Origin of the sequence: Paraburkholderia sp. Ac-20340, assembly GCF_017104965.1 — a bacterium.
GTDB lineage: Bacteria > Pseudomonadota > Gammaproteobacteria > Burkholderiales > Burkholderiaceae > Paraburkholderia.
This window is the reverse complement of the sequence record NZ_JAAGPR010000011.1, coordinates 1-203,770: the sequence shown is the minus strand read 5'-3', so window position 1 is coordinate 203,770 and position 203,770 is coordinate 1. Positions and strand designations below refer to the sequence as shown.

Here is a 203,770-nt window from a genome sequence, read left to right as displayed (position 1 = left end):
CGGCGGCTGACCGTACCGGTCACGCGCTGCTGCACACGCTGTACCAGCAGAACGTTGCTGCGAAGACCACGTTCTTCGTCGAATGGATGGCGCTGGATCTGATCCGCGACGCCGAAGGCGACGTGCTGGGCGTGACCGCGCTCGAAATGGAAACGGGCGACGTCTATATCCTCGAAGGCAAGACCACGCTGTTCGCCACGGGCGGCGCAGGCCGGATCTTCCAGGCATCGACGAATGCGTTCATCAATACCGGTGACGGCCTGGGGATGGCCGCACGTTCGGGCATCGCGCTGCAGGACATGGAGTTCTGGCAGTTCCACCCGACCGGCGTGGCTGGCGCGGGCGTGCTGATTACCGAAGGCGTGCGCGGCGAAGGCGGCATTCTGCGTAACTCGAACGGCGAGCGCTTCATGGAGCGCTACGCACCGACGCTGAAGGATCTGGCGCCGCGTGACTTTGTTTCGCGTTCGATGGGGCAAGAGATTATCGAAGGCCGTGGCGAAGGGCCGAAGCAAGATCACATTCTGCTCGACCTGTCGCACATCGGCGCGGAAACGATCATGAAACGTCTGCCGTCGATTCGCGAAATCGCACTGAAGTTCGCCAACGTGGACTGCATCAAGGAACCGATCCCGGTCGTACCGACGATTCACTACCAGATGGGCGGGATTCCCACGAATGTTCACGGCCAGGTGGTGGGCACCTCAAAGGGCTTTAAAGACCCTGTGAACGGCTTCTATGCCGTGGGCGAATGCTCGTGTGTGTCTGTGCATGGCGCAAACCGTCTGGGCACGAATTCGCTGCTCGACCTCGTGGTGTTCGGCCGCGCTGCGGCCAATCACATCATCGAGCATGTGAAGGAAATCCGGCATCACAAGCCGCTGCCGGCCGATGCCGCCGATTTCGCGCTTTCACGTCTGAACCGGCTGGAAAAATCGTCGTCGGGCGAACCTACGCAGGCAGTGGCACGCGATATCCGTACGACGATGCAGCAGCACGCAGGCGTGTTCCGCACCGAAAAGCTCATGGCCGAAGGTGTCGAGAATATCGCCGAAGTCGCGAAACGTGTGGACAGCATCCACCTCAAGGACAAATCAAAAGTGTTCAATACCGCGCGCGTCGAAGCGCTCGAAGTGGCGAACATGATTGAAGTTGCGCGCGCAACCATGGTGTCGGCGGAAGCCCGCAAGGAAAGCCGCGGCGCACACGCACCTGCCGAACACAAGGAACGCGACGACGAGAACTGGCTGCGTCATACGCTCTGGTACAGCGAAGGCGACCGGCTCGACTACAAGCCCGTGCAGATGCAGCCGATGAGCGTCGCGTCCGTGCCGCCCAAGCCGCGTACGTTCTAAGGCAAGCGCCAGTCAGAAAGGAATTGGAAAATGGCTAAACGCATTTTTGAAGTCTATCGCTACGATCCGGATAAAGACGCAGCGCCGCGTATGCAAACCTATGAGCTGGAACTCACGCACGAGCGCATGCTGCTCGACGCGCTGGTCAAGCTCAAGGAAGTCGATGAAACCTTGTCGTTCCGTCGCTCGTGCCGCGAAGGCGTGTGCGGTTCGGACGCGATGAACATCAACGGCAAGAACGGCCTGGCGTGTCTCACGAACCTGAACGATCTACCGCACAAGATCGTGCTGCGCCCGCTGCCGGGTTTGCCGGTTGTGCGCGACATGATTGTCGACATGACGCACTTCTTCAACCAGTATCACTCGATCAAACCGTATCTGATCAACGATACGCCGCCACCCGAGAAAGAGCGTCTGCAGTCGCCCGATCAACGCGATGAACTCGACGGCGTGTACGAGTGCATTCTGTGCGCGAGCTGCTCGACGTCGTGCCCGAGCTTCTGGTGGAATCCGGACAAGTTCGTCGGCCCGGCGGGTCTGCTGCAGGCTTACCGCTTCATCGCCGATAGCCGCGACGAAGCCACGGGCGAACGTCTCGACAACCTCGAAGATCCGTATCGCCTGTTCCGTTGCCATACGATCATGAATTGCGTCGACGTTTGCCCGAAGGGATTGAACCCGACCAAAGCAATCGGCAAGATCAAGGAATTGATGGTGCGCCGCGCAGTGTGATCAGCGCCCAACAGAAACGCCCCGCCAGGATTGCTCCTGGCGGGGCGTTGTCAATTGCGGCGATTCAATTCACTCATTCTGCTTACTGCACGCACTCATCGCCTGCCAATGCCTGAATGACAGGTTCCCCGCCATTCACCACATAATTCAGAAGCTGCTCGCACGCCGCCTCATAAAGGTGCGCGGGAACCGATTGAAGCTGCTTGTCGTGCAAGGTCAGCACGCAATGGAATACGTCGATATCGCTTTCCGGCAATTGCCAGGAACCGCCCGCTTGCGCGCGGTGACTACATTGGCCAAGTGCGGCTTCGGCTTCCTGAAACGTGTCCGTCTTTTTGTGCTGATCGTTCGCATCGCAAAGCAGATACGTCAGATAGACCGCACGAAAGAGAAAGGTTGCGTGAAGACTGGCGCCGTGGCGGCTGCGCAGCGCTTCAAGTGCAAGATGGTTTTGTAGCGAAGTCGCGCGAACAATGGGCGCGGGAAGCGGTAGAAACTTGCCGCGAGTGAATTTATTAGAACGGGAGCGGTTCATAAAATTGCTCCTGGTTTTGAACTGACCGACAAAATTATAGATGATCAAATGAGTACTGATTTTGTGCAGGAAATGGAATCAGAATTCCGAAACGCTCAACGATCCATAAAATCGAATCGCCTCTTTGCAGACGAAAAAAAGCCGCAGCATGGCTGCGGCCGAATGCAAGTAGCACATCAGTGCATCTTACCTGGGAGGGTTTTGATTCTAGCGAAAATACCGGGCAGCATTGACATCGACTCTGGAAGACTGCTTTCCAGAACCGGCGGTCAATCTTGTCGACAGCATCACATTGCGGCTTTCACCACGCGCGGTTGAAACCCCGTATCGCGCGGCATATCTTCGGCGGCGTTCGGCTCCGCACGGGTGGAGAGATAGCGCAAGCAGCACACGCGCAGAAATGACGCGAAATTCAGCGCTTCTTCGCCACGTGCGGCGAGCAGTTCGTCGTAAAGCTGCACGACGAATTGCGTCGTCGTTTTATTCTCGCGATTGGCGATTTCCTGCAGCACGTCCCAGAAAAGATTTTCGAGCCGCACGGTTGTGACTACGCCATGAATGCGCAGCGCACGCGTGCGCGATTCATAAAGGATTGGATCGGCGTTGATGTAAATCTCGCACATAAATCAGGCTCCCAGGCACATCATCATTTTGCAGGCCAACGATGATACGTCACTGCATTCGATCAGTGCTCGATACGCGTACCGAGCAGCGCGAGGAATTGCGCCAGCCAGCTGGCGTGCGACGTCCATGCGGGCGCGGTGACGAAGTTCTCGTCGGTGATGGCATCGGGCCAGTCGAGCGGCACATATTGCGCGCCCGCCAGCTTGACTTCGGGCGCGCAGGCCGGATAAGCCGAAATGCGCCGTCCTTCGATCACGCCAGCGGCCGCCAGCAGTTGCGCGCCGTGGCACACCGCAGCGATGGGCTTTTTCGCTTCCGCGAAATGACGCAGCCACGCGATGATCGTTTCGTTCAGGCGCAGATACTCGGGCGCGCGTCCGCCGGGAATGAGCAGCGCGTCATAGTTAGCGGGATTCGTTGCGGCGAAGTCCGCGTTGAGCGTGAAATTGTGACCGCGCTTTTCCGTGTAAGTCTGATCGCCTTCGAAGTCGTGAATCGACGTGCGAATGAGGTCGCCCACGCGCTTGTCCGGCGCAACCACGTGCACCGTATGGCCAACGGCCGCCAGCGCCTGAAACGGCACCATCAGTTCGTAGTCTTCGACAAAGTCGCCGGCAATGATAAGAATGCGCTTGCTCATCTTTCGTTTCCTCTCGGCAGTGGGAATAGTGGCGAAAGAACGGGCGCGTAGTGCTGCGAAAACCATGGGCACGCCCGCCGCCGTCGAAAGGCAATATAGCGAGCGACGCGTGCCAGCAGGTAATAGATATCTAAAACCTGAGTGAAGGAAACGTGGAAAACGGAATGCCGATGAATCAGCTAAAGAATCAATTAAACGCCCAGGCGCTCTTGCTGGCCCGCGCCGCGTCGCGCAAGCGTTTGACGCGGCACACTTCCTGGTCCGCCTGATCGAGCGCCTGCGCAACCGTGAGAAAGCGCACCGCTACGCAACCGGCCGCCGCGCCCTGATAATGCAAACGAACGTTCGATAAGGCGTATTCGCCCGCCGTCACCGTCGCGAGGCTGCTGGCGACTTCCTCGGCCATCAGGGTGGCCTGTGCGAAATCGTCCGGTCCAGGCGCGATAAAAGCGAACCGCCCGCCGCCGATATAGGCAAGCAGACCGTTATCCGCAGTCGCTGCCGCCAGCCGTTGCGCACAGGCCTGCAGAAACTGGTCGCCGGTGCCGTAGCTGCGCTGATCGTTAAGTTCCCCGAGACCGTTCAGATCGATCACGCACACCGCCACATACGAACCTGCCGCCGCAGCATTTGAAAGCAACCGGCCAAGTTCTTCGTGCAAGGCACGCCGGTTCGGCAGTTCCGTTAAATCGTCGATGAGTGCGCGGCGCGCGAGATGGGCGTTAGCGAGCTTCAGTTGTTCGATTAATTGCTCGCGCTCGATATGTTCGGAAATCAGTTTGGCAAATACATTCATTGCCCCACGCGCTCTTGAACTGATTTCCAGACTTTCGCGGCTGATACCGCAAAGCGTGCCGATCACCGCGCCGTTTTCCGCGCACACCGGCGCACTCGCATAAGTGCCGATTTCGAGGTCGGCCGCTGCACGCGAATCGCCCCAGATTTCGCGCACATTGCTGACAACGCGCCGCCCGCTTTCCAGACTGCGTTTGCATAAGGTATCAAACCACTGAACCTGCAAACCTTCGAGAATCTGCGGGCGCCCTTCGTTGCGCGCGTAGAGGACGGTCTGCACTTCGCGACTGAAATCGACGGAAGTCAGATAAGTCGATTCCAGCCCGGTCAAGATCCCCAGCATTTCGAGCAGCGGCCGTACCAGCCCTTCCAGGCTCTGCGCCGCCCCAACCTTCTGGGAAAGGTTTTCAAGCAATTCGTCCATAACGCGTGCTCAGAAAATCGGGCAAATCTGCCACCGTGATTATGTGCGGCCCACGGTAACAGTTTTCTTTTGCCCGATCTACCGTGGTTTGCACGCGTTATCCAACGATCGGTAACTTCTTCACACCACGCGATATTCCATGCAACTCAACGTGCATCGCCCGATACCGGCACCTGGCGCAGCGAGGTTTCGCTGGACTCAGTCGCAGACGACGATTCGCCTTCGCCGTCGACCTGCGTGAGATCGCGGCCGCGCGTTTCGGGCAGCATGAAGGCCGCGGTGACCACCAGCAGATACGACACGCACGCGCACAGTCCCATCGCCGCGCCCAGTTCGACCCGCGCGCCCAGCACGCCCACCATCGTCGGCATGATGGCGCCGATCGCACGGCCCGCGTTGCCGCACAGCCCTTGCGCCGAAGCGCGAATGCGCGTGGGGAACAACTCGGCGAGATAAGCGCCCGTCCCCGCCGCCGTGCCCGATTGCAGCGTGCCGAGCACGAAACCGAGCACGAGCGTCACGGGCAGCGTAATCGGCGTGAGCGTATAGATGGCGACGGCCACCGCCTGCAGGCAGGCAATCACGATAAAGGTGCGGCGGCGGCCGAAGCGGTCCGCCATCCAGCCATTGAGAAACGCGCCCGCAAACGAGCCCAGAATATTGATCGCCAGATAACCGCCGACATTCGCGATCGACAGGTTCAGCACCAGTTTCAGATACGCGGGCAACCACGTAATCATCACGTAGTTGCCGCCGTAAATGCCGAACGTGAGCAGAATCGCCTTGAGCGTGGTGGCGCGCATCGGACGCGCGAACACGGCCCAGATGCCCGGACGGTCGGCGGCCGATTCGGCGCGCGTTTGCGCGAACACCGGCGCTTCCTTGATATGGCGGCGAATCCACAGCACCAGCAGCGTCGGCAACAGGCCAATGGCAAACAGCACGCGCCAGGCGAGGTCGGCTTCGAGCGTGCTGAAAATCAGCGTCGAAAGCAGGACGGCCACGCCATAACCCACCGCCCAGCCCGCCTGCAGCGATCCGACTGCACGGCCGCGCACTTGCGGGCGGATGGTCTCGCTGATCAGCACCGCACCCACGGCCCATTCGCCGCCAAAGCCCAGCCCTTGCAGGCCGCGCGTGAACATTAATTGCCAGAACGAGTGCGTGAACGCCGACAGCAGCGTGAACGCCGAAAACCACAGAATCGTGATCTGCAGAACGCGCACACGCCCGTAACGGTCGGCCAGAATGCCGGCAATCCAGCCGCCCAGCGACGCCATGATCAGCACCGTCGTACCCAGCAGACCGGCTTCACCGCGCGTCATGCCCCACAAGGCGATCAGCGTGGGAATCGCGAGCGCGTACATCTGCGTGTCCATCGCGTCGAGTCCCCAGCCGCTGAAACACGCCCAGTACGTCTGCTTTTCCGGCTTTGTCAGCTCGGTGTACCACTTGAACATGCGCTTTCTCCGTGAACCATGCCGTCTGCATAGAGTTCGACGATACAAAAAGCGCGTGGCGAATCGATATCGAGGGTAAACCTTCACGTGGATGGTTTGGCCGCTTAGATGCGCCGCCGTTTGTCTGCAACGGAGGTCGATCGCATAGCGCAAAGGCACGTCAGGCAAGGCTTGAGGCGCCGCGTTCGATCTGGCTCGATTAACTGCGCGCATCGCCGCGACAACGTCAATCGATAACTAAAACAGATGGCGAAAGAACAAACTCGCAAAACACTGAGTTAGCCAAACGGCCGACTTTTTGGGTGATATGGCGTGTCGTATCATTCGCCATCGCACCGCTCGCTCACATTTACTCGCTTGCACTCATGACGCACCTCACGCCCTATAGCGCCCTTGCCGGTGGCCTGCTGATCGGCCTATCGGCGTCACTACTGCTCTGGCTCAACGGCAGAATCGCCGGTATCAGCGGGATCGCGCGCCAGTTGATCTGGGGCGAGCGCCGCGAATCCGCGTGGCGTGCGGCCTTTCTGCTCGGTCTGATCGCGGGCGCCGCCGTCTGCTATGCCATTGCGCGCGCGCTGTTTCATGTCGATCTCACCCCGCACGCGCGGCCAGGTTTTCCGCCTGTCCTGCTGATTCTCGCGGGCTTGGCGACTGGCTACGGCACCGCGCTCGGACACGGTTGCACGAGCGGACACGGCGTCTGCGGACTCGCGCGTTTCTCGCGCCGCTCGGCGGTCGCGACGGGCGTGTTTCTGGCAACCGCCATCGTCACGACGTTCTTCGTGCGTCACATCCCGGGGCTGCAATGAATCACGCGCTGAAACTGCTGGCAAGCCTCGTATGCGGGTTTCTTTTCGGTGGTGGACTCGCGCTTTCGGGCATGACGCGTCCGCAGAAAGTGCTGGGCTTTCTCGACGTGAGCGGCGCGTGGGATGGCAGTCTGCTGTTCGTGCTGGGCGGCGCAGTGACGCTCGCCGTCATCGCGTTCCGCTTGATTCTTCGCCGCGCCAAGCCCGTGCTGGACGACCGTTTTGCGTTGCCAACCGCGAAAGCCATCGACGCCCGGCTGATTGCAGGCGCGGCGCTGTTCGGCATCGGTTGGGGTGCGGCGGGCTATTGCCCGGGCCCGGCCATCGCGCTGCTTGCGCATCCGAATATCGAAGCGCTCTACTTCCTGCCTTCGATGATCGCCGGGTGGTGGATGTATCGTTTGACGGCCGGGCGCGGGCAATAAGCCGCGCCTTGCTCAATCCCGCTTATTCAAGCGGGATTTCCGGCACAAAAGGAAATAGCAGCGGCGCGAAGCTCGAATTGAAATAGCCGTGACGCGCGTACAGCGCGGCGCGTTCGACCTGGGCGTGAGCATCGGGATGCTCGCCTTCGCTTTCCGGGTTTTGCGCGCTTTCCACCCGTTTGCGGCTGAACAGGCTCCAGAGCCGTGCGGCGATGTGATTCGACATGACGCTTTCCTCGCGGAATGTATGCGTCAAATCTAGTCACCGTCCGTGCATCCGCCAAACAAGCATTTATTCGATGCTTAGCACAGGCGCAATATCGAGTGGCAACGCCGGGTCGGCGGCCCATTCCTGCAGCGAGCCATCGTAGATCGACACGGTGTCGTGGCCCGCCAGCGTGAGCGCCAGCGCGTCCACCGCGGCGGAAATTCCGCCGCCGCAATAGACGCAGACCGGTCCGTCCAATCCCAGCGCCTCACTGATCACGGATGCCGGCGCATAGCGCCCCGTCGCGTCGAGCAGGTTTCGTGCGGGCACGTTCAGGCTGCCCGGAATATGCCCGCGCCTCGCGTAGCGGCTGGCTGCGCGCCCAGTGAAAACATCGGCCGACAGTGCACAAACCAGCGTCGCGCGCACCTGCCCGGCGAGGATCGCTTCGACATCGGTACGATCGGCCCACATGCCGCTGCGCTCGCGCACTTGCAGACTTTCGCCCGCCCCGGCCACTTCGTCCGCCGGCCCGCTCTCGACCGGCAAACCGGCCGCGCACCAGGCCCGCCAGCCGCCATCCAGCACCTGCGCGTCGATGCCGATCCAGCGCAGCATCCACCAGAGTCGCGCGGCCCAGAAGCCATCGCTGCGGTCGTAGATCACCACATTCGAGGCCGCGCCAACACCCAGCGCCGCCAGCTCACGCGCGAGCACTTCAGGCGCGGGCCGCATGAACGAGAGCGTGGCGTGCGGTACGCTCAGCTTCGCGCTGAGATCGGCATGACGCGCGCCCGGCACGCGCTGCGCGAGCCAGCCGTCGTAACCGCTCGCCACCCGATAATCGCCGTCGAAACGCGGTGACGGCAGTTCGACCTGGGCGTCCAGCACGACCAGACCCGGCTCGCCCAGCCGCGCAGCAAGCGCCGCCGGTTCGATCAGCATGCGGGCACGCCGCGCGGCAGCGTCCTGGGATAAATCGCTCATGCGTTGCTCTCCTTGCTGCGGCGCGTGCGCAACCACCTTAGCAGCCGTTGTCCTTCGTCTTGCGCGAACCAGCGCGTATGGCCGAGCAGATAGCCGTCGTACGCAGCCGCGACGCCCGTTTCGTCGCCGAGAATAGCGTCGAAATATTCCACTTCGAGCAGCGCGAATTCCGTGTGCACGATCGGCAGCAGCGCGATCAGCGCTTCGTATTCGGCTTCGCTCAACGGCGCGAGCGACTCATAGCCATCGAGCAGCGCGCCGATATGGTCGTAGTGCACCGTGACGTTCGCCGGTGCGGCCAGCCAGTCGATCGCATTGCGCTCGATGGCGAGTGCAATGTCGTAGACCGCGCAGGTGCGATCCGAAAGGCCGAAGTCGAGCACCGTGCGCACCTGCGCGCCGGGCGTGGCGTCGGTCCACAACAGGTTCGATGCGTGCCAGTCGCCATGCGTCCAGAGCGGGCGCAACGCGGGCAGAAACGGCACGAGCCGCGCGTGCGCCGGCGCGATGGTCTCCTGGAGATCGGCGCGCCAGTTATGTTTATCGAGCGAACGCGCGAGAGCGGGCTGGGCCTGCACCCACTGCTCCAGCGCACCGCCAAAATCCGCCGAACCCAGCACACGAAAACTCGACAGCAGCGGCTGCAACGCCCGCGCGGGCGCAGCGTAATCGGCGGATGCCTGATGCAGTCGCGCCAGCGTGCGCCCCGCCGACCACGCGTGACTCGCATGAAAGAACGGCTTCCACGACATCACGCCGCGATACGCGTCCATGCCCGGCGCGCTGGCATGGACTTCCCAGGTCCAGTCGCCGTGCGTGATGGCCGTGCGGCCCGCGCGATCGGCCAGCACATCGGCGACCGGCAGGCCGCGGCTGCGCAGATGGGCGATGAAGCCATGCTCTTCGGCCAGTCCCGCCGCGCTGCGCAGACGCGCGTGATGGCGCTTCACGAACCAAGCGCGGCCGTCGAGCGTATGCGCAAGCACCGCCGCCGAAAACGGCCTCGGACTGTGCCAGGCGATCTTCGCGAGCGGCGCGAGATCGGCGTAACCGGCCAGCAGACGCTCGACTTCGTCGCGCGTGATGAGCGGCCAGTCGCGCTCGGCCTTTTCGCCATCGACGGTGAATTGCAGCGGCGCGTTCGGCAAGGCGGCGTCGGGCGGCGCGGCGTGTTTCTCGTGCGTCATCAGACCAGGCTTCCCGATACGGCATACGACGCCTCGTGTTCGGCCCTGGCGCGCGACCAGTCGCGCCAGCCCAGCGCCGCCAGCACCAGAAACGCGGCGTAAAGCCCCGCAGTGAGATACAGCCCCTTGAACACGAACATGCCCACGTAGATCACATCGACCACGATCCACAGCGTCCACGAAGCGATGTAGCGCCGCCCGGTCCAGTATTGGGCCACGAGGCTGAACGCGGTGAGCGAGGCATCGACCCACGGCAGCGCGGCATCGGTGAAATGCGCCATGGCCGCGCCGAGCAACACGCTCAGACCAACCGCCGCGAGCAGGTCGGGCGCGAGGCGCGCGAAGCTCACAGCGCCAACGGGCACGACCGGTACGACAGCCCGCGCCGCTTCGCTCTCCTGGCCGGCATCGCTGCGCTGCTGCGCGAACCAGCGCTGCCAGCCATACACCTGAAGCACGCCGAACGCGCCTTGCAAGAGCGCATCCGAATAAAGCCTGGCGTCGAAGAAAATCCAGCCGTAGAGCGCAACCGAGGCGAGCCCGACCGGCCAGCACAGCATCTTGCGGCGCGCCGTGAGCCAGATCGCCAGCGCGCTGACTACGACGCCGATGATTTCGAGTGGAGACATAGTGGGTAAATGGGTAAGGGAATCCGTGTCGGGAGAGCCGCGCAATTACGCGGCCAGGCGGCCCGTATCGTCGGGCAGAAACGCGTTGGTGAACGCCTGCGCGCTCTGCGACGCATCGCGCAGCACGCCATGTTTGCCGAGCCACTGCGCGTACGGGTGAATCAGCGCGTCGCGCTGCACGCCCCATTCGCCCTCGTGCGTCCACGTTCCGGCGATCAGCGGCAGCGAGCGCGCCAGCAGCGCACGCGGGAAATACGGAATCACGCGTTCGAGCGACGGCAAGGCCCGCGCGGGCTCGTGCGCCACCGCCAGATAACCGCGCCGCGCCGCAGCCAGAAAGCCGCGCACGACTTCGCCGCGCGTCTCCAGCGTGTCCTCGTGGGCGCCGAGCAGGTAGCTATGATAGGCGGGCGCGCCGATTTCATCGACGGGCCAGACACGGCGCTCGGCATCCGGCACGCGCGTGTGCAGCAGCGTATCCCATGCCCAGTAGCTGCCGAACGACGCATCGGCCACGCCATCGAGGAAACTTTCGGGTTGCAGCTCGCGCACGCCGCTATCGACGATCTCGATGGCGTCCGGGTCGCCGCCGTCGTGGGCCACCAGATGGCGCACCATCGCGAGGCCGCGCGGCGTGGGGTTCAGCGCAAGACGCCGCCCGGCCAGATCGCGCGGCCGCTCGATACCGGTCGACGTCACGGTCTGGATCGTCTCCAGCGCGCGATGATTGATCGCCGCGATGCCCACCAGCGGGCGGCCCGCTTCGCGCTGCACGAACAGGCGGTTGCTCGGGAACACGCCAAAATCCACCTCGTGGCGGGCGAGATGCGCGAGCGCGTCGCCGCGCGCCGGATCGGGCACGACGATCTCCACATCCAGCCCGGCCTGGGCGAACCAGCCTTCGTCGCGCGCCACATAGAAGCCCGCCGCGTTGGTCCACGGGTGGAAGTATTCGAGCATCAGGGTGATTCGGGTCATACGGTTTCTCATCAGAAGTCGTAGGTCACGGACAGTCGCGCCGTGCGCGGAGCGCCGAGGAACAGATAGGCGTCGCCCTGCTGCTCGCCCGCATCGCGCCAGTAGTAGCGGTTAAAGAGGTTGTCGACCCACAGGCGCACGACCGCGCGATGGCCGGCGATGCGCGTGGTATAGCGCGCGCCCGCGTTGACCACGATCCAGCCGGGCACGCGCGCCGTGCCTTCCTCATTGGCGTTGCGGCTCGAACTGTATTCGAGGCCGCCCAGCAGATCGAAGCCCGCGATGCCCGGCACCGACCAGTCCGCATTGAGCGCGGCATGCAGCGCCGGCACGTTGATGACCTGATGCCCTTCATAGGCGGAATTGCCCGAATCGTAGGCGCGCGCGCGAATCGCGGCGACGCTCGCCGTCACCGTCACGCGCTCGCTCACGCGTCCCGACGCGCCCAGCTCGATCCCGTCGTGGCGTTCGGTGCCGCGCTGCACGAAGGTGTAGCCCGCATCGGACGAATCGGGCTGCGCATACTCGAACGGCTTGCTGATCGAGAACACGGCCGCCGTCAAACTGAGCCGGTTGCCCCAGTCGTATTTCGCGCCGATCTCGTACTGATGCGACTCGACCGGCGGCAAGAACGAATACGCATTGCTCGCGCGCACCGGCGCCTGATCGCCGAGCGACAGATCCTTGCTGTACGACGCATAGATCGACAGCGGCGCGACCGGCTTATAGACCAGCGCGATCTGCGGCAGCAGCGCCGATTTATCGGTGCCGCTTTCGGGGCCGTCCTGGCTCGTCCACGACTTCTGGCGCAGGAACACCGCGCGGCCGCCCGCGAGCACCTGCCAGTGTTCGCCCAGACTCACGCGATCGGTGGCGAACAGCGCGTATTGCCAGGCATCGAGTTGCGGATACGACACGCTCGGCGAATTCGGTGACGGCGAAAAATCGACATCGGGGCCATAGATGTTTTCGCTGCCCACGTAGTCGTAGACGGCATCGGACAGATGCACCACGCGATGCAGCGCGCTCGTGCCGAACAGGACTTCGTGGCGCAGCGGCCCGGTGCTGAACTTGCCGTCCACGGCGGCGCGCATTTCGTCGTTGCGCCGGTATTCGCCGGGGCTGCGGTAGTCGTAGACGTCGTAATCGCCATTGGCGCCGAAGAAATACGGCGACGTGCTGCCCGAACTGCAACTGGCGGCGTAATAGCAGCCGTACACGAACGCCACGTTATCGTCGATCATCGTGCGGCTGCGCCCGGCCGATACATAGGCACGCCAGTTGTCGTTGAACGCGTAGTCGAAGCGGCCGTTGATATTGAGCGCATCGGTGGTCACGGGCTTGGCCCAGGACTGCGCGCCCAACAGTTTCGACGACGATACCGCCGACGGCACCACCGCGCCGCCCAGCAACTGATACCCCGAAGCGGAACGCTGAATCCATTGCTGGAATTCCGCGTTCAATTGCAGGCTGGCCTGCGGATTGATGTTCCAGTCCGCGGCGATCGAACCGAACGTGCGCCGGCCATTGGTGCCGTCGATATACGAATGCATGTTCTCTTTCGCGGCATTCACGCGCAGACCGAACTGATCGTCGGGACCGAAGCGGCGGCCGAGATCCACCGCCGCCGAAGTCGAACCGCGGCTATCGACGCCCGCCGTTACGCTCGCCACGTTCTCCGGCCGCTTGCTCACGTAGTTGACCACGCCGCCCGGCGCGATCACGCCGCTGTCGATACCGGCGAGCCCTTTGAGAATCTCCACGCGCTCCTTGTTTTCCAGCGCGACATTCTGTTCGCCCGAGAGCGTGAGGCCGTCGAGCCGGTATGCGCTGGCCGGATCGAGCGCGAAACCGCGAATCGAAAAGCCCTCGTAATAGCCCACCGGCGCGTAATCGTTGTTCACCGAGGCGTCGTTGCGCACCACATCGCTCAGGCGTTTGGCCTGCTGGTCGTCGAGTTGCGCGCGCGTGACCACGGTGACGGATGCGGGCGTGTCGCGCAGCAAGGCGTTCTCGTAACCGGCCACCGAGGCCGTGCGGGCGCGCCAGGCGTTGCCGTTCGTGCCGTTGACGGTGACGGTTGGCAGCACCTGGCTGTTATCCGCCGATGTGGAAGATGAAGTCGACGATGCAGCCGATGCAGCATCGGCCGATGCCGCGCTGGAACCTTCTGCTGCCATGGCCAGCGCGTGCGCCGCCATCAAACTCACGCCCAGGCCGAAGCCCAAAGCGCGCGTCATGACGCGTGGCGTGAAGACCGCGCGTGTTCCCCCTGATACCTGTTTCATGTATTTCCTGCAAGTTGATCCGCCTTTGAACGAACGACGGAACCGTTGCGTTGACACGCATTCACCGGCGTGCCTATACGCGTTTTCCAATAAGCCAATCACGGGATTCCATATATGAATTGCATGGCACTCCGAGCTAAAAAGCGCCGCTATACTTCGCGAACCGCAATTCGACCATAGCCGCACCGCGCGGTCCAATGACTTGTTTTCCTGGCGGTGATAACTCGCGGATATGAACTTCCATTTACTCAAGTCCTTCGTCACGCTGGCCGATTCGCTGCATTTCGGCTTTGCTTCGCAAACGCTCAATCTTTCGCAACCGGCGCTCACCAAGCAGATCAAACGGCTCGAAGACGATCTCGGCGCCCCGCTATTCCGGCGCGACCGCCACGGCACGGAACTGACCGAACTGGGACGCTATTTTCTGGGCGAAGCCCGCCCGCTCGTCGATCACGCCGAGCGCGTGTTCTCGCAGGGCAAACGCGCGGCACGCGGCGAAGTCGGCCGGCTGGCGATCGGCTACAGCTTTTCGACGGTGGAAACCGTGTCGCGCGTGCTGCCGCGTTTTCGCGAGCGATTTCCCGAAGTCGAAGTCGCGCTGCACGATCTGTCCTCGGCGGAACAGATGGAACGGCTGCTCGAAGGCAGTCTTCAGGCGGGGTTCGTGCGTCTGCCGGTGCAGGCCGGGCTGGCGCACCGGCGGTTGCTATCGGACCGGCTTGCGCTGGTGGTGCCGCGCACCCTGGCAGAAACGATCGAGGGCTTCAACACGCACGCGCTGCCCGTGCTGCAAACGCTGCCGTTCCTGATGCTGCAGCGCTCGCGCGCGCCGGGCCTGCACGATCATATCGTGCGCTTTTGCGAATCGCGCCGTTTCGAGCCGCGTTTCGTGCAGCACGCGAACGAATCGCTCACGATACTTTCGCTGGTGGGCGCAGGTCTGGGCGTGTCGATCATGCACGAATCGGCCTTGCAATCGCCGGGCGACAAGGTCGTGTGCCTGCCGATCGAAGATGCCGATGCGCGCTGGGATGTGGGCCTGACCTGGCGCGAACGCAGCGCAGATTCAGGCGCGGATTCTATCGTAGAGAATTTCGTGGCCTTGCTAGCGCAGGCCGATGTGCAGTGAAATAGGCAGTGAGATATGCAGTGAAGCAAGGTAGCGCCGCGGCAAGCGGCGCTACTTTCTGCAAAGTTAGCGTGCCGACGCGTGAATGGTGTCTTCGTCGTCGATATCGTGTTCTGTGGGCTCGTATTTCACCAGCGCGAGAAAGCCGATGGGAATGATCGCCGTCAGCGCCACGACCCAGAACATATCCGTGCCCAGCCGCGCGTTGAGGATCGGCAGCACGAACAGCGCGACCGCGCTGCCGATGCCCGAGAGCGCACGCCCAAAGCCGAGCCCCGTGCCGCGAATCGAAGTGGGATACGACAGCGCCGGATAGATCATCATCTGCGCGCCCGGGCCAAAACCTTCGGCAAATAGCCACGTGCCGAGCATGGCCAGCGCGATGCCGATACCCAGCGCCGTCTGCGGATGCCCCAGCAGCGCGAGTGCCACCAGCGCCACGAATTGCAGCGCAAAACCCGCCAGCGCCACATGCCGCGAAGGCCGCGTATGCGCGAGCCGCATGCCAAGCAGGCCGCCCGTGAGCGCAAACAGCACGTTGAGCGCGAGCGAGGCCGAAATCGTTTCGAACACGCCAGCGCCGAGAAACTGCGAAAGAATCGACGGCAGAAAGAATGCGATGGCCGTGTATTCGAACGGAATGCACAGATTCATCACGCTGGCGACGATCGTGCGCGCGAGATAAGGCTTGCGAAACAGCACGCGAAAGCTCACGGGCGGCTGGCTAACCGCGCTGGCGGCATCGTCCTTGTGCTCGTCCTTATGTTCGTCCTTGTGCGCCCGAATCCCGTACGATTCGCGCAGGATACGCACGGCGTCGTCGAGTTTGCCTTGATTGGCGGCCCACAGCGGCGACTCGTTCATGAAGCGGCTGCGCACCGCGATAATGATGAGCGCAGGCACGGCGCCGAAGATCAGCGAGGCGCGCCACAACCAGCCCGCGTGTTCCTGCGGCAGCAGAAAATACAGGCCGAATACGATCAGAAAGCACACGGACGAAGCGGCGTACCACATCGGGCACCACGCAGCGAGGCGTGACGCCTTATTACCGCTGCCCTGAAATCGGGAGAATTCGGAGAGAAACGCCATCGCCACGGGTAGATCGATACCCACGCCCAGCCCCATCACGAAGCGTGCGGCAATCAATACCCAGACATTGGGCGCGAGCCCGGCCGCGATGGCGGCCACCACGAAAAACAGCATGTCGGCCATAAAGACCTGATAGCGGCCGATACGATCGGTAAACCAGCCGCCCACCAGACTGCCCAGAATCGTGCCGATCATGATCGACGACGTGACAAAGCCGGTTAGCGCAGGCGTGAGATGGAATTCGCGCACGACGTCCTGAATGCCATAGGACAGCGTCGTGAGGTCATAAGCGTCGAGAAACACGCCGCCCAGCGCGAGCAGCACGATCACGCGTGTGTGACTCGCGCGCGCGGTGCTGGCGTTGATCAGGCGTGAAACGTCGCTGGCGGAGCGGATGGGCGATGAAGCCACCGGCTCGATATCGAGTGTGCTCAATGGAATCCCCTGAATGACGGCAAGAACAGCCAGCAGTTATACGAGGGCGATCCATTGGGCACAACGAACGAGATATCGAATACTTATCCCGTGCGCGGGAAACGCAAAAACGATAGCTTGTTCCGGTTTCAGGCCGGCGTTATCACCAGCAAATCGACGCCGGGCGCCGGCAATGCCGCCGTGAAAGTCATCTGCGATCCTGTCATTTTCGACGTGCTGGCAAGCGTGAGATTGTTCGATGCGTCGATGCGGTACTGCTGCACCGTGCATGCCCCGCTACCCCACGGCAGATTCTCTACCGTCACCGCATAACCCGCGTTGTTCTGGTACGTAATGGATTGACGGTCGAGCAGCGTCAAGGTGCCGACATTGGGCACCACCTCGTCGTTTCCATTGGGCAGAGGACCGAGATCCGCGGCCGGAATTTCATAGTTCGAAATCAGCACGCGCACCGATTTATTGTCGCTTGCGCCGCCCGCCAGCACCGCGAAACCTTGCTGATCCTGCCCGCTCGTCGTCAGCTTGAGCAGGCTCTTGAGCGAACCGACCGCCTGCATGGCGCTGCCGCCTTTTGTCAGCGCACCGGCATCGCTGATCAGCGGTTGCGTGCGCATATAGCAGCAGGCGCGGTCAATCGGCGCTTCCTGCATATAGATCAGCGCAGTGGCGACAAAAGCCGCGTGCGCCTCTTCTGCAGGCGTAGCGAATAAGGAGTAATTCCATTCGTTCAGATGCAATTCCGTCGATATCATTCCATACGAATTGAGCAGCGCGCGGTATTCGACACCGAGTTTGTAGAAGTCGAGCGGATCGACATATTGCGGATACCAATGGAACGAGAAGAAGTCCAGCGGCAGGCTGTTGGCCTGCACATCGTTCAGGAACGACTTCAGCATGCCGCGATAGTCGTTATGCGTGGCCGTAACCGGGCCGCCCACTTTCAAGGTGGAATCGACCGATTTGATGGCTGCCGATACCTTCTGGTACAGCGAATAATATTGTGCGGCGGTGCCGGTCCAGAATGGCGTGAAATCCGGTTCGTTCCAGATTTCCCAATAGCGGATGCCGTAGCTGAACCCATTCGCCCAGCCGTGGTTGTAGTGCATCACGATATGCTGGGCGATGGTGGCGAACTTGTCGAAATCGGCGGGCGGCACATTCGAATTATTCACGCTGATCATCGAAAGATCGCTACGGCCGAGCCTGAAAAAGACCTCGGCGCCCGAAGCCACGATGCCCGCAATGATCGTATCGAGCGCCGTGAAGTTATAGCTCGCCGGGAGTGTGGGATCGGCGGACCAGTCGGGGAAAAGACGATTGACGCCGCTGCCGTCGACATCGCCGGTGCCGAACGCGTCGAGATCGTGCGTGCGCACGAAATCCACGCCCATCTGCTTGAACTGCGCGGTTCGGTCCAGACCATTCGGATTGTCGATCTTGCCGCTGACCGTGGCGCCCGTCGGCACGTTGCTCGCGCCCACTTTCGCGGGCACCGGCGGGCCGTCCAGGCCCTGCAGCGAGCGGATCGCCGCGCCGCGCTGGCTGGCGTCGACGGTCACGGCACGATAGCCCGCGGGCATCGTCGTGCGGCTGCTGACACTTCCGCCACCACAGGCGCTGAGCAGCGTCGCCGGGCTCATCGCCGCCAGCGCGGCTGCGCCGAAGGCCTTGACGGCGCGCCGGCGCCCGACGAATACGCCGAAGTTGTCTCCAGGATTGTTTTTTGTCATTGTCCAGTCTCGTTCATGCTTTTTTGATGGGTCACGCTCGCCGGCGTGACGCCCGACGGGTGAGTGAGCCCGAGACTAGCCAGGCGAGCGACGGCGTGCTCGCCTGTTTTGCGATAGCTGGTATCTCGTTTCGTGAGGTGCGCGGACGTGGTCCGCGTTGAGCGGGACGCGGATGGTGGAATGGCGGCAGCGCCCGGAGCGGGATGGGAGCCTCTGGTGGCTCGCACGCTTGTTCGCCGGACTTGACCGCTCTGCACTGCAAAGCGGCCAGCAGCGTGGTTCAGATGCTGCTCTGATTCACGCGTTTCATCAGTTCTTCGGCACTCTCCTTGCGCTCGCTGTAGCGATCGACCAGATACGGACCGATATCGCGCGTGAGCAAGGTGAACTTCACCAGTTCTTCCATGACATCCACGACGCGATCGAAATAAGCCGATGGTTTCATGCGGCCGGCCTCATCGAATTCCATGAACGCCTTGGCCACCGACGACTGATTCGGGATGGTCAGCATGCGCATCCAGCGCCCGAGCACACGCATCTGATTGACGGCGTTGAACGACTGCGAGCCGCCGCTCACCTGCATCACCGCGAGCGTCTTGCCCTGCGTCGGCCGCACTGCGCCCACCGAAAGTGGAATCCAGTCGATCTGCGATTTCATGATGCCGGTCATCGCGCCATGGCGCTCCGGCGAGCACCAGACCATGCCTTCGCACCACAGCACCCGTTCGCGCAGTTCGGCCACCTTGGGATGCGTGTCGGGTGCGTCGTCGGGCAGCGGCAGGCCGCTCGGATTGAAGGTGCGGACTTCGGCGCCCATCGCCGTGAGCAGACGCGCCGCCTCTTCGCTCAGCAATCGGCTAAACGAGCGCTCGCGCAGCGAACCGTAAAGCAGAAGGATACGGGGCGCATGCGCGGAAGCTTTCGCTGCCTGAAGGCGCTGGATATCGGGTACGCGAAACAGCGCCGCATCGACTTGCGGAAGCTCAGTGGCAAGATCAGTGACCGGAGCGGACACGTTTGCCCTCCGCATCGATCACCACTTCGCCGTCTTCCTTCCCGAACGCGCCGCGTTGCGCGTCGGGCAGGATCTCGAGCACGACTTCGGACGGACGGCACAGACGCACTCCCATCGACGTCACCACGAAGGGACGGTTGATGAGAATCGGATGCGCCAGCATCGCGTCGAGCAACTGCTCGTCGGTCAATGCCGGGTTGTCGAGATGCAGTTCGGCGTACGGCGTGCCTTTCTCGCGCAGCACCTCGCGCACGCTTAGCCCCGACTGGCTGATCAGTTCAACGAGTTTCTCGCGCGACGGCGGGTTCGTCAGATATTCGATGACGACCGGTTCAATGCCCGCATTGCGGATCATCGCGAGCGTATTGCGCGAGGTGCCACAGTCCGGGTTGTGATAGAGGGTGACTTCGCTCATTGCATGTTTCCCAAACGTTCAGGCGCACTCGTACCAGTTCTTCGAACGGTTGACGATACGCACCACGAGCAGCATGACCGGCACTTCGATCAGCACGCCCACGACCGTCGCGAGCGCCGCGCCGGAGTTGAAACCGAACAGGCCGATTGCAGTGGCGACGGCCAGCTCGAAGAAGTTCGACGCGCCGATCAGCGCGGATGGACAGGCGATGCTGTGCTTCTCGCCGACCGCGCGATTGAGCCAATACGCCAGCGCCGAATTGAAGAGCACCTGAATCAGGATCGGCACGGCGAGCAGCACGATCACGAGCGGCTGCTTCAGGATGGCCTCGCCCTGGAAGGCAAACAGCAGCACCAGCGTGGCGAGCAGCGCCGTGATCGACCACGGGCCGATCTTCGCCATTGCCGCCTCGAATGCCGCCGCGCCGCGCGCGAGCAGCATCTTGCGCAGGATCTGCGCAAAGATCACGGGGATGACGATGTACAGCGCGACGGAGGTGAGCAGCGTCGCCCACGGTACGGTGATCGCCGAAATACCGAGCAGAAAGCCAACCAACGGCGCAAAAGCGACCACCATGATGCTGTCGTTGAGCGCGACCTGCGAGAGCGTGAAGAGCGGATCGCCGCCGGTGAGGCGGCTCCAGACGAACACCATCGCCGTGCAGGGCGCAGCGGCCAACAGGATCAGCCCGGCCACATAGCTGTCGAGCTGCGCGGCGGGCAGCATCGGCGTGAACAGGTGCTTGATGAAGAGCCACGCAAGAAACGCCATCGTGAACGGCTTGACGAGCCAGTTGACGACGAGCGTCACGCCAATGCCCTTGATGTGCTGACGCACTTCATGCAGCGCGCCGAAATCGACCTTCACCAGCATCGGCACGATCATCACCCAGATCAGCAGCCCGACCGGCAGATTGACCTGGGCGTATTGCATGCGCCCGATCGCCTGGAAGACGCCCGGTAGCGCCTGGCCGAGCAGGATGCCCGCGACGATGCACAGCGCGACCCAGATGGTCAGATATCGCTCGAAGAAGCCGATGACCGGTTTCGAGGCGCTTTTGCGCATGGCGGCGAGGTGGCTGGCGTTCTCGTTCAGCATTGGCACGAACCTGCGTCTGGGCTCAGGCAGGGCTGCCCCTGGCAGCAGTTCTCGGTCAGGAAACCGAGGACGGCATTCATCTGCTCATAGGCGGCCCGATAGATCAAGGTACGTCCGTCGCGCTCCTGCGTGACCAGTGCGGCATTCATCAACTCCTTGAGGTGAAAGGAGAGCGTCGCATTGGGCACGTCGAGCTGGGTCGCGATGGTGCCAGGTGTGAGCCCTTCTGGACCGGCGACAACCAGCATGCGAAATACACGCAGGCGCAGATCATGAGCGAGCGCCGCGAGGGCGCGAACGATGTCTTTTTCTTCCATATTTCCAATATATTCGAAATATCGGGAAGTGGCAACACGGATCCAGATCGGAGCGCAATGAGAACGCGTGCACCAGGTCGCACGAAGGATGGCGTGTTCGAAGCGATTTCGTCCATGACAATGGTGTGCATACGCCGATCTTGTCGCTGCAATCCAGAAGCGTCACACACTCGCCTGAATGATGAATCGCACTCCATACTATTTTGAATCGGTAATCCCTTTAATCTCACCCTCTGCATTTGACGTGCCCCCATCATGCCGGTACACTGCGCGCCGCGGGGTGGAGCAGTCTGGCAGCTCGTCGGGCTCATAACCCGAAGGTCGCAGGTTCAAATCCTGCCCCCGCAACCAGCGATACCCGAAGCGCAATCAGGGAGACGGCTCCATGAAGAAACCACAATTCATCAAGTTTGCGTTTGCTGCAGTGGCTATCGGCCTGACCGGCGCAGCGCACGCGGGCGACGTCAACGTGGGCATCAACGTTGGTACACCCGTCGTCGTCGCTCCGCCGCCACCGGCTGTGGTCGTTACGCCAGGCTGGCACGGCGACCGGTATTGGGATGGCCATCGCTATTGGGAACGCGACGACTGGGAAAGACACCATCATCATCACGATAAGCACTGGCACTGCCCGCCTGGACATGCGAAGAAAGGCGAGTGCTGAGCAGGCACCGATGATGAATGCAGCACGATAAAACCCGGCATCCCTGCCGGGTTTTGCGTTTGTGGCGACAAGGTGTACGGGGCACGCACACGAACACAACCCACAGCAACGCACGTTACGGCCCTCGCCTTCCCGCGCCCGAGATTCGAAACAGATGTAATCATCTGTTAACGGCGGGCATGAACGCCTGTTTTGCGGCGAAAAGCGCGACTGCACTTTGGTACGATCCGCCCTTTCGTCGAATGCGCAGTAACCGTGAATCACCCGTATGTGTCTTTTTTTCGCGAGCGTTGCGCGCGCGGACTGGCGCGTGGCCGTGCGCTTGCCGGCGCGGCCAGCGTCATGGCGCGCCGTCTCGTCGGCGCGATGCTGCATGCGGTTCGGCATCCGACGCGCCGGGGCATCGCGCTCGCTCTCGCTGCCCTGCCCGTGTTTTCGCTGGCCTACGCGCTGGCTCTCGTCCCTTTCACGCCACACCTCGGCGATATCCGCAAGGCCCGGATTGATCGTCCCGCACGCATTCTCTCCGCCGATGGCGCTGTGCTCACCGAGTTCAAGCCAGTCAACCGCGAGTGGGTCGGACTCGACCAGATTTCTCCTCATGTGGTGGACGCCCTGATTGCGACCGAGGATCACCGCTTCTATCAGCATCACGGCATCGATCTCCAGCGTCTTGGCGCCGCGGCGCTCCACAATGCCACCGGATCTCGCCAGGGCGGTTCGACGATCACCCAGCAGCTCGCACGCAATCTCTATCCAGAAGAGGTCGGTCGAGCCCCGACGTTGACGCGCAAGCTAAAAGAAGCGATCACGGCGCTCAAGATCGAATCGGTCTATAGCAAGAACCAGATCCTCGAAACCTACCTGAATACGGTCCCATTTCTCTACAACGCATACGGCGTGGAAATGGCCGCGCGCACTTACTTCGGCAAAACCGCTGCCAGCCTCAATATCCTTGAAAGCGCAACGCTCGTGGGAATGCTGAAGGCGAACAGTGCCTATAACCCGGTAATCAATCCCGAGCGCGCGCTCGAGCGCCGCAATACCGTACTCGCCCAGATGGTGAAGTTCGGCAAGCTTGAACCACGCGCTTACGCCTGGCTCTCCCGGCAACCGCTCAGTGTCAATTTCGAGCCGCAATCCGAACCGGTGGGCGCCGCTCCGCACTTCACCGCGCAATTGCGCCGATGGCTGGCCGCATGGGCCGATCGCAACGGCTACAACCTTTATGCCGACGGACTCGTTGTTCATACAACTATCGATTCCAGGCTTCAGGCCATGGCGACGCAAGCGGTTGCGTGGCAGACCGGCCAGTTGCAGTGGATCGCCAACGACGCGTGGAACGACCGCACAGGCTGCTGGCCAGGCAATGCGTTATTCCAGTCGTTCATCAGGCAGACGCCCGAGTATCGGACTGCCCGCGATTCCGGTCTTTCAGACGCCAATGCAGTGAGAAAACTTGCGCGTGACGCTTCGTTCGTGAATGGTTTGTGCCATAGCAAGACGCAGATCCAGGCGGGGTTCGTTGCCATCGATCCGCGCAACGGGGATATCAAAGCCTGGGTCGGCAGCCGCGACTTTCAGGGCGAGCCATTCGACCACGTGCAACAGGCGCGGCGTCAGCCCGGTTCGACGTTCAAGGCGTTTGTGTATGGCGCGGCGTTTGCCGACGGTGCCCAGCCGGGCGACACGATCGTGGATCGTAACGTCGCGATCGCATTGAAGGGCAATGCGGTATGGAAGCCGACTGATCCTGAACCGGCAACCGGCCGCCCGATGTCGCTGCGTAACGCCCTGACGTTTTCGCGCAATCGCGTCACGGCCCAGCTCATGCAGCGCGAGGGACCGGAGAAAGTCGCGGCGCTGGCGCGTGCGATGGGCGTACGTGAAAGCCCCCTCGATCCGGTGCCCGCGCTCGCCCTCGGCACCAGCCCGGTCACGCTCAGGGAAATGGTGTCGGCGTATTGCACGATCGCGAACCGGGGCGGCTATATCGAACCGCGTATGGTCACCCGTATCGAGGATCGCAATGGCAAGGTGCTGGCTGACTTCCCCGTTTCCAGCCGGGATCAGGCACTGCCCGTGGCCGCCGCGAGCAAGCTGGTCGATGTCATGCGCGATGTCGTCGACCGGGGCACCGGCGAGGACATCCGCACGCGTTTTGGGATTCGCGCTGACGTGGCCGGCAAGACCGGCACGACGCAGGACAATACGGATAGCTGGTTCATCCTGATGCATCCCGAACTGGTCGCTGGCGCATGGGTAGGATTCGACGACGCGCGCGTCACGCTACGCAACGACTATTGGGGCGAAGGTGCACACAGCGCCCTGCCCGTGGTGGGTGCGTTCTATGACATGGCGCTGCGTGCGCGGGTCATCGATCCGCAAGCACGGCTAACGCCAGGCAGCAATGCGCGCCGCCCCAATCGCCCGCACAAACATCATCATTTTCTTTTCTGGAACTTCTAGCGCTCTGGCGCGCTCAGCGAGTTATATCCCGACATTCCCTGATACAGACGCCAATGTCTTTGGATCTGATCCGTAATTGCTCTATCTTCAGTTCATTGTGCCCCTGCCGATATCCTGATGAGGCAATGACAGCTCCACAAGGCATGCGTCCCTCTTCACGAAAGATACCCCGACAGGTTGCGACCCTGATTGCGACGGTGCTCGCGACAGTCTTCGCGTTAGCTTGCGCGTGGGAACTCAAGCTCGAGAGTTGGACCATGCATGCGCTCGGGCTTGGCTACGAGCAATCGTTTGAATCCGCGGAACGATGGCGTTTCATCCTTACATCGACCAGCTTTGCGGCCATTGCCCTGATTGTCCCCTCAGTATGGCTGGGTCGGTCGTTGCACATCCAGAAAGACGGCTACCTCGCCTTGAAGCGCGAGCAGGCGTTAAGCAATGAGCTTGCACGCCATGACCCACTGACCGGCCTGCTCAATCGCCGTGTATTCAACGAGCTTCTAGCGGCAGCGCTAGAGCAGGCGCCTGCTGCCATTGCGATCTTTCTCGTCGATCTTGATCGATTCAAACGCATTAACGACAGCCATGGCCATGCCGTGGGCGACAAGGTCTTATGCGAGATTGCGGAGCGCCTTCGAGATATCGGGATCGAATCAGGGGCTTGTGTCGCACGAATTGGAGGTGACGAATTCGCGTTGCTCGTCGGCGATAACAACAAGCGCTCTCTCACCGCATTGGCAAAAGACATCCTGACGGGCCTTTGCGCTCCACTTGCTTCGCTGGCACACAAGACCTCGGTGGGCGCGACTGTGGGAATAAGTATCGCGCATATCGATGCCGCGCAGCCCGATGCGCTCATGCACTGTGCAGACCATGCGATGTACCGGGGAAAGCGAGCGGGCCGTGCTACGTTTCACTTCTATGATCCGAGTTACGAAGAAGCACAGCAACTGTCGAGCGAGTTTGAATCGGATCTCATCGTTGCCGTGGAGCAAGAGCGGATATCCCCATTTTTTCAACCAGTCGTCAGTCTGCCTGGCCGGAGAATCGTTGGGTTTGAAATTCTGGCGCGTTGGCATTGTCCTCATCGCGGTCTGCAGATGCCGACTGAATTCATCCCTGTCCTTGATCGCCTGGGCCTGATCCCGGAAATGACATTTTCGCTGCTAAAGCAATCAATCGTTTATGCGACGCAGTGGCCCAATGATCTCGCATTCGCAATCAATGTCACGGCATCCATGCTTGAAGACACGGAGTTCGCAGATCGATTGCACGATGTACTCATCGAGTATGAATTTGAACCCCGCAGACTTGAAATTGAAATTACCGAGCAGGCGCTTGTCTCGAACCTCTCGGCAGTCCGGGAAAATCTCACGAAGCTTCGATCACGGGGAATCAATGTCGCACTCGATGACTTCGGAACGGGATATTCCGGGATCTATCACCTGACACATCTGCCTATCGACAAGATCAAGATCGACCGCTCGTTCCTCGACCGGGAAGTCGCGGGACATGAAAAGATCGTTTCCGCAGTCCTGGGACTTGTGAATAGCCTGAACATCAAGGCAACCGCTGAAGGCGTCGAAGACGAAGAGGCCGTTCGGTGGCTTTGCACCCTCTCCTGCGATTTCGCGCAGGGATATCTGTTTGGCAAACCCATGCCAGCTAGCGACGTCACGCTCCTGCTCGAGGATATCCGCGATGTTCCGAAGCCTCTTCGCGCGCATTGCGCCGAGCGTCTGAATACAAATAGCTTTTATTGACCGGCAATAGGTTTTCCCCTTCCCGTTTTGTCTATCCGGTAGGCGCCTGAGCGCTTCTGCGAGTCCACAGTCAAACGCGCTAGCTGGTGGTGTGGCCGTTGAAGTGCCATGTTTTGAACCATCTTGTCCGACCCACTCCCGCAGCACGCCTACACACAAGCGAAGTGACTTGTCTACGCCCCTCACGCCTTGACAATTGTTGACATTGATTCGATGCGCGCGCAACGAAGTCCGCTCGCATTATGACGAAATCTTCATACGAAACGTTTATTGCTCTTATCAGGTGTTTCTAAATACCTAAAAGGCACTAACAATCTCTTATTTGAAATTTCTTTTACCGCAGCTTCGCAAGGACTTCCGCATCTGGTTGCATGGTCAACGTTTCATTGGCGAACAGCGCGATCGATCGTGCTAATTCAAAAAACCCTTTTTTATAAAAGGAGTTAAAAAAAAAATACACCGTCTGTAGCGATTTTCATTCGTTCAGCATCGAGTGTTGCGTCGCCGCTGCATGGCCTTTTCTCCGCAAAAATCTTACCCATCGCTCTGATATCTTTCGCGCCGAAATATTTAATTAAATAACGCGGTAATGATCGGAGGTGGCGAATTGGAGTTTCGGAGAATGCGGGGGGACGCGAATGCAGTTGCGTCGGGGAACGGCATCCAGAGCTATTCGCGGGTTCAAACGAACCGGCGCGTTAAACACGAAGAGTGTTTCGGCCTCACGCGTAGCCGGATTTCCATTGCAGTCATGCTGGCCGTCGCGGGAACCGTCGCGTTCAGCAGCGGCGCGGCGCGTGCGGCGGGTGGGAATGGCCTCAGCTATCTTGGGGCCGGTGTAGGCGGCACAGGTGGTACGGATGGGACTTTAGCGACCGCTACGGGTCAGGTGGGCACCGCAGGCACGATCAGCACGAATGCCGGTTCCGGTGGCGGTGGCGCACTCGATCTGACGACGGGTAATGGCGCAGCCGGTGGCGCGCGGGCCACCTACGGAACGGGCGTTGTCCTCGGTACGGCGGGTGCCACCGGTACGGTCGGCATGGTGGTCACAACGACCACGAGTATTTCAGGCACGGTCACGGGCGGCACAGGAGCGACGGGGCAGGCAGCAGTCGAAAACGTGAACACCCAGGGCGGTAGCGGCGGCGGCGGTGCCGGTGTGCAGGCCACGGCCGACGTGACAGTCACGGCGACCGGAACAGTGACGGGCGGTATGGGTGGGATACTCACCGGCGGCGGTGGCGGCGGCGGCGGTGCCGGCATTTTCTCAACGGCGAACGTCACGGTCGACGCAGGCGGAAAGGTCACGGGCGGCGCAGGAAATACGACACTCTCCGGCGGCTCCGGCGGCGGTGGCCAGGGCGGCGCGGCGATTGCCTTGAGCGGCAGCGGCACGGTGACCAACAGTGGAACGCTGACCGGTGGCACCGGAGAGCGATCAATAACCGGCGCAGGCGGTGACGGCGGTGCTGGCGTCGAAGTCGTTTCGGGCGGCACCGTTATCAACGAAGCCGGTGGAACAATCACAGGCGGTACCGGCGGTCAGAGTTCTTCATCGCATCCCAGCACCGGTGGCGCAGGTATCACCGGCACCAACGTGACGGTCATCAACGCGGGCACGATTACCCGCGGCGCAGCCGCAACCGGCGGCAAGAAAGGCAACGCGATCGAATTCACCGGCGGCGTCAATTCACTCGAAATCTGGTCGACTTCGGTCATCACCGGCAACGTCGTTGCGTACAGCGCCGCCGATACGTTCAAGCTCGGCGGCAGCACCAACTCCAGCTTCGATGTCTCCCAGATCGGTTCATCGGCGCAATACCAGGGCTTCGGCGTCTTCGAGAAAGTCGGCACGAGCACATGGACGCTGACCGGCACCACGTCCGCCGTCACGCCCTGGACGATGAGCGAAGGCATCCTGCAGATCTCCGACGACGCCAATCTCGGTGACGCCTCGGGCGGCCTGACGTTCAACGGCGGCACGCTCGAAAACACGGCCGATGTCACGAGTGCGCGCAGCGTCACGATGCAGGCCAACGGCACACTACTAACCGACGCCGCCACGACCTTGACGTTGAACGGCACCATCACCGGCAACGGCGTATTGACGAAAGACGGCACCGGCACGCTCGTACTCGATGGCGACGATACCTATACCGGCGGCACGACCATCAGCGCGGGCACGCTGCAAATCGGCAGTGGCGGCACGAGTGGCAGCATCGTAGGCGACGTCGCCAATAACGGCACGCTGCTGCTGGACCGCGCCGGCACGCTGACGCTGGATGGCACGATTTCCGGCACCGGCAGCGTCAGCCAGTTGGGATCGGGCACGGCCGTGCTGGCCGCCAACAACACCTATACAGGCGGCACCACGATTGCAAGCGGCACGCTGCAACTGGGTAACGGCGGCACGAGCGGCAGCGTCGCCGGAAACATCGTCGACAACGGCACGCTCGCGTTCGACCGAAGCGATGCGTTCACGCTCGACGGTCTGATCAGCGGAACCGGCGCGGTCAATCAGCTTGGCAGCGGCACCACGATTCTCACGGCAGCAAACACGTACACGGGCGACACGAATGTGCTGGCCGGCACGCTCGCGATCGGCGACGCAGCGCATACGAATGCATCGATCGCCTCGGCCCTCACGAACGTCGACGCAGGCGCGACGCTCGGCGGTTACGGCACGGTGTCGGGGTCGGTCGATAACAGCGGCACGGTTTCGGTCGCGGATGCGCTGGCGGCGTTTGCAACGGCGGGCACCGGCTCGCTGACCATTGGCGGCGATCTGACCAACGATGGCGTCATCAATCTCGCGGCTGCATCGGGCAGCATCGGTAACGTGCTCGATGTGGCAGGCAATTATTCGGCGACGAATGGCCTGCTCGTGATGAACACCCTGCTCAATGCGGGCGGCACGGCTACACAGACCGACCGGCTCGTCGTGGGCGGTAATGCAAGCGGTACGACCGCGATCACCGTGAACGGCTCGGGTAGCGGCGCGCTGACGACCGGCGATGGCATCGAGATTGTGCAGGTCAACGGCACATCGGCAGCGAACAGCTTCCACCTCGCGACGGCGGTACAGGCCGGGGCCTATCAATACCTGCTGTATCAGGGCAGCACGTCGGACGCGAACAGCTGGTATCTGCGCTCGCGCCTCGCCGCGGCCCAGACGGCTTCCTCGGGTTCCGCCGATTCGGCGGCCGCATCGTCTGCCAGCGCATCGGCATTGGCGCCTGTTGCGTATCGTCCGGCCGTCGTCGGCTATTCGGTCACGCCGCTGCTGAATGCCGATTACGGTTTCAGTATCCTTGGGCGCCTGCATGAACGCGTCGGCGACGTCGCGAATCTCGATGCTTCGCAACCGGCGCACAGCAACGGTGTCTGGGGCCGGCTCGGCGGCCAGAATCTCGATGCCGATGCGGGCGATCGCTTCTCTGCCGATGAACATACGTTTTTTGCGGAGTTTGGCAAGGACTGGACGCTCTCGCGCGGGACGAACGGCGGCAGCACGCACGCGGGCGCGACGGTCACGATCGGCTCCACATCCGCGAATTTCGCCGATAGCGCGCGAAGCATCGCGGCCATGTCGGTTGCAACCGGCAGCGTCGAAACCCAGGCGCAGTCGATTGGCGGCTACTGGACAAAGTTTCTGCCTGACGGCACCTATTTTGACGGTGTGGGCCAGTTGACTCACTATCACAATCGTTTCGGCGATGTGTATGGCGGCAGCGCAAGCCAGAACGGTTTCGGCGCGGGTGCGTCGGGCGAAGTGGGCAAGCCGTTCGCGCTGGGTTCAACGGGCGTGGCGATCGAGCCGCAGGCGCAACTGCTCTACCAATACCTGCATCTGAACGGCTTCGACGACGGTATTGCGCCGGTTGGTTCGAACACGACGAATGCGCTGCGCGGCCGGCTTGGCGTGCGCTTGTTCAAGGCGAATCTGAGCAACGATTCGAAGACGTCAAGCGTGACGCCGTATTTCACGGCAGACGTGCTGCACGATTTCTTCTCGCCGGGACAAACGACGGTTGGCGGTACGCCATTTGACAACGCCATGCAGAAGACCTGGTACGACGTGGGCGTTGGCATTACCGGCAATTTCGGCAAGCACTCGGCGGTGTATGCGAACGTGAAGTACGAGCGCAACATCGGCGGTGACTATCGACGCAATGTCTTTGGCCAGGCGGGTTACCGTTTTAGCTGGTAACGCGATTCTCCTTCTTCGCTTCGCGAGAAAATAAAGCCGTCGTTGCCTGCGCGACGACGGCAGCAATTACACACTTCAATTGCATCCCTAACTGCCTGACGCGAACCACTTCTTCTGGATCTGTTCGTAAGTCCCGTCTTCATACATGGCCAGCAAGGCTTCGTTAATCGACTTGCGCAACGGACTGCCGGTAGGTAACGCGATGCCATACTTCTCGGGCCGGAACACCGGCCCCACCACGACGAGCGCGCCATGGCCCAACCGGGCGCCCCAGTATTGCAGCGTTGGCGCGTCATAGACGATGGCCTGCACATCGCCGTGCATCAGCAACTGGAATCCGTCGTTGGCATTGTTCACGCTGACGAACGGCAGCCCTCGCCCGGCAAGATATTCCGCCGCCACCGTACCAGGCACAGAACCAATCGATTTCCCCGGCAGATCGTCAGGACCCCGAATATTGGATTGAAGCCGCGCGACGGTTTGCGATGACGTCACCGTCGCCGTGAACTGGGCGACCAGCACCACGCCGATCAACCACATGGCCGGCACCAGCACGCGCTTCCACACGCCCGGCGCGTCGCGTTCGCCGTGCTCGCCCGTTGCAATGATCAGCATGCTGATCCAGAGCCCTTCCCCCAGCGCGCGCCAGTACGGTTTCTGGAAATTCGGGTCGTGCTTGCGCTCCGTTAGCCACACCAGATTGGCGAGCACAAAGACAATGACGATGGAAATGACGGCAAACTGACCGATCGCCAGCCATGGAATAGACCAGACCGACGCCAGAAAAGAATTGTCGTTATGCGCCCGCACCATGATCTGCAAGCCGGAATCGAAATAGGGAATAGAAAAGTCGACCACCCGTTCACGTTCGGGCGTCATGGTGATCGCCGATATCGCAACGTCCGCGTTGCCCTGCTCGACGGCCGGTAGCACATCGGCTTGCGTGGCGACGGGCGTCCATGTGAAATCCCGGCGCATGCGCCGCGCAATTTCATTCCAGATATCGATGCTGAAACCTTCGGGCGTCGCCGTTTGCGGCAGCACGAACGGCGCGACGGGCGCAATGGCGACGCGCAGGCTCGACGACGCCGGATTCGTGCTGCCGGATGCCTTCGCAGGAATGGCGGTCAATACGGCGGCCGTCATGATTGAAATAAAGAGCACGACTGCGTTCCACACCAGGCGCACGGCAGGTTTGCTCATCGCTGGACTCTCCAGACCGGTGTTGAGTGCGGATGCGGCGCGCTTCAATCGTTGCGCCGCATCGCTTCGTCGACGGCTTTCAGCAGCGCAGCGCCCAGAAACGGCTTGGCGAGCAAAGCGTGATTCCCGGCCGATGCCACGGCATGTCGCGTGGCTGGCGCATCGAACGCCGTGATGAAGACGATCGGTGGGCGCGGCGCATGCAATGTGCCGTAGAACGCCGGGCCCGATGCGCCAGGAAGCTGAATGTCGACCACCAGACAATGCGCGCTCGCCACGTATTGCGACATGCCCGCGTCTTCCGCGCTATGAAACGACCGCGTGACGAAACCAGAGAGCCTGAACAGACGCTCCATGGCGCGGCACAGACCCGCGTCGTCCTCGATAATCACGATCGAGATGAGTTCCCCATCCATGCGGCGTCCCGGTAGTCTTTGCCCGAGTCTCATACGATTGCGTGCGTGGCGCCATAGGGATTCAGGGCAACGCCTTTCCCTTTGGGGCAATCGCGGGCGTCACGACGATGTTCGCTGCGGCCGGGCCGCCGCGTGGTCGCGTGTGGGCGGGGCGCAGCGTACCGGCCTTCGCTGCGTCGACGGCGTCGCTCACCAGCGGTAGCCAGACCACAAAAGTCGTGCCGCCCCCATCGCGGGGAACGGCTTTGATATCGCCGTGGTGGGCATCGACGATCGAGCGCACGATGGAAAGACCAAGCCCCATTCCATGAGGCTTGGTGGTATAGAAAGGCTCGAACACGCGCTGTGACGATGCGGCACCGAGACCGCAGCCACGATCGGTCACCGTGAACTCGACACCCTCTGCCTTGCTCCGCGTAACGAGCGTCAGTACGCGGTCCGATTGCGCGGTTTCCTGCATGGCGTCCATCCCGTTGATCGTGAGATTGAGTACGATCTGCTGGATCTGGACAGCGTCACCCATGATCGACGCATCGCCTGCGCCAAAGCTTGTTTCAAGGCCGATATTGCGGCGCTTCGCTTCCGGTGCGATCAAGGTCAATGCGCATTGCAGCGTGCTATCGAACACAATAGGACTGAAGACGACGCCCTGCTTCTGCAGCAAGCTGCGCAAACGCTGCACGACATCGTTGGCGCGCAAGGCGTCGCGCTTCACATCCGAAAGAATGTCGCCGAGTTCCCCGGAGTCGAGTTGCGAAGCCTTTACCAGCAATTCCGCGGCGTCCGCGTTGCTCAGAATCGCGCCTAAGGGCTGTCCCACTTCATGTGCAATGGAGGCGCTCAGTTCGCCCACGGTCGCGAATCGCGCGGCGCGCGCCAGTTCGCCGCGCCGCGCGATGGCTTCGGCTTGCGCCGCACGACAGTTTCGACGCTGCACGAGCAATGCCACGATCGTTAGCGTCTGGGCCAATAACACCACCAGAATAATCAGCACGACATTGCGATATTCGCGGAAAATCGATTTCGGATACTCGATCAGATGGACGGCGTGATTGGCGTACTTCGTCATCGATACGCGGAACGCCGGCGTGAGAGCGTCCGCGCCGAAGCGAAAGCCGTCAAGCGAGTCGAGCAAGACTTCGACGCCTTGCGCAAAGGATGTTTCGCGTTGGTTGCCAATCCCCTTGATCTGCACAAATGCCGCTGGCCGGCTGGCGGCAGCGTGCGTGAGCATCACCGCTCGCGCCGGAGCCGGCGTATGCGCCGCCGTCGCGCAAGTCGCTGCAATGAGCAGTAGCGACACCATCGCCTTGCGAAATGCGCGAGCAGCACGTTGCCCGAAGCCACCCACCAAATCGATTCCACGCGGGGCGCGTCGCAAGGCATTCGTCTCCTGTCTGTTCATGCCACGACAAAGGGATATTCACGGCTTTTCTGTGCCCGCGAAAAATGACTACGCCGCGAGCGACAGGCTATCTGCACGCCGCAACAGATCCGCGAACGAAGCCGCGCCAAGCTTGCGCATCAGGTCCGCGCGACAGCTCTTGATCGTGCGCTCGGACAGACCCAGATCAGCGGCGATCTGCTTGTTGCGCCGCCCCGCCACGATGCCCGTCAATACCGTTCGCTCCCGGTCTCCCAGATTTACATCGGGGGCCGAGGCAACCGGTGTGGGCAACTCATGCGCCTGCGCGTCGAATGCCGCGTCGAGTGCATCCAGCAAGGTCTCTCGCTCGAACGGCTTGACGAGGAAATCGACCGCGCCCGCCTTCATTGCCTGCACGGTTCGCGGCACATCGCTGTATGCGCTCATGAACACGACCGGCAACGCGCGGGGCTGACGGCGCAGCGCCTGCTGCAAATCCAGGCCGCTCGGGCCGCCCAGTTCCAGATCGACGAGCAAACAACCGCTCCAGCCTTCGGGTTCGCTCACCAGAAATTCGCCGGCCGAGGCGTAAGTCCTCACGGGATAACCGGCCGTACTCAGGAGTCTTTTTAATGCCGACCGCATGGATGCATCGTCTTCGACAACGTGAATCGTCCTGTTGGAATCACTATTCACGACATCACTCCGTCTTTGCCATCTGGATCCGTATTCGATTTCGGATTTAGTGGCTCCCTGGTGATTCACCTCTACCGGCTTATTGCAACTTACATGCATGTAATGCGTTATAGCAATTTATCGTAAGACTTGTTTTAAAGCTGTACACACGGGGCGTTTAAGGACCCAAAGGCCGATGATTTCCCACTTATTGCACTCATAAGCCGAAGCAGATGGAACGATGGTTTCCAATCATTTTTGGAACACTTTTAGATTCCATTCAGCAAATAGAAATAATTGGCACACGACGCGATTGCAAACATTTTTTCAGACGAGCGAATGTGTCCGGCTTATATCGCTTAGGGTTTGGGGCAACGCGCACATGCGCGGCTTCACGATAAGATTCATTTGAACACGGTCTATGGCGCACTATCCCGTTCCGCCCCACCCGGAGCCTCAATGACGCAGCTCGTTCACCATCCCGCGTATCTGTTTATCGTGCTGATCGTTCTGCTTTCCGTCGGGGCGATACTGGGCGCGATCGTCATGCAACGCGTCGTGCCGTTCTCAGACGATGCGCGCGACAACTACAACGTAGTTCAGGGCGCCACGCTCACGCTGCTCGCACTGCTGATCGGCTTTACGCTTTCCATGGCAGTGAGCCGATACGACCAGCGGAAAAACTACGAGGAAGAAGAAGCCAATGCAATCGGCACCGAATATGTTCGCGCCGACCTTCTAGGCTCGCCCGGCGCAGAAAAGGCCAAAGCGCTGCTCGTGAAATATCTCGACTTGCGCATCGTGTATTACCGCACGCGCAATGCGCACGAACTCGAGGCGCTCGGCACCCAAACCACGGCCGTTCAGACGCAGCTATGGGCTGCCGTGCGCGAAGCGGCCGAGGCGCGGCCCACGCCCATCACGGCACTCGCCGTGGCCGGCATGAACGATGTGCTCAATACCCAGGGCTATACGCAGGCGGCGTGGCTCAATCGCATACCCGTTTCGGCATGGGCGCTGATGATGTCGATTGCCTTCTTCAGCAACCTGATGCAGGGCTACGGCGTGCGCGGCAAAACCGGGCGGCGCGTGCTGCTCTTTGTCCTGCCTATCACGGTTTCACTGTCGCTTTCCTTGATCGCCGATATCGACAGCCCCCGTGGCGGCCTGATTCGCGTGGTGCCGCAAAACCTGCTGAGCCTGCAGCAGTCGATGTCGGCGAATTGAGGCCAATCGCACGCCTCAAAAGCTGAGCGCGATCCCCAGCGACGCACCGGAAATGTCTTTGCCGAAGGCATAACGCCCGACAATCCGCAAGCGCGAAAACAGCTTCGTAACCGCGCCGGTGTCGATTTCCAGGCCCGCGCCCAGCGACGTCAAATGATTGAAGCCGAGAATATCGGCCTGACTGCCGAGATAGGTCGAATGCGAGAGTTCGAGCACATAGCGCAGCGGCCGGTGCAGCACCAATAAGCCAGTCGGCGCCCGCCAGCGGGCATAGAGATTGGTCGATTCGGCATTGGCCGATCCGCGCACGCCGCTCGACGACCCAAAGCTTTGCAGATAGATATCCGTGTAGCGCAATTCGAGGTCGAATTCATAGGGTTCCTTGCGCGGATACCAGCCGATCATCAGCGATCCGCCCAATCCATAGGCATTGAGCGATCCGTCCTTGATAAAGGCGACGTTTTTATCGACGCGACGATTGATCAGGAATTGCGCGGCGCTCGCATCGCTCAGCACTTCGCCCAGCGAGAAATTGAAAATCGGCCGGATCACCAGATCTTTCTTTTCATTGAGCGGAAAGTCCCAGCCGATGCCGCCCGTCGCCGCCACATTGGTCCAGCGCGTGGGCAACGCGCGCTGCTGCTGGCCGTCCGAGACAATAAACGTGGGGTCGTAACGCGATCCGCCCAGCGCGCCTTCCAGATATAGCGGGAAACTCGGGCTCAACGTAAAGCCGCCGCCGAGTTGCGTCATGTTGAGCGCGGGATTGCCGGTGGCGCCGTTGCGAATGCCCAGCGAACTGGCGGTCAGATCCGGCGTGACGGTAAAACTCAACAGCGCGAGCACACCGTTGGCGCGCTTTTGCACGTCCGGGCCGGTGATGGCGGGCGCCGAAGGCAGCGTCTGCGCTGGCGCCGGCAAGGCATAGAATCCGCCAGCACCGCAAGCCAGCCCGACACTCGCGATTAGCGCGGCGCGCAGATTTCTGCGTCGATTGACGAGATGCCGGCAGCTGCGCCGCGACCTCACGGACATGGTGTGCCCCACCGTTGAGAACATCGACAGGACCGGCCGCTCTGGCGCAGCAGAACGCCGGGGTGCGAATTGCGCGAGACGACAAACACCGCAGTGCCATGCGCGAGTGTCGTACAGGCGCATCGGCGATGCCATTGGGGTGCGGGGCAATCTACATTGCCCCCGAGGGCAACGGCGTTGCCCCATCTACCGATGGCGAAACCGCGTGACGGCTCCAATACTGAATGTCGCTGAAACGGCGTTGCGCAGCATGCCCTGGCGTTTTCGTGCGCAGCCGTTTTTCCTCCTACCGTCCCGCGACTCGACCGACCATGCACCATTGCGCATCCGCAGCGATCATCGACAGCATCGACGCCCTCGACACCCTCGACACAACGGCAAAGCACGCACCCGTTGCGCCCGCGAATATGGTCCACATTGCGGGCGGCACGTTTCTGATGGGCTCGAATCATCACTACCCGGAAGAGGCGCCGGCGCACAAAGTCCGCGTGCACGACTTCTGGATCGATCGTCATGCGGTGACCAATGCGGATTTCCAGCGCTTCGTCGAAGCGACCGGCTTCGTCACGGCCGCCGAGCGCCCCGCCAATCCCGACGACTATCCGGGCGCGCTGCCTGAAATGCTGGCGCCGTCGTCGGTGGTGTTCGCCAAACCGCCGCATCGCGTCGATCTACGCAATCACTTCAACTGGTGGGGCTATACGGCGGGCGCAGACTGGCGGCATCCGCGCGGCCCGTCGAGTTCGCTCGACGCAATCGCGGATCACCCCGTCGTGCACGTCACGTTCGACGATGCCCAGGCCTACGCGCAATGGGCCGGCAAGGATCTGCCGACCGAAGCCGAATGGGAATTCGCGGCGCGCGGCGGCCTGGAGGGCGCGGAATTCGTCTGGGGCGACGAATTCATGCCGCAAGGCAAGCCGATGGCCAATACCTGGCAAGGCGAGTTTCCGTGGCAGAACCTGCTGGAAGACGGCTACGAATGGACCGCACCGGTCGGCTCGTTTGCGCCCAACGGCTACGGCCTGTACGACATGGCGGGCAACGTCTGGGAATGGACCAGCGACTGGTATCAGGACCACGGCAAGATCGTGAAGGCGTGCTGCACGCTGGACAATCCGCGCGGCGCGAGCGTCGAAGCGAGTGTCGATTCGCGTACGCCGCAGCTCAGAATTCCCCGCAAGGTCATGAAAGGCGGCTCGTACCTTTGCGCGCCCAACTATTGCAGGCGCTATCGCCCTGCCGCGCGCATGGCGCAGCCGGTCGATACGTCCACGTGCCACGTGGGCTTTCGGTGTGTCGTGCGCGACAGCGCCCCCGCCACCGCTTCAAACAGCACTTCCGGTTGAACCCACTGGAGAAACGGTCTGCCGCGCATCCGTCACGCACGGAACCGGCAGGCGATCCGCTACCGGCTGCGGTAGCTCTATCTGACGTCCACGCGAAGTCCACGCAAAGGAGTGTTCCATGGCGGGCAAGAAGAAACCCAACTTCCTGATCCTCTGGGGCGACGACATCGGCCAGTCGAATCTCAGCATTTTCACCAAAGGGCTGATGGGCTATCGCACACCGAATATCGACAGCATCGGCGAGGCAGGCGCGGTGTTCACCGACTACTACGGCGAACAAAGCTGCACGGCGGGCCGCGCCTCCTTCATCACGGGCCAGTGCGGCTTGCGCACGGGGCTGACCAAGGTTGGCCTGCCAGGCGCACCGTTGGGCATGCGCGCCGAAGATCCGAATATTCCCGAACTGCTCAAGGATCTGGGCTACACCACGGGGCAATTCGGCAAGAACCACTTCGGCGATCGCGACGAACATCTGCCGACCATGCACGGCTTCGATGAATTCTTCGGCAATCTCTATCACCTCAACGCCGAGGAAGAACCGGAGTTGCCCGATTACCCGGATGCAAAGGAATTTCCCGACTTTCACAAGAAGTACGGTCCGCGCGGCGTGCTGCACTGCTGGGCAGACGGCAAAGGCGGCCAGAAGATCGACAACACCGGGCCGCTGACCAAAAAGCGCATGGAAACCATCGACACCGAATTTCTGGCGGCGGCGAAGGAATTCATCCAGAAGGCGCATCAGGAAGACAAGCCCTTCTTCCTCTGGTTCAATACCTCGCACATGCACTTCCGCACGCATATCGAGGATCGCATTCGCGGCCAGGCCGGTCGTTGGCAGTCCGAATATCATGACTGCATGGTCGAGCACGACAAGCATATTGGCGAAATGCTGGCGCTGCTCGATCAACTCGGCATCACCGAAGACACCATGGTCATGTACAGCACCGACAACGGTCCGCACATGAACTCATGGCCCGATGCCGGCATGACGCCGTTCCGCAACGAGAAGAACTCGAACTGGGAAGGCGCGTATCGCGTGCCGTGCCTCGTGCGCTGGCCAGGCGTGATCGAACCGGGCACGGTCTGCAACGAAATCGTGAGTCACCTCGACTGGCTGCCCACCATCGTCGAAGCTGCGGGCAATCCGGCCGTCAAGGAAGAGCTGCAAAAAGGCATCGAGGCCAACGGCAAGAAATTCAAGGTCCATCTGGACGGCTTCAGCCTGTTGCCCTACTTCACCGGCAAAGCGAAGAAGCCGGAACGCAAGGGCTTTTTCTATTTCACCGATGACGGCGACCTGGCGTGTCTGCGCTTCGACAACTGGAAAGTCGTGTTCATGGAGCAACGCACGGCCGGCACATTGCGAATCTGGGCCGAACCGCTGGTAACGCTGCGCGTGCCGAAAATCTTCAATCTGCGCACCGACCCCTACGAACGCGCGGATATCACCTCCAATACCTACTACGACTGGCTGCTCGATCACGTGTTCATCCTCGTGCCCGCGCAGGCGGGCGTGGCCGAATTCCTCCAGACCTTCAAGGAATTCCCGCCGCGCCAGAAAGCCGCCAGTTTCGGCGTGGACCAGGTGATCGAAAAGATGATGGATGCGGCCGGCGGCGGCCATCGCTAAGACGTTCCCGCTGCGCATCGGTACGATCCCGGCGGCGCGCAACCACGCGCTGCCGGGACACTCTCCTGCCCGGACATCCATGGACGCCAAGGCCCTGATCCTGCTCGCGCTCCAGTGCGCCATCGCCGCGACGGTCTTCACCTACGGCCTGCAGGCCACACGCGACGATCTCCTTTACATCGCGCAGCGGCCCGGCCTGCTATTGCGTTCGCTGATCGCGATGCTGGTGGTCATGCCGATCCTCGTGGTCGCGAGCGTGTACTACCTCGATCTACCGCAGCCGACCGCCGTGGTGCTGACCGCGCTCGCCATCTCGCCAGTGCCGCCCTTGCTGCCGAAGAAGCACAAGAAAGCGGGCGGCGTCGCGCCCTACGGCCTTGGCCTGCTTGTCGTGCTCGCGCTGGTGTCGATCGTGACCATGCCGCTCTCGGTTGCGCTGTTCAACTGGTTGTTCGCGCAACCTTTGGCAGTCGGTCCGGTATCGATCATGAAAACCGTGCTGACCATGATCGTGGTGCCACTCGCCGTGGGCCTGCTGGTGGCCTCGCTGATGCCTCGCGCCGCGCAGAGGCTGCTGCGGCCCGTACGCCTGATCGCGACGATCCTCCTCGCCGTGGGCGTCCTCGTGCTGCTGGCCGGCACCTGGCGCGCGATCCTCTCTTCCACCGGTCACTGGACGGTGCTGGCCATCGTCGCCTTCGTGGTTGCGGGACTGGCGATTGGCCATTGTCTGGGCGGACCCGAGCAGGAACACGCGTCGGTACTGGCGCTCTCCACCGCTTCACGTCATCCGGCAATCGCACTGGGCATCTCGGCGGCTAATTTTCCCGGCGAGCAATTCGCGCCGACGCTCGTGCTGTACCTGATCCTCTGCACGCTGCTGGCGATTCCCTACGTGAAGTGGCAGCGCGGCCGTTCGGCACTGTCCTCCGACACGCCGTAGCGCCACACCACGAGGTCACATCATGAATCGCGAACGCGAAACCTTGAATATCCCGGATACGCATCTTTCCGCCCCGCTGATTCCCGACGAAGGCACGCTGCAAACGCGCGCGCGCACCTCGCTTGCGGTCGAGCGCACCTTTCTCGCCGCCGAGCGCACGCTCATGGCCTGGCTGCGCACCGCGCTTTCGATGATCAGTTTCGGCTTCACGCTGGCGAAGTTCTTCGAATACGTGGCGGGCCAGCGCGGCGCGCCCATTGTCGGGCGCTTTGGCGCGACCTGGTCGCCGCGCACGGTCGGCACGGCGATGGTCGTGATCGGCACCATCGCGCTGCTGGTGGCCGTCGTGCAGCACCGGCGCCGCGTCGGCGCGCTGCGGCGCGAAGGACTGCTGCCGCAGTGGAATCTCGCTTACTGGGTTGGGATCGCCGTGGCGGCGCTCGGTGCGTTCGCGCTGGGTTCGCTGGTGCTGGACTAATGCACGGTCGCGCCCGCACAATGTCGCCTCGGTCATCAGGACACGTCGCGTGACTGCCATTGCGCCTTTATTTCCGCTTGCGGCCCCATTCGCCATCCTTTCCGCCACTTGCGCGGCATTCGCCGCGACGAATGTCGATTCCGCCGCGCTCATGCTCTCGTTTTCGGCATCGGCGAAACCTTTCAGACTGTTTGCCGCCTTCGTCGTCACGGGCATCGCGGTGATTGTCGCGAGTCTGCTGATCGGCTTCGCGGCCAGTGCGGTCGAGATTCCTTCGCGCTATTTCGGCATCGTGCCGCTGTCGATCGGGCTGATCCAGCTTGCGCAGGGTATCCGGCGCAGCGACGGGCAGACGCCATCGCAACCGGACGTACCCGTGATGTTGTCGATGGTCGCGATGATGTCGGCCTTTCTGTCCGTGAGCACCGACAATCTGCTGATTTTCGCGGCCGTGTTTGCCAGAAATGGCACGAGCGTCGCGCCGTGGATCGGCGCGACGCTCGTCGCACTGTACGTGCTGATGGGATGGCTGGGCACCTGGGCCGGCGCCCGGCTGGTACGCGTGAACGTGAAATTCCGTGCTGTAGCGCCGGCGATTACTGCGTGCGTAGGCTTGACGGCGCTACTGGCATGACGGCTTTTAACCCACGGCCAGCGTCGCCGCTTCGGCGCTTGCCAGCATCTGCGTGAGCGAAGCCGCGTGCGTCTGCGGCGCGTCGATCACGAACAGGTCATCTTCCAGCGCGCGCGCCAGCTGGAAGCGCCCATCCAGCCACGCGCGCAACGCCGCCTCGGACGTAATCACGATATTGCTGTGCAACGCATCTTCCGTGGCCGTGACGTCGGGCATCTCCGGCACGATATCCGGATCGAAACCTACGGTCGTGGCGTGAAAAAAGCCCCACGTATCGTTTTCGATCAGCAAAACGTAGAAGTCCGGCAGTGCCAGCAGCGCCGCCTCGCCGTGCGCAGTTTCGACCCGCGCCTGCAGCAGGTTCAGCGCTTCGATGGCCGACAGGCGCATGCGGGCGGCCGAAAGCGCGCCTTCGGTGGTATCGACCGCATCGATCAGCCCCGCATCGATCGCCTTGCGGGCCGCCACGGCAATCTTCAGCGCCAGCGGATGCCCGACGCTGAAATCGAGCTTGAAATTACAGATCGCGCACATGGCATCCCCTCAAGGCGTGACGATGTTGAACCAGAAGTCGAACGTATCGAGCCACGAAACGAATTCGCCCAGTTTCTGGCTGTCGCCGTCGATTTTGGCATTGCCGCCCATGACGAGCTTCTGCATGTTGGTCTTGCCCATCATGATTTCGTTGAGATCCGCGCGCGTCATCGTGACGGTCGCGTCCGCCGAATTCGAACTCGTGTTCGCCGTGTAATGCAGCGCGCTGTTCTGCACGCCCAGCACGTATTTCTCTTTCGTATCGGTGAGCACCAGATTGAACGAAGCGGTTTTGCCGTTGGCGCGGTCGCCGTTCAGACGGATGCCGAGATAATCGAGGAACATGTCGAGCGGCATCGCCTGGATCGTGTCCGGGCTTTGCGGCTGCGGCGCAGGAAGCTGCTGGATGCCGCCGCGCAATTCCTGCGCACCCGTGAGATAGAAGTTGCGCCATGACGCCGATTCCGCCTGATAGCCCAATTGCTCGTAAGCATCGGCCAGCAGCTGTTTCGCCGACGTATTCTGCGGCTCCGCGAAAACCACGTGATTCACGACTTCCGCGACCCACCGGTAATCGCCCTTGCTGTAGTAGCCGTGAGCCTTGCTCAGCACCGCCGCCGATCCACCCATGAATTCGACATAGCGCTTGCCCGCTTCGGTCGGCGGCAAGCGATGCAGATTGGCGGGCACGCCATCGAAAAAACCCAGCCGCAGATTGTATTGCGCCACGGCGTCGTGATAGACCGTGCCGTAATAACCGCGGCAATACCAGTGTTTCGCGAGGCTATCGGGCAGACGAATGGATTCGCCGATTTCCAGCGGCGTCATGCCCTTGTTGGCCATGCGCAGAACCTGATCGTGCAGATAGCGGTACATGTCCCGCTGCGCGCCGAGGAACGCCACCACGCGATCATTGCCCCACGTCGGCCAGTAGTGCGAAGCAAAAACCACCTGCATATCGCCACCGAACATATCGAGCGACGATTGCAGATATTTCGACCAGAGCAGTGCATCGCGCACTTTCGCGCCGCGCAAGGTGTACAGATTGTGCAGCGTGTGGGTCGCGTCTTCAGCCGCGCAGAACGCCTTGAATTTCGGCAGATAGAACATGAATTCCGAGGGCGCCTCCGATTCCGGCGCCATCAGCACGACCAGTTCCACGCCGTCGAGCGTGAGCTTTTGCCCGGTCTTTTCGGCGAACATGGTCGGCACGGCCAGCGTGATCGTGCCCACCGATGTCGTCTTGCCGAGACCGCCATCCACGATGCCCGTGGGACTGCGCGGCAGCAGCGAGCCGTACATATAGCTCGCGCGTCGCCCCATCGCATTGCCCGCGATGATGTTCTCGCCCACCGCCGCTTCGGTAAAGCCTGCGGGCGCAACGATCTGCACCTTGCCGGCTTTCAGGTCGTCGTCGCTGACGAGGCCGCGCACACCGCCGTAGTGATCCACGTGACTGTGCGTGTAGATGACGTGCGTAATCGGGTGGTCGCCGAGGTGCGGAATAACGAGTTGTTTCCATACCGTCGACGCCACATCGGTCGTAATGAACGGATCGACCACGATATAGCCGCGGTCGCCGCGAATGATGCTCATGACGGACAGATCGTAGCCGCGCACCTGCCAGATGCCATCGACGACCTTGAAAAGACCGTGGTTCATGTTGAGCTTGGCGTTACGCCAGAGGCTCGGATTCACGGTCGGCGGCGCGTTGTTTTCCGGGCCGCCCTGTACGAAGGCGAATTGCTGCAGATCCCAGGCGTGCGTGCCGCCGGGACCGGGAATCACGACCGGCTCGGGCAGCGTCGCCACGAGCCCGCGTTTGGCGTCTTCGAAGTCCTGTGCATCGCCGAACGACAGAAACTCGGCATATTGCTTGTTCACCGCGAGCGTCGCGGCCGTGGCGGGCTTGGCTGCTCCGGTGGTCGGCGTCGCCGCGTGCGCGACCTGACTCAGAGTCTCTCCGACGACACCGGACAGGCCGGTTGCCACGCTGGTAACGGCGACGTTTTTGAGGAATGCCCTGCGACCGCCTGACTTTGCATCGTCGTCCGAGTGCGACATGACCACCTCCGGTTATTCAAGGAAATGACAGGCGCTGGGCGCGTGTCAGCGTTGCTCGAGAACTTCTCGGGGATTTTTCGCACAATCGCCGGGCCGCGACTATCGGTACTTGGGGCAACCGGATTGCCCTGAAGGGCGATTGAGTTTCGGTGGTGATCCAATGGGCATGCAGGCCGAGTAACAAGAATAAAGTCTGAAATCGCGCAGGCGATTGCCTGCAAGTGCAAAGTCGCCTGTCGATCACAGCGCGGCCTCGATCGAGACTGAATCGTCGATGAACGGCTTCGGGCCGTAGCCCGGCTCTTATGCCTCGCCTTGCGATAAAACCACTAGCATTTGACACTCTGCAAACATGTCGATACAATTCGCGCCGCGGGGTGGAGCAGTCTGGCAGCTCGTCGGGCTCATAACCCGAAGGTCACAGGTTCAAATCCTGTCCCCGCAACCAAAAACCTTCTAAAGCTTTCTGCGCATTAGCCCATTTTCAGGAACAAGATTTTTCTTTGAATGTGTGCGCAAAGTGGGCGCTGGCCGTGTGAAACGGCGAAATGCAGCGCCCTGACAAGCCCGCTCCAAGCGGGCTTTTTGCTTTTTTGCGCTTTCTCGATGCCGTCGAAAATGATTCGGCAGATAGCGATGCCTGGCGGATTTGCACCTGAGTGCCGACGAGGCGTTCAGGCCGTCGGGCGAAACGCCTGGCATTCGACGTCGCTCGTATTTCGGGCAGGCGCAGCAAAACCTAGAACTGCGCCGTCAACTGAAAACCGACCGTCCATCGTGCAGTAGGAAATCCTTCAGGTTTGTAGATGGGCGTCCCCGCGAAAAGGTCGTAGGACACGCCAACAACTTTCGTCGGCACGCCGCCGCGAATGCCAATCACAGCGCCTGCAAGTTGCGTCCCCGCCAGTGCAGCCGTGTTTGGTCCGAACACGCGCCCGTAGTCGAGCCCCGCGTACAACGTCTGTCCCGTCTGGAATACCGGCCATTGCAGCTCGTTACGCCAATAGAAACCGCGTTCGGCTGCGAGCATGGTTTCGCCGTCGAAGCCTCGCACGGTGTATCGGCTGCCGATGGTCAGGTCGTCGATGTAGAACAAGGTGTCGTTCGTGAACTGGCCGTGGAATGTGGTCACATACTTGAACGGCTGGTTTGCGATGGCAAACGGAACGGCAAGGTTCGCGTCGAGCACAGTCATGTGGAATCGGTACGTTGGGCCGTCAACATATGGGGCAGGCGTCGCGCCAAGCCCGCCGATGCCCTGACGATACGCGAGCGTGCCATCGAACTGCGCCGCGCCGAAATAATGACGGTCGGTTGCGCCGAGTTCCAGAAACGTGTTGTTGCGCGCCTGTGTCGGGATCGTCGTGTCGTCGATGAAGCTGTCACCGAAACGCTTCGATAGCTGAACGTATCCGCCAAGCACATCGTTCTGACCGCGCGACAGAACACGCGCGATGCGTAGTGCCGCAGTCTGTGAATTGCCGCTCGATACAAACGTCTGGTTCACGCCGGCGATGTTCTGGTAGTAGGTGTTTGTGTTGCCCGACAGGGTGGCCGTCCAGTAGCCAAATGGGATGGAGTACGAACCATTGAACCCGTGCGAACCAAGCGATTTGTTGCCGAACGACAAATCCTGATTCGCGCCGACCGTGAACACGTCGTTGAGTCCAAGCGGGTTATCGACGCCAAGGCTGACGTTGCCTTGCCATTTTCCCGTCGATGACGTGCCCGAGTTGTCGATCGAAGCAACGAACGTCCAGGGCTTCGCGCGCCTCACTGTCACGACGACATCGCTTTCGCCAGGGATGTCGGTCGGCTCGATCTTCATGTCCACGTCTTGCGACGCGACGCGCTTCATCTGTTCCAGACCTTGCTCAAGATCGCGCATGTTGAGCACGTCGCCACCGCTGACCGGAAACGCGTTTTTCCACGTTCCCCACATGGAAGGATCGGCGAGCCGGACCTGCCGCACCAGACCCGGCACGAGCGCGAACGACAGCACGCCCGTCGTCAAATCCTGCTGCGGCACGAGCACACGCGTGGTCACATAGCCGCGACTCAGCACGGCCTGCTGCAAACCCTTACTCAATATGTCGATGCCTTGCTTGCCGACGCATTGCCCCTTGTAGTGGTCGAGCCATTCGCGCGCGAAGGCGAACGGGTCGAGCGGCAGAGCCGATGCGCCTTTCGCGTGCGCTGCGGCCGATAGCGTGTCAGGAACGTCGAGCGCGAACCGATCAATGCGAAAGCACGGCGTTTCGGCCGGCAGCGCGGGAAAGGCTTCGACCTTCTGCAAGGTCGAGCGCACGGCCGGCGCCTGTACCGCCGCTTCGCGCTGCTGTGCGTCGCGGCGCTGCTGCTGGTTCTGTTCGGTTTCGATGCCGCCGAGGCTTTGCCCCTGCACATTGGGCGCGAGCGCGACCAAAGCCGATAGCGGCAGCGCCGCCAGGCTCTTTCTGATTTTCATAGGAGATGCGAGATAGAGCCGGACCCTGTCAGGAGTCCGACGTGCTGATTAACGTGCGTGCGGATGGTTAATAGTCGATATCAACGACGTGACCTTTGGTAAAGCCACGTTATCAAGGCGCATATCGGAACGGCGAACACTGCGAACCTTACCCACTTGTACAATCGGTCGATCTGTGGAAAGTAGGAGCTTCCTCGTAGCCATGCCAGAGCAGGCCAAAAAAGCAACTCAAAAAACGCTGCTCCTACAATAACAATCACCAGAAAGAAAATGAAAAAATAGGCGTATTGCTTCATTTCGTTCTTGAAACTACTCATTTCTTTGGCGCCTTAACTGGAGGATTGACAATAATTCCCATAGTGCCGCTCGTGCCTTCTGAGCCCATCGCACCGATCACTGTGCCGCCGAGCGAAGGTAATACGTTGGGAGGGACGTACTTGGATACACCCATTCCGATATCCACCCATTCTGCTCGATACCAAGGATTCAATATGCTGTTCATGCTACTTTCCGTCCAGCCGCCTGCCTTGTAGCCCACCGCTGTTCCCGCTGCGGCTCCAGCCATGCTCAAGTTAGGGTTGTCCCCCTTGATCGCAGAGCCTGCAGGAGCGCCGCCGGTATTGATAAGCAGACCGGGCAGGAAATCTGTACCAAAGGTCAAAGCGCCCGTTACGGCGGCCATACCAACGTCGACGGGACTAATTTGTCCATTGTTGAAGCCATACTGAGCCGCGCTGTTGACCGTCGCTCCGATACCACCACCAGCGATCATTCCGCCAATCGCCGGCACGCCACCGGCAACCAACCCGCCAGTTGCTATCATGGCCGCGCCAGCTATGGCCGTGCTTACCGGATTGTTCTTGACGTTGTTCTTCACAAGGTCGTTGTACGTCACTCCCTTGTTTAGCTGACCCTGTCCCGCATCATAGGCTTGCTGATTGCTCGCGATGTACTGGCTGTTGTAGCTATGATTAGCGTACTGCGGGTCATTTTTGTAGCCGTCGCAGTTCAGGTTCTGGCATCCAATGATTGCGCGAACCTGGTAATCGTGTACGCCTCCCGCCGCATCCGAAGTCTGCTGGTCGGAGTTACGAAGCATTTCGGCCACGATCCGACCTTCGGCTTCCTGTTCACTGATGCCAAGCTGCTTCGCGACGATCTTTGCGTCCTTCTTTGCCAGCGCGTACTCGTCGGGATGCAACTGCCGATTGAACCGGTCGACGTCGTATCCCGAAACCGCACCCGCATTACCGCCAATAGCACCACCTGCACCCGTCGCGATTGCGTTTGCGACGATGTTCCCGAGTACGGTATTCACGTCGCCGCTGCCGGTCGGATTCGCGCCGGCAATCGCGCCACTCAGTTCGTTCAGCTTGCCAGCTGCGATAGAGGCGATAGCCGCACCCGCCGCACCGCCCACGGCGTTTGCGCCCGCGAGCCCCGTCACGATAGCCGCACCCGCCGCCTGCATTTCCGCGCGCGCAATGCCGCCCTCCTTCCATGCGTCCATGCCGGCCTGATCGCCATTCGCTTTCGCCTCGTCGTACTTCGATTGCGCGAAGTCGCCGACGCGCCGCGAGACCGCTTCGCCTGCGGCACTCGCCGCCGCCATCGTGTCAGCCTGCCGGTCGAGCAGATTGTTCACGTCAGGCAGTTTCGCGACCGTGCCGTTCGTGTTCGTCGTATCCCGCGACAGGCTCGCAACATCCTGCGTCTGGTGGGCCGCGTCCGTCACGCTGATCGCGCTGCGCGTCGTGGCGCTATCACTGCCACTGTCGTTCTGGCTCAACATCGATGCGACACCTCCCGTATTCGAGCCTGATGTGTTGCCATGCGTTGCGTAGTTCGAACCGCCGTCGCCCAATGTCACGCCGCCGCCGATGCCCCCCGAATGCGCGTTGTAGCTCGAACTGTTCTGGATATCGCTGAACGTGAGCGTACCGGTCGAGAGGTTATTGTTCGCTGCGTCCGCCGTGCTAACAATCGTCGCTCCTTTCAGGTCGGTATGGCCTTTCACGTTGACGTTGAATCCGCCATCTCCCGCCTGAATGCCGGCAATCAGAACTGCCCGGTAATCTGGAACCCGACCGTCCAGCGTGCGGTCGGGAATCCTTCAGGCTTATAGATCGGCGTTCCGGCAAACAGGTCATACGAGACGCCAACAACTTTCGTCGGCACGCCGCCGCGAATGCCAATCACAGCGCCCGCCAGTTGCGTCCCCGCCAGTGCCGCCGTGTTCGGCCCGAACACGCGCCCGTAGTCGAGCCCCGCGTACAACGTCTGGCCCGTCTGCAATACCGGCCATTGCAGTTCGTTACGCCAGTAGAAACCGCGTTCGGCTGCGAGCATGGTTTCGCCGTCGAAGCCGCGCACGGTGTATCGGCTGCCAATGGTCAGGTCGTCGATGTAGAACAGCGTGTCATTCGTGAACTGGCCGTGGAATGTGGTCACATACTTGAACGGCTGGTTTGCGATGGCGAACGGAACCGAGAGGTTCGCGTCGAGCACAGTCATATGGAAGCGGTACGTCGGGCCGTCGATGTAGGGGTCCGGCGTCGCGCCAAGGCCGCCGATGCCCTGACGGTAGGCGAGCGCGCCGTCGAACTGCGCGCCACCGAAGTAATGCCGGTCGGTCGCGCCGAGTTCCAGAAACGTGTTGTTGCGCGCCTGTGTCGGGATCGTCGTGTCGTCGATGAAGCTGTCACCGAAACGCTTCGATAGCTGAACGTATCCGCCGAGCACGTCGTTCTGACCGCGCGACAGCACGCGCGCGATGCGCAGCGCCGCAGTCTGTGAATTGCCGCTCGATACAAACGTCTGGTTCACGCCCCCGATGTTCTGGTAGTAGGTGTTGGTGTTGCCCGACAAGGTCGCCGTCCAGTAGCCGAATGGAATGGAGTACGAACCATTGAACCCGTGCGAACCAAGCGATTTGTTGCCGAACGACAAATCCTGATTCGCGCCGACCGTGAACACGTCGTTGAGTCCAAGCGGGTTATCAATGCCAAGGCTGACGTTGCCTTGCCATTTTCCCGTCGATGACGTGCCGGAATTGTCGACCGACGCGACGAACGTCCAGGGCTTCGCGCGCCTGACCGATACGACGACATCGCTTTCGCCAGGGATGTCGGTCGGCTCGATCTTCATGTCCACGTCTTGCGACGCGACGCGCTTCATCTGTTCCAGACCTTGCTCAAGATCGCGCATGTTGAGCACGTCGCCGCTGCTCACGGGAAATGCGTTTTTCCACGTTCCCCACATCGAAGGATCGGCCAGCCGGACCTCTCGCACCAGACCCGGCACGAGCGCGAACGACAGCGTGGCCGCCGTCAAATCCTGCTGCGGCACGAGTACACGCGTGGTCACATAGCCGCGACTGAGCACGGCCTGCTGCAATCCCTTGCTCAATATGTCGATGCCTTCTTTGCCGACGCATTGCCCCTTGTAGTGGTCGAGCCATTCGCGCGCGAAGGCGAACGGGTCGAGCGGCAAAGCCGATGCGCCTTTCGCGTGTGCCGCGGCCGGGAGTGCGTCAGGCACGTCGAGCGCGAACCGGTCGATTCGAAAGCACGGCGTTTCGGCCGGCAGCGCGGGAAAGGCTTCAATCTTCGTTACAGCCGAGCGCACGGCGGGCGCTGATACTGCGGCTTCGCGCTGCTGTGCGTCGCGCCGCTGCTGCTGGTTCTGTTCGGTTTCGATGCCGCCGAGGCTTTGCCCCTGCACATTGGGCGCGAGCGCGACCAAAGCCGATAGCGGCAGCGCCGCCAGGCTGTTTCTGATTTTCATTGCGAGAAGTCTTTCTAAATCATGTCCGTCAAGCGTTGTCTGACGCGGAGACCCTGTATATAAGGTCGAATCCGGCACCCTGAACAATTTCGCGAGCTTTCCCGATGAAGTGCAACGCCTCGGACGATGGCTCATATTTCATCGCTATCTCGATCTGTTGTTTGCACCCCTTCGAATCGGGGTAGTGCTGCTCCAACTCGCCACCTTCAAGAAAGCGAAGATAGCAATTGATTTTCTCCTGTAGCAGAAGCAAGTGTTCTCCTACAGGTGAAGTCCATTCGAGATGATCGGTAATGACTAGGGTTGCGATTCCCTTGCTCGGATCAACGCCGATAATATCGACCACATTTTCATCAAGGATTGACATGGTTTTCGTACACGTTATTTCGGACAAGTTACGTGCCTCAACTGCATGCGGCCTTCATGTCTGCGTGGGAGCCATCCAAATTGCTCGACGTTGATTGGTTGTCCGCAGATGAAGCACACGTTCGGCCATCCATGAGCGCGCCAGTTAGCAATGTCCTGAAAGTCTGCTCCGTTTCCATACGCTGTCCACTCGTATTGAGACATACCTAGTAGATCTTTTACAGGAACGGTTCTGTTCATATCGTGCAAAATCTCGCTGAGAATGTCTTCGGCGTTCTCTTCGTTAATTTTGCCTTCGATGAGGTCTTGCAGTACGTCGTACTTTTTCATGGATTTAACGATTATTCAACTTTCGTTCAGGAACGGCATCCTTATACGGATCACCAGTCCGAACGGCTTCCACCCATGCTCTCGCTCGAACTTCGTTATACCGTGCTCAATGAGTGGCCATACGCCACAAGCTACTCGTTTTTGTTCCATGACTTACGCTAGGCCGCCGCGTCGTATCAGTTGAGAAACTATTTCCTCGTCCGAATCAACGGACATGACAGGATCACTATAGCCATCGATGTCGTCGCTCAACCACTGCTCACTGCAGCGCTTGACGTGAAATCGGACAACGATGGTAAGTTCATCTGCCGAAATGATCGCGGTTAAGTGGAGCGGCGAATCGGACGCGTTCCATAGAAAAAATAGTTTGTTCACTAACAGAATCGCCTGCGCAACAGGCTCCTGTTTCTCATAGTCCTCTACATGCAGCGAATTTACGAAACACTCGTAGCCTGTACAATCTTGGAAGTCGGCTCGCTTTGCGTTCGTCAATTTCTCCGCGAATGAACGGAGTAGATAACATTCCTGCTTTTTCACGAAGCCAGCGTCTGCGATTGACTTCAGGGGGGCAATCAACGGATTCCCGAACGTCAACGTATTTAGTATTTCCTTCATGCCAGCATTGGCTTTCATCATTTACCTCCCAAATACTTGTTGAGCCCTTTCTGAATTGCGGCGCTGAAATTTGGATCATTCAGCAATTTGTTCACGGAGTTCGGTGCATCTTGGAACGAGTTCGTGCTTGGATCATAGAGATACTTATTGCCTTGGTTGTCCTGGTAGTGTATTTGACCAGGGCGTTGACCAGGGTTAGGATTCTCCACGTCAATCCGTTCGCTTCCACCACCTTTCCAGATCGTTTTGCTTGCAATCTGCGGGCCATTTTCACCAAGCATTGAATCGTTGGTGTCGTTACTTTTCGGTGGCTGACCGCCTTTAGCAAGAATCGAGTTTGCGGGCAGCAAACCCGGAGTTCCTAACGCAGCATTCGCTGCAGTCGACTCTGCCAGCACCACCCCAGGGCTCGCCGTAGGCGGCACGCCGCCGCCCATGCCAACAATCGCATTCAGGCCGTTTGCAATGCCTTGCATCGCCAGTGAGAACAGCGTCGGCGATTTCTTCCCAGGGTCGCCCGTCAACGCGCGTTCATCATCGACTGACTGGTTATACAGGTGGACGTTCGACGCCATCGCCGCGCCTGCCGTACCGCCGACCGCAGCGCCGCCTACGCCCGCGGCAATGTTGGCCGCGAGATTGCCAATCAGGTCCGACCCCGTCGCCGATGCTACACCCTTCGAGATATCGTTCAGTGAACCGGCCATCTTCGACGCCAGACCTGCTCCAGCCGCGCCGCCAATTGTACTGAACGCGCTACCGCCGCCGAGCCCGCCAATCATCGCACCGCCCGCAACGTGCAGTTCGGCGCGTGCATCGCCGCCTTCCTTCCAGTTGTTGTAGTCAGCCGCCGCTGCGGCCATGCCAGCGCTGTCGCCGCGGTCGGACGCTGCCTTGTAGGCCGCCGCCGCGTCGTCGCGCTTCATGTCGGCATACGCACCGATACCTTGCGACACCGTCTGGCCCGCAGCCTGTGCAGCCGCCATCGTGTCGGCCTGCTGATTCAGGATGGTGTTCACGTCCGGCGTCTTTGCAACCGTGCCGTTCGTGTTCGTCGTGTCGCGCGACAGGCTCGCAATGTCCTGCGTCTGGCCTGCACCGTTCGTCACATTGATCGTGCCCGCACTGATTGCGCTGCGCGTCGTTGCGCTCGAATCGCCGTTTTCGTTCTGCGAAATCATCGGCGCTACGCTGCCCGAACCCGGCACTGAGCCAGGGCCGACCGCCTTGCCTGTGCTCGGGCCGACGCCCACGCCCGCACTGATGCCGTTGCTGTTCGCGCTATAGTGCGACTGGTTCTGGATGTCGCTGAACGTGAGCGTGCCAGTCGTCAGGCTGTTCTTCGACGCGTCGGCCGTGCTCGATATCACGCCGCCTGTCAGGCCCGTGTCGCCTTCGACGTTGACGTTGAATCCGCCATCGCCTGCATTAATCCCAGCCTGTTCGTTCACGCCTGCATAGTTCGAATCCGCGTGTCCATTCTGTGCGCTGAAACTCGCGCTACCTCCGCCCTGGCTGATCGTGAATCCGCCGCCCGTGCTGCTCTGGTGCGCGGCGCTGTTCGTCACGTCCTGAACGCTCGTGATGTTCAGATTGCCGCCCACATCCGCCGCGATCTGCTTGCCGTTGATCTGCGAGCCGATGATATTCGTATCGCCGCCTGATATCACCGTGACGCTGTTCGAGCCGTTCACATGCGAAGCATTCTGGATCGACGCATCGCTGTTCGCATCGCCGTGCGCGTTCGCCATCGCGGCAGATACGCCAAAGCCGCCGCCCAGGGTGTACTGCACGCCGACACTCGCGCTGCTGGAACTGTTCGAGCTACGCGTCGAATCCGTGTCGGTCGTGTTGATGACGTTCACGTTGTTCTTCGCTGCCAGAATAACGTCGCTCGCGTTCACGTTCGACCCGGCGATAGTCAGGTCGCCACTGGTTGCCACGAATCCCGCTGTGCCGCCTGCCTGCACATTGGAGCCGCGATGCGTCGTCTGGTCTTCGGACGACTGGCTTTCGCTCTTGCTCGATCCAATGCTGACCTTGATGCCGATGTCGGGCTTGCCGTCCGGCGTCATGCCGGAGCTGGTCAAGCCCGCCAGACCGATATCGCCCGCTGCGGCGATGCTGTGCAGCGCCGCAGCGCGGTCGTTGCCGGTGCTGGTGGAATTCTTCGCCGCCTGGCTTTCCGAATACGCGTTGTTGATCGCGTCGCCTACCGAACCCGCCAGACCAATTGTCAGACCGCTACTGCTGGTCTTCTGCGTCTGCGCCTGGTGCGAGGTATCAGTTGCCGCGTCGATGATGACGTTCGCCGCCGTGCCCGCGAGATTGCCGCCCGCGACCAGGTCGCTGCCCGTAACGTGCAGGGTGTTGCCCGCCTGGATCGACAGGTCGCCGTTGATCGAGCCGACCGTGCTCGCGTTGTTCGTGACGCTCGACGCGTCATTCGTCGTCGCGAGCTTGTTGGTGCCGACCGTGACAGTCAGGCCACTCGTCCCCAGGCCCGTGCGCTTCTCCTGATAGCTGCTGGACGACTGCATGGTGTCCTGCGTGGTCGTGATGTTCACGTCATGTGCAGCCGTTAGCGCAACATTGTTCGTGCCCGCAATCGTGCTGCCCGCGACGTTGAGATCTTTGCCGCTGCTGATTGCCACGCCATCAGCCGAAACCATGCTGCCCTGTGAGAGCGTAGTGGTCGTGTTGCTCGAACTGGATACTTCCTTGCCACTCACGACATTGCTGTGCTTGTGCTGTTCCTGTGAATTCTCGACGTGCGTTTCCGTGGCTGCGCCGATGTTGACGTTGCCTGCTGCCGCGAGCGTGGCGGTTCCCTTGTCGAGACTGATCGCGCTGCCGGTAACGTTGATATCCTTGCCCGATGCAACGGTCAGCGAGTTGCCCGCGTTGAGCGTGGTCGCCGTGAGCGAATCGTCCGAGCGGTGCAACGACTCCGAGTAGCTGCCGTGGCTGTCGCTGCCCGAACTGTTGCTATCGGTGGTCGACGTGGCTTTAGCCGCCTGTAAGGTCACATTGCCGTTTGCTGCAACGACGCCGCCGCCTGCGAGATTGATGTTCGCACCGGTCGCCGTCAGGTCGCCGCCGACGCCAATCACCGACATGCCGCCGACGTTCACGGAACTCCCAGTCGTCCGGTTGAGATCCGTATTCGACACGCCGTTCGCGCGCTCGACGATCTTGTGCTCGCCGGTCTGCACCGCGCCGATATCGTAGTTGCCGCCCACGGCCATCCCGAGATTGCCGCCGACGTTCAGATTGCCCGCGTTCTGTTCGACGTTGCCGCCCGTCACGATGACCGCATTGCCAGCGACGTTCAGGTTCGCAATAGGGCCGAGCGTCGTCGTGGTACGCGTCGCGCCGGTCGCGCTGACCTGGTCGACCGTCTTGATCGCCGTGTTCAGCAGCAGGTCGCCGCCTGCATTCAGCGCAAGGCTGCCAGCGTTCACCGTTGCAGAAGTCAGATCAACATTGCCCTTCGTCGTCAGCGACATCAAACCGCCGCTTTGCAGCGTGCCGAATGCGTTGTCGATCTGCTGCCCCTGAATCGACATCGTGTTTCCAGCCTGCACCGTGCCGCTGTTCGTGAACGTCTGCGCGTTCTGGATGTCGATGTCGGTCGCCGCAATCAGCGGGCCGTTCATGTTCTGCTGGTTGGCCTTCGCAAGGTAGACAACCGGCACGAGCACCGACTGACCATCAACCACTTCCGTCTGCATGATGACAACGTTGCTGGTCAGCGCCGCGACCTGTTCCGGCGACAGGCTCATGCCCAGCGGCAGGTTCAACGTCTTCGACAGCGACGCGCCCGCATCGAGCATCGCCTGATACATCGACTGAAGATCGGTGTACGGGCCGAGTACCGCCTTGCCGGTCAGCGACGTAATCTGGTTACGCACAAGCTGCTGCTCGTAGAAGCCATCGCCCAGGCGCTTTTCGGTCGTCTGCGGATTCAGGCCAAGCTGTTGCAGGTAGTAGTCGCTCGAGATGAACGTCTTCTGGTTCGTGAAGGCCGGATTCGTCTCGATGAGATAGGTTGCGCCCGGAGCCGTCGCGGGGCTGAACAATCCGCCTGCGGGTATCGAGAGGTTTTGCAACACGCTCTGCGCGGTGGCGCTCGCAATCGCCGGATCGACCATGCTGCCGCCGCCATTGACCGACGCTGCGCCCGATTTGCCGCCGCTCGCATTGCCGCTGATACCGTTGACGCTCACGCCCGACATCGCCTGACCCGGCGCGAGATTCAGCGACGGCACGCCCGCATTACCCGCCGTGTTGTCGATGCTGATGCCATTGCCCGAGAGCGTGCCGCCCGCCACAAAGCTCGACTCATACGATGGCAGCGCGTAGTTGCGGATATCGGCGGGGGCGTTGCAGTTCGCTGCGCAGAATGAGTAAGTCCAGTCCGCGATGCTGTGGTCGTAGTTCGTGTAGTGATACTGCCCCGAGTACGTGACCTGCACGCCAGGCGCGGCCTGACCCTGCCAGCTGTTCTGGTCGAGCGATACCGGCGCGGCGATATTGCCGACCGCCGCCACCGCGCTCCAGTAGTTCTGGAACAGACCAACCGACGAGGCATCAAGATTGCCGCCCGCAATGATCTGCCCTTGCGGACTGATGCCGGCGATCAGGTTCGCGAGCGCAGCGCCCGTGTAGGTCGTGTACTGGTAGCCGCTGTTCCACTGGCCGCCGTGTGGCGGCTCGATGTAGGCGCCGCCGATGGCATTCGGGTCGCCTTGCGTTGACCAGCCCACATAAGGATGCCCCGCCGAACAGGCGTTCATGTCCAGCGCCGTGCAGCCGGACAGGCTGATGCCGAGTTGCGCAAGCAGATCAGGATCGACGGACTGGTTCAAGCCCGTCGTTGTCATCGTCGTGCGGGTGTTCGTGACCTGACCGGCGTGCAGTTCCATGTCGCCCGCCGATTCGATCAACGCTGACTGGTTGCGGATCAGGCTCGCGTTCGTGTAGTTACCGTTCGCGTCCTTGCCGCCTGCGAGCACCACCTTGCCGAGACCGTAGATGGCCGTCGTCGCCTGGGTGTCGGTGGCCGTCGTGTCGTCGCGGCTCTCGATGTCGTTCGACAGCAGTTCGAGCGTGCCGTTGCTGTCCGTCGCGCCAATGAGCGCAGTCGGCCCCGTGTTCGACAGCGATTGCGTGGCGTTCAGCGAAACGCTGCCGCCGACCATCGTGCCCGTGTTCTCCAGCGTGTTCGAGTGTGTCGCGAGCGTGCCGCCCGCCATCATGACGCCGCTGTTCTGGATATCGGCGGCGTTGATGTTCAGGTTGTTCGCGGCTTCAACGAACGCGCCGTTGCTGAACGTGCCCGGCAGGGTAAAGGTCAGGTCATGACCGGCGTTGAACTGGACATCGGGCGTGGGTGCGAAATTGCCGCGAACGCTCACTGCAACGTCATTCGCCGCGCTATAGGCGCCGCCACCCATGAGGGTCGCGGCGTTCACGGCAAGATTGTGTGCCGCACCAATCTGGCCGTTCGCATTCGTGACCGCGCCTGTCGTCGTGATCGCGACATCGCCGCTCGAACCCGCGAAGCTGCCAATCTGGCCGCCGCTGTTATCGACGGTATCGCCTTGCAGCGTGACGCCCGCGCCGCTGATCTGTCCACCGCGCTGGCCATTCTGCGTGTTCACGAGCGCCGATGTGTTGACGCTCACGTTGCCATTGCCGGTTATCACGCCGCCACTGTTCACGGTCTGGCTGCCGCCTTGCACGGTCACGTCGCCCGTGCCGAGATTGCCAACCAGGCCGTTCGTGTTGTCGACCGACGCGGCCTGAATGGCGAGCGTGCTGGTGTCGCCCGCCGCGCCCGTGCCGGACTGGATTTGCCCGCTGGTATTGGTCAGCGTGCCGCCACTTGCGAGCGACAGCGACGAAAGCGAACGGACCGAGCCTTGCGTGTTGTTCAGGTTGCCCGCGATGCTCGCCGCGATATTGCCTTGCGCTGCGAGCACGCCGTTGGCGTTGTTCAGACTCGCCGCGCGTGCTGCGATCTGGCCCGCCGAGATGATCCTGCCGCCGACGTTCGAAAATGAACCCGCGCCGTTACCGGGTTGAATCGTCAACGTGCCGGTGCCGGCGTCGATGATCGAACCACCATCGTTGTTCAATGCACCCGGAGCAAGCGTGAAATCCGTGCTGTTGGTTTGCAGCGTGCCGCCGTTCGAGTTGTCGAACGTACCGCTCACAGTGAAGCCGGTTGCTGACGCGCCATACTGCGTGATGGAACCACCGCGATTCATCAGGTCAGCCGCTTTCAGCGCAAGCTGGTTTGCCTCGATGTCACCGCTGCTGTTGTCGAGCGTCGCGCCGGTCGTCAGTGTGAGGTCGGGCGCGACAATCGAGCCGCCGCTATTGGTCAGCGAGCCCGTGCTGATGGTTTCCTTCGTGCCCGCACCGATCTGGCCGCCGTTGTTGTTGAGTGTGCCACTCGCGATGCCCGTATCTGCGTTCGACAGCAGTTTGCCGTTCGTGTTGTCGAGCGCGCCGCCAACATTCGCCGTCAGTCCGCTCTGACCAATGATCGAGCCGGACGTGTTATTGAGCACGCCGCCCTGGATCGAAACGCGGCCGTTCGTGGCAATCCTGCCGCCGACGTTCGAGATGGCGCCCGCGCCGTTACCGGCGTTGATCGACAGCTTGCCGCTCCCGGCATGCGTAATCGTGCCGCCATCGTTATCGAGCGTGGCCGGCGCAAGCGTGAGGTCCGTGCTGTTGGTTTGCAGCGTGCCGCCTGCCGAGTTGTCGAGCGTGCCGGTCACGTCGAGCGTGGTCGCGCCGGTTCCAGTCTGCGTGATCGTGCCGCCGTGATTCACGAGGCTGGCCGCGTGCAGCGTGAACTGGTCGGCGCTCGCAGCGCCCCCGCTGTTGTCGACCGTCGCCGCAGATAACGTGAGCGCACTTGCCGCGCCGAACAGACCGGCGTTCGTGAGCGTCGTACCCGCCGAAAGCGTCATATCCGCATTGGTCGCAAATGTGCCGCTGTTGAACAGGGTCTGCACGGCGCGCGCAATCAGCGACTGCACCGCCGTAATCGACCCCGCGTTCGCAATCTGTGCGCCTTGCAACGTAACCGCGCCGTTGCCACCGATACTGCCGCCCGCGCCGTTGTTGAGCAGACCGGTCGTCGTGATGGAAACGCCGTCTGCGTTCAGCGACGCGATGGTGCCACCAGAATTGTCGAGCGCCCCGCCCGACGAAGCGAGCGCGCCTGCGGCCTGCATCGTGCCGCCCTGGTTGTTCGTCGCGCCCGTGACCGTTTCGGTGAGCGTGCTACCCGACACAATCTGCCCGCCGCGATTCGACACCGCGCCCGCCGTGATGCTCTGCGCACCGCTCGACGACATCGCGCCGTTATCGTTCGTGAGCGTGCCCGCCGCGCGCGTGTCGAGCGTGCCGCCCGCGGTCGTCGTCGCGCCCGACAGGTTCAAATCGCCGCTGTTCGCAGCCAGCACAAGCGCGCCGTTAGCCGAATTCGTCGCGCCCGCAAGATTGAGCGCCGCGCCGCTCACGCCCGCATTGCCGCCCGCGACATTGCGGCCCGTCGCCGTGACGGCGCCCGTCGCATTCACATTCAGGTCGCCGGACTGCGCGAGCGAGCCGTCGCCATTCACGCCCGCCGCGAGCGTACCGCTCGAACTCACCGAACCGGCGCTCGCGCTCGTGTTCTGCTGTGCGGCCACCATGCCGCTGTTCGTCAGCGCGCCGGCCGTCGCGAGGCTCACGTTCTGCCGCGCGTAGGTCGTGCCGCTGTTGTCGATACCGTCGTGTGCGTTCGCAACGATATTGCCGCTCGCGTTCGTCTGGCCTGCCAGCACCAGCTTGCCCGCCGATGTCAGCACGAGGTCACCCGATTGCGCCGCCGCGACGCCCTTGAGCGAAATCCCGACGCCAGCTTCCGTGCCGACGAGAACGATACGATTGGCGTACATGCCACCGAGATTGCTCACGTCGATCGAAACGCCAGGCGCTGCGCCATCGCCTGCAATCGCGGTCGTGTTGAGCGTGTCGTAGTCGACGCTGTTCGCGCCGGTCACGACGTTCAGGCTGTTCTTCGCGTAGACCGCCGCGTTGGCCTGCACGGCGCGCGCGAGCAGATCGACCTGATCGACGCCCGACGCGTTCAGCCCCGCGCCGCTGATCGTAATGTTGCCGCCCGTCACATTGAAGCCCGCAACGGAGCCATCTGCCGCGTAATTCGGCGTGCCGGTCGTCAACGTTGCCCGGCTCGTGTTGATGAATGTCCCACCGTTGACCGAAATGCCCGAGGGATTGGCCAGAATCACATTCGCGCGTTGGCCTGCCACTTCCAGCGCGCCATTGAATTGCGACGCGCTGGCGCTGTTGACCTGGTTGACGATGACCTTCGCGGCCTGTCCCGGAGCGAAGTTCGGATTGCCGTTAATCATGCCGCCGAGTTGCGACTGCACCATCGTCGGCGAGTTGTTCAGGAGCGCGCCGCGCTGCTGTACGTCGAACTGGTTATACGAATTGACCGACACGCCCGCGCCAGACGGCCGGTTGATGTTCACCTGCTCCAGCCCGTTGGGCGTCTGGATGACGTTCGGCGCGTGAGCACCGCCCGCAACGATCTGTGCGAACGACAGCATCGGCGCGACGGCCAGCAGCGCTGCAGGAAGAAGGCGACGCAACGCCAGGCGCATTGACGTAAAACCCAACGCGCGACCTGTTACACGCGTCTCTCCAGCCTTACCCGCAGCACTTGCCGTTTCCTCCACGGCAACGAGCATGTTGCGCGAGCGACTATAGACCAACCTGTAACAACAATTCATCGAACCAGCCCCGCAGAAAGTTATCCTGCGATTCTTGCGGCGGTCCCAAAAGAAAAGCGTCAATCCTTGTTAAGGTGCACGAACTTTAAGATTTGTCCGATGCGTTCCAATGCAATCTGAATAACAACGTAGCATTTAGCCCACATAAGAAAAAGCCCGCATTGCGCGGGCTGAACGACCAATCATCAAAAACGCTCGAAGAACCCGTGCCGGGTATCCATGCGTTCGATTTTCGTCGCCGCGTCGATATACACGTCGACGCGGCTATACGGCGGCTTGATGGTGACACCATCGCGACTCGCAAACGGCACGCTGAAATCGACAGACGCATCCGGCGAAGGGAACATCGGCATATAGAATTTTTCTGTCCGTCCGGGCGTCAACTCGCCGCGCGTGATGGCGTCGTCATCGTTGAAAAATACGCAACCGCCTGGCGCGCGTCGGCAGCGTAATGCTGCACGATCACAGGCCGACAAAAAGCGTCAGTGAGTCAGCGCTTGACCGACCGTGCAGCGGCAGCACGCAACTCCGAGGGCGAATGGTTTCCCATGCGGCGCATAGCATGCGCGAGCGCCGCGCCGCTTGCGAAGCCCACGCGAAACGCCACTTCGCCGATCGGCAGATCCGTTTCCACCAGCAACTGGCAGGCATTCCGGTAGCGCGCGCGTTGCTGGAACTCGCCGATCGACAAGCCCGTACGCTCGCGAAAGAGCCGCGTAATGTGACGGCGGGAGATTCTGAACCGTGCGGCGAGCGCGTCGAGCGGAATGTCCTGATCGGCGTGCGCGGTGATGAAGGCTTCCAGGTCCGCCGCCAGCGCCATGCCGTGTTCGCCGGGCGAGTTCGCCGAAGCCGTCTGCCCTGCGATGACCTCTCCAATGCACTGCATCAGCAAGGCCGACGCCAATGCCTGTCGTGTCGCGGCAAGCCCGTAGCTCGCCCCTTCGTTGCGCAACGAGAGATCCTGCAACGTGCGGATCGCCGCCGATCTGTGGATCAGCACAGGCGTACGCGTGCGGCGACGGAATTCTTCGAGCGAACCCACACTGCTATCGAGCTTGCGCAGCGCTTCATCGGTGACGTAGAGCGCGACGTGCCCGTGAGGCGCACACGCGGCCTGGGTCTGATGCGCGCGTCCTGCCGGGATGACCGCGAAGCGCTCCTGCGACAACCAGACACCCGTGCGCTGGTCCTCATGCTGGACCTCGACCGCGCCATGCGTGGGGAGCATGAACATCAGGCAATCGTGCCAATGCCACGGCGTCGCGTAGCTGCCGCCGCCGGTGAGCGTTGCGTAGCCATCATCGGCGGCAACCAGCAGATCCTTGTTGGCCGGTCGGCATACTTGTTGGAACGAGCGCAGCATCGAAAGACGTTGAAATAGTGGAGTGTGTCGTGAGCATGGACGCCCTGCGACAAAGTAAGAAACAGTAACAAGACACTAGCACACGACCCGCGACACAACGGCGAAAGCGCCAAAGATCTTTCACGGCGCACCGCTGCTGGCCCGCAATCAGATGTATTCGCAGCTCGCGCGGCCATGGCCCGTTCGATCAAATGAATGGGCCCGTATGCACACACGGCGGCCCGGCACTCCCCGTAACCTGACGGGATGAAAAAACCTACTCTGCCAGCCGAGGCACAGTCCGCCGTGTCGCTACGCCCTACGATCGAACTTGTCAGCGTGTTTTCCGCCGATAACAACGGCGGCAACCCAGCCCCTATCGTGCTCGACGCCGCCGGCATGTCCGACGCGCAAATGCAGGCAGTCGCACAGCGATACGGCCACGAAAGCGGTTTCGTGCTGCCGGCACCAGCCGGTTCCGGTTGCGATTTCGAATTCCGCTTCTGGGTGCCCAATCACGAGATGTCGATGTGCGGACACGCGACGGTCGGCGCCGTCTGGCTTCTGCACAAAACCGGACGCCTTGACAGCGACAGGCTGACGATCCACACCAGCAGCGGCCGTGTGGAGGCCCGCATCGCCGGGTTTTCGACGGATGATGCATCGGTCGAGATTTCGCAGCCAGCAGGCCGCATCGAGCCATTACCGCAGCCGCAAATCAGCCGTGACGAGATTCTCGACGCGCTCGGCATCGACGACACGCAACTCGCGCCGCTGCCCATCCAGAACGCCTGCACCAGCCGCGTCAAGACGTTGGTTCCGCTTGCCAGCGCTGCCATTCTCAATACGCTTGAGCCTCGCTTCGACAAAATCGGCCCGCTGTGCGAGCGGATCGGCTCGACGGGGCTTTACCCCTACGCGACGGTCGATGCCCGCCAGCAGATCTTCGATGCAAGGCAGTTTCCTCGCGCATCGGGCTATCCCGAAGACGCGGCCACAGGCATCGCGGCCTCCGCGCTGTCGTTCGGCCTGCTCGCCAACGGCCTCGTAGAAGCGAGCACGCGGACGATTACCATCCGCCAGGGCTATGCGATGAAGCGCCCGTCACAGATCTCCGTGCGTTTCAGTTTCAAGGACGATAACGGCTCTGCGATACCGGACGGCTGCTGGATCGGCGGCCCGGTTCGATACGAGGCGGGCGCCGGAGCGCCGTCATGATCTCAATCGAAAAGCCGCTGCCACAGCGGGTTGCAGATATGGCCGCGGTCAGAATCGGCGGCTTACTGGTTAATTTCGATCAGCGTGAGTTACGCCGGGAAGGCCGCGTCTTGCGCATTGCCGCGCCCGCTTTCGACATCCTCGGCGTGCTGTTTCGCGCCGATGGTGCGGTGGTCTCGAAGAACGACATTATCGATGCCGTCTGGCCCAGACAAATCGTCGAGGAGAATCGCCTTCAGGTGCATATTGTGGCGCTACGTAAAGCACTCGGCGACGATCGCGATCTAATCAAGACGGTTTCCGGGCGCGGCTATCGGCTTCTTAAGCATGTCCATGACGAAGGAGCCGCGAGCCCGCGCGTTGCATCGCCTGCGCTGCCGGTCCGCGCCGGACCGTTGATTGGCCGCGACGAAGTATGCGCGCGCATTCTGTCGCAACTGACACAGCTAGAAGCAGGTTCGGTGTTGACGCTGGCTGGCGAAGGCGGCATCGGCAAGACCTCGCTCGCGATTCACGTGGCTCACGCAATTCGCGAACGCGGAGCAAACGTGAGTTTCGTGGAACTTGCTTTGGCACGGACCCGCGAAGAGGTAATCACAGCAATCGCAATCGCGTGCGGGATCAGCCCGGACCTCAACGTAGATTCCAACGCAGAGGAATCAAGCCTGCTTTTGCAGATTCGCGAAACCCTGCACCGATGCGGCGCACCCACCGTGCTTGTACTCGATAACGTCGAGCAGATTATCGAACCCGTAGCTGCACTACTGGAATCGCTGTCGACCATTCGCGATTTGCGCATTCTGATCACGAGCCGCGAGCCGCTTGCGATTCGCACGGAAAAGGTGCTTCGTATCGAGCCACTCGCGCTGCCCTGTGAAAACACGAGCACGCAGACAATGATTGCGCACGGCGCGGTCGAGCTTTTTCTGCAACGCGCCGGCCACTACGCGCCAGATAGCATCAATAGCGAGGCAAGCATCCGGCGCGCGGCCGATATTTGCCGGCGTCTCGATGGTCTGCCGCTTGCCATCGAGTTAGCTGCGGCGCGAGTTGCGGTACTGGGTGTCGAGGGCGTCGCCTTGATGCTGTGCGAACCGTTCGACGATCGGCTTAATCTGCTGAAAGGCGGCTTGCGATCGGCTCCGCTGCGCCATCAATCCCTGCGCGCAAGCTTTGACTGGAGTTATGCGTTGCTTGGCGTCAGTGCGCGCGTATTGCTCCGCAATCTAGCGCTTTTTACTGGCGCATTCACATTCGAAGCGCTCATTTCGGTAGGCGCAGAACCGGGCGCGCCAGTCACCGGCGTAATCGCCGCACTCGATGAGTTAGTGGCCAAATCGTTGCTCGCGGTGGAGTTTCGAGGCGCTATCGCCATTTACCGCCTGGGCGAATCGGCTCGGTCCTATGCCATGGAAAGGCTGCGCGAAGACGGGGCGTTTTTGCGGCGCGTCGCGGCCCGGCATCTTCGCTATCTGCACGGCTCATCAAGAATCATTTATCGCGCACGGCGCAGCACGTGCTACTCGCTGTTGAATACGCGTAGCGCGCGTTGGATTGGACTCGTTCTCCAGTCGGGTCGGATTCCGTCGAATGAATCTCGCCAAGCTACACGAATCGGTTAGCGGGCTACGCTCGCGTCCGGCTCCAACGACAACCGCACGCTTATCCTAAGACGCACATCGATCGAGTAAACTTCGATTCCATGAAAGCGCGTCTTCTTCCCCCGCCTGCCGCCGCCAGCGTCGAACCGCCCGGCTTTCCCGATGCCGACGAACTCGCCGTGCTGCGCGCGTGGTACGCGGGCCTCGCCGTGCGTGCGGCTGTCGAGCGCTACCTCCCTTCGGCGCTGGGCGGCGGAAAATCCGCACGCGGCGTGCTGGGACGCATCCGGCGCAGGCTGGTCGCCATCGCGCGAAGCGCGCATCGCGACGATCTGGCGACCTTGCTCGACCATCCCGCCGACGAGCGCGCACAGCACGCCAAAGCCGCGGCGCAGGCCATCGACGCGCTACGCACCGTTCAATCGCCCGAACCGCAAATCGCCGACGATATCGCCCAGTGGTTCGCCCCGCGCGCCGTGCGTGTGCTGCAGGCCTACGGCATCAGCACACTGGCCGATCTCACCGTCCGGGTTCCGCGCCGCCGCCAGTGGTGGAAAGTCATTCCGGGCCTGGGCGCCGCCAGCGCCCGCGCAATCGAAGCGTTCTTCGCCGCGTGGCCGGCGCTCACGGAAAAGGCCCGCGCGCTTCTGGTCGCGACCCAGCGCAGCAACATCGTGCCGTGGGAGAGCATCAAACTGCCGCATGAAGTCGATGGCACGGAGGGCAAGTTCCGGGCGCCGCGTGCCACCTGCGCGCTCGATGCCAATAACGATTACGAAGCCGTGCGAACCTGGCTCGCGCTGCACGAAGCGCCGGCCACGCAACGCACTTATAAAAAGGAAGCCGAGCGGCTGATTCTCTGGGCCATCGTCGAGCGCGGCCGCGCGCTCTCTTCGCTCACGACCGAAGACGCCATCGCCTATCGCGCGTTTTTGCGCCACCCTTCGCCGCACGCGCGCTGGATCGGCCCGGTGCGTCCGCGTACGTCGCCCGACTGGCGTCCGTTCAATGGCAGCCTGTCCGCGCGCTCGGTGGCACACGCGTTGACGATACTCGGCGCGTTATTTCGCTGGCTGATCGAGCAACGCTATGTGCTGGCCAATCCGTTTGCGGGCGTGAAAGTGCGCGATGCGGGCAACGCCAACGTGCTGGACACTTCGCACGCCTTTACCGAGGGCGAATGGGCGCTCACGCGCACGATCGCGGATGGTCTCGAATGGTCGTCGGGTTGGTCCGCGCCGGCTGCGCAGCGGCTGCGCTTCCTGCTGGATTTCGGCTACGCGACGGGGCTGCGCGCCAGCGAAATCGTCGGCGCGACGCTCGGTCAGATCGAAACCGATCCACGCGGCGATCACTGGCTGCGCGTGACCGGCAAAGGTAGAAAGCACGCCCGCGTGGCCCTGCCGCCGCTCGCGTGGAATGCGCTCGCGCGCTATCTGGCCGAACGCGCCCTGCCCGTCACGCAACGGCATTGGCACCCGGATACGCCCGTGATCGGCAGCCTGGAAGCAGACAGCCGCGACGCGATCAGCAGCGTGCGCCTGTGGATGGTGATGCGCCGCTTCTTCGTGCTGGCCGCCCGTTCAATCGAAGCCGATCACGCGCCGCTCGCCGAAAAACTGCGCCGCGCGAGTCCGCACTGGATGCGCCACACGCATGCCACCCACGCGCTGGGACGCGGCGCCGAATTGACCACGGTGCGCGATAACCTGCGGCACGCCTCGGTATCCACGACTTCGATCTATCTGCATAGCGATGAAGTCAAACGCGCCCGCCAGATAGCGGATGCATTCGGCTCGCGCGACTGATTGATCCAACGATTTAAAGCTGCATTGAACGCGCGACCAGAGCACAATAAGACGCCGTAATAAATCGTCATAATGAATTCATATTGGACGGCACGCATAGATATCACGCGTTCACCACCGCAATTTCGTCAGTAGTTTATTGCGGAAAGTGAATTTATGCGTCCAGATGCTTGCCATACAATGCGCTCAACTGTTTGTGTTTCAGACAGTTATCCACGCTTGATAGCCCCGCTCTTGCAGCGGGGCTTTTTTTTATTGCGCTCATTCGCCGCGATTTTGCGGTCTTTCGGCGATTTCCTGCTGATTCTTCACGTGCTCCGCCTCGCGAGCCACGCCCAGCACGGCTGTTCACCCCGTCAGTTGATGCCTTTCAATCTTAAATCTTCCCAGCGTGTAATAAAGCCTGATTGCACGGCTATTTCGCGCCTCAAGTCCTTGATTTAATAAATCAAATTGCGCACGCAACAAACCTGCGCGTATGTATTGGCATTAATAACGTCTGTCACAATTTTGCTACGGTTTTTTTATTGAGTCTTGCGCGGATATCGATGCGCACTATAGCCTTCAGGCCTTGCATCAATGCAGTTCCACAACAAAACGGAGTTACAGATGAAATCACGCGCCCTTACTCTCGCCGCGTTCGCCGCATTCGGCATCGCCAGCGCAGCTCACGCTCAATCGAGCGTCACGCTCTACGGCGTGATCGACACGTCGCTCACCTACGTCAGCCACGCAGACGGCAGCAAGAACCTCTGGGCGCTGGGCAACAGCAGCGCCGGTAACCTGTCCGGTTCGCGCTGGGGCGTGAAGGGCTCGGAAGATCTGGGCGGTGGTCTGAAGGCAATTTTCGCCCTCGAAAACGGTTTTAACCCGTCCACCGGCGCATCGGGCTCGAGCCTGATGTTCGGCCGTCAGGCATTCGTCGGTCTGGCAAGCGAACAGTACGGTACGCTGACGCTGGGCCGTCAGTACGACCCGCTGGTCGACCTGATTCAAGGCATCACCGCCGACAACTACTTCGGCTCGGTGTTCGCAACGGCTGGCGACGTCGACAACTACGACAACAGCTTCCGCGTGAACAACGCAATCAAGTACGCATCGCCGGTCTACCGTGGCCTGCAGGCAGAAGTCATGTACTCGCTCGGCGGCGTGGCTGGTTCGACGGGTTCGGAGCAATCGTACTCGGCAGCACTCGCGTACAACAACGGCCCGCTGGCAGTCGCCGCTGGTTACTACTACGCAGCCAACAGCAACGGCGATCGCACCACGTGGACGAGCACCTCGGGTGGCACGTTCGACAGCGCGATCAACAACGGCTACGAAACGGCACACTCGCTGCAGATCGCACGTATCGCGGCTCAGTACACGGCTGGCCAGTTCATCTTCGGTCTGGGCTACAGCAACGCGCAATACGCGGCTGACGCAAATTCGTCGTTCGACAGCAAGCAGAAGTACAACACGGCGCAAGGCTTCCTCGCCTACCAGGCGACCCCGGCACTGCTGGTTGGCGCTGGCTACAGCTACACGCACGCAAGCGGCGACACGTCGGCTAACTACCACCAGTTCTCGCTGGGCGGCGACTACAACCTGTCGAAGCGCACGGACGTCTACATGACGGCGGCTTACCAGCACGCAAGCGGCACGACGCGTGACGAATCGACGGGCCTCGTGACGTCGGCTCAAGCATCGATCGGCTCGTACGGCTACAACGGCACGGGCTCGCAGACGCTCGTGAACCTGGGCCTGCGCCACCGCTTCTAATCGAAGCGGCGAAACCACGACGGCTGCAACAGGGCCGTCGGCGATTCGCCTGAAAACGCCCGTAGCACTCCGGTGCTGCGGGCGTTTTTTTCATTTGCGTTTCAATGGCGTCATACGGGTCGATTCCCGTTTCGGTGCGCGCGCATCGACTCTTTCCCCAGATTTTTATCGACGTTCGCAGCGCGCGCGGCACGGCACATGCGCTTGAAAGACTGACCTTCACCACCTCATGGGAGAACGTTGATGAAGACACTCAAGCACGTAGCCGCCGTCGCGGCGCTGTTTGCCATTCCGCTCGCCGCGCTCGCGCAGGCCCAGACGCCCATCGTCGAGCCGGGTCTCGCAGGTAACGACGCGCTGACGCGCGCTCAGGTCAAGCAGGATCAGATGCGCCTCGAGCATTCGGGCTACGACACGTCGGCGCGCGAACAGGCTTCGTATCCGCGCGAAACTCAGGCAGCGGAAGCGCGCGTGGGCCGCGAGCAAATACGTGAAGTTTCGAGCGGCGAATACACGCCACAAGCCGGTAGTGGTTACGGCGGTGTGATGCCGGGCTCGAATGCATCGGGCGGTCCTGCTCAACCGGCGCATACCGGCACGCCAGGTATGAAGCCGACTTATTTCGGCAATTGATTCACTCCGCTCACGGTAAAAGCGCCGAAATAACAGGTGCCAGCCAACGCCGCGAAGCATACGTTCGCTCACGGCGTTGGCGGATAAACGCGGCCAATATAAACGAGCCGTTTAACCGACTACCGCTTCGTTCAACGTCGGATAATCCGTGTAAAACTGCGCGGTCCCGCCAAAGAAGCCTTCGCGACGCGCCTCGTTCATCGGTGCGTTCGTCTTGATGCGTTCGACAAAATCCGGGTTCGCCAGCACCATCGTGCCGTAGGCTTCGAGATCGGCGATGCCCGCAGCGGCATCGGCACCCACCTGTTCGCGCGGGCGTCCTGCGCGGTTCAATATCAGCGTGCCGGTCCAGCGCTCGCGAATTTCCGCCAGCAGTGCTTCATTGCCCTGATGCGCGATGTGCAGATACGCCAGCCCCAATTTGTCCAGCTCCGCCACCAGATAGCGATACAGCGCCGGCCCCTGCTCGCCTTCGTCGATACCCCACAGCGTCGTGCTCGGCGAAAGACGGATCGCAGTGCGATCGGCGCCAATTTCGCGCGCAATTGCCGTTGCCACTTCAATCGCAAATCGCGCACGATTCTCGATCGAACCGCCGTATTCGTCGTCGCGCGTATTCGCACTTGACGCCAGGAATTGCTGGATCAGATACGCATTCGCACCGTGAATTTCGACGCCATCGGCACCCGCTTCAATCACGCGACGCGCCGCGAAAGCAAAATCGCGCACGGTCTGGCGGACCTCTTCGGTAGAAAGCGCGCGCGGCACCGGAATATCCTGCATGCCCTTCGCCGTGAACATGCCCGTGCCCGGCGCAATCGCGGAAGGCGCAACGCCCGCGCGATGATGCGGCGTATTGTCGGGATGCGACATGCGCCCCGCGTGCATCAGTTGAATGAACAGCCGGCCGCCCTGGCCGTGCACCGCATCTGCAATCGTCTTCCAGCCCGCGACGTGCGCGTCCGTGTAAATGCCGGGCGTCGACAGATACCCCTGGCCGTCGGCCGACGGCTGCGTGCCTTCCGTGACAATCAGGCCAACGCTCGCGCGCTGTGCGTAATACGCCTGGGCAAGTTCGCCGGGCGTGCCATCGAACTGGGCGCGCGAGCGCGTCATCGGCGCCATGACGAGGCGATTTTGCAGCGTGTAGCGACCAACGCGAACGGATTCGAACAGTGTCTTCACGATGAGATTCTCCAAAGGATCAATGCAAGCGCGCTTGCGTGAGAGACATCATCGTCTGCCTCACAGGGAAGATAAAGACGGCAAAACGGATATCATTGATCCACTAATGGAGCAATGAAAATGGACGACTACCTGAATGACATGGCCCTGTTTGTCGAGGTGGTCAAGGCGAAAGGCTTTCGCCACGCTGCGGAAACCGTGGGTATTCCGAATTCGACCCTTTCGCGGCGTATCAGCGCGCTGGAAAAAACCATTGGCCTGCGGCTCTTGCATCGCACGACCCGCAAGATCGAATTGACCGAAGCCGGGCAACTCTATTTCGAGCGCTGTAAGCGGATTGTCGACGAGGCGCGTCTCGCTCATGCGCAACTCGGCGAGATGCTGGCGCAGCCCAGCGGGACATTGCGCGTGTCGCTGCCGGTGGATTTTGCGGTGACATATCTGGCGCCGCTGATTGCGGAGTTCGCCGATCTTTATCCTGGCATCCAGTTCGATCTCGATCTCACGCCACGGCGAGTCGATCTGGTCAGCGAGCCTTTCGACGTGGCGATCCGTATTGGCGAATCCGAAAGTTCGCAATTGATTGCGCGGCCGCTGGCGTCGCTTACGCCGTTTCTTTATGCGTCGCCGGGTTATCTTGCGCGAGCCGGTGTGCCAGAAAAGCCCGCCGATCTCGCTCGACATCAGTGCCTGGCGATTCTTAAAACCTCGGCGTGGACGTTGCGTGACGGAAAGCGATCGGTGACGGTGCCTGTGAATGGGCGATTTGTGCTCAATAGCGTCGGCATGATTCGCAGTCTCGCGAATGTCGATCGCGGCATCGTTCTGGTGCCCCGCGAAGTGGTCGAGGATGATCTGGCGAATGGCACGTTGCGCCCTGTTTTACCGGCGTGGTATGGCACGGCAACGCCAATCTATGCGATGACGGAAACGCGTCTGCTGCCGGCAAAAACGCAGCGATTCATTGAGTTTTTGCAGGAGCGGCTGGCGAGGCGATAAACACAATGCGTGCAGCAAGTTGTGCATGCAACCAATCCGGCCTTTTCTAATGCATATCGCATCGAAGGTTTTCAGCCGCTACAGAATGATGCAGACTTCTTCCCACCCAACCTTCCCGACATGATCCGACAAGGAACACGATGAGCCTGTTGAGCAAGCTATTCGGCAAGAAGTCCAGCGCCGAATCGAACGACACCACGCGCGCAAATACAAAGAAAGACACCGCGCAGGAAGACGCCGCCGACGACATCGCGCCCGAACTCAAACCGGCGCTCGAAGCCTTCAAAGCCGGCCGCTACGACAAAGCCATCGCCGCCGCCACACCGTACGCAGGCCGGCTCGCAGACGCAAGCCGCCTTTGTGCAATGAGTTATTCGCAGACGGACCGCTACCCCGAATCATTCCAGCACTGGCTCGCACTCTTCGAACTGGAGCCGACGGCGCACAACGCGGTGCAGCTTGCGAGCTTGTCGGTGATGTGCGGTGAAGTGGAGCGCGGCGAAGCGTGGCTCATCAAATCCTCGCAGATCAATCACGAAACGCGCGAGCAATCGGACGTCACGGCACGCACGAACTTTCTTTCCGCACTGGTCCAGCGCGGCTATCTGGTCGAAGCATTACCGCACATCACGTGGATGCGCGACGCCTACGCCATCCTCAGCATCACCGACGACACCTTCCTCTACCTGCGCGGCGTGCCGGCCTTCGGCATGTTTCTGGAAAAAAGCCTGCCGATCCTGCGCGGCAGCCAGTCGCGCGAGGCCATCGCCACGTGGTACGGCGCGCTCAAAGGCAAACTCGATAAAGACGGCGAGGCGCAACTCGCGCATTGGGTCGCGCAACTGTAAACAACAACCCCACGAAAATACGGGCACTTGTGCGCCCGAGGGCGGGGACGATAAAATCCTCTCCGCCGAAAATAGAGTGGCAGGTTGGTATCTCCTGCGCCCAGCCTGGTTGTTGGGTTCTTATTACGCCGCGGCGTCAACCTTTACTTTGACCAGGTAGAGGGGACGCGCTGTGGACACGATGCTGCGCGCCCCTCGCAACGAGGAGTCAGCCCCGATGCGCAGCAACCCCCAGGAACCGTCCACCGCAGAAACGCCGCATTTCAGCGAAATAACCCTCGATCGCGACGATCTGGGCCGCATTCTGCGCGAATGCGGCGACGAACCCACGTTCGAACAGTGCACGTTCAGCGGCGAAGACTTTTCCAATTTCGACTTTCGTGCGGCCCGTTTTACGCGCTGCAACTTCGAAAACGCCCTACTCGAACACGCCGAACTTGCAAGAAGCCGCTGGCTTGCGTGCAAATGCGCATCGGCGAGTTTCCGTTTTGCCAATCTGACCGAAGCCCGCTTTGTCCAGAGCGATCTGAACAATACCGACTGGAAGGCCGCAAAACTCGCCTCGGCCGTTTTTACCGGCGTCAAACTCACTGGCGCGCGCCTTGTCGATGCCCGCACGCTGGGCTTGAGCTTTCACGATTCGCTGCTGATTGGCGCCGACCTGCGTGGGCTTTCATTTCGGAAACAAACGCTCGAAGGCCTGAATTTCTCCGACGCCGATCTTTCCGATTGCGATTTCCGCGATGCCGTATTCGAAGGCGGCAGTCTGCGAAATGCATTGCTGCGCAATAGCCGTTTCGATGGCGCCGATCTGCGTTCCGTCGATCTAAGCGGCTTGCGTCTGGCCGACGTCATGCAGCATCTCAAAGGCACGATCCTGTCCGTCGAGCAGGCCGTGACGCTGATCGGCGATTGCGGCGTGCGCGTGCAGTAAGGCACCCCGCCCGCGTGCTTATGCGGCGTACCCAAGCTCCGCAAAATCGATCGTCCGCGCCTGGCAGGCTTCTACCAGCGCGGGATCGGAACTCGAGAAAAAGACCGCGCGGTCCACGGCCAACTGTTTGAACAGATCGGCCAGCACGGCACGCGCGGGCACGTCGAGCCCGCTGGATCATCGGCGATGATCGCAGCGGGCGCGCCCACCGTGGTCGCCGTCAGGAAGAACTTCTTGCGCGTGCCGAAAGACATCTGCTCGAACTGTTTCTCCAGATGCGGCGCAAGCCCGAATCGATGCGCGAGATCGAGCGTTTGCGCCCCGACGACGGTATTTCTGCTGGCCGCCACGTGGTCCAGATACGTGCGGCCGGTCAGGCCGGAATAGGCCATGCAGTCGTCCGGGATATAGGCGAGCGCGGATTTTGCCTCGATCGGCGCGCTGCGCAGCGAATGCCCGCCCAGCCATACCTCGCCTTTATCGGCGTCGATTTCCCCAGCCAGAATGCCGAGCAAAATGGATTTGCCCGAGCCGGTTTCATCGCAGAGCGCCACGCATCCCGCGCCGGTAGTGAAATGCAGCCCTTCAAACAGGACGTGCTTGCCGAAGCGCTTGCTGATGTTTTCGAAACGGAGCATGGGGAATGAGTTCAACTTGGGATCGTGGGCGACATGATACCTGCCGTGGCGAGCGATAAAAACAACGCGGGCCCGCAGTTTGCTCCACTCGCAACGCTCCCACTCGCTGAAACTCATACCGGAAGACCGCCGCCATGCGAAAGAAAAAACTCATCCCGGCATTCGCCGCCGTCGCCATTGTGCTCGGCGCATGTGCGTATATTCCACGCCCTGGCCCGGTCGGCAATCGCGCCGTGCCGCAGCCTGCCAGGCCAGTCGATCTGACGAAATACATGGGCCGCTGGTACGAGCAATTCCGCTATGAAGCCTCGTTCGAAAAAGATATGGACGAGGTCACAGCGGAGTATTCGCTCAATGACGACGGTACGGTCAAGGTCGTCAATCGCGGCCGTGAAGCCGGCAAGTCCAGTTTCCGCCAATCGACGGGAAAAGCCCGGGTTGTCGACCCGGCGACGAACGCCAAACTCAAGGTGTCGTTTTTCGGGCCGTTTTACGGCGATTACTGGATTCTCGATCACGGCGACGACTACGACTGGTCGATCGTGGGCGAGCCGTCCGGGCGCTATCTGTGGGTGTTGACCCGCGCAGCGCAACCGTCACCGCACATGCTCGACGGTTTGCGTGAGCGCGTAAAAGCGCTTGGCTACGATTGGTCGCTCGTCAGAGTCACGAAGCAAGCGGCGGATTAGCGAACCGATACGCGACGCCGTGTCAATCAAGCGTCACGAGACGCAAAAAGCGACTCCCAGCCCACAAACGGGCCGAGCGGAATAATCTCCCAATCGATAAGGCCGACTTGGGCAAGCGGAAACGTGGCGAGAGCCTGTCTTGCGGTCTCGACTGAATCGCTTTCCGCAATGATGGCGACGCCCGCGCGATCCTGGCGAAAGTAGATGTCACGCACAAAGCCAGACTTATAGAGTTGCCAGCCATGGCGTATCTCGTCGAGGAGATGAGGTTGGTAGGTTTGCGGACTGGCGCCGGACAGCGGTATATCGAGGCAGAGCAATTTCATCGTGCGGCTCCTGCCTTGAACTGCCCGGTCACTTCAGCGACACGCTGGCCAAGATAGGCGGCCGTATCCAGATCGCTCTTGATGGGCGTGACTTCCGGCGATTCGTCATTCGATTGCGCCATTGCGCCGAGCCAACCGCCGACCCGATTTTTCTCTTCAGGCGATTTGCCCGGGAAGATGTCCAGACCGACCCAGATCATGCCGTGCTGAGCGGCAAACAAGGTCATGGTCACGAGCGAATTCAGCTTGTCGCCGTGCATGGCTCCCGAATTGGTGAAGCCCGCGGCGATTTTGTTGCGCCACGACTGAGGCAGCCACGCTGGCCGCGTCGAATCCTCCATCACCTTTTTGAGCCTCGCGCTGATGGTGCCGTTATAAGTCGGCGAGCCGAAGATGATGGCGTCGCTCGCAGCCAGCTTTTCCCAGGGCGTATCGCCGTCCGCAACGGCGATCAATTGTGCTTCTGCGCCGGGCACGCGCCGCACGCCGTTTGCAACGGCTTCAGCCTGCTTTGCGGTATGGCCGTAGCCGCTGTCATAAAGGATGGTGATAAGCATGAATGTCTCGCACGGTTGGGGTCAGGGACAACGCTTCGCATTGTCGCCATCCTCAATCGTTACGGGAAGTTATGACTGTGTTGAACCACTCTCAACCAAAAGTTTAGAATCTGCCCATACAGCAAGGCATGCTGGACTACCGTTCCGGAGAAAAGTGTGGATTCTTCACAGCGCGTTCGAGCCATCATTTCGCTGGTTCAAGCGGTGGACGCAGGAAGTTTTGCGGCCGCCGGCAGACTGCTGGGAGTGACGTCGGCGGCGGTGAGCAAGAATGTGGCTGGCCTCGAAAAAGCATTGGGCGTGCGATTGATGAATCGCACAACCCGCACGCTCAAGCTAACCGAAGAAGGCGAGGCGTTCCTGCGCCAGGCGCGCGTTGCGCTCGAAGCACTCGATGCTGCAGTCGATACGATTGCCGCGCAGCGCGCGGTGCCAGCCGGACGAGTTCGTATTTCGACAAGCTCCGCCTTTGGGCAAGACCACGTGCTCCCGGCGCTCCCCGCTTTGCTGGCCCGCTATCCCGGCCTGTCGGTCGAGGTCGACTTCGATGATCGGGTCGTCGATATCGTCCGGGACGGCTACGACATCGCAGTCAGAGGCGGCAATATCCCTGATTCCGCGCTTGTGACCCGACCGGTTTGCCGCCTGAATACCGTGCTGGTGGCGTCTCCCGAATATCTCGCGAAGCATGGTGCGCCACAAACGCCGGATGCGTTAATAGCGCATCGTCTCATTGCGCGGCGATTCCTGAGCGGTCACGTTGTGCCATGGAATTTCAAGGGCGAGGACGCAAGCATTACAACCCTGGACCCTGCGGGCAAGGCGCTGCTTACGCTATCGGCGCCGGAATCCCTCGTACAGGCCGCATGCGATAGCGTGGGAATTGCTGAAGTCGGCGTTCATCTTGCCTTGGAGCATTTGCGCGCCGGCTCGTTGAAGATCGTACTTCATCAATTTCACCAATCCGGATCACACGAGATGGTGATGCAGTACCCACATCGGGCACTCGTGGCGCCACGCGTGCAAGTCACCGTAAAACATCTGCTCGAAGCGCTTGAAGCAGATCGCAAACTGCATGTGCCGATGAATGCTCTGGACGCTTACGCCGTATAGCGTGTTTGAACGGCTGCCGCATTTGCGGCGCCATCGACATCTACTGATCGGCTTGACACGTCACAACGGTGCGCGCGCAACGAATAGCGCCACTGCACCCTTCTGATCGACCGAGACATCGGCGAAATGATGGCTGAGCGCTGAACGTAAGGAAGCCAAAGTATCGCACCTGTTATCGAAGATACCTTTGCGATTGTAGATACGCACAAGCGCTCGCCCGAATGCGTTGTGCCCGGCCGAATCGCCAAGCACCGTCGCACCGAACAGCACACCGTCTGGCGCAAGGTGAGACTTCAGATGCGCGAACACGCGTGCCTTCCCGTCCATCGTGCCGGGCAGGCAATGCAGCAGATAGAACAGCGCAATCGAGTCGAAGCGATACCCCGCAAGCATCGGCAGCGGCTGCATGATGTCGCCCACCACTTGCGTGACATGGCGAGAGTCGAGCCGGCGCGCGGTCGCCGCGAGGCTGTGCTCGTTGAGGTCGAGCAACGTGACCTGCTGGTCGGCACTGAACTTTGCATGGGCCGGATAGAAGCCCGACCCCACTCCCACCTCCAGATGGCGCTTGCCCACGCGTTGCCGGTAAAACGGCAGCAGCACGCGTCGGGTGCTGCACCGCCACGCCCAGCGGTTGGAAATCGCCAGCACCCATGCGTCGTAGAGTTTCAGCACGAAGGACGAATACACCGCGCTGCCGGGCTGCGTGTCCAACTGCCGCCCGGAATCGAAAGGCTGCTCCATCGTTATGCGCCTCGTGGTTGGGGCGATATGCTGCCACCCGGCCCGCCGCATCGGCGACGCTGCAAAGCATCCAGATTCGCCAGACTGACATGAAGGCTAGCATCGAAAAAACATTCAAAAACGACAAGCTAACCGATTAAAACGCCAGCTATACGGCCTTGGACGAATGCACGGATAGATTTTTCGATCGGCCGCTATTACCGCGCGAGCATGAGATCCAGATTCTGAACCGCAGCGCCGGATGCGCCTTTGCCAAGATTATCGAATACCGCCGACAGCAGCACATGCCCGTGCTCCGCATCATGAAACACGCTTAACTGCATGTCATTCGTACCATTCAGCACTTGAGGATCGAGGTGTTTTACGGCGCCCGATTCGGGCATCGGCAAGACTCGCACGTGAGTTGAACCGGCATAGTGACGTGCGAGACATGCGTGTACCGTGGCGCCATCGACGCCCGGAGCCAGTAGTTCCAGCACCAGCGGCACCGTCAGCACGATGCCCTGCCGGAACGCCCCGTATGCAGGAACAAAAATGGGCCGCTGTGCAAGGCCAGCGTGCTGCTGGATCTCCGGCGTGTGCTTGTGCGCGAGTTCCAGCCCATAGACCTGGTACATCGGCGCACGGTCTGCACCCGCCCCTTCGTGTTCCTCCACGCCGGCACGCCCGCGTCCGGAATAGCCGGATACCGCATGAATACTGATCGGGTAATTGCCCGGTATGAGTCCTGCCTGCGCCAACGGACGCAACAGGCCAACCGCACCGGTCGGATAGCAGCCCGGATTGGTGACGCGGCTGGCGTTCGCAATCAGCGCAGCCTGCTCCGGCGCCATTTCCGGAAAGCCATAAGTCCAGCCAGATTGCGTGCGGTGAGCCGAGCTTGCGTCGATCACCCGCACGGCAGGATTGACGATAGCACCCACCGCCTCGCGCGCGGCGGCATCCGGCAAACACAGGATGGCGATATCGCAGGCATTGATAGCCTCTGCACGACGACGCGCGTCTTTGCGCTCCCCAGCGGCAAGCGTGAACAGGCTGATATCGGTACGGTTGCGCAACCGGTCATGGATTTGCAGCCCGGTGGTGCCTTGATCGCCGTCGATGAAAACGATGGGTGCACTCATAGGAGAATGACTCGCTAACGGTGGGTTGGCAGGTAAAACGAGACCCTATGTTGCGCGGACGGCTAGAATAGGGAAAGTTGAATTTCATAACGAAATCATTCAGCTTTTCTGAATCTGGACGCCGACATGCGAGAAATCAGCCTGGACCGCCTGCGTACGCTGGTCGCCGTTGCCGACCGTGCTTCATTTGCCGATGCAGCACGTGCATTGCACCTGGCGCCGCCTACGGTCAGCCTCCACATCGCCGAACTCGAAGAACGCATTGGCGCGCCGCTCCTGCTACGCAAGCGCGGGCACGTAGGGCCGACGTCGACAGGCGCACTGCTCGTGGAGCGCGCGCGCCGGCTGCTGGCCGATGCAGAACAGGCACTGGACGATATTCAACGCCAGGTGGAAGGGCTCGAAGGGCGTGCGCGTCTGGGTGCATCCACGGGGGTGATCGCGCACCTGCTGCCGCAGGCGCTCGAAGTCCTGCGCGAGCACCATCCCGCCATCGACATTCAGATTGCTGTGCTGACTTCGCAGGAAACCCTGTCGAGGCTTGCGGACGGCACGCTGGACATCGGGCTGGTCGCGCTGCCTCAAACGCCGGTGGCGGGCCTCGTCATCAAGCCGTGGCGCAAGGACCCTGTGATGGCCTTCGTGCCGGCGCATTGGCGCTGTCCGGCTCGCGTGACGCCCGAATGGATCGCCGCCCAGCCGCTCATTCTCAATGACGCGACCACGCGCCTCTCGCGTCTGACTGCGGAGTGGTTCGCGGCTGCCGGGCACCATCCGTCGCCGCGCATTCAGTTGAACTACAACGACGCGATCAAGAGTCTGGTCGCGGCAGGTTACGGCGCGACGTTGTTGCCTCACGAGGCCGCTACGCCGTTACCTGACCCGCGCATCGTCATGCGCCCGTTGCGCCCGGCGCTGTGGCGCAGGTTAGGTATTGCGTATCGTGCGGGGTACGTCGAGCGATCCACGCAACACGTACTGGACGTGTTGTGGGATCTGCGCCTGGCGTAGGCGTCTGTCACATGCCCTTGATGCGGGCGTCGAACTCTTCGATCGGCATGAGCGAGCGACCTTTATCATCGCGCAGCACGGCTTTCAACGGACCATTGCGGCCTTGCAGGCGCGCAACGTCACGCATCTGATCGAGACTCTGCGCAATATACGAAACGCGCACGAACGCTGCGCCGTCACGCTCGCGCACGAATCGCTCGAACAGCAAGGTGCCTCCCGGCACCGCATCGTTGACGCGATACTCGCCGAGCTTCCAGTCGAATCCCAGCAACGTACGCAACTGCGCGATATTCGTATCGTGCCCCACGAGCACGAGCAGACGCGCATCGCTTTCGCCGCGATCTTCCTCGTTCAATGCCCGCGTGACACGGCCAAGCAAAGGCACGCCGCCACGACGCGCAATCAACGGCACGTGATTCGTATAAGCGTATTTCGCGCTGCGCAAACCCATCAGGCGGATCACATCGGCGCTACTGTGCACATGGCCGAAGGCGATGCGATCGAGCGGCCAGCCATCGGCGTATTGCATGCGGATGGTTTCACTCATCGCCGCGCCAACCGTCGCCGGTCCCGTCAATTTCGCCGAGTTGCCCACGATCTTCACGCCCCAGGGCGCGGCGTAGAGCCCGCAATGCGCCGCGCCCTTCTGCTCGACGCATTCGCGCGGCGCGCCCACCACGTTAGCGAGCGCCGCGACATCGGCGGCATAACGACGGCTTGCGGCCTGCGGCGAGCCCATGGCCGCCAGCATCGCGGCCTGCGCTTCCTGTGCGTCGCCGGGGTCCGGCTCGTTCGCGTCGGCTTCATCGGCGTGAAAGAGCGTGTCCTGATTCTCCAGCGCATGCCCGGCCGTGACGCCGCAACGCGGCAGCACACCGTCGAGCCACGCGCGCGCCGTAGCCTGCGTGCGCGATGCGGGACTCGACCAGACGAACACGTCATGCGCGCTCGCGCAGGTTTCGCGATCGAGCAGCCCTTGATGCACGAAATACTCGCGCTCCCAGCGCCCCAACTCGACGATCGCGCGATAACCGTGCGGCGTGAGTTCGCCATCGGGCACTTCGAATGCGGGCCAAGGCTGCGCCGACGATGCATTCATCTTGCGCGTATCGGTCGCCGCGCGTACACCATGCCGCATCACGATCACCGCGCGATCGAGATGCATGCCTGCGGGCGCGGCTTCGTCTGCGCGCGCGGCCTGTGCGTGCGCTCGCAGTGCATCGGCATGCGCCGCGCCGCACATCATCGCCAGCGCGACGCCCGCCATGCACGCCGCGCGCGTCGCAACGTTGCGAACAGGTTTCATCGGATTTGACCACTGATTTATCATTAGGAATCCGTTAGAAATCCACGCGAACATTAAGACTCAAGGTCCGCGGCGCGCCCACCTGCAGATAGTTTTCCTGGTAATACGTCCAGTAATGGTGATTCGTCAGGTTGGTGATATTCGCACGCAAGGTCACGAGTTTACCCGCCACCATCGTCCGATAACCAATGCCCGCATCGAACAGCGTGGTCGCGTTGATGTAATGCACGTTGCCCGAGTCGATCGCCATCCCGCCCAGATAACGCGCGCCCGCCTGAACATAGAGGCCGTGCACCGCCGGCACACGCCACACCGCCTGCAACGCGGCCTGATACTTGGGCGCGCCGACTGCGCGATTGCCGCTCACGCCGTCGGCCGCGTCGCGATAGTGCGCGCTGAGCGCCATCAGGCTCGCGTCGAGCGTCAGGCTGCGCAACACGTCCACCGACGCATTGAGTTCCGCGCCCTGATAAACGATCTTGCCGTCTTCGACATAGACGTTATCGCTATTCGTGTACTCCGCACCGCGCTCGATACGGAACAGCGCTGCGGTCCCACGCCAGCGGCCATGATCCGTCTTCGCGCCGATTTCATACTGGCGGCTTTTGATCGGCGCCATCACCTGATAGGCGTTCGCGGTCGAACTATCCGCCGTGCCGCCCGACTCCAGCGCTTCCACATAGCTCGCGTAGAAAGTCAGATCGTTGCGCGGCGCGAACATCAGCGCGAGCGTCGGCGTGACTGGCGACTTGTGATAGTTGGTCGCGCCGGACGTAGCGGAATCGTGGCCCACTTCGTCGTACGACTCGTAGCGCACGCCGGCTAGCAGCGACCACGGGCCATAGGTGATGCGATCGCTCGCGAACAGCGCCTGCTGCGTGATCTTGTCGTCGCCGAAAGTACCGCCGCTATAGCCGATGCCATCCGCCGAGAAGATCGTCGGGTCGTAGATATTGCCCGTCCCCACCACGGTTTTGGGCGTCTTCACCGACTTGTTCGACAGCAGCACCATCGACGATGCGCCGACCACGATTTCGTGCTGCAACGGCCCAGTGTTGAATTTGCCTTCGAGCGTGGCCTGCACGTCGTCGAATTCATAGCTGTGATATTCCGAGCTGATTCGATCGGAGTAATTGCCGCTATTGCTCGAAATGTAGTATTGGTCCTTCGCGTAGCGGCGCGTCGAATCCGAATAGCGGTAGGCGACTTTCGCCTGCCAGTCCGGCGCAATCTTGTAGGCCACGCCAAGCGTCGCCAGCTTGTAGTCGACGTCCGTGTACGAGCCGTCGCTATAGAGTCGCGAACGGCCCGACAACGGATGCGGCACCGCGTATTTGGTGCTGGTGATGATGTCCACGCCGCCCGACGTGCGACGCTGCTGATAGATCGTGTCGAACGTGATCGACAGATCCTTCGTCAGTTGCGCATCGAGACTCAAGCCCACCGCCGTGCGATTGACCGTTGCCGCGTCTTCGGCCGTGTCGCCTTCCTCGTGCACGATGTTGAAGCGGTAGCCGAACATCTTGTCCTTGCCGAAGCGCCCGCCCGTGTCGATGTGCTCCTTGAACACGCTATCCGACGCATAACCCTGGTCGTAGCTGAACGTAAAGCTATCCGTTGCGCGTTTCGTCACGTAATTGACGATGCCGCCGGGGCTGCCGAAGCCGTACATGAAACCCGCAAGACCCTTGAGCACTTCCACGCGATCGAACATTTCCAGCGGCATTTCCACGCCGCGATTCACGTTCGCCATGCCGTCGACCTTGTAGCCGTTGAGATCGTCGAGCGGCAGACCGCGCACTGCGAGCGTTGCCGGGTGCGTGCCGTAGCTCGAACTGATCGACGTCACCGATGCATCGTATTTCACGGCTTCGGAGAGAATATTCGCCTGACGGTCCTCGATTTCTTCACCGCTCACCGACTGGATCGAGAACGGCGTGTCGATTTCCGCGTGACTACCGAGCGCGCCCGCATTGGCGCGCTGCTTGAGACTTTCCGGCTTGTCCGGCGCGGCGCTGACCTGCACTTCGGGCAAGGTCGCTTCCGATGCAGCGGCGCTCGTGGACGCGGCTGCACTGGTGGAAGCGGCCGTTTGCGCTACTGCGTAAGGCGCGAAACCGGCGAGGCAAAGGCCAGCCGCCATCAATTGCGCCTGCAGGCGCGAAACGCGGGGCGGCAGGAACGAACTCGTGATCTTCATGATTGGGTAGACGTTCGGGACAGATGCGTGGGTTCGCGGGCAGCGGTCGGACCGCTTCCCGTTCTTGATCGTTCTTTTCGTGATCCTGATTAATCGACGCCGATCCGCGGATTCATCGGCGCCTGCTCGCTCAGCGTGCGTTGTCGTCGCTAACGAAGCCGATCCGGCTCAGGCCGCCGTGCTGCGCCGCGCTCATCACCTTCATCACATCCTCGTAAGGCGTGCGGCGATCGGCGCGCAAATGCATTTCCGTCTGCGGATCGTGCTGCGCGGCATCGGCGGAAAGCTGTTGAAGCGCGGCAATATCGACGGTCTTGTCGTTCCAGTGAATCACCCCGCCCGCGTCGATGGCGACATCGACACTCGTGGGCTTCGCCTCGATCTGCTCAGCGGAAACACGCGGCAATTCCACTTTTACGGCGTGCTGCAAAGCCGGCATCGTGATGATGAACACCACCAGCAGGACGAGCATGACGTCGACCAGCGGAGTCGTATTGATCTCGGGATTGAAGCCGTCTTCGAGATCGTCGCGCAAGGAGCGGCCGGCCATTACGCTGCCTCCGCCTGCAGGCCGCGTGCGCCCAGACGGGTGGCATGGCGCGGCGCATCGTGCTGGATGGCTTCGTGCTGGCCGTCCAGACGCTCGCCCGCCACGATCGCATCGAGCACGTCGAAGCCAAAACCGGACAGCGTGCCGATCGCCGTTTTATTGCCGCGCAGCAGCGCGTTATAGGCCAGCGAAGCGGGAATCGCCACGGCAAGACCGAACGCCGTCATCACCAGGGTTTCGCCAACCGGACCCGCCACTTCGCCGATGCTCGCCTGCCCCGTTGCGCCGATCGTCATCAGCGCGTGATAGATGCCCCAGACCGTGCCGAACAGGCCGATGAACGGCGCGGTCGAACTGATCGTCGCCAGCAGCGGCAGGCCGCTTTGCACACGCGTCTGGCGGCGCGCGATGCACTCGTGCAGCGCGCGGGTGAGCCAGTCGGTCAGCGCGGGCGGCGTGCGGCCCGCCTGCGTGGCGCGTTCGTGCTGCGCGCTCGCATCGAGCGCCGTGCGGGCGAGATCGACATAGGCGTTCTCCTGCGCGTCGCCGCCGATCGCCTGCGCGCCTTCGGCCAGCGTCGGCGCCAGCCAGAACAGGCGTGCCACACGATTCGCCCGCGCACGTTCGCGCCATTGCGAGAACGCGCGCGTCACGATCACATACCACGACGCGATGGACATCGCGAGCAGTCCCGCCGCGACGCACTTGATGACGATATCGGACTGCGCCCAGAGTGCGCCGATGCCGATGGAAGCCGTAGCCATAAATTGCCTCTCGTAAAGAATGAATTCAGTCGCCGAGCGAAAAACGCAGCGGCACGATGACGTAGACGGGAATGGCGCGGCCATCCTCGACATAAGGTTTGAAACGCGCACCGCGCACGGCGTCGAGCGCCGCACGATCGAGCGCCGCCGACCCGGACGACGCGCGCAATTCGACTTCGCGCGGCTCGCCCGCTTCATCGACCAGCACGCGTACCTGCGCAACGCCCTCTTCGCCCATGCGCCGCGAAGCGTCGGGATACACCGGAACCGGCGCGCGCAGATACTGCACGCCACGCGTCACCGTTTTGGGCATGGCCGGAGCGGGCGCAGGTGCTGCAGCGGCAGGTGCCGAAGGTTGCGCGACAGACGGCGCAGGCTGGCTTTGCTGCGCGGGCGCGGGCGCGGGCACCACAGCGGGCACTGGCTCAGCCTGTGCCGGCGCGCGTTCGGTCGTATGCGTGCGCACGACGGCGCGATGCGTCACGACCTTTTGCGGCTGAGGCTGCACCGGATGCACGGGCGTCGGCTGCACGGCGGGCTGCGGCGCGGGTGCCTGCACCAGCGTCGCGTAGATCGGCGCGGCTGCGGCATGCGTAGGCGGCGTCGTGTGCGAGTTGCCCAGCAGCAGGATGCCGCCGATATGCACGCCCGCGAGCGCCGCCAGCAACGCCGTGCGCCCCGCTCGACGCGGCATCGCGAAGCTGCGCCGAGGCGCGGGCGTTGCGCGCGGCGCGGTCTGCATAAACGGCGTGAACGAACCGTGAGCGCCAGACATCTTTCCTCCTTGCATGAGCGAGTACTGCGAAGCACGCGCTGGAATCAGTCACGATTGCACACGTGTGCAATTCAAGGCCGCAGAGATCGATAAAATTTGTTTCCTGCGACGATGCGTAATGTAGTTGCCGCGCGTTACGTGGGGATGACATTGGCCTTACTCTGTATTTCACGCAGCTTGATTCATGGCTTTGCGAAATCGAAATGCACTCGTGTGCAATCACGCCGCTAAAAAAGCGGTGGCGGCGATGTCGGCGTTCAAGTCGCCATAGATGCGCGGATTCGCGGCGATCACCGCATTGCCGCGAGCAAGACCGTCATCGTCGAGAAACGCGTTGGTGCGACCACCCGCCTCAGTGACCAGCACGATGCCCGCAACGGCGTCCCACGCATGCATATGCGGCTCGTAATAGCCGATCAATCGCCCCGCTGCGGTGTACGCGAGCATCAGCGCACCCGAGCCGTTACGCACGAACATGCCGCCCTGTTCGAGCCAGCGCTCCACGAACGCGAGAAACGGCGCACTGCTCACCCGATGCGAAATGCCCACGCCTAGCACGCCATCGCGCGCACTGGCCGCATCGCTGACCTGTAAAGCACGGCGCGCGAAATCGTCGTTCGTTGCGGGCGCATCGATCCAGGCGCCGCCATTTTTTTCCGCGTGGAAAAGCTCATCGGCATTGGGATCGTAGACCACGCCAATCACCGGCTCGCCGTCGATCACCACGGCAATCGACACACACCACGCGTACATGCCGTGCAAGAAACAACTGGTGCCGTCGATCGGATCGACGATCCAGAGGGCGCGCGACGCATCGCCGGGCGTTGCTTCAAGCGCGTGTCCCGCGCTTTCTTCGCCGAGAAAACAGTCGCCCGGAAACTGCGCCGCGATGCGCGCGCGCACGAGTTCCTCGACTTCGCGATCGGCGATGCTCACGACATCCTGCACGCCCTTGTATTCGACTACGAGCCGCTCGCGCTGCGCGAAACACGCCAGCGCATGACGACCGGCTTCGAGCGCGATGGCACGCGCGGCTTCGTAACGCGCGGACTGACATGCGTGACTCATGACGCCTCTCCGAGCAGATGCGCGCCGCGCGCGTCGAGCGTCACGGCAACGCGTGCGCCTTCGGCCAGCGGCCGGTCCAATGAATGCGATGACACAGTGAGTTCTCCTGCCGTCGTTTCGACGGTGTAGTGCGTGCTCCGCCCGAGCCACGTCGCGCGGCGTATCACGCCTGCCAGCCCGCGGTGAGGAGCAAAGTGATCGATGATTTCCAGCGCCAGCGCTTCGGGCCGCACGGCAATGCGTGCACGCACGATGCGCGGTCCGTTCCACGCCAGATCCAGCGGCACGCCGGAAAGATCGCAATGCGCGCGACCATCGGCGCAGCTCAGCACCGGCAGTGCCAGAAAGTTCGCATTGCCGATAAAAGACGCGACGAATGCGTTGGCCGGCCGCTCGACCAGCGTGCGCGCATCGGCGTGCTGCGCGACGGCGCCGGCCTCCATGACGACGATCTCGTCGGAGATCGCGAGCGCCTCCTCCTGATCGTGGGTCACGTAGACCACGCTCAAATCCAGCTCGCGCTGGAGATCGCGGATCTCCTCGCGCACCTGCACGCGCAAACGCGCATCGAGATTCGAAAGCGGTTCGTCGAACAGCATCACCTCCGGTTCGAGCACCAGCGCGCGCGCTACGGCCACGCGCTGCTGCTGCCCGCCGGAGAGTTCGTGCGGCATGCGTCGCGCGCAGGCGCTCAGGCCCACGCGCGCGAGCGCCATCTCCACACGTGCGGCGACATCGCGCTTCGGCACGCGCGCCACGCTCAGCCCATAGCCGACGTTGTCCGCCACGCTCAGATGCGGAAACAACGCATACGACTGGAACACCATGCTGACGTTGCGCGCCTGCGCGCCCAGCCGCGTCACATCGCGCCCGCCGATGACGATGCGCCCCGCGTCGGGCAGATCGAGCCCGGCGATCAGCCGCAGCATCGTGGTCTTGCCGCATCCGCTTGGGCCGAGCAGCGTGGTGAGCTTGCCGCGCGCGATCGTGAGCGACAGATCGTCGAGCACCGTGCGCTGGCCCCACCGCTTGCGCACGCCTTCGAACACGACGGCGGCCTGCGCGGTATCGGTATGCTTTGAAGTTGCTTGCGTGACGGTGCTCATGAAAAGGATTCCGTGGTCAGGCGTGCATGCCGCCGATGCCGCGCCGGTGTAAAGCGTCTCGATGTCCGGGCCGCGCGCGCCAGTGCCTGTGCCACGCCCAGCAGCGCACACAACACCACGACCAGCGCACCCGCCAGCGCGAGCGCCGGACCATCGTTGCCGTTCGACACGAGGCCCATCAGATACGTCGTCGCGAGATCGTGATCGGCGCTGACGAGAAAAATGACCGCGCTGACCGTCGTTGCGGCGCGCACGAAACCGTGAATCAGCGCAGCACCGATCGCCGGCAGCAACAGCGGCAGATGCACGCGGCGCAGCGTCGTCCACGAACCGGCGCGCAGGCTCGCCGATGCCTCGTCGAGCACCGGGTCGATCTGCGCGAAGGCCGCCGAAATCGCCCGCAAACCGAGCGGCATATTGCGCAACACGAACGAGAGCACGAGGATCGACGCGCCGCCTGCGAGCATCAGCGGCGGCGCGTCGAAGGCGCGCGCCCACGCGAGGCCCATGACCGTGCCAGGCACGGCAAGCGATACGGCGAAAGCGGCGTCGAGCAAACCGCGGCCGGCGAAGCGCCGGCGCGCGAGCAACCAGCCCGCCAGCAAGGCCGCGGCCGCCGTGAGCGGCGCGGCCAGCGCGGCGAGACGCAGCGTTTCCCACACGGCGTCCCAGGCGGAGCCCGACCACACCAGCCGCCCAGCGTCGATGGCGACGCCCAGCACATCGGCGAAATGTTCAGTCGTGAGCGTGAAATCCACGCCCCACAGACGCACGAAGCCGCCGATCAGCAGCGTGGCGTAGACGGCGAGCGCAAGCACGCACCACGGCGCGCAGACGAGCGCGAGCGCGCCCTGCACGCGCTTGCCCAGCGGCATGACCTGCGCCGCCACCGGCTTGCCGCTGACGCTCGCGTAACGCGCACGGCCCAGCCAGGCGCGCTGCAACATGAAGGCCGCGAGCGCAATCGCGAGCAGCCACACGGCCAGCACGGCGGCGCGCGCGGCATTCTGCTCCGCGCCCACCACGGCGAAATACAGATCCGTCGACAGCACGCGAAAATTGCCGCCCACCACCAGCGGATCGCCGAAATCGGCCACGCTTTCGATAAAGCACAGCAGCCACGCGTTCGCCACGCCGGGGCGCAGCATCGGCCAGGTGACGGTGTGCAGGATCGTCCAGTTCGAGGCGCGCAGCGTTGCCGCCGCTTCTTCGAGCGGCGCGGGCACGCGCGCGACCACGCTGCGCAGCGTGAGATACGCCAGCGGCGCGAACGCGAGACATTGCGCGAGCACGATGCCCGGTGCGCCGTAGAGCCAGCGGCCCGGCGCGAGGCCAAGCAGGTCCGCCGCTTCGCGCGTGACGATGCCGTTGCGGCCAAGCAGCAGAATCAGCGCGAGACCGACCGCGAACGGCGGCGTGATCGAAGGCAGCACGGCGATACCGCGCAGCGCGGCGCGCATGATGGGCGAGCGCGCCGGGCGGCCGCGTTGCGCCAGCAGCGCAAGCGCGCCGCCCACGAGCGTGGCCAGCGTGGCGCTCGCGCCGCCTAGCGCGAGCGTGTGCCAGCCGCTGCCGCACGCTGCGCCACGCAGGCAGGCGAGCGACCAGATTCCCGCATCGAACAGCGTGCGCCACGCCGCGAGCGCGGGTAGCAGCACGCTGCGCACGAGCGGCATCGCCACGAACACCGCGAGCGCCGCGCAAACGGCAATCAGCACCGCGCGCGCGAAGCCGTCGAAAGCGCCGTCAGTGCGCATGCGCGTAGATCTCGGTGTTCCAACGTTCGAGCAGATGCTTGCGCACAGCCGGGTCCCCGAAGCGCGCGAAGTCGTAGTCGATCAGACGGATGCCGTCGGGTCGCGGCGCGTTGGCCGGAATCGCGGCGGCGCGATTCGACGGAATCTGGTACGCGTGGGCCTTGTCGGCGAGCGACTGGATATCGGCGCGCAAGGCGAATTCGTAAAAGCGCTGCGCGAGCGCGGCATGCGCGGCGCCCGCGATCAGGCTCATGCCGCCGATCTCGTAGCCCGTGCCCTCGCACGGCGTGGTCGTCGCGATATCGAAGCCTGCCACGCGCTGTTTGACGAGGTCGTGCAGGAATTCCACGGCCACGTCCGCCTCGCCGCGCGAGACCGCCTCGCCCGGGCCCACGCCCGTCGAGGTGTACTGGCTCACATTGGCGTTCAGGCGGCGCAGATAGTCGAACGCGCCATCCTCGCCATCGAGCTGCACGAGCGTCGCCAGCGCGACATAGGCCGTGCCCGAGGCATTCGGATTGGCGATCTGCACTTCGCCGCGCCAGGCGCCCGCGAGCAGATCGCGCCAGCAGCGCGGCGGCGCCTGCTTGCGGCGGCGCAACGCGCCCGCATCGTAACCGATGCCCAGCACGCCCTGATACACGCCCACCGTGCGCGTGCGCCCGACCTGCGCGAAGCGCTGCGCCCACGGCTGCAACTGCGCCAGCTGCGGCGAGCGATAGTCCTGCGTCAGCCCCTCGAACGCGGCCTGCAGATGCGCGTCGCCAGAACCGGCCCACCAGATGTCGAATTGCGGATGCGCGCGCTGCGCGGCGACGAGCGCCAGCGCCTCGCCCGCACTCTTGCGGATCATCGCGACATGCACGCCCGTCTCCTGTTCGAAGCGGCTTTTCATCAACTGGCACCATTCGAGATCGGCGGAACAGAGCAGATTCAGGCGCTCGTCGGCATGCGCGGACGGCGCGGCAAACCATAGCGCCGACGAAGCCAGCAACGCCGCGAGCCCGCGCAAAGGTTTTTTGCACTCGATTGCAAAACGGCACGGCGAGAGTCGAAAACGGGAAAACAGAGACATGGCGATGGGATCGGGCGGAAAAAGGAGGGGTCAGCCGGTCGTGGCGCGGCGCACGAACGAGACAGGAATCACGCGCGCCTGCGTGGGCCGCGAAAAATCGCCGATGCGTTCGGCGAGTAGATCGACGGCGCCTTGCGCGAGCGCGTCGGTGTTCTGGGCGATGGTCGAGAGCCGGTAGCTGTCGAGCGCCGCGTGCTGGATATCGTCGAAGCCGACCACGCGCACATCGTCGGGAATGCGCCGATTGAAGGCGCGCCGCGCTTCGTCCATGAAGCCGAGCGCGATCATGTCGGTGGCGCAGAACACGCCGTCGGGCGCCTCGCCGCCGCCCGCGAACAGCTCGCGCGCCGCGAGTTGCCCCGCTTCGTACGACACGATCGTGGTATTGCAGACCGTCACGCGCGCGCGGCGTACGCCGCAATTCGCGAGACCGCCGAGAAAACCTTCGCAGCGCTGGCGCGCGCCATGGTGGGTCGCCTGCGGGCCGATGAAGGCGAAGCGCAGCGCGCCCGAGTCGAACAGCGCGCGGGCCGCGAGTGCGCCGCCCGCGGCGTTGTCGCTGTTGACGAGATCGGCGCCTTCGAGTTCGGCGGCGCGGTTGATCATCGCGACCGGCACCTGGCGGTCGAGATATTCGCGTGCGAGCGCAAGCGGCGGCGCACCGGAAGTCATGATGACGCCCGCGATCCGGTAGCTCAGCAGCACGTGCAGTGCGTAGCTGATCTGGTCGGGATCGTCGGCGTTCATGAGAATCGGCAGCATGCCGCGCGTGCCGAGATGATGCGCGATCGGCGTCAATAGTTGCGCGCGAAACGGACTCGCAAGCGCCGACGTCACCACGCCCACAAAATTGCTGCGGCCCTGGATCGTATTGCGCGCGTTGATATCGACGTGATAGTTGAGCGTGCGCGCGGCTTCGAGTACGCGCGCACGTGTTTTCGCCGATACGCTCGCGCCCGGCGTGAACGTGCGCGAAACGGCCGAGCGCGAGACGCCCGCCATGCGCGCGACGTCTTCGGCCACGGCCCAGCTTTTCTCCTTGGTACTCATCAGATGGTTCGGGAGGGCCGTCGAGCGGCCTGTGGCTGCCAATGATGACCGCGGAGCTTAGGGTGCGTATGTGTCCGTTGCGTGACAAGCCGAACTTCTGCATCAATTCTCGCGAAACGGTCCGGCCGCCTTTCCTCCCGGTTCAACATAAAAGATCTTTAATGCTTGCGCCATTCAACACCCCCTCCCTGCGTCGATATTCTGCTGGCTAGCTGAATCCGCCGTCGCGATCGCACGGCAATCGGCACGCGACCGCACGCCTGCGCCACGCCACGGTGGGGTACGGCCCAAAAGGCACTTTCCATATTTGATTCAGGGATGGGATTCATGAGCACCGGACAACCTGCGGGTCTGACCGAGCGAACCACGCGCGCCATTCAGGACGTGCTTGCGGGGCGAAGAAAAGGCGTGCTCGCGCAGCTCCTGTTTGCCGGCCCCGCCGTGATCGCCTCGATTGCTTACGTCGACCCGGGCAACTTCGCCACCAATCTGCAGGCCGGGGCCGAATTCGGCTATTCGCTCTTATGGGTCGTGCTTTGCGCCAATCTCATTGCGATGCTGTTTCAGGCCTTGTCGGCGAAGCTGGGCATCGTCACGCAGAAAAACCTCGCGCAACTTTGCCGCGAACATCTGCCGCGCAAGCTCGTGTACGCGATGTGGGCCGTCAGCGAAATTGCGGCGATGGCCACCGATCTGGCCGAATTCCTCGGCGGCGCCATCGGCCTTTCATTGCTGCTGCATCTGCCGCTGATGGAAGGCATGGTCATCACCGGCATCGTCACGTATGCGATCCTGCTGATGGAGCAGCAAGGCTATCGGCCGATCGAACTCGCCATCGGCGCGTTCGTGTCGATCATTGCGCTGTGCTATCTGCTGGAGGTGTTCGTGGCGCCCGTGTCGTGGAGCGCCGCGCTGCATGGCACGCTGGTTCCGCAACTGGCCTCGAATCGTGCGCTCGCCGTATCGGCGGGCATACTCGGCGCGACGGTCATGCCGCATGCCATCTATCTGCATTCAGGGCTGACGCAGAATCGCGCGCCCGCGAAAAACAACGCCGAACGCCGCACATTGCTGAGCTTTTCGAATAAGGAAACCGTCGTCGCATTGACGATTGCGGGCATGGTCAACATGGCGATGGTCGTCATGGCCTCCGCCGCTTTCCACGCCGGTCACGCCGATATTGCCGATGTCGATACCGCCTGGCGCACGCTCACGCCGCTGCTGGGCGCAGGCGCTGCCGCCGTGTTTCTGGTTTCGCTGCTGGCCTCGGGCATTTCCAGTTCGGTGGTCGGCACAATGGCCGGTCAAATGATCATGCAGGGTTTCGTGGGCTTTCCGGTGCCCGTCTGGGTGCGCCGCCTGGTGACGATGATCCCGGCCTTTGTGGTGATCGCGCTCGGCATGAATGCAACCCAGGCGCTCGTCTATAGCCAGGTAGTCCTGAGCTTTGCCTTGCCAGTGCCGATGATCGCGTTGATCGTATTCACCAGCCGCCGCGACATCATGGGGGAATTTGCCAATCGCCGCGTCGTCCGGTTTGCGGCGCTAGCCGGCACAATAGTCGTGCTCGTTTTGAATGCCGTGCTGATTCTGCAGACATTTGGCGTTAGCCTCCCCGGATTGCCGGCAGCGTAAAATAACGCTGCGGGCTGCGCATGGCGCGTGGCGGGCGTCGTCCATTCTGCTGGTTCTCCCGGAGAACTGGCGCAATGGCGGCGCCCGTCGTGTTTTGCAGCCCATCCCGGCTTCCGCGAAGCCACTTCTGACAAGCCATTTGACGGACGATCCGGTCGAAAGCATGCCTACATTGGCCCATATTCTGGTCGTGGACGATGATCCCGCCATGCGCGAACTCATCGGCGACTATCTGAGCGAAAACGATTTTCGCGTCACCACCGCGGCGAATGGCGCGGAAATGGCCGGCGCACTGCAAGAGCACGCGCTCGATCTCGTGATCCTCGACCTGAAACTGCCCGATGGCGATGGCGCACAGATCGCCCGCCGTATGCGCGAAACGTCGTCGTTGCCGATCATCGTGGTCACCGGGCGTCTGGATGAAGCCGATCGCGTCATGGCGCTGGAACTCGGCGCGGACGACTATCTGACCAAGCCTTTCAGCCTGCGCGAATTGCTCGCCAGAATCCGCACCGTGCTCAGGCGCGCGTCGGTCACCGCGGCGGCGGCAACGACGACCGGACGCAATGCCGACGCACGCGCCTACCGTTTCGATGGCTGGGAATTGAATACGGGCACGCGCCGTCTGACCTCGCCTTTGGGCGAGGCCATCGTGCTGACCAATGGAGAGTTTTCGCTGCTGACGGCCTTTCTCTCTGCGCCAGGCAATATCCTGACGCGGGACCAGTTGCTGGAAGCGAGCCGTATGTATGACGATGTGTACGACCGGTCGATCGACGTGCAGATCCTGCGCTTGCGCCGCAAAATCGAGGCCGATCCGTCGAATCCGCGTTACATCAAGACCGTGCGTGGCGCAGGCTATGTGTTTTCCGAGCAGGTCGAAAAGGTTCGCTCCGCATCGATTTAAATGCGGTGCAGCGAAGAGATCGTTTTGACCTCTTCGCTCAGGCGTTTTAATCGAGTGAGTTTGGCTCGCCGGAATCGTTTTTGTCGTGACGGGATCGGACAAAAACGCGCGCGGCCAGAATGCCGACTTCGTACAAGGCGACGAGCGGCGCCGCAAGCATCAATTGCGAAAACACATCCGGCGGCGTGACGACAGCAGCGACAATAAACGCGCCCACGACGACATAGGCGCGGTTTGCCCGCAACTGTGCGACCGTCACCAGCCCAATCCTGACCAGCAGAACGACGCATACCGGCACTTCGAACGTGACGCCAAACGCGACGAACATCGTCATGGCAAAGCTCAGGTATTTATCGACATCGGTATTCATTGCCGCGCCCAGCGGCGCATTGTAATGCGCCATCACGCGCAGGATGTTCGGGAACACCACGAAATACGCGAACGCCATGCCACATAAAAACAGGGCGTAGCTCGTGCAGACCAGCGGCGCAATCAGGCGTTTTTCGTGCTGATAAAGTCCCGGCGCAATGAATGCCCACAACTGGTAGAGCACGAAGGGCAACGCAATGATGAACGCGACCAGCATCGTCACTTTCATCGGCGCGAAGAACGATCCGGTGACGTCCGTGACGATCAGCTTGCCGTCATGCGGCAGGTTTTCCATGAGCGGTCGCGCGAGCAGGCGGAAGATTTCCGGCGCCCAATAGACCAGACAGACAAACGGCACCAGCACCGAAATGCCCGCGCGAACAATGCGCGTGCGTAATTCGACGAGGTGCGATATCAGCGATTCGGGTTCGCGCTCGACCGCGCGCACGATATCGTTCATGCGGGTTCTCCCGCGCGCATATCGGACAGCGTGGCCTGCCTGCGCGCAGCGCCGGATGCCAGCTTGCCCCGGCGCGTCGATGCGCGCTTGTACCACTTGGGCAATGTAACCTGCCTGCTGCGCAAGCGGCGGCGTCTCGCCTGCATCTGGGCGATGATTTCATCGGCTCGCACGAACGGCGGCGCTGTGTGGACGTTTGCGTCCGGCGCTGGCAATGCGGCAGTCGGCGTCATTGATTCAGGCGTCGTGGCTGCATGCGCGAGGCTTTCGACTTTATGCATACCATCGTGCAACGACGTTTCCAGCAATCGCGCCGACGACTCCACCTCTTTCACCGCTTGCCTGATTTCCGCGAGTTCTATTTCGCGCGACACTTCCTCGCGCACGCTATGGATATAGCGTTGTGCGCGGCCGAGCAGCGCGCCGCTCGTGCGCGCAACCCGGGGGAGGCGTTCGGGCCCGAGCACGACCAGCGACACGACGCCAATCATCGCCATTTTCGACAATGCAAAGTCAAACATAGGGAACTCCTGCCGCGCCTGTCGCGCGCTCCATGAACGGTCACGACATCCGCGTTGCGTCGGCATCCTGACGCAGCGCATCGCCCGTCTCCGTTTTCATGGCTTCAGGCAGTGAATTGACCTCTTTCATGCCGTCCTTGAAGCCTTTGACGGCTCCACCCAGATCGCCGCCGATATTGCGCAGCTTTTTGGTGCCAAACACCAACGACACAATGACCAGCACAATGATCCAATGCCAGATACTGAGGCTGCCCATAAAGCTTCCTTGCGAAAAGTGTTCGATATCAGCCTGAAAAGGCTCTGCAATGGGCTTCCGTCTGCGTGGAAGCCACGCATTGCATTTGACCGATCACCCGTTACGACTTCGTTTCATGACGTCGGGCCTGCATTTCATTTGAAACACAGCGATGCAGTGTCCTGGCGCTTGCGCGCCTGTGCGCCCCCTCGCCTCTATTTCAAATGAAACGATTGGCTAACTGGATGAAACAACCCTGCAATGTCCCGCCGCTGAAATAGCGGTAAAGCTGGGGAATACCCGGTTCAATCGACGGATCTCGACGGGGCTTACAATATGGCGGGTTCAAGGAACATACTCGTGCTGGACAGCGATCCGGCGATGTTCGGTCTGGTTTCCCTCTGGCTTCAGGATTCCGGTTATCGCGTCATGGATCGCCGTTGGCTGCAGTGCAGCGAAGCTTATGTTGCGAGCACGCTGGACGCCATCGTCGTCGATCTGAATCGCCCCGCATCGCGGGCGCGCGATGAGATCGCCCGGCTCGGTTGCTCCTTTCCCGGCACGCCTATTGTGGCGACGTCCGGTTACTTTCTTGTTGGCGCCGGAATGGAAAGTGAAACGGCGCGACAGTTCGGTGTGGCCAGAGTACTGGCCAAACCGTTTCAGGGCGCGGCTCTGGTTGCGGCCATCGACGATTTATTGCTGCCCTACCGGCATTCGCTATCGCGTACATGAAGCCCACCGAATTTTCGAAGATCAAGATCGGCAGCACGTATCGGCGACCGCTCGTCATGGTGGGCGCCTGTGTCATCGTTATATGCGTGTGCGTTTCCGCAGCATGGGATAGCTGGCGCGCAAGGAATCTGGCGCTACAGGGAAACAATCGCGAACTCTCCAGCATTTCCAGTGCGCTGGCCGAGCAGGCCGCCCGGTCGCTGCAGGAAATCCAGCTGATCCTGCGCCGCACGAGTGTGACCGCGAACGTACCGCAGCAGATTCAGATACCCGATAAAGCAATCGAAGATTTCCTGAAGCGCGAAGTCGCCGATGTTCCGCAGATTCGCGAATTGAGTATCTTCGATGCGGCCGGCAATCGTATTGCCAGTTCGGAGCCGCCAGGTCAGCCTGACATCGATATCGCGCCGCGCGAATATTTCCGGCAGATCCAGCATTCGGCTCCGGGCGCAACCGTCATTAGCCAGCCGCTCAAAAGTCTTGCCGACAGCAAGCCGACCTTTGCCGTTGCCATTGGCATGTGGGATTCGGCAGGCCATTTTCAGGGCGCGGTGCGCGCACTCGTCGAAGACGATTACTTCGAGCGTTTCTATCGCGAGGTCGACCTGGGCCGCGGCACGCAGATCCAGTTATCGCTCGACGACGGCGTGCCCGTGGTGGCTTTCTCGCGCGAGCTAGACCCAGGCGACACCGCAGACCTGCAATCCGCCCAGCGGATCGTGACGGGCTTCCCGCTTCGCGTCACGGTATCCCGCGATCGCCGGGTCGTGCTCGCGGACTGGCACGACAGCTTTATCACGGCACTCGTGCGCACCAGTTCCATCTCCTTGCTGGTGGCCGTGCTGGCGCTGGCGCTGGCGCGCCAGATGCGTCGGCAGCAAACACTCGCCGAGCGCCTGCATTCCAGCGAGCAGCGCTGGCGCGCGGTATTCGAAAATGCGCCAATTGGCGTCGTGGTGCTTCGCACAGCGGGTCAATTTATTGCGAGCAATCCGGCCTTTCAACACATGGTCGGCTATAGCGGAATCGAACTCGCCAAACTCAATGCCATTGAAATCAGCCACGAAGAAGACGCACGCGGTATTCAAGGCCAAATCGCCAGACTGATTGGCGGCGATATCGTCACCGCCCGTTTCGAGCAGCGTTTTGTGCATCGCGACGGCACCATGATCTGGACAGATATCAGTATTGCGCGGGTTTCCTCATCGGAATATCGACTCGAACAATCGTCCGGGCACGAAGACGTACTCGTTGCCACGCTCGAAGACGTGACGCAGCGCCGTTTGTCCGAGATCGAGCGCAGCCGCCTTGAAGCGCAACTCATGCAGGCGCAGAAACTGGAGGCGTTGGGCACCTTCGCGGGCGGCATCGCCCACGATTTCAACAACATTCTGGGGGCGATTCTTGGTTATGGCGAGCGCGCCCTGCATGCGCTGGACGCTCGAACGCCCGCGCATCGCTACATCGAACAGGTGATGAATGCCGGCAACCGCGCCCGCAGCCTGGTCGAGCGCATTCTGACCTTCAGCCGCAGCGGCATGGTCGCGCGTCTGCCGGTCCGGCTCTCGCCTGTCGTTGCGGAAACCATCGATCTGCTCGAAGCGCGTGTTCCTGCGGGTATCGGCATCGTCTTGCGTATGAAGGCGGGCGACATCGTGGTCATGGGCGACCCGACCCATATCCACCAGGTCGTGATGAATCTCTGCAGCAACGCCCTGCACGCGATGCCTCATGGCGGCACGCTCACCGTTGCGCTGGAGCGCGTGCATCTGGCCGAGACGGCCAGCCTCACCAGCGGGCTGATTGGGCCCGGCGATTTCGCCAGGCTTTGCGTTGCCGATACGGGCGTCGGCATGGACGCCGCGCTCATCGAGCGGATCTTCAATCCGTTCTTCACCACCCGCGGAGCGGGCGAAGGCACGGGCCTGGGACTTTCGCTGGTCGACAGCATCGCGCGCGAATATGGCGGCGCGGTATCTGTCATCAGCGCCCCGGGAAATGGCAGCCGTTTCGAGGTGTTCCTGCCCGTCAGCAGCGAAGTAGCGCCCGACGTCGTACACGAGCCCGCTGCGCTGCCGCAAGGCGATGGCCAGGTCGTGCTCGTTGTCGACGATGAACGTGCACTCGTTAGCCTCGCCGAAGAATTGCTCGCCGAACTCGGCTACGAGCCCGTAGGCTTTCAATCGAGCAGCGCCGCATGGGAAGCATTCGCCAGCGATCCAGAACGCTTTGATGCCGTGATAAGCGATCAGACGATGCCCGAATTGAGCGGGCTCGAACTCGCCGCGCGGGTACGCCAAATTCGCCCCACCATTCCTGTGATCCTTTGCAGCGGTTATGGCACGCCCGAACTGGAAAAAAAGGCCATCGAAGCCGGTGTGCGCATGCTGCTGCGAAAGCCGCTCCAGCAAATCGATATCGCACGTGCCCTACATCAGATATTCGCAGGCTGAGCAGCTAACGCGGCCTTCGTCGCCCCACTTGAAAACGGACTATCGCTGGGCCGATAGAGCGCCGGTGCAGTCGCGCGCATATTCCTTTGAAAGCTTGTGCTGCGCCGTCATCAGATCCTGCGGATACTCGTTATCGTCCTGAGACGGGTCGTAGCCCACCGCTTCCAGTTCCGCCAGCTCCTGTTCAAGCTGCGCATGCGTGACTTCTTTCTTCAACGGCTTGAAGGGATAGTCGTTGCATTGCTGGTGTGTCAGGTGCGGTGCGGCCACGGCCGATGCGCTCACGACAAGGAACGTCAGGGATACCAGGCATTTGAGTTTCATGATTTCGTCCGTAGAGAATACGGTATCAATGCTAGCCACTCAGCCGGTTTTTATCGCTTGTAAACGCGTGAAATATTTTTTATTCAAAGCCGGTTGCCGACAAATACATAAAAGAGTTTTCATCCTCAAAAATTCGCCGATTCGCGTCGTTTGGATAGCATTTCGATTCCAGATAACACCGCCGCGGCGAGCCCGGCAATGTGAGAGGTGAATTGATGACGACGCCAGAAGCCGTGTTACCGCTTCCCGCCGCGAGCGCCGATGCGCTCTCGTTGCGCTATCACGTCTCGCTGGAGGCCATGCGTACGGGCAGCGGCTGGCTGGGCGCAGCTCAAGCGTTGACCACGCTGATGTTCGTGACCAGTTTCCTCGCAGAAGCGGGATATGGACGCCTGACGTTTGTCGATCTGCTCGGCTGCCAGAACGCGCTGTCCGCCGCATTGCGCGACGGGCTGGCCGGTAAGGGCTGGGGCTTTTCCCAGGAAGGCATCGAGAAGTACAAGACGCTCGTGACCTTGCACGACTTTCAGTTGAGCATTGCCCCCATTCGCGCCATCAAGATCGCGGGACGGCGGCTGCAACAGGTCAATACGATCGTCACCCAGCAACTCAGCAACGGGCGACGACGCCCTGAATTCAGCAAGGACAAACTCCAGTTCGGTACGTACAAATGGAGCAGGATTTCCCGATGATTTTCTTCCGGCCCAGGCCATGCGTGTTCCCATTCGATCACGCATACGCCCGGTGTGCAGCCGTCGTGCCGTCTGCGCGAAATGGCAGCGGCGCAGGCCCGGCGTGGTGCGTAAGCCGATAGCCATAAGCCTGCTCGGTGACGATGGAGACATCGGGAAGACGGCCCTGTATCTTGCGCCGGAGCCGCCAGATAAGCGGCGGAATGGTCGCAATATCGCTTTCCTGCTCGTCACACCACGCATAACGCAGAAGCTGTTCGTGTTTGACGGGCACGCCGACATTGCGGAGCAGACATTCGAGCACCAGAAACTCGCGCTTTGTCACCGCGAGTCGCGCCGTACCGTCCACCAGTTCGCGCGTCTGTGCGTCGAGCTTCAGGCAGGGTTCGATATTCCGATAGCCGCCTCGTGCCAGCGCGGTGGTGCGATGCAGCGCCAGAATCCTTTCGTGCATTTCGACAAACGACCACGGTCTGGAAAAGCACACATCGATCCCGGACTTAAAAAACGCGGCACGTTCGTCAGCGGAATTCGCTTTCATGACCAGCGCAAATACCGCATCCGGCGACCCTTTGCGGATATCGCCAACGACCTCCTCCAAACCCGTCAATGGCACCGACGATTGCGCGATCAACATTACCACGTCGAATACTTCGTCCTGGCTGGCCCGAACGCCGGCCGCACATGTCGTACTCCAGAGGACGCTGTGCGTACTTTCGCGCAACGCCTTGCAGAGCCATTCGGATTCTGGACCTGGAGAACCGATAAAGAGAATACGCATAGGAGATTTCCGGTTTGACGATTAATCGAGTACGTAACCAGCGCCGCGCACCGCGCGTATCAAGGCTGGTTTGCCAGCAACATTGAATTTGCGGCGCAGTTTGCCGACATTCACATCCACCAGATTCGTCCCCGGGTCGAAGTGATAGCCCCAGACCGCTTCATAAAGCATCGATCGTGTAATCACGGTGCCGGCGTGACGCAAAAAGACTTCCAGAACCTTGAACTCCTTTGGCGTCAAGGCAATGGGCTCGCCATTTCGTTGCACCGTGCGCGCGATCAGATCGAGTTCGATCGAACCATGACGCAGCGATTGCGCGGGTGCCGGAGCGCTCCCGCAGCGACGGTTCAGCGCTTCGAGTCGCGCCACCATCTCTTCCGTACTGAATGGCTTGATCAAATAGGCATCGGCGCCGGTACGCAGTGCGCTCACGCGGCTTTGCAGATCGCCGCGCGAACTGATCATGAGAACCGGCGTCTCGATACCGACTTCGCGCATTGCGCGCAAAACGCAGGTGTTGCCTGCTTCCGACGCGATATCGCCCAGCGTCACCAGATCCCAGGTTTCGTTGAGCGCGCGTTTCAGCCCTTCCCTGGCGCTTTCGATGTGCTCGACGCGATAGCCGCGGCGAGTGAGTTCATCCACTATCTCGGTCGCGGCGTCGCGATCCTGCTCGATAGTCAACACGGTCGTCATTGCTGATTCCTCACTGGCTGTCGATGCGGGTCACGAGTCGATACCGTTCTTCACTCGTGAACCTGTACAAGCTGTGTGGGGAGTGTCGTCATTGCCGGTTGCGCATTGATTGCATCAGACAGCGCCTGCGTTACAGATGTAATGCCGGACGGCCCAAAGTCGCGAACATGAACAATCTTCAATGTTGCGAACATGGCCGATTGCCGGAGCGTCTCTTATGCTGCGATGTGCAATTTTGACGTACTGATCGCCCGCTCCAACAAGCAGCGATTTCTCCAGAATGCGAGCCCCATTACCGTGAAAAACGCAACGTTACGTCAGCTCAAGACCTTCGAGACCGTTGCTCGACGTTTGAGCTTCTCGCGCGCGGCACTTGAACTGCATCTGTCTCAACCGGCTGTATCGACCCAGATCAAGCATCTGGAAGAACACGCCGGCGTGCCTTTATTCGAGCAATTAGGGAAAAAGATTTTCCTGACCGAGGCGGGAAAGGAGATGGCGCGGCACGCTCGCGAAATCATCGACCGGTTCAATCAGGTCGAGCAGGTTCTCGCGCAAATGAAGGGCCGCTCCGGCGGCTGTCTGAAGATCGGCGTGGTGACGGCGTGCGGATATTCGTTTCCGCGCCTGATTGCCGAATTTCGCCGGCGCAATGAAGGCGTCAAGCTGGAATTGAAGGTCGGAAACCGGGACGAACTGATTCGCTTGCTGGAAGCGAATGAGATCGATCTGGCGGTGATGGCGGAAACGCCGGCCGATAGCCGTCTGTGCGTCGAGTGTTTCGCGCCGCAGCCTTTTGTAGTGATCGCTGCGCCCGACCATCCGCTGGCGCACCGGCAACGCATTGCGCGCGCGGAACTCGGCAGCGAACGTTTCATCCTGCGCGAGCAAGGCTCCGATACACGCTCGGCAATGCAACACAGCTTGCCGGACGTGCTGGACCGGTTGAGCGATACCACCGAAATCCCCAACACCGAGGCCATCAAGCAGGCCGTCATTGCCGGACTCGGCATCAGCTTTTTGCCTGCGTCCGCCATCGAACTGGAGGCTCGCGCGCATATGCTGGCTGTACTGGATGTGATCGGTCTTCCGGTCATCCGCCAATTGAAAGTCGCGCAGATGACGGGGAAAACGCTTTCACAGGTGGCACAGGCATTCAAGGCGTTTCTTCTGGAAGAAGGCGCGGCACTGATCGCGCGCCCGGCCATTCGCAACGGCACGGTATTTCATGACGCGGCAATTGCCGCGGCGGCGTGAGCTAATCGTTCACGGCGAGGGAGCTTAATTGCCCACTCCTTTTTTGAGGGAGTGGGCATCATTCACCGCGCTACATCTGCAAATACTGCATCAAGCGCGGAATCAAGCCGGCAACACGTCCGGGCGATTATTCGGGAAACGCTTGAGCACGTCTTCCGTGATGTTCAGATGTTCCATGACCAGCTTCGGCGGCGTGTGCGTGAGCCAGTCGGACAACGAGACTTCGGCGAAATGATCGGCCTTGAACACTTCGATCATGATGATGTCGGTATCGCCGGTATTTTCGATATAATGGCCGAGACTCTTCTTCACGTAGCCGATATCGCCAGCCCGGAAATCCGCAGTGGCCGCCTTCGGGCCGGTGTCGAACACGGTCATGCGGCCCTGGCCTTGAATCCAGTATTGCCATTCGTCGGCGTTCGGGTGCCAATGCAGTTCGCGCAGGCCGCCCGGTTTGATCGTCACCATTGCGGCAGCGATATTCGTCGACACCTTGAAATTGCGGCTGTCCGCGATACGCACCGAGCCGCCCTTCGTTTCCTTGATCGGCTTCATCGAGCCCAGCGAGAACACAAACGGGAAATCCGGTGCGCCGTGCGGCGATTTAACCGCTGCCTGCGCAGCGGCGAGCGGACCAGGATCGTCGCCCTGGAAAATCCACAGATTGTCGGTCGGGATATTCTTGAAGGCGTCCTTCGGCACATTGAAGTTTGCGGCAAGCACTTCAGGCGGCGTATGGGCAATCCAGTCGGTCACCAGCAGCGTATTGAATTCGGATGACTTACCGTTATCGAAAGCGATCATGAATTCGGCGCCGGTCGGCCCCAGACCTTGCAGCGAATGCGGCAGCCCCGGCGGGAAATACCAGAGATCGCCCTTCTTCACATCGGCGACCTGGCAGCGCCCTTGTTCGTCCAGAATCGTAATGCGGCATTCGCCGTCGAGCATGATTGCCCATTCGGCTTGCTGATGCCAGTGCATTTCGCGAATGCCGTTCTGCGACAGACGCATATTCACGCCCGCGATATCTTCCGAAATGGCGAAATCGTTCTGCGTGACTTCGCGCGCCCAGCCACCGTTCTGATAGCGCTTATGCGCATTGTTGAACGAGGCCCAGAACAGATCCATGCCGTTGATATCGGTGGCCGGCGGATTCTGGAAATCGGGGAATTCATTGGCCAGCGTGGGGTTCTGCGGACCCGGATCATCGAGACTGGTGGGGCTCTTTGCATTGATCCGGCCTTCGGGCGGACGGTCCGGGTTGCCGAACGTCGCGGCCTTCGCCGTAGCAGCGACGCCGAGCGCAGCAGCGCCGGCCGCCGCGCCTACCAGCATTTTTCGTCGGGACAAATCGGTCATGGATAGCTCCTGGCAATTGCCTGAATTGAACGTGTTGAAACTGGGTCGTAAATTCTGGACGCCGTATTCATTGCGTCGTCCGTGCAATTGATGTTAGGGCTTCATGTTGCCAAAAGATATTCACATATTCGGAATGAAACCATCACGCGAGATTATGGTTTTTCGGGCCAAACTGTACTTCATCTTTATAGTCTCGACTGTACCGCTATCGACACGAATCACACGCTTAAGATCCGGTTCGCAAATTAAAAAACCGTTTGCCAAAGCGAAACTTCATTTACAGGAATCATTCTCCTCGAATCTTGCAATGGAGAAAGACTCGTAATTGAATTGATGGCTTTGTGATGATTTTGTCAAGGCGCACTGCGGGCGCCAATTTTTTCACCCTCGCTATATCAGAACGGACATATCGAATCGATCTACGCACTGATAGCGCGAGGGTTGATGTGAGATTGCAGACATGAAGAAACTGATCCTGGCTTCGGCGGTTCTCGCCGCTTTTTCGAGTCATAGCTATGCGCAAAGCAGCGTGACCTTGTACGGCACCATCGACACGGCGCTGATTTACGCCAATAACATGGCGACCGGTACGGCCGGTCATGGTACGAGCGGCATCGAAATGGACAGCGGGGGCACGCATGCTTCGCGCTGGGGCTTGCAGGGTAAGGAAAATCTCGGTGGTGGCCTTGCTGCGATCTTTCAACTCGAAGACGGCTTCTCCAGTACGAACGGCAAGCTCGGCAATACCGGCGACATCTTTGGACGTCAGGCCTATATCGGTTTGTCATCCGCAACAGAAGGAAAACTCACGCTGGGCCGCCAATATAGTTTCATGTCGCAATGGCTTTCTGCACTCAGCGCCGAAGGCCGCGGCTGGGGCGGCAACCTCGCCTCTCATCCGTTCAATAACGACGATATGATCCGTCACACCAGCATCCGCAATTCGGTGCGCTATGTCAGCCCGACCTATCGCGGACTCACGCTCGGCGCGATGTATGGCTTTTCGAATGAAGCGGGACAATTCGCCAATAATCGCGCCTACAGTTTTGGCGCGCGCTACGAGAATGGACCGCTCGCGCTCGTCGCAAGCTATGGCCAGACGGATCGCTCGGCGGGCTCGGCGAATTTCAATTCAGATGGCGCAATCACCAATAGCGACGGCGATGCGACGGTTACCGGTGGCCGCGAACGCGTGTGGGGTTTGGGAGGCAAATATTCATTTGGCCATGCCGCCGTGGGTGTCGTATGGACTCATTCGTCGACTCGCGACGTCACCAGCGTCTGGCAAGGCGGCAGTCTCGAACCGCTCGTGGGGGATCTGCTGAGCTTCGACAACTTCGAAATCAATGGCCGATACTTCGTCACACCGGCTGTGAGCCTCGCCGCGTCATACACCTTCACGGACGGCCATTTCGAATCGTCGAGCGCCAGCCTCAATCCCAAGTGGAATGAAGCAATCCTGCAGGCCGATTACCGTTTCAGCCATCACACCGACGTCTACCTCGAAAGCCTTTACCAGACGGTCAGCGGCGGTGGCGGCTACTCGGTATTCAATGCGTCGATGTTTAACGTGACGCCTTCCGCAAACGGCCATCAATTGCTTCTCGTTGCGGGCTTGCGGCATCAGTTTTAAATGATGCCCGGGGACGCAGTCATGATTGCGTCCCTGCGTGACTCAATTCAGAAGCGCCGCGTAATGTGCAGCGTCAATTCCTTTTCCGGCGTGCAGGAATGCAGCGAGTTTCCAGAGATCGCTGTCTGGAAGCGATTTGCCGAAAGCAGGCATGGCGGTCATCTTCACGCCATGCCGCATGACCCAATAAGTCGATTGCGGACTATTCTTGCGCGCGGCCGCCAGCAATTTCGGCGCTTGCGGTGCAATGCCTGCACCGATTGCATCAGGCGCAGCACCAGGCGCGCCATGGCAATAAACGCAGTGCTGCGCGTAAAGCTTTGCGCCCGCCGCGATATATTCCGTCGTTTCCAGATGAGCGGGAACGACCACCGATGCAGACTGCCTGTCGAGCGAATGCTGATAGGTGGTGTGCAACAACCAGGCCACCAGCCGATTGTCTTTCGATGTCGCGGCAACCGCCACGTGCCCGGAAAACATATAGCAAAGCGCCGCCAGGGCAAGCAGGGTAAAACAGGCGCTAATCGAGCACAGCGCAATAACGGCATTCTGGCGAATGGACATGAGACTCACAGGAAAAGTCGAAGAATAATCAGTCGTCGAATTTCTGCATCACACGCTCGTGCGTTCGACCTGCTTTTCAGGCATTGCCGCACGCACGCGCAGATTGTCCGCATAGGCGATAACGACAGGAATCGACCGGAACGTCATCACCGACCCCGCAACGGCAAGCAATAGCGGATACAACAGGTTGTGATTCGCATGCGTGAATTCGACAAGGAGGACCACGGCGGTCAGCGGCATTTGCATGGAAGCGGCGAGAAACGCCCCTGCGCCAATCAACGCGCACGCACCGGGCGCAAGCGTCGGCAGGAAGTGACTCCAGATGCCGCCCAGCACCACCGCGAACAGCGCGCCGTTAGTCATGCCGGGGGTGAGCAGACCGCCTTCCGCACCCGCACGCAGGCTCGATGCCTCGATCGCGACCTTCAGCACCAGCAGCGCTGCGGCAAGACCGATGGCAAGATCGCCGCCGAACGACAGCGACGCTGCGCCTTTACCATTGCCCGCAAGTTGCGGAAACACCGTAACCAGCGCACCAATCGCCACGAAGTTCACGATCGACCCTGCCACCAGCTTGAAACCGCGCGGCGCATGGGCACGCGCGCTGGAAGTCAGCTTGACGAAGCCCCATGCCGCCAGCCCGAACAGCGGCCCGCACAACGCGGCCCAGATCAGCAACGGCGCGCTGGAAACAAAGGCGGGAATGACATATTGCTGCGCGTTGCCCAGGCCGCTCCAGGCCACGATTGCCGCGATCGTCGAGGTCACCAGCGCGACAATCAACGCGCTCGGCGCGAACGTCCCCAGCAACACCTCCAGCACGAACACGGCGCCGCCAAGCGGCACGTTGTAGACCGCAGCGAGGCCCGCGCCCGCGCCGCACGCCACCATGAGACGGCAATCGTCGCTCGTCAGTCCGGCGCGATGCGCGAGACGCCCTGCCAACAGCGAGCCGATTTCGCGCGGCGCGACTTCGCGTCCGAGCGGCGAGCCGAGCGCGACCGTCACGATCTGCAACAGCGCATGCACTGTCGTGCTCACCAGCGGCATGCGCGGATCGGCGGAACCAACCGCCTTGCGGATGCTGACGAGCGGCCGGCCATAGCGATACAACGCGGCCCAGCCAATGCCCGCCACGCCACCGCAAAGCGCGAATACGACCAACCGGCGCCACGCCGATGCAGCGCTCACGCCTTGCAGAAAGCTCTCATGCCCCACCCACTGCCCGATGCTGTAGCCGTAGGCGATGTGCTGCACGGCATGAAGGATCAACGCAAGCGCCATCCCGCCAAGACCGGCGCCGACGCCGGTCAGCACGGTCACCAACGCAAACGCCAGCGGTTTGCTGGACGAAGACCGGGTTGCCGCGGGGGTGCCTGTGGGATGGACGGAGGATGTTGCGTGGGAACTCATGAGAACGGCCTGCAATGCGTGTATTACGGGATAACCCGAATGGTATCCCGCCTGATGTATGCGTTTTGTTACTTATTTTTCTAAAGTAATGATTTCTACGCATGAATTGACGATTTCGCCGGCGTGGCGGCGTCAAGCCGGGCCGCCACAGCGGCTGTCGCGGGACTGCGATACCGGGCGACTGCGAACTCGATGAAGCGCCGGACCTTCATCGTCAGGTAGTGGCGGCCTGGATAGACCAGCGAGACCTCATGGGCATCGCGCAGTTCGCACTGCGGCAGGAGACGAACCAGTCGACCGGCGCGCACGTCCTCCGTCACCAGGCATTCCGGCAACACGGCGATCCCCATCGCGGCCAGAGCGGCAGAGCGAACGACTTCGGCGCTTTGCGTGAGCAGCCTGGGGCGCAGATTGACCACATGGAGCGTGTCGCCGTCGTCGATTTCCAACGCGTGACGATCGTCGGATACCGAGAGAATGTCGCCCGCCCGCAATTGCTGGGGACTGTGCGGGCACGGTTGCGCCGCCAGCCAGGCCGGCGCCGCTACGAGCCATTCGCCAAAGCGTTTCAGCGGCCGGCTCACCAGCGTCGAACCAACGGCATGCCGGCTCGTCGCGAAGCCAACGTCATAACCGCCGTCGATCAGATTGCGCGCTCCGTCATAAGTCGTGACGTCGAACTCGATCTGTCGATTCTGGCTGCGATAAGCCCGCAGCAGCGGCGCGAGTTCGGTCACCGCGAACAAGGTCGGCGCGGCAATCCTGATGAGCCCTTTGTCGGCACGCATGGCCTGAAAAAGCGAGGCGTCGACGTCCTCGATTTGCACGATGATGGCGCGGCATCCGTCGCAATACTTGCGCCCCGCTTCAGTGAGGCGCACGTGCCGCGTGCTGCGGTCGAGCAGGCGCGCGTTCACGTCCTCCTCCAGCAACTGGACGCTTCGGGTCGCGGCCGCCGCAGATATACCCATGCGCCGCGCCGCCTGGCTGAAACTGCCGAGTTCCACTACCTGCACAAAAACACGCATTGCGTGAAGCTTGTTCATCGTCGGCCTGTTTGCTAGACCTCAACGCGGTGCGCAAGAGGCGGATTGCTCGAAAAATAACGCTGAATTCCTCTGAAAATCGCGTCGGCCATCTCCTGCCGGTACGCAGCGTTCAATAGCTTTTTCTCTTCTTCTGGATTACTGATGAATGCGGTTTCCACCAGAATCGACGGAATATCCGGCGCTTTCAGGACGGCAAATGCAGCCTGTTCGACACCGCTGCCATGCAGATGATTGATTTGTCCGATTTCGTCGCGAACGAAGGCGCCGTACTTGAGTGAATCATTGATTTGCTGCGTCGTGGACATATCGAATAGCACCGGCGCAAGATGCCGATCCGCGACTTTCAGGTCCAGGCCGCCGATCGCGTCCGAATGGTTTTCACTCGTCGCGATCCAGCGCGCGGCAGCGCTCGACGCGCCGTGTTCGGACAGCGCAAAGACCGATGATCCATGGGCCGCCGAAGTCGTAAAAGCATCGGCGTGAATGGAAACGAACAGGTCCGCGCCGGCGCTTTTCGCCTTGGCGACGCGCGTGCCCAGCGGAACGAAAAAGTCGTCGTCGCGCGTCATCATGGCCTGCATATTGGCGCTGGCGCGAATCCGCTCGCGCAGACGGCGCGCGATGTCCAGTACGACGTGCTTCTCGTAGGTGCCTGAACCGCCGATCGCACCGGGATCTTCGCCGCCGTGGCCTGGATCGATGGCAATCGTCAGCTTGCGCGCTTCGGTTTGCGCCTGTGCTTGCGTCGGTGTTTGCTCTTCGGTTTGCCCATGCGCTGCTTGCGCCGGAGTCGGCATCGGCGGATATAGATCGACCATCAGGCGGTAACCATAGCGGCCCGCAGGCGCAGTGGAGAACACCTTCGGCGCCACCGCGCCCTTGAGATCGACCACCAGCCTCACGGTTTCCGGCGAGAACTGCCCCACCCGCACACCTTTGATATACGGATCGTCTGGATGAATCTGCGCAACGATGTCCCGCAGGCGTTGATCCAGCGTCAAACCCTGAAGATCGACGACCAGACGCTCGGGCGTCCCGAGTCGATGCTCCTTGACCTCGAGCGGCTGATTGGATTCGATCGCGACGCGCGTATAGTCCGCGGCAGGCCATACCCGCACGCCGACGATTTTCGGTTTCGTGCTCGCGGCCGCAAGTTCAGGGCGAATGCCGACCACCAGCGCAGACGCGCCGAGTTTCAGGAATTTTCTGCGCGTATAAGGATTCCGGCAGCTCGATACGAGCCGTTGAGGACGAAGCCTCTTTTCATGTTCCATGATATTTCGATTCGCGCTGCGCTGAGCGGCTTGAGGCCAGTGGGCAGAAATGGTCGCTGCATCATATCGCTGGCCTGGGCAGGAATTTGCGGCCAGGCTCGCGATTAAACCGATCTTCATCTTCGCGTGAAGAAGATCCGTAGGCGTATGAATTCTGTCAGCTACTCAATATCCAAAAGTAAAGGCGCCGAAATGTAGCGATAAAAACAGCACGCGTCCAAGTCTTGTTTTTCATGAGGCAATGAGAAAAATGCATAGCCATGAAATTCAAAAAATCCGCATTTCTTAACGATATCTTGACGACCTATCCGCTATATCACCTACCGAAGAACGGCGCCGCGGCTGCACTGTGGTTCAAATAAATACGTCGAACTGTGATCGTCCCGACGTTTCTGATCGCGCTACATTTCCATGCCGCTTGCGAGCAGCATCTGTAAAACTTCCTGAAAGGAAACGTATGAGATCGAGTATGGCCGCGTGGGCGTCCATCGCAGCATTGACCCTGTCGATGGGAACTGCGCACGCTGAAGAAGCCGTGCGCGTGACCTACGCCGGTTCGATGGGTGTCGTCATGGATCAGGGACTTGGGCCTGCATTCGCACAGCAAAACCATGTGCAGTATCAGGGTCAAGGAGAAGGCGCGTATGGCATGGCGCGGCTTCTGGCGTCGAAAAATCTGGTCGCCGATGTGTTCTTTTCGATTACGCCCGGGCCGATGGATATTCTGAAACGCGCCGGACTGATCGACGAGGCGATTCCCGTCGCCAGTACCAGTATGGTGATCGCCTACAACCCGAAGAGCGCTTACGCGAAGCAACTCGCGGCAAGCCAGACCGCTGGCGCGCAACCGTGGTGGCAGGTGCTCGCGCAACCGGGGCTGCGCTTCGGCAGGACGGATGCGAAGATCGATCCACAAGGGCAGAACATCATCTTCACGATGATGCTGGCCGAACGCTATTACCAGCAGCCGGGCCTGAAAAACAGGCTTCTCGGCGATACGGAGAACCCGCGCGAAGTGTTCGGGGAAGGCGGCCTGCTCACACGCCTGGAAGCCGGTCAGGTGGATGCGTCGTCGGGTTATGAGAGCGCGGTGAAATCGGCCGGTCTGCCTTATATCCCGCTGCCCGATCAGATCAATCTAAGCAATCCCGCCTACGCGCAGGACTGGTACAACACGGTGTCCTTCAACATCCGCAATCCTGCAGGCGAATTAAAGGCGCTCAAACCCCAGCCGCTGGTCTTTTATGTGGCAATCCTGAAGAACGCGCCACACCCGCTTGAAGCAAAAAAATTCGCTGCATTTGCGTTGAGCCCTCAAGGCCAGGCCATTTTCAAGGCGCGCGGATATGGACAGCCGAAGGGCGACGTACTCCACTGAGATCATGTCGCTGGACTTTGCCTCGCCCAGCCGGAACCGGCAGCGCGTCTGGGGCGCTTTGGGATGGACATTGCGGCTGCCCGCACTCGCCATCCTGGCGGTGCCCTTTCTTGCGTTGATCGGCCAGACTCACTGGCGTCATTTCACACCCGCTTACGGCGATCTGGAGGCCGTGCGGGTGTCATTCGTGCTCAGCGCGTGGGCACTCGCGATCATCGTTGCAGTGGGTACGCCGCTTTCGTTCTGGCTGGCCAGAGCGCGTGGATGGCCTGGCCGCGCGGTCGAAACGCTGGTGCTTGTCTCGTTGCTCACGCCGTCGCTGGCAACAGGGATTCTGCTGGTCTGTGCTTATGGTCCGTATGGACCGGTTGGAGCGATGCTTTCCAGGCTCGGCTGGTCGCTCAACAATAACCCGGCATCGTTCGTCGTTGCGCAAGTCTATGGCGGACTCGCGTATTTCGTTATTTCCGCCCGAACAGCCTTCGAAAACGTCCCGCGAACGCTCGAAGAGGCCGCACAGGATCTGGGCTGCACGCCATGGAAGACATTCTGGTACGTGAGCCTTCCGCTCACAGCGCGAGAAGTGGCTACGGGTGCCGTAATCGCGTGGGTGAGAATCATCGGCGAATTTGGCATCGCCGCCGTGTTCTCATACTTTCCTCAAGGCATTCCCGTCAAACTGTTTGTCAACCTGCAAAACGATGGACTTCAGTCTGTGTACGTCCTCGTCTGGTTGCTTTTGGGTTTGCTGCCCTTTCCGCTGATCCTGCTTTCCGTCTTTAAGCGCAGTCGCAAGATCTGAAGCAGCGTGCATGCTGCCGAATTGAACGAGGGAGGCCTGTTTTGCACAATCCTCCCTCTGCGCTGGCTCAACCGTTGACGGGCCCGGCCGCCATCGCGGTCACTTCGACACGCATCCCTTCGACTGCGAGCGCCGCCACGCCTACTGCAGCACGCACCGGCCAGGGCTTGCTGAAAAAGCGCTGATAAACCGCGTTGAACGCAGCCCGGTCGGCCATATCCGTCAAATAGATCGTCAGGTGCATGACGCGATCGAGCGAGCTGCCCGCGCCTTCGAGCGCATTTTTCAGGGCCTGAAGCGTGCACGTGCTTTGCGCTTCGATATCGCCCAGTTCGAGACTGCCGTCCGCGCGAACGGGGACTTGCGTCGTCATGAGGATGCCGCCAAACGCCGAAACATCCGACGAAATGGAGTCTGGATCGGCATCGGGCGTAAATTGAATGGTCTGGTTCGACATGGATTGAATCGTGCCTTTAATAGCGAGGTCTGGAGCGTCAATGCCCGTTAGCCGGCATGGCATTTTACCGGTATCTTGCAGACTCGCACCGGACAGCGGTAAAATACTGTATAAATATACAGCCCATGGGTTTTCCCGCTCTTCAATGGTGGCGCAATCCGGCACCCGTTGCGTTCGATAACGTATTTGAACATCACGAACAAAGCCGCAGCCCTGCATGACCGTCGAGATGAACAGCTCACCGTTACGCCGTATCGCGCATGTGGACATGGATGCGTTTTATGCATCGGTGGAATTGCTTCGCTATCCTGAGTTACGTGGCAAGCCGGTGGTCATTGGCGGTGGCCGCAATGCCACGCCGGAGCGCCTGCCCGACGGCACGCGCCGCTTTGCAAAACTGCGCGATTACGCGGGGCGCGGTGTGGTCACCACCTCCACCTACGAAGCGCGAGCCTTCGGCGTGTTCTCGGCAATGGGCATGATGAAGGCCGCGCAACTCGCGCCAGACGCCATTCTCTTACCCACCGACTTCGATTCCTATCGGCACTATTCGCGCCTGTTCAAGGACGCCGTACGCACGTTCACCGATCAGATCGAAGACCGGGGGATCGACGAAATTTACGTCGATCTCACTCACGTGGAAGGCGAATCGCAGGCGCTTGGCCGCAGCATCAAGCATGCCGTGCGTGAAGCCACGGGGCTCACCTGCTCCATTGCAATTGCACCGAATAAACTGCTCGCGAAAATCGGCTCCGAACTCGACAAACCCGACGGCCTGACGATTCTCTCGATGACCGATCTCGAGTCGCGCATCTGGCCGCTGGCCGCGAAAAAAGTCAATGGCATCGGGCCGCGCGCGAATGACCGGCTGGCGAGCATCGGCATTACGACGGTGGGCGAACTCGCAGCGGCAGATCCTGGCCTGCTTCAGGAGCATTTTGGACGCACTTACGCCGCGTGGCTGGCGCGTATTGCGCAAGGCCACGATGAGCGCGAAGTGGTGGTCTCGTCCGAACCCAAGTCCATGAGCCGCGAGACCACGTTCGAGCGCGATATGCACGTCGTCCGCGACCGCGCGACGCTCACGCCCGCCCTCACCCGTCTGTGCGAGCGCGTGACCGAAGACCTTCAACGCAAGGGTTATCGCGGCCGCACGGTGGGCCTGAAAATCAAGTTCGCGGACTTCAAGATCGTCACGCGCGATCTCTCGTTGCCCGAACCGGTCGCCGATGCCGCCGCCATTCGCCGAGCCGTGGGCGAGTGTCTGAAGCGGGTATCGCTGGACCGGCGGATTCGCCTGATTGGTGTGCGTATCGGTTCGCTGGAATCCGCCGCAGGAATGGCTCCCACGGCGGTGCCCACGCAGGGTGAATTGCCGTTCGACGATTAGGCAAGACGATTTAGGCGATACTCTTCAACGCCTTATCGAAACGCGCTACCGCGGCGTTCACGTCATTGAGTTTATCCAGCCCGAACAAACCAATACGGAACGTCTTGAAGTCCTCCGGTTCATCGCATTGCAGCGGCACGCCAGGCGCGATCTGCAAACCGGCATCGGCGAACTTCTTGCCGGATCGAATGCCATCGTCATCCGTATAACTCACGACGACACCGGGCGCTTCGAATCCTTTCGCCGCCACGCTGCGGAAACCCTTTTCCTCCAGCAGCGCACGAATACGCTGCCCGAGTTCAAGCTGCTCCGCCTTCACCTTTTCGAAGCCATAAGTTTCGGTTTCCTTCATCACGTCGCGCAGTACCGCGAGGCTGTCGGTTGGCATCGTGGCGTGATAGGCGAAGCCGCCGTTCTCGTACGCTTCCATAATCTGCAGCCATTTGCGCAGATCGCAGGCAAAACTCGTGCTGGTGGTCGAGTCGATGCGTTCGCGCGCAAGCGGGCTGAGCATGACGAGACCGCAGCACGGCGAGGCACTCCAGCCTTTTTGCGGCGCGCTGATCAACACATCGACGCCCGTGGCCTGCATATCCACCCAGATCGTGCCCGAGGCAATGCAATCGAGCACGAACATGCCGCCGCTTTCATGCACGGCGTCGGCGACGGCGCGCAAATACGCATCGGGCAACATCATCCCGGACGCCGTTTCCACATGCGGCGCAAACACCAGATCGGGCTTCTGTTGCCTGATTGCCGCAACCACTTCTTCGATGGGCGGCGGCGCATAGGCGGCCTGGCGCCCCGATTCGACCGGACGCGCCTTCAGCACGATCGACTCGGACGGAATGCTGCCCATCTCGAAGATCTGCGTCCAGCGGAAGCTGAACCAGCCGTTGCGAATCACCAGACACTTGCGGTTCGTCGCGAACTGGCGCGCCACGGCTTCCATGCCGAAGGTGCCGCTGCCCGGCACGATGATGGCCGCTTTCGCGTTATAGACTTTTTTCAGGGAAGCCGATAAATCGCGCATGACGCCCTGAAAGCGCTGCGACATGTGATTGATCGAGCGATCGGTATAGACGACCGAATATTCGAGGAGTCCGTCGCGGTCGACGTTGGGAAGTAAACCTGGCACGCTCGCCTCCTGTAAAGGATGAACGCGGTGAGCCGTATGGCTGATCCAATACGGCTACCGCATTGCAGATATGCTGTTTTGGGCCCGACGAAAGTCGATTCTAACGAAAGCCGCGCCCAGGTTGGTGCATATCGCGCGCTTTGTGCAATGCAGCAGGTCAAGCGCGGCTTGCGTTCACGCCTGCGCCATCAACGCCCGCACGGCTGCACGCGCTTCGCGGCCCAGTTCCGCCATATCCACGCCGGGAATTGCGTCGTCGATCACCACCGGTTTGCCGGCTGCGAACAGCGCTTTCAATGCCGGCCGCCCGCCGCTCGCCACCGGGCCGATCGCCGGATCATGCAAGCCAAAATAGCGCGGATCGTCGAGTCGATAGATTGCGATATCCGCCGGCGCGCCCGGCGCAATGCGGCCCAGTTCGCTCAGGCCCAGCACGTTCGCGCCGCCCGCCGTGCCCCAATGAATCACGTCCTCCACGCTCGCCGCGTGCGCGCCGCCCTCGAAGGTGCCACCCGCGTAAGCGGGACGCGCCGCCATGCCGACGCGGGCGCGCTGCGCGAGCCAGGTCATATGGACTTCGGAGATCATGTCGGCGGCTTCGTTGGAGGCCGCGCCATCGACGCCAATCGAAATCGGCACGCCCGCATCGGCCAGTTCGGTCAGCGGGCAGATGCCGCTGCCCAGCCGCCCGTTGCTCTGCGGACAGTGCGCGACGCCCGTGCGTGTCTGGCCGAGCAGCGCGATTTCATCGGCGTCGAGTTTGACCAGATGCGCGAACCAGACGTCGTCGCCGAGCCAGTCGTACTCGCCGCAAAATGCCACCGGCGAGCAACCGTGCATCGACTGCGCACTGTCCTGATACGACACGGTCTCCGAAAGATGGCTGTGCAAACGCAAACCCAGGCGACGCGCGAACGCCGCGCTTTCGCGCATCTGCTGCGGCGAGACCGAATAGAGCACGGTCGTGGGCGCCATCACGACGCGGCGTGACGCGCGCGGTGACGGATCCTGATAGCGCGCGGCCAGGCGTTCGATATCGGCGAGATAGTCGTCGAAAGACTCGGGGCGCAAAGCGGTGGGCAATTCCGCTTCGAGCTGGCGCGTGCGCGTTGCGCCGCCGCGCAGCAGCACGAAGCGCAAACCCAATCGTTCGGCCTCCTCAAAGAGAATCGCCGAGCTATCGAACGGCATCTGCGGGTAATAAAGGTAATTGTGATCGGCGACGGTCGCACAACCGGAACGCGCCAGTTCGATCAAACCGATGCGCGCCGCCAGCCGGAAGCGCGCTTCGTCGAAGCCCGCGCGAAAGCGATAAGGCGTGGCCGCGAGCCAGGGCGTCAGACTGGCGTCGAGTCCGCCGCGATCGCCTTTGAGCAACGACTGGAACAGATGATGATGGGTGTTCACCCACGCCGGATAGATCACGCAATCGCTTGCGTCGATCACCTTCTCGCCGGGCAATGCGCTCAGCGCACCGATTGCTTCGATGCTGTCGCCACGCAGGCGGATATCCGGGCCGTCGAGCCGGGTTGCTTCGCCGGTGCGCGGATCGCCGCCGGTCATGATCGCGGCGGCATTGCGGATCAGCGTGGTGGAATGAGTCGATGTCATCGAATACGCCTTGTCGAAAGATCATTCATGAATTCAAAGCTCGCTTTCATGCCAGCCGCGCAGACACAGGCGCGACAGCCACACGGTCAGGCCGAATAGCAGCACGCCCGTCACCGTGATCAGCAAAAGCGCAGCGAATAGCCGTGGGATATTAAGCTGAAATCCCGCTTGCAGAATCTGGTACGCCAGACCCGCGCCGCTGCCGCCCGTACCCGCGACGAACTCCGCCACCACCGCGCCGATCAGTGAAAGACCGCTGGAAATACGCAGCCCGCCGAAGAAGTAGGGCAACGCGCTCGGAATGCGCAGGCGCACCAGCGTCTGCCAGCGCGTTGCGCGGTGAATGCGGAAGAGATTCACGAGTCCTGGATTGACGCTGCGCAGCCCGAGCGCCGTATTCGAAATCACCGGAAACAGCGCGACGAGCATCGCGCACACGACGAGCGCGGCCGTGGTGTTCTTCACCCAGATGATGATGAGCGGCGCGATGGCCACCACCGGCGTGACCTGCAACAGGATTGCATACGGAAAGAGGCTCGCTTCGATCAGCGGGCTTTGCACGAACAGCAGCGCAATCGCCACACCTAGCACGGTCGCCACCGCGAAGGCGAGCAGCGTGATCTTGAGCGTCGCCAGCAGGCTCGCGAACAGCATCGGCCAGTCCTGCACGAGTTGCTGCACGATCGCGAGCGGCGACGGCACCAGATAAGCCGGCACCGCGCCCAGCGTGCACCACGCCTGCCAGATGCCCAGCATCAGCAGTCCCACGATCCACGGCGCCAGCGCGCGCGCCACGCCGGGACGCTGTAACAGCGGCACGCGCACGCGCGCGGCTTTCTCCGCGTTTTCGTGGGTCGTGCTTGTCATCGGCAACGATTGTCCGCTCATGATTGCACCTCGCTGGCTTCATCGATCAGCGACGCGGCATGCGCGTCGGAAATCTGTTTCGAAAGCGCGCACGTATGCTCGATAAAGGGCGCGCTGATTCGCCAGGCGTCGTCGCGCGTGGCGGGTCCGTGAATCGGCACATCGGCGATGACGCGGCCCGGACGCGCCTGCATGACGACGACGCGGCTCGACAGAAACACCGCTTCGTGAATGCTGTGCGTGACGAACACCACGGTCATCGCGCGCCGCTGCCATAGCGCGCGCAGATCGCTGTCCAGACGGTTGCGCGTGAATTCGTCGAGCGCGCCAAAGGGTTCGTCGAGCAGCAGCAAATCGGGCTCGGTCACGAGCGCGCGCGCCAACGATGCGCGCATCTGCATGCCGCCCGACAATTCGCGTGGCCGCGCATTGCCGAACTTGCCGAGACCCACGCCTTCCAGTGCTTCGCGCGCGCGTGCATCGCCTTCGCGGCGTGACACGCCTGCCAGGTCGAGCGGCAGGCGCACGTTTTCGGCGACCGTCGCCCACGGCATCAAGGTCGCCTCCTGGAACACGAAGGAGAGCCGTCGCCCAGCCGAACCAACCGTCGAAAACGGCCCGCCCCACCAGCGCAGATGACCGTGCGTGGGCGCTTCGATGCCCGCGAACATCTTGAGCAAGGTACTCTTGCCGCAACCGGACGGCCCGAGCAGCGACACGAATTCGCCCGCCGCGATATCGAGCCGTACATCGTCGAGCGCAACGGTGCCGTTCGGATAGCGCTTGTCTACGCGCTGCACTGCAAGTAGTGGGATCGACATGCTCACACCTCCGTTTCGATACGGAACACTTCGCGTTCGCCGTGCGTTTCGAGCAGCTTGAGCAGCATGCGACGCATCAGCAGGCCAGGCTGATCCGATTCCATATGACATTCCTGTTGACGGCGCACGTCGATACACGCGTCGTAGTCGGTCGCTTCGAGAATATCGCGGTCTTCATCGGTAATCGGACGATCCCAGTCGATCAGTTCCTGGGTGCTGCAGGCGTCTTCGGTATCGTTGCGATAAAGCCATTGCGACAGCATGATGGTGCGATCGTCGATGGGCGTGGCGCAGTTATAGATGATGTGATGCACGCCGCTTGCCGGATACACGCAGCCAAAGCGCCGCGCGAACGGCATGAACCAGCGGTTCAGCAAATGACGCTCGGTAATTTCCTCGGTCGTGCCGGTGATGCGATGGCTCGCGGGCGGGTTGCGCACCGGCACGTGCGTTTCGGCCTCGAAACCCCATTCATGCGGACGAAACTCGTATTTCGAAGGCTTTGGACTGCTGAACAAACCGAAATTCGCCTTATGCACAAAGCTGAAATGCGAATTGTCGAATGAGTTTTCCATCATACGCAGCGGGCTGGTTTCCCAGCGTTCGTAGAACTGCAGGATGCGCCGATATCCGCCTGCGGTTTCTTCAGGAAACTCGGGAATGGGCTGCAGCGGTTCGTCGAGCGCGACCCAGGCGTAGCCATAGCGCGCTTCGCAGCGGTAAGCGGGCACGATCGCGCGCGAGGGAATCGCCGTGCCGTCGCTTTGCGGAATCTTCACGCAGCGCCCGCTGCAGTCGTAAGTCCAGCCGTGATAGCCGCAGGCGATATTACCGTCGGCATCGACAAATCCCTTCGAGAGTTTCGCCGTGCGGTGGCAGCAGCGATCGCGCAGCGCATTCGGCTGACCGTCGGCGCCCTTCCAGAGCACGATCGGTTCGCCGAGCAGCGTGAACGGTTGCGGCCCTGCGTCGAGTTGCGTCATCGGCATGATGGCGTACCAGAAGCGGCGCAGCACTTTCTGTTGAGTCACGAGCATCCTGTTTCTCCTCTTTGCGAGCGCGACGCTCAGGGCATGACCTTGAGGGCGTCGACGAATTTAAGCGTGTAAGCGCTGCGGTAATCCGTATCGGACTTGAGCAGGCCAGCGGTGACCATATAGTCGTAAGTGCGCTTCCAGCGCGCGTCGGTCATTGCGCCGATACCCAGCGTGGCGGCGTCGCCGCCCGTGACCAGGCGCAGTTTCTTCATCTGCGCGACGCCGTAGGCCAACTGCGCATCGCTCATCTGCGGGTTGTCTTTCTTGATGAGTGCGTTGCCCGGCGCCGGGTCGTTCAGATAGCTTTTCCAGCCTTCCATGGAAGCCTTGACGAAACGCGCGACCATATCGGCCTTGTTTTTCTGCGTCTCGCGCATCGTCACGATCGTGGTGTTGTACGGCGGGTAGCCAGCGTCGGCGAACAGGAAGAAGTGCGTCTTGACGTGCGCCGCATCGGCCTGGAAGGTCTCGGAGGTGGGATAGGCCTGCATGGCCACATCGGAGTCGGCGTAGAACGGCTGCAGATTGAAGGTATAGGGACGCGCCTGCGCATCGCTATAACCGTATTTCGACTTCAGCCACGGCCACCAGCTCGTGCGCCCCGAGCCTGCCACCAGAATCGTCTTGCCCTTGAGATCGGCAAGCGTCTTTACGTCGTCGTGCGTGAGCATGCCTTGCGGATCGAACTGGAACGACGCGGCCACGGTGGTGACGGGAATTTTCGCCTCCACGGCGGAGAGCACCTGAAAGTCATAGCCCAGAATGAAATCGGCCTGACCGCCCGCGAGCAGTTGCAAGCCATTGACCTGCGGACCGCCCATGCGGATCGTCACGTCGAGGCCGTACGTCTTGTAGATGCCGGTCGCCACCGCCTGATAGAAACCGCCATGTTCGGCCTGCGCGTACCAGCTTGTGAGCAGCGTGATGTGGTCGTCGGCGCGGGCGAAGGTGGGCATCGTCGTCAGGAAAATCGCCGTGATAACGCCGGAAATACGCGCGAGCCGAAGCCAGCGCGCAACGCGAAGCAGATTGCTCATGGATGCACTCCAGGTGCTGTGGGGAAGAATGCTGCGAAGCCGATCCACGGCGCGCAAAAGCACCGGTTCGACGATGGAATGAGGATGATTCGTTTGGGGCCGCTGCATCGTTCGCTCCTTGTTGGCGGAACCCGACGGTTCCCGTCAAACGCCGATCGACGATCGGCGTGGGCGCACGATGCGCCCCAAGAGCAATGCCCCACGGTGCCGGCTGCCTTGAAGGCCGTGCCGGTCGCTAGCCGCTTCTACTCTGTCGCTGCTTTAAGCGAGCTTCGTGCCAGTCGCTCGCAAAGCGCACGGTTATTGCGTTTTGCGATGCGAGATTGATTGCGCGCGCAACATCCTCTTGCGTAACGGCACTGCAACGGGGCGCACGAGCACCACGAGCGTGCAATCCCGCCCGTCTATGTGCCACGACTGTCGCGCCCCATAACCATGCATGCCCCCATTGACACGCTTATTGGCGCAGGTACTATGAATTCGCCGGTCAAAGTTCGTTGCACATCCGCAGATCGAATAGCGAACCGGCATTCCATCAGCAGTCTGACGCTCATACGTTTCGTACCCGTGCGCCTTAGATCATGAAATTTCGTGGCCCCTTGATACAGTACGATCGAGGACATGGCGGCTTTCTCGCCATGCGCAGCGCGATTTCTTCCGGCTCGTGCAAACCGGCCAGGCCCTGCTGTTATTTCTCGATCGACACTGTCCTCTCCATGCGTTCCGTGCGTCGCCATCACTCGGCGATGGCATGCGATTTCATCGCCGTACGCAAGGATGAAATCGCCTCCCTGCTTCCCAAGCCCTAGCCCGCGGTCTTTCCGTTCCGATTAGCGACCCGCTGCCTGACACAGCCGCGGCCCGCTTTTGTCCGCTTGCGTCCGTTCCGCCTCTTTGGCGATACGGTTCAGGCGGCAATCCGGTACGCCTCGTCTGTTGAAACAGACGCCGGGCGTGGAGACACACACGCCGTCTCCAGACAACTCATTGGGAAGCCATGATGAAACTCGATAAAAACATTCGCCATACCGTCGCGGGCTCGCTCGCTTTGTCGATGATTGCGGCTGCCGTGATGCAGCCTGCTCAGGCGCAGGACGATCAGGTCAATGTCTATAACTGGTCCGATTACATTGCGCACGACACGATTCCCACCTTCGAAAAGCAGACGGGCATCAAGGTGCGCTACGACAGCTACGATAGCGACGACACCTTGCAGGCCAAACTCCTTTCAGGAAGCTCGGGCTATGACGTGGTCGTGCCTTCGTCCGCGTATATGGCCCGGCAGATCGAGGCGGGCGTCTATCGCAAGCTCGACAAATCGCAATTGCCGAATCTGGCGAACCTCGATCCGCATCTGATGAAACTGGTCAGCGACGCCGATCCGGGCAATCAATACGGCGTGCCCTGGGCGTGGGGCACGGATGGCGTCGCGTACAACACGCAGGAAGTGAAGAAAGCGTTCGGCGGCGCATTGCCGGCCGATTCGTGGGCGCTGGTTTTCGATCCGGACAATCTGGCGAAACTCAAGAGTTGCGGCGTATCGTTTCTCGATTCCGCATCCGACGTTTTTCCGGCCGTGTTGCAGTATCTGCACAAGAATCCGAATAGCACGAATCCCGCCGACTATATGGCCGCGTATGAAACGCTGAAGAAAGTTCGGCCCTATATCACGCAGTTCAATTCGTCGGGCTATATCAACGATCTGGCCAATAACGATATGTGCGTTGCCGTGGCGTATTCAGGCGACGCCGGCATTGCGCGGCGCCGGGCTGTGGAAGCCAAACGCAGTTATCAGATCCAGTTCGTGAATCCGCAGGAAGGCGGTCTGGTCTGGTTCGACATGATGGCGATTCCGAAGGACGCGCCGCACCCCGAAGCGGCGCTCAAATGGATCAATTACATCGAAGACCCCAAAACGAGCGCCGACATTACCAATGAGGTGTTTTATCCAACCGCCAATCGCGCTTCGATGACCTTCGTGCAAGCGACAATCGCCAAAGACCCCATCACGTTCCCGTCCGACGAAGTGCTCGACAAGATGACGGTCATGCGCCCACAACCGCCTGCGATCATGCGCCTGCAGAATCGCTTGTGGGCGCAACTGAAATCGGGAACCTGAAGCGCGTCGCCCATTACTCGATCCGGCCATGCGTTTCAAAGGAAACGCAGACTGAAACGCATGGCCAATCCTGCCATTACGTCGCGCTCGGCGGAATCAGCCGCGCCTTGGTGAGGCTGTACGCAATGCTGGAGAAAATCTGATTCAGGCTTTGCGTGCTGCTCGCGTTCGTGCAGGTATCCGAGTAGAAGTTGGACTGACTGGTGGCGATCGACTGCATCGTGCCGCAGGCCGTGAGCGCGTCTGCGCCGTCGGCGCATGAAGGTGCGGAAGCGCCCTCGCCGCCCAGATACGCCACGGTATAGATAGTCGTGCCGCTGTTCTTCGCCGTCGTCGCTGTGTTGATCGCGGCCTGGCATTCGGTGCCGTAGACGTAGCTCGATCCGCCGGTCTTGCCGAGCACATTGCCAAGCTGCGTCGTGCTAGCCGTCGCAATGCCGTCGCTCAGCAGCACGATGGCGTTTTTGCCCGCCGGGTTCTGGTTCTGCGAAAAGCTCGTTAGCGCGGCATTCGCCGAGGCAATCGCCTGTGCGTAGAAAGTGCCGAGGCCGCCCGGCGCGCTAATGCCGCTGCATTTGCTGGTTGCGCCGCCCAGCGCCTGCACGATGCCCGAACTCGTGCTGAGCGTCCCGCTGCTGAGATAGCCGCCGCCCAGCGGCGAGATCTGGTACGTGGCGTTCGAGCCGGATACGCCCACCGCCGAATAACCGTTCTGGCCGGTCGACACCACGCCCGGTTCCGTCGACGAACACGAGAAGCTATAGCTCGACGAACTGGGGCTGATTGGCGGAAACACCATCAAGCCGACGTTGTCGCCCGCCAGCGTCAAGCCGGTCAGCAATTGCAGCGCGCCGGCCTGGGCGCAGGCGAGGCGCGTGAGCGCCACGCCGCTCGAATTCTTGCAGTTGCTGTCGGTGGTCGTCGCCATCGAGCGCGTGGTGTCCAGAATAATCATGACGTTGTACGGCGCCGCGCCAAAACCCGCGCCCGCTTTCGACGTGGCGGAGATCGTCTTCGTATTGACGCCGAAAATGCGCGCGAAGAATAGCGGCACGCTTGCCTGCTGCGTGACCTGAATGCCGTTATACGTCGATGCGGCTTGCGATGCCGGCAGCGGCACGCTGCTCGCGCTCAGCGTCAGGCCCTGAACCGTCGTGCTCGTGACCGTTACGCCAGGCGGCATCGTGTTGTTGCCCTGCCCGGCCGCGTAGGCGCGCGCGTCCGCGAATGCGGTCGACGATGCGCTCTTCCACAGATCCATCGCACCGGCCATCGCGGCCGCATCGGTGCCCGCCTGCAGACGCCGCTGGCTGAACGCGATGTAGCCGAGATCGATCGACAACGCGGCAAAGCCCAGCAACACGATCAACGACAACGCGACCATCACGGAAACCGCGCCGCGCTGCGCCTTGCGTCCCCCACGTCGCACGTAATGTCTTTTCATGATGTCCCCCGAAATAGCGTCTGTTTTTTATTGCACGCGTGTCACGACCGTCGTGCTCAAGGTGGCCGGCATGGCGGCGAGGCCAAACACCGAGCCGCGCAGCAAGGGCGTAAAGGTGTACGCGACCGTCACGGCTGCGGCCTGACCGGTGCCATTGGTCAATGCGGTCGAGCAGTTCGTGTCGCTGGTGCACTGCGAACCGTTGACCGTCGTGGTGAGCGCCAGATTCGCCGATTTGAGGAACGTCGATGACGACGTCATCTGCGTTTGCGTCGAGCTATACGGCGTGGTCGTGCCGCGCTGGAACGCAAAGTTCTGCGCCGCCGCCGACGCCGCGCTCGCCACCATCACGGAATTCGCGAGCAGCCAGCCAAACTGGGCAATCCCCAGCACGATGACAATCAGCACCGGAGCAGCAAGCGCCAGTTCGACCGCCACCACGCCTTTCTGATGTTGTCTGCGCATGGCGCTCTCCCGTTGACCGCGCGGCTGGCCGTTCATTGCACCACCACCGAAGCATTCGCGCTCATGCTCGAAGGCATGATCGAGCCGAGCCCGAACAGCGAACCGCTGAACGGCCCGGCGAACTGATAGCTGATCGACACGTTCGCCATGGTGCCCGCTGCGGGCGGCTGGCTGAGCGTGCCCAGCGCCGTCGCACAGGTGGCATTGGCCGTTGCGCCCGAACAGGTGGCGCTCACGCCCGAACCGGCCACCGCGATCGTCACGGTCTGCGTGCCCGAAAGACTGCCGGTTGCAGAGGAAATCGCACTGGCGGTATCGGTATAAGGCGACGCAAAACCGCGCTCGGATGCCAGCAGACGCGCACCGGTCGAAGCCGCGTTGGTGATCACCACATAGTTGCTCATCCACCATCCTGCCTGGACGATCGAAAACATCATGAAGAGCAGCACGGGCAAGCCCAGTGCAAACTCCACGGCCGCCGTTCCCCGTTGACGTCTGGCCTGCGTGCAATGCGTTCGCATGTTCGCGCTCCCCGGCCTTAACCGCCCGAGCCCGGCAGGCTGGGCAGCAGGGTCCGGTAGATGTTGATGAAGGCCGGTCCCGCCAGCACGACCAGCAGCGCAGGGAAGATGCAGAACAGCAGCGGCATCAGCAGCTTGAGCGAGATCTTCGCGGCCTGTTCTTCGGCGCGCATGCGGCGGCGCGTGCGCAGCGTGTCCGAGAGCACGCGCAGCGATGCACCGATGCCCGTGCCAAAACGATCAGCCTGAATCAGCAGAGTGCTGAATGATTCGATATCCTCAACACCTGTACGCAGTGAGAAGTTGCGCAAGGCTCTCGCCTTCGCGAAACCCGAGCGCAATTCCAGCAACAGCAGATCCAGTTCGGCGGCCACGACCGGGCTGCCCAGCTTGATTTCCGCCGCCACGCGCATCAGCGCGGCGTCGAGACCCAGACCGGCTTCGACGCACACGGTCAGCAGATCGAGCGCATCGGGAAAGTCTTCGAAGATTGCGCGCTGGCGATTCTTGACCTTGCGCGACAGTACCATATTCGGCAGATAGAAACCGAACGATGCGAGCGCAACCAGAATCAGCCAGAACGTCACCGCGCTCGTTTCGATTTTGGTGCCGACCAGAAAGACCAGCGCGACAAGCGGCAAAACCAGCGCGAGCACCGTCTTGGCCGCGAAGAAGATCGCCACGGCATTGGGCGTGCGCCATCCCGCATTGACCAGCTTCAGACGCGCGACGGAGCCTTCCCAGCCTTCCTTCGGAATCGACAGCTTCGAAATGGGCTGCGAAATATCGGCGATCGTTTCCAGCCACTTGCTGCCCGCTTCGGCGGGCTGCGCGCCGTCGGCCGTCGTGCCGGCCAGGCCTGAACGTCCGGCGCCCGCCTGTTCGATACGACGTCGCGGATTCTTCGACGAGAACGCCTGCATCAGCGCGAGCACGACGAGAAACACGGCCGCGAATATGCCGGTCAGCGTCGCGATCTGGGTCAGGTTCAGCGCTTGCATATTGCCTCCTTGCGTACCGTGCCAGCCACGGTGCTACGCGAAATCGTCCGCACATGCGTCCGCGCATTCATACGCGCAGCGCCACCACGCGCGACATCCACAAGACGCCGACCGCCATGCTCGCCAGCGCCGCACACACGACTTTCAGGCCCATCGGGTCCTGCCAGAGCACCTGCATGAACGTGGGGTTCAAGAACAGCATCAGCGTTCCGACGACAAACGGCATCAGCCCGAGCACCCATGCAGACAGGCGCCCTTCCGCCGACAGCACGCGCACCTTGTCGAACAGCTTGAAACGTTCGCGGATCAGCACGGTGATACCGTCGAGCACCTCCGCCAGGTTGCCGCCGGTTTCGCGCTGGATCAGCACGGCGATCACGAAATAGCGCAGATCGCGGATCGGCACGCGCGTGGCCAGATTCGCCAGCGCCTCGTTCAGGGACACGCCGTAGTTGATCTCGTCGAAGGTGGTGCGAAATTCGCCGCCCATCGGCTCGGCGAATTCGGTGCCGACCATATCGATAGCGAGGCTGAAGGCGTGACCGGAGCGCAGCGCACGCGCCAGCATGTCGCACGCTTCGGGCAATTGCCGCTCCAGTTGATGCAGACGCTTTGCGCGCAGCCGCCGCACGTAAAGCACCGGCAACAAGGCCGACAGCAAGGCGAGCGGCACGATCGCGGGCAGCGGCGCGGGCGTGAACATCGAGATCAGGAAAACCACGGGCGGGCACACGGCGCACGTCGTCGCCAGCCGCGTCACCGACCACTGGATGCCGGCCTGCTGCATGAAGCGGTCGATCACATGGGCGCGCGGCAGCAGCATCAGCGCACGTTCGAGCGGCGACGCATCGTTGAGCAGGCGCTCCTTGAGAATCGACAGGCGTTCGCCATTCACCTGCGCGCCTGCGGAAATCGCACGGATGCGCGATTCGACGCGACGCGCGACAGGGCCATGGCGGCTGTTCCACCAGATGTAGGCGCCTTCCATCGACAGCACCACGGCGACGAACAACAGAATCACGGCCGCATAAAAGATCGGGCTCATGCCGGTCTCCAGTCACAAGGCGAGGTTGGGTTCATGCCGCTTCGAAACGCCGCGCCGGATCGTAGGTGGCATCGGCAAGATGGATGCCGAAAGCCTCCAGCCGCTCGGAGAATTTGGGGCGCACGCCGGTCGCGCTGAACGCGCCGCGCACATTGCCCTGCGCGTCGACGCCATTGCGCCTGAAGGTGAAGATCTCCTGCATATTGATGATGTCGCCTTCCATGCCGGTCAATTCGGAAAGGCTGATGATCTTGCGGCGGCCGTCGGTCAGACGCGCGACCTGCACCACCACCGTAATCGCCGAGGAAATCTGCTGGCGCATGGTCTTGGGCGGCAAGGCCATCCCGCCCATGCCGATCATGTTTTCGAGGCGCGTGAGCGCATCGCGCGGCGTATTCGCGTGGATCGTCGCGAGCGACCCTTCGTGGCCGGTGTTCATGGCGTTGAGCATGTCGAGCGCTTCGGCGCCGCGCACCTCGCCGAGGATGATGCGGTCGGGCCGCATCCGCAGCGCGTTTTTCACGAGCGTGCGCTGGGTGATCTCGCCGCGCCCTTCGATATTCTCGGGGCGCGTTTCGAGCCGCAGCACGTGCGGCTGGCGCAATTGCAGTTCGGCCGCGTCTTCGATCGTCACGATGCGTTCGTCGGCGGGAATGAAACCCGAGAGCAGATTCAGCAAGGTGGTCTTGCCGCTGCCCGTGCCGCCCGAAACGAGGATATTGATCTTCGCGCGCGCCAGCGCATCCAGCACATCGGCCATCGGCGGCGTGAGCGTCTGCAGCGCGACCAGATCGGCCACCTGCAGCGGCGTGGCCGAAAAACGCCGGATCGACACCAGCGGCCCATCCACCGCAGCGGGCGGAATGATGGCATTCAGACGCGAGCCATCGGGCAGACGCGCATCGACCATCGGGCTCGATTCGTCGATACGGCGGCCCACGCGCGACACGATCTTTTCGATCACTTTCATCAGATGCGCGTCGTCGTAGAACGTCACGTCGCTGAGTTCGAGCCGCCCTTTGCGCTCGATATACACCTGACTGAACGTGTTGACGAGAATGTCCGAAATGCCGGGGTCGCGCAGCAGCACTTCGAGCGGCCCGAAACCGAACATTTCGTCGTAGACGTCGATCACCAGCTGGCGCCGTTCGATGTCGTTGGCAGGCGCTTTCTGGTCTTCGAGAATGCGCGCGATCAGCGTGGCGATTTCCTGGCGCACCTGTTCGGACGGCAGCCGCGCGAGACGCTCCAGTTCGACACGATCGAGCACGGCCTGATGGATTTCGCGCTTGAGCTTCTGGTAGGCGGCGCGCAGCAAGCCCGCCGAGCCGTTCAAGGAATCGGCGCGCGGGCCGTTCGGCGCGCGCTGCGCGCTGATCTGGTCACGAAGCGACATGACGGGCCTCCGCCTGGATTGCACCACGGTTATCACTGCTGTCACGGCGCAGGCGCGCCAGCCACGACTTCGATTTCGACGACTCGCTTGCGCCAGCGCCCGCATTGCCCGCAATCTGCGCCGCGATGTCCTGCACGCTGCGCGCGACCGCCGAATTCCCGCTCTTTGCAATCGGCACGCCCTGATTGACGGCGGCCATCACGGCGCGCGCGTCTTCGGGTACGACGTGGGCCGCTCGCATGCCGAGCACTTCTTCGAGCGCCGCGCGCGTGCGTTCGTCATGACGCGTGTAACGGTTCAGCAGCAGGCGCAACTGGCTGGGCGCATAGCCCAGCGACATCAGTATTTCCTGCAGCCGCCGCGCGGCGCGCACGCCCGGCATGGTGGCCTGCAGCACCATCTGGATCTGCGTGCTGCGATCGAGCGCGAGCACCGACAAGGGATTGACCGTCTGCCCGACATCGACGATCACGAAGTCGTAGCGCGGCACCGCCAGGCCGAGAATCCATTCGAGCCGTTCTGCCTTGATATCCGCGGCTTTGACCGGATCGCCAGCGCCCGCGAGAATGTCGAAACTGTCGCTCACGTGCACCACGCTCGCGCCGAAGAACGCGCCGTCCATGCGCTCGACTTCCATGCACATCTGCGGCAGCGTGGAAGGCGGCGTTTCGTCGGTCACGAGAAAGGCGGCGTCGCCGAACAACTGGCACAGATCGACGAGCAGCACGCGCTTGCCGCGCTGGCTCGACAGCGCATGCGCCACATTGCTGGCGATAAAACTCGTACCCACGCCGCCCTTGCAGGCGATGAACGACACCACCTGGGTCTCGCGCGCATTGCGCTGGCTGTGCTGTGCCTGCGCATGCGACAGCGACTCTTCGAGCGAGCGGCGTTCAAGCGGCCAGCTCAGCACGTCGCGAAAGCCCGCGCGCATCGCGGCGATCAGCGTGTCCTGCGAGGCGTCGGCGGCAATCAGGATGCAGGTCAGATGCTTGTGTTCGCGGCACAGACGCGCGGTGGACGACAGCGCGCCATCGTCGAGCGAAGACGCATCGACGATCAGCATATCGAACAGATCCAGGCTGTCGCCGCGTTCGATCAGCGTGGCGGCGTCACCCACCACGCGCGTCGTGCGGTAGTTGCCGCATTCGCCGATCAGATTCATGATCTGCGCGAGCCTGGCGGCGTCTTTCGAGAGGGTGAGGATGTCGATCATGGCGTGTACCTCGTTTGGCGCTGTAGAAACGGCGCGTCGATCAGGATTACTGACTGCCTGCTGTCGTGCCGGCGCTCACGCCGATCGTGTACGGATTCGTCGAGGTCGGCGGATGCGCAAACGACTTGTCGTACTGGGTCATCGCCGAGACCGCCGATTCGCCGTCGACACCCGGCGTCGATGGATGATGTTCGGCGGCCTGCGGGTCGATGATCTGCGCCTGCATGACGGCGCGCGTGGCTTCGCCGAAGTGTTTGTCCCAGATCGGCGTGCTGGTCATGCAACCGCTCAGGGCCAGGCAGGCTGCCGTCACGGGCACCAGCGAGCGAGCGATGTGAAGATAGGCGGGTTTCATGGCGTTCTCCTTTTTCATCACTGCTTCAGGGCGCTCGTTTGAGCAAGCTGTGCGGGTTCCGGCAGCGGCCTGGCCTGCGAAACCGGCGTCGGCACGGCATCGGCTTGCGGCGCCTTCGGGACATCGGCGGCGGGCTGTACAGCGGGCACGGGGGCCGCAGCCGGCGCGGCAACAGGTGCCGGTGCAGCGGGCGCGCTGTTCTTCGCGGCTTCGGCACGTGCTGCGCCGCGCCCTTCCATGTTGCCGGTCACGTAGACGTCGGCTTCATTGGGCTGCGTGAAGCTATCCGTTGGCAGCGGCGGATTCGACATCGGCAACGGCTTGACCAGATGCGGCGTGATGATGAACACGAGTTCGGTGCGGTCCTGCTGGAACGACGTGCTGCGCAGCAGCGCGCCCAGGATCGGCACTTCGCCAAGTCCCGGCACCGCCTTCAGCGAACCCGTCACGTTGTTCTTGATGAGCCCGCCGATCGCAAACGATTCGCCGTCGTTCATCTGCACGGTGGTCGAAGCGCGGCGCGTCGTGATGAGCGGCAGGATCGACGATCCGCTGACATTGGTCGCGCTCAGCGTCACGCCGGTGGAGGACAACTCCGACACTTCGGGCGCGACGCGCAGGTTGATGCGCCCATTGCCCAGCACCGTCGGCGTGAACTTCAGGCCCACGCCGAACTCTTCCTGCTGCAGCACGATGGTGCTCGCGGTTCCGCCGCTGCTTTGCGGCACCGGAATGAACACTTCGCCGCCTGCGAGGAAGGTCGCCTCCTGACCGCTGATGGTGACCAGATTCGGCTCGGCGAGAATCTTCACGAGGCTGTCGGTCTTCTGCGCGTCGATGGCCACGGACAAGGGCTTGTTGTTCGCCTTGCTGAAGCCGATCGCGCTCGATACGCCCGCCAGCAGGTTGCTCACCAGCGCGCCGGTCCACGAACCGAAGCCGCCCTGGATGTTGACCGACGCGCCCAGTTGATCCATCAACGTCTTGTCGACTTCCGCGACCTTCACTTCGAGCATGACCTGTTGCGGCGAATCCACGCTCAACATATTGATCACGCCACCGCCCTTGCCGTCGCCGCCAACGGCGCGCGCGCTATAGACCCTGGCGATTTCGACGATCTGCTGCGCGGCCTGGGCCGTCGACACGTGGCCGGTCAGCACGAGATTGTCCGCCGCCGTCGACACATGAATATCGTGTTCGCCCGGCAGCAGTTGCGAGAGCGAGGCCATCAGGCCGCCCGAATCGACGTTGACCACCACGTCGATAATCTGGCACGAGCCGCCCCGCCCCTGCACGATCATATTGGTCGTGCCCACCGACTGGCCCACCAGATACAGCGTGCGCGGCGACAACATGGTTGCCTGCGCAACCACTGGATTGCCGAGCGTGCGGTTGAGCACCGGTTCGTCGAGCGGCACCAGCACCGATTTGCCCAGCGGCACCACGACCGTGGTTTCGCCGCGAATCGTGCCCGTGCAGTTCGGGCCGCGCAGCGGTCCCGCCGCTACGGCCGTGGGTGCCGAAGGCGCAGCCGGCACCGGCGTCATGCTGATGGTCATCTGCATCGGGCCGCGCCCCATCGAAGCCGGAGCAGCCGCGGTTTTCGCGGCGGGTGCATTTTCGTCGCCGTCGGTGGCATGCACGGGTTGCGCAATCAGCAAGCCGGCGCTGAGCCAGGCTGTCACGGCCGCAGCGAGCGGTTTGCGGCGCAGGTCCAGGCGCCGCGATGGGTTTTGCAGTGCTGTATTCATGACGGATTGCCCCCGTTACATGTCTGTTTGTACTGTGTTGCTTGTACTTGTGATCAAACTCGATGCCGCGCTTCGCTGCGCTTGTCTATGCTCGCGCCCGGTCGCGCGCGATCGCTTTCAGAAACATTCCTGCGTGCTGGTGACACCCGAGATCACGCCGATGCAGTCGCGCTTCGGCGCCTTGTGTTCCGCGTAGCGAATCCGCGTGGGCTTCACCGGCGCCGGCGCGGCCACCGGTTCGACTTTGCCGAGCAGCGAGTCTTTGGTCACGCCGCTCGTGGCGAGGTTGTTTTCGTCGACCTGATTGCGCAACACCAGCGACAAGGTGCCCACGCTGCGTGCGAGATCGAGTTTTTCAGCCTGTTCCGGCGTGACTTCCAGCGTGACGGCATCCACCACCTTCGGTGCCGTGTCTTCGCGGCTCACCTGCTGCGCAACCGCCAGCACCAGAATCTTTTCCAGCACCGTTTTGGAAATGCTCAGTTGATCGGTATGACCCGGCTCCTGGGTATTCACGATCACATCGACGTAATTACCTGGCAGTGCGAACCCCGCCACGCCGACTACATCGTTGACGCGCACGGTAATGGCCCGCTTGCCCGACGCAATGACCGCCGACAAACCACCCTTGGTGCCGACCGGCGCGAGCTTCGCTTCGATCACCGGCTCGCCCTTCGTGACGCTCGAACGCACGACGCGGCCTTCGAGCGACTTGGCATCCTTGAATACGCCGGGCGGCAGGCTGTCGGCCGGCCAGCTGACCGTATGCACCATATTCGCTTCGATCGGCTCGCCCAGACTGATGTCCTGATTGGCGACCGCAACCGACGTGATGCCGCTCGACGAGGTCTGCACGAGCCAGCGGGACGCCGAAAGTGCGGCCGCGAGACCCGCCGCGAGGGCGACGACAAACATGATCAACGCGCGACTGTTCTTCATGGCAAAACTCCTTCGTTGATGGCGACGTTCGCGGTCAGGCGGAGGCGAACAAAACCCCTATCGTTGCGCTGGCAATCGCCACGCCGTAAGGCAGCGTGCCCAGCGAGGCCGGTTGTGCATGAGACGCGGCGCTTATCCCGGCAACACCCGGAAGCCAGCGCGCGCAGCCACGCAGGAGCAGCAGCATCAAATCTCTCAACTTGCCGTGCTTCACGATCACCGCGATCGACCACACTCCGCCGATCAACAGCGCCACCAGCACGATATGCAAGGCAAACGCAGGGCCGACCCAGGCGCCGATCGTCATCATGAGTTTGACGTCGCCTGCGGCCATCCCGCGTACCAGATAAAACGGCAGCAGCAATGCGAAACCCGCCAGCGCGCCTTCGATCCAGACGACGCCGCCGCGCAAGGCGCCGAGCAGACAAACCTGGGCGAGCAGAGCGACGATCAGACCGCCCAGCACGATGCGATTGGGGATGCGCCGCGCGACGAGATCCGTGCTGGCCGTCACGATGGCCAGACACACCACGCACAGCGGAATGGGTTGCGGCGGAAGATGCTCGACAAACATGGCGCCCCTCGTTTCGTGTTGTTTTTATGGGTTGGTATTGGTTGGTGAGACTGCGTATGCGGGCAGAGCGGACGAATCGCCGCCAGCGATTCGTCCGCCGCCTCGCGACTCAGATCGAATCGCCGATCGTGTCGAAAGCAGTGCTGATCTTGGTAGCAAGGCCCGAGACAGCGGCGATGATGGCCAGCGCGATCAGCGAGCCGAGCAGCGCGTATTCGATAGCCGAGATGCCTTCTTCGTCACGGATGAAGCGGCTTGCGTTAGCGATGATGTTCTTCATGATTAACTCCATTAGGATGACTACATAAATCCCATTGCCGGAATGGCGTTGGGGATGAACGACTCGAAAGCGACTGAAAAGCGAGTGAAAAGAGAAGCTGGCGATCAGGCCTGCTGCAACATCGGCTGCATGCGGATGGCCGGACTCGCGCACATCGCAGCAATCGGCTTCAGCCGAAGCTGGCCGCCGCTGCGTGTGTCAAGGTGTAGAGTCCGCCGTGCGGCCAGCGTCCCGCTTGCTGGCGCGCTACGGCTGGAAAAGGTGCGTCGTACACAAGATGCGAACTGCGCGATAGCCCCGTAGATCATTTTTATGCCCCGATTCAACCTCGTTTCTATTTGCATCCGGTCTATGCCGGTGCTGTGCGTCAGGTCTGCGGTGGCTGTTTCGTTCCCGACACCGCCGACCTGCGTGACCAGTCCTAGGCAAAGTCCGGGCCAGCTCCGCGAAAAGCCCGCCAGCATTGGATCGGGCGTATTTCGGCAAGAATTGCCCACGACAACCCCGTGTTAGAAATTGTTACTGGATTGATACATCGGTTTTTTGGGGACGGACTGCGCTGCACGGCGCGTCTGCCTTATGGATAAAGGCTTGCAGCCTCTTTTCCCAGGACTTTCCCTGGGACTGCGGCATGTCGCGCCGCGCACCCTTTTTTTTAGCGCTGCAGCAAAGCTGTCCGCAGTTGATACAAGGCTGAAACATGGGCCTGTTTTGAACCGACAAATCGGCGCAAAACGCTTCAAAAACCGCTGTGCGCGCGGCAGCGACGGCGCCCATGGAATACGTGGGCTTGAAACGCCTTGCCGTTTCTACACATAATCAATCGTCGGTTATTAATGCAGACGAATTGGATTGCACGAGCAGATGAAGAAAAGTGCTGCAAAAAGGCAATCAGGCAACAGGCAGCGATCAGGGAAGAAACGCAAAAGAAGCAGTGAAACAAGTCGCACGACCGAGGACATCCGTTCCGGATCGGCAGACCATTCGGGGGCGGGACAATGGATATTCCACTGGGATCGGCGCGCGGCGCCGGGCGTCACACACGAGGCTGGATGACGAAAGAGCGGTTTGTCGTCTACTGCCTGACGATGTGCATTCTCTATATCGCCTTCCTCGCGATGTGGGCGCGTATCACGCACGGTTTTCTGGCAACCGGCACCGCCCGGCCGGCTGGCGATTTCGCGGTGTTCTGGAGCGCCTCGCATGTGATGCTGCACGGCACGGCGGCCCAGGTGTACAACTTCACGTCGTTCTCCGCCGCGGCCGCGCAACTGTTCGGTCCGAGCCCTAAAGACTCGTTTCTGCCGTGGCTCTATCCGCCCACCTTCCTGCTGTTCGTCACGCCTTTCGCGTTGCTGCCCTTCTTGCTGTCTTACGCGCTGTTTGTCGCGACTAGCCTGTTTATCTACGTCAAGGGCGCGCTGGCGGTTTCGGAACTCGCACGCTGGACCGGCAATATTCGCGTCGCTATTTTGTTGATCGCGAGTTTGCCTTGCGTGTTCGTGGCAGCCCTGTTTGGACAGAATTCGCTGCTGACGGCCGCGCTTGCGCTGTTCGCCGTGCGCTGGATCGACCGCTTTCCCGTGCGCGCCGGCATCTGCATCGGACTGCTGGCCATCAAGCCGCAAATGGCCATGCTGTTTCCGTTTCTGCTGATCGCCACGCGCTCCTGGCGCGCCTTCGCCAGCGCCGCGGTCACCGCCACGGCGTTTGCCGCGGTGAGCATCGCCGTGTTGGGCACGCCCACGCTCAAGCTCTCTTTTCTGGCCGCGGATCTCGCCCGTAGCGTGATTCTCGAACAGGGCCGGCTGTTCTGGCTCGCCTCGCCGACGGCGTTCGCCGCACTGCGTCTGGGCGGCGTGCCGCTGCAACTCGCCTACGTAATCCAGGGCGCCATTGCCGCGCTCGCGATCGCGGCGGCATGTCATATCTGGCGCAAAACGCGCGATCCGGGCACGCGAATCGCCATCCTTGCCGTCGCCACGCTGATCGCCAATCCGTATGTCTGGCATTACGAACTCGCCTGGCTCGGCCTCACGCTGGCGTGGCTGCTCGCCACCGGCCTGCGCACCGGCTGGCAACGCGGCGAGCAGACCATCATCGTGCTGGCGTGGTTGCTGCCCGTTTTCGAACTGTTCAATCGCTGCCTGGAGTTGCCGCAGATCGGCTCGATCGTTCTGCTGCTCGTGCTGCTGATCGTCCTGCGCCGCACGCGCGAAGAAGAAGCACGATGAACGCGCACCTTGCCGCCGCTCGCCGCGCGCCGATGCGCGCCGGACATTGGCTCAATCCTGCCCGGCTGCGCAACTGGTCGTTCGTGGCGTTGATGTGCTATCTGATCGTCGGGTTGGGCTATCTCTATCACCTGGCGTCGCATCACGCCGGTTTCCGGCAACCCGCCACTGACATGCTGCCGTTCTGGAGCGCCTCGTTTCTTGCGCTGAAGGGCCACGCCATCGACGCCTACAACATGCAGGCGATCAAGGCGATCGAACTGGCGATTTCGCCCGCGCCCGTCGAAGCCGGCGGTTATGTGCTGCCGTGGCTGTATCCGCCGACTGCCCTGCTCGCCGTCCTGCCGCTCGCGCTGTTGCCGTATCCCGCAGCGGTCGTGCTGTTCGTGCTGGGTTCATGCGCGCTCTTCGCCGTGACGGTGCGCGCGATCGTGCGCCATGCCGAAGCGGGCTGGATGGCGCTGGCGTTCCCGGGCGCTGCGCTCGTCGTGGTGATGGGACAAAACGCGTTGCTGACCGCCGCGCTGGCCGGGCTGGGATTGCACTGGCTGCGCCGGCATCCGGTGGCAAGCGGCATTTGCTTCGGGCTCCTCTTCATGAAGCCGCATCTAGCGCCGCTGTTTCCGTTTGCGCTGCTCTGCTCGCGCTCGTGGCGCGCGCTCGCATCGACTTGCCTGACCGTGGCGGCGACGCTCGTGCTCGCATTGCTCGCCTTCGGCGCGAATACCTTCGATGCCTTTGTGCACGCAACGACCTTCGCAACCGGTTACGTCGAAGCCGGCAAGGGCTGCCTCGAACGCATCCCCACCTTCTTCGCGCTGATGCGCATGCTGCAGGCGCCTGTGCCGCTCGCCTACGCCGTACAAGGCATCTCGATCCTGGCCGCGTGCTGGGCCGTCTTCGAAACGTGGCGCCGCGAGGCTCCGCTCGCGCTGCGCGCCGCCACGCTGATGTGCGCAAGCCTGCTGGTCAGCCCGTATCTGCACGACTACGACCTGGCCTGGTATGGCGTCGTGATCGCCTGGTGCTGCCGCTATGGTTTCTCGCACGGATGGCGCCGCGGCGAACGCGAATGGCTCTGCCTGCTCTGGCTCGCGCCGGTGCTCGGCATGCTGGTGGTCGCGCGCGTGCATGTGCAGTTTTTGCCGATCATCAGCGCAATGACGCTGTGGATGCTGGTTCAACGCACGCGCGAGGCGCAGCGCGCGCCCGTTGTGCTGGCAGGCAACCGGGACGATTGATGCTGCGCTGGCGCCGCAAGCGCCCGCAGTCAAAGAAAGCAGACGTGGCACCACGCCACGCAGCAGGAGAGACGGGGGAATCATGAATACACGTACCAGCAAGCCGCTTGTTTCGATGGTGGTGCCGTTCTACAACGAGGAAGAAGCGATCGACGCGTTCTTTGCCGGACTCGTTCCGGTGCTGGAAGCCATCGCTTCGATCCGCTTCGAGATCGTCTGCATCAACGACGGCAGCAGCGATGCGACGCTCGCCCGACTGATCGACGCGAGCAGCAAGGACCGCCGTATTCGCGTGATCGACCTCACGCGCAACTTCGGCAAGGAAGCCGCGCTGACCGCGGGTATCGACGAGGCCTTCGGCGACGCCGTGATTCCCATCGACGCCGATCTGCAGGACCCGCCGAGCCTGATTCCGGTGATGATCGAGCATTGGCGCGACGGCGCCGATGTGGTAGCCGCGCGGCGCACCAACCGCGCCAGCGACACCTGGGCCAAGCGCACCGCCGCAGGGCTCTACTACCGCGTGCATAACGTGCTGTCGGATGTGAAACTGCCCGAGAATGTCGGCGACTTCCGCCTGATGGATCGCGAAGTCGTCAACGCGCTGCGGCGCCTGCCCGAATCGCGGCGCTTCATGAAGGGGCTGTTCGCGTGGGTGGGCTACCGGACCGTGATCGTCGATTACGTGCGCGAGGCGCGCAGTGCCGGGCACTCGAAATTCTCCGGCTGGCGGCTGTGGAATTTCGCGCTCGAAGGCATCACCAGTTTCAGCACGGTGCCGCTGCGTAGCTGGACCTATATCGGCCTTGCCATTGCGGCAGCCGCGTTCCTGTATGGCGGCTTTATCGTCGGGCGCACGGTGCTGTTCGGCAATCCCGTGCCGGGCTACGCCTCCTTGCTGACCGTGCTGCTGTTCATGGGCGGGATCGAATTGATCGGCATCGGTGTGGTGGGCGAATACGTCGGGCGCATCTATCACGAATCCAAGGGCCGCCCGGTTTATCTCGTGCGCCGTCGTTATCAGACCAAGAACAAGGTCAGCACGCTGCCCATTGAACATACGCAGCGCACCCAGCGCGCCGGGCGCAATGTCGCGCGCACCGCGCAGATCGTGCGGCTCGACCCCACGCGCCGCCGTACCGTCGCGCGCGTGCGCACGGCAACGCGTTGATAGCGTACTTAATCAAGCAGACAAATAAAACGAACGTCTGAACTATTTATCGCGATTAATAAAAATACCTGTTGAGTACCACCTGGATAATCATCTGACTAAATCGCGTTAAGCAAAGAACGATGCGGTTTTAATCTGATTGCAACCTGCACGACGTTGAATTAAGGTCATTCTGTGCGCACCCAGACCACGCGCATTCGCGAATACGATCGGCAAAAACACGATCGATTCGCCCGGTGGATTCGTTTCGGGGGAATCATGAATACCATCTCGACTTCAATGGCAGCGGAGCGTTCGGTACTGTATGTCTCGGCCAGCCCGGACACCCGCATCGTCGAATTGCTGACATCGGCCAACTGGCAGGTTGCGCTCGCAACCGGTACGGAGGCGACGGCGCCAGCCGCTTCGCGCGTCGGGCTGATCGAGCTGCCGCCCAACGTCACGCAGGAACAATTGGGCGCGCTGCAGACCTACGCGCAACAGGTGAAAGTCACGTGGATCGCGCTCGTGCAGCCCGGCCAGTCCGAAGACACCGGCACGCGCCAGTTCATCCTCGATCATTGCTACGACTTCATCACGTCGCCCTACCCTGACCGCAGTCTGCTGTTCGCCATCGGCCATGCTTACGGTCTGGCGACGCTGCGCGACGCGTCCAGGACGCCGAATGTGCCGAGCGCCGCGAATGCCGCCGCCACGGCGCTGGAAGCGCCCAAGCGCGTCACTTCGCGGCGTAGCCACGGCCAGTTCGACATGATCGGCGAATGCGACGCCATGGAAGAGCTTTACCGCGGCATCCAGCGCTGCGCGCACACGCCCGCACCGGTCTTTATCAGCGGCGAATCGGGCACCGGCAAGGAACTCGCTGCGCTCGCCATCCACAATCGCTCGGCGCGCTCGCGCCAGCCTTACGTCGCCATCAATTGCGCGGCCATTCCCGCCACGCTGCTGCAGGCCGAACTCTTCGGCCATGAGCGCGGCGCCTTTACGGGCGCGCTGCAGCAGAAGATCGGCCGGATCGAATCGGCGTCGCGCGGCACGCTGTTTCTCGACGAAATCGGCGATATGCCTTACGCATGCCAGGCCGTGCTGCTGCGTTTTCTACAGGAAGGCACGTTCGAGCGGCTGGGCAGCAACACGCCGATCAAGGTCGACGTGCGGATCATTTCCGCGACGCACGTCGATCTGGAAGCGGCCGTGGCGGAAGGAAAATTCCGCGCCGACCTCTATCACCGGCTTTGCGTGCTGAAGGTCACCACGCCGCCGCTGCGCGAGCGCGAAGCGGATATCGACCTGCTCGCCCAGCACGCGCTGGCGCTCTACAAGAAAGAGTCGCAGGTCAAGATTCGCGGCTTTTCCGCCGACGCGCTCACGGCGTTGCGCCAATACGACTGGCCCGGCAACGTGCGCGAGTTGTTCAACTGCATCCGCCGCACCCTCGTGATGGCCGAAAACCCGGTGATCAGCGCCGCCGATCTGGGCCTGCGCGCCATGCCCAACTCGCTCGGCGACGCGCTGAACGTCGCGCGCGCGGAAACCGGAGCGTCGGCCGCGCCCGCCGCCCCGCAAAGCGTCGCGAAAAAGCCCGCGCACGCGTAATTCATCACGCTGATGTCCGCCGCGCCGCCACCGCAAGGTCGCGGCGCGTTGGCGTTCGCCCCGCCTTTTCCCCTCATCCGCGTTCAAAACGATGCTTATCGCATCGAATGGCGCGCCCTAAACCCGCCTCGATCGCCATAGTGGTAATCCATATTCTGAAAGCGCTTGTCTGACTATTTGTGTTGGTATACCGTATTACCGTATTAATCCAGACTGAATCCAGACGAGCCGATGCTCGCGGTTTTTCCCCGCTTTCCCGTGAACATGAAGATGCAGAACCTTTCGATCGGCAAGAAGTTGACCACGGCGTTCTGCGTCGTCATTGCAGTGTTTCTCGTCAGTTCGGCCGTGTGCTGGTACGGCCTCAACGCCATCGATCAGAAGCAGAAACAGAACGCCGTTTCCGTGCAGGCGCAATTGCTCGTCAAGGATGCGGGCGCCGACTACCTGAACATCATCTGGGCGCTGCTCGCCTACAACCTCGACGGCCAGCCCGGCCACAAGAAGTGGAAAGTCGATCACATCAGCGACTTCCGGCAGCGCATGGCGGCCATCAAGGCGCTCGATCCCGCCGATGCGGCGCGCAACCAGCAGGTCGATACCGCCGTCGCGCAGTACGACGCCTGGGAAGCCAAGGTCGTCGATCCGATGCTCGCGATGCGCACGCAGGTCAACGACGGCAGCGCCACGCTCGCGCAATTGAGCGCGCTGACCGAAGGATTCGGCAGCTATCTGGGCACGGGCGACATGATCGCCGCCGTCGACGCACTCGACAAAAGCGAGCGCCAGCGCATCGACACGCGCACCGCCGAACTGGACTCGCTGCGGCACACGATCTACACGAGCGTGGCGCTGGCGGCCGCGCTGGCCGTCCTGTGCGCGGCGCTGGCCGGGCGCTGGCTCGTGACCGCGATCCGCGACCCGCTCACGCGCGCCGTCGAAACCGCGCAGGCGATCGCCGCCGGCCGCCTCGACAGCCGCATCGACCGCACCCACAGCGACGAAACCGGCCGCCTGCTCTGCGCCATGGACGATATGCAGACCTCGCTGCAGACCATCGTCGGCTCGGTCACGCAGGGCGTGGAAGCCGTCAAGGTGGGCGCCTCGCAGATCGCGGCGGGCAATACCGATCTGTCGTCGCGCACCGAACAACAGGCCGCCGCGCTCGAAGAAACCTCCGCGACCACGCACGAATTGACCGAAGCCGTGCGTCAGAACGCCGACAACGCGCGCCACGCCTGCGACGTGATCGTGCGCGCGATGGACGCCGTCAACGCGGGCAACACCATGTCCGCACAGATGATCGAAACCATGAACGAGGCGTCGGGCAGCGCGGAAAAGATCGCGTCGATTACCTCGATCATCGAAGGCATCGCTTTCCAGACCAATATCCTCGCGCTCAACGCGGCGGTCGAAGCGGCGCGCGCGGGCACCGAGGGGCGCGGCTTCGCGGTGGTGGCATCGGAAGTGCGCTCGCTCGCGCAACGATCGTCGACGGCCGCGAAGGAGATCAAGGAACTGATCGAACAGTCGACCACCTCGATCTCGGGCGGCGCGACGCGCGCGCATGACGTCGGCGCGACCATGACACGACTGCGCGCCGACATTGCCTCGGCGAAAGACGTGTTCGAGTCGATCGCGCAGGCATCGACGGAACAAAGCCGTGGCCTCGAACAGGTCAATCAGGCGATCGCGCAAATGGATCAGGTCACGCAGCAGAACGCCGCGCTCGTGGAAGAAGCCGCCGCGGCCGCGCACGCACTCGACGAACAAGCGATGCGACTGCAAGGCGCGGTGGCGGTGTTTTCGGCCTGACATCGCAGACTCGAACTTGACGCGGTGACGCTCGCCGCGCAATTTAAGAGTTTTCGGATACCACTTTATCTCTTATGAGATCACTTTAACGTTTTAGGGCGGCAAATCCTGCTGCCCCGATTCGTTAGGGTGAGCAATGCGTGATGCGACGACCGGGCGCGAAGTTGCCCGTATAGGCGATACAACCGATCATGGCGGCGAGATTATCGAAGCCGCCCACGATCTCGCACACATGGGCCGGCGCGTGGCGTTGGACGGACATCTCGTCAGGTGTCCGAAATGTGGCGGCAACTTTCCCATTCAGGCAAGCGGAAAACGCACGCATGGCGGCGTGCCGGTCGCTTTTATCGGCGATAAAACCGCGTGCGGCGCGACAATCATTGGCGCTCGCGCATGACCACGCTGCAATGGCAAATGCTGAGCATGCGCGGCCCCGCCCTGCCGGAACGCCCAACCGTCAATTCGCGTGGGCGGCCGCATGATGAAAGCGTCCTGATTCCGCGAAGGATTGTCGGGCGCGAAGGCATCGGCAAGCTGTTTGAATATCGCGTGGAGGCAACGGCTCGCGCGAGTTTCCTGCCGATGATTTTCGACGAGGACGAGCGCACGCGGATCGACCTCGATCGGATTGCCGGAACGCCGATCTGGCTGACGATCGATCTCGAGCGCGTTGAGGATTCGCGCGACCCCACGCGCATCGTTACATCGAGCAGCGGCGCGGGTGTGCGCGAGATTAACGGCATCGTGGCGTCTGCACGCGTGCTGGGCCGGCAAGGCGACGACAACATCTATGAGTTCGTCGTGCGGCCCGTATTCTGGCTCGCTTCGCTGAAAGTGAATTCGCGCGCTTTCAGTGGCTCGATCATCGATATTCTTCACGACGTCATCAGCCCGTATGGGCTGATCGAATGGCGTATCGGCGAACTCCATCATCCGCAGCGCGACACGATCCGCCAGGCGTGGGAAAGCGATTGGGTTTTCTTTTTGCGGCTCTGCGAAGAATGGGGCTTTGTCGTCTGGTTCGAGCATCGCGACAAAACGCATGTGCTGGTTATCGCCGATCACGTTGGCGCGTATCGCAGGCACGAGCGTGCGTATGCTTCGCTGCGCTATCACGCGGGCGGTGGGCATATCGACGAAGAACATATCGATGCGTTCACGCTTTCCAGCACGGTTACTGCGGGCAAGATCACGGTGCAGGACCATAGCTATAAGACGCCGCGTCTGAGCCCGAATGCCATTGCGTTTCGCGAAACCTATGCGCAGCCGCGTAATACGGCGAATGCCGCTCAGGAAATCTTCACGCGCGCCGAATTCGCGCAGCCGAATAACCGGCGTAGTGCGCACTATGACGAAACCGGTTGGCGTGACGATGCGCGGTATCTCGCGCGCGTAAAGCTGGAAGCGTTGCGCGCGACGGGTTTGCGTGCAGAAGCGCGTGGTGCGTTGCGTGGGATCGAAGCTGGCAAGACACTCACGCTGACGCACTATCCGTATGCCGCGGCGAATCGCGAGTATCTGGTTACGGGTTGCGAATTGGACATTTGCGCGACCGGAACGACTTCCAGCACCGCGCGCGAGTATGTCATTACGAATTCGTTCGATCTTCAGCCGCTGGATGAGCCGTATCGTATGCCGCAAATCACGCCCCGGCCGGTGATGGGCGGATATGAATACGCGGTCATTGTCGGCCCTGACAACGCCGAGATTTTCGTCGATGAAATGAATCGCGCGCTGGTGCAGTTCGATTGGGATCGCGATGGAAAATTTGATGGCAGATCGTGTATCTGGGTGCGGCTCGCGACCTCATGGCATGGGAATGGGATGGGCACGGTGGCACATGCCCGGTGCGGTCAGCAGGTATTGATCAGCTACGTCAATGGTGATCCCGATCGTCCTGTTGTCGCCGCTTTCATGGTCGACGAATGTAATCCGGTGCCCTGGAAAATGCCCGTGAATCACGCGCTCACGGGCATCGTGAGCAAGAGCCTGGGGCTGGGTGCGCAGACCAATCATCTCGCGCTCGACGACACGCAGGACCGCATGCAGGCGCAACTCGCAAGCGATCACGCCAAATCGAGTTTGAGTCTGGGCTATATCACGCGTATCGATGGAAACGCGGGTCGGCAGGATGCGCGCGGGGAAGGTTTTGAACTGCGCACGGATAAACACGGAGCGATTCGTGCTGCGCTTGGGCTTTTGCTGACGACGTGGGGACGCACTCGGGCATCGGGCAAGGTTGCGGAGATGGGTGAGACCATCGGCAAGCTGACTGCGGCGCGCGATATTCATGAAAGCGCTGCGCGGGAGGCGCAACGGCATGGTGCGCAAGACGCCCTCTCCGATCAGGCGGAAGTGACGGCGGCAATCAAGAGCGCCAACGCCAGGTTGAAAGGTCAGTCCACGAATCAGCGCGATGCGTTCCCGGAGTTCGAAAGTCCTGACATTGCAATAGCGAGCGCCGATAACCTGCATTTCAGTGCGGCGGGTAGCACGCATATTGCCAGTGAGAACCATACGGCGTTGACGACGGGCGGGCATACATCGATCGCCACTGGCCAATTTCTGTTGGCTTCTGCTCTCGGGAAGATTGTGCTTTACGCACGAAAGGCGGTCACGGTGATTACGCGCGGCCCAATGCGTTTTCAGTCTCAAGACGGCAATATCGACATCATTGCCAGCAGGGTTCTCCATCTTCTGAGCGAGCAGGACGAAATCAGGCTGACGGCCAAGCGAATCGTGCTGAATGGTGGCGGGTCCGAGGTCGCTATCGATGAAACGGGCTTATTTTCCCGGACCCGCGGTGCCTTTCTTGTCCGCGCAGCGTCTCATGCGACAGATGCTCCGCAAAACGTCCCGTTCAAAACGCCCATCACCGATATTGCGGATGCCAAGGTTGTCGAACACTTTTTGCTGCCAGACGGCGGCTGCGGACTGTCGACTGCCGAGCAGGCTTATCGAATCAAACTCAACGACGGAACGCTAATAGAAGGCACGTCCACCGCGCACGGTGAAACTTCGCTGGTGATGAGCGAAAGCATGCAGATCGCGGAAGTTCAACTTTTACGAGTGGACGGTTCAGTCATGGCGCTGTATCGGCCGATCCTCACCAGAACCACGGATACCGCGTTCATCTCGCCTGGGAGCAGCGAAACATGAGCAAGAAAAATGAGGGAATCCAGAAAGTTGGCCATCTTACGCTCAAGAAAGTCACGCCAGGGCCGACCTCCGCTGGCATTGCGCCAACCTATGCCGTCTGCACCCCAGACCGTTGGGGCCTGCGTTACTCCGACCTTGATCCGGACAGGAAAGGACAACTCGCTTATCCGGTAGCAAAGAGTTTCGGCTGGAAAATGAAATCAATGCTGATGAACGAAATTCAATGGGGAAATACTTTTCTCGGGTCGTCGAAAGATGAACCCAAACTGAAACTGGATTGGCCAATCGATCACACGCAGTTTTCGGACTTTGTCGAACTGCTCATGCCGGTCCTGAGCGAAGCCTTGACGAGTCCAACTGCCGGCTTTGGACTGCCAGTTGACGCCATGCCGTTGATCGTTCCTTACAACCCAACTGCGCGGGGAGAGCAAGGCTCATTCACTGTGAATTATTGGGTGATGAGTCTAAATCTCGCTGCACTCAGCGATGTTTTTTATGACAAGGTGGATACACACGCCAAAGCAAAGCAGCTTGGTGTCTTTTCGAACACAATCTATCACGAAGCCCGGCATTGCCAGCAGGCGTTCTGGACTTATGCATTGATTCTTCAACATCCCGATAATTTTGAGGAGATACCCAATATATTGAAATGGCCGGCGGCAATGGCATCGATCTACACCGACAAAAGTACGCAAGCTTTCAAGGCCATCGATCTTGCCACCCGCGCCCCCATCCCAGCCGACACGGCCGCCCTCATTAGTTTGAAAAGATTGGCGGTTGGCTCCTATCTGTACACCCTCAATCTGTGGCGAAGTGCAGATCACCGCACTTCCTGGCTGCCGGATTCCGCGTCGCTCAATGAAGAGTATCAGCGCGTACGTCTCGTCGCCGCGGATCTTTTACAACATGTTGGTTTGGGAGGAACTCCAATTGACGTCGATGCAATGGTTGCCGAGCCACGTGCGTGCGCTGCTGACTATACCGGTCGGCCGTGGGAAAACGACGCGTTTGTTTGCGGCAACACTGCGGAAGCGTACTGGAAAGAAGCAATGGGCTTGCTTCTCTATACGAATCCAGCAGATCAGTGCAGCAAGGATTATGAGGCTGACTATATTGCTCACCAGCGCAGTCTGGGTTTGCAACGCGATTCAGGCAGCACAACCGGAGGTCAGTAAGGTGGAAGTTCCAGCAAAAGCCGTGATGTCACCTGAGCAACAAGCCGATCTGCTTCAATATATGAGAACAGGACTTGAGTGGGCATCTGGAGATATTTCATTGGACGACGTTATGAAGCGCCTTGGAAGCCCAAAACGTCGAACTGAATTCAACAATGACATTGAATACAAGTGGTTTCCTTATAATTTAATGACTATTTCCTTCGCCTACAGGAAACACCAAGCCGGTGACGAAACACCAAGCCGGTGACGAAACACCACGGATAAACAGCTTCGAAATCATGCTTGACGATGCGGTCATCACCAATTATCCATATCAACAAATCGAACAACTCGGCCTCGACCGAATCGTGCACGGCGAAAAAATTGATGGATTCAGAACTGAACAAGGGGATTTTTACTGGCCCGTTGGTGTGATCTCCATGTCCAGTGCTTTTCCACCGAACTATGGCACTCTCTCGTACCGCAAGAGACTTCCAGAAGATTCCCCGTATGACCTGTACGTCACTTTTGACTACTTGATGGAATTGAAGAGCGAACGTGGACCATGGGACGTGACGAACATTATCCGCGCCGACAATCTTCGTCGAATGAGGATCGGTCGAAGTTATCTTACGCCGGAAGATTTAAAAACACGCAACCAAAGCGAATTTTAAAACGAGGGCGATCAAGTTTGCTCAACAACCATCTCCTGGATTAACAGTTGAATCGTATTGGTATCTTCTGAATTTTTGGCGAAGACCAGATTTTCGCCCTACCTGGCTGCCGGATTCCGCGTCGTTCAATGAAGAGTATCAGCGCGTACGTTTCATCGCCGCAGATTTTTTACAACATGTCGGTTTGGGAGGAACTCCAATTGACGTCGATGCAATGGTTGCCAATCCGCGTGCGTGCGCTGCTGACAATATTGCTCGCCAGCGCATTCTGGCTTTGCAGCGGAATTCAGGCAGCACAGCCGGAGGTCAGCAAGGTGGAAGTTCCCTCGAACAAAGTGATGTCACCTGAGCAACAAGCCAACCTGATTCAGCGCATTAAAGTGGGACTGCAATGGGCTTCGGGAGATCTATCATTCCCCGATGTTGTGAAAAACTTTGGAAATCCGGTTTACAAAAATGAAATCGGTAGCGAAATCGAGTACATGTGGTTCCCTGACAAGATGATGGCGCTCTCCATAATATATAGAAGATCAAAATCCAATGGCGATGAACCACGGATAAGTGGTTTCAGAATTTTGATAGACGATAATGTCACCATCAATTTTCCATATCAACAAATCGAACAACTCGGCCTCGAACGCGTCGTGAGCGGTGAAAAAATTGACGGAGCGAGAACCGAACAATCAGATTTTTACTGGCCCCTCGGGGTGATTTCGATGTCGAGCGCTTATCCACCAAGCTATGGCGTTCTCTCCTATCGCAAGAGAATTCCAGAAAATTCCCCTTACGACCTCTGCGCCACTTTTGACTACTTGATGGAAATAAAAAGCGAACGCGGACCGTGGGATGCGACGAACATTATCCGCGCGGACAATCTGCGGAGCATGGGGTTCGGCCGGCACTATCTCACGCAGGACGAGCTAAACAAGCGCTCACACGGTGTATCTAGCAAAAGTGAGTGAGAGCAGCAGCCGAGATCACAAACTTCATCGCAGGACTTCTACTTCTTGCAAAGCGCGTCAACGATCGCACTATCAAAGCGCGCCAACTATCGCACGATCGCCCGCGCTCTATCCCCTCACCGCCCCACCACCACCCCATCCTCCGCCTCGATCGGTGCCTGCAGATCGCGCTCATCGAGTTCCCAGACAATCAGTTTCGGCGGCGTCTGCTTATAAGCCGCGCTCGCGAAATACGCCCGCGCGGAGCCGCCAAACTTCGCCCCTTCGCGCGCAAAATTCCCCACCCCCGTGCCCAGCGCCAAAGCCAATTGCGGCACGAAATCTGAAGTCGTCGAATACGACGTGCCGATCACCGCGATATTCGGCAGATCGGCGTCACCGAACAGATCGTCGGCGGATGAAGCGGCTTGCGCCTCGTGAACATAGGCGCGGCTCGCCACGACTTCCGCACGCGGCTGCCACGACGTCGGCAATTCCTCCAGCCCCGCCAGCCGCACCAGATCGCCAGGTCGAAGCGCAGCCGGCTTCTGCTCGACCCGATACCCCGGCTTGCTCGCCCCCAGCGTCACGCCCAACGCGCGAATACGCTGCGCCACGGCCTGCGCGGCGGCACCCGCGCCGTCCTGGGTCCAGTGCGTATCGGTGCGGAAAAACGTATCGCCTTGCACGCTACGCAACGCATTACCCAGATCAACCACCGGCACGCGCTGCGCCTCCAGCCGCGACACCCAATCCGCCAGCCGCCCATTCAAGGAAACCGGCCGATAAAGACTGCACAGATGCTGCGGCTCGATACGCGACTTGTCGGGCACCACGGCAACCAGCAGCGCGATCCCGTGGCTCGCCAGTTCCCGCTGCACAGCGGCAACCGTCGCAGCGCGCGTGGCGAGATGGTTTTCGCCATCGGCGTACACGTTCAGTTCATCGCGCAGAAACAGCCAGCCCGGGCAACCTTGCCGCACACGCGGCCCCAGATCGCCGAGCGTCAGCCAGCCCAGCGCGCGCTGCACACGCGCGGCATCGGCGGCGATGGGCGTATCGGCCATGCGGCTTGCAAGCGCTTTCGATACCGTGCCGTCGAGCAGGCCAGCGCGCGTCACCGCATGCGGCAACAGCGATTCCGCCGTCGCCGCGAAGCGCAGATTGCAGAACAGGCCGACGAACAACAGCACCATCAACGTGACGGCAACGATCTTGCCCGCGCGCGTGGCCGGCATTTGGGGCAGTGGCTTGGGATCTTCCATGGCGTCAGAACTGGAAGTAAAGGAACGGCACCGCGCCGCGCGCGACGATCAGGCCAAACGACAGCAGAAAGCCCGCGAGCGGCCAGAGCGCCTGCCACCAGCGCAGCGCCGTCGTGCCCGGCAGCCGGTCCCACCACGCCTGCCCGATCGGCAGCAGCACGCAGACGATACCCAACGCCGCCGCCAGCGCATGCACCGGCCGCAACAGCACGATCATGGCGTCGCTCAAGCCGATGCCGTTCAAGCCGAACTGTCCGCGATACATCGCCATCGCCGCATGAAAGCCCTGCGCGCGAAACAGCGTCCACGCAAGCATCACGAAAACCAGCGTCAACACATGCGATAGCGCGAGCGGCACCGCAGGCAGGCCGAAGCGCCGCCACAGACGCGCCACCATCAGCGCCACGCCATGCGCGGTGCCCCACAGCAGGAAGTTCCAGCTATCGCCGCCGTGCCAGAGGCCCGCAATCGCCATCGTCAGCAGCAGGTTGCAGCAGGTGCGCCACTCGCCTTTGCGATTGCCGCCCAGCGGGATATACAGGTAATCGCGAATCCAGCTCGACAGCGACAGATGCCAGCGCCGCCAGAAGTCCTGAATGCTGTTCGCCAGATACGGATGATTGAAGTTCTCGGGAAAGCGAAAGCCCAGCATCTGGCCGAGGCCGATCGCCATCGCGCTATAGCCCGCGAAATCGAAGAACAGCTGCAGCGTGTAGAACCCGCAGCCGAGCCAGGCGTCGGCGAGCGTGGGCGCGTGCAGCGAGAAAGCGGCATCGACGATGGGCGACAGCGTATCGGCCACCAGCACCTTCATGCTCATGCCGATCATCAGACGGCGCGCGCCTGCGCTGAAGCCGTCCCAGTCCACCGTGCGCGAAACCAGTTCGCGCTTGACCCAGGCGTAGCGAATGATCGGCCCGGCAATCAGGTGTACGAACATTCCCTGATAGGCGCCGTAGCGGATCATGCTGTGATCGGCGGGCACGGTGCCGCGCTGCACGTCGATCAGATACGAAATCGACTGCAGCACGATAAACGACAGCCCGATCGGCAACACGACATGCTGCCAGGGAATCGGCCCGGCGTGGCCGAGCGCCAGCACGTTGTCGAGGCTATCGACGACGATATTCGCGTACTTGTACCAGCACAGCACCAGCACGTTCACGACGATGAACAGCGCCAGCCAGCGCCCGCGCGCACGCGGGCTCTGCGCGCGGTCGATGACGACGCCGCCCAGCCAGCCCCAGAACGTCAGCGCGATAAACAGCAGCAGGAAAACCGGGCTCCACCAGCCATAGAAAAACCAGCTGCAAAACAGCAGCACGCCGTTGCGCCAGCGCGCGGGCGACGCGACGTAAATCGCGAGAAAGGCCGGTAGAAACAGCGTCAGGAATTCGAGGGACGCAAAAACCATGCATCGGTCTCAGTCGAAGCTCAGTTCAAGCTCGGTTGAAAAAAGCCGCGGGCGTGATGCGCTTTTGCGCAACACGCCATCGTCAGCAATACGAAACGATTGCGCTCAGTGACTCACCGCGTCGTTGGCGAAGAAGATGCGCGATTGCGCGCCGGCCGGCACGAGAAACACCGTATAGCGCTGGCCCGCCACCAGCGTGCCCAGGCTCAGCGGCTGGCCCACGGCCTTGCCGCCGCACTGCAGTTGCACCGACAAGGCCACCGGATTCACCTGGCGGCGCTTGCCCTGCCCCACGGCCACGCCGTCGAGCAGCGTGACGTCGCGGCCCGGCACTTTCAGCGCGGGTGCGGCGCAGCGCGCGTCGAGGTTGTAGAGCGCAACCGACGCCTTGAGCGCGTTGAAATCGTCCGGCTTCTCGCGCACGGTCACGGCATGCGTGCCGTCGAGCGCGACAATGCTGACGAACTCGCCGGGCTGCACCGTGGCAGAGACGTCCTGATGCGCAGCGCCGCTCGTCAGCGTGCCGGAAACCGGCTTGCCCGCCGCGATCGGGAAAAAGTGGCTGGCCGGGTTGGCGGCGTCGAGCGCCACGCGCGCTTTCGAGCCCGTCGCGGTCACGGCAACCGCTTGCGTACCGCCATCGACGAAACGCACGAAGGACGAATCCTCGGCGGGACCGGTCGGATACAGCGGGATATCGGCGGCGAATGCGGAGGTTGCGGCAAACGGCAACGCAAGCGCAAACGCGCTCAACCCAAAGCGCGAGAGAAGGTTTTTCATGGCTTTTTCAATCCCTGAACGGCGGGCGCGTGCTGCATGGCATTGGCGATCGCCTTGCTCCAGGCCACGTAACCCATCTGCGTGTAGTGTTCGCCGTCGAGCGTCTGCCACTGGCCCGGTTTGGCGAAGGTGGTCGAATCAATATACGAGCAAGGCGCGACATTGTTGGCGAGAAACGCCGACAGTTCGCGCACGCGGTCATCGCTCTTGGCGAACTGGCCGCTATTGCTGCCCCAGCCCGGCCCGACCCAGACGCAGGCCGTGTGCGTATCGGCGATGGCTTTGGTCAGGCCGGTGACTTCCTGCCATGCCCAGGCTTTCGGAAACGCCGGCTTGTCGTACGAACCCATGGTGTCGCCTTCGATGACCACCACGAGATTGGGTTTATCGGCGTGAATCAGATCGGCGATGGGCGTCGTGTGCGCTTCCTTGCCGAGCACGGTGGCCGGGCGTTGATCGACCTGATCCGCGCCGCAATCGCCGGGCGTGCTCTTGAGCCAGCGCCCCGGGCTTGCGCCGCATACGCCCACCACATGCACGTGCGCGGCGCCTTGCGCCTGCAGGCTCTGCACGAGCGGCTCGCGCAGGTGGTTGTTCAAGGTCAGATGGCTTTCGCCGATGACGAGCACGGAAAGGCCCAGCAAAACGGATGCAGCAGCAGCCACACGACACTCCTGGTCCGGCCTGGCCGGACATCGATTTTGAAAGATCGGGAACGGCGTTCCCTCACGCGCACAGCAACGGCGCGCTTACTTTTTCGGCACGTTCGGCAGTTTGACCAGCGCTTTCATGATGTCCGTGCCCCACAGCTTGTAGCCGTTGGTCGTCAAATGCTGGCCGTCGACGGTCGCCCATTCGCCCGGCTTCGAAAACGTCAGCGAATCGATGTACTGGCACGGCGCCACATTGTTCGCGAGGAACGACGAAAGCTGCTTCACGCGCGTGAAGGTCTTCTGATACTTGCCGCCTTCGGTGCCCCACACCGGGCCGACCCACACGCAGGCCGTCTTGTTCGCCGCGAGGCTCTGCGTGAGCGCCGTGACCTGCTGCCAGGCCCAGGCCTTCGGGAAGTCGTCCTTGCCGTATCCGCCGATGGTGTCGCCTTCGACGATGATCACGAGATTCGCCTTGTTCGCGGCGATCAACTGATCGATCGGCTGCGTCTTCGCGCTGTGATCGACGACGAGCGGCGCCTTGTCGGTGCGCTGCGCGCCGCCGCACGTGCCCGCCACCGACTTCACCCAGTCGCCCGGCGTGCTGCCGCACACGCCATAGGTGTGCACGTGCGCGCCGACCGCGACCAGCTGGTCCTGCAAGGTGTCGATGAGGTAACCCGGCTCGCTCAGATGGCTATCGCCGATCATGAGAATGCTGATACCCGCGAGTACGGAAGCAAGCATGACTCTTCTACTCCTGAAAAACGACCGGTGAGCGCGATGGCGTCACTGATCGCTGTAATGCGATTGATAAGGCATGACCGGCATATCGAGCGACCGCGTCTGCGGCGCGAAGCTGAAGCGCAGATACAGGCCCGCCACCCACTGGCGATAGCTCGACGAATTGTTCGCGCCCACCGATGCCCCGCCCGTCAGATGGTTGCTGAAGCGGTACTCGGCGGTGGCGAGCAGGTTATAGCCGATGCCCGTCGACGACTGCGCCGGGTGGATCGCGCCATCGCTCAAGCCCAGCGACGACGCCGCCGTGACCGCCGCCGACTGCAACGCGGCATTGGTCGGGAAATACGGCGCGGCCGATTGATGGAAATACTGCAGACCGGCGGACCCTTGCAGCTTGTAGGTCCAGCGATCCGAACGCTGCGCCCACGTGACCGGCACGGTGAAAGCGTAGTAACGCTGCGGGCTGAAATAGCCGCCGTTGCCGTAGGTGAAGTTGTTCTCGTTGTGACGATAGAACTCGCCGCTCAGATTCAGGCCCGCGGTCAGCATGCTGTTGGCGCTGCGATGCAGATACCAGTAGGTGCCGCCGCCCACTTCGGCGCCTTCGTTCGACTGGACGTTGTGGCCGTCCAGATACTTCACGGAGCCGTAGCCGTAATAGCCGAATTGCTGGGTGTCGACGCCAATCGCGCCATGCACGCCGTTGGAGGTGACGCCGCCCCAGCTCACGCCGGTGCGCGCGTCGCTGGTCCCGGCGAACGAGGTGATGCTGTCGGTCACGGCGCGGCGCGACACGCCCGCGTTGAACCAGCTGCCCTGCGCCGCGTTGATGGCGCTCTTGTAGGTCACGCCGCCGACGATGTCGGTGTACTGGAAGCCCAACGGCGTGGTGCCGACATCGACGCTCCAGTTGTGGATTTCATAGCCCACGCCCAGGCCCACGCCGCGTGCGTTCTGCGAAGCTGGCGCCGGAACCTCGCTGTTTTGCTGCGCCAGCGCCGCTGCCGGGCCGCCGCCGAACTGGCTGCTGCTGTAGGCATCGGTGCCGAGCGTGCCGCTGTTCAGTTCCACCGGCGTCACGCGCAGCGAGAGCTTGCCGTTGCCGGCGGGAATCAGCACTTCCATCGGCTGCTGCACGTCGGTCAGTTGCGACAGGCCGCCCGCGCTGTTATTCGTCGAGACGATCAGGCCGCCACGCACTTGCGGCGAGCGCTGCGAGCGGATGTCGTCGAGTTCGTCGCGCATGTCGTCGAGCGAAATCGTGCCGTCCGAGGGCTCGGTTGCCGTGACGGTATCGGCGAGCGCCTGCGCGCCGATCGGCGTGCCTGCGACCGAGGGCAGCGCGGCGGTGCGCGCCGGAGCGCGTTCGCGCGAAGCCGTCGTAGTGCCGGCCACTGGCGTGTTCAATGCCGAAGCAGAAGCGGAGCCGGAGGCCGTCGCAGGCGCGGCCGCCGTATCCGTCGTCACGCCCGCCTGATCCTGAAGCGCCAGCGCCGCCGCAGCGGCACGGCGCTTGTCGCGCGCCGCGAGACGGGTATCCGCGTCGTCGTGAACGAACGGATTGCCTGCCACGTGAACGCTCTGCGCATTCACGCCCATGCGCTTTTCCTTCGCCGCGATCGCCGTTTCGAGCAGCGCCTGGGCCTCGCGGATCTTGCCCTGCATCACGTAGATGCGCGCCGCGCCCGCCAGCACGTCCGGGTCGTTCGGCGCCTTGGCGACCGCCTGCTTCAAAGCCGCATCGGCCACGCCGCCCTTGCCGGCCTGGACCGCCGCCATCGCCACGCCAAGCTGCAAGCCAGGGTTGTCCGGGTCGTTCGACAGCGCCTTCTGATACAGCGCGAGCGCGTGATCGTACTGGCCGTCGGCGGCATACATGCGCGCGAGTGCGGCATTGGCGAGGCTGTCGTTCGGACGCTTCGCGAGCACCGGCGCGAGCGTGTCGTAAGCCGTCGCCAGATCGCCTTGCTGGCGCTGCTGTTCGGCCAGCCGCACGGCGTAGAGGTAATCGAGATCGTCGAGCTGACGGCGTTGATCGGCGGTCAGCGTCTGCGATTCGAGGCCGCGCATCACGTCGCGCGCCTGCACGTTCTGCCCGGTCTTGAGCAGCAGGCTCGCGTAGGCCAGTTGCACGTCCGGGCCGCTGCCCTTCACGCCGTTGGGCATCAGGCCGTGCATCAGACTCATCGCGCGCGGCAGGTTGCCGGCATCGACATAAGCCTGCGCCAGCGCGCTCACGCGCGCCGGGTCTTTGCCCGCCGACGTTTCCAGGCGCGCGAGCATATTGCGCGCGTCGTCGAGGTTACCGTCGTGCGCCAGTTGCGAGGCTTGCGCCGCGACCGCCTGAAAGTCGATCTGCTGCGCGGTGGCGACCATATTCGGCGTGCGCGCGCTCGCCGGGATGCGCGCCATCGTGTCCTGCGCGCGCGACCAGTCGCCCATCTGCATCGCGAGCAGAGCGCTGGCGTAGAGGGCGTCGGGGTTGTCCGGGTTCGAGGCCAGCAGGCCGTCGACCAGTTCGCGCGCCTGATCGGCGTGACCTTGCTTGAGTTCGAAACGCGCCAGCTCCAGACGAATCCACGGATTGTCCGGGTCGGTGTGCTGCGCGTCTTCGAGGATGCGGCGCGCCGCGTCGAGATCGCCGCGCTGTTCGGCGGCGTCGGCACGCCCCGAGGCCACGGCCGCACGCAGACGATCGAGCCCGCCGATGCCCGCCTGCTGCTCGGGCGTCATGCCGTCTATCCACTTCTGCGCTTCTTCGGCGCGCCCGGTCTCGGCGAGGATATCGACGAGACCGCTCACGGCCTCGCGGTTGTTCGGGCTCGTGGCGAGCACGTCGCGGTAGAGTTTTTCCGCGCGCGGCAGATCGCCCTGGGTGGCGTAAAGACGTGCCGAGGCGTTGCGCCCGCCCGGCTCGGCCGGGTCCATGCGCAGCGCCTGATCGAGATCGCGGCGCGCGGTGGCGTAGTCGCCCACGCTCTGCGCGCCTTCGGCCTGGTTCACCAGCAGCCAGTAACGCGCGGAAGCCAGCGCCCGGCTCCAGTTCGCGCCCGCGCCCGGCCGCGAGGCGGCGCGCGAAAGCAGCGTCTGCGCCTGCGCCAGGTCGCCCTGTTGCATACGCACGAGGCCGAGGCCGCCCAGCGCGTCGGTGTCGTTGGGTTTATCGGCGAGCACGTCGCTGAAGGAGCGCTCGGCCGTGGTGATGTCGCCCGCCTTGAAGGCCGCGAAACCGCGCGGCAGACGCGGGTCCATGACCGGCACGGGCGGCGCCGAACCCGGCGTGCCGGCCGCGCGCGGCGAGGTCATCTGATGACGGATTTCGTCGTCGTCCGGGTGCAGCTTGAGATAGTCCTCGAACCACGAACGATTTTTTGCCGTGGGCGCGACCCACGTGAGCACCGATCGCCACGCTTCCGTGGCCGCACCGCCGATGTCCGGGCGCGCCGCCAGCTTTTCCAGCAAGGCCACGCCCGCCGCGCGATCGCGCTCGTCGCGCACCTGATGCTGGGCCAGCGCCAGCATGGTGTACGGGTCGTTGGGCGTTTCGGTGTTCAGGCGCTCGAGGCCCTGAATGCCCTGATCCGTACCGCCTTCGGTATAGCCCAGATAGGTGTAGTACTCGCGCGCCACCGTGCCTTGCGGCGGCTTGCCGCCCAGCGCCTTGTTGTATTGCGCGATGGCGGCGGCGAGCCCCTTCGGGTCGTTCTGGTTGACGGCGTCCTGCGCCATCTGCCGCGCCTTGGCGAGCGTCGACTTGCCGGGCTCCTGCCCGAGACGAATATCCTGTTCGAGCAGCGGCACGAAGCGGCTATCCGGCGCCGACGCACGCAGCTTCGCGAGGTAATCGCCCGCAGCCGCAAACTGCCGCTTGCCGACCGCGATCAAACCCATGCCGTAAAGACCTTCGGGCTGCTTCGGATCGGTCGAAAGCAGCTTCTGCCAGGATTGCGCGGCCAGCTCGGGCTTGTCGTGCGCCTGCCAATAGCGGCCCTGCTCCAGCAGCATTCTGGAGGTGGCGTCCTGCGCCCACGCGGGGTGGCTGGCCGAGGTGAGCAACAAACCCAGAATGCAGGCCTGGCTGCGGCTGACTAGCATGAACGTTTCCTGTCCTGATTAATGTTGCTCGCGCTGCGCGTCGTGTTCGATCTGGCGCTGCGCCCGCTGCGCGGCCTGCAGGCGTGCCTGCGCCTGCGCGTCGCGGCGCGCCTGACGACGGCGCAGGAAGCCGAACAGCCCTGCCGCAAACGCAACCAGCGCGACGATGCCCAGCACCTTCGCCAGCCAGCCGAGCGACAGCCCGAACGACGCGAGCCACCAGTCGAGGCCGCGCCAGATGCCCAGATGGCCCACGTAGTAGCTGTGCTCGCTCACGAGCGAATCCACTTCCTGGCCGCGAATCGACACGAGGCTGCCCTGGATCGGCTGCTTGTCGTAGTTCGGCACGCCCAGCAGCGCGGAAACCGCATCCTTCAGGCCTTCAGGCTGATTGCTGACCATCATGACGACGCTGCGGCCCTTCTCCTTCGGCGATTCGAAACCGGCCAGCACGGCGCTCACGCCCGGCCCGGTCCACGAAAGCTGCAGGCTGCCCGGCGCGGCATCGAGACGCGGATTCGAATGGAACCAGCCGCGCACGCGGCCCGGCAGATCGGACAGCGAGAACTGCGCGCCATGGTCGTACGCGGCGGGCATGTATTGCGCCCAGTCCTTGAGCCAGGCCTGATCCGCGCCCGAGGCGATCACCAGCAGGTCCTTCGACGCGGGCATCGCGTCGATGCGCTGGCCGCGCAGCACGGTCACACCGCGCGCCGCATAGCCGGTCGAATCGCCCATGCGGCCCATCACGGACAGATACGCGCTGTATTCCTGCACGCCCGCGTTCTCGCCGAGCACGACATCGGTATCGGAGAGATCGGCCATGCGCGTGAACGGGAAACCCGCCTGCGCGAACGCCGCCAGGTTAGGCATGGCGATGTAGTGCGGATACTTCGACAGATCGATCGTCGATTCCGGATCGATCGCGCCGCGCACGTTATCGATGATGATGTCGCGGCATTCGCCCTGCTTGATGTAGTCGTACATGTAGCGGAACTGCAGCTGCGTGTTCGGCTGCAGCAGCGTTTCCAGCGGCACTTCCAGCTTCGCCTGGCGCGGCAGGCTGCTGTCGGGCAGCACTTCGGCGCGCAGCTTCGCGCCGCCTTCGAGGCGTTCGAGCGGCAACAGCGGAATCGACTTCATGAACTGGTCGCTCACGCTAAAGAGCAGCGACGAATTCACCATGTACGGCTGCGGCGTGTAGCGGTAATGCAGGTCGATCGGCACATTCGGCGCATGCCAGCCGAACAGGTCCGGCGGCACGCGCGTATTGATGCGGATGAGGTCGGGGCTATAGCCCGATACGCTCAACTGCTTCGCATCGATCAGTTCACCGAACGACACCGGCCGGTCGGTACGTAGCCAGCGTGGCGCGTCGTAAGGCTTGCGCGGCGTGATTTCGGCGAAATGCGTGATGAGCGCGCTCGGGCCGGAAAGCGTCTGGCTGCCGGTGACGAGCGCGTCGGCGGCCTGCTTGAGTTCCTTGCCGTCGCGGCCCATGACGAGCAGCAGCTTGCCGTTGGGATCGTTCGGATTGGCGACGATGGCGAGCGTCGGACCTTGCAGCGGCGCGCCCGCGAGCGTGGCCTGATCCGCGCCTTCGACGATCACGATCGCGTTGCCCTGCTGCGGCACCGTCGACAGCGAGACCGGGAAATCCGCGCCGCGATAGTTCGCCAGCGCGCCGAACCACGACGACACCGAACCCGCGGCTTCCAGCGCAGCGGCATCGGGATTGCCCGCGAACACGAACGGCAGGCTCAGGCGGCGGATGTCGTGCGTGTCGAAGAACGGCATCGGCAGGCGCGCGAGATCGTTGGCCTGCGGCAGCGGCTGGGTATCGATGCTCAGCGTGCTGTCGTTGCTGATGTTGGCCCACAGGCTCGAATGCAGCGGGTCTTCGCACTGCGTGGTGTAGTGGCCGATCAGTTGCAGACGCAACTTGCTGTTCGAGGTGAACAGATACGGCGGCAGCGCGATGGTGCGTTGCAGGCTCGCGCCGGCCGTGTCTTTGGGCACCGCGATCGACGCCGCCACCTGATCGTTGACCAGCACGTTGATGTGCGAGAGATCGGGCAACAGCGCCGGCGAATAGGCGTAGCGCAGATTCAGACGCGCGCCGCTCACGACCTGGTCGTCGCGCACGCCGACCGGCAGCGTGTTGCTGCCATCGACGCCACGCAGATTCAGCGCGTATTGCGCGCCCAACTGGCGCAAGGTGTAGGTGACGGTCGAAGTCGGTCCTGCCGCTGCCGGCGCCACGGTCGGTGCGTTCGCGCCTGCAGCGGGCTGCGGCGCGGCGCTCTTCGCGGCATCGGCGTTCCCTGCCGCGACCGGCTGTGCCGCCAGCGTCACCGATGCCCAGAGGCAGGCACAGCCCAGCAGCAGCGCCGGCTGCACGGTCATGCGACGCGCAAGGCGTGCCCGGGAAAGGTCAGGCCGTCTTTTAAACATGAGAACCTCGTCGTCCTTCTTCACGTTGCGATGTCTGGGGAATGGCCAGGTCCAGCCGGTTCAGCGCGCGCCGGTGCAGCAGCACGCCGCCCAGCAGGCCGATCAGCACGACGCTGCCGAGCGTCGCGAACAGCAGCAGCACGATATGGCTCGCGAAGAACCACTCGATGCCCAGCCGCAGCGGCAGGGAGCCGATGAAATAGCTTTGATCCGTATTCAGCGTGGTCAGCAGACCGTCGTGCACCACCACGAGGCTGCCGCTGAGCGAGTCGTTGGCGCGATAGCGGCGCGCCTGCAGCACGCTCACGACCGCGTCGAGCCCAGCCGGCGAATTGGCCGAGATGACCACCACGCTGCGGCCGCCCGCGAGCGGCGATTCGAGCCCGGCCACCATGCCGTCGTGGTCGTCGCTGCGATAGAGCGCCGCGATATCGGCGTCGCGCTGCGCCTGGGCGTGACTGCCGGTGAGCTTGTCCCACCACGTCGACAGCGTGTGAGCGCGCGCGCTGACCGGGCCGAAGAAGCCGCGCGGCAGCATGTCGTGCCAGGCCTTCAGCACCGGCTGGTTATCGCCCGAAGCCAGCACGAGCAGATCCTTGTCGCGCAGCGCGTCGTCCTTGAGCACCTGCGCGGGACTGCTCACGCGCACGCCCAGCACCGGATAGCCGGTGGCCTGGCCCATGCTGCCCATCAGCGTCAGATACGCCGAATAATCGTCGGCGACCGGTTGCGCGGGCAGGATCACCGCGCTTTCGGACAGATCGGCCAGCCGCGTGAACGGAAAGCCCGCATCGCCGAACAGACGCAGATCCGGCATTGCCGTGTAACGCGGCAAGTGCGAGATATCGATGGTCGAAGTCGGATCGATGGCGCTGAGCAGCGGGCCGCTCGGCACGTCCTGCCAGTTGTCCTTGCTCGCGACGTCTTCGTAGCGATAGTCGAATTGCAGCGTCGTGAGCGGCGGCAGCAGATAGGTCGGGATGCGCATCGTGGCGTGGCCGTCCGACGCGTCGCCGGGCAGCGCGAGTGTCTGGATCGGCGTATTGCCCGCCAGCACATGCAGCGACGAACGCGCCGACTCGGGCCGCGCCGTGTAGCGGTAATGCAGATTCAGCACCGCGCCGCTGTTATCGAAGCCGAACAGTCCGGGCGGCAGATGCAGATCCACGTCGATCGCGCCGGGACGCAGGCCCTGCACCGTGAAGCGATCCACCGGCTGGAGTTCGCCGAGTTCGACCGGACGGTCGCTGGGCAGCCAGTTCGGGGCGTCGAAGGGCTTGCGCGGCGCGCCGGAAACCGGGCCGTCGATACGCACCTGCGAGCCCGAAAACGTCCGCGCGCCCAGCGCCAGTGCCGTTGCCGCCGTGTGCAACTGCTCTTCGTCGCTGCCCGTGACGAGCAGCAAACGGCCAGCCGGGTCGTTCGGATTGGGCACGATCGCGAGCGTCGGGCCATCGACGGTGAGCGCGCTCAGGCCGAGCCCTGCGAGTTCGTCGCGCGAGGCCAGCACGACGGCGTGACCGTGCGCGGGCAACGCGCCGAGGCTCGCGGAAAAATGCGAGCCGCGATAGCCCGCCTGCGCGCCCAGCCACGACGTCACGATGCCCGCCGATTCCAGACGCGTGCCGCCCGGCGCGCGCGGCAGCACCACGGGCAGATTCACGCGGCGCACGTCGCGCGCGTCGAAGAACGGCGCGGGCAGTTGCGACAGATCGCTGGCCGCGGCTGCGGGCACCACCGTCAATTCGAGTGCGCTATCCGGGCCGGCCTTGAGCCACAGATCGGCGCTGAGCGGATTGTTGCCCTGGTCGCTCGCCTTGCTATGGGCGATCAGTTCCAGGTTCAGATGATTGAACTCGGTGAGCAGCGAAACCGGCAGGTCGATCGTGGTGTTCGTGGATGCGGCCGGTGCCGGTTCGGGCAGCGGGATCGTCGCGCCCACCACGCTGTTGAGCAGCACGTTGAGGTGCGAGAGCGCGGGCAGCAGCGTCGGCGAATAGCGGAAGTCGAGCACGAGCTTCGCGCTGACCACGCGTTCGTCGCGGCGCAGGCCGAAGTCCATGCCGCCATAGGCGTCCTCGCCGAGCAGGGACAGGCCTGCCGCGGCGTTATCGCGCAGCAGCGGAATGCGGTAGGTGTAGGTGTTGCTTTCGGCGCTGGCTTGCGGGGCGGCGTTGGACGGCGCGGCCTGCGTGGCCGAGGCCGGCATAGGCGCAGCCGATGCAGCTGCAATCGCGGGCGCGCCCTGCGCCATCGCCACATTCAGCGAGAGCGCGGCGATGGCCGCGAGGCCCGCACCGAAGCGCGCCGCCAGGCGGCGCGTGCGCAGCAGCGTGCACGTCAAGGTGCGCGTAGACGTCAGGTTGCCGGCACTCACGATTGTTTCGATCCCAACTCGCTCGCCGGCGTTTCGGTCGAGCGGCCCAGCCGCTCGCGCCCGCCCATCAGCAGATGGCGGAACAGGTCGATCAAACCGCGCACGCCTACGCCCAGCACTTCGAACAGGCTGCGCAGCGGCCGGTCCGGGCGATAACGGCCCCACGAGGCAATCCAGCTATCGGCGCGCGAGAAGGTCACGCGCATCAGGTCGCGCTCCTGATCGATGGTCAGCGCCGGGAAGCTCACGCCCACGGTGCGGCCACGGCACACCTGCACTTCGGCCGGGAACTTGCCTTCGTAGTCGTCGCGGAACACCGAAACGAGAATGCGCTCGCCGCGTTGCGGCATCGGCGCATCTTCGGGCAGCACGAGGCCGAGACCGCCCTGCGAATAGTCGCTGGTCTGGCAGGCGATGCGGCGCCCATCGGCCAGTTGCACGGCGGCGGGCAGTTCGATCTGCACGCGCGGCGTGAGGCGCAACTGGCGCGATTCCGTCGCCACACCGGCGGCGGCGCTCAGGTTCATCACGTTGTAGATCACCCAGACCAGGTTGAAGACGATACTCATCGCCTCGGGCCAGCCCGGGCTGCGAATCAGGCCGACCACGCCCACGCCGAAACCGGCGAGATTGATCAGCAGCAGCACGATGTACGGCCGCGCCATCGCCCAGTCGAGGAAGGACTGGCGGATCACGCCGCCCTTCGACGTCACGTTGAAGCCCTTGCTGCCGGGGAACAGCACCGCTTGCAGCGCGGGCAGGATCACGTACCACGCCAGCACGGTTTCGTAGACTTCGCTCCAGAACGAATGCCGGAAACGACCTTGAATCCGCGACGCGCCGATGCTCGAAATCACCAGATGCGGCACCGCATAGGCGAGCACCATCAGCGCCGATGCATGGAACACGTGCGCGCCGAAGAACAGGAAGGCCATCGGCGTCAGCAGGAACACAATGCGCGGCAGGCCGAAGAAGAAGTGCATCATCGCGCTGAGATAACAGAGCCGCTGCGGCAGCGTCAGGCCCGAAATCAATAGCGGATTGAACTGGCGGAAGATTTCCGCCATGCCGCGCGCCCAGCGAATGCGCTGCCCAACGTGACGGCCGAGGCTTTCCGTGGCGAGACCGGCGGCTTGCGGAATCGGCAGATAGCCCGTGTTGTAGCCCTTCATGCTCATCTTGAGCGCGGTCAGCGCATCTTCGGTGACGCTTTCGGTCGCCACGCCGCCCACTTCGTCGAGCGCCGAACGGCGCAGCACCGCACACGATCCGCAGAAGAACGCGGCGTTCCAGAGATCGTTGCCGTTTTGCAGCACGCCGTAAAACAGGTCGCCTTCGTTGGGCACCTTGCGGAAGGTTTCCAGGTTGCGTTCGAACGGGTCCGGCGAATAGAACACGTGGGGCGTCTGCACCATCGCCATCTTCGGGTCTTTCAGGAACCAGCCCATGCAGACCTGCAGGAACGAGCGCGTGGTCACGTGGTCGCAGTCGAACACGGCGACGAATTCGCCGTCGGTTTTCGCGAGCGCGGCGTTGAGGTTGCCGGCCTTCGCGTGCTGGTTGTCGGGGCGGGTCAGATAGCCCACGCCGGCCTCGGCGCAGAATGCGCGGAATGCTTCGCGGCGGCCGTCGTCGAGCAGATAGACGCGCATTTTGTCGGCCGGCCAGTCGAGCAGCGTCGCCGCCAGCACCGACTGCCGCACCACTTCGAGCGGCTCGTTATAGGTGGGGATGAACACGTCCACCGTGGGCCAGAGCGAGGTATCGGCGGGCAGCGGCACGGGGCGGCGATGCAGCGGCCAGAGCGTCTGGAAGTAGCTGCACAGCAGCATCAGCACGGCATAGCATTCGGCGGCCAGCAGCAGATAGCCGAAGGTCATGTCGAGCGGGCTCGTGAACGAGAGCGTCTGCGTCATGCGCCAGTAGAGGTAGCGCATGGACATGAACACCGACAGCGCGACCAGCGACACGGTCAGCACGCGGCCGCGAATGCGGCTCAGGAACCACGCGACGACCATACACATGATCGCGAAGATCCATTGCTTCGACAAAGCCAGATGGACCGTCATCGCGGACGTGAACAGCCCCACGGCGGCCAGCATCACGACCACGCGCGCCCAGCCCGACGAAAGCAGCGAGGTGCCGGTGGCGAGGAGCTTGTCGTCCCAGTCGCCGGCGTCGTCGCTCTGCCCCGAACCGGCGGGTTGCTGCCTGCGCGGCAGCGGCTTGTGTTCGATCTGTGCCATAGCAATTATCCCTGGCGGGCCCTGATCCAAAGCGCGATCAGCAGCACCAGCACCACGCCCGACAACACGGCCATCACGCGGATCACGCCCGTTTTTCGCGCCGATGCGACGGGTGCCGCGGCGCGCCGGTCGTCGTCGGCCAGTCTCATGCTGACGGCGGGTTCGCGGTCGCTATCGCCGTTGGCGTTCGTCGGCTGAAGTTGTTCGGTCGATTGTTCGCTCTGTTGTGCGCGTGCCTGCGTGGCAATGTCGATCGCCGCGGTGGGCACGCGCAGTGTCGGCAACAGTTCGAGCACGCGATCGGCGCACGCGATCAGATCCGTGCGCCCCACGCTTTCCTGCGACGATTCGACGACGGTTCTGCCCTGCGCCAGCGCCTCGCTCACCGCGCGGTCGGCGCGCACGCGCGCAAGCACGCGCTCGCCCAGCGCACGCTGGATCAGTTGCGCCGCTTCGCGCGACAGCGCACGCGTATCGTCGGCCTGATTGATCAGACAGACGGCTTCGCGCTTGCCGTGGTGACGGCGGATCAGGTTTTCGATCTGCGGCAGCGTTGCGTAGGACGCGGCATCGGCGAGCACGACGGAAATCACCAGATCGGCCACGCCCAGCGCCTGACGCGAAAAATTCGATACACCGGGCGGCGTGTCCAGCAACACCAGCGCGTCGTCGGGCAGCTTCAGGCTCTGCAGGTGGCGCGAGAGCCAGTGCGGATCGTCGGCGATACGGCGCTCGAGTGCCTGCATATCGCTTTCATTTAGCTGACCGAAAGGCAACACGCTCACGCCCGATGTCGTGCGTTCGCAGACCTCGCGCCAGCTCGTGTCGCCCACGCTCGCGCGCGACAGGCCGAAGTAAGCCTCCGGCTTGCCGCCCAGATGCAGATGCAGCGCGTTTTGCGGATCGAGATCGAGCGCCAGCACCGTGCGGGCGCGACGGGTCAATTCGACAGCCAGGTTGGCCGCGATCGTGCTCTTGCCTACACCGCCTTTTGCGGAAACGACTGCGACTACGATCATGGCGTCCCGCGTGGTGAGGCATCGGAACGCGGCTCGCTGCGCGCGAGCAGGCGTGCGAACACGCTGCCGAGCGGCGCCGGTTGACTGGGGGCGGGTGCGGCCGGCTGAGGTGTGGCCGGCTGAGGTGCGGCCGGCTGAGATGCGGCCGGCTGAGGTGTGGCCGGCTGGGGCGCCACTGCGGGCGCTTCGACAGCGGACAGCGGCGCGGCCGCTACAGCTTCAGTCTCGACGATGGCGGATTCAGCCTGAACGATGGCCGGTTGCGGCGCGATTTCCGGCTGCGCAGCGCTGGCAAGCTGCGGCTCGATCGCAACAGGTTCGGGCAACGCTTGAGCTTGGACCTGCGCCTGCACCACCGGCGCGTCACCCGCCTCCGGCACGACCGGCGGCGGTTCGGACGCGGCATCGGGCAGCGTCCACGCGAACAGTGGCTGCGCGGCGGCATCGGCATCGGTCGTATCCGACGCGGACCACGGGCCACGCGAGCCTTGCATCTGCTCCGTTCTTTCCACTTCCTGGTACTGCGCCGGATTTCCGCCCGCTACCTCGAAGAGATTCGCAATGTCCGATGCACCGCTCATGCGCCGACCCCGTCGTATTCGTTGTGCGATCCACCGACCGGCGCCACGCGCCTCCCGCACAACTTGCTGTTCTTTACTTGCCGAATAGAAAAACCATCGTCCCCGATGCATCCGCCGGTCCGGCCGTGGTGATCCGCAATTGCGGATCGGCGCCCAGCTGATGCATCCATGCTTCGTAGGCGCCTTCCAGAAACGCCCCGGCCCAGGGAAGATTCTCCGGGCCAAACGCCGCCTTGAGCGGCGCGTGGTAATGCGTGAGCACCAGCCAGTCCTGCGCCTCGCGAATTTCGACCGTACCCCAGTCCAACTCGCTCCAGACCCGATTCATCGCCGCCTGCATCTCGGCCACCGTGCCGGACGGCGCAAGCGCATATTGACGGCCGAATTGTTCGCCCGCGCTACGCATGAGCTGGGTCAGGAGCCGGGGCGTCAGGTTTTGCGTCAACTCTTGCGTAAAGAGCGACAGGAACGGTCGCCATTGCGGTGCAGGCATGGAATTCATGACATATCCGTGCGCCTTGCAGGCAGGCGCACATTGCAAAGCGGAACTGATAGAAACGGCCCTGAGCACCATTCGGGCCGTGACCGACGATACGCGCGATGTACCTTGAGATGATCCGGCAAGGACGTCGATTCAAACACGCGCGCGGGGCGGATTATACTGATTATTCTCTCGATGTTTATTTTTTTAATCTCGCAACAGCGCCCGATTTGTTACGTCGACGCGACAAAATAATCGGTAAAACGTTTGCGGATGAAAAAGGGGCAATGTCTGAGGATATAAGTGTCCAGGCGCACAGTGATATTCATCAGACGAGTCCTGCAAATCACGCAGCGTGTTCGGTTACGAGCCGCTTGCCATCGCCACATCCGGGTCCAGAAGCGGCTCGCGCGGCGCGACGAATACGGTTTTCTGCGCCGGTTCTGACTGCTCGTAGTCAAGCGGCGCAACAGGTGCAGCCGCCTCCTGCGCGCTGTCATGCCGCCATTGCCCGCTTTCCAGATCGCCGTCCCAGAGCGGCCCGTGCACGTCCAGATCGATGGCGCCTGGCGGATGCGCGTCGAACAGTTCCGTATAGATCGCCTGGGCAATGGCCAGTCGCGCGAGATGTTCGGCGGGAACATGCGCAAACGTTTCGTCATGCACGCGCGGCACCAAGAGCGAAAAAGGCTTTTCTGCAGAGCCGATTCGAATGAATCCAACACTGATACCGGATACGACAATCACGCTGTAGCGCAATGCTTCGTTCCCGTGCCCCGGAATACGAAACATGAATTCGGTCGTTTTCATTTTTTATTGTGACCCGGCATGCGTGCGAGGCATGAGGTCAAACTGGATTATCTTTTATAAGCCGGCGTCCAGATTGCCAGTCTGATCATCTGGACCGAACACACATCGACAAACTTCCCCGCGCCGATGCGTGCACAAAAAAGCCGCCGTCTCGAACGAAGCGGCAGCCTGAATATTCGCATTTCGATTGCGCCTGGCCTTTGAACAACCGGTGCCGCATGAATTTGCAGTCGATGAAAATACTATCATGCAACGGACTGCTTACCATCTTCGGCCAATTTAAAAATTCGAAAAACTTCCCGGATTTTACGTAACACCATCATGCAACGGCTTGATGAATTTCCCGCGATGAGCCACGAGATTGTTTGCATCGATTCATTGCAAACGTTTGCAGATGAATTCTGAAGAAATCTATCTGATTCGCGATTACGCAAGCAACGCGTCATTCCTATGAACAAATGCCGTGCGCGCGCCGCCGCTCCCGCCTTATCGATACTTATGTGCGGTAGGTAACAACGGCGATTGACTCAATGTGGGAAACCACCCATATTTTCTTACAGGCGGTGGCGCGCGGTCCGGCCCCTCCGCTTTCCTGCGCATGTAGATCGTGAGTTTCGCGATTGCCCGGCGATCGCATCAACGACGATTCAGAGCATGCCGACTTGACCGTGCCTAAGCAGCATCGTCATCACGGTGGGGCTACTGCATGTCAGCTGACATTACCCGTGCCCAGCGTCTGCCCGCCGCGTGCAGGCATTGCGGCGGCGTGCTCAAGGAGTACGTCGATCGCTGCCCGTACTGCGGGGCGAGCCGTCCGCTCGAACGCGCCGCGCTGCGCGTGCGCTCGCGCTCCGAAGCTGTCGCGACGTCCGGCAGCAGCGCCGGTGCGCCGCCTGCGCAGAACGCGGTGACGCCCGCGGATCATCCCACCATCAAGGCCGACTACCAGCACCACGCCGCGCTCGAACACGCACCCGGGCAAATCCAGCGGCGCGCCTTCCCTAAAGTCCTGTTGCTCGTTTTGCTGTTTCTGGCGCTTGCGTATGCGGCGTACCTGATGCTTGGCGGCGCGCGCAAGCCAGGTGACGCGGGCGATGCTGGCGAAGGCCAGGGCATTCATTCGCTGGTCGGAAAAATTTTGCCCTACCTGCCACGCAGCCGTTCGAGTCCGCCCAACACCAACTCGAGCGCCGATACCCCACCCGCCGACGTTCCCAAGCCCGTCGCCGTGCCGCAATTCAAGGACGTGCCCGATAGCCTGCGCGCGGCGCACGCCAGTCTCGCGACCAACGATTTGTCTGACGCAAAAGCCGCCGACGAAGCCGCACTCGCACACGACGCGCAAAACAGCGATGCGCTGGCCATCCAGCGCGACATCGCCGCGCGCGAGCAACGGCGCGACAGCGCGCTGCAAAACGCCGACCGCTGCGTGAACCAGCGCGACTGGGGCTGCGTGCAGCAACAGGCCTCCGAAGCGCTCGCCATCGATTCGAGCAGCCAGCAGGCGCAGTCGTTGATGGAGCGCGCGATTCTGTCGACCGCCTGGGCACCGGCTGCATCGGGCGCTGCGGCTCCTGCGGCCAGCGCGCCCACCCCGACACATACGCCCCCCGCCGCGAACGACAGCGGCGCGGATGCCCGCGAGCGCGCCATTCTGCAAAACGGCTGGAAGTCTCCTGCACAGCCCGGCAATACCCAATGACCTCGCGCCCCAACCCGATCGTAATCTGCCGTCCATCACATCCAATGCGGGAGAGTGACCATGCTGAAGACGACTCTAGCGGCACTGGCGGGGTTGATCGCCCTGCTCTTTTCGGCGTTCGCCATAGCCGCTGCGGCTGACGCGCACTACAAGATCACGACCGGGCCGGAACGCGGCACGTATATCCAGATCGGCCAGGATCTCGCCAAATGGGTCGCGCAGCCCGCAGGCATCGATCTGGAAGTGCTGCCCTCGAAAGGCTCGGCGGAAAACGTGCAGCGCATGCGTTTCGAACCTGGCGTGAAACTCGCGCTCGTGCAGTCCGATGTCTATCAGGCTTATGTCGATATGGCGAATTCCGGCAATCAGGACGCCGGGACGACGATTCGCCCATTGCGTCTGATCATGCCGCTTTACGACGAAGAGATTTATTTCGTCGTCCGCAATGATTCGCCGATGAAGAGCATCAACGAGATCAAGGATAAGGTCATGAGCGTCGGGCTGATCGGCAGCGGCACGGCGCAATCGGCCACCACACTGTATCGCCTGATGTTCGGCCAGCCAATTCCCGATCAGAACGCGCAGCATCTGAGCAACGAAGATGCGCTGGCCGCGCTGATCGTCAAGAAGATCGACGTGGCGATTATCGTCGCCGGTCAGCCCGCGAAACTCTTTACCGACATGAATCCGAATCTGCTGCAGCAGATCCGTTTCCTGCACGTCGATCCGGCCGCGCCGGAAACCGCGCGCGCGAAACAAACCTATTTCCCCGCGACGATTCACACCTCCAGCTACCCGAACTGGCTCAAGGAAGATGTGCCGACGTGGACGGTCAAAGCCTTTCTCGTCACCTACGATTACAACCTGCGCGATACGGTCGGCAATCTGCGGCGTTTCGCCGATTCGCTCTGCGTGAACTTCGACAATCTGCAGGAGCACGGCCATCCGAAATGGAAACAGGTCAAGCTGGAACTGCCTGGACTCGGTAAGGGATGGCAATACTACCAACCGGTCGAGCGGCGCCTGAAGGCGTGCTTCGCGCATCGCGCCGCGACGCAGGCGGCCGCCGGTGCGGGCGCGCAACCACGCGCCCCCGCGCAGGTGGTCAACGGCCGGCCGTGTTCGGATCAGGAGCGCCTGCTGCTGCTTTGCGGCAAGTGAAGCGAAACGCAGGCTTCATCCACGCGAAGCGCAGGCGATTTTCATCAACGTGCGGGCCGGCCCCACGGGGTCGACCTGCTCGAAACGAATCTTCGGTTCGACCGCCCGCGCGATTTCATCGCCGTTCGCATCGTAGGCCAGCAGGCTCGCCAGGCCAACTTCGCGCGCCGTGCAGCGAAACGCAAATAAGGCGCGATCGTGGGTTTCCTGCTTCGCGCCAATCAGATTGGGCGGGTCGAACTCTGTGCGCGTCCACACCTTGACGATGCCTGCTTCGGCGGCAATCGAGGAAGCGTCGTAATAGATCGTCGCGCCGGAATCGTGTGAGAGCACGCGCCACTGCACGGCGTGGGCCGCAGCCGCGTAAAACAGCAAACCCATGCAACCGGTCGCGGCGGCGAATTTCCCGACGCTCACTGCAATGGAATCAATCGTGCAACGCGCCACGCTTTCCTCCTGCATTGCTGCGTTGAGCCAGTGCAAAAACCGGCAAACGCCAACCGCGCCAGATCGCGGTCAGGCGCAAGGATAAACCGGCCATAAAACTCATGGCGGTATTCAGATCGGTATCGACGCCAGCGCTGCGCAACAGCAGAAAAAGCCCCGCCGTCAGCAGCGAAACGCTCGCATACATCTCGTGGCGAAACACGATGGGCACGCGATTGCACAGCACATCGCGCAATATGCCGCCGACGATGCCCGTCGCGAGACCCGCCATCATCACGACCGGCACGCGATATTCCATCGTCAAAGCGACATTGCAGCCGATCAAGGTGAACGCCATCAGACCCATTGCATCGAGTACGAGAAATATCGTTTGCAGATGTCGAAGATATGGCGCGATCAGCATCGTCAGCAAACCCGCGCACAGCACGAGATACAGATATGCGGGATGCTGGGTCCACGCGACCGGAAAATGGCCGAGAAAGATATCGCGAACGGTGCCGCCGCCCAGTGCGGTAACGAACGCAATCACCAGAACGCCAAACATATCGAACTTGCGGCGGCCAGCGGCTAGCGCGCCGGTCATGGCTTCGGCGGTAATGGCAAGGAGATAGATGCAATTCAGCATGCTGCGCACCTCGGCAAAACGAGCGGCAGCAGGAACAACGACAGCAGAAAAAGCATAAGAACCTGGAAAAGAACAGGGTGCGCGATGCACACCTTGAAAGCCTCTCCCTCTGTCCTTTTACCTGAGAGTTTGGGCTCGTTACGAGCCTGCCCCTTCGGTGGACTGCGATCCTTGCACGCGCATCGATCGCGTGAATCGCAGCCTCTCTCCAGTCGGCGAAATTCTCTCGTGGTACATGTGCCTGAGCGATTCCGGGAGCTTGCGCCTTCGGCGGAGGCACAGATGGCCTCTCTCTCCCACGAAAGAGTCGGCGCAATTATCGGTGTCGATAAAGCTTCGTGTCAAATACGTGACGGTGCGCGACGATGCGATGTCCGCGCACGGCCTGGAGTCCATTGAACGATAATCGCGTTTCAACGCCCATCGATGCCCTCTCGCGAGGGCGAGGAAATCCATGCCAGACGCCGCTCCCCGCTCCGCCCGCATCACCCCGTTGTTCGCCCTCTTGCCTTTCCTGCGGCCTTATGCGGGACGCTGGGCGCTGGCGTTTCTCGCGCTGCTGACATCGGCGGGCGCCACGCTCGCGCTGCCCGTGGCGTTCAAATATCTGATCGACCGCGGCTTCGCGAGCGGCGAGCGCACGCATATCGACCGCTATTTCATCGCGCTCTTTATCGTCTCGCTGATACTCGCGGCGGCGACGGCCTTGCGCTTCTATTGGGTTTCGTGGCTTGGCGAGCGGGTCACGGCCGATTTGCGCCGCGCGGTCTACGACCACGTCATGCGCATGAGCCCGGAATTCTTCGAGACCACGCAAACCGGCGAAGTACTCTCGCGGCTAACCACGGATACGACCTTGATTCAGGCCGTAGTCGGCACGAGTCTGTCGCTTGGTTTGCGCAACGCGCTGCTGACGATCGGCGGCGTGACGATGCTGGTGACGACGAGTCCGGTGCTATCCGCCTATATCATCGCGACGCTGATCGTGGTGGTCGCGCCCATCGTTATTTTCGGGCGCCGCGTGCGGCGTCTGTCGCGCGCGAGTCAGGACAAGGTGGCCAATGCAAGCGCACTGGCTGGCGAAGTGCTTAACGCCATGCCCACCGTGCAGTCATACACGCAGGAAGCTTACGAAGCGCGGCGCTTTGGCGGCGCAGTGGAAATGGCCTTTGAAACAGCACTCACGCGCATTCGCGCACGTGCGGGGCTGACCGCCGTGGTGATCGTTTTCGTATTCGCGGCGATTGTGTTCGTGCTGTGGCTGGGCGCGCAAGCGGTGCTGGCCGGGCGCATGACGGCGGGCCAGTTGTCCCAGTTCATTCTTTACGCGGTATTCACGGCGGGCGCGGTGGGCGCGGTCGCCGAAGTCTGGGGCGATCTGCAACGCGCCGCCGGTGCCACCGAGCGTCTGCTGCAACTGCTGGCCGCGCGTTCGCCGGTTGTGGAAGCCGCCGCGACCGTGCCGCTGCCGGCACAAGGCGAAGGCATCCGCTTGGAGAATGTGAGCTTTTCGTATCCGTCGCGCGCAGGCGTGGCTGCACTCGACGGCTTTACGCTCGATGTGCGTCCCGGCGAACATGTGGCGCTGGTCGGGCCTTCGGGTGCGGGCAAAACCACGCTGTTCCAGTTGCTGCTGCGTTTCTACGATCCGCAGTCCGGCCAGATTTCGATCAACGGCGTGCCCACGCAACAGGTCTCGCTCAACGCGCTGCGCCAGTCGATTGGCGTGGTGTTGCAGGAGTCGGTGATTTTCTCGGGCAGCGTGCTCGACAATATTCGCTACGGCATGCCCGACGCGAGCCTCGCGCAAGTGCAACGCGCCGCTGAAATGGCCGCCGCCGCAGGCTTTATCGACGCATTGCCGCAGGGCTACGATACGTTTCTGGGCGAGCGTGGCGTGCGTCTGTCGGGCGGTCAGCGGCAACGCCTGGCGATCGCGCGGGCGATCCTCAAGAACCCGCCCGTTCTGCTGCTCGACGAAGCCACCAGCGCGCTCGATGCCGCCAGCGAGCGCCTCGTGCAGACCGCCCTCGATAACGCCGCGCAGAACCGCACGACGCTGGTGATCGCGCATCGGCTGGCGACCGTGCAACAGGCCGATCGTATCGTCGTGCTGGAACATGGCCGCATCGTCGCGCAGGGACGTCATGCCGAACTGCTGCAAAGCTCGCCGCTTTACGCGCAGCTTGCGGCGCTGCAGTTCGAAACGAGCCCGGGCGATCTACCGGCAAAGATCGGTTAGCGATCCGAATTAACTGGAGGAGTGCGTGATGCGCGCGGCAGCGTCACGCCATTTCGATGCGATTGCGCCCGCGATCCTTCGCCTCGTAAAGCGCGTGATCGGCGGCGCTGAATGCCTCGCGATAACCGTTATCGCCCGATCCATTGCGCCAGGCATGCGTCGCGCCCAGGCTCAAGGTCACCACGCCCAGCGGCGAGCCACGGTGCTCGATGGCAAGCCGCTCGACACCCGCGCGAACGCGCTCCAGCGCAAGACCCATTTCGGCGCGCTCGATGCCCGTGAAAAACAGTGCGAATTCTTCGCCGCCCACACGGCCCGCAATCATATTGTGTTCGTCGGCGGCATCGCGCAGCACCTGGGCCACCGCGCGCAGACACACATCGCCGGCCGGATGGCCGTAGTTGTCGTTGTACTGCTTGAACCAGTCGATATCGACCATCACCGATCCCACGCCCTCGCCGTCGCGCGCGCCCTGCCAGCGCCGGTGGACGCTTTCGAAAGTGCTGCGGCGGTTGAACAGTTGCGTCAGAGGATCGACTGCGGACGCCATGCGCAGACGCAGATCGTTCTCGATCATCTCGCCGAGATGACGCAGCACGCCGCGCGCGTTGTCGTCCATGCGGCGCGGCTGCGGGTCCATTGCGCACAGCGCGCCGATCGGCTCGCCATCGGGCAGACGGATCGGCACAGCGGCGAAAAAGCGCACATGCGGCGGATATTGCACGAGCGCGCAGCGCTGCACGTCATCGCGTTCGAGCGTGTCTTCGACCACAAAGACACTGCCGGTGCGCAACGCGTGTTCGCTCAACGAGCTTTCGCGCGGCGTGTTCGTCACCAGCGCGCCCAGATCGCCGCAAAAGTGCTGATGCGATGCGTCGAGCAGCGTGACCGCCGTATAGGCCGCGCCCGTGACGAACTTGAGGATGCCAGTGGCGTGGCCGAAGCATTCGCGCATGACCTGATCGTCATGCAGAAGCCATTCGACGACCGACGGTTCCGCATGGGTCGGATGGAAGCCGGTCAGGGCAAGCTGCGGGCGCGAGGCCGGACGATCGGAGCCGAGGAGCGAGGACACGAGAGCTTCAATTGAGTGCGATGCCCTCTTAACGGCAGCAGGCGGGCAAAGTTTAACGAAATCGGGACCCGATTGTTTTCGCCTATTTGTACTATGAATGCAGGTTGCCTTACACCGTCTTTTTGCTGAAAACGTTTTATCGCACGGCAATTAATTAGCAATCCAGATCGTTTAATACGGTCGAAGCCCTTATTCAAACTGCCATGGCGGACATCAAGTCGGCGGTCTTTCGGGCGGCGGTGACGCCAGCGCGGCGCGTGCGATTGCGTGGTTTTGGCTCATCGGCGGGTCTCCTGGCCATCGCCCCGATGGCGATCGCCTTGCGATTTCGATTGTGCCCTCAATCCTAACCGTTAAAATCCCGGTCTTTCATTCCAACCGGCCTTTCCCGATGCAACCCGCTTCGCCCCCGCAGTCCGCCACACCCGCCTCCCACCCCACTCACGCCCACGACGACGCACCCGCCCGCGACCTCGTCTACGGTCCCGACGACCGCCCCGCGCCCGCCATCGCCTTCGTGGCCGCGCTCCAGCATCTGCTGGCCATTCTCGTGCCGATCGTCACGCCCGGCCTGCTGATCTGCCAGTCGCTGGGCGTGTCCAGCCGCGACACCACGCTGATCGTGTCGATGTCGCTGGTGATTTCGGGCATCGCCACTTTCCTGCAGTGCCGCCGCTTCGGTCCGCTGGGCGCGGGCCTGCTGATCGTACAGGGCACCAGCTTCAACTTCGTCGGCCCGCTGATCGCCGGCGGCAGCCTGATGGTCAAGCAGGGCACGCCGGTCGAAACGGTGATGGCCGCGATCTTCGGCGTGGTGATCGCCGGTTCGTTCGTCGAAATGGCCGTTTCGCGCATCCTGCCCTTCGTCAAGCGCCTGATCACGCCGCTCGTCACCGGCATCGTGGTGCTGCTGATCGGCCTCACGCTGATCAAGGTGGGCCTCATCAGCATGGGCGGCGGCTATGGCGCGATCGCCAAGGGCAACTTCGCGAGCGTCGAGAACCTCACGCTGTCGGGCGTCGTGCTCGGCACCATCATCGTGCTCAATCGCGTGCCCATCGTCTGGGTGCGTAGCACAGCGCTGGTGATCGCACTGGTGGTCGGCTATATCGTGGCGGGCGTGCTGGGTCGCCTCGACTTCACGGGCGCGCGCGAAGCCGCGCTGTTCCAGATCCCGACGCCGCTGCACTTCGGTATCGGCTTCTCGTGGTCGCTGTTCGTGCCGATGCTGATCATCTACCTCGTCACCTCGCTCGAAGCGATCGGCGACGTCACGGCCACCAGCAAGATCTCGCGCCAGCCCGTGGAAGGCCCGCTGTGGATGCAGCGGATCAAGGGCGGCGTGCTCGTCAACGGCGCGAATTCGCTGCTGGCCGGCGTGTTCAACACCTTCCCGAGCTCCGTGTTCGCACAGAACAACGGCGTGATCCAGTTGACCGGCATCGCCAGCCGTCACGTCGGCGTGTGGATTGCGGGCATGCTCGTCGTGCTGGGCCTGTTCCCGCCCGTCGCGGGCGTGCTGCAGGCCGTGCCGGAGCCCGTGCTGGGCGGCGCGGCAATGGTGATGTTCGGCGCCGTGGCCGCTTCGGGGATCAATATTCTCGCGGGCATCCAGCTCGATCGCCGCGCGCTGCTGATCATCGCGGTGTCGCTGGCGCTGGGTCTGGGCGTCTCGCAGGTGCCCGAGATTCTGACCAGCCTGCCTCACGCGCTGAAGAACGTGCTGGAATCGGGCGTGGCCACCGGCGGCCTCTGCGCGCTGCTGATGAACTGGTTCCTGCCGGAAAAGCGCTAAGCGGCTTTCGGTATCGCTTCAAGTGAAAACGCGGCCCGAGGGCCGCGTTTTTCATTGGGTTCGTCGCGTGATGTCGTGATGCCCCGCCCTAAACCGCACGAGCCCGCAAGCCACGCGCCGATGTCTTGCGCGTGCCCGCCACCACGCGGTCGCGGCCGGCTTCCTTCGCGCGATACAGGTTTTCATCGGCGCCTTGCAGCGGATCGGCGGATTTCGCTTTGCCCGCATCGCAGGTGAACACGCCGAGCGAAATCGTCACGCGCCCGGCCGGGCTTCTCGCGGGAATGTCGAGCTTGCGCACGGCGCTGCGCATCGCTTCGGCGATCGAGACGGCTGTGGCCGTCGCGCAGCCCGGCAGCAAGACGACGAATTCCTCGCCGCCATAACGGCTCACGGCGTCGCCCTGACGCCGTAGACAACCCGTCAGCGCGCTCGCCACGAGGCGCAGACAATCGTCGCCCGCCGCGTGCCCGTAGGCGTCGTTGAACAGCTTGAAGTGATCGACATCCACCATCAGCACCGATAACGGCCGCTCCTGATGCCGCGCCACGAGGCATTCGCGCGTGTAGGCCGCGTCGAACCAGCCGCGGTTGTAGAGGCCGGTGAGCGCATCGCGATTGGCTTTCTCTTCCAGATCCTCGTTGATGCGCGCCAGCCGCGAATAGAGCATCGAGATTTCGACCAGCAGCGCCGCCAGCAACGCCGACGACGCAATCACCGACGCCACGCGCGCCCCATACCAGCCCAGCGTAAAGCGCGCCGATCCCGCCAGCGTGAGCGTCACATCGGCGAGAAAAGCGAGTAGCGCGATCGACAGCCAGAGGTCGAGCACCGAGCGCATCCGGCCGCTGATGGCCAGTTGCGCGGCCAGCGCCGTCACGCAGGCGACCACCACGTAGAGCGCGAAATAGCTGTGGCGCAGCAGGCTGTAGGAGCCGTCCTTGATCAGCATGGGCAGCCAGTCGCTGAAGCGCACGGCCATCACGCAACCGGCCACACTGCCCGCGAGCGCCACCAGCAACAGCAGGCGCGCATGCTTGAGGCGAAACAGGAAACGTTGCGAGGCAAGGTGTTGCGCGGCGAAACCCAGCAGCACGATCGTGGGGAAACCGCCGTGCCAGAGCACCCAGATCCACACGGCCGTCTGCTTGCTCGCGCCGAGCAGACCGGTGGGCGCGAAGACGCCTGGGAAGATCAGCAACTGCACCGCGCATGTCAGGCTGCTGAAAGCGTAAGCGGCGGCGAGCGCGGCATCGATCGGCGACTTGCCCATGCGAAAACGCACCCACATGAGCAGCGAGGTAATCGCCTCGGTGACGACGACGGCCGTGCAGAAGATCGGCACGAACGGCGCGCACGCGGGCAGCGGCTGGCTCGCGTAGGGATAGATCGCCGCCACCAGCAAGCCGATACCCAAGGCGATGCTCAACGCGATCCAGCGATGCAGACGTGTCGGGCGTCGTGAGGTGATCAGCTTGTTCATGCGGGTGTCGGGCGGAATCAGGCGGGAACGGGGAAAAGCGGGCAGCGCTAAACAGCTCTATATCGGCGCGCATGGCCTCGCGCTTTAGCGCTGCATCCGCTTGCCGCTACGTTTTGGCGTAGGGGCTTTCCCGGCTCGTCTGAATCACGCCTTTACCTCGCCTTCAAGCGCTCAGCCGCCCGGCTTGAGCACCACGCGAAAGCGCGCCTTGCCGCTCATCATGCGGTCGTAGGCTTCGGCGGCGCGCGCAAGCGGATATTCCTCGATCATCGGCTTCACGCCGGAAATCGCGCTGAAAGCCAGCGTTTCCTGCGAATCCGCGGCCGTGCCCGAGGGCCAGCCCTGCACCGACTGACGCCCCATGATGAACTGCGTCACCGGTACTTCGACGGGCTCCTGCGCCACGCCCACCATGATCAGCTTGCCGTTCACGCCGAGGCCCGCAATCGCCGCGCTCATCGCCTGGCCGTTGGTGACGGTCGCCAGAATCACGCGCGCGCCGCCCAGCGCCTGCAGGCTTTCGCCGACGTTCTGCGCGGAACTGTCGATGTAGTGATGCGCGCCCAGCTCCTTCGCGAGCGGTGCCTTGTCCTGGCCGCGCGCGATCGCCACCGTCACATAGCCCATCTTGCGCGCGAACTGCACGCCCAGATGCCCCAGCCCGCCGATGCCGAGGATCGCCACCACATCGCCCGCCCGCGCGCCGCTATGGCGCAGCGCGTTGAAGGTGGTGATGCCCGCGCAAAGCAGCGGCGCGGCGTCGACATCGGAGAGATCGTCGGGCATGCGCGCGAGCGCTTCCTGCGGCGCGACCATGTATTCCGCGTACCCACCGTCGTAGCTGATGCCGGGCACGAGTGCGCTCTGGCACAGCACGAAGTCGCCGTGACGGCAACGATCGCAGTGGCCGCAATGGCCGCCGTGCCAGCCCACGCCGACGCGCTGGCCGACACTCCAGCCTTCGACGTCCGCGCCGGTGCGCTCGATCACCCCCGCGATCTCGTGACCGGGCACGCGCGGAAACTGCAGGCCGGGCCACTGGCCTTCCTTGGTCAGCGAATCGCTGTGACAGATACCGCACGCCTGCACCTTGATCAGCACATGGCCCGCGCCCGGTTCCGGGATCTCACGCTCGACGACTTCGAGTGGTCCGCCTGCTTTCGCTACCTGCACTGCCTGCATCGTTGGCATCGTCTGCTCCTTGAAGGGGGAAGCGCGCGGCGTGGCTCGACGCCGCCGGAAAGTGACGCGCTAGCAGGGTAACGCAGTGAGGGAAAACGTTGCGCGGGGGTGCGGCGGGGCTGCGGCTTTGCGGCGGCTGACGGGGGCCGCTTGCGCTATTGCGCTTCCCGCTGCTTGGGCGGCAGCGGTCGATCGAGCCCCGGTTCGACCGGCGTCGGCACCGCATCGCCGATCGGAACCGACAACTCCTCGGGCACCGGATCGCTATCGTCCGTGTCCGGCTGTGCCTGCGGCGGCTGCGGCGCGGGATCGGGTTCGGTCTGAGGCTGCTTGGGCGGCAATGGCTGGTCGAGCCCCGGTTCGGTGGGCGCCGGCACGGCGTCGCCGAATGGCCGCGATTGCTCCGAAGGCAGGATCGGCGGCTCGTCGTCGGGGGTGGGGAATTTGCTGGGGATGTCAGTGATTTCGCTCATCGCAGTGCCCTCCTGATGTCGATGGACTGGCGCTAACTCACAGCGACGACACTGCAGCACGCGACGTGCCGCGTCTCACGAGCGAAATCGGGGACGTAATCAAATTGTCAATGCGGTTGATTATCATTTGCGCTTTTTGATCGGCATGGAGCGGATGGAAGCGCGGATGGAAACAATCGATATTGGCGCGCCGCCCAGCGGACGCGTCGCGATAACAGAACCTCAATCGTCGGATCGCTACGACGCGCTCTCGCGTCTGCTGCACTGGATTTTCGCCGCGGCGATTCTTTACGCGACCGTCGCGGGCTATTCGCTCGCACAGTTGCCCGAAGGCGCGCTGCGCGATGACCTTTCGCGCCTGAATATGTCGATCGCCACCGTGCTGATCGTGCTGTTTCCGCTGCGCGTGTGCTGGGCGTCGGTGCGGGCCGGGCCGCGCGATCTGCCTGGGCTTTCCGCTGCGCAACGCGCGCTCGCGCATGGCGCGCATCGGCTGCTTTATGTCGCGATCTTTGCCGTGCTCGCGAGCGGCTATCTGATGGTGCCGCACGGTTATGCGTTTTTCGGCCTGATCGAGATTCCGACGCCGTTCGAGCAAGGCGCACTCACCGCACGGCTGTTCGCGATTCATCGTGCGAGTTGCGCCGTGCTGGCCGGTCTCGTCGTGCTGCATCTGCTCGCGGTTGCCAAGCATCGATGGATCGCGCGCAACGGCGTGCTCAAGCGGATGCTTTAAACGCTGCGGCTCACGCCCGATACCCCAAACCCCGGTCGCACAGGCGCGCGATAGCCGCTTCATCGAAGCCCCAATCGAGCAGCGCCGCCCGTCCGTGCTCGCCGCGCGCGGGCGCTGCGCGCCCTGCCTGCGACGGCGTCGCCGAAAAGCGCGGCGCGGGCGCCGGATGAACGACGCCTTGCCGCTCCACAAAGCTGCCGCGCGCCACGTGATGCGGATGCGTCGGCGCTTCGGAAAAACTCAGCACGGGCGCGACACAGGCATCGCTGCCGTCGAAGATCGCGCTCCATTCGTCGCGCGTGCGGGTGAGAAACGCCGCCGCAAAGCGCTCGCGCAATATCGGCCAGCCGCTGCGATCGTGCTGCTGCGGCAAACCGGCATCGGCAAGACCGAGCTTGTCGAGCAACTGCGCGTAGAAGCGCGCTTCCACCGCGCCCACCGCCATATAGCCGCCGTCGCGCGTGCGATAGCTGTCGTACCAGGGCGTGCCGCCATCGAGCAGATTGCTTTCGCGCTGTTCGCGCCAGTGGCCCGCCGCCAGCGCGCCCCAGACCACCGATCCCAGTTGCGCGGCGCCTTCGATCATTGCGGCATCGACCACCTGCCCCGCGCCGCCGCGCTGCACATTCACCAGCGCCGCCACCACGCCGAGCGCCAGCAGCATCCCGCCGCCGCCATAATCGCCGACGAGATTCAGCGGCGGCACCGGCGCCTCGCCCGCGCGTCCGATCCCGGAAAGCACGCCCGACAGTGCGATGTAATTCAGGTCGTGCCCGGCGCGCGGCGCGAGCGGCCCCGACTGCCCCCAACCCGTCATGCGTCCGTAGACCAGCCGCGGATTGCGCGCCAGCGCCGCCTGCGGTCCAAGCCCGAGACGCTCCATCGTGCCGGGCCGGAAGCCTTCGATCAGCACATCGGCGTGGACGATCAGATCGAGCGCGGCGGCGGCCGCTTCGGGCTGCTTCAGGTCGAGCGTGATCGAGCGGCGACCGCGCCCGATGATGTCGATGCGCTCGCCCGCGCGCTTCGGGCCGAGATCGTCGGGTTCGGCGGGACGGTCGATGCGCAGCACGTCCGCGCCCATATCGGCCAGCAGCATCGCGCCGAACGGGCCCGGGCCGATTGCTTCGAATTCCAGTACGCGGATGCCGCTTAGTACGCCCATCTGTGTGCCCCTCAAGAGTGCTTGCATGAGCGGACTGTAGCGACCGGCACACCCGCCGCACCCACCCATGATCGGTAGGGCATTGACCTGAATGCTGTAGGAATTCGAGCGGGAAGACGCCGTGGAAAGTGCGATTCGATGCGGCGAGCCGAAGGTGGCAACGCTGTTGGGGTCGCGCAAAAACTTGGCTGTTAGTTGCAATACAACCGATAAAAAAGAGCGCCGTATGCGGCCACGACGCCGCCATTCAAGGCGACATCGTGGCCAACGACGCTAAAGCATTACTGCGCCGCGCGCAGCTTGCCAACCTGCTGCGCGGTCACGGTGCCCGCTTTCGCGCCGAAGTGATTCAGCACGAAATTGGCGACGGCCGCGACATCGGAATCGGTATAAGCGCCGCCGAAACCCGGCATCTGCTGCAAGCGCCCATTGACGGTCAGCGACGTGCCGTTGAGCAGCACCTGGACGAGCGCCGCCCCCGACGGATCGTTCGCCGCATGGCTGCCGACCAGCGAGGCGTAGTCGCTCTGACGGCCTGCGCCGTTCCACTGGTGACAGCCCGCGCAATCGCCCGCGAACAGACGCTGGCCGCGTTCGAGCGCGGGCGTCGCGGCGGCCGCGCCCGGCAGCACCGCGTTCGACGCGCGCGCGGCGGACGGATCGAGCGCAATCGTCGCCGCCTGGCCGGTCTGCCCGCCCGTCGCTGGCGCGACACTGCGCAGATACGTGACCAGCGCCGAGATATCGCCGGGCGTCAGATATTGCAGGCTGTGCTCGACCACATCGGCCATCGGACCCGCCGCCGAACTGCGCCCCGGCGCATGGCCGCGCGACAGATACTGCGCGACCTGCTGATCGCTCCACGCGCCGATGCCGTAGCTCTGGTCCGAGGTCGTGTTGTAGGCCTTCCAGCCTTCGATTTCCGCGCCCGACAGATAATCGCGCGACTTCATCGCGAAGCCCGCGTTACGCGGCGTATGGCATTCGCCGCAATGGCCGAGCGCCGTGGCCAGGTACGCGCCGCGATTCCACTCGACGCTCTTCGCCGGATCGGTCACGAAACGCTGCTCGCGGAAAAACAGCACGTTCCAGGCGGCCATGCCCCAGCGCTGGTTATACGGAAACGACAGATCGTTCGCAGGCGGCGCCTGATGCACGGCCGGCAGCGTCAGCAGATACTGCTTGATCGCCAGCACGTCGTCGCGGCTGAGTTGCGTGTACGAGGTGTAGGGCATCGCCGGATAGAGATTGCCGTGCGAGCCCACGCCCGCGCGCACGGCTTCCACGAACGCGTCGTCGCTCCAGTTGCCGATGCCCGTGTCCTTGTCGGGCGTGAGATTGGTGGCGTAAATGGTGCCGAACGGCAGCTTGAAGGCGCGCCCGCCCGCGTAAGGCGTGCCGCCTTGCGCGGTATGGCAGGCCACGCAATCGGCGGCTTTGGCGAGGTATTCGCCGCGCGCGACGCTGGAGGCCAGATCGGCGGGCGTGCCCGCGACAGGCGCTTGCGGTTCGGCGCCCGCGGGCAAAAGCCAGGCGCGGCCGCACAGGACGGCGGCGGCCACGGCAGCCGCCAGCGCCGTATAGCCGATGATTCTGCGAATGTTCACGATGATTGGAGTGTTGTTCGTTTCGACAGGAGGCGCTCAGAAGGCTCAGAGCGCTCAAAGTGCTCAAAGCGCATTACGCCGGACGCAGCGAATCGCCCAGCGGCAGCGAGCGGATGCTCACGCCCGTGGCGGCGGTGAGCGCATTGGCCACCGCCGGCGCCGCAGGCGGCACGCCAGGTTCGCCGATGCCCGTGGGCGCTTCTTTCGACGGCACGATATGCACCTCGACCACCGGCATGCCGCTCATGCGCAGCACCGGGTAATCGTTGAAATTGCCCTGCCTGACGTGGCCTTTATCGAACGTGATCGCCGTGCGCAGGAACGTGAGACCGAAGCCGATCCCGCCTTCCACCTGGGTCGTGACGATGTCCGGGTTCACCACCATGCCGCAATCGACCGCGCACACCACGCGATCCACCGTGAACGAACCGTCGGGCTGCACGGTCACCTCGGCCACCTGCGCCACGTAGGTGCCGAACGCAAGCTGCAACGCGATGCCGCGCCCGCGCTTGGTGCCCTGCGGTCCTGGCTTGAGCGGCGTGGACCAGCCCGCCTTCTGCGCCACGAGTTCGAGTACGCCGCGATGACGCGGCTGGCTCGCGAGCAACGCGTGACGGAACGCATACGGGTCCTTGCCCGCCGCGCGCGCGGCCTGATCCATCATGGTTTCGCCGACAAAAGCCGAATGCGTGTGGCCGACCGAGCGCATCCATTGCGTCTGCACGGGCAGCTTCGGCTTGTGCTGCGCGACGCGGAAATTCGGAATCGCATACGGCATGTCCGCCGCGCCTTCGACCAGCACCGGATCGATCGAATCGGGCTTCGGCAACTGCATGAAGCTCTGGCCCACGACATCGTGATTCCAAGAAACCAGCTGGCCCGCCTTATCGACGGCCACGCGAACCTTGTGCACCGTCAGCGGACGGTAATAGCCCGCGCGCATGTCGTCCTCGCGCATCCACACGAGTTTGATGGGCGCATCCACGCCCTGCGCGTGCGCCGCTTTCACCACGCGCGCCGCTTCGCGCACGAAGTCCGAATGCGGATTCGCGCGGCGGCCGAAACTGCCGCCCGCATAGAGCTGATGAATCGTCACCTGCGCGGGCGTGATGCCGAGTTCCTTCGCCGCCATCGCCTGATCGGCCGTGTGCCATTGCTCGCCGTTCCAGATCTCGCATTGATCGCCTTTGAGGCTGATCAGGCAGTTCATCGGCTCCATCGGCGCATGCGCGAGATACGGTTGCTCGTAGACCGCCTCGATATAGTGGCCGCCCTCGGGCGCGCTCGTGAGCACCTTGCCGCGCTGCTCCGCCACGTTGCCCGCCTGATCGGCGAGCGCGCGGAACTGGCTGAAGATATCGGTCGAACTGAGCGCGAACGCGTGGCTGTCGTCCCACGTGATGTTGAGCGCGTCGCGGCCCTGGCGAGCGATCCACGTGTTGTGGGCGAGCACGGCCACGCCGCCCTGCACTTCGTCGTCGCCGGGAATCTGCACGACCGCCACCACGCCGCGAATCGCCTTCGCCTTGCTCGCGTCGATGTGGCGCACCTTGCCGCCCAGCCGCGGCGGATGCGCGATCACCGCCACCAGCATGCCGGGCACCTTGATGTCCTGCGTGTAGATGGCCGAGCCGTTCACCTTCGCGGGAATATCCACGCGCTTCGAATCGCGTTTGCCGATCAGTTTGAAATCGGCGGGCTGCTTGACGACGACCTTCGCGGGCAAGGGTTCGCGCGCGGCGGCGGCCACGAACTGGCCATAGCTCGCGCGACGATTCGACGCCGCGTGGACGATCACGCCGTCTTCCACTTTTAGCGTGGCCGGGTCCACTTTCCACTGCTTCGCGGCCGCGCCGACCAGCATCATGCGGGCGGCGGCGGCGGCTTCGCGCATCTGCTTCCACGCGCCGGCCATCGCCGTGCTGCCGCCGGTGGCCTGCAGCGTCCAGCCAAACGAAGCGAACATCGGGTTCGCGTATTTCTTGACATCGGCGGGCGCGGCTTCGACGGTAATGCGGTCGAGTGGCACGTCGAGTTCATCGGCGGCCAGCGTCGCGAGCCCCGTGAAGGTGCCCTGACCCATCTCCAGATATTCGGCGATAACCGTGACCGAGCCATCCGCATTCACGCGGATAAACGCGTTCGGTTCGAACGTGAATGCAGCGCTGGATTGCGCAGCAGGATCGAGCGACGCCGCGACGGCCAGGCCGCCGCGAAATCCCACCGCCAGCGTGAGCGCCGACATGCCCGCGAGAAACTGGCGGCGCGATAGCGAGGCGCCCGCCGCTGCGCCTTCGTTGAGTTTCGGATCACGCATGTTTGAGCGCCTCCGCAGCTTCGTGGATCGCGGCGCGAATCCGCTGATAGGTCGCACAGCGGCAGATGTTGCCGCTCATGGCGTCGTCGATATCGGCGTCGGTGGGATTGGGTTGGGTGGTGAGCAGCGCCACCGCCGACATCACCTGCCCCGATTGACAGTAGCCGCACTGTGGCGCCTGCTTTTCGATCCACGCGGCCTGCACGGCAGCGCCCACCTTCTGCTCGTGCACGGCTTCGATCGTCGTGACCTTGCGGCCTTCGATCGCGCCGATGGGCGTCACGCAGGCGCGCGCGGGCTGGCCGTCCAGATGCACGGTGCAGGCGCCGCACAGCGCCATGCCGCAACCGAACTTGGTGCCGGTCATGCCGAGTTCGTCGCGCAGATACCAGAGCAGCGGCATCTCGGGATCGCCATCGAATTGATGTGGCTGACCATTAATCACTATCTGAACCATGATCTCGGACCTTCCTTGTGGGGTGGCCGTATCCGGCGCGTTCGCGCGGATCGGCGGATGTGGCTGGAATGGGTTGGCGCTGGGGAAAACCGGGGCGAGCCGCAATAGCACGCTCGCACGCTCGCCCGCGCACGACCTTGCGAGTCTAGTCGCGAGGGGTCGAATCGGCCATGCCGAAAAATCCGGTTTTCCTGCCTGAAAATCTGGAATGAATGACTTATGGATCGCTCGCGGATCACTTATGGGCGAATTTATGGCGGAATGCCGATCCCATCGCGATGCATTCACGCACTCGATGAATGCGCATCGCGCGCAAGAATCTGCTGACCTGTCTGCATGTTTTCTCCCCTCATGCAAATTGCGCATGACGCTATGTGTATTCAGCATTGGACGCTGGCTTTGCGTCGCCCGAGTATCCGCGTTCGGCATTCAAGCCAGCCTTGTCACCGCTATCCGCAGGTGACCACGCATCGCGCATAACCCGCACGCAAGCCTCGCAAAAGGCGGCGCGAATGCCTGAAACGACGACGGGAATCGCTGCGCAACCCGCCGCGATCTCCCTCGATCTGGACATGAGGAGACGACGTGAGCAGTTCTGTAAAACGACATATTGGCCCGTTTGCACTGATGTTTACCGGCCTTGGATCGATCATCGGTTCCGGCTGGTTGTTCGGTGCCTGGAAAGCCGCCAAGATCGCCGGTCCCGCTGCGGTCTGCGCGTGGATCATCGGCGCGGTGGTGATACTGGCCATTGCACTCACTTACGCCGAACTCGGCGCGATGTTCCCGGAATCGGGCGGCATGGTGCGTTACGCGCGCTATTCGCACGGCGCGCTGGTGGGCTTTATCAGCGCATGGGCGAACTGGATCGCCATTGTTTCGGTGATTCCCATCGAAGCCGAAGCGTCCATTCAATACATGAGCACCTGGCCTTATCCATGGGCGCATGCGTTATTCGTGAATGGCGAACTCACGCATTCAGGCTTGCTGCTTTCGGCCCTGCTCGTGATTGTCTATTTCATGCTCAATTACTGGGGCGTAAAGGTTTTTGCGCGCGCCAATAGCGCCATTACGATCTTCAAGTTCATCATTCCGGGTCTGACGATCGCCGGTCTTATGGCGACGGGTTTCCACCACGAAAACTTCGGCGAAGCCAGCACGTTTGCGCCGTATGGCTGGTCGGCCGTGTTCACGGCAGTCGCGACCAGCGGCATTGTGTTCGCATTCAATGGCTTCCAGAGCCCGATCAATCTCGCGGGCGAAGCGCGTAATCCTTCAAAGAGCGTGCCGTTTGCGGTGATCGGCTCAATTGTTTGCGCGCTGGTGATTTACGTGCTGTTGCAGGTGGCGTATATCGGCGCGGTCGACCCGTCTGATGTGATGAAAGGCTGGAATACCTTCAATTTCAAGTCGCCGTTCGCGGAACTCGCGATTGCGCTGAACCTGAACTGGCTCGCGATCCTGCTGTATGTGGATGCATTCGTGAGCCCGAGCGGCACCGGCACGACCTATATGGCGACCACCTCGCGCATGATCTACGCGATGGAGCGCAACAACACCATGCCGGCGATGTTCGGCAATGTGCATCCGTTCTATGGCGTGCCGCGTCAGGCGATGTGGTTCAACCTGGCCGTGTCGTTCATCTTCATGTTCTTCTTCCGTGGATGGAGTTCGCTCGCGGCCGTGATTTCGGTGGCGACCGTGATCTCGTATCTCACCGGCCCGATCAGCCTGATGGCGCTCAAGCGCGCCGCCACCGACATCGAACGCCCGCTGACCGTGCCGCTCATGAAAGTGATCGCGCCGTTCGCCTTCGTCTGCGCATCGATGATCCTGTACTGGGCCAAATGGCCGCTGACCGGCGAAATCATTCTGCTGATGGTTGTTGCGCTGCCCGTGTACTTCTACTTTCAGGGCAAGGAAGGTTGGGCCGGCTGGGGCCGCGACCTGAAGGCCGCATGGTGGCTGTGCGCCTATTTGCCGGTGATGGCCGTGCTCTCGCTGATCGGCAGCAAGGAGTTTGGCGGTCACGATGTGATTCCCTACGGCTGGGACATGCTGGTGGTCGCGATCATCTCGCTGGGCTTTTATTACTGGGGCGTCAGCTCGGGCTATCGCACGCCGTATCTCGACGAACGCGAGCGCCATGCGGAATACGAATCCCTGCCCACCGAAGCCAAGGTTTGACGCAGCAATAATGCGGTATTGATGCGGTATTGATGCGGTATTGATGCGGTATTAATGCCGTATTCTGGCGCTGGAGCCCGCACGGTCCAGCGCCGATTCATGAATCCCATCGATAAGTGCATGCAAGCGCAGCGCCTTATTCTTCGGCGGCGGCAATGCTAGAGTCACGGGTGGTATCGGCGTAGCAGTCAGACGCGTGCACAGGCACCGTCACGCCGCTGTCCACTGCCACACGCCCCGCATAAAGAAAGGATTCCGAATCATGTCGATGACCACGTTCAACGCCACGCAAGCGGTTTCGCCCGCGCTCGCCCGCTACACATCGGACACCTTGCTCGACGGCGTATGGAAACGCACGCCGCTTTCCCTGCGCGATCGCAGCATCGTGACCGTTGCGGCGCTCATCGCGCGTCATCACACCGCCGAACTGCCGTTCCAGGTTCGTCTCGCGCTCGATCACGGCGTCACGCCCGCCGAGCTTTCGGAGATCGTCACGCATCTCGCGTTCTACGCGGGCTGGGGCACGGCAACGGCTGCCACGGCGATTGTCGGCGACGCGTTCCGCGAGCGCGATATCGGCGTGAATCAATTGCCGGGCGCTCACGTCGATCCGCTGCCGCTGAACGAAGCCGCCGAAGCACAACGCGCGCAAACCGTCGAACAGAATTTTGGCACAACCGCGCCCGGCGTAGTGCACTACACCACCGAAGCACTTTTTCTCGATCTCTGGCTGCGCCCCGGCCTCGCGCCGCGTGACCGCAGTCTGGTCACGGTAAGCGCACTGGTTGCCAACGGGCAGTCCGCGCAGATTCCTTATCACCTCAATCGCGCGATGGACAACGGCCTCACGCAACCCGAAGCCGGCGAAGTCCTCACGCAACTCGCGTTCTATGCGGGCTGGCCGATGGCGTTTTCGGCGATGCCGGTTTTCAAGGACGTATTCGAGAAGCGCGCCGCCTGAAGCGGCGCGCGTGACGCGCTTATACCTGAACTTCCTGCAGGACAGGCAGCCGCTTTTCGAAGTGATAACCGGGCGGCTGCACCTCGCCGAAGTCGTGCGCCGAAAGCAAGGTGTAGCCACTCGACGTATAGAGCCCGACCGCCTCGGGCTGACGCGGTCCAGTGCCCAGAAACACACGCGTATAACCCTGGCGTGCCGCCTGCGCCTCCAGTTCCACCAGCACACGGCGCGCGAGTCCCTTGCGGCGCTCGCGACGGCTCGCCCAGATGCGCTTGAATTCCGCCGTGCCTTCATCGGCATGTGGCATGAATGCGCCGCCCGCCACCGCAACGCCATCGCGCAGCAAAAGCACGAATGCACCCCGCGGCTGCGTGAAATCCTCCTCCGGGTAACGCGTCATTTCGCGTTCGAGATCTTCGGCGGCGATGACATCCGCATAGCGGCTGCGATATTCATCGGCCAGTTCTGCCAGCAGAGGCTGCGCACGCGGGTCTCGCACCTGAACGTAGACAAACGCCTCGTGCGCCATCAATGCACCCTGGGGAAGCCGTGACGTTCGGCCAGCAGCGCGAGAATGCGCTTCGGGTCGGTAACGTAGCGCGTTTCGCCCAGCGTCAAGGCGTCCTCCGGCACCGGATGCTCGTTGCCTAATACGAGCGCGGGCAGCCCCTGGTGCGCTTCGTCGAGGACGTCGATCACGGCCGGACGCGGGCGGGCGAACGCCACGCGCTTTACGCCCAGTTGTGCGGCGCGCGCCGGATCGCTCGCGAGCAGACCTTCGATGGAAAGCCCATGTGGGCAGACGAAATGCTCACCGGGATGTTTGGGGTCGGTAAAGGCGGGTTCCAGCAACAACAGCAAATCCTGGCTCATGGTGATCGATTCCTTTTTAATCAGTACCACTGATAATATTTTCTGGATTTAATTACGCTGCGATCGGCGCTTTGGTTCAATGCGTGCGTTCGCAAGCAGTGAATTTCGCTTCATGTCAAAGAACCCTGGAGAGGAATTCTCGGGTGCGGGAATGCGACGGATTGCCGAGCACCTGAGCGGGCGGCCCCGCCTCCACCACGCGGCCGCCGTCCATGAACACGATGGTGTCCGCGACTTCGCGCGCAAAGCCAATTTCATGCGTCACGATCACCAGCGTGGTGCCCGAGCGCGCCAGTTGCCGGATCACGTCGAGCACTTCGCCGACAAGTTCCGGATCGAGAGCCGAAGTCGGTTCATCGAATAGCAGCACCTTGGGTTTGAGCGCGAGCGCGCGCGCAATCGCTACGCGCTGCTGCTGACCGCCCGAAAGCTGGCGCGGCCAGGCATCGGCCTTGCCTGCGAGACCTACGCGTGCCAGCAATGCGCGCGCTTCGGCTTGCGCCTGAGCGCGCGGCACGCCAGCGGCAAGCGGCGCTTCGGTGATGTTGTCGAGCACGCTCAGATGCGGAAACAGATTGAAATTCTGGAACACCATGCCCACTTCCGCACGATGACGCAGAATGTCCTTCTCCTTCAATTCATAAAGCGTGCGCCCTTCGCGCCGATAACCCACAAGTTCGCCGTCGATATCGATAAAGCCATCGTCGACACTCTCGAGGTGATTGATCGAACGCAGCAGCGTGGATTTCCCCGATCCGGATTGCCCGAGGATCACCGTGACGCTACCCGACGGCACCGTCAGCGATACGTTGTCGAGCACCTTGAGCGTGCCGAAGCTCTTCGACACATTATGGATTCCTATGCGACCACCGATGCGGCGTTGAGCCCAGCCAGAATCGGCGATGAGTGCTGCATCGTCGCTTTGCTCAGTCTTGTTCGATGCCGTGTCCGAAAACGATTTACGCAGCAATGCCAGCAGCGCGGAGCGCGGCGGCTGCGTGCGTGTCGCGCCGCGCGCGTAATGGCGCTCGATATGCACCTGGATCGCGGAGAGCACCGTGAGTATCAGCAGATACCAGATCGTCGCCACCATCAGCAGGGGAATGACTTCCAGATTGCGGTGATAAACAATCTGCACGGTATAGAACAGGTCCGGCATCGCGAGGATATACACCACCGAAGTCCCCTTCGCGAGCCCGATCACATCGTTGAACGCGGTAGGCAACACCGCGCGCATGGCCTGCGGCAGCACAATGCGCCAGGCCTGACGCGCGTGTGGCAAACCCAGCGCGGCGGCCGCTTCGCGCTGGCCCTGATCGACCGAGAGCATGCCGCCGCGAAATGCCTCGGCGGCAAAGGCCGCATGATTGAGCGACAGTCCCACCACGGCCGCGAATAATGGGCTGATCAAATCGGTGGTCGGGCCGTCGTAGAACGTCAGATGCGTGAATGGCACGCCAATCCACACGGTCTCGTAGAGATAGCCGAGATTGTTCAGCAGCAGCAACAGCACAATCGGCGGAATCGAGCGGAACAACCAGACGAAGGCCCACGCGCACGCCGCCAGCAAAGGCGAACGCGAAAGACGCGCCAGCGCGATCGGCACCGCTAGCGCAAAGCCAATCAGCGAACCCAGCAGCGTGAGCAGCAAGGTACGCGACAGCCCTTCGAGAATGGGTTCGGCGAAGAACCATTGCGCGAAAACGCTCCATTCCCAGCGCGGATTGCCCAGCACGGAATGCAGTACCAACGCTATCAGGACGACGGCGAGCACGGTGCCTGCCGTGCGTGCGCGATGGCGGGCGGGCACGACGCGAAAATGCGCGTAGTCGGAGGCCTCCAGCGCGGCATGGCCGCGCGCGGACGAAGGGACGGCGATGTGAGGGGTGTCGCTCATGGTTCGATGTTCCTGCTCGATTCTGCGGTCAATGCATCACTGGGCTTTCGCGAGTGCGTAGCGGCTCTCGCGTCGCGGCAGTCCCAGATGGTCGCGCAGCGTGTCGCCAGTCAGGCGACGGCTGTAACGCCCGCGCGCTTCGAGCACCGGAATCACGTGCTTGACGAAATCGTCGAGCCCTTCGGCCTGCACCGGGAAGCCGAGGATGAAGCCATCGGCCGCGCCGGCATCGAGCCAACGGATCAATTCGTCGGCAATCTGCTCGCCAGTGCCAAGAAACTGCGACTTCGGCGTAGCGACTTCGAGCGCCACTTCGCGCAGCGTCGCGCCGCTGCGGCGTGCTTCGCTCTTGATGCGGTCCGTGGTCGAACGGAAACTATTGGTGCCGAGTTCGCCCAGTTCAGGAAACGGCTCGTCGAGCGGATACTGCGAAAAATCGTGATGCTCGAAGAAGCGGCCGAGATACGCGAGCGCGTCTTCAATACTCAGCAGATCGCGAATCGCCCGGTACTTTGCCTCGGCCTCTTCCTTTGTCTTGCCGACAATCGGCCCAATACCGGGGAAGATTTTCACGTCCGAGGCGGCACGCCCGTGCTCCACCGCGCTTTGACGCACACGCTCGGCAAATTCACGCGTTTCCTCCAGCGAAGGCGAATGCGTGAACACGGCATCGGCGTACTTGCCTGCGAGATCGATGCCCGAATCGGACGAACCCGCCTGGAAAATCACCGGCTGGCCTTGCGGCGAACGCTGGATATTGAGCGGCCCCGCCACTTCGAAGAACTTGCCCTTGTGATCGAGCGTATGCAGCTTGTCGCGCGCGAAGAAACGGCCGCTTTCACGGTCGCGCAGGAAGGCGTCGTCGTCCCAGCTATCCCAGAGGCCTTGTACTACGTCGAGGTATTCATCGGCGATTTCGTAGCGCAATTCGTGGTTCGGATGCTCGCCGCCATAGTTTTTTGCCGAGCCTTCGAGCGGCGATGTCACCACATTCCAGCCCGCGCGTCCGCCGCTGATCAGATCGAGCGAAGCGAACTGGCGCGCCACCGTAAACGGATGGCTATAAGAAGTGGAAAGCGTGCCGGCCAGGCCGATCTTTGTCGTGGCGGTGGCCAATGCCGAGAGAATCGAAATTGGCTCGAATCGATTCAGGAAATGCGGAATCGATTTTTCGTTGATATACAGACCGTCCGCCACGAAGGCAAAGGCCACGCCGTTGGCCTCGGCTTTCTGGGCAATGCCGGTATAAAAGTCGATGTTGACGCTGGCATCGGCCGGGCCACCCGGATGCTTCCACGCATTCATATGGCCGCCCGCGCCATGCAGCATGATGCCGAAAGTCAGATTTCGTTTATTCGTGTCGGTCATTTCGGATTCCTTGAATAATAGGGGTGCGCCGATCAGGCGTGCGCGTGCGAGGTGAGCGGCGCGAGGCGCTCGACCGAATCGAGTCGCAACGCGTAATCCGCAACCGGCGTATCGATCACGAATTCTTCAATGCCGAAGCGCGTATGCAGCGCGTCCAGTTCGGCGCGCACGTCTTGCGCTGTGCCCGCGATCACATGCGGATGCAGTTCGTCGAGGCGGTAATCGGACACACCGGTCTGCCGTGCGAATTCCGCTGCCGCTTCGGGGCTCGGCAAGTTCACGCTTTGTCCCGTCGCGAGTTGCAGTTTGAATAGACGCAGCGCGCCAACCTGTGCACGCGCGGCTTCACGCGTAGCGGCCGCGAACGCATAAAGCGCGAGCAACGGCGCGCGGCCCGTGGCCTCGCGATAAGCGTCGATAGAGCGGGCGATATGGGCCTCATCGCCATTGAAATGCCCGGCGTAGCAAAAGGCCCAATCATGCTTTGCGGCAAGACGCGCGCTTTCGGGACTGCCACCCAGCAGCACGCGCTGAGGTGCCTCGGGCGGAACCGGCAATGCCAATGCGCCAGCCAGCGCGTGATCTTCCGGCACGCCCCATTTGAGGAAAGCGTCCAGCTCCGCGAGTTGTCCCGCGAAGTCCGGCTTCTTCGCCTTGTCATGAAACCACTGCAGCGCGCGCGTGGTCAGCGGCAGCCCGCCGGGCGCCTTGCCCACTCCCAGATCGACCCGACCCGGCGCGAGCGAAGCCAGCACGCGAAACGATTCCGCTACCTTGAACGGGCTGTAGTGTTGCAACATCACGCCGCCCGAACCCACGCGAATGCGCGAGGTATGCGCCAGCAAATGCGAGACGACGATTTCAGGCGCCGAACTCGCGAGCCCCGGCGCGCCATGATGCTCGGCGATCCAGAAACGCTGGTAGCCAAGCGCTTCCGCGCGTTGTGCGAGACGTATCGTGAAGCGCAACGCATCGTGTGCGCTTGCGCCTTCGGCGATCGGGCTTTTGTCGAGAATGGAAAGAGACCAGGCCATGTCACTCCTTCCCCATGCGTATTGCGCATGGGTCGAACGGTGTTAAGCGATTGCGATTTAAGGTAAATAGCGGTCGCTCGAATACGCTCCAGTCATTATGTCGACGCAATGCGCCGGAGCGTACGAGCGATTTCTGCTATGCATATGAGCGTGGGCGTAAGACGCTTTAGAACTGATAACGCGCACGCAGGTAATAGAAGCCGCCGTTCACACCCACATTCGACGCATAGGTGTCGTACTGCACGCCTTCCAGTTGATTCACATAAGGAATCTTCGACGGATACACATCGAACAGATTGTTCGCACCCACGGCAATCTGGAATTTCTTCGTGACGTCGTAGCGCACTTCCACATCGGTCACGTAACGCGCAGCATTCTCCACGTGCTGGAATTGCGTAGTGGAAAACGCATTCGGCCCGACGATATAAGTCATCTCGCTGGACGTCGATCCATAGCGCGTTTCATGCAGACCCACTGCCCATTTGTCGCGATGCCAGGTGCCGCCAATAATGATCTTGTTTTTAGGCGTCGATGTCGTCAGCCAGCCGATCTGTTGCGCGTTGAGCGCCGCCGTGCCATTGGCATTCTTCGCCACACTACGCACCGAAGTCGTATTCAGGTTCACGCCCAGATCCCAATCCACCTGACCGTAGCGGCCAAAGCCCGTGTGATAGGTGCCGGTCAGGTCGATACCGCGCGTGCGCGTGCTCGCGCCATTGGTGAAATAGCTCGCCGATACCGCCGAAGCCGGAATCGAACTGGGCACCGAAAGCCCTGCCGCCTGCATGGCTGCGATGGCATCCGCGCCCGCTGCCGTACCGCCCAGAACAATGCGATTGCGGATATCGATCTGATACGCGTCGAGCGTGAGGTGCAGGTTATCGACCGGTTGCAGCACGAAGCCAACGTTATAGTTGGTCGATTCTTCCGGCTTGAGCGATTGCGCGCCGATCAGTTTCGCAGCCGCCGAATTCGCCGCCAGCAAACCTGAAGCCGATGCCGGCGATACATTGATGTTGGTGTAATACTCCTCGGCCAGCGACGGCGCGCGGAATCCCGTACTCACGCTGCCGCGAATCGCAAAGCGCGGCGTAAAGTCGTAGCGTGTCGAGATCTTGCCGTTGGTGGTATCGCCCACATCGTTGTAGTGTTCGTAGCGACCGGAGAGATCGACTTGCCACTTCTGGGTGATCTTCGTCGCCAGATCGATATAGGTGCCGAATACGTTGCGCGAATTATCGCTTGCGCTAACCGGTGCAAGACCCGGCAACGCCTGCGCGCCGCCGTCGAGATACGAATACAGATCGCCCGCGCCCACGGTATAGGTTTCGCGGCGCTCTTCCACACCCAATGAAACATGCAGCGGCCCCGCCAGCAGCGGCAACTGGAACGCGCGCGAGAAGTCCAGGTTATTGGTGAGTTGCGTGTTGCTCACCGTCGCCAGATGGAAACTGGTGGGCGTAAAACCTTGCGCGTCGTAGAGCCCGGTATTGGCGGAATCGACCATGCCCATGCTGTCGTGGTCGCCGCCATAGGTCGTGCTCAAGTCCCACGACCAGCCGAACAGATTCTGGCCCTTCACGCCCGCCGTGATCGAATAGTCATTCTCGTTGACCGTTTCCTGCGGCGTAAAACCATTCGGATAAATCGACGGTAGCACTGATGGCGGCCGATAGTTCTGATACGCGCTGGCATTGCGGTGTGCATAGGTGCCGAAGCCATAGAGTTCGACATCGTCGCCCAGGTAATAGCCAGCGTTAAAGCCCACCGATTCGCGCGTGGCCGAAGGATCGCCCAGCATACGGTTGTAATAGCCCTGACCCGCCGGAAAACTGCCGAAGTAGTCGTCAGGGCCCGTGCGGACCGTATGATTCTGGCGCGCGTATTCGGCGCTCAGATCGAGAAAGCCCTTATCGCCGAGATTGAAGCCGATATTCGCCGATTCGGCATTCTTCAGGCCATCGCCTGCATACGTCTGACCGGTGGTCGACGTCACTTCACCGCCATGCGAAGCGCGCTTCAGAATGATGTTGATGACGCCCGCAATCGCATCCGATCCATACTGCGCCGCTGCGCCGTCGCGCAGAATTTCGATGTGATCGATCAGTGCAATCGGGATCGTGTCGACGTCCACGCCCGTCGCGCCCTGATTCAGGCCACCGTCCAGAGAGATATTTGCCGTAGTGTGGCGGCGTTTGCCGTTCACCAGCACGAGGACATGGTCGGGACTCAGGCCATGTAGTGAAAGCGTGTTGGTAAGCATCGCCGCGTCGCCAGCGTAGGTTTCGTGGCCGATCGAAGGCGAGAGTTGCACCAGCGCGTCGCGCAGATTGGTCTGGCCGGTCGAACGCAATTGCTGGCCGCTGATCACATCCACGGGCGTAAGACTCTTGCTCGCCTTGGTTTCCGTGCGGCTGCCGGTGACCACGACGGTGTCCTGTTGCACGGTGTTGCCGACAGCATTGCCAACCGTGCTGCCAACTGCTGCATCGCTTGCCGCAGCGGCGGGAGCCGCCACCGTTTGCGCCCACACTGCCCCATTGCACGCCAGCGCGAAAGCCGCCGCCGAAAGCACCTTCATGCGCAAACGCGGCGCCTGGCGCTCGCCTGGTATTGTTCTCGCAGTTCCAAAACCCGAAGCATGAATATTGTTTTTCGTTTTCATTCGAACAACTTATTAATTTAATGACTACTTTATTGTCACGCGTCGACTTCCCCTGCCTTCATTGCGAAGCAGTTGTTTTCCGGGAACGTCGGCGCCCGTTCCCGGAGACACCGTCAAGGTTCGTTGCCGACCAGGCCGATCTTCGTTGCACCTTCGCGCTGCGCTGCCGCCATCACCTGCGCGACCGCGCTGTAAGGCGCGAGCTTGTCCGGCGAGAGATGGATCTCGGGCTGATCCGCCTGAGCGGCGACATCGGCCATGTGATGCTCGAGATCCGCGCCGGCCGCGAGCGGCGCGCCATTCCATTGCAGCGCGCCTGTCGGGCCGATATCGATCTGCACGACCGGCGGCGGCGTGGCGGGCGGCGGCGGGCTATCCACCGGCAGATTCATCTTGACCGCGTGCATCTGGATCGGGATCGTGATGATGAGCATGATCAGCAGCACCAGCATCACGTCGATCAGCGGCGTCGTGTTGATGTCCACCAGCACGTCCGGTTCCTCGCTGCCCGATGGGACATTCATCGCCATCGTCTAGACTCCTTTTCGGTTCGGGTTAGCCGCCGCGTGCAGGCGGCTGGGTGATGAACGAGACCTTGGCAATGCCCGCACGTTCGCAGGTGCTCACCACGCGCGCAATGTATTCGTAGCGCGTGGCCTGATCGCCGCGCACATGAACCTCGGGCTGCGGGTCGCGCTGCGAAATGCCTTTCAGTTGCGCGAGCAACGTTGTGGCATCCACGCGCTTCTCGTTCCAGAACAGATCGCCCTCTTTATCGACGGCAATCTCGATGCTGTCCGGTTTGGTCTGCAGCGGATTCACCGTTTCCTTCGGCAACTGCACCGGCACCGTATGCGTAACCACCGGAATCGTGATGAGGAAAATGATCAGCAAAACCAGCATCACGTCCACGAGCGGTGTCGTGTTGATGGAGGCGATGACTTCGTCTTCGCCGCCGTCCTGCGCTACGTTCATGGCCATGGCGAATCGGACTCAGTGGGCGTTGACGACCGCGCGGACCGGGCGCTTGCGGCCCCCGGCGAGCAGCACCGTATGCAGTTGCGCTGCAAAGCCGCGCACGCGCTCCATCAGCGACTTGTTGCGACGCACGAGGAAGTTGTAGCCGAGCACGGCGGGCACGGCCACGGCCAGACCCACCGCCGTCATGATGAGCGCTTCGCCCACCGGTCCCGCTACTTTGTCGATCGACGCCTGGCCTGCAATGCCGATCGCCGTGAGCGCGTGATAGATGCCCCAGACCGTGCCGAACAGGCCGACGAACGGCGCCGTCGAACCCACCGTGGCGAGGAACGCAAGGCCGTCCTGCAGGCGATTCGACACGTTGTTGCTGGCTCGATCGATCGACACCTGAATCCACGTATTGCGATCGACTTCTTCGAGCAGCGCTTCGTCGTGATGCTCGGCGGCTTCGAGGCCCGTCTCGGCGATAAAGCGGAACGGCGAGTTGTCGTCGAGATCGGCCACGCCCACGGCCAGCGACGGCGCGCTCCAGAGTTGCGCATCGGCCGATTTCGCGCGGCGCGCTGCTCGTGCCTGCTCGACGAACTTGGTGATCATGATGTACCAGCTCCCCATCGACATCACGACGAGTACCAGCAGCACGAAGCGCGCGACAAAATCGCCATTGGCCCACAGTGCGCCGAGCCCGTACGGATTCGCATCGGTTGAATTGCCGGCGCTTTGCGCCCATACGAGCGGCGAGGCGAGCAGCGCGACGGCGCCAGCCGCCGCAGGAATGAGGCGCGCGGAACGCGCAGCAAGGATTGACTTCTTCATGTTTGCTCCAGAGTGATGCTCAATTCAGGTTGAATGAAAACGGCACCTGCACGCGCACGGGCTGGCCCTGCGAAATGCAGTTGAACTTCTTCACCGCGTTAAAGGCGGCGCGATCGAGCAAGGGATCGGCGGACTTCTCGACCTTCTCTTCCGTCACGTGACCCTGCGGATCCACCACGAACGAGATCAGCACATCGCCGGTGATGTTGTTGTCCTGCGCTTCTTCCGGATACACCATTGCAGCGCGTACCTTGTCGGAGTTCGGGCAGACCACGCCGGCCTCGTGACTCACGGGCTTCGCGGGCGCAGGCGGGGCCGGTGGCGCAACGGGTGCGGGCGGCGCCGGCGGCGCAGGCTGCTCGGACTGATGCGCGATCGTCGGCGCGGGAGGCGCTACGACCGGCACTTCGGGCTTCGGCACGTAAGGCACGACGCGTTTGGGCGGCGCCACCGGCTTCGGCGGCGGCAGCTTGACGGTGGGGATGGGCGGCGCAGGCGCCGGCTTCACGGTCTCCAGAATGCGCACTTCCACGGGTTTCTGGATCACCTGCACCACCTTGCTCGCGAGGCCGTTGAGCAAAGCCCAGATAAAGACGATGTGCAACAGCAGCACGGCCGCGATGCCCGCATAGCGGCGCACCGATCCCGGTCTGCGCGCCCCGTACTGGCGCGGGCGCGCTGCCCACTTCCCCGCCACCACCACTGAGTCCGACATGAAGCGCTCCTTCCTTTCCTTTGCACTACAAACTGTTTGTAAACCGTGGCGCCGCGAATTTCACGCGGCGCGCGCTGCATCAGGTCTTCGGCAGGCCCGGCGGATTGGTGGTGGCACGCTGGATCGCTTCCGAATCCAGACTCCAGCGGTCGAGCACCTGGCGATACTTGCCATCGCGGATCAGATCGTTGAGCACCAGGGTGATCGGATCGGCCAGACCACTACCTTTGCGCGTGGTGATCGCCACTTCGGCGGTACGCGGCCAGCCGCCGCTCACGGTGCCCACCAGACGCGTCTTGCCCTGCGTCGCCGCTTGCCAGGCGAGCACGGCGTTCACGCTGAAAATCGCATCGGCGCGGCCCGATTGCAGCGCGAGCGTGCGCACCGCATCGTCGTCGTAGTACTGCACGCTCACTGGCTTCAGGCCATGCGCCACGTTTTCCTTGTCCCATTCGAGCAGCACTTTTTCCTGATTGGTGCCTGCATCGGTGATGATGCGCAGGCCCGCCACATCCTTGGGTTCGCGAATCGATTTGATCGGGCTATCCTTGCGCACGTAAAAACCCACCTCATCGCGCCGATAGGTCGAAAAATCGAACTTCGCCTTGCGTTCTTCCGTCACGGTCACGTTGGACACCACGGCATCGACCTTGCCCGACTGCAGCGCGAGTGGCCAGTCCGGCCAGGCGAGCACGACGAGTTTGAGCTTGCGGCCCAGACTATCGGCCACCACCTGCGAGAGATCGACATCGAAACCCACGACGGTTTTCGCATCCGTGGCATAGGTGCTGATCGGCGGCAACGCCGGCACGATGCCGATGGTGAGCGCATCTTTATCGACGAAATTGAAGCTCGCCGGAATGGTTTTGATGATTGCGGGCTCCGCACTGGCGCGCACGCGGCCATGCTGTTCCGGGCTCAGATCGAAAGACGTGGCGGCCAATGCGAGGCCGGCAGCGCCGAGCGCCAGCGCGCCCGCGAAAACAGCGAGAGAATGTTTGAGTTTCATGGCGATTTCAAGCAGACGGGTCGATAAAGAAATGAATCTCAGTGCTGCGCGCCCAACGGTTCGCGCGGGCGCAGATCGTGGAGCGAATCGATCGCACGCGGATTGATCAGGTCTTTGGCAAAGGGCAAATGCACGTGCACTTCCGGCGCAATAGCGCGATCGAACAGCGGCGTATAGCCCGAATCGATATAAAGGCCCCACGCTTCCGGCTGCTTGAAACCGGTGGTGAGATAGACGCGCCGATACCCCTGACGCAACGCACGCGCTTCGAGTGCTGCCACGACTTGCCGCGCGAGTCCCTGGCGGCGCTGATCTTCGCGCGTCCAGATGCGCTTGAGTTCGGCGGTCTGCGCGTCATAGCGCTTGAACGCGCCGCCGCCCACGGTTTCTCCGTCACGCTCGACAATGATGAAAGCGCCTTCGGGCGGCGTGAATAATTCGGCGGAATAACGCGCGAGTTCTGCTGCAGCGGACGCTTCGCTATCGGGACGAAAGGCGCGGTAGCGCGCGGCATATTCGCGTGTGAGCGCGTCGATCAAAGGCTGCGCGGCGGGATCGAGCGGCGAGGTGTCGATAATGCGGAAGCTCATGGTCGTTGCATTCGTAATGGGCCAATATGCGGCGGCGTACCGGAGGTTTTATCCGGTGCCACCGTATTTTTTCTGTGATCGCAACGTCGCCATACTTATTCAACGACTGTTGGGGTTGCGACAAGATTAGCCTTTCGACGAATGCAGATTAACCAAGCATTTCTAATATGTTTATCGACTTGTCTTAATGGATTGAAACCGCATTGAATTACGCTTTATTACCCTCTGGTGCCGCGCGATTTTTGTCATCCGATTGGCGGAACATGACGTTGCGTTGATCCTTATACCGGCTGCGCCAGATGAAACAGACAATCGCCGCGCTGCACGGCCGCCATCGCGCGCTGGCAGACGACTTCGCCATCGGCTTCGAAATTGACCGTCACGGGTTCACGCAATGGCGTGTCGGGAAAGTGAATGCGCGCCGCAGGCTGCCCTGTGCTCACGCTCTGCCCGAGTTGCACGAGCGGCTCGTACACACCGCGCTCATACGCATAGACGTAATGCGACGCGCCAGCCACGCGATAAAAGCGGGTTTCGCCGGGCGCTTTCGCAGGCACCAGCGGCCCCTCCAGTAAACCGATCTTGCCTAGCAGATGCAGCACGCCTTCGCGCGCCTCGCGCAGCAAAGGTGGCTGCACGATACCCGCGCCCCCGAGTTCGGTGACGATCGAAAGCGCCCCCTGACGACGCGCCGCGCTGGCCGAATGCACAGGATTGAGCGGATGCAAAAACGCACGCGGCATGCCGAACGCCGAAAGCGCCGCACGCAGACGCGCGTTTTCATCGGCGTCGCGCGGTTCGATCGCCAGCATATTCGCACCGTGATAAATCAGCGAACTGCCGCCCGAATGGAAATCGAGTAGATATTGCGAACGCGCCAGTAGCGTGTGCTCGATATAGTCCGCGATAACGGCAGTGGGTTCGCCGTGCGGATCACCAGGAAAGCTGCGATTCAGGTTGCCGCCGTCGAGCGGCGAAACACGCAGGCCCGCCTCGGCGGCGGGGAAATTCGCCATTGGCAGAAAGATCAACTGACCTTGCACCCAGGCCGGTTCGATTTCGCGCAGCAGTTGCGAGACGAGAATCTGTCCTTCGTATTCGTCGCCGTGATTGCCGCCCATCAGCAGCACGGTCGGTCCCGTGCCGTTGCGGATCGACGCCACCGGAATGGGAATCCAGCCATATGCGGAACGATGCACCGAATGCGGCAAGCGCAAATAACCGGTGTGACGGCCGGTTGCGTCGAAATCGATTTCACTGCGGATGGGATTGACCATGCTGCTCCTTCTTCTGTACGCAATCGATAGATAAACCGGTTCATTCTGGTCGATGCAGGCGAGCGCGCCTACCAAGCTTTAAGCGAATGAATATGCAAGCCGCGCCCGCTGGCTTCGTCGCCTGATTAAGCGCGCTACGGAACATCCATAGCAGAAATGCTTCGTTGGCCGTGCGCTGCACGCTCACTACACTGCGTTCCATCTTGTCATAACAAGTTCGCCATGCCCCAAAACACGCTCGCCGCGCTGCCGCCGCAACCGCTTTACGCAAAGATCAAGGACACGTTGCGTGCGCGTATCCTGGATGGCAGCTACGCGCCGCATAGCCAGATGCCGTCCGAACACGAGCTTTGCGCGCTCTTTGGCGTCAGCCGCATCACCGTGCGCCAGGCGCTAGGCGATCTGCAGAAGGAAGGCCTCGTGTTTCGCCTGCACGGCAAAGGCACGTTTGTATCGAAGCCGAAGGCCTTCCAGAACGTGACCTCGCTGCAAGGCTTTGCCGAAGCGATGACGTCGATGGGCTATGAGATCGTCAACCAGTTGCGCGCGTTTCGCGTCGTCAAAGCCAGCCGACATGTCGCGCAAAAACTGCACCTGGCCGAAGGGGACAACGTGGTGGAGATTCATCGCGTGCGCCTGCTCAACCGCGAGCCGGTTTCGCTCGAACTTACCTGGCTGCCCGAAGCGCTGGGCAAACGCCTCGCCAATGCCGACCTTACCGCGCGCGACATCTTTCTGATTCTGGAAAACGATTGTGGCGTGCCGCTCGGTCACGCCGATGTATCGATCGACGCCATGCTGGCGAGCGACGATATCGTCGATGCCCTGCGCGTTGAGGACGGCAGCCCGGTGCTGCGCATCGAGCGCACCACCCACGACGCCAGCGGAACGCCCATCGATTACGAATATCTGTATTTTCGCGGCGACGCCTTCCAGTATCGCCTGCGTGTGGATCGCGAGAAGAGCGCATCGCACGCCACCCATCAATAAGGATGACGTAATGACGACACAAACGATCCCCACCGAAGTACTAGACTACGACATTGTGGTGGTTGGCGGCGGCACAGCCGGCCCGATGGCGGCGATCAAGGCCAAAGAACGCAATCCCGCACTGCGCGTGCTGGTGCTGGAGAAAGCCCACGTCAAACGCAGCGGCGCGATTTCCATGGGCATGGACGGGCTGAACAACGCGATCATTCCGGGGCACGCCACGCCTGAGCAATATACGCGCGAGATCACCATCGCGAATGACGGCATTGTCGATCAGGACGCCGTCTATGCTTATGCGAAGCATAGCTTCACCACCATCGAGCAACTGGATCGCTGGGGCGTGAAGTTCGAAAAGGACGGCAATGGCGATTACGCCGTGAAGAAAGTCCATCACATGGGCGCCTATGTGTTGCCCATGCCCGAAGGCCACGATATCAAGAAAGTGCTGTACCGCCAGCTTAAACGCGCGCGCATAGACATCACCAATCGTGTCGTCACCACGCGTTTGCTCACCGATGCGCAAGGCGCCGTTTGCGGCGTGATCGGCTTCGATTGCCGTACTGCGCATAGCGTGGTGGTGCGCGCCAAAGCAGTGATTCTGTGCTGTGGCGCGGCCGGGCGACTCGGTCTGCCCGCCTCCGGCTATTTGATGGGCACATACGAAAACCCCACCAATGCGGGCGACGGTTACGCCATGGCCTATCACGCAGGCGCGGCGCTCACCAACCTCGAATGCTTCCAGATCAATCCGCTGATCAAGGACTATAACGGGCCAGCGTGTGCCTACGTGACCGGCCCGCTCGGCGGCTTTACGGCGAATGGCAAGGGCGAACGCTTTATCGAGTGCGATTACTGGAGCGGCCAGATGATGTGGGAGTTTTATCAGGAACTGCAGAGCGGCAATGGCCCCGTGTTCCTCAAACTCGATCATCTTGCCGAAGAAACCATTCAGACCATCGAGCAGATTCTGCACACCAACGAGCGCCCGAGCCGCGGACGTTTTCACGCCGGACGCGGCACCGACTACCGCGATCAGATGGTGGAAATGCATATCTCGGAGATTGGCTTGTGTAGCGGGCATAGCGCGTCGGGCGTCTATGTCGATTCGCGTGCGCGTACTACCGTGCCGGGACTTTACGCTGCCGGAGACATGGCCGCCGTGCCGCACAACTACATGCTGGGCGCGTTTACCTACGGCTGGTTCGCGGGCCACGACGCAGCCGATTACGTGGCAGGCCGCGAACACGCGCCACTCGATCAGGCCCAGATCGATGCCGAACGCGCCCGCATTTACGCGCCGCTCGAACGCAAGGAAGGACTCTCGCCTTCGCAGGTCGAATACAAGTTGCGCCGTATGGTCAACGATTATCTCCAGCCGCCCAAGGTCACGCGCAAGATGGAGATTGGCCTGCAACGTTTTGATGCCATTGCTGAGGATATCGAATCGATCAAGGCGAACAACGCGCATGAACTGATGCGTGCAGCCGAAGTCCGAGCGATCCGCGATTGCGCCGAAATGGCCGCGCGCGCTTCGCTGTTTCGCACCGAAAGCCGCTGGGGACTGTATCACCATCGCGTCGATTTTCCGCAGCGCGACGACGCCAACTGGTTCTGCCATTCCGATCTGCGCAAAGACGAGAACGGTCGCATGATCTGCGAAAAGCGCGCCGTCGCACCTTACGTCGTGCCGATTGGCGCGGCGGAGCAAGGCGCTTATGACCGCATGCGGATCAAGCCCACCCAGACACTGGCCGAAGCGCACTGAAAAACCGCTGGAGAAAAACATCATGTCCTTTACACCCCACGATATCTTCCAGCGCAGCAGCGCGCCCGTCACCATCGACGAAAATCTCTGCATTGCCGATAAAGGCTGCACGGTTTGCGTCGATGTCTGCCCGCTCGACCTGCTCGCGATCGATACGTCCAAAGGCAAGGCCTATATGCAATTCGACGAGTGCTGGTACTGCATGCCCTGCGAGCGCGATTGCCCGACCGGCGCCGTCAAGGTCGACATTCCGTATCTGCTGCGCTAGGCGCTCAGGCTATCGAAGCACAATCATTCGGATTCCAGATAGATTTTCACCATGACTGATCTTTTCGAAAACCGCGCACTCGCGCGCCTCGCGGATGCCGATGCTGCCGTGCGCCGCATCGCCGTGCTCGACCTCGCCGATCTCGAAGACGAAGCGCTCGTGCCCACGCTGGTGGCGACGCTGCGCGGCGACACCTCGCCCGAAGTGCGGCGCGAAGCGGCGAATGTGCTCGCGGCGTGGGAGCAGGAAGACGTGGTGGAAGCGCTGTGCGCCGCCTTGCTCGACACCGACGCAAGCGTGCGCGAAGCGGCCCAGCAAGCGCTTTCGGAACTCAAGGACGCGGCGTCGGCGAAAGTGTTGCGGCGCTGGGCCGCGCGGCCCGAACCGTTCGCGCGCCGCGCGGCCTTGCGTGGCCTGCGCGAACTGCGCGACGCCGCCGCGTTCGAGCCGGCGCT

General features: G+C 62.1%; 174 protein-coding genes, 2 tRNA genes and 1 riboswitch. Of the genes, 62 read left to right on the top strand and 114 right to left on the bottom strand.

Features of this window, described 5'->3' with window-relative positions; genetic code table 11:
* A partial coding sequence (locus tag G3N59_RS17125) for an FAD-binding protein (protein WP_205983808.1) occupies positions 1–1,355 on the top strand: 1,355 nt, incomplete at its 5' end.
* 30 nt (positions 1,356–1,385) lie between these two features.
* A complete protein-coding gene (locus G3N59_RS17120) occupies positions 1,386–2,087 on the top strand; it encodes a succinate dehydrogenase iron-sulfur subunit (protein ID WP_205983807.1) in 702 nt (233 codons plus the stop codon).
* Between the two features lie 82 nt (positions 2,088–2,169).
* On the opposite strand, the gene G3N59_RS17115 is transcribed toward G3N59_RS17120, so the two are convergent.
* The 5 genes from G3N59_RS17115 to G3N59_RS17095 all read right to left on the bottom strand — a co-directional run bounded on the left by G3N59_RS17115 (position 2,170) and on the right by G3N59_RS17095 (position 6,565).
* Entirely contained in the window at positions 2,170–2,622 is a 453-nt protein-coding gene (locus G3N59_RS17115) for a hypothetical protein (protein ID WP_205983806.1), read from the bottom strand.
* Between the two features lie 287 nt (positions 2,623–2,909).
* Complete coding sequence (locus tag G3N59_RS17110; RefSeq protein WP_205983805.1) at positions 2,910–3,245, bottom strand: ribbon-helix-helix domain-containing protein; 336 nt, start codon at positions 3,243–3,245, stop codon at positions 2,910–2,912.
* A 62-nt stretch (positions 3,246–3,307) separates the two neighbouring features.
* On the bottom strand, positions 3,308–3,886 hold the full coding sequence (locus tag G3N59_RS17105) for a DJ-1/PfpI family protein (protein ID WP_205983804.1): 579 nt from the start codon (positions 3,884–3,886) through the stop codon (positions 3,308–3,310).
* A gap of 187 nt (positions 3,887–4,073) precedes the next feature.
* The gene (locus G3N59_RS17100) at positions 4,074–5,105 is read right to left on the bottom strand and encodes a GGDEF domain-containing protein (protein WP_205983803.1); all 1,032 of its coding nucleotides are present in this window, start codon (positions 5,103–5,105) and stop codon (positions 4,074–4,076) included.
* Between the two features lie 146 nt (positions 5,106–5,251).
* Positions 5,252–6,565 carry an MFS transporter gene (locus tag G3N59_RS17095; protein ID WP_205983802.1) on the bottom strand — a complete coding sequence of 438 codons (1,314 nt, stop codon included), beginning with the start codon at positions 6,563–6,565 and terminating at the stop codon, positions 5,252–5,254.
* 365 nt (positions 6,566–6,930) lie between these two features.
* On the opposite strand from G3N59_RS17095, the gene G3N59_RS17090 reads away from it, so the two are divergent.
* Both G3N59_RS17090 and G3N59_RS17085 read left to right on the top strand, forming a co-directional pair.
* Positions 6,931–7,377, top strand: coding sequence for a YeeE/YedE family protein (locus G3N59_RS17090; RefSeq protein WP_205983801.1), 447 nt, complete (start codon positions 6,931–6,933; stop codon positions 7,375–7,377).
* Positions 7,374–7,802: a DUF6691 family protein gene (locus G3N59_RS17085; protein WP_205983800.1), complete on the top strand. Its 429-nt coding sequence runs from the start codon at positions 7,374–7,376 to the stop codon at positions 7,800–7,802. The genes G3N59_RS17090 and G3N59_RS17085 overlap by 4 nt, the downstream gene beginning before the upstream one ends.
* 22 nt (positions 7,803–7,824) lie before the next feature.
* Here G3N59_RS17085 and G3N59_RS17080 read toward each other — a convergent pair whose 3' ends face one another.
* The 6 genes from G3N59_RS17080 to G3N59_RS17055 all read right to left on the bottom strand — a co-directional run bounded on the left by G3N59_RS17080 (position 7,825) and on the right by G3N59_RS17055 (position 14,031).
* Complete coding sequence (locus tag G3N59_RS17080; protein ID WP_205983799.1) at positions 7,825–8,028, bottom strand: hypothetical protein; 204 nt, start codon at positions 8,026–8,028, stop codon at positions 7,825–7,827.
* A gap of 66 nt (positions 8,029–8,094) precedes the next feature.
* On the bottom strand, positions 8,095–8,997 hold the full coding sequence (locus G3N59_RS17075; protein ID WP_205983798.1) for a rhodanese-like domain-containing protein: 903 nt from the start codon (positions 8,995–8,997) through the stop codon (positions 8,095–8,097).
* Complete coding sequence (locus tag G3N59_RS17070; RefSeq protein ID WP_205983797.1) at positions 8,994–10,184, bottom strand: phosphotransferase; 1,191 nt, start codon at positions 10,182–10,184, stop codon at positions 8,994–8,996. The genes G3N59_RS17075 and G3N59_RS17070 overlap by 4 nt, the downstream gene beginning before the upstream one ends.
* Complete coding sequence (gene pnuC, locus G3N59_RS17065) at positions 10,184–10,813, bottom strand: nicotinamide riboside transporter PnuC (protein ID WP_205983796.1); 630 nt, start codon at positions 10,811–10,813, stop codon at positions 10,184–10,186. Before pnuC ends, G3N59_RS17070 begins: the two co-directional genes overlap by 1 nt.
* A 45-nt stretch (positions 10,814–10,858) precedes the next feature.
* Positions 10,859–11,791, bottom strand: a complete 933-nt coding sequence (locus tag G3N59_RS17060) for an ABC transporter substrate-binding protein (protein ID WP_205983795.1) — start codon at positions 11,789–11,791, stop codon at positions 10,859–10,861.
* An 11-nt stretch (positions 11,792–11,802) separates the two neighbouring features.
* Positions 11,803–14,031, bottom strand: coding sequence for a TonB-dependent siderophore receptor (locus tag G3N59_RS17055; protein ID WP_241023515.1), 2,229 nt, complete (start codon positions 14,029–14,031; stop codon positions 11,803–11,805).
* Positions 14,032–14,311: 280 nt separating this feature from the next.
* Here G3N59_RS17055 and G3N59_RS17050 point away from each other — a divergent pair, with 280 nt between their 5' ends.
* Positions 14,312–15,208 (top strand): LysR family transcriptional regulator, encoded by an 897-nt coding sequence (locus G3N59_RS17050; RefSeq protein ID WP_205983793.1) that lies wholly within the window; start codon positions 14,312–14,314, stop codon positions 15,206–15,208.
* A gap of 66 nt (positions 15,209–15,274) precedes the next feature.
* Here G3N59_RS17050 and G3N59_RS17045 read toward each other — a convergent pair whose 3' ends face one another.
* The 6 genes from G3N59_RS17045 to G3N59_RS17020 form a co-directional block, all read right to left on the bottom strand.
* Complete coding sequence (locus G3N59_RS17045; protein WP_205983792.1) at positions 15,275–16,732, bottom strand: MFS transporter; 1,458 nt, start codon at positions 16,730–16,732, stop codon at positions 15,275–15,277.
* Between the two features lie 128 nt (positions 16,733–16,860).
* Complete coding sequence (locus G3N59_RS17040; protein WP_205983791.1) at positions 16,861–18,462, bottom strand: glycosyl hydrolase; 1,602 nt, start codon at positions 18,460–18,462, stop codon at positions 16,861–16,863.
* A 280-nt stretch (positions 18,463–18,742) separates the two neighbouring features.
* Positions 18,743–19,492: an arsenical resistance protein ArsH gene (gene arsH, locus G3N59_RS17035; protein WP_205983790.1), complete on the bottom strand. Its 750-nt coding sequence runs from the start codon at positions 19,490–19,492 to the stop codon at positions 18,743–18,745.
* Positions 19,458–19,892, bottom strand: coding sequence for an arsenate reductase (glutaredoxin) (arsC, locus tag G3N59_RS17030; RefSeq protein ID WP_205983789.1), 435 nt, complete (start codon positions 19,890–19,892; stop codon positions 19,458–19,460). The genes arsH and arsC overlap by 35 nt, the downstream gene beginning before the upstream one ends.
* 18 nt (positions 19,893–19,910) lie before the next feature.
* Positions 19,911–20,990, bottom strand: coding sequence for an ACR3 family arsenite efflux transporter (gene arsB, locus G3N59_RS17025; RefSeq protein ID WP_205983788.1), 1,080 nt, complete (start codon positions 20,988–20,990; stop codon positions 19,911–19,913).
* Entirely contained in the window at positions 20,984–21,307 is a 324-nt protein-coding gene (locus G3N59_RS17020; protein ID WP_205983787.1) for a metalloregulator ArsR/SmtB family transcription factor, read from the bottom strand. Before G3N59_RS17020 ends, arsB begins: the two co-directional genes overlap by 7 nt.
* A 274-nt stretch (positions 21,308–21,581) precedes the next feature.
* Here G3N59_RS17020 and G3N59_RS17015 point away from each other — a divergent pair.
* The 5 genes from G3N59_RS17015 to G3N59_RS37325 all read left to right on the top strand — a co-directional run bounded on the left by G3N59_RS17015 (position 21,582) and on the right by G3N59_RS37325 (position 30,416).
* A tRNA-Met gene (locus tag G3N59_RS17015) sits at positions 21,582–21,658 on the top strand.
* 34 nt (positions 21,659–21,692) lie between these two features.
* The gene (locus G3N59_RS17010) at positions 21,693–21,971 is read left to right on the top strand and encodes a hypothetical protein (RefSeq protein ID WP_205983786.1); all 279 of its coding nucleotides are present in this window, start codon (positions 21,693–21,695) and stop codon (positions 21,969–21,971) included.
* Positions 21,972–22,313: 342 nt separating this feature from the next.
* On the top strand, positions 22,314–24,440 hold the full coding sequence (locus tag G3N59_RS17005; RefSeq protein WP_205983821.1) for a transglycosylase domain-containing protein: 2,127 nt from the start codon (positions 22,314–22,316) through the stop codon (positions 24,438–24,440).
* Between the two features lie 125 nt (positions 24,441–24,565).
* Positions 24,566–26,203, top strand: a complete 1,638-nt coding sequence (locus G3N59_RS17000) for an EAL domain-containing protein (RefSeq protein ID WP_205983785.1) — start codon at positions 24,566–24,568, stop codon at positions 26,201–26,203.
* A 622-nt stretch (positions 26,204–26,825) separates the two neighbouring features.
* A complete protein-coding gene (locus G3N59_RS37325; RefSeq protein ID WP_205983784.1) occupies positions 26,826–30,416 on the top strand; it encodes an autotransporter outer membrane beta-barrel domain-containing protein in 3,591 nt (1,196 codons plus the stop codon).
* A gap of 87 nt (positions 30,417–30,503) precedes the next feature.
* Here G3N59_RS37325 and G3N59_RS16990 read toward each other — a convergent pair whose 3' ends face one another.
* The 4 genes from G3N59_RS16990 to G3N59_RS16975 all read right to left on the bottom strand — a co-directional run bounded on the left by G3N59_RS16990 (position 30,504) and on the right by G3N59_RS16975 (position 34,196).
* Positions 30,504–31,619, bottom strand: a complete 1,116-nt coding sequence (locus G3N59_RS16990) for a transporter substrate-binding domain-containing protein (RefSeq protein WP_205983783.1) — start codon at positions 31,617–31,619, stop codon at positions 30,504–30,506.
* 44 nt (positions 31,620–31,663) lie between these two features.
* Entirely contained in the window at positions 31,664–32,035 is a 372-nt protein-coding gene (locus G3N59_RS16985) for a response regulator (RefSeq protein WP_205983782.1), read from the bottom strand.
* A gap of 61 nt (positions 32,036–32,096) precedes the next feature.
* Positions 32,097–33,170 (bottom strand): ATP-binding protein, encoded by a 1,074-nt coding sequence (locus G3N59_RS16980; protein WP_205983781.1) that lies wholly within the window; start codon positions 33,168–33,170, stop codon positions 32,097–32,099.
* 318 nt (positions 33,171–33,488) lie between these two features.
* Complete coding sequence (locus tag G3N59_RS16975) at positions 33,489–34,196, bottom strand: response regulator (protein WP_205983780.1); 708 nt, start codon at positions 34,194–34,196, stop codon at positions 33,489–33,491.
* A 339-nt stretch (positions 34,197–34,535) separates the two neighbouring features.
* Here G3N59_RS16975 and G3N59_RS16970 point away from each other — a divergent pair, with 339 nt between their 5' ends.
* On the top strand, positions 34,536–35,303 hold the full coding sequence (locus G3N59_RS16970) for a hypothetical protein (protein WP_205983779.1): 768 nt from the start codon (positions 34,536–34,538) through the stop codon (positions 35,301–35,303).
* 15 nt (positions 35,304–35,318) lie between these two features.
* Here the strand turns inward: G3N59_RS16970 and G3N59_RS16965 are convergent, their stop codons facing one another.
* The gene (locus G3N59_RS16965; RefSeq protein ID WP_241023500.1) at positions 35,319–36,224 is read right to left on the bottom strand and encodes a hypothetical protein; all 906 of its coding nucleotides are present in this window, start codon (positions 36,222–36,224) and stop codon (positions 35,319–35,321) included.
* Positions 36,225–36,649: 425 nt separating this feature from the next.
* Between G3N59_RS16965 and G3N59_RS16960 the strand changes: the two genes are divergently transcribed.
* The 5 genes from G3N59_RS16960 to G3N59_RS16940 all read left to right on the top strand — a co-directional run bounded on the left by G3N59_RS16960 (position 36,650) and on the right by G3N59_RS16940 (position 41,372).
* Positions 36,650–37,687, top strand: a complete 1,038-nt coding sequence (locus G3N59_RS16960) for a formylglycine-generating enzyme family protein (RefSeq protein WP_205983778.1) — start codon at positions 36,650–36,652, stop codon at positions 37,685–37,687.
* Positions 37,688–37,805: 118 nt separating this feature from the next.
* Positions 37,806–39,317 carry an arylsulfatase gene (locus tag G3N59_RS16955; protein WP_205983777.1) on the top strand — a complete coding sequence of 504 codons (1,512 nt, stop codon included), beginning with the start codon at positions 37,806–37,808 and terminating at the stop codon, positions 39,315–39,317.
* A 79-nt stretch (positions 39,318–39,396) separates the two neighbouring features.
* Complete coding sequence (locus tag G3N59_RS16950) at positions 39,397–40,260, top strand: hypothetical protein (RefSeq protein ID WP_205983776.1); 864 nt, start codon at positions 39,397–39,399, stop codon at positions 40,258–40,260.
* A gap of 22 nt (positions 40,261–40,282) precedes the next feature.
* Positions 40,283–40,738 carry a DUF202 domain-containing protein gene (locus G3N59_RS16945; RefSeq protein WP_205983775.1) on the top strand — a complete coding sequence of 152 codons (456 nt, stop codon included), beginning with the start codon at positions 40,283–40,285 and terminating at the stop codon, positions 40,736–40,738.
* 49 nt (positions 40,739–40,787) lie between these two features.
* On the top strand, positions 40,788–41,372 hold the full coding sequence (locus G3N59_RS16940) for a hypothetical protein (protein ID WP_205983774.1): 585 nt from the start codon (positions 40,788–40,790) through the stop codon (positions 41,370–41,372).
* Between the two features lie 6 nt (positions 41,373–41,378).
* Here the strand turns inward: G3N59_RS16940 and G3N59_RS16935 are convergent, their stop codons facing one another.
* Complete coding sequence (locus G3N59_RS16935; protein WP_205983773.1) at positions 41,379–41,906, bottom strand: hypothetical protein; 528 nt, start codon at positions 41,904–41,906, stop codon at positions 41,379–41,381.
* 9 nt (positions 41,907–41,915) lie between these two features.
* Complete coding sequence (locus tag G3N59_RS16930; protein ID WP_205983772.1) at positions 41,916–43,970, bottom strand: alkyl sulfatase dimerization domain-containing protein; 2,055 nt, start codon at positions 43,968–43,970, stop codon at positions 41,916–41,918.
* A 371-nt stretch (positions 43,971–44,341) separates the two neighbouring features.
* Between G3N59_RS16930 and G3N59_RS16925 the strand changes: the two genes are divergently transcribed.
* A tRNA-Met gene (locus G3N59_RS16925) sits at positions 44,342–44,418 on the top strand.
* Positions 44,419–44,709: 291 nt separating this feature from the next.
* Here G3N59_RS16925 and G3N59_RS16920 read toward each other — a convergent pair.
* The 7 genes from G3N59_RS16920 to G3N59_RS16890 all read right to left on the bottom strand — a co-directional run bounded on the left by G3N59_RS16920 (position 44,710) and on the right by G3N59_RS16890 (position 60,218).
* Positions 44,710–46,437, bottom strand: a complete 1,728-nt coding sequence (locus G3N59_RS16920) for a ShlB/FhaC/HecB family hemolysin secretion/activation protein (RefSeq protein WP_205983771.1) — start codon at positions 46,435–46,437, stop codon at positions 44,710–44,712.
* A 313-nt stretch (positions 46,438–46,750) separates the two neighbouring features.
* Positions 46,751–48,454 (bottom strand): hemolysin, encoded by a 1,704-nt coding sequence (locus G3N59_RS37055; RefSeq protein WP_346777897.1) that lies wholly within the window; start codon positions 48,452–48,454, stop codon positions 46,751–46,753.
* A 41-nt stretch (positions 48,455–48,495) separates the two neighbouring features.
* Positions 48,496–50,223, bottom strand: coding sequence for a ShlB/FhaC/HecB family hemolysin secretion/activation protein (locus G3N59_RS16910; protein ID WP_205983770.1), 1,728 nt, complete (start codon positions 50,221–50,223; stop codon positions 48,496–48,498).
* A 28-nt stretch (positions 50,224–50,251) separates the two neighbouring features.
* A complete protein-coding gene (locus tag G3N59_RS16905) occupies positions 50,252–50,590 on the bottom strand; it encodes a DUF6572 domain-containing protein (RefSeq protein ID WP_205983769.1) in 339 nt (112 codons plus the stop codon).
* A gap of 14 nt (positions 50,591–50,604) precedes the next feature.
* Positions 50,605–50,919 carry a hypothetical protein gene (locus G3N59_RS16900; RefSeq protein ID WP_205983768.1) on the bottom strand — a complete coding sequence of 105 codons (315 nt, stop codon included), beginning with the start codon at positions 50,917–50,919 and terminating at the stop codon, positions 50,605–50,607.
* 153 nt (positions 50,920–51,072) lie between these two features.
* Positions 51,073–51,555: a hypothetical protein gene (locus G3N59_RS16895; RefSeq protein ID WP_241023499.1), complete on the bottom strand. Its 483-nt coding sequence runs from the start codon at positions 51,553–51,555 to the stop codon at positions 51,073–51,075.
* The gene (locus tag G3N59_RS16890) at positions 51,552–60,218 is read right to left on the bottom strand and encodes a hemagglutinin repeat-containing protein (RefSeq protein ID WP_241023512.1); all 8,667 of its coding nucleotides are present in this window, start codon (positions 60,216–60,218) and stop codon (positions 51,552–51,554) included. Before G3N59_RS16890 ends, G3N59_RS16895 begins: the two co-directional genes overlap by 4 nt.
* Positions 60,219–60,451: 233 nt before the next feature.
* On the opposite strand from G3N59_RS16890, the gene G3N59_RS16885 reads away from it, so the two are divergent.
* Positions 60,452–60,811, top strand: a complete 360-nt coding sequence (locus G3N59_RS16885; protein ID WP_205983766.1) for a hypothetical protein — start codon at positions 60,452–60,454, stop codon at positions 60,809–60,811.
* A gap of 38 nt (positions 60,812–60,849) precedes the next feature.
* On the opposite strand, the gene G3N59_RS16880 is transcribed toward G3N59_RS16885, so the two are convergent.
* Complete coding sequence (locus tag G3N59_RS16880; RefSeq protein ID WP_205983765.1) at positions 60,850–61,725, bottom strand: AraC family transcriptional regulator; 876 nt, start codon at positions 61,723–61,725, stop codon at positions 60,850–60,852.
* Between the two features lie 246 nt (positions 61,726–61,971).
* On the opposite strand from G3N59_RS16880, the gene G3N59_RS16875 reads away from it, so the two are divergent.
* The 5 genes from G3N59_RS16875 to G3N59_RS16855 all read left to right on the top strand — a co-directional run bounded on the left by G3N59_RS16875 (position 61,972) and on the right by G3N59_RS16855 (position 68,725).
* Complete coding sequence (locus G3N59_RS16875; RefSeq protein WP_205983764.1) at positions 61,972–62,922, top strand: PhzF family phenazine biosynthesis protein; 951 nt, start codon at positions 61,972–61,974, stop codon at positions 62,920–62,922.
* Positions 62,919–64,544, top strand: a complete 1,626-nt coding sequence (locus G3N59_RS16870; RefSeq protein WP_205983763.1) for a winged helix-turn-helix domain-containing protein — start codon at positions 62,919–62,921, stop codon at positions 64,542–64,544. The genes G3N59_RS16875 and G3N59_RS16870 overlap by 4 nt, the downstream gene beginning before the upstream one ends.
* Positions 64,545–64,624: 80 nt before the next feature.
* On the top strand, positions 64,625–66,331 hold the full coding sequence (locus G3N59_RS16865) for a site-specific integrase (protein WP_205983762.1): 1,707 nt from the start codon (positions 64,625–64,627) through the stop codon (positions 66,329–66,331).
* 609 nt (positions 66,332–66,940) lie between these two features.
* Positions 66,941–68,092, top strand: a complete 1,152-nt coding sequence (locus G3N59_RS16860; protein ID WP_205983761.1) for a porin — start codon at positions 66,941–66,943, stop codon at positions 68,090–68,092.
* Between the two features lie 243 nt (positions 68,093–68,335).
* Entirely contained in the window at positions 68,336–68,725 is a 390-nt protein-coding gene (locus tag G3N59_RS16855) for a DUF4148 domain-containing protein (protein ID WP_205983760.1), read from the top strand.
* Positions 68,726–68,836: 111 nt separating this feature from the next.
* Here the strand turns inward: G3N59_RS16855 and G3N59_RS16850 are convergent, their stop codons facing one another.
* Positions 68,837–69,910: an alkene reductase gene (locus G3N59_RS16850; RefSeq protein WP_205983759.1), complete on the bottom strand. Its 1,074-nt coding sequence runs from the start codon at positions 69,908–69,910 to the stop codon at positions 68,837–68,839.
* A 120-nt stretch (positions 69,911–70,030) separates the two neighbouring features.
* Between G3N59_RS16850 and G3N59_RS16845 the strand changes: the two genes are divergently transcribed.
* The 3 genes from G3N59_RS16845 (at position 70,031) to G3N59_RS16835 (ending at position 72,691) form a co-directional block, all read left to right on the top strand.
* Entirely contained in the window at positions 70,031–70,909 is an 879-nt protein-coding gene (locus G3N59_RS16845) for a LysR family transcriptional regulator (protein ID WP_205983758.1), read from the top strand.
* 140 nt (positions 70,910–71,049) lie between these two features.
* Complete coding sequence (locus G3N59_RS16840; RefSeq protein ID WP_205983757.1) at positions 71,050–71,757, top strand: hypothetical protein; 708 nt, start codon at positions 71,050–71,052, stop codon at positions 71,755–71,757.
* 217 nt (positions 71,758–71,974) lie between these two features.
* A complete protein-coding gene (locus G3N59_RS16835; protein ID WP_205983756.1) occupies positions 71,975–72,691 on the top strand; it encodes a pentapeptide repeat-containing protein in 717 nt (238 codons plus the stop codon).
* Between the two features lie 71 nt (positions 72,692–72,762).
* On the opposite strand, the gene G3N59_RS16830 is transcribed toward G3N59_RS16835, so the two are convergent.
* Positions 72,763–73,446, bottom strand: coding sequence for an ATP-binding cassette domain-containing protein (locus G3N59_RS16830; protein WP_346777896.1), 684 nt, complete (start codon positions 73,444–73,446; stop codon positions 72,763–72,765).
* A 17-nt stretch (positions 73,447–73,463) separates the two neighbouring features.
* Here G3N59_RS16830 and G3N59_RS16825 point away from each other — a divergent pair, with 17 nt between their 5' ends.
* Entirely contained in the window at positions 73,464–74,018 is a 555-nt protein-coding gene (locus G3N59_RS16825; protein WP_205983755.1) for a lipocalin family protein, read from the top strand.
* Between the two features lie 26 nt (positions 74,019–74,044).
* Here the strand turns inward: G3N59_RS16825 and G3N59_RS16820 are convergent, their stop codons facing one another.
* On the bottom strand, positions 74,045–74,344 hold the full coding sequence (locus tag G3N59_RS16820) for a superoxide dismutase (RefSeq protein ID WP_205983754.1): 300 nt from the start codon (positions 74,342–74,344) through the stop codon (positions 74,045–74,047).
* Positions 74,341–74,901, bottom strand: coding sequence for a flavodoxin family protein (locus G3N59_RS16815; protein ID WP_205983753.1), 561 nt, complete (start codon positions 74,899–74,901; stop codon positions 74,341–74,343). Before G3N59_RS16815 ends, G3N59_RS16820 begins: the two co-directional genes overlap by 4 nt.
* A 156-nt stretch (positions 74,902–75,057) precedes the next feature.
* Here G3N59_RS16815 and G3N59_RS16810 point away from each other — a divergent pair, with 156 nt between their 5' ends.
* A complete protein-coding gene (locus G3N59_RS16810) occupies positions 75,058–76,014 on the top strand; it encodes a LysR family transcriptional regulator (RefSeq protein ID WP_205983752.1) in 957 nt (318 codons plus the stop codon).
* Positions 76,015–76,074: 60 nt separating this feature from the next.
* On the opposite strand, the gene G3N59_RS16805 is transcribed toward G3N59_RS16810, so the two are convergent.
* On the bottom strand, positions 76,075–76,758 hold the full coding sequence (locus G3N59_RS16805; protein WP_205983751.1) for a class I SAM-dependent methyltransferase: 684 nt from the start codon (positions 76,756–76,758) through the stop codon (positions 76,075–76,077).
* Between the two features lie 197 nt (positions 76,759–76,955).
* Positions 76,956–77,882, bottom strand: coding sequence for an N-acetyl-gamma-glutamyl-phosphate reductase (argC, locus tag G3N59_RS16800; RefSeq protein ID WP_205983750.1), 927 nt, complete (start codon positions 77,880–77,882; stop codon positions 76,956–76,958).
* Positions 77,883–78,008: 126 nt separating this feature from the next.
* Between argC and G3N59_RS16795 the strand changes: the two genes are divergently transcribed.
* Complete coding sequence (locus G3N59_RS16795; protein ID WP_205983749.1) at positions 78,009–78,893, top strand: LysR family transcriptional regulator; 885 nt, start codon at positions 78,009–78,011, stop codon at positions 78,891–78,893.
* A 7-nt stretch (positions 78,894–78,900) separates the two neighbouring features.
* On the opposite strand, the gene G3N59_RS16790 is transcribed toward G3N59_RS16795, so the two are convergent.
* The 10 genes from G3N59_RS16790 to G3N59_RS16745 form a co-directional block, all read right to left on the bottom strand.
* Positions 78,901–80,199, bottom strand: coding sequence for a histidine-type phosphatase (locus G3N59_RS16790; protein WP_205983748.1), 1,299 nt, complete (start codon positions 80,197–80,199; stop codon positions 78,901–78,903).
* Positions 80,200–80,233: 34 nt separating this feature from the next.
* Positions 80,234–82,399 (bottom strand): TonB-dependent siderophore receptor, encoded by a 2,166-nt coding sequence (locus G3N59_RS16785; protein ID WP_205983747.1) that lies wholly within the window; start codon positions 82,397–82,399, stop codon positions 80,234–80,236.
* Between the two features lie 130 nt (positions 82,400–82,529).
* On the bottom strand, positions 82,530–82,949 hold the full coding sequence (locus G3N59_RS16780) for a biopolymer transporter ExbD (RefSeq protein WP_205983746.1): 420 nt from the start codon (positions 82,947–82,949) through the stop codon (positions 82,530–82,532).
* Positions 82,949–83,713 carry a MotA/TolQ/ExbB proton channel family protein gene (locus tag G3N59_RS16775; protein WP_205983745.1) on the bottom strand — a complete coding sequence of 255 codons (765 nt, stop codon included), beginning with the start codon at positions 83,711–83,713 and terminating at the stop codon, positions 82,949–82,951. Before G3N59_RS16775 ends, G3N59_RS16780 begins: the two co-directional genes overlap by 1 nt.
* 25 nt (positions 83,714–83,738) lie before the next feature.
* Positions 83,739–84,488: an energy transducer TonB gene (locus G3N59_RS16770; RefSeq protein ID WP_205983744.1), complete on the bottom strand. Its 750-nt coding sequence runs from the start codon at positions 84,486–84,488 to the stop codon at positions 83,739–83,741.
* A 219-nt stretch (positions 84,489–84,707) separates the two neighbouring features.
* The gene (locus tag G3N59_RS16765; protein WP_205983743.1) at positions 84,708–85,556 is read right to left on the bottom strand and encodes an inositol monophosphatase; all 849 of its coding nucleotides are present in this window, start codon (positions 85,554–85,556) and stop codon (positions 84,708–84,710) included.
* The gene (locus tag G3N59_RS16760) at positions 85,553–86,662 is read right to left on the bottom strand and encodes an ABC transporter ATP-binding protein (protein ID WP_205983742.1); all 1,110 of its coding nucleotides are present in this window, start codon (positions 86,660–86,662) and stop codon (positions 85,553–85,555) included. Before G3N59_RS16760 ends, G3N59_RS16765 begins: the two co-directional genes overlap by 4 nt.
* Complete coding sequence (locus G3N59_RS16755) at positions 86,659–88,419, bottom strand: iron ABC transporter permease (RefSeq protein WP_205983741.1); 1,761 nt, start codon at positions 88,417–88,419, stop codon at positions 86,659–86,661. Before G3N59_RS16755 ends, G3N59_RS16760 begins: the two co-directional genes overlap by 4 nt.
* Positions 88,409–89,494, bottom strand: coding sequence for an ABC transporter substrate-binding protein (locus G3N59_RS16750; protein ID WP_205983740.1), 1,086 nt, complete (start codon positions 89,492–89,494; stop codon positions 88,409–88,411). The genes G3N59_RS16755 and G3N59_RS16750 overlap by 11 nt, the downstream gene beginning before the upstream one ends.
* Before the next feature lie 30 nt (positions 89,495–89,524).
* Positions 89,525–90,544, bottom strand: coding sequence for a LacI family DNA-binding transcriptional regulator (locus G3N59_RS16745; RefSeq protein WP_205983739.1), 1,020 nt, complete (start codon positions 90,542–90,544; stop codon positions 89,525–89,527).
* A gap of 327 nt (positions 90,545–90,871) precedes the next feature.
* On the opposite strand from G3N59_RS16745, the gene G3N59_RS16740 reads away from it, so the two are divergent.
* Together G3N59_RS16740 and G3N59_RS16735 are read left to right on the top strand one after the other, a co-directional pair.
* A complete protein-coding gene (locus G3N59_RS16740; RefSeq protein ID WP_205983738.1) occupies positions 90,872–92,179 on the top strand; it encodes an Nramp family divalent metal transporter in 1,308 nt (435 codons plus the stop codon).
* Between the two features lie 163 nt (positions 92,180–92,342).
* A complete protein-coding gene (locus G3N59_RS16735; protein ID WP_205983737.1) occupies positions 92,343–93,086 on the top strand; it encodes a response regulator in 744 nt (247 codons plus the stop codon).
* Between the two features lie 46 nt (positions 93,087–93,132).
* Here G3N59_RS16735 and tatC read toward each other — a convergent pair whose 3' ends face one another.
* The 3 genes from tatC to tatA are packed head-to-tail and all read right to left on the bottom strand — an operon-like array spanning position 93,133 to position 94,692.
* Positions 93,133–93,915 carry a twin-arginine translocase subunit TatC gene (tatC, locus tag G3N59_RS16730; protein ID WP_205983736.1) on the bottom strand — a complete coding sequence of 261 codons (783 nt, stop codon included), beginning with the start codon at positions 93,913–93,915 and terminating at the stop codon, positions 93,133–93,135.
* The gene (locus tag G3N59_RS16725; protein ID WP_205983735.1) at positions 93,912–94,436 is read right to left on the bottom strand and encodes a twin-arginine translocase TatA/TatE family subunit; all 525 of its coding nucleotides are present in this window, start codon (positions 94,434–94,436) and stop codon (positions 93,912–93,914) included. The genes tatC and G3N59_RS16725 overlap by 4 nt, the downstream gene beginning before the upstream one ends.
* Before the next feature lie 40 nt (positions 94,437–94,476).
* Positions 94,477–94,692: a Sec-independent protein translocase subunit TatA gene (gene tatA / locus G3N59_RS37320; RefSeq protein WP_205983734.1), complete on the bottom strand. Its 216-nt coding sequence runs from the start codon at positions 94,690–94,692 to the stop codon at positions 94,477–94,479.
* A gap of 339 nt (positions 94,693–95,031) precedes the next feature.
* On the opposite strand from tatA, the gene G3N59_RS16715 reads away from it, so the two are divergent.
* Complete coding sequence (locus G3N59_RS16715) at positions 95,032–95,406, top strand: response regulator (protein ID WP_205983733.1); 375 nt, start codon at positions 95,032–95,034, stop codon at positions 95,404–95,406.
* Complete coding sequence (locus G3N59_RS16710; protein WP_205983732.1) at positions 95,403–97,859, top strand: ATP-binding protein; 2,457 nt, start codon at positions 95,403–95,405, stop codon at positions 97,857–97,859. The genes G3N59_RS16715 and G3N59_RS16710 overlap by 4 nt, the downstream gene beginning before the upstream one ends.
* Positions 97,860–97,898: 39 nt before the next feature.
* Here G3N59_RS16710 and G3N59_RS16705 read toward each other — a convergent pair whose 3' ends face one another.
* Positions 97,899–98,183, bottom strand: coding sequence for a DUF4148 domain-containing protein (locus tag G3N59_RS16705; RefSeq protein ID WP_205983731.1), 285 nt, complete (start codon positions 98,181–98,183; stop codon positions 97,899–97,901).
* A 215-nt stretch (positions 98,184–98,398) separates the two neighbouring features.
* Here G3N59_RS16705 and G3N59_RS16700 point away from each other — a divergent pair, with 215 nt between their 5' ends.
* The gene (locus G3N59_RS16700) at positions 98,399–98,875 is read left to right on the top strand and encodes a hypothetical protein (RefSeq protein ID WP_205983730.1); all 477 of its coding nucleotides are present in this window, start codon (positions 98,399–98,401) and stop codon (positions 98,873–98,875) included.
* A gap of 37 nt (positions 98,876–98,912) precedes the next feature.
* Here the strand turns inward: G3N59_RS16700 and G3N59_RS16695 are convergent, their stop codons facing one another.
* Positions 98,913–99,656, bottom strand: a complete 744-nt coding sequence (locus tag G3N59_RS16695) for a winged helix-turn-helix domain-containing protein (RefSeq protein WP_205983729.1) — start codon at positions 99,654–99,656, stop codon at positions 98,913–98,915.
* Between the two features lie 21 nt (positions 99,657–99,677).
* Positions 99,678–100,352, bottom strand: coding sequence for a response regulator transcription factor (locus tag G3N59_RS16690; RefSeq protein WP_205983728.1), 675 nt, complete (start codon positions 100,350–100,352; stop codon positions 99,678–99,680).
* Between the two features lie 291 nt (positions 100,353–100,643).
* Here G3N59_RS16690 and G3N59_RS16685 point away from each other — a divergent pair, with 291 nt between their 5' ends.
* The gene (locus G3N59_RS16685) at positions 100,644–101,609 is read left to right on the top strand and encodes a LysR substrate-binding domain-containing protein (protein WP_205983818.1); all 966 of its coding nucleotides are present in this window, start codon (positions 100,644–100,646) and stop codon (positions 101,607–101,609) included.
* A 102-nt stretch (positions 101,610–101,711) separates the two neighbouring features.
* Here G3N59_RS16685 and G3N59_RS16680 read toward each other — a convergent pair whose 3' ends face one another.
* A complete protein-coding gene (locus G3N59_RS16680) occupies positions 101,712–102,968 on the bottom strand; it encodes an oxalate decarboxylase family bicupin (protein ID WP_205983727.1) in 1,257 nt (418 codons plus the stop codon).
* Positions 102,969–103,428: 460 nt separating this feature from the next.
* Between G3N59_RS16680 and G3N59_RS16675 the strand changes: the two genes are divergently transcribed.
* The gene (locus G3N59_RS16675; protein ID WP_205983726.1) at positions 103,429–104,601 is read left to right on the top strand and encodes a porin; all 1,173 of its coding nucleotides are present in this window, start codon (positions 103,429–103,431) and stop codon (positions 104,599–104,601) included.
* 42 nt (positions 104,602–104,643) lie between these two features.
* On the opposite strand, the gene G3N59_RS16670 is transcribed toward G3N59_RS16675, so the two are convergent.
* The 4 genes from G3N59_RS16670 to G3N59_RS16655 form a co-directional block, all read right to left on the bottom strand.
* Positions 104,644–105,165: a cytochrome c gene (locus tag G3N59_RS16670; RefSeq protein ID WP_205983725.1), complete on the bottom strand. Its 522-nt coding sequence runs from the start codon at positions 105,163–105,165 to the stop codon at positions 104,644–104,646.
* A 48-nt stretch (positions 105,166–105,213) separates the two neighbouring features.
* Entirely contained in the window at positions 105,214–106,578 is a 1,365-nt protein-coding gene (locus tag G3N59_RS16665) for a chloride channel protein (protein WP_205983724.1), read from the bottom strand.
* Positions 106,579–106,673: 95 nt separating this feature from the next.
* Positions 106,674–107,624 (bottom strand): LysR family transcriptional regulator, encoded by a 951-nt coding sequence (locus tag G3N59_RS16660; RefSeq protein WP_205983723.1) that lies wholly within the window; start codon positions 107,622–107,624, stop codon positions 106,674–106,676.
* A gap of 14 nt (positions 107,625–107,638) precedes the next feature.
* Positions 107,639–108,901 carry an N-acetylmuramoyl-L-alanine amidase gene (locus G3N59_RS16655; protein ID WP_205983817.1) on the bottom strand — a complete coding sequence of 421 codons (1,263 nt, stop codon included), beginning with the start codon at positions 108,899–108,901 and terminating at the stop codon, positions 107,639–107,641.
* Positions 108,902–109,250: 349 nt separating this feature from the next.
* On the opposite strand from G3N59_RS16655, the gene G3N59_RS16650 reads away from it, so the two are divergent.
* Together G3N59_RS16650 and G3N59_RS16645 are read left to right on the top strand one after the other, a co-directional pair.
* A complete protein-coding gene (locus G3N59_RS16650; RefSeq protein WP_346777895.1) occupies positions 109,251–110,279 on the top strand; it encodes an extracellular solute-binding protein in 1,029 nt (342 codons plus the stop codon).
* Positions 110,248–111,081: an ABC transporter permease gene (locus tag G3N59_RS16645; protein WP_241023497.1), complete on the top strand. Its 834-nt coding sequence runs from the start codon at positions 110,248–110,250 to the stop codon at positions 111,079–111,081. Before G3N59_RS16650 ends, G3N59_RS16645 begins: the two co-directional genes overlap by 32 nt.
* A gap of 67 nt (positions 111,082–111,148) precedes the next feature.
* Here the strand turns inward: G3N59_RS16645 and G3N59_RS16640 are convergent, their stop codons facing one another.
* Positions 111,149–111,538: a RidA family protein gene (locus G3N59_RS16640; RefSeq protein ID WP_205983815.1), complete on the bottom strand. Its 390-nt coding sequence runs from the start codon at positions 111,536–111,538 to the stop codon at positions 111,149–111,151.
* A 229-nt stretch (positions 111,539–111,767) separates the two neighbouring features.
* Here G3N59_RS16640 and dinB point away from each other — a divergent pair, with 229 nt between their 5' ends.
* A complete protein-coding gene (gene dinB / locus G3N59_RS16635; protein WP_205983814.1) occupies positions 111,768–112,928 on the top strand; it encodes a DNA polymerase IV in 1,161 nt (386 codons plus the stop codon).
* A 10-nt stretch (positions 112,929–112,938) separates the two neighbouring features.
* Here dinB and G3N59_RS16630 read toward each other — a convergent pair whose 3' ends face one another.
* The 6 genes from G3N59_RS16630 to G3N59_RS16605 all read right to left on the bottom strand — a co-directional run bounded on the left by G3N59_RS16630 (position 112,939) and on the right by G3N59_RS16605 (position 119,358).
* Positions 112,939–114,066: an aminotransferase class V-fold PLP-dependent enzyme gene (locus tag G3N59_RS16630; RefSeq protein ID WP_205983721.1), complete on the bottom strand. Its 1,128-nt coding sequence runs from the start codon at positions 114,064–114,066 to the stop codon at positions 112,939–112,941.
* A 174-nt stretch (positions 114,067–114,240) separates the two neighbouring features.
* Complete coding sequence (locus G3N59_RS16625) at positions 114,241–115,677, bottom strand: amidohydrolase family protein (protein WP_205983720.1); 1,437 nt, start codon at positions 115,675–115,677, stop codon at positions 114,241–114,243.
* A 33-nt stretch (positions 115,678–115,710) separates the two neighbouring features.
* Positions 115,711–116,544, bottom strand: coding sequence for an ABC transporter permease (locus G3N59_RS16620; protein WP_205983813.1), 834 nt, complete (start codon positions 116,542–116,544; stop codon positions 115,711–115,713).
* A 17-nt stretch (positions 116,545–116,561) separates the two neighbouring features.
* Positions 116,562–117,365, bottom strand: a complete 804-nt coding sequence (locus tag G3N59_RS16615) for an ABC transporter ATP-binding protein (protein ID WP_205983719.1) — start codon at positions 117,363–117,365, stop codon at positions 116,562–116,564.
* A gap of 2 nt (positions 117,366–117,367) precedes the next feature.
* Entirely contained in the window at positions 117,368–118,402 is a 1,035-nt protein-coding gene (locus tag G3N59_RS16610; RefSeq protein WP_205983718.1) for an aromatic ring-hydroxylating dioxygenase subunit alpha, read from the bottom strand.
* Positions 118,403–118,431: 29 nt separating this feature from the next.
* On the bottom strand, positions 118,432–119,358 hold the full coding sequence (locus G3N59_RS16605; protein ID WP_241023509.1) for an ABC transporter substrate-binding protein: 927 nt from the start codon (positions 119,356–119,358) through the stop codon (positions 118,432–118,434).
* Between the two features lie 1,135 nt (positions 119,359–120,493).
* Between G3N59_RS16605 and G3N59_RS16600 the strand changes: the two genes are divergently transcribed.
* Positions 120,494–121,558 carry a polyamine ABC transporter substrate-binding protein gene (locus G3N59_RS16600; RefSeq protein WP_241023508.1) on the top strand — a complete coding sequence of 355 codons (1,065 nt, stop codon included), beginning with the start codon at positions 120,494–120,496 and terminating at the stop codon, positions 121,556–121,558.
* A 76-nt stretch (positions 121,559–121,634) separates the two neighbouring features.
* Here G3N59_RS16600 and G3N59_RS16595 read toward each other — a convergent pair whose 3' ends face one another.
* The 12 genes from G3N59_RS16595 to G3N59_RS16540 form a co-directional block, all read right to left on the bottom strand.
* The gene (locus G3N59_RS16595) at positions 121,635–123,002 is read right to left on the bottom strand and encodes a pilus assembly protein TadG-related protein (protein WP_205983715.1); all 1,368 of its coding nucleotides are present in this window, start codon (positions 123,000–123,002) and stop codon (positions 121,635–121,637) included.
* Positions 123,003–123,029: 27 nt separating this feature from the next.
* Entirely contained in the window at positions 123,030–123,467 is a 438-nt protein-coding gene (locus G3N59_RS16590) for a TadE family protein (RefSeq protein ID WP_205983714.1), read from the bottom strand.
* Between the two features lie 32 nt (positions 123,468–123,499).
* Entirely contained in the window at positions 123,500–123,940 is a 441-nt protein-coding gene (locus G3N59_RS16585) for a TadE/TadG family type IV pilus assembly protein (protein ID WP_205983713.1), read from the bottom strand.
* A 65-nt stretch (positions 123,941–124,005) separates the two neighbouring features.
* The gene (locus tag G3N59_RS16580) at positions 124,006–124,989 is read right to left on the bottom strand and encodes a type II secretion system F family protein (protein WP_205983712.1); all 984 of its coding nucleotides are present in this window, start codon (positions 124,987–124,989) and stop codon (positions 124,006–124,008) included.
* Positions 124,990–125,056: 67 nt separating this feature from the next.
* Positions 125,057–126,034: a type II secretion system F family protein gene (locus G3N59_RS16575; RefSeq protein ID WP_205983711.1), complete on the bottom strand. Its 978-nt coding sequence runs from the start codon at positions 126,032–126,034 to the stop codon at positions 125,057–125,059.
* 31 nt (positions 126,035–126,065) lie between these two features.
* Positions 126,066–127,430, bottom strand: coding sequence for a CpaF family protein (locus G3N59_RS16570; protein ID WP_205983710.1), 1,365 nt, complete (start codon positions 127,428–127,430; stop codon positions 126,066–126,068).
* The gene (locus G3N59_RS16565; protein ID WP_205983709.1) at positions 127,417–128,646 is read right to left on the bottom strand and encodes an AAA family ATPase; all 1,230 of its coding nucleotides are present in this window, start codon (positions 128,644–128,646) and stop codon (positions 127,417–127,419) included. The genes G3N59_RS16570 and G3N59_RS16565 overlap by 14 nt, the downstream gene beginning before the upstream one ends.
* 46 nt (positions 128,647–128,692) lie before the next feature.
* A complete protein-coding gene (locus G3N59_RS16560) occupies positions 128,693–129,001 on the bottom strand; it encodes a hypothetical protein (protein WP_205983708.1) in 309 nt (102 codons plus the stop codon).
* Between the two features lie 17 nt (positions 129,002–129,018).
* On the bottom strand, positions 129,019–130,752 hold the full coding sequence (locus G3N59_RS16555; RefSeq protein ID WP_205983707.1) for a type II and III secretion system protein family protein: 1,734 nt from the start codon (positions 130,750–130,752) through the stop codon (positions 129,019–129,021).
* A gap of 117 nt (positions 130,753–130,869) precedes the next feature.
* Positions 130,870–131,691 (bottom strand): Flp pilus assembly protein CpaB, encoded by an 822-nt coding sequence (gene cpaB / locus G3N59_RS16550; protein WP_205983706.1) that lies wholly within the window; start codon positions 131,689–131,691, stop codon positions 130,870–130,872.
* 34 nt (positions 131,692–131,725) lie between these two features.
* Positions 131,726–132,265: a prepilin peptidase gene (locus tag G3N59_RS16545; RefSeq protein WP_205983705.1), complete on the bottom strand. Its 540-nt coding sequence runs from the start codon at positions 132,263–132,265 to the stop codon at positions 131,726–131,728.
* A gap of 109 nt (positions 132,266–132,374) precedes the next feature.
* Complete coding sequence (locus G3N59_RS16540) at positions 132,375–132,545, bottom strand: Flp family type IVb pilin (protein ID WP_205983704.1); 171 nt, start codon at positions 132,543–132,545, stop codon at positions 132,375–132,377.
* Positions 132,546–133,597: 1,052 nt separating this feature from the next.
* Here G3N59_RS16540 and G3N59_RS16535 point away from each other — a divergent pair.
* The 11 genes from G3N59_RS16535 (at position 133,598) to G3N59_RS16485 (ending at position 146,554) form a co-directional block, all read left to right on the top strand.
* Positions 133,598–134,779: a glycosyltransferase family 87 protein gene (locus G3N59_RS16535; protein WP_241023496.1), complete on the top strand. Its 1,182-nt coding sequence runs from the start codon at positions 133,598–133,600 to the stop codon at positions 134,777–134,779.
* A complete protein-coding gene (locus G3N59_RS16530; RefSeq protein ID WP_205983703.1) occupies positions 134,776–136,020 on the top strand; it encodes a glycosyltransferase family 87 protein in 1,245 nt (414 codons plus the stop codon). Before G3N59_RS16535 ends, G3N59_RS16530 begins: the two co-directional genes overlap by 4 nt.
* Before the next feature lie 82 nt (positions 136,021–136,102).
* Positions 136,103–137,191 (top strand): glycosyltransferase family 2 protein, encoded by a 1,089-nt coding sequence (locus G3N59_RS16525; protein ID WP_205983702.1) that lies wholly within the window; start codon positions 136,103–136,105, stop codon positions 137,189–137,191.
* Positions 137,192–137,449: 258 nt separating this feature from the next.
* Positions 137,450–138,787 carry a sigma-54 dependent transcriptional regulator gene (locus tag G3N59_RS16520; protein ID WP_205983701.1) on the top strand — a complete coding sequence of 446 codons (1,338 nt, stop codon included), beginning with the start codon at positions 137,450–137,452 and terminating at the stop codon, positions 138,785–138,787.
* A gap of 270 nt (positions 138,788–139,057) precedes the next feature.
* On the top strand, positions 139,058–140,602 hold the full coding sequence (locus G3N59_RS16515) for a methyl-accepting chemotaxis protein (protein WP_205983700.1): 1,545 nt from the start codon (positions 139,058–139,060) through the stop codon (positions 140,600–140,602).
* Between the two features lie 136 nt (positions 140,603–140,738).
* Positions 140,739–140,999, top strand: a complete 261-nt coding sequence (locus G3N59_RS16510) for a PAAR domain-containing protein (RefSeq protein ID WP_205983699.1) — start codon at positions 140,739–140,741, stop codon at positions 140,997–140,999.
* On the top strand, positions 140,996–143,761 hold the full coding sequence (tssI, locus tag G3N59_RS16505; RefSeq protein WP_205983698.1) for a type VI secretion system Vgr family protein: 2,766 nt from the start codon (positions 140,996–140,998) through the stop codon (positions 143,759–143,761). The genes G3N59_RS16510 and tssI overlap by 4 nt, the downstream gene beginning before the upstream one ends.
* Entirely contained in the window at positions 143,758–144,936 is a 1,179-nt protein-coding gene (locus tag G3N59_RS16500; RefSeq protein WP_205983697.1) for a hypothetical protein, read from the top strand. Before tssI ends, G3N59_RS16500 begins: the two co-directional genes overlap by 4 nt.
* Position 144,937: 1 nt before the next feature.
* On the top strand, positions 144,938–145,186 hold the full coding sequence (locus tag G3N59_RS16495; protein WP_205983696.1) for a hypothetical protein: 249 nt from the start codon (positions 144,938–144,940) through the stop codon (positions 145,184–145,186).
* On the top strand, positions 145,164–145,592 hold the full coding sequence (locus tag G3N59_RS16490) for a hypothetical protein (RefSeq protein WP_205983695.1): 429 nt from the start codon (positions 145,164–145,166) through the stop codon (positions 145,590–145,592). Before G3N59_RS16495 ends, G3N59_RS16490 begins: the two co-directional genes overlap by 23 nt.
* Positions 145,593–145,720: 128 nt before the next feature.
* On the top strand, positions 145,721–146,554 hold the full coding sequence (locus G3N59_RS16485) for a hypothetical protein (protein WP_205983694.1): 834 nt from the start codon (positions 145,721–145,723) through the stop codon (positions 146,552–146,554).
* 116 nt (positions 146,555–146,670) lie between these two features.
* Here the strand turns inward: G3N59_RS16485 and G3N59_RS16480 are convergent, their stop codons facing one another.
* From G3N59_RS16480 to G3N59_RS16420, 13 genes are all read right to left on the bottom strand, one after another.
* Complete coding sequence (locus G3N59_RS16480) at positions 146,671–147,798, bottom strand: cell division protein FtsQ (protein ID WP_205983693.1); 1,128 nt, start codon at positions 147,796–147,798, stop codon at positions 146,671–146,673.
* 4 nt (positions 147,799–147,802) lie between these two features.
* Complete coding sequence (locus tag G3N59_RS16475) at positions 147,803–149,212, bottom strand: MBOAT family protein (protein ID WP_205983692.1); 1,410 nt, start codon at positions 149,210–149,212, stop codon at positions 147,803–147,805.
* Positions 149,213–149,317: 105 nt separating this feature from the next.
* Entirely contained in the window at positions 149,318–149,992 is a 675-nt protein-coding gene (locus G3N59_RS16470) for an alginate O-acetyltransferase AlgF (protein WP_205983691.1), read from the bottom strand.
* Entirely contained in the window at positions 149,989–150,657 is a 669-nt protein-coding gene (locus tag G3N59_RS16465) for an SGNH/GDSL hydrolase family protein (protein ID WP_321816166.1), read from the bottom strand. The genes G3N59_RS16470 and G3N59_RS16465 overlap by 4 nt, the downstream gene beginning before the upstream one ends.
* A gap of 84 nt (positions 150,658–150,741) precedes the next feature.
* A complete protein-coding gene (locus G3N59_RS16460; protein ID WP_205983690.1) occupies positions 150,742–151,392 on the bottom strand; it encodes an SGNH/GDSL hydrolase family protein in 651 nt (216 codons plus the stop codon).
* 42 nt (positions 151,393–151,434) lie between these two features.
* Entirely contained in the window at positions 151,435–155,484 is a 4,050-nt protein-coding gene (locus tag G3N59_RS16455; protein ID WP_205983689.1) for a cellulose biosynthesis protein BcsC, read from the bottom strand.
* 18 nt (positions 155,485–155,502) lie between these two features.
* Positions 155,503–157,890: a cellulose biosynthesis cyclic di-GMP-binding regulatory protein BcsB gene (gene bcsB / locus G3N59_RS16450; RefSeq protein WP_205983688.1), complete on the bottom strand. Its 2,388-nt coding sequence runs from the start codon at positions 157,888–157,890 to the stop codon at positions 155,503–155,505.
* Between the two features lie 40 nt (positions 157,891–157,930).
* Positions 157,931–160,315: a cellulose biosynthesis cyclic di-GMP-binding regulatory protein BcsB gene (locus G3N59_RS16445; RefSeq protein WP_205983687.1), complete on the bottom strand. Its 2,385-nt coding sequence runs from the start codon at positions 160,313–160,315 to the stop codon at positions 157,931–157,933.
* The gene (gene bcsA / locus G3N59_RS16440; protein WP_205983686.1) at positions 160,312–162,561 is read right to left on the bottom strand and encodes a UDP-forming cellulose synthase catalytic subunit; all 2,250 of its coding nucleotides are present in this window, start codon (positions 162,559–162,561) and stop codon (positions 160,312–160,314) included. Before bcsA ends, G3N59_RS16445 begins: the two co-directional genes overlap by 4 nt.
* A gap of 5 nt (positions 162,562–162,566) precedes the next feature.
* Positions 162,567–163,580, bottom strand: coding sequence for a cellulose biosynthesis protein BcsQ (gene bcsQ, locus G3N59_RS16435; protein WP_205983685.1), 1,014 nt, complete (start codon positions 163,578–163,580; stop codon positions 162,567–162,569).
* A complete protein-coding gene (gene bcsR, locus G3N59_RS16430; RefSeq protein ID WP_205983684.1) occupies positions 163,577–164,161 on the bottom strand; it encodes a BcsR/BcsP family cellulose biosynthesis protein in 585 nt (194 codons plus the stop codon). Before bcsR ends, bcsQ begins: the two co-directional genes overlap by 4 nt.
* A gap of 73 nt (positions 164,162–164,234) precedes the next feature.
* The gene (gene bcsD / locus G3N59_RS16425; RefSeq protein ID WP_241023495.1) at positions 164,235–164,663 is read right to left on the bottom strand and encodes a cellulose biosynthesis protein BcsD; all 429 of its coding nucleotides are present in this window, start codon (positions 164,661–164,663) and stop codon (positions 164,235–164,237) included.
* A gap of 342 nt (positions 164,664–165,005) precedes the next feature.
* Positions 165,006–165,308 (bottom strand): hypothetical protein, encoded by a 303-nt coding sequence (locus tag G3N59_RS16420; RefSeq protein ID WP_205983682.1) that lies wholly within the window; start codon positions 165,306–165,308, stop codon positions 165,006–165,008.
* An 850-nt stretch (positions 165,309–166,158) separates the two neighbouring features.
* On the opposite strand from G3N59_RS16420, the gene G3N59_RS16415 reads away from it, so the two are divergent.
* On the top strand, positions 166,159–167,154 hold the full coding sequence (locus G3N59_RS16415) for a hypothetical protein (RefSeq protein WP_205983681.1): 996 nt from the start codon (positions 166,159–166,161) through the stop codon (positions 167,152–167,154).
* A 60-nt stretch (positions 167,155–167,214) separates the two neighbouring features.
* The gene (locus G3N59_RS16410) at positions 167,215–168,315 is read left to right on the top strand and encodes a TAXI family TRAP transporter solute-binding subunit (RefSeq protein WP_205983680.1); all 1,101 of its coding nucleotides are present in this window, start codon (positions 167,215–167,217) and stop codon (positions 168,313–168,315) included.
* A gap of 15 nt (positions 168,316–168,330) precedes the next feature.
* On the opposite strand, the gene G3N59_RS16405 is transcribed toward G3N59_RS16410, so the two are convergent.
* Positions 168,331–168,732 (bottom strand): surface-adhesin E family protein, encoded by a 402-nt coding sequence (locus G3N59_RS16405; RefSeq protein ID WP_205983679.1) that lies wholly within the window; start codon positions 168,730–168,732, stop codon positions 168,331–168,333.
* 10 nt (positions 168,733–168,742) lie between these two features.
* A complete protein-coding gene (locus G3N59_RS16400; protein ID WP_205983678.1) occupies positions 168,743–169,387 on the bottom strand; it encodes a trimeric intracellular cation channel family protein in 645 nt (214 codons plus the stop codon).
* A gap of 219 nt (positions 169,388–169,606) precedes the next feature.
* Positions 169,607–169,696, bottom strand: a riboswitch (glycine riboswitch).
* A gap of 145 nt (positions 169,697–169,841) precedes the next feature.
* Between G3N59_RS16400 and G3N59_RS16395 the strand changes: the two genes are divergently transcribed.
* On the top strand, positions 169,842–171,629 hold the full coding sequence (locus G3N59_RS16395; protein ID WP_205983677.1) for an ABC transporter transmembrane domain-containing protein: 1,788 nt from the start codon (positions 169,842–169,844) through the stop codon (positions 171,627–171,629).
* Between the two features lie 43 nt (positions 171,630–171,672).
* Here G3N59_RS16395 and G3N59_RS16390 read toward each other — a convergent pair whose 3' ends face one another.
* Positions 171,673–172,704: a sensor domain-containing diguanylate cyclase gene (locus G3N59_RS16390; RefSeq protein ID WP_346777894.1), complete on the bottom strand. Its 1,032-nt coding sequence runs from the start codon at positions 172,702–172,704 to the stop codon at positions 171,673–171,675.
* Between the two features lie 391 nt (positions 172,705–173,095).
* Here G3N59_RS16390 and G3N59_RS16385 point away from each other — a divergent pair, with 391 nt between their 5' ends.
* Positions 173,096–174,499 carry a uracil-xanthine permease family protein gene (locus tag G3N59_RS16385; protein ID WP_205983676.1) on the top strand — a complete coding sequence of 468 codons (1,404 nt, stop codon included), beginning with the start codon at positions 173,096–173,098 and terminating at the stop codon, positions 174,497–174,499.
* Positions 174,500–174,587: 88 nt separating this feature from the next.
* On the opposite strand, the gene G3N59_RS16380 is transcribed toward G3N59_RS16385, so the two are convergent.
* The 3 genes from G3N59_RS16380 to G3N59_RS16370 form a co-directional block, all read right to left on the bottom strand.
* Positions 174,588–175,982, bottom strand: a complete 1,395-nt coding sequence (locus G3N59_RS16380; RefSeq protein WP_205983675.1) for a sensor domain-containing diguanylate cyclase — start codon at positions 175,980–175,982, stop codon at positions 174,588–174,590.
* Positions 175,983–176,153: 171 nt separating this feature from the next.
* The gene (locus tag G3N59_RS16375) at positions 176,154–177,173 is read right to left on the bottom strand and encodes an alcohol dehydrogenase (RefSeq protein WP_205983674.1); all 1,020 of its coding nucleotides are present in this window, start codon (positions 177,171–177,173) and stop codon (positions 176,154–176,156) included.
* A gap of 146 nt (positions 177,174–177,319) precedes the next feature.
* Positions 177,320–177,637, bottom strand: a complete 318-nt coding sequence (locus G3N59_RS16370) for a hypothetical protein (protein WP_205983673.1) — start codon at positions 177,635–177,637, stop codon at positions 177,320–177,322.
* A 166-nt stretch (positions 177,638–177,803) separates the two neighbouring features.
* Here G3N59_RS16370 and G3N59_RS16365 point away from each other — a divergent pair, with 166 nt between their 5' ends.
* Positions 177,804–178,373 carry a cytochrome b/b6 domain-containing protein gene (locus G3N59_RS16365; RefSeq protein ID WP_205983672.1) on the top strand — a complete coding sequence of 190 codons (570 nt, stop codon included), beginning with the start codon at positions 177,804–177,806 and terminating at the stop codon, positions 178,371–178,373.
* 10 nt (positions 178,374–178,383) lie between these two features.
* Here the strand turns inward: G3N59_RS16365 and G3N59_RS16360 are convergent, their stop codons facing one another.
* From G3N59_RS16360 to G3N59_RS16345, 4 genes are all read right to left on the bottom strand, one after another.
* The gene (locus G3N59_RS16360) at positions 178,384–179,538 is read right to left on the bottom strand and encodes a CaiB/BaiF CoA-transferase family protein (RefSeq protein WP_205983671.1); all 1,155 of its coding nucleotides are present in this window, start codon (positions 179,536–179,538) and stop codon (positions 178,384–178,386) included.
* Positions 179,539–179,819: 281 nt separating this feature from the next.
* On the bottom strand, positions 179,820–181,145 hold the full coding sequence (locus G3N59_RS16355) for a cytochrome c (protein WP_205983670.1): 1,326 nt from the start codon (positions 181,143–181,145) through the stop codon (positions 179,820–179,822).
* Positions 181,146–181,218: 73 nt separating this feature from the next.
* A complete protein-coding gene (locus G3N59_RS16350; RefSeq protein ID WP_205983669.1) occupies positions 181,219–183,462 on the bottom strand; it encodes a xanthine dehydrogenase family protein molybdopterin-binding subunit in 2,244 nt (747 codons plus the stop codon).
* Positions 183,455–183,919 (bottom strand): (2Fe-2S)-binding protein, encoded by a 465-nt coding sequence (locus tag G3N59_RS16345; protein WP_205983668.1) that lies wholly within the window; start codon positions 183,917–183,919, stop codon positions 183,455–183,457. Before G3N59_RS16345 ends, G3N59_RS16350 begins: the two co-directional genes overlap by 8 nt.
* Positions 183,920–184,504: 585 nt before the next feature.
* Here G3N59_RS16345 and G3N59_RS16340 point away from each other — a divergent pair.
* Positions 184,505–186,106 carry an APC family permease gene (locus G3N59_RS16340; RefSeq protein ID WP_205983667.1) on the top strand — a complete coding sequence of 534 codons (1,602 nt, stop codon included), beginning with the start codon at positions 184,505–184,507 and terminating at the stop codon, positions 186,104–186,106.
* A 262-nt stretch (positions 186,107–186,368) separates the two neighbouring features.
* On the top strand, positions 186,369–187,067 hold the full coding sequence (locus tag G3N59_RS16335) for a carboxymuconolactone decarboxylase family protein (protein ID WP_205983666.1): 699 nt from the start codon (positions 186,369–186,371) through the stop codon (positions 187,065–187,067).
* A gap of 19 nt (positions 187,068–187,086) precedes the next feature.
* Here G3N59_RS16335 and G3N59_RS16330 read toward each other — a convergent pair whose 3' ends face one another.
* From G3N59_RS16330 to G3N59_RS16270, 13 genes are all read right to left on the bottom strand, one after another.
* Positions 187,087–187,596 carry a GNAT family N-acetyltransferase gene (locus tag G3N59_RS16330; RefSeq protein ID WP_205983665.1) on the bottom strand — a complete coding sequence of 170 codons (510 nt, stop codon included), beginning with the start codon at positions 187,594–187,596 and terminating at the stop codon, positions 187,087–187,089.
* Entirely contained in the window at positions 187,596–187,940 is a 345-nt protein-coding gene (locus G3N59_RS16325) for a DUF3088 domain-containing protein (protein ID WP_205983664.1), read from the bottom strand. Before G3N59_RS16325 ends, G3N59_RS16330 begins: the two co-directional genes overlap by 1 nt.
* Before the next feature lie 115 nt (positions 187,941–188,055).
* Positions 188,056–189,837, bottom strand: a complete 1,782-nt coding sequence (locus G3N59_RS16320; RefSeq protein ID WP_205983663.1) for an amino acid ABC transporter permease/ATP-binding protein — start codon at positions 189,835–189,837, stop codon at positions 188,056–188,058.
* Positions 189,838–189,873: 36 nt separating this feature from the next.
* Positions 189,874–191,205, bottom strand: coding sequence for an LLM class flavin-dependent oxidoreductase (locus tag G3N59_RS16315; RefSeq protein ID WP_205983662.1), 1,332 nt, complete (start codon positions 191,203–191,205; stop codon positions 189,874–189,876).
* A gap of 32 nt (positions 191,206–191,237) precedes the next feature.
* Positions 191,238–192,239, bottom strand: a complete 1,002-nt coding sequence (locus G3N59_RS16310; RefSeq protein ID WP_205983661.1) for an LLM class flavin-dependent oxidoreductase — start codon at positions 192,237–192,239, stop codon at positions 191,238–191,240.
* Between the two features lie 166 nt (positions 192,240–192,405).
* Positions 192,406–194,820, bottom strand: a complete 2,415-nt coding sequence (locus G3N59_RS16305; RefSeq protein WP_241023494.1) for a TonB-dependent receptor — start codon at positions 194,818–194,820, stop codon at positions 192,406–192,408.
* Positions 194,821–195,017: 197 nt separating this feature from the next.
* Positions 195,018–195,434, bottom strand: coding sequence for a biopolymer transporter ExbD (locus G3N59_RS16300; RefSeq protein ID WP_205983659.1), 417 nt, complete (start codon positions 195,432–195,434; stop codon positions 195,018–195,020).
* 25 nt (positions 195,435–195,459) lie between these two features.
* Entirely contained in the window at positions 195,460–195,885 is a 426-nt protein-coding gene (locus G3N59_RS16295; protein WP_205983658.1) for a biopolymer transporter ExbD, read from the bottom strand.
* Positions 195,886–195,897: 12 nt separating this feature from the next.
* On the bottom strand, positions 195,898–196,701 hold the full coding sequence (locus tag G3N59_RS16290; RefSeq protein WP_205983657.1) for a MotA/TolQ/ExbB proton channel family protein: 804 nt from the start codon (positions 196,699–196,701) through the stop codon (positions 195,898–195,900).
* Positions 196,702–196,720: 19 nt separating this feature from the next.
* Positions 196,721–197,416, bottom strand: a complete 696-nt coding sequence (locus G3N59_RS16285) for an energy transducer TonB (protein WP_205983656.1) — start codon at positions 197,414–197,416, stop codon at positions 196,721–196,723.
* A gap of 79 nt (positions 197,417–197,495) precedes the next feature.
* On the bottom strand, positions 197,496–198,425 hold the full coding sequence (locus tag G3N59_RS16280; protein WP_205983655.1) for an ABC transporter substrate-binding protein: 930 nt from the start codon (positions 198,423–198,425) through the stop codon (positions 197,496–197,498).
* Positions 198,426–198,463: 38 nt separating this feature from the next.
* Positions 198,464–199,015, bottom strand: coding sequence for a GNAT family N-acetyltransferase (locus G3N59_RS16275; RefSeq protein WP_205983654.1), 552 nt, complete (start codon positions 199,013–199,015; stop codon positions 198,464–198,466).
* A gap of 281 nt (positions 199,016–199,296) precedes the next feature.
* A complete protein-coding gene (locus tag G3N59_RS16270) occupies positions 199,297–200,292 on the bottom strand; it encodes a succinylglutamate desuccinylase/aspartoacylase family protein (protein ID WP_205983653.1) in 996 nt (331 codons plus the stop codon).
* 222 nt (positions 200,293–200,514) lie between these two features.
* Between G3N59_RS16270 and G3N59_RS16265 the strand changes: the two genes are divergently transcribed.
* From G3N59_RS16265 to G3N59_RS16250, 4 genes are all read left to right on the top strand, one after another.
* Complete coding sequence (locus tag G3N59_RS16265) at positions 200,515–201,282, top strand: GntR family transcriptional regulator (protein WP_205983652.1); 768 nt, start codon at positions 200,515–200,517, stop codon at positions 201,280–201,282.
* 25 nt (positions 201,283–201,307) lie between these two features.
* Positions 201,308–203,047, top strand: coding sequence for a fumarate reductase/succinate dehydrogenase flavoprotein subunit (locus tag G3N59_RS16260; protein ID WP_205983809.1), 1,740 nt, complete (start codon positions 201,308–201,310; stop codon positions 203,045–203,047).
* A 22-nt stretch (positions 203,048–203,069) separates the two neighbouring features.
* Positions 203,070–203,315 (top strand): ferredoxin family protein, encoded by a 246-nt coding sequence (locus tag G3N59_RS16255; protein ID WP_205983651.1) that lies wholly within the window; start codon positions 203,070–203,072, stop codon positions 203,313–203,315.
* 51 nt (positions 203,316–203,366) lie between these two features.
* A partial coding sequence (locus G3N59_RS16250) for a HEAT repeat domain-containing protein (protein ID WP_205983650.1) occupies positions 203,367–203,770 on the top strand: 404 nt, incomplete at its 3' end.

Bases quoted from the DNA above. Each gene is read 5' to 3' on its own strand.
- G3N59_RS17120 (WP_205983807.1), top strand. From the start codon at position 1,386: ATGGCTAAACGCATTTTTGAAGTCTATCGCTACGATCCGGATAAAGAC.
- G3N59_RS17115 (WP_205983806.1), bottom strand. From the start codon at position 2,622: ATGAACCGCTCCCGTTCTAATAAATTCACTCGCGGCAAGTTTCTACCG.
- G3N59_RS17110 (WP_205983805.1), bottom strand. From the start codon at position 3,245: ATGTGCGAGATTTACATCAACGCCGATCCAATCCTTTATGAATCGCGC.
- G3N59_RS17105 (WP_205983804.1), bottom strand. From the start codon at position 3,886: ATGAGCAAGCGCATTCTTATCATTGCCGGCGACTTTGTCGAAGACTAC.
- G3N59_RS17100 (WP_205983803.1), bottom strand. From the start codon at position 5,105: ATGGACGAATTGCTTGAAAACCTTTCCCAGAAGGTTGGGGCGGCGCAG.
- G3N59_RS17095 (WP_205983802.1), bottom strand. From the start codon at position 6,565: ATGTTCAAGTGGTACACCGAGCTGACAAAGCCGGAAAAGCAGACGTAC.
- G3N59_RS17090 (WP_205983801.1), top strand. From the start codon at position 6,931: ATGACGCACCTCACGCCCTATAGCGCCCTTGCCGGTGGCCTGCTGATC.
- G3N59_RS17085 (WP_205983800.1), top strand. From the start codon at position 7,374: ATGAATCACGCGCTGAAACTGCTGGCAAGCCTCGTATGCGGGTTTCTT.
- G3N59_RS17080 (WP_205983799.1), bottom strand. From the start codon at position 8,028: ATGTCGAATCACATCGCCGCACGGCTCTGGAGCCTGTTCAGCCGCAAA.
- G3N59_RS17075 (WP_205983798.1), bottom strand. From the start codon at position 8,997: ATGAGCGATTTATCCCAGGACGCTGCCGCGCGGCGTGCCCGCATGCTG.
- G3N59_RS17070 (WP_205983797.1), bottom strand. From the start codon at position 10,184: ATGACGCACGAGAAACACGCCGCGCCGCCCGACGCCGCCTTGCCGAAC.
- pnuC (WP_205983796.1), bottom strand. From the start codon at position 10,813: ATGTCTCCACTCGAAATCATCGGCGTCGTAGTCAGCGCGCTGGCGATC.
- G3N59_RS17060 (WP_205983795.1), bottom strand. From the start codon at position 11,791: ATGACCCGAATCACCCTGATGCTCGAATACTTCCACCCGTGGACCAAC.
- G3N59_RS17055 (WP_241023515.1), bottom strand. From the start codon at position 14,031: ATGACGCGCGCTTTGGGCTTCGGCCTGGGCGTGAGTTTGATGGCGGCG.
- G3N59_RS17050 (WP_205983793.1), top strand. From the start codon at position 14,312: ATGAACTTCCATTTACTCAAGTCCTTCGTCACGCTGGCCGATTCGCTG.
- G3N59_RS17040 (WP_205983791.1), bottom strand. From the start codon at position 18,462: ATGACAAAAAACAATCCTGGAGACAACTTCGGCGTATTCGTCGGGCGC.
- arsH (WP_205983790.1), bottom strand. From the start codon at position 19,492: ATGCGGAGGGCAAACGTGTCCGCTCCGGTCACTGATCTTGCCACTGAG.
- arsC (WP_205983789.1), bottom strand. From the start codon at position 19,892: ATGAGCGAAGTCACCCTCTATCACAACCCGGACTGTGGCACCTCGCGC.
- arsB (WP_205983788.1), bottom strand. From the start codon at position 20,990: ATGCTGAACGAGAACGCCAGCCACCTCGCCGCCATGCGCAAAAGCGCC.
- G3N59_RS17020 (WP_205983787.1), bottom strand. From the start codon at position 21,307: ATGGAAGAAAAAGACATCGTTCGCGCCCTCGCGGCGCTCGCTCATGAT.
- G3N59_RS17010 (WP_205983786.1), top strand. From the start codon at position 21,693: ATGAAGAAACCACAATTCATCAAGTTTGCGTTTGCTGCAGTGGCTATC.
- G3N59_RS17005 (WP_205983821.1), top strand. From the start codon at position 22,314: ATGGCGCGCCGTCTCGTCGGCGCGATGCTGCATGCGGTTCGGCATCCG.
- G3N59_RS17000 (WP_205983785.1), top strand. From the start codon at position 24,566: ATGACAGCTCCACAAGGCATGCGTCCCTCTTCACGAAAGATACCCCGA.
- G3N59_RS37325 (WP_205983784.1), top strand. From the start codon at position 26,826: ATGCGGGGGGACGCGAATGCAGTTGCGTCGGGGAACGGCATCCAGAGC.
- G3N59_RS16990 (WP_205983783.1), bottom strand. From the start codon at position 31,619: ATGAGCAAACCTGCCGTGCGCCTGGTGTGGAACGCAGTCGTGCTCTTT.
- G3N59_RS16985 (WP_205983782.1), bottom strand. From the start codon at position 32,035: ATGGATGGGGAACTCATCTCGATCGTGATTATCGAGGACGACGCGGGT.
- G3N59_RS16975 (WP_205983780.1), bottom strand. From the start codon at position 34,196: ATGCATGTAAGTTGCAATAAGCCGGTAGAGGTGAATCACCAGGGAGCC.
- G3N59_RS16970 (WP_205983779.1), top strand. From the start codon at position 34,536: ATGACGCAGCTCGTTCACCATCCCGCGTATCTGTTTATCGTGCTGATC.
- G3N59_RS16960 (WP_205983778.1), top strand. From the start codon at position 36,650: ATGCACCATTGCGCATCCGCAGCGATCATCGACAGCATCGACGCCCTC.
- G3N59_RS16955 (WP_205983777.1), top strand. From the start codon at position 37,806: ATGGCGGGCAAGAAGAAACCCAACTTCCTGATCCTCTGGGGCGACGAC.
- G3N59_RS16950 (WP_205983776.1), top strand. From the start codon at position 39,397: ATGGACGCCAAGGCCCTGATCCTGCTCGCGCTCCAGTGCGCCATCGCC.
- G3N59_RS16945 (WP_205983775.1), top strand. From the start codon at position 40,283: ATGAATCGCGAACGCGAAACCTTGAATATCCCGGATACGCATCTTTCC.
- G3N59_RS16935 (WP_205983773.1), bottom strand. From the start codon at position 41,906: ATGTGCGCGATCTGTAATTTCAAGCTCGATTTCAGCGTCGGGCATCCG.
- G3N59_RS16930 (WP_205983772.1), bottom strand. From the start codon at position 43,970: ATGTCGCACTCGGACGACGATGCAAAGTCAGGCGGTCGCAGGGCATTC.
- G3N59_RS16920 (WP_205983771.1), bottom strand. From the start codon at position 46,437: ATGAAAATCAGAAAGAGCCTGGCGGCGCTGCCGCTATCGGCTTTGGTC.
- G3N59_RS16910 (WP_205983770.1), bottom strand. From the start codon at position 50,223: ATGAAAATCAGAAACAGCCTGGCGGCGCTGCCGCTATCGGCTTTGGTC.
- G3N59_RS16905 (WP_205983769.1), bottom strand. From the start codon at position 50,590: ATGTCAATCCTTGATGAAAATGTGGTCGATATTATCGGCGTTGATCCG.
- G3N59_RS16900 (WP_205983768.1), bottom strand. From the start codon at position 50,919: ATGAAAAAGTACGACGTACTGCAAGACCTCATCGAAGGCAAAATTAAC.
- G3N59_RS16895 (WP_241023499.1), bottom strand. From the start codon at position 51,555: ATGATGAAAGCCAATGCTGGCATGAAGGAAATACTAAATACGTTGACG.
- G3N59_RS16880 (WP_205983765.1), bottom strand. From the start codon at position 61,725: ATGCTGCGCTCGTTCCAACAAGTATGCCGACCGGCCAACAAGGATCTG.
- G3N59_RS16875 (WP_205983764.1), top strand. From the start codon at position 61,972: ATGAAAAAACCTACTCTGCCAGCCGAGGCACAGTCCGCCGTGTCGCTA.
- G3N59_RS16870 (WP_205983763.1), top strand. From the start codon at position 62,919: ATGATCTCAATCGAAAAGCCGCTGCCACAGCGGGTTGCAGATATGGCC.
- G3N59_RS16865 (WP_205983762.1), top strand. From the start codon at position 64,625: ATGAAAGCGCGTCTTCTTCCCCCGCCTGCCGCCGCCAGCGTCGAACCG.
- G3N59_RS16860 (WP_205983761.1), top strand. From the start codon at position 66,941: ATGAAATCACGCGCCCTTACTCTCGCCGCGTTCGCCGCATTCGGCATC.
- G3N59_RS16855 (WP_205983760.1), top strand. From the start codon at position 68,336: ATGAAGACACTCAAGCACGTAGCCGCCGTCGCGGCGCTGTTTGCCATT.
- G3N59_RS16845 (WP_205983758.1), top strand. From the start codon at position 70,031: ATGGACGACTACCTGAATGACATGGCCCTGTTTGTCGAGGTGGTCAAG.
- G3N59_RS16840 (WP_205983757.1), top strand. From the start codon at position 71,050: ATGAGCCTGTTGAGCAAGCTATTCGGCAAGAAGTCCAGCGCCGAATCG.
- G3N59_RS16835 (WP_205983756.1), top strand. From the start codon at position 71,975: ATGCGCAGCAACCCCCAGGAACCGTCCACCGCAGAAACGCCGCATTTC.
- G3N59_RS16830 (WP_346777896.1), bottom strand. From the start codon at position 73,446: ATGAGTTTCAGCGAGTGGGAGCGTTGCGAGTGGAGCAAACTGCGGGCC.
- G3N59_RS16825 (WP_205983755.1), top strand. From the start codon at position 73,464: ATGCGAAAGAAAAAACTCATCCCGGCATTCGCCGCCGTCGCCATTGTG.
- G3N59_RS16820 (WP_205983754.1), bottom strand. From the start codon at position 74,344: ATGAAATTGCTCTGCCTCGATATACCGCTGTCCGGCGCCAGTCCGCAA.
- G3N59_RS16815 (WP_205983753.1), bottom strand. From the start codon at position 74,901: ATGCTTATCACCATCCTTTATGACAGCGGCTACGGCCATACCGCAAAG.
- G3N59_RS16805 (WP_205983751.1), bottom strand. From the start codon at position 76,758: ATGGAGCAGCCTTTCGATTCCGGGCGGCAGTTGGACACGCAGCCCGGC.
- argC (WP_205983750.1), bottom strand. From the start codon at position 77,882: ATGAGTGCACCCATCGTTTTCATCGACGGCGATCAAGGCACCACCGGG.
- G3N59_RS16795 (WP_205983749.1), top strand. From the start codon at position 78,009: ATGCGAGAAATCAGCCTGGACCGCCTGCGTACGCTGGTCGCCGTTGCC.
- G3N59_RS16790 (WP_205983748.1), bottom strand. From the start codon at position 80,199: ATGAAACCTGTTCGCAACGTTGCGACGCGCGCGGCGTGCATGGCGGGC.
- G3N59_RS16785 (WP_205983747.1), bottom strand. From the start codon at position 82,399: ATGAAGATCACGAGTTCGTTCCTGCCGCCCCGCGTTTCGCGCCTGCAG.
- G3N59_RS16780 (WP_205983746.1), bottom strand. From the start codon at position 82,949: ATGGCCGGCCGCTCCTTGCGCGACGATCTCGAAGACGGCTTCAATCCC.
- G3N59_RS16775 (WP_205983745.1), bottom strand. From the start codon at position 83,713: ATGGCTACGGCTTCCATCGGCATCGGCGCACTCTGGGCGCAGTCCGAT.
- G3N59_RS16770 (WP_205983744.1), bottom strand. From the start codon at position 84,488: ATGTCTGGCGCTCACGGTTCGTTCACGCCGTTTATGCAGACCGCGCCG.
- G3N59_RS16765 (WP_205983743.1), bottom strand. From the start codon at position 85,556: ATGAGTCACGCATGTCAGTCCGCGCGTTACGAAGCCGCGCGTGCCATC.
- G3N59_RS16760 (WP_205983742.1), bottom strand. From the start codon at position 86,662: ATGAGCACCGTCACGCAAGCAACTTCAAAGCATACCGATACCGCGCAG.
- G3N59_RS16755 (WP_205983741.1), bottom strand. From the start codon at position 88,419: ATGCGCACTGACGGCGCTTTCGACGGCTTCGCGCGCGCGGTGCTGATT.
- G3N59_RS16750 (WP_205983740.1), bottom strand. From the start codon at position 89,494: ATGTCTCTGTTTTCCCGTTTTCGACTCTCGCCGTGCCGTTTTGCAATC.
- G3N59_RS16745 (WP_205983739.1), bottom strand. From the start codon at position 90,544: ATGAGTACCAAGGAGAAAAGCTGGGCCGTGGCCGAAGACGTCGCGCGC.
- G3N59_RS16740 (WP_205983738.1), top strand. From the start codon at position 90,872: ATGAGCACCGGACAACCTGCGGGTCTGACCGAGCGAACCACGCGCGCC.
- G3N59_RS16735 (WP_205983737.1), top strand. From the start codon at position 92,343: ATGCCTACATTGGCCCATATTCTGGTCGTGGACGATGATCCCGCCATG.
- tatC (WP_205983736.1), bottom strand. From the start codon at position 93,915: ATGAACGATATCGTGCGCGCGGTCGAGCGCGAACCCGAATCGCTGATA.
- G3N59_RS16725 (WP_205983735.1), bottom strand. From the start codon at position 94,436: ATGTTTGACTTTGCATTGTCGAAAATGGCGATGATTGGCGTCGTGTCG.
- tatA (WP_205983734.1), bottom strand. From the start codon at position 94,692: ATGGGCAGCCTCAGTATCTGGCATTGGATCATTGTGCTGGTCATTGTG.
- G3N59_RS16710 (WP_205983732.1), top strand. From the start codon at position 95,403: ATGAAGCCCACCGAATTTTCGAAGATCAAGATCGGCAGCACGTATCGG.
- G3N59_RS16705 (WP_205983731.1), bottom strand. From the start codon at position 98,183: ATGAAACTCAAATGCCTGGTATCCCTGACGTTCCTTGTCGTGAGCGCA.
- G3N59_RS16700 (WP_205983730.1), top strand. From the start codon at position 98,399: ATGACGACGCCAGAAGCCGTGTTACCGCTTCCCGCCGCGAGCGCCGAT.
- G3N59_RS16695 (WP_205983729.1), bottom strand. From the start codon at position 99,656: ATGCGTATTCTCTTTATCGGTTCTCCAGGTCCAGAATCCGAATGGCTC.
- G3N59_RS16690 (WP_205983728.1), bottom strand. From the start codon at position 100,352: ATGACGACCGTGTTGACTATCGAGCAGGATCGCGACGCCGCGACCGAG.
- G3N59_RS16680 (WP_205983727.1), bottom strand. From the start codon at position 102,968: ATGACCGATTTGTCCCGACGAAAAATGCTGGTAGGCGCGGCGGCCGGC.
- G3N59_RS16675 (WP_205983726.1), top strand. From the start codon at position 103,429: ATGAAGAAACTGATCCTGGCTTCGGCGGTTCTCGCCGCTTTTTCGAGT.
- G3N59_RS16670 (WP_205983725.1), bottom strand. From the start codon at position 105,165: ATGTCCATTCGCCAGAATGCCGTTATTGCGCTGTGCTCGATTAGCGCC.
- G3N59_RS16665 (WP_205983724.1), bottom strand. From the start codon at position 106,578: ATGAGTTCCCACGCAACATCCTCCGTCCATCCCACAGGCACCCCCGCG.
- G3N59_RS16660 (WP_205983723.1), bottom strand. From the start codon at position 107,624: ATGAACAAGCTTCACGCAATGCGTGTTTTTGTGCAGGTAGTGGAACTC.
- G3N59_RS16655 (WP_205983817.1), bottom strand. From the start codon at position 108,901: ATGGAACATGAAAAGAGGCTTCGTCCTCAACGGCTCGTATCGAGCTGC.
- G3N59_RS16645 (WP_241023497.1), top strand. From the start codon at position 110,248: ATGGACAGCCGAAGGGCGACGTACTCCACTGAGATCATGTCGCTGGAC.
- G3N59_RS16640 (WP_205983815.1), bottom strand. From the start codon at position 111,538: ATGTCGAACCAGACCATTCAATTTACGCCCGATGCCGATCCAGACTCC.
- dinB (WP_205983814.1), top strand. From the start codon at position 111,768: ATGAACAGCTCACCGTTACGCCGTATCGCGCATGTGGACATGGATGCG.
- G3N59_RS16625 (WP_205983720.1), bottom strand. From the start codon at position 115,677: ATGACATCGACTCATTCCACCACGCTGATCCGCAATGCCGCCGCGATC.
- G3N59_RS16620 (WP_205983813.1), bottom strand. From the start codon at position 116,544: ATGACAAGCACGACCCACGAAAACGCGGAGAAAGCCGCGCGCGTGCGC.
- G3N59_RS16615 (WP_205983719.1), bottom strand. From the start codon at position 117,365: ATGTCGATCCCACTACTTGCAGTGCAGCGCGTAGACAAGCGCTATCCG.
- G3N59_RS16610 (WP_205983718.1), bottom strand. From the start codon at position 118,402: ATGCTCGTGACTCAACAGAAAGTGCTGCGCCGCTTCTGGTACGCCATC.
- G3N59_RS16605 (WP_241023509.1), bottom strand. From the start codon at position 119,358: ATGCCCACCTTCGCCCGCGCCGACGACCACATCACGCTGCTCACAAGC.
- G3N59_RS16600 (WP_241023508.1), top strand. From the start codon at position 120,494: ATGATTGCGGCTGCCGTGATGCAGCCTGCTCAGGCGCAGGACGATCAG.
- G3N59_RS16595 (WP_205983715.1), bottom strand. From the start codon at position 123,002: ATGAAAAGACATTACGTGCGACGTGGGGGACGCAAGGCGCAGCGCGGC.
- G3N59_RS16590 (WP_205983714.1), bottom strand. From the start codon at position 123,467: ATGCGCAGACAACATCAGAAAGGCGTGGTGGCGGTCGAACTGGCGCTT.
- G3N59_RS16580 (WP_205983712.1), bottom strand. From the start codon at position 124,989: ATGCAAGCGCTGAACCTGACCCAGATCGCGACGCTGACCGGCATATTC.
- G3N59_RS16575 (WP_205983711.1), bottom strand. From the start codon at position 126,034: ATGAGCCCGATCTTTTATGCGGCCGTGATTCTGTTGTTCGTCGCCGTG.
- G3N59_RS16570 (WP_205983710.1), bottom strand. From the start codon at position 127,430: ATGTCGCTTCGTGACCAGATCAGCGCGCAGCGCGCGCCGAACGGCCCG.
- G3N59_RS16565 (WP_205983709.1), bottom strand. From the start codon at position 128,646: ATGATCGACATCCTCACCCTCTCGAAAGACGCCGCCAGGCTCGCGCAG.
- G3N59_RS16560 (WP_205983708.1), bottom strand. From the start codon at position 129,001: ATGAAACCCGCCTATCTTCACATCGCTCGCTCGCTGGTGCCCGTGACG.
- G3N59_RS16555 (WP_205983707.1), bottom strand. From the start codon at position 130,752: ATGAATACAGCACTGCAAAACCCATCGCGGCGCCTGGACCTGCGCCGC.
- cpaB (WP_205983706.1), bottom strand. From the start codon at position 131,691: ATGAAGAACAGTCGCGCGTTGATCATGTTTGTCGTCGCCCTCGCGGCG.
- G3N59_RS16545 (WP_205983705.1), bottom strand. From the start codon at position 132,265: ATGTTTGTCGAGCATCTTCCGCCGCAACCCATTCCGCTGTGCGTGGTG.
- G3N59_RS16540 (WP_205983704.1), bottom strand. From the start codon at position 132,545: ATGAAGAACATCATCGCTAACGCAAGCCGCTTCATCCGTGACGAAGAA.
- G3N59_RS16535 (WP_241023496.1), top strand. From the start codon at position 133,598: ATGACGAAAGAGCGGTTTGTCGTCTACTGCCTGACGATGTGCATTCTC.
- G3N59_RS16530 (WP_205983703.1), top strand. From the start codon at position 134,776: ATGAACGCGCACCTTGCCGCCGCTCGCCGCGCGCCGATGCGCGCCGGA.
- G3N59_RS16525 (WP_205983702.1), top strand. From the start codon at position 136,103: ATGAATACACGTACCAGCAAGCCGCTTGTTTCGATGGTGGTGCCGTTC.
- G3N59_RS16520 (WP_205983701.1), top strand. From the start codon at position 137,450: ATGAATACCATCTCGACTTCAATGGCAGCGGAGCGTTCGGTACTGTAT.
- G3N59_RS16515 (WP_205983700.1), top strand. From the start codon at position 139,058: ATGCAGAACCTTTCGATCGGCAAGAAGTTGACCACGGCGTTCTGCGTC.
- G3N59_RS16510 (WP_205983699.1), top strand. From the start codon at position 140,739: ATGCGTGATGCGACGACCGGGCGCGAAGTTGCCCGTATAGGCGATACA.
- tssI (WP_205983698.1), top strand. From the start codon at position 140,996: ATGACCACGCTGCAATGGCAAATGCTGAGCATGCGCGGCCCCGCCCTG.
- G3N59_RS16500 (WP_205983697.1), top strand. From the start codon at position 143,758: ATGAGCAAGAAAAATGAGGGAATCCAGAAAGTTGGCCATCTTACGCTC.
- G3N59_RS16485 (WP_205983694.1), top strand. From the start codon at position 145,721: ATGAAGAGTATCAGCGCGTACGTTTCATCGCCGCAGATTTTTTACAAC.
- G3N59_RS16480 (WP_205983693.1), bottom strand. From the start codon at position 147,798: ATGGAAGATCCCAAGCCACTGCCCCAAATGCCGGCCACGCGCGCGGGC.
- G3N59_RS16475 (WP_205983692.1), bottom strand. From the start codon at position 149,212: ATGGTTTTTGCGTCCCTCGAATTCCTGACGCTGTTTCTACCGGCCTTT.
- G3N59_RS16470 (WP_205983691.1), bottom strand. From the start codon at position 149,992: ATGAAAAACCTTCTCTCGCGCTTTGGGTTGAGCGCGTTTGCGCTTGCG.
- G3N59_RS16460 (WP_205983690.1), bottom strand. From the start codon at position 151,392: ATGCTTGCTTCCGTACTCGCGGGTATCAGCATTCTCATGATCGGCGAT.
- G3N59_RS16455 (WP_205983689.1), bottom strand. From the start codon at position 155,484: ATGCTAGTCAGCCGCAGCCAGGCCTGCATTCTGGGTTTGTTGCTCACC.
- bcsB (WP_205983688.1), bottom strand. From the start codon at position 157,890: ATGACCGTGCAGCCGGCGCTGCTGCTGGGCTGTGCCTGCCTCTGGGCA.
- bcsA (WP_205983686.1), bottom strand. From the start codon at position 162,561: ATGGCACAGATCGAACACAAGCCGCTGCCGCGCAGGCAGCAACCCGCC.
- bcsQ (WP_205983685.1), bottom strand. From the start codon at position 163,580: ATGATCGTAGTCGCAGTCGTTTCCGCAAAAGGCGGTGTAGGCAAGAGC.
- bcsR (WP_205983684.1), bottom strand. From the start codon at position 164,161: ATGAGCGGTGCATCGGACATTGCGAATCTCTTCGAGGTAGCGGGCGGA.
- bcsD (WP_241023495.1), bottom strand. From the start codon at position 164,663: ATGAATTCCATGCCTGCACCGCAATGGCGACCGTTCCTGTCGCTCTTT.
- G3N59_RS16415 (WP_205983681.1), top strand. From the start codon at position 166,159: ATGTCAGCTGACATTACCCGTGCCCAGCGTCTGCCCGCCGCGTGCAGG.
- G3N59_RS16410 (WP_205983680.1), top strand. From the start codon at position 167,215: ATGCTGAAGACGACTCTAGCGGCACTGGCGGGGTTGATCGCCCTGCTC.
- G3N59_RS16400 (WP_205983678.1), bottom strand. From the start codon at position 169,387: ATGCTGAATTGCATCTATCTCCTTGCCATTACCGCCGAAGCCATGACC.
- G3N59_RS16395 (WP_205983677.1), top strand. From the start codon at position 169,842: ATGCCAGACGCCGCTCCCCGCTCCGCCCGCATCACCCCGTTGTTCGCC.
- G3N59_RS16385 (WP_205983676.1), top strand. From the start codon at position 173,096: ATGCAACCCGCTTCGCCCCCGCAGTCCGCCACACCCGCCTCCCACCCC.
- G3N59_RS16380 (WP_205983675.1), bottom strand. From the start codon at position 175,982: ATGAACAAGCTGATCACCTCACGACGCCCGACACGTCTGCATCGCTGG.
- G3N59_RS16375 (WP_205983674.1), bottom strand. From the start codon at position 177,173: ATGCCAACGATGCAGGCAGTGCAGGTAGCGAAAGCAGGCGGACCACTC.
- G3N59_RS16370 (WP_205983673.1), bottom strand. From the start codon at position 177,637: ATGAGCGAAATCACTGACATCCCCAGCAAATTCCCCACCCCCGACGAC.
- G3N59_RS16365 (WP_205983672.1), top strand. From the start codon at position 177,804: ATGGAAACAATCGATATTGGCGCGCCGCCCAGCGGACGCGTCGCGATA.
- G3N59_RS16360 (WP_205983671.1), bottom strand. From the start codon at position 179,538: ATGGGCGTACTAAGCGGCATCCGCGTACTGGAATTCGAAGCAATCGGC.
- G3N59_RS16350 (WP_205983669.1), bottom strand. From the start codon at position 183,462: ATGCGTGATCCGAAACTCAACGAAGGCGCAGCGGCGGGCGCCTCGCTA.
- G3N59_RS16345 (WP_205983668.1), bottom strand. From the start codon at position 183,919: ATGGTTCAGATAGTGATTAATGGTCAGCCACATCAATTCGATGGCGAT.
- G3N59_RS16335 (WP_205983666.1), top strand. From the start codon at position 186,369: ATGTCGATGACCACGTTCAACGCCACGCAAGCGGTTTCGCCCGCGCTC.
- G3N59_RS16330 (WP_205983665.1), bottom strand. From the start codon at position 187,596: ATGGCGCACGAGGCGTTTGTCTACGTTCAGGTGCGAGACCCGCGTGCG.
- G3N59_RS16325 (WP_205983664.1), bottom strand. From the start codon at position 187,940: ATGAGCCAGGATTTGCTGTTGTTGCTGGAACCCGCCTTTACCGACCCC.
- G3N59_RS16320 (WP_205983663.1), bottom strand. From the start codon at position 189,837: ATGAGCGACACCCCTCACATCGCCGTCCCTTCGTCCGCGCGCGGCCAT.
- G3N59_RS16315 (WP_205983662.1), bottom strand. From the start codon at position 191,205: ATGACCGACACGAATAAACGAAATCTGACTTTCGGCATCATGCTGCAT.
- G3N59_RS16310 (WP_205983661.1), bottom strand. From the start codon at position 192,239: ATGGCCTGGTCTCTTTCCATTCTCGACAAAAGCCCGATCGCCGAAGGC.
- G3N59_RS16305 (WP_241023494.1), bottom strand. From the start codon at position 194,820: ATGAAGGTGCTTTCGGCGGCGGCTTTCGCGCTGGCGTGCAATGGGGCA.
- G3N59_RS16300 (WP_205983659.1), bottom strand. From the start codon at position 195,434: ATGGCGATGAATGTCCCATCGGGCAGCGAGGAACCGGACGTGCTGGTG.
- G3N59_RS16295 (WP_205983658.1), bottom strand. From the start codon at position 195,885: ATGGCCATGAACGTAGCGCAGGACGGCGGCGAAGACGAAGTCATCGCC.
- G3N59_RS16290 (WP_205983657.1), bottom strand. From the start codon at position 196,701: ATGAAGAAGTCAATCCTTGCTGCGCGTTCCGCGCGCCTCATTCCTGCG.
- G3N59_RS16285 (WP_205983656.1), bottom strand. From the start codon at position 197,416: ATGTCGGACTCAGTGGTGGTGGCGGGGAAGTGGGCAGCGCGCCCGCGC.
- G3N59_RS16280 (WP_205983655.1), bottom strand. From the start codon at position 198,425: ATGAAACTCAAACATTCTCTCGCTGTTTTCGCGGGCGCGCTGGCGCTC.
- G3N59_RS16275 (WP_205983654.1), bottom strand. From the start codon at position 199,015: ATGAGCTTCCGCATTATCGACACCTCGCCGCTCGATCCCGCCGCGCAG.
- G3N59_RS16270 (WP_205983653.1), bottom strand. From the start codon at position 200,292: ATGGTCAATCCCATCCGCAGTGAAATCGATTTCGACGCAACCGGCCGT.
- G3N59_RS16265 (WP_205983652.1), top strand. From the start codon at position 200,515: ATGCCCCAAAACACGCTCGCCGCGCTGCCGCCGCAACCGCTTTACGCA.
- G3N59_RS16255 (WP_205983651.1), top strand. From the start codon at position 203,070: ATGTCCTTTACACCCCACGATATCTTCCAGCGCAGCAGCGCGCCCGTC.